Source organism: Enterobacter cloacae complex sp. SHL021 (assembly GCF_049237765.1).
Taxonomy (GTDB): Bacteria; Pseudomonadota; Gammaproteobacteria; order Enterobacterales; family Enterobacteriaceae; genus Enterobacter; species Enterobacter cloacae.
The window spans coordinates 56,628-235,983 of the sequence record NZ_JBMKJG010000007.1 but is presented as its reverse complement, the minus strand read 5'-3'; the positions used below and the strand labels follow the sequence as shown (position 1 = coordinate 235,983).

The following is a 179,356-nucleotide window of genomic DNA, read 5'->3' as shown; positions in this document are numbered from 1 at the left end:
TAACGAGATGAAAAAGCTGGGAAAAGAGTACAGTAATATGGTCATGGTGGCATGACCATATTACTGGGGATCCCTCAGCCCTGTGGGAGAGGGTTAGGGTGAGGGGACAAACTCAGAACACGTTAAACGGGTATTCCACGTAAGCGCGGATCTCATCCCCGCCCACGTTGTAATCGCTGGCGTTGCTGGAGACGCGCAGTACGGAATAGCGCAGTTTCAACTTCAGATCTTTCGCCGGGCCGTCCTGCACCTGATACTGGATCTGGTTAAACCATTCATGCTCTTTGCCGTTACAGGTTTCAGCGGTTTTAATGTTGTCGCCACGCACGTAGGCGGTGGTCCAGCTCAGACCCGGCAAACCGAGACCGCCAAAGTCCAGCCCGTAAGACGCCTGCCATGAACGTTCGTCTTCACCATTAAAATCAGACCAGTAGGAGTTCGCCAGCCAGATGGTGTTGCCGCCGTCACCAACACCGCCCTGGTCGCGGTAGCCGCCATAGTTGTAGCCGGTGCTTCCGCTGCTCTGCTGGTACGCCACTTTGAACGTATGGATATCCCAGATGTAGCTCGCCGCCAGGCTCCAGATGGTGTTGCTGCGGCCCGTGTCGAGGCTGTCTGCGTAGCCCTGATCCAGACGCGAGTTGTAGCCGTTAAAATCGAGTACCAGCTGCTGGCCAGTGCTGAACGGCTGTTTGAAATTCATGCCCAGATATTGCTTGTTCATCACCTCTTCATTATGGGAGGCGTACAGTGCGCCGCTGAACTGGTCATTAAACAGGTAGCTCGCCCCGCCGAAGGAGAAACCCTTGAGGCCGCTGTCGTGGCGATCGTCACTTTTACGCTGCTCGTCGGTGAAATAACCGGCGTTGATTTCCAGACCGTCGATCTCCTTAGAGGTCAGCATGGTGCCGGTGTAGCTTTCAAACAGCAGGCGGGAGCTGTCGGCGTTAATGATTGGCAGCTCGGGACGCTGATTACCGTAGCTGAGTACGGTATTCGAGATGCGCATTTTGGCGGTCGCGCCAAATTTCGCCAGATCGGATTTTGCGCGTCCGTCGTCTTCCTGTTTAAAGAAGTCAATGCCACCTGCGCCGCTCTTACCGCGGCCACCGTCCAGACGCACGCCATACTGCGCAATGCCATCTACGCCAAAGCCAACCACTCCTTCGGTATAACCTGATTCAAAGGTGGCGATGATACCCTGACCCCATTCTGCTTTATCCTGCTGGCCCTGGTGATAATCACGGCTGATATACGCATTGCGTAAAAACAGATCTAAATGGCTGTCATTAATAAAACCCTGGCTGTCTGATTGTTGGCTTGCAACGGCAGGTAATGTGACAAATATGCTTAACGCAACTAACGATAATTCTTTTTTCACGGAGGGAACGTCTCTGTCTTAATATATTAATTTGAATTACTGCGGATTCGATAATTACCCGAAAAGTAACCGATTGCAATAATTATGTGACCAGACATTTCAATGGTGAAGGGCAGGTGTGACGGGGCTTTTGTGGGTGTTATCGATATGTGCGGTTAAGTTAGCAATTCATGCGAAATAAAAAGGAGGCAAATTTGCCTCCTTCCAAAATTATTTAATTCCGTCTGCGGCCATACGGTCGCGAATATGTTGTGCACGCGCTTCTGAGGCCGGGTGATCGTCAAACATGGAGCTTTGACGTCCGGCTTCCAGTTTAGCCAGCTTTTCAAAACTGGTGGCTAAACCTGCTGGATTGATACCGCGTTTGCGCAACAGATCGTAGGAGTAGTCATCCGCTTCGGACTCCTGACGTTGAGAGAACTGGGAGTTAACCAGCTTTTCGCCCACATCGCCAAGCTGTGACTGGGACAGGCTGCCCACAATACCGCCCGCAGAAGCCGCCGCCGCGCGGATGGCGTTAGTGCCTAAGGCGACCTGCATCCCTTTCTTCACGTGGCCGAGGGCAACGTGGCCCATTTCATGGCCGATCACCGCTTCCACTTCGTTGTCGGTCATCATGTCCATTAACCCGCTGTAAACGCGGATACAGCCGTTCGCCATGGCAAAGGCGTTCACGTCTTTCGCGACGTACACTTTATAGTTCACCGGCTGACCGTTAATGTTATCGCCAAGCGCAGAGGCAATTTTATTCAGACGCTGCGTGTAGGGACTGTTGGCCGGGGCAATCGTAGCCTTTCCATCCATATCTTTACAGGCCTGGTCGCTCAGGGCTTTAACCTGCGCGTCGCTCAGGGAATAGGCCTGAAAAGCTTCTGCGCCTGAGGACATCAGGCCGTTAGAATCCATATTCTGACAACCGCTCAGCAGGAACGTTGTACCCAGGGCCAGCACTAATGCACGCATTTTCATGAGGTTGCTTCCGTACTCGTTAATCTGAATAAAATCCGAAAAGTACACCGACAGCGAAGCCGGGGTCGGGCTAAGTATAAGGAATATCGACGGGCCCGGGCGAGCAGATTGCGCAACATGCGAGCATGATCCAGAGATTTCTTAAGCGGCAAAAGAATGCTCCATGTACATGGCATGCCGCTTGGGTTACATTGTTGGCACTTTTTTCCGGCGTAGCCCAAAACGCGCTGTCGTCAAGGGCATGCCTTTAACAGTCCGATCTGGAGTTAAAATGTCCTCACGTAAAGAGCTTGCTAATGCTATTCGTGCGCTGAGCATGGACGCAGTACAGAAAGCCAAATCTGGCCACCCAGGGGCCCCTATGGGTATGGCTGATATCGCCGAAGTCCTGTGGCGTGATTTCCTGAACCACAACCCGCAGAACCCAGCATGGGCTGACCGCGACCGTTTCGTGCTGTCTAACGGCCACGGCTCAATGCTGATCTACAGCCTGCTGCACCTCACTGGCTACGATCTGCCTATCGAAGAGCTGAAAAACTTCCGTCAGCTGCACTCCAAAACCCCGGGTCACCCGGAAGTGGGTTACACCGCAGGTGTTGAAACCACGACCGGCCCACTGGGTCAGGGTATTGCGAACGCGGTGGGTATGGCGATTGCTGAGAAGACTCTGGCGGCGCAGTTCAACCGTCCTGGTCACGACATTGTTGACCACTTCACCTACGCGTTCATGGGCGACGGCTGCATGATGGAAGGCATTTCTCACGAAGTGTGCTCCCTGGCAGGTACCCTGAAGCTGGGCAAACTGGTTGCGTTCTACGACGACAACGGTATCTCCATCGACGGTCATGTTGAAGGCTGGTTCACTGATGACACTGCGGCACGTTTCGAAGCCTACGGCTGGCACGTTGTGCGTGGCGTTGATGGCCACGATGCTGACTCGATTAAACGTGCAGTAGAAGAAGCGCGTGCGGTCACTGACAAACCATCCCTGCTGATGTGCAAAACCATCATCGGCTTCGGTTCTCCGAACAAAGCGGGCACCCACGATTCCCACGGTGCGCCACTGGGCGACGCGGAAATCGCGCTGACCCGTGAAGCGTTGGGCTGGAAACACCCTGCATTCGAAATCCCATCTGAAATCTATGCCCAGTGGGATGCCAAAGAAGCGGGTCAGGCGAAAGAAGCGGCCTGGAACGAGAAGTTCGCGGCTTACGCTAAAGCCTTCCCACAGGAAGCGGCTGAATTCACCCGTCGTATGAAAGGTGAAATGCCGTCTGACTTCGACGCGAAAGCGAACGAGTTCATCGCTAAGCTGCAGGCGAACCCATCTAAAATCGCCAGCCGTAAAGCGTCTCAGAATGCGATCGAAGCGTTCGGTCCATGGCTTCCAGAATTCCTCGGCGGCTCCGCTGACCTGGCACCGTCTAACCTGACCCTGTGGTCTGGCTCTAAGCCAATCAACGAAGATGCGGCCGGTAACTACATCCATTATGGTGTACGTGAATTCGGTATGACCGCTATCGCGAACGGTATCTCCCTGCACGGTGGTTTCCTGCCGTACACCTCTACCTTCCTGATGTTCGTGGAATATGCCCGTAACGCCGTGCGTATGGCTGCGCTGATGAAACAGCGTCAGGTGATGGTTTATACCCACGACTCCATTGGTCTGGGCGAAGATGGTCCAACTCACCAGCCGGTAGAGCAGGTCGCTTCTCTGCGTGTCACCCCGAACATGAGCACATGGCGTCCATGTGACCAGGTGGAATCTGCAGTGGCATGGAAATACGGCGTTGAGCGTCAGGACGGTCCAACCGCGCTGATCCTCTCCCGTCAGAACCTGGCGCAGCAGGATCGTACCGAAGAGCAGCTGGCGAACATCGCCCGCGGTGGCTACGTGCTGAAGGATTGCGCGGGACAGCCAGAGCTGATCTTCATCGCAACCGGTTCTGAAGTTGAGCTGGCTGTTGCAGCCTGGGACAAACTGACTGCCGAAGGCGTTAAAGCGCGCGTGGTTTCCATGCCGTCTACCGATGCGTTCGACAAGCAGGATGCTGCTTACCGTGAATCCGTACTGCCTAAAGCCGTTTCCGCACGCGTGGCGGTTGAAGCGGGTATCGCTGACTACTGGTTCAAATACGTGGGCCTGAACGGCGCTATCGTCGGTATGACCACCTTCGGTGAATCTGCTCCGGCAGAGCAGCTGTTCGAAGAGTTCGGCTTCACCGTTGAGAACGTTGTCGCTAAGGCTAAAGAACTGCTGTAATTGCCGTTTTGCCCGGTGGCGCTTACGCTTACCGGGACTACAAATGGCTCGAAAGTAGGCCGGGTAAGCGCTAGCGCGCCACCCGGCTTTTTTGTAGGCACTATTCCTCAGACATGTAACTGCTCTGTAAATTATTCCATCCAAAATGTGACGCAAGTCATATAGCTCGCTTATTCATCTGGACAGACATTCCTTTTATTCCCCGATTCGCTTATTCTTGCTGAAGCGTTTCAGTCGATTAAATGTTCGACAATTGACCAATCAATCGCAGTTTGTGATAGCAAAGATTCCCCTTCGGGCGTAGCTGGATTACTCTTTCAGCCACCTCGAACTCAGGGATAGCTTTGCAGGAGATCTATGACCGTACGCGTAGCGATTAATGGCTTCGGTCGCATCGGGCGCAACGTGGTTCGTGCTTTATATGAATCCGGGCGTCGGGCGGAAATTACCGTGGTGGCAATCAATGAACTGGCGGATGCTGCGGGCATGGCGCATTTATTGAAATATGACACCAGCCACGGACGCTTTGCCTGGGACGTGCGCCAGGAAAGGGATCAGCTGTTTGTCGGTGACGATACGATCCGCGTACTGCATGAGCGCAATATTGCCGCGCTACCGTGGCGTGAACTGGGTGTGGATGTGGTGCTTGACTGTACCGGCGTATATGGCAACCGCGAACACGGCGAAGCGCATCTCACCGCCGGCGCGAAAAAAGTCCTGTTCTCTCATCCCGGCAGTAACGACCTCGACGCAACGGTCGTTTTCGGCGTCAATCAGCATGAGCTGCAAGCCGAACACCGTATTGTCTCCAACGCCTCCTGCACCACCAACTGCATTATTCCGGTCATTAAACTGTTAGACGATGCATATGGCATTGAATCCGGCACCGTGACCACGATTCATTCCGCCATGCACGATCAGCAGGTCATCGACGCCTACCACCCGGATTTACGACGCACGCGTGCTGCGAGCCAGTCAATCATCCCGGTGGACACAAAACTGGCTGCCGGGATCACCCGAATTTTCCCGCAGTTTAATGACCGTTTTGAAGCGATTGCCGTGCGTGTACCGACGATAAACGTCACCGCAATTGACCTCAGCGTGACGGTAAAAAAACCGGTAAAAGCCTGTGAAGTCAACCTGTTGCTGCAAAAAGCGGCACAGGGGGCATTTCATGGTATAGTTGACTATACGGAATTACCGTTGGTCTCAGTGGATTTTAACCACGACCCGCACAGCGCCATTGTTGATGGCACGCAAACGCGCGTCAGTGGCGCACACCTTATCAAGACGCTGGTCTGGTGTGATAACGAATGGGGCTTTGCTAATCGAATGCTCGACACCACGTTAGCAATGGCTGCCAAAGGTTTCAGGTAAGACGCATCGTGCGTCTGCAAAACTTTAAGAATCAACGAGAGGATTCACCATGTCTGTAATTAAGATGACCGATCTGGATCTGGCTGGTAAACGCGTTTTCATCCGTGCGGATCTGAACGTGCCAGTTAAAGATGGCAAAGTGACCAGTGACGCGCGTATCCGTGCATCTCTGCCAACCATCGAACTGGCTCTGAAGCAGGGTGCGAAAGTGATGGTGACCTCCCACCTGGGTCGTCCAACTGAAGGCGAGTACAACGAAGAGTTCTCTCTGCTGCCGGTTGTTAATTACCTGAAAGACAAACTGTCCAGCCCGGTTCGCCTGGTGAAAGATTATCTGGATGGCGTGGAAGTGGCTGCTGGTGAGCTGGTGGTGCTGGAAAACGTTCGCTTCAACAAAGGCGAGAAGAAAGACGACGAAGCACTCTCCAAAAAATACGCGGCGCTGTGCGACGTATTCGTAATGGATGCATTCGGTACTGCGCACCGTGCGCAGGCGTCTACCCACGGTATCGGTAAATTCGCAGACGTTGCGTGCGCTGGTCCTCTGCTGGCCGCGGAACTGGATGCGCTGGGTAAAGCACTGAAAGAACCTGCTCGTCCAATGGTTGCCATCGTGGGTGGTTCTAAAGTTTCTACCAAACTGACCGTTCTGGATTCCCTGTCTAAAATCGCTGACCAGCTGATCGTTGGCGGTGGTATCGCGAACACCTTCGTTGCCGCTCAGGGCCACAACGTTGGTAAATCCCTGTATGAAGCAGACCTGGTTGACGAAGCCAAACGCCTGCTGGGCACCTGTGATATCCCGGTTCCGACCGATGTTCGCGTTGCCACTGAGTTCTCCGAAACGGCGACTGCTACCCTGAAATCTGTAAACGACATCAAAGATGAAGAGCAGATTCTGGACCTGGGTGACGTTTCTGCACAGAAACTGGCTGAAATCCTGAAAAACGCAAAAACTATCCTGTGGAACGGTCCTGTTGGCGTGTTCGAATTCCCGAACTTCCGTAAAGGGACTGAAATTGTTGCTAACGCTATCGCAGACAGCGAAGCGTTCTCTATCGCAGGCGGTGGTGACACCCTGGCAGCAATCGACCTGTTCGGTATCGCTGACAAAATCTCCTACATCTCCACTGGTGGCGGCGCATTCCTCGAATTCGTGGAAGGCAAAGTTCTGCCAGCAGTAGCAATGCTCGAAGAGCGCGCTAAGAAGTAAGCCATTCAAGGGCAGGGAAACCTGCCCAATTTTCAGCGCGCTTTAAGAGCTCGCACCTTTTCTAACGGCCGAAGATACAGGACTAAGCAACATGTCTAAAATTTTTGATTTCGTAAAACCTGGCGTGATCACTGGTGATGACGTTCAGAAAGTGTTCCAGGTAGCTAAAGAAAACAACTTTGCTCTGCCAGCAGTTAACTGCGTGGGTACTGACTCCATCAACGCCGTACTGGAAACCGCTGCAAAAGTTAAAGCACCGGTTATCGTACAGTTCTCTAACGGCGGCGCTGCGTTCATTGCAGGTAAAGGCGTGAAAACTGACATTCCTCAGGGTGCTGCAATCCTGGGCGCTATCTCTGGTGCGCACCACGTACACCAGATGGCTGAACACTACGGTGTTCCAGTTATCCTGCACACTGACCACTGCGCGAAGAAACTGCTGCCGTGGATCGACGGTCTGCTGGACGCGGGTGAAAAACACTTCGCGGCTACCGGTAAGCCACTGTTCTCTTCTCACATGATCGACCTGTCTGAAGAGTCTCTGGAAGAGAACATCGAGATCTGCTCCAAATACCTGGCGCGCATGTCCAAAATGGGCATGACCCTGGAAATCGAACTGGGTTGCACCGGCGGTGAAGAAGACGGCGTGGACAACAGCCACATGGACGCTTCTGCTCTGTACACTCAGCCAGAAGACGTTGATTACGCTTACACCGAGCTGAGCAAAATCAGCCCACGCTTCACCATTGCAGCGTCTTTCGGTAACGTACACGGCGTTTACAAACCAGGTAACGTGGTTCTGACCCCAACCATCCTGCGTGACTCTCAGGAATACGTGTCCAAGAAACACAACCTGCCGCACAACAGCCTGAACTTCGTCTTCCACGGCGGTTCCGGTTCTTCTGCTCAGGAAATCAAAGACTCCGTAAGCTACGGCGTAGTGAAAATGAACATCGATACCGACACCCAGTGGGCAACCTGGGACGGTATCCTGCAGTACTACAAAGCGAACGAAGCTTACCTGCAGGGCCAGCTGGGCAACCCGAAAGGCGAAGACCAGCCGAACAAGAAATACTACGATCCACGCGTATGGCTGCGCGCAGCGCAGACGTCCATGGTGACCCGTCTGGAGCAGGCATTCAAAGAGCTGAACGCGATCGACGTTCTGTAATTTGAGCTGCTGACAGCATCAGGAGGCCCGCAAACGCGGGCCTTTTTTTATGCTTTTTCAATACCCTGTCAGATCGGTTTTTGTGATCTGTTTGGCAAAACTTGCGCTTTTTGTTTACCCTTTACGGACCTGCCTGTCTCCATGGGGGATGGATTTGTGTTTTGGTTTAACAAAAGGAAGAATAAATGGAACAACTCGATGTTGTAGACAGCATCAATAACGCCGGTAACTGGCTGGTGCGCAACCAGGCGCTGCTGCTGAGCTACGCCGTGAATATCGTCGCGGCGATTGCCATCATCATTGTCGGGATGATCGTGGCGCGTATTGTATCGAATGCGGTCAACCGGGTGATGGTAGCGCGACACATTGACGCTACGGTGGCTGACTTTCTCTCTGCGCTGGTGCGCTATGGCATCATCGCGTTTACGCTGATTGCTGCACTGGGGCGCGTGGGGGTACAGACGGCATCCGTCATCGCCGTGCTTGGTGCCGCGGGTCTGGCTATTGGTCTGGCGTTACAGGGCTCGCTCTCAAACCTGGCTGCAGGCGTTCTGCTGGTCACCTTCCGTCCGTTCCGCTCGGGTGAATACGTTGACCTTGGCGGCATTGCCGGTACCGTACTGCAGGTACAAATTTTCTCTACCACTCTGCGTACCGTTGACGGGCGTATCGTTGTGGTCCCGAACGGGAAAATCATCGCGGGCAACATTATTAACTTTTCTCGCGAGCCGGTTCGCCGTAACGAGTTAATTATCAGCGTGGCGTATGATTCCGATATTGATCAGGTGAAATCGCTGATTGCTAACATCATCGCCTCCGACGATCGTATTCTGAAAGACAAAGAGCAGACCGTGCGCCTGCATGAGCTGGGTGCTTCCTCTATTAACTTCGTGGTGCGTATCTGGAGCAAAAGCAGCGATCTGCAAAACGTGTACTGGGACGTGCTGGAGCGCATTAAGCGCGAGTTTGACGCCAACGGCATCAGCTTCCCGTATCCGCAGATGGACGTAAACGTCAAAAAAGTAAAAGAAGCCGAATAACGTCTCCCGTAGGCCCGGTAAGCGCTAGCGCCACCGGGCTTTTATTTTATTAGCTATGCTAATACCCAATTAATATTATCAATTTCCTCTAATGTTCTTCTCGCAGTATAGTCTGCTCCAAAGACAATTCTGCGAGATAAATGTCATGTTATCGTATTATTTTCAGGGGCTTGCGTTAGGCGCAGCCATGATCCTTCCCCTCGGTCCGCAAAATGCGTTTGTCATGAACCAGGGGATTCGCCGCCAGTATCATCTGATGATTGCTCTGCTGTGCGCGGTAAGCGACTTACTGCTGATTTGTGCCGGGATTTTTGGCGGGAGTGCGCTGCTGATGCAGTCACCCTGGCTGCTGACGCTGGTGACCTGGGGCGGGGTCGCCTTCCTGCTGTGGTACGGATTCGGTGCGTTAAAAACGGCAATGAGCAGTAACCTGGAGCTGGCGAGCGCCGAAGTGATGAAGCAGGGGCGCTGGAAGATTATCGTCACCATGCTGGCGGTAACGTGGCTTAACCCGCACGTCTATCTCGACACGTTTGTGGTGCTCGGGAGCCTGGGTGGGCAACTGGACGTTGAGCCGAAGCGCTGGTTTGCCCTGGGCACGGTGAGCGCCTCCTTTCTCTGGTTCTTTGGCCTCGCCATTCTGGCGGCGTGGCTGGCACCCCGTTTGCGTACCGCCAAAGCCCAGCGGATCATCAACACGCTGGTGGGCGTGGTGATGTGGGTCATTGCCTTTCAACTGGCGAAAGAGGGGATTCATCATGTTCAGGGATTGTTCAACTAAGCGTTGTCTTATGGACAACTGAGCAGGACCCGCTAAGCTTGCTGGCATGCGCCCTGTTGTTAGGGCACTCTTCGCAACATGGAGGAATGACAGTGAAGTTTAACGTGATGGCCCTGGCGGCATTAGTAAGTTTGGGTGCGGTGTCTGTTCAGGCGAATGAATTGCCTAATGGTCCGCACATCGTCACTTCCGGCACCGCCAGCGTGGATGCGGTACCGGATGTTGCGACGCTGGCAATTGAAGTCAACGTAGCCGCGAAGGATGCCGCTTCCGCCAAGAAGCAGGCTGACGATCGTGTTGCGCAATATCTCTCTTTCCTGGAGCAGAACGGTGTTGCCAAAAAAGACATCAGCTCTGCGAATCTGCGTACTCAGCCTGATTACGACTACCAGAACGGCAAAAGTATCCTGAAAGGCTATCGAGCTGTGCGTAGCGTTGAAGTGACCGTCCGCCAGCTGGATAAGCTGAACTCCCTTCTGGATGGCGCGCTGAAGGCGGGTCTGAACGAAATTCGTTCCGTCTCACTGGGCGTTGCGCAACCGGAGAAATACAAAGACGAAGCGCGTAAAGCGGCAATTGACGATGCGATGCATCAGGCGCAGCAGCTGGCCGCTGGCTTTAAGAGTAAGCTCGGCCCGGTGTATAGCGTGCGTTACCACGTCTCTAACTATCAGCCAAGCCCGATGGTACGGATGATGAAAGCCGATGCGGCGCCGGTCTCTGCTCAGGAAAGCTATGAGCAGCCGACCATTCAGTTCGACGATCAGGTTGATGTGGTGTTCCAGCTGGAGCCGACGCAAACTCAGCAAACTGAGACGGCTAAGGCGCAGTAATTTGCCCTCACCCTAACCCTCTCCCACAGGGAGAGGGAATTCAAGCGATTAATCCTGTCTCAACACCTTGTGCCCGTATGCCAGCAGCGCGTCGGTGACGTTGCGCATCATGCGGCTTTCCGGCGCAAAACGGTGCCAGTAAAGCATCCGGCGCTGATACAGCCCCGGCGTCAAATCAATCAGCTCACCGCTTTTCAACTCCTTTTCAATCTGCAGGTGCGGGATCATGCAGCAGGTGGTTCCCTGACGCGCAAGCTGCACGAAGGCCTCAGACGAGTTCACGATGTGGCACGGCACGCTGCCCGGCGGCAGATCGAAGTTTTGTTGCAGGAAAGCCTGATGCATATCGTCCAGATGGTCGAACGCCACGGCAGGCGCCTTAAGCAGCGCGGCGCGGGTGACGCCATTGGGGAAGTAGCGCTCCGCAAAGGCTTTTGAACCGACAAACAGGTAATCCAGCGCCCCCAGTTGATCGACCAGGCAGCTTGGCAGTGCCTGAGGCTGAATACTGACCGCCCCGACCACTTCACCGCGACGCAGGCGTTCCTGGGTGCGGGTTTCATCTTCAACCTGAAGATTCAGACGGATAGGGGAATCGGCCAGAACCGGGGCGAGGGCGGGCAGCAGCCAGGTTGCCAGACTGTCGGCGTTCACCGCCAGCGACAGCAGCAACGGCGTAGAACCCGTTTGTTCATCACCCAGCCATTCGTCTTCCAGCAGTTCAACCTGGCGCAGCAGGGCGAGGAGCTTTTGTCCTTGCTCTGTTGGACGCGGTGGCACGGTACGCACCAGCAGTGGCTGCCCGAACATGTTTTCAAGCTGTTTGATACGCTGCGATACGGCGGACTGAGTAATACACAGCTTTTGCGCTGCGCGCTCAAAACCGCGTTCACGAATAACTGCATCAAGTGCCTGTAGTGTTCTGTAGTCCGGACGTTTCATTGCTCTGGCTTACTCCTTAATTTTGCTTAATCTGCACTATGACACAATTTTCCCTTTGTGGCAGACGAATTCCACCTCACGTGTTCTATAATGCGCCCTAAGTTTTCATACCACAGGCAAAACGATCATGACGCAGGATGAACTGAAAAAAGCAGTAGGATGGGCCGCGCTCCAGTACGTGCAACCGGGTACTATCGTCGGTGTGGGTACGGGGTCGACGGCGGCACACTTTATCGATGCGCTGGGCACGATGAAGGGGCAGATCGAGGGCGCGGTTTCGAGCTCCGATGCTTCCACGGAAAAGCTGAAAAGCCTCGGCATTACCGTTTTCGATCTGAACGAAGTGGACCGTCTGGGGATCTACGTTGATGGCGCGGATGAAATCAACGGGCATATGCAGATGATCAAAGGCGGCGGCGCAGCGCTGACGCGTGAAAAGATCATCGCCTCCGTGGCCGATAAATTTATCTGTATCGCGGATGCCTCCAAGCAGGTCGATATTCTGGGTAAATTCCCGTTGCCGGTTGAAGTGATCCCAATGGCGCGTAGCGCCGTGGCACGTGAGCTGGTAAAACTGGGCGGACGTCCTGAATACCGTCAGGGTGTGGTCACCGATAACGGCAACGTGATCCTCGACGTTCATGGCCTGGAAATTCTCGACGCGATCGCGCTCGAAAACGCCATCAACGGCATTCCGGGCGTGGTAACAGTAGGGTTATTCGCCAACCGTGGCGCGGATGTTGCGCTGATCGGCACGGCTGATGGCGTGAAAACCATCGTAAAATGATCTGACGGGGGGAGTCCTCCCCCCGCTAAAAAAATTTTGAAAAGCTAAATTCGGTGACTTGTGTCACGTTTTTTGCCCCTCTCTTGCTGAACCTTCCGCATTCACAAATATTTACAGCATTTTACTCTGCTATTTTGCGCTGTATGACTTTTCTTCAGAGTGCCGACGCAAACGTTCATATTGCTGCAATAGTTTTTTTTGATATGTTGGCTAAGCGGATTTCAATCCAGCACAACATCAGTTCAGACAAAAAAACAGGGTCGGGTAAATGGCAAAGGTATCACTGGAGAAAGACAAGATTAAATTCCTGCTAGTAGAAGGCGTGCATCAAAAAGCACTTGATAGCCTTCGCGCGGCAGGTTACACCAACATCGAATTTCACAAAGGCGCGCTGGATACTGAAGAGCTGAAAGCGTCCATCCGTGATGCCCACTTCATCGGCCTGCGATCCCGTACTCACCTGACTGAAGATGTTATTGCTGCGGCGGAAAAGCTGGTCGCTATCGGCTGTTTCTGCATCGGTACCAACCAGGTTGACCTGAATGCTGCCGCAAAACGCGGTATCCCGGTCTTCAACGCCCCGTTCTCCAACACCCGTTCCGTGGCGGAGCTGGTGATTGGCGAACTGCTGCTGCTGCTGCGCGGTATTCCGGAAGCCAACGCCAAAGCCCACCGCGGCGTGTGGAACAAACTGGCCGCGGGCTCTTATGAAGCGCGCGGTAAAAAACTGGGTATCATTGGTTACGGCCACATTGGTACCCAACTGGGTATCCTGGCTGAATCCCTGGGCATGCATGTTTACTTCTACGACATTGAAAGCAAACTGCCGCTGGGGAACGCCACTCAGGTTCAACATCTTTCAGACCTGCTGAACATGAGCGACGTGGTAAGCCTGCATGTGCCGGAAAACGCCTCAACCAAAAATATGATGGGCGCGGAAGAGCTGGCGCTGATGAAGCCAGGTTCCCTGCTGATCAACGCCGCACGCGGTACGGTTGTCGACATTCCCGCGCTGTGCGATGCCCTGAAGCGTAAGCATCTGGCGGGGGCAGCTATCGACGTCTTCCCGACGGAGCCTGCAACCAACAGCGATCCATTTAACTCTCCGCTGTGCGAGTTCGACAACGTGATCCTTACGCCACACATCGGTGGCTCTACTCAGGAAGCGCAGGAGAACATCGGTCTGGAAGTGGCGGGTAAACTGAGCAAATACTCCGATAACGGTTCAACGCTCTCTGCCGTTAACTTCCCGGAAGTGTCACTGCCGCTGCACGGTGGCCGTCGTCTGCTGCACATTCACGAAAACCGTCCGGGCGTGCTGACCGCCATCAACCAGATCTTTGCCGAGCAGAGCGTCAACATTGCCGCGCAGTATCTGCAAACCAACTCGCAGATGGGCTATGTGGTTATTGATATCGAAGCAGATGAAGATGTGGCCGAGAAAGCGCTGCAGAGCATGAAGGCCATTCCGGGGACGATTCGCGCGCGTCTGCTGTACTGAGGGTGTGAGGTAAATGCAAAACGGTAACGATAGTTACCGTTTTTTATGTTTTCTCCCTCTCCCGGTGGGAGAGGGCTGGGGTGAGGGCATCAGGCTGCACGCCTGTTTCACCATTCCCACAACTTCGATGGCGTCACCACCGCCGGCAACGGCACATCCCACTTCTCGACCGGCAAGGCGTCTACCGCCTGGCAATCATGCGCATAACCCACCGGCTGCAACCCGTACTGCTGCCAGTTTTGCAACGTTCTGTCATAGAACCCCCCGCCCATTCCTAAACGCTGGCCCTGTTCATCAAACGCCACCAGCGGCGTAATCAGCACGTCCAGCTGTGACAGCGGCAGCACGTCGCGCACATCCAGCTTCGGCTCGGTGATTTTCAGACGATTCACAACCAGTTCGCTGTGTGGGTGGTAGTGCAGAAACAGCAGGTTCCCTGCGCTAAACGGATGCAGCACCGGCAGATAGACCCGCTTTCCGGCTCGCCAGAGTTGTTCGATGAGTGGCTGCGTATCCAGTTCACCATCAAAAGAGAGAAACAGCGCGACGGTATGCGCCATCACTACAGGCGGATACGCCATCATGCGTGCCGCGGCCTGCTGGGCAAAATGCGCTTGCTGTTCAGGGGTTAACGCCCGGCGACGCTGTCGAATGAGTTGACGAATATCCTGGCGTGAGGCAGAAACTTCAGGGAATTGAGTCATGGTAGTGGTAGAAGAAGAGTGAGGGAATCTCCGAGATGCCGCCGCAGGCTGTAACCCTTGAACCCTTGGTTCAAGGTGAATGTGTCGTCATAGTTTTAAGGCTTCTCGGACGAACCGAGCATGCTCACCAACCATGGAGCGCCACATTCTTGTGGTATGAAATATCGGCTCAGGGGACTGGCCCGCTTGCGAACATCTCAGAGAAATTTTGTCTTCACAGTTACTCTACCATAGTCAACTGAGAAGTGTTATTCAAACTTTGGTCCCGGTCTTTCGGGATTGCGACCTTGATCAAGCAACGCCTGTTCTATGGTCTGCTGGAGCATTTTAATGCGCTGCTCCATGCTTGCCGCGTAGTCGCGGGTCTTCGCTTTTTCCTGAGTCAGTTCATAGCTGATGTTCAACGCGGCGATAAAAACCAGCTGCTCAGTATTTGTGACTCTAGTGCGTTCTTTGAGATCTTGCAACCGCTGATTCAAATCGTCCGCAGCCTGATTCAAAGCATCCCTTTGTTCAGGAGGACAATTCACTCGCAGTGAACGGCCAAAAATCTGGAGATCGACGGGTTGTGCAGACATGCCACCTTCCTGCTGATTGACTGCGCTGCCTTCGCTTACTGCCCCGGGGGCTGCGAAGGGGCGACACTATAGCTACCCTGATGTGAAGATACAAGCCCTTTTCTGGTATCACCAGGGTCCAAAGTGGTAGCATATCATGAATATTCCTCCCTTTGATGACGAAAGCTCATGTCTATACAGAACGAAATGCCTGGTTACAACGATTTAAACCAGTTACTGAACCAGCAGGGTGTGGGTTTAACCCCTGCCGAAATGCACGGTCTGATCAGTGGCATGCTATGCGGCGGAAACAGCGACAGCTCATGGCAGCCGCTGATCCACGACCTGACGAACGAAGGGCTGGCGTTTGGTCATGAACTGGCGGAAGCGCTGCGAAAAATGCACTCGGCAATCAGCGATTCGCTGGAGGACGATGGCTTCCTTTTTCAGCTTTATCTGCCTGAAGGCGACGATGTCAGCGTGTTCGATCGCGCCGATGCGCTGGCCGGTTGGGTAAACCACTATCTGCTGGGGCTGGGCGTAACGCAGCCTAAGCTTGATAAAGTGACCGGTGAAGCGGGTGAAGCGATCGACGATCTGCGTAACATCGCGCAACTGGGTTACGACGAAGAAGAAGATCAGGAAGAGCTGGAGATGTCTCTCGAAGAGATTATCGAGTACGTTCGCGTGGCGGCACTGCTGTGCCACGATAACTTCACCCGCTCGCAGCCAACCGCACCGGAAGTTCGTAAGCCAACCTTACATTAAGAAAAATAACGCACAGGAGGGTGTCATGGTTATCTCGAATCAAGAGTATTCCCGTCGTCGTCAGGCGCTGCTGGCAAAAATGCAGCCCGGAAGCGCTGCGCTGATTTTTGCCGCGCCCGAAGTGACGCGCAGTGCCGACAGTGAATACCCCTATCGCCAGAACAGCGATTTCTGGTACTTCACCGGGTTCAATGAACCGGAAGCGGTACTGGTGCTGATCAAGAGCAATGACACCCACAACCACAGCGTGATTTTCAACCGCGTACGGGATCTCACCGCGGAGATCTGGTTTGGTCGCCGCCTGGGGCAAGAGGCCGCGCCCGCGAAACTGGGTGTGGACCGTGCGCTGGCGTTCAGCGAAATCAACCAGCAGCTCTATCAGTTGCTGAACGGGCTGGATGTGCTTTACCACGCGCAGGGTGAGTATGCGTACGCCGATGAGATAGTCTTCACCGCGCTGGATAAGCTGCGTAAAGGCTCCCGGCAGAATCTCTCCGCCCCGGCCACGCTGACGGACTGGCGCCCGGTGGTCCACGAGATGCGCCTGTTTAAATCGCAGGAAGAGCTGGACGTGATGCGTCGTGCAGGCGAAATCAGCGCGCTGGCTCACACAAGGGCGATGGAAAAGTGCCATCCCGGCCTGTTTGAATATCAGCTGGAAGGCGAGATTCACCACGAGTTTAACCGCCACGGCGCGCGTTATCCCTCTTACAACACCATTGTCGGTGGCGGTGAAAACGGCTGCATTCTGCACTACACCGAAAACGAAAGTGAACTGCGTGACGGCGATCTGGTGCTGATTGATGCAGGCTGCGAATATCAGGGCTATGCGGGCGACATCACCCGTACGTTCCCGGTGAACGGTAAGTTCACCCCCGCGCAGCGCGAAATTTATGACATCGTTCTTGAATCTCTTGAAACCGCGCTGAAGCTCTATCGCCCCGGTACCTCCATCCAGGAAGTAACCGGCGAAGTGGTGCGCATCATGATTACCGGCCTCGTAAGGCTCGGGATTCTGAACGGTGATGTGGATACCCTGATTGCTGAAAATGCGCATCGCCCCTACTTTATGCACGGCCTGAGCCACTGGCTGGGGCTGGATGTGCATGATGTGGGCGCGTATGGTTCAGAACGTTCTCGCGTGCTGGAGCCGGGTATGGTGCTGACCGTTGAACCGGGGCTCTACATTGCGCCGGATGCCGACGTGCCGGAAGCGTACCGTGGAATTGGTATTCGCATCGAAGATGACATTGTCATCACCGAAACCGGTAACGAAAACCTGACCGCGGGCGTGGTGAAAAACGCCGATGACATTGAGGCGCTGATGGCAGCGGCACGCCCATGAGCGTGATTATCGTTGGTGGGGGGATGACGGGAGCTACGCTGGCGCTGGCCATCTCGCATTTGACGAAAGGGCAACTTCCGGTCCATCTGGTGGAGGCCGTGGCGCCAGAGGCGTCCGACCATCCCGGTTTTGATGCCCGCGCCATTGCCCTGGCTCAGGGGACCTGCCAGCAGCTCGCTCGAATTGGCATCTGGCAGGCGATTGCGGATTGTGCGACGGCAATCAACACCGTTCACGTCAGCGATCGTGGCCATGCCGGGTTTGTGACGCTGGACGCGCAGGATTACCGCATTGATGCCTTAGGTCGGGTGGTTGAACTTCACGACGTCGGGCTGCGTCTGTTCCGTTTATTGCAGGATGCCCCGGGCGTGACGCTCCATTGCCCGGCACGCGTCGCCAGCTTCAGCCGCAGCGAAGCGGCGGTCAGCGTGACGCTGGAAAACGGCACGGTTCTGGATGGCCAGCTTCTGGTCGCCGCCGATGGTTCACGTTCTGCGCTTGGCACCCAGTGCGGCGTGGAATGGCGCGCCCAGCCTTACGGACAGGTCGCCGTTATTGCTAACGTTTCTACGGCGGGAGAACACAACGGCAGGGCGTTTGAACGTTTCACTCAGCACGGCCCGCTGGCCATGCTGCCGATGTCAAACGGACGCTGCTCGCTGGTGTGGTGTCATCCCCAGGATAAAGCGGCTGACGTTGAGGCCTGGTCCGACGACCGTTTCTGTACCGAACTGCAAAAAGCCTTTGGCTGGCGGCTGGGGCGTATTACCCATGCGGGAAAACGCGCTGTTTACCCGCTGTCGCTGACCACGGCATCTCAGTCCATCTCCCATCGCGTGGCGCTGGTCGGCAATGCCGCGCAGACGTTGCACCCAATCGCCGGGCAAGGCTTCAACCTTGGGCTACGCGACGTGATGAGCCTGGCAGAGACTCTGTCTCAGGCGTGGCATGAGCAAAAAGATTGCGGTGCGTATCCGGTGCTCAGCCATTATCAGAAGCGACGCCGGGCCGATAAAGAAGCGACTATCGGCGTCACCGATGGCCTGGTACATCTGTTTGCCAATCGCTGGGCACCGCTGGTTGCAGGCCGCAACCTTGGGCTGATGGCGATGGAATTATTCATTCCGGCACGTGACGTGCTGGCGCAGCGGACCCTTGGTTGGGTCGCGCGTTAAGGAGTTATCATCGTGCAAAATGTTGATGTCGCCATTGTGGGCGGCGGAATGGTAGGGCTGGCGCTGGCCTGTGGTTTAGAGGGCAGCGGTCTGCGCGTGGCCGTGCTGGAGCAAAATCTGCCTCAGCCCGTTGCGCACGATGCGCCGCCGGAACTGCGCGTCTCGGCAATCAATGCCGCCAGCGAAAAACTACTGACGCGCCTTGGCGTCTGGTCAGATATCGTGGCGCAGCGTGCCAGTTGCTATCACGGAATGGAAGTGTGGGATAAAGACAGCTTTGGCCATATCGCGTTTGATGATGAAAGCATGGGCTATAGCCATCTGGGTCATATCATCGAAAATGCCGTCATTCACCATGCGTTATGGCAAAAAGCGCAATCCTGCAGCGATATCACCCTGATGGCGCCCGCGCAAATCCAGCAGGTGGCATGGGGCGAAAACGAAGCGTTTCTCACCCTGCAGAGCGGCGACATGCTTACCGCGCGGCTGGTGGTGGGCGCGGATGGCGCAAACTCGTGGCTGCGTAACAAGGCGGATATTCCCCTGACCTTCTGGGATTATCGTCATCATGCGCTGGTAGCAACCATCCGTACTGAAGAGCCGCACGGCGGCGTTGCGCGCCAGATTTTCCATAACGACGGTATTCTGGCATTTCTGCCGCTGAGCGATCCGCACCTGTGCTCGATCGTCTGGTCTCTGGTGCCGGAAAAAGCACAGCTGATGCGCGAGGCGACGCCAGAGGCGTTTAATCAGGCGCTGTGCATGGCGTTTGATAACCGTCTTGGTCTGTGCACCCTTGAGAGCGAACGCCTGGTATTCCCGTTGACCGGCCGTTACGCGCGCCAGTTTGCGGCGCACCGTCTCGCGCTGGTGGGTGACGCGGCGCATACCATTCATCCGCTGGCCGGACAGGGAGTTAACCTTGGCTTTATGGATGCGGCAGAGCTGGTGAATGAGCTGCGCCGTCTGCACCGCGAAGGTAAAGACATTGGCCAGCATCTCTACCTGCGTCGCTACGAACGCAGCCGCAAGCACAGCGCGGCGGTGATGCTGGCAGGCATGCAGGGCTTCCGCGAGCTGTTTGCCGGGGCAAATCCGGCGAAAAAACTGCTGCGCGACATCGGCCTGAAACTGGCCGACACCCTTCCGGGCGTAAAACCTCAACTCCTTCGTCAGGCGATGGGTCTTAACGATCTGCCCGACTGGTTACGTTAATCTCGATCCCCGTCACACTTTATTTACCCGGCCTCTGCGCCGGGTAAATATCCTCGTTTGAAATAATCTAATTTCACGCCATTTTTCGCATTAGATAATCTAATCTGGCTATTTTTACGTTACGGAAATTTGGCCCGTTTTTCCGCATGAAATATCACCATGTGCTAAATATTGTTAGATCGTTGTTAATTTTATGCGGGTTGAATCGCATTTTACCAGTGAATAACTCTGTAGGCTTTTCAGCGTTTTTTGGTCATAAGCTAATGTGATGACCTGTTTTACCTTATGGTTAACCGTCGGTTTCGGTGGTAAGTTCAGGTAAAAGAGAACGTTTGCGTCGGTGCCGAATGACGGGGCCGATACCGGGATTCACGGTGAATTTTTCAACGAGGAAAAGATGGCTCAACAGACTCCTTTGTACGAACAACACGTGTTATGCGGTGCACGTATGGTGGACTTTCATGGCTGGATGATGCCGCTGCATTACGGCTCCCAGATTGATGAACACCACGCAGTGCGTACCGATGCCGGTATGTTCGACGTCTCCCACATGACAATTGTCGACCTGCGCGGTAGCCGCACCCGGGAGTTTTTGCGTTATCTGCTGGCAAACGACGTCGCAAAACTGAAGACGCCAGGTAAAGCGCTCTATACCGGCATACTAAATGCCTCTGGCGGCGTGATTGACGACCTTATCGTCTACTACTTCACTGAAGATTTCTTCCGCCTCGTTGTAAACTCCGCCACCCGCGAAAAAGACCTCTCCTGGATTACCCAACACGCTGAACCGTATGCCATCGACATCACCGTCCGTGATGATCTGTCGCTGATCGCCGTACAGGGGCCGAACGCGCAGGCGAAAGCCGCCACGCTGTTCAACAACGAGCAGCGTGAAGCCACCGCTGGCATGAAGCCGTTCTTCGGCGTGCAGGCGGGCGATCTGTTTATCGCCACCACCGGCTATACCGGTGAAGCGGGCTATGAAATTGCCATGCCGAATGAAAAAGCCGCCGACTTCTGGCGTGCGCTGGTGGAAGCGGGCGTCAAGCCAGCAGGACTGGGCGCGCGCGATACGCTGCGTCTGGAAGCGGGCATGAACCTTTATGGTCAGGAGATGGACGAAAGCGTCTCTCCACTGGCCGCTAACATGGGCTGGACCATCGCGTGGGAACCGGCTGACCGCGAATTTATTGGCCGTGAAGCGCTGGAGATGCAGCGCGAAAAGGGCACTGAACAGCTGGTTGGCCTGGTGATGAAGGAAAAAGGCGTGCTGCGCGGCGAACTGCCGGTACGTTTTACCGATGCAGACGGCAATCCGCGTGAAGGCGTGATCACCAGCGGTACCTTCTCCCCGACGCTGGGCTACAGTATTGCACTGGCACGCGTGCCGGCCGGCATTGGCGAAACGGCGGTGGTACAGATCCGCAACCGCGAAATGCCGGTCCACGTGACCAAACCGATTTTTGTTCGCGCCGGTAAGCCGGTCGCCTAATCATTTTTATCAGGAGAACTTCAATGAGCAATGTGCCAGCAGAACTGAAATACAGCAAAGAACACGAGTGGCTGCGCAAAGAGGCGGACGGCTCTTATACCGTTGGGATCACCGAGCACGCGCAAGAGCTGCTGGGCGACATGGTGTTTGTTGACCTGCCGGAAGTGGGCGCGACCGTTAGCGCAGGCGATGACTGCGCTGTCGCGGAATCTGTTAAGGCGGCATCCGATATCTATGCACCGGTGAGCGGCGAAATCATTGCCGTCAACGACGCGCTGAGCGACTCCCCGGAACTGGTCAACAGCGAACCGTATGAAGGCGGCTGGATCTTTAAGATCAAAGCCAGCGACGAATCACAGGTTGCTGCGCTGCTGGATGCCACCGCATACGAAGCCCTGTTAGAAGACGAGTAAGCCATTATCCCTCTCCCTTCGGGAGAGGACAGGGGTGAGGGTGCCCATCTTCCCCTCACCCTAACCCTCTCCCGGTGGGAGAGGGAACTTATATTCACTGCACGTTTCAGGAACCATCGCTCATGACACAGACTTTAAGCCAGCTTGAAAACCGTGGCGCCTTCATTGAACGTCACATAGGGCCGGATGCTCAGCAACAGCAGGAGATGCTGAAGACAGTTGGCGCGGATTCATTAGACGCACTGATCGGCCAGATCGTGCCAAAAGACATCCAGCTTGCCACGCCACCACAGGTGGGCGAGGCGACGACTGAATTTGCTGCGCTGGCAGAATTAAAGGCCATTGCAGCCCTTAACAAGCGCTATAAGTCTTACATTGGCATGGGTTATACCAACGTGCAGTTACCGCCGGTGATCCTGCGCAACATGCTGGAAAACCCGGGCTGGTATACCGCGTATACCCCCTATCAGCCGGAAGTGTCCCAGGGCCGTCTGGAAGCGCTGTTGAACTTCCAGCAGGTGACCCTGGATCTGACCGGTCTCGACATCGCCTCTGCGTCTCTGCTGGATGAAGCGACCGCCGCGGCAGAAGCCATGGCGATGGCGAAACGCGTGAGCAAGCTGAAAAACGCCAACCGCTTCTTCGTGGCGGCGGATGTTCATCCGCAGACGCTGGACGTGGTACGCACTCGTGCGGAAACCTTTGGCTTCGACGTGATTGTCGATGATGCCGACAAAGTACTGGATCACCAGGATGTCTTTGGCGTGCTGCTACAGCAGGTGGGCACCACCGGCGAAGTGCATGACTACAGCGCCCTGATGACCGAACTCAAATCCCGCAAAGTCGTTGTCAGCGTCGCCGCTGATTTTATGGCACTGGTACTGTTGACGGCGCCTGGCAAACAGGGTGCGGATATCGTCTTCGGCTCTGCGCAGCGCTTCGGCGTGCCGATGGGTTACGGCGGCCCGCACGCGGCATTCTTTGCGGCAAAAGATGAATTCAAACGCTCCATGCCTGGCCGTATTATCGGTGTGTCAAAAGACGCTGCCGGTAACACTGCGCTGCGCATGGCGATGCAGACGCGTGAGCAGCATATCCGCCGCGAGAAAGCGAACTCCAACATTTGTACCTCGCAGGTTCTGCTGGCTAACATTGCCAGCCTGTATGCGGTGTTCCATGGTCCGGTTGGCCTGAAACGCATCGCCAGCCGCATTCACCGTCTGGCCGATATTCTGGCCTGCGGTCTGCAGCAGAAAGGCCTCAAACTGCGTCACGCTCACTACTTCGACACCCTGTGCGTTGAAGTGGCGGACAAAGCGGCGGTGCTGGCGCGTGCTGATGCGGCGCAAATCAACCTGCGCAGCGACATCCATAACGCGGTCGGCATCACCCTCGATGAATCCACCACCCGTGTAGATATCGTCAACCTGTTTAACGTGTTGCTGGGCGACGCGCACGGTCTGGATATTGATACGCTGGACAAAGAGGTCGCGCTCGACAGCCGCTCAATTCAGGAAAGCATGCTGCGTAACGATGCGATCCTGACGCACCCGGTCTTTAACCGCTACCACAGCGAAACCGAGATGATGCGTTACATGCACTCTCTGGAGCGCAAGGATCTGGCGCTGAACCAGGCGATGATCCCGCTGGGTTCCTGCACCATGAAGCTGAACGCGGCGGCGGAGATGATCCCTATCACCTGGCCTGAGTTTGCCGAGCTGCACCCGTTCTGTCCTGCCGAACAGGCGGAAGGGTATCACCTGATGATCAACCAGCTCTCCGACTGGCTGGTGAAACTGACGGGTTATGACGCGCTCTGCATGCAGCCAAACTCTGGCGCGCAGGGTGAGTACGCCGGTCTGCTGGCGATCCGCCACTATCACGAGAGCCGTAACGAAGGCCACCGTGATATCTGCCTGATCCCAAGCTCTGCCCACGGCACCAACCCGGCCTCCGCCCAGATGGCGGGGATGGAAGTGGTCGTGGTGGCGTGCGATAAGAACGGCAACATTGACCTCGCTGACCTGCGTGCGAAAGCCGAACAGGCGGGCGATAAGCTCTCCTGCATCATGGTGACCTACCCGTCGACTCACGGCGTGTACGAAGAGACCATCCGTGAAGTGTGTGAAGTGGTGCATCAGTTTGGTGGCCAGGTCTATCTCGACGGTGCGAACATGAATGCGCAGGTGGGCATCACCTCGCCGGGCTTCATCGGCGCGGACGTTTCGCACCTGAACCTGCATAAAACCTTCTGCATTCCGCACGGCGGTGGTGGCCCGGGTATGGGGCCAATCGGCGTGAAAGCGCACCTGGCACCGTTTGTTCCAGGCCATAGCGTGGTGCAGATCGAAGGGATGCTGACCCGTCAGGGCGCGGTGTCAGCGGCACCGTTTGGTAGCGCCTCTATCCTGCCAATCAGCTGGATGTACATCCGCATGATGGGCGCGGAAGGGCTGAAAAAGGCAAGCCAGGTGGCGATCCTGAACGCTAACTACATCGCGACCCGCCTCAAGTCGGCCTACCCGGTGCTCTACACCGGTCGTGATGGCCGCGTGGCGCACGAGTGCATTCTGGATATTCGTCCGCTGAAAGAGCAGACCGGCATTAGCGAGCTGGATATTGCCAAACGTCTTATCGACTATGGATTCCATGCGCCAACCATGTCATTCCCGGTTGCGGGTACGCTGATGGTGGAGCCAACGGAGTCCGAGAGCAAAGCCGAGCTGGACCGCTTTATTGATGCGATGCTGGCCATCCGCATGGAGATCGACCGCGTGCAGGACGGCGAATGGACGCTGGAAGACAACCCGCTGGTCAATGCGCCGCACACGCAGCATGAAATGGTGGCGGAGTGGAATCACGGTTACAGCCGTGAACTGGCGGTCTTCCCGGCCGGTGTGGCAAACAAATACTGGCCAACCGTGAAACGTCTTGATGACGTCTACGGTGACCGTAATCTGTTCTGCTCCTGCGTACCAATGAGCGAATACCAGTAATCGTGTTGATGTAGTAACGTAGGCCGGGTATGGCGAAGCCGCCATACCCGGCTTTTTTATTGGGAGAAAAGAATGGGTATTGCACTTGTAACAGGCGCCAGCCGCGGTATCGGTAAAGCCACCGCGCTGCAGCTGGCAAACGAAGGCTACACCGTGGCGGTGAATTATCACCACAATATCAAGGCTGCGACGGACGTTATCAACCAGATCGTCGGGGCGGGCGGTAAAGCCTTTGCCCTGCGCGCAGATATTAGCGATGAAGCGCAGGTACTGGCGATGTTCGACAGTCTTGACCGAGAAGCTGAGCCGCTGACCGCGCTGGTGAATAACGCCGGGATCCTGTTTGAGCAATCCACTATCGAAAATCTTTCGGCTGAACGCATTAATCGCGTGCTGGCAACCAACGTCACGGGGTATTTCCTTTGCTGCCGTGAAGCGGTAAAGCGTATGTCGCACAAACATGGTGGCAAAGGTGGGGCGATTGTGAATGTCTCCTCCGCGGCGTCACGACTGGGCGCGCCGGGTGAGTATGTGGATTACGCGGCGTCCAAAGGGGCGGTGGATTCACTGACAACCGGGTTAGCGCTGGAAGTGGCGGCGCAAGGTATCCGCGTTAACTGCGTGCGCCCTGGGCTTATCTATACCGACATCCATGCCGATGGTGGAGAGCCGGGACGTGTGGATCGCGTTAAGTCGTTGCTGCCGATGCAGCGCGGCGGCCAGCCTGAAGAGGTAGCCCAGGCGATTGTCTGGCTGCTGAGCGAGAAAGCGTCGTACGTGACGGGCAGTTTTATTGAGTTAGCGGGCGGGAAGTAAACCCCTTACCCTAACCCTCTCCCCAAAAGGGAGAGGGGATCAATCGTAGCGCCGCCCGGCGTTACAGAGTTAAAGCGTCTCACCGTTACTGGCAATCACACCTTTATACCACTCGAAGCTTTTCTTACGCGAGCGCGACATGTTGCCCGTGCCGTCGTCGTGCTTGTTCACGTAGATAAAACCATAGCGCTTGCTGTACTGGCCGGTGGTGAACGACACGCAGTCGATACAGCCCCACGGCGTATAACCCATCAGGTCCACGCCATCGTGCGTCACGGCTTTGATCATCTCTTCCACGTGAGCGCGCAGATAGTCGATGCGGTAATCGTCGTTGATGCTGCCATCTTCTTCCACTTTATCGTAGGCGCCAAAACCGTTCTCGACGATAAACAGCGGTTTCTGATAACGCTCGTATAGCTCACACAGAGAGTAGCGCAGACCCACAGGGTCAATCTGCCAGCCCCAGTCAGAGGCTTTCAGATGCGGGTTGGGCACGCTGCCTTCAAAGCCTGAAATTGCATCGCCGGTACCGCCTTCTGCTTTGACGGCGTTAGTCATGTAATAGCTGAAACCTAAGTAGTCGCAGGTACCTTCACGCAGGATCTGCTCATCACCCGGCTCCATGTTAATGGTAAAACCACGGCGCTCCCACTCATTCAATACATAAGACGGGTAATAACCGCGCAGCTGAACGTCGGTAAAGACATAGCGTTCACGCATGGATTCCTGGGCAAACATCACGTCCTCCGGTTTACAGGAGAACGGATAGAGCGCCACCATCGCCAGCATACAGCCGACCTTCATTTCCGGGTTAATACGACGCGCAGCTTTCACTGCCAGGGCGCTTGCCACAAACTGATGATGCAGCACCTGGTACATAGTCTCTTCCGGGTTGTCGTGCTCGGTATAGACCACACCGGAGCAGCAGTAACCGAACAGCGGGGCACGCCAGTTACGCTGGTTGTTGATTTCGTTGAAGGTCATCCAGTATTTGACCTTGTTTTTGTAACGCTCGAAGACCACTTCCGCGAAACGGACAAAGAAATCGACCACTTTACGGTTGGTCCAGGCGCCATATTCCTGCACCAGGTGCAGCGGCATTTCGAAGTGGGAGAGGGTGATCACCGGCTCGATGTTGTACTTCAGCAACTCATCGAACAGATCGTCGTAAAACTTCAGCCCTTCTTCATTGGGCTGCGTTTCGTCACCTTTCGGGAAGATGCGCGTCCAGGCGATAGAGGTGCGGAAACATTTGAAGCCCATCTCGGCAAACAGCTTGATGTCTTCTTTGTAGTGGCCGTGAAAGTCGATGGCCTCGTGGTTTGGGTAGTATTTACCCGGTACCACTTCCTGGGTGATTTCACGGGGAACGCCATGCGCGCCACCGGTCAGCACGTCACAGATGCTCGGCCCTTTGCCGCCTTTGTTCCAGCCGCCTTCCACCTGGTGAGCAGCAACCGCGCCGCCCCATAAAAAATCTTTTGGTAAGGTTAATTTTTTCATCGTTGCTATTCTCAATTCATGACTTATTGGAATCGAGTCTAGCAAAGCGACATTAAATGTCACGATATAACAATTTGCCTGAATTGTAATTTGTTACATGCAAAAAACAGGATGTTTTATTCTGTTAATTTCTTCGCCAGTTTACGCCCGAGCGACTCCAGAATATAAATAACGGGGATTTGGGTGGTGATATCATACACGCCTGCAATACGCGTCTGGGGAACATGCCAGGAGAGATTAAAATCGGCCAGTTTTGCCAGCCGCGAGTGCTCATGGCTGGTAATGGAGAGTACCTTGCAGTGATGCAGGCTGAACTGGCTGGCGAAGCGCAGGATCTCTTCCGTTTCACCGGATACCGACAGTACAATCGCCAGCGCATTTTTGGCCATATCATTGGTCACCGGGAAATAAGGATCGTCGATATGGTTGCTGAATTTACCGATATTAGAAAAGAAGCGTGCACCATATTTTGCCAGCGAGCCTGAGGTCCCCGCACCGACAAAGATAATTCGCTCGGACGATAATATTATCTCCACCGCTTCATCTAATAATGTATCGAACTCTTCATTATTAACGCTTTTAAAGAAGCTGATAATTTCACTGGCACCAAAATTTATCTGCTGAGGTTCGTTCTGCTCCAGGTAGAGCTTAAAGCGTACGCGGAATTCAGAGTAGCCTTCGCAGTTGAGTTTGCGGCAAAAGCGCAGGATAGTGGTGGTGGAGACACCTGCCGCGTCCGCCAGTTCGCGGATAGTCATGTACATCACTTTGTCACGATTTTTGATGACATAGTTGTAGACCATCATCTCCAGATTATTGAGACTGGCAATGGCGGCGTGGGTGAACATACTCACAGTGGCATAACTCTCATTCAGACCTCATTGACTCATCATAACATGCAGCCAGAGGGCAGGATCCATTTTTATGCCTTTGATTCATAATGATTAAATTTTAATGTGAACAAATGTAAGGTGAAACTGTTTTTTATATATATGATTTTTATATATAAATTATGGATTGAAATTATTTTAGCTAACAGGTGTTCACTGGAATCATTCTCAGTTAGCATAGTCATGCGATGAATAATCATCTTTCGTTTTCCCGGAGTTTTGTATGGTGAGCAGACCATTAATCGCACAGGGATATTCACTGGCTGAGGAAGTAGCCAACAGCATCAGCCACGGCATTGGCCTGGTGTTTGGGATTGTCGGTTTAGTGTTATTATTGGTGCAGGCGGTGGACACCAACGCCAGTGCCATGGCCATTACCAGCTACAGCCTGTATGGCGGGAGTATGATCCTGCTGTTTCTGGCGTCGACGCTGTATCACGCCATTCCGTATCAGCGGGCAAAGATATGGCTCAAAAAATTTGACCACTGCGCTATCTATCTTCTTATTGCAGGCACCTACACGCCATTCCTGCTGGTGGGTTTGAACTCACCGCTGTCGCGTGGCCTGATGATTGTGATCTGGAGCCTGGCACTGCTGGGGATCCTCTTTAAGCTGACCATTGCGCACCGGTTTAAGGTGCTGTCGCTGGTGACCTACCTGACGATGGGCTGGCTGTCGCTGATAGTGGTTTATCAGCTGGCGATTAAGCTGGCGGTAGGGGGCGTGACCCTGCTTGCCGTAGGCGGCGTGGTCTACTCGTTGGGCGTCATTTTCTATGTCTGCAAGCGCATCCCTTATAACCATGCCATCTGGCACGGCTTTGTACTTGGGGGCAGCGTGTGTCACTTCCTGGCCATTTATTTGTATGTGGGGCAGGTGTAGTTTTTACATCTTGCGGCCTGTTGCCCTCACCCTAACCCTCTCCCACAGCGAGAGGGAGAACACCAAAACCGTAGGCCCGGTAAGCGCAGCGCCACCGGGCGATACAGCATCACTCTTCCAGTGAATACGGCAGCGGCTCAATACTCAAGGTGTTGGCATCATCACGCACGCGGAACACGCTGTCGGCTTCCATGTCGTTGTTCATCACCGCCTGCACCAGCAGACGGCCATCATCCAGTTGAACGGCGGCTAGCACGGTGCCGGTACGGCGCCAGTTTTCACCCATCTTCAGTTCTAAATCTTCACCTGCTTCCGGTACACGGCTGGCGTGACCCGCCAGTGTCCACAGCGCGCGCTTATTCGCGCCGCGGAATTTTGCCCGCGCGACCATCTCCTGGCCGGTGTAACAGCCTTTTTTAAAGCTGATGCCGCCCAGCGCCTGCAGGTTGGTCGCCTGCGGAATAAACTGCGCGCTGTTGGCCGCGTCAATCACCGGCAGACCCGCTTCAATGTTCAGTGCCAGCCACTGTTGGCTGTTATTGAACTGGGCTTCACCGCGCAGGGCCTCAGTTACGCGCTCGGCGGTCGCGGCGTCGGTCACCAGCAGGAAACGCTCTGCAGGATGTTCAAACCACAGGATGGAGGTCTCACCTTCGCTAACCAGCTGTTTTTCTGCATCCGGCAGTTCGTTGAACAGGTTTTTCAGCGCGGCACGCGCCTGGAAACCGGCCACGCCCAGCAGCACGTGCTTGTCATCTGGCGCAATGGTGACTTTAGAAAAGACCGCGTATTTCTTCAGCTCTTTAAGCTGGTCATCACGCAGGCTGCGGCGCTCAATAAAGGCAAAGCCATCCTGACGGCGGAACAGACGCAGGTTGCTCCACATTTTGCCTTTTGGATCGCAATGCGCAGCCAGCAGGTGCTGATGTTCGGTCATCTGGCTCACGTCTGCCGTGACCTGGCCCTGAAGGTATTTTTCGGCGTCGGCACCAACGAGTGTGGCCAGTGCCCAGTCATCAAGAGAAATAAGCGTCAGCGGCAGACGCGCAGAGGCGGCGGGCTGGCGAGGAGAAAATGGTGTAAATGCCATAACGGTATCCTGAATTGCTTAACGCTTTGATAATGCCTAATGGTAAAAGAGACTACAGCCATTGCAAGCGCTTTCAGCAGGCCATTCGTGCCATAACGCAGCAATGCGTAGCGCCACGCAATATAGTGTAATCCGCTGTCTTTATAGGGGTTATTCTGGAAGCCCGCTTCAGCTTCGCAATATTCCAGTAAAGAAACGGTCAAAAACACGTTACACTAGCGAGTGTCCCCGCAGAGAAATAAAGAAGACTGAACGGGGTACCGACTGTGCCAAACGTAATGCAGGAAACAGAACATGGATATTAACAACAAGGCCCGTATTCACTGGGCATGCCGACGCGGCATGCGTGAACTTGATATCTCCATCATGCCTTTCTTCGAATATGAGTATGACAGCTTAAGCGATGAGGATAAGCGTCTGTTTGTTCGCCTGCTTGAGTCTGACGATCCCGATTTATTCAACTGGCTGATGAACCACGGCAAGCCCGCCGACACCGAGTTGCAACGGATGGTGCAATTAATTCAAACACGGAATCGGGAACGTGGTCCTGTGGCAATCTGATCTTCGCGTCTCGTGGCGCTCGCAGTGGATGTCGTTATTGCTCCACGGCCTGGTCGCGGCATTTGTTTTACTGATGCCGTGGCCGCTTAGCTATACGCCGCTGTGGCTGTTGTTGCTGTCGTTCGTCGTTTTTGACAGCGTGCGCAGCCAGCGCCGGATCAATGCCCGCCAGGGTGAGATCAAATTACTGATGGACTCCCGCCTGCGCTGGCAGGGTCAGGAGTGGGATATCCTCGGTATGCCCTGGATGCTCAGTTCCGGCATGATGCTACGGTTACGCCAGGTGGGCGGCGGTAAGTGCCAGCATCTGTGGCTGGCCGCCGACAGTATGGATATTGCGGAGTGGCGGGAACTGCGCCGGATGCTACTGCAGCAGCAACCGACGCAGGAATAATACGCGTTAACTGAACTTCTCGGCCATTTCGCCCAGAATCTGTTCGCACCAGGTTTGCAGACGCTCGTCGCTCAGATCGTACTGGTTGGTTTCATCCAGCGCGAGCCCGACAAACAGCTGGCCGTCTGCGATAATCGGTTTTTTACTGGTGAATTCGTAACCTTCCGTTGGCCAGTAGCCGATAAACGTGACGCCCTTCGGTGCCAGCTTATCGTGCAGCATGCCGAGAGCATCCAGGAACCATTCCCCGTAACCGAACTGGTCGCCCATACCGTACATGGCAATGATTTTGCCGTCGAGGTTGAGCGTATCGAGCTGATCCCAGATGGCTTCCCAGTCTTCCTGTATCTCACCGAAATCCCAGGTCGGGATGCCGAGGATCAATACGTCGTACTGCTCCATCAGCGTGAGCGCATCGTCCTTCAGGTTATGCAACGTCACCAGTTCCGGGCCAATGATGTCGCGAATTTTCTCTGCCGCCATTTCGGTGTAGCAGGTGCTGGAACCATAAAACAGACCAATATTCATCGCGTATCTATCTCAATTCTTGCTATGACTTTGCGCGTAGTGTACCAGAAACCGCTCGCAATCAGGCATAATGCCCGGATTGCAGAATCAAAGGGGCTGATGTGGAAAAGGATCTCGCACTCATCGAACAGTTTCTCGACGCGCTGTGGCTGGAGAAAAACCTGGCCCAAAATACGCTGAGCGCCTATCGGCGGGACCTCACCATGCTGGTGGAGTGGCTGGCACACCGGGGACTGTCGCTGGAGAGCGCACAAAGCGACGACCTGCAGGCGCTGCTGGGCGAGCGTATGGAAGGGGGCTACAAAGCCACCAGCTCCGCGCGTCTGCTCAGTGCAATGCGTCGACTGTTCCAGCATCTCTACCGTGAGAAAATTCGCGCGGACGATCCCAGCGCCCTCCTGGCATCGCCTAAACTCCCGCAGCGGCTACCGAAAGATCTCAGCGAAGCACAAGTTGAGAGATTATTACAATCACCGGCTGTTGACCTGCCGCTGGAGTTACGCGATAAAGCCATGCTTGAGCTATTGTATGCTACCGGCTTGCGCGTTTCGGAACTGGTTGGCCTGACGATGAGCGACATCAGCTTGCGTCAGGGCGTGGTTCGTGTGATCGGTAAAGGGAACAAGGAACGGCTGGTCCCGCTGGGAGAAGAGGCGGTGTACTGGCTGGAAACGTATCTGGAGCACGGTCGTCCGTGGTTGCTGAACGGCGTTTCTATCGATGTCTTGTTCCCCAGTCAGCGTGCGCAGCAGATGACGCGGCAAACGTTCTGGCATCGCATCAAGCATTACGCCACACTGGCGGGCATTGACAGCGAAAAGCTGTCGCCGCACGTGTTGCGGCATGCCTTTGCGACACATCTGCTGAACCACGGCGCCGGTCTGCGCGTGGTGCAGATGCTGCTGGGACACAGCGATCTTTCCACGACGCAAATTTACACCCATGTCGCGACGGAACGCCTGCGGCAGCTACACCAACAGCACCACCCTCGCGCGTGAGTGCCGACGAATTGTTACAGGATCTTATATGAAAAAGTCTTTTGCGCTGTTCACCCTGCTGGCAGCCTCTTTTACCGGTTTTGCCCACGCGGATGACGCCGCTATCAAACAGTCGCTGACGAAACTCGGCGTAACCAGCAGCGATATTCAGCCTGCGCCGGTGGCGGGGATGAAAACCGTTTTAACCAACAGCGGCGTGCTGTACGTGACCGAAGATGGCAAACACATTATTCAGGGGCCGATGTACGACGTAAGCGGCGCGCAGCCGGTGAACGTGACCAACCAGCTGCTGATGAAAAACCTGAATGCGCTCGAAAAAGAGATGATCGTTTATAAGGCGGCGCAGGAAAAACACGTTATAACCGTCTTTACCGACATCACCTGTGGCTACTGCCACAAGCTGCATGAAGAGATGAAAGATTACAACGCGCTGGGCATTACCGTGCGTTATCTGGCTTTCCCTCGCGCGGGTGTGCAGAGCCAGCCTGAGCAGGACATGAAGGCCATCTGGTGTGCAAAAGATCGTAACAAAGCGTTTGATGACGCGATGAACGGTAAGGGTGTGCAGCCAGCTTCCTGTGATATTGATATTGCCAACCACTACGCGCTGGGCGTGCAGTTTGGCGTGACCGGTACGCCAGCCATTGTCTTAAGCAACGGCTACGTTGTCCCGGGCTATCAGGGGCCAAAAGAGATGAAAGAGTTCCTCGACGCGCACCAGAAACAGTTTGGTGGTAAATAATCCGCGTGAAAGCCCCAATAAAATTGCGCCGCCGCGACGCGGTTGAACAGGTTGATTTGCCAGCCGATCTTCCGCCGCTGTTAAAGCGGCTCTACGCCAGCCGCGGCGTGCGGAGTGCAGGCGATCTTGAGCGCAGCGTCAAAGGGATGCTGCCCTGGCAGCAGCTGAACGGCATCGAAAAAGCCACTGAAATGCTCTACAACGCGCTTCGTGAAGGCACGCGCATTGTGGTGGTGGGGGATTTCGATGCCGACGGCGCCACCAGCACCGCGCTGAGCGTGCTCAGTCTGCGCGCGCTGGGCTGCGAAAACGTCACCTATCTGGTGCCTAACCGCTTTGAAGATGGTTATGGCCTTAGCCCGGAAGTGGTCGATCAGGCACATGCCCGCGGCGCGCAGATGATCCTGACCGTAGATAACGGGATCTCCTCCCATGCGGGTGTCGATCACGCGCATCAGTTGGGGATCCCGGTGCTGGTTACCGATCACCACCTGCCGGGTGACACGCTGCCGGCCGCTGAAGCCATTATTAACCCGAACCTGCGCGACTGCGATTTCCCGTCGAAATCACTGGCGGGCGTGGGCGTGGCGTTTTATCTGATGCTGGCGCTGCGCACCCTGCTGCGGGATAAAGGCTGGTTCGAGTCCCGCGGGATCGCCGTGCCCAATCTGGCCGAGTATCTCGATCTTGTTGCGCTCGGCACCGTGGCGGACGTGGTACCGCTCGATACCAATAACCGTATCCTCACCTGGCAAGGGTTAAGCCGCATTCGTGCGGGCAAGTGTCGTCCGGGTATTAAGGCGCTGCTGGAGATTGCGAACCGCGATCCGCTCAAGCTCGCCGCCAGCGATTTGGGCTTTGCCCTCGGCCCGCGCCTGAATGCGGCTGGCAGGCTGGACGATATGTCCGTCGGCGTCGCGCTGCTGCTGTGCGACAACATTGGTGAAGCGCGCGTGCTGGCGAATGAGCTGGATGCGCTGAACCAGACCCGCAAAGAGATCGAACAGGGAATGCAGGCTGAAGCACTAACCCTGTGTGAAAAGCTTGAACGCAGTGGTGAAACATTGCCGGGCGGGCTGGCGATGTACCACCCTGAGTGGCATCAGGGGGTGGTGGGCATTCTGGCGTCGCGTATTAAAGAGCGTTTCCACCGTCCGGTGATTGCATTTGCGCCCGCAGGCGATGGCACGCTGAAGGGCTCCGGTCGTTCGATTCAGGGGCTGCACATGCGCGATGCGCTGGAGCGTCTGGATACGCTCTACCCGGGCCTGATGCTCAAATTCGGTGGTCACGCGATGGCGGCAGGCTTGTCGCTGGAAGAGGCGAAATTCGACGAGTTCCAGCGTCTTTTTGGCGAACTGGTGACTGACTGGATCGATCCCGCTCTGCTACAGGGGGAAGTGATTTCCGACGGTGAGCTCGCACCGATGGAGATGACCATGGAAGTGGCGCAAATGCTACGCGATGCAGGCCCGTGGGGGCAGATGTTCCCGGAGCCACTGTTCGATGGCCGCTTCCGTCTGCTGCAACAGCGCATCGTGGGCGAACGTCACTTGAAAGTGATGGTGGAACCGGTGGGCGGCGGCCCGCTGTTGGATGGTATTGCCTTTAACGTCGATACCGCTGTCTGGCCGGACAATGGCGTACGCGAGGTCGAACTGGCCTACAAACTGGATATCAACGAGTTTCGCGGTAACCGCTCCCTTCAAATCATCATCGACAATATCTGGCCAATTTAGCGGCAGTAATCTCTATAAAAAAGGGCGTGGATTCGGTACAATCCCGCTCTTATCACCGCATTTTGACAAGTCCATAAAAGAAAACAGACCATGTTTGAAATTAATCCGGTAAAAAACCGTATTCAGGACCTCACGGAGCGCTCTGACGTTCTTAGGGGGTATCTTTGACTACGATGCCAAGAAAGAGCGTCTTGAAGAAGTAAACGCCGAGCTGGAACAGCCGGACGTCTGGAACGAGCCTGAACGCGCGCAGGCGCTGGGTAAAGAGCGTTCCTCTCTCGAAGCTATCGTAGATACGCTGGATCAAATGGCTCAGGGGCTGGAAGACGTTTCCGGTTTGCTAGAGCTGGCTGTAGAAGCCGACGACGAAGAAACCTTTAACGAAGCCGTGGCAGAGCTCGACGTGCTGGAAGAGAAGCTGGCGCAGCTTGAGTTCCGTCGTATGTTCTCCGGCGAATACGATAGCGCTGACTGCTATCTCGATATCCAGGCGGGTTCTGGCGGTACTGAAGCGCAGGACTGGGCCAGCATGCTGATGCGCATGTATCTGCGCTGGGCTGAAGCGCGTGGCTTCAAAACCGAGATTATCGAAGAGTCTGAAGGCGAAGTGGCTGGCATTAAGTCCGTCACCATCAAGATCATTGGTGACTACGCCTACGGCTGGCTGCGTACCGAAACCGGCGTTCACCGCCTGGTACGTAAGAGCCCGTTCGACTCCGGTGGTCGTCGTCATACCTCATTCAGCTCCGCGTTTGTTTACCCCGAAGTTGACGAAGATATCGATATCGAAATCAACCCGGCAGATCTGCGTATCGACGTTTACCGCGCATCTGGCGCGGGCGGACAGCACGTTAACCGTACGGAATCGGCGGTACGTATTACCCACATTCCAACCGGGCTGGTAACACAGTGCCAGAATGACCGTTCCCAGCATAAGAACAAAGACCAGGCCATGAAGCAGATGAAAGCGAAGCTTTATGAGCTGGAGATGCAGAAGAAAAATGCTGAGAAACAGGCGATGGAAGACAACAAGTCTGATATCGGCTGGGGCAGCCAGATCCGTTCTTACGTCCTTGATGACTCCCGCATCAAAGACCTGCGTACCGGGGTTGAAACCCGTAACACGCAGGCGGTGCTGGACGGCAGCCTGGACCAATTTATCGAAGCAAGTTTGAAAGCAGGGTTATGAGGAACCAACATGTCTGAACAACAAGCACAGGGCGCTGACGCGGTAGTCGATCTTAACAACGAACTGAAAACCCGCCGCGAGAAGCTGGCAGCGCTGCGCGAGCAGGGCGTGCCGTTCCCGAACGATTTTCGTCGTGACCACACCTCAGACCAACTGCACGCTGACTTCGACGCTAAAGAAAACGAAGAGCTGGAAGCGCTGAACATCGAAGTGGCCGTTGCGGGCCGTATGATGACCCGTCGTATCATGGGTAAAGCCTCTTTCGTTACCCTGCAGGACGTGGGCGGCCGCATTCAGCTGTACGTTTCCCGTGACGATCTGCCAGAAGGCATCTACAACGAGCAGTTCAAGAAGTGGGACCTGGGCGATATCCTGGGCGCGAAAGGTAAACTGTTCAAAACCAAGACCGGTGAACTGTCTATCCACTGCACCGAACTGCGTCTGTTGACCAAAGCCCTGCGCCCGCTGCCGGACAAATTCCACGGCCTGCAGGATCAGGAAGCGCGCTACCGCCAGCGTTATCTGGACCTCATCTCTAACGATGAGTCCCGCAAGACCTTCAAAATTCGCTCCCAGATCATGGCCGGTATCCGCCAGTTCATGGTTAACCGCGACTTTATGGAAGTGGAAACCCCAATGATGCAGGTGATCCCGGGCGGTGCTTCCGCACGACCGTTCATCACCCATCACAATGCCCTGGACCTGGACATGTACCTGCGTATCGCGCCGGAACTGTACCTGAAGCGTCTGGTGGTGGGTGGGTTCGATCGCGTGTTCGAAATCAACCGTAACTTCCGTAACGAAGGCATCTCCGTGCGTCATAATCCAGAGTTCACCATGATGGAACTCTATATGGCGTATGCAGATTACAAAGATCTGATCGAGCTGACCGAATCCCTGTTCCGCACCCTGGCGCAGGACATTCTGGGCACAACGCAGGTACCTTACGGTGAAGAAGTGTTCGACTTCGGCAAGCCGTTCGAAAAACTGACCATGCGCGAAGCCATCAAGAAATACCGCCCGGAAACCGACATGGCGGATCTGGATAACTTCGATTCTGCAAAAGCGATCGCTGAAAGCATCGGTATTAAAGTGGAGAAGAGCTGGGGTCTGGGCCGTATCGTGACCGAGATCTTCGAAGAAGTGGCAGAAGCGCACCTGATTCAGCCGACTTTCATCACTGAATACCCGGCTGAAGTGTCCCCGCTGGCGCGTCGTAATGACGAGAACCCGGAGATCACTGACCGTTTTGAATTCTTCATCGGTGGCCGTGAAATCGGCAACGGCTTTAGCGAGCTGAATGATGCAGAAGATCAGGCGCAGCGCTTCCAGGATCAGGTTGACGCAAAAGCGGCAGGCGACGACGAAGCGATGTTCTTCGACGAAGACTACGTGACGGCGCTGGAGCACGGCCTGCCACCAACGGCGGGTCTGGGTATTGGTATTGACCGTATGGTAATGCTCTTCACCAACAGCCACACCATCCGCGACGTGATCCTGTTCCCGGCGATGCGTCCGGTTAAATAACGTCTGCAGATCGTAAAAAGCCCCGTGCGATAGTCGCCGGGGCTTTTTTATTTGGCGGCGAAGGCCCGCAGTTTTTCGCGTGCCGCCGTCGCTTCCATCACCATCCAGGGGCTAAAGGCCCACGGTGTGGCATCCAGAGCCTGGAACAACGCGTCCAGATCAACCCATTCGTATGCCATCACTTCATCACTGTTGATCGTCAGCGCATTTGTGATCCTGGCGGCAAAGACCGGGCAAATCTCATTTTCGACGATCCCGGAAGGATCGGTTTCACAGTAGCGAAACTCAGCGGCGACAGGGGTGATCCCGGTAATTTCGGCTCCCACTTCATAGCGGCAGCGGCGCACAATAGCCTGATCAATCGCTTCACCAGATTGCGGATGGCCGCAGACTGAGTTCGTCCAGACGCCCGGCCAGGCTTTTTTGCTTAATGCGCGACGGGTGATAAGACACTCCCCTTTGGCATTAAAGAGCCAGGAAGAGAACGCCAGATGGAGTGGGGTATGGGAGGTATGTGCAGCGTATTTTTCCTGAGTGCCAATCACCATTCCCTGGTCATTTACCAAAATAACGTGTTCTTGAATACTCATTGATGCTCCAGTGCTAACCATGCGGATGGTTCAGCACCACCAGCGATGTCATTATACTGCATTCCGGTACGAACGGTTTGTTCCACAGAGCGGAAAAGGGCTGACCCATATCTGTTTGGGCTGGTATTATAGGGCGCCATTCACGCTGACCGAGGATCTGTTTTGTTTGCAGGAAGCCTGACGAGAAACCCCATCACTGCCGTGTTCTGCCTGATGCTGACGCTATTACTGGCAGGCTGTTCAGGGAGTAAATCTTCGGATATGGGCAGCTATTCCGGTGCGGTCTATACCGTGAAGCGCGGGGATACGCTGTACCGGATTTCGCGCGCGACGGGGACCAGCGTAAAGGAGCTGGCGCGTCTGAATAATATCTCTCCGCCATATACCATCGAAGTGGGGCAGAAGCTGAAGGTTAATGGCGGTTCATCCTCGGGCAAAAAATCGTCGTCGAAAGGCAAAACCGCCAAAGTGACGCCATCCTATGCGGTGCCGCAATCCTCCTGGCCGCCTGTCGGACAGCGCTGCTGGATTTGGCCGGCCAGCGGTAAAGTTGTGCTGCCGTACTCCTTGTCTGAAGGCGGCAATAAGGGCATCGATATTGCCGCCGCGCGCGGTACGCCGGTTTATGCCTCCGGGGCAGGGAAGGTCGTGTACGTGGGCAACCAGCTGCGCGGTTACGGTAATCTGATCATGATTAAGCATGGTGAAGACTACATCACGGCTTATGCGCATAACGACACAATGCTGGTTAATAACGGCCAGAACGTGAAGGCGGGGCAGAAGATCGCCACCATGGGCAGCACGGGCACGGATACGGTGAAGCTGCACTTCCAGATCCGTTATAAGGCCACCGCCATCGACCCGCAGCGTTATCTTCCGGCAAAGGGCAGCAAGCCGAAGTGCTAAGTGATTATTTTATCGCCATTTAGTTGCGAAGAGGCTTGTATGAAGAGGCGTAAGGTCTATAATGCTTTACGCACCTCAAAGCGGGCGTAGTTCAATGGTAGAACGAGAGCTTCCCAAGCTCTATACGAGGGTTCGATTCCCTTCGCCCGCTCCATTCTCCTGATAAATCAAAAGGTTATGATTTATCAGTTAGTTACGTTGCCCCGCTAAAGCAGGTACAACTTAAACTACCCATTGTTCTACGCCCGCACCTGTCGCGTGATTGGTCTGTGGTACAAGGGAGCATATCATCACGCTGGCGGTGGTTCCAAGTTCTTACCGCGACAGTACAACAACGAACAAAAAGCCGCATACCTGGCATAACTCCCAAAACTTTCAGTGAAGCGCATTTTAGCCCGATGCCCCCATATGCCACACGTCGAGATGATGTTGCAGGGGATAAACAGGTTTATGGTGGTTTTGGTACTTGCAGACCATATGCAAGCTCTGCCAGCGGTTCGGCCTCGCTCCTTCGGGTACATGGTCATCCTGATAAACTTCACTGTCTGACATATCCCTGATGTTGTCGCTTGAAGCTCCGCTTGTTGTCTTACCACCAACGGGGCTTAATGGGTTCTATTGACTTAGTTCAATTTTTTGCTGTTTTTATGTTCAATTGGTTGCTGTATGATATTGATGCAATTTTGCAGATATCTATAGGTGATATGCGTTATGAAAGACGGACTTTATTCTGTTTTCTTTAGAAGCAACACTCAAGATTTCGGTGCCGGGGTTGTATCAGTTAAAAATGATGGTGTTAATGGTGGCGATTATGCCTTCTACTATCAAGGACAAATAATCAGCAATAAATTAAAACTGCACGTAAAACAATTTAATCCTTCTGGTCAATCTGTTTTCGGTCCCTTAAATGACTTTTATTTGCTCTTGACTGTAAACGAAAAAGATGCGAGCAGCTATGTCCTTGAAGGAAGCCTGGAAGGAAATTCCCATTTGAACTTACAGGTTTTAGCAACAAAAATTTCCGATTTGATTGGCTGATATGTAGAGTTAGAGGGCTTTACAGCCCTCATTTATTATGGCTTATTATTCTTTCTCTTTTCCCTTTCTGCTAAAACATTTTGATACCATTCGTCACGTGCTTTTTTCTCTTTATCTCTATCACGTGAACTATAACTATCCGTTTTTATCTTTTTGGAACCTTGTGAAATAGGTCTCCAGTCATCTCTTATTTTTTTAATTTGCTCTGCAATTTGTGTGACTGGGCTACGTGAACCTAAATAGTTAATTCCATCGAAAGATGACATGTCATACTCATACTTATTATATTCTCTTTCTGTTGAGTCTGCTTTTTTTGACCAGCTAATTGTTACATTGTATGTATTGCTTTTGATTTGATTATATTCACAAAGGTTACTAGATAAAGTTTGCCCGTTCTTTAATACACTGATTTTTCTAAATGGAATGGAGTGATGGTTGTTTTCTCTATATTCAGCATTAATCAGTGGCGGATCAAAGTCAATCTCAATATTATAAGCTGGAGCATTGCCCGTGTTTGCAACATTTATATCAAAGTAAAAGGCGGCCCAGGTATTTGGTTCAAGGGTGACAACGACATGCGGCTGAGATGAGGCTTCAACCATACGCGTAGTTTCTTTGGCTAGTAACTTTGTTACCCGCCAAAGAAAAAAAGTTGCTACTGCTGTTAAAATGGCTGCGACTGAACTTATGAATGTGCTCCATTTTTCTAGATGAGATATCAAGAGTTCAAACATTCTCTTTCCTTTTCAAGTTTATGGTACTCATATACAAGTAATAATTTGCATATGCAATATCCAACAACTCAATAACTTAGAGTTTGTTGTATAGTGCTAATAAAGGAGGCGGATGCCTCCTCGCCTATTTTGTTTTTAGATTACTTTGCGATATGAATCACGGATACCATTTCGATAGCCATCAGCAAACGCTGCCTGAGGGCTTTTATGGCGAACCGTTCCCGCTTGGCTATCAGGAAGGGCTGTTAAGTCAACCCAAGGCTGGCCTGTGCGGGCTAAACCAGCACGGTAACCCTGGTCGTAAGCGCAGCCGCAACATTTGTGGCGACCTTCACCACCTTGATCGTCAGGTAAGCTGATGAAAAGAGTATTGTAACGGTGTGATTGTTTACAAATAGTCATGCATTGCTCCTTATGAGCGTCATTTTAAGGTTTACATGATCCTCTTTGCCTGGCACAATCAAGCCGTGAAAAATGAAGGCAAGGCTAAGATTCATACGAGTTTGGCGACTCGTATTGGTCATGCTTTGTAAGCCGGGTTCATGCAAATGAATCCGGTTTTTTTATGCCTAAAATTCAGGCGCGACACTACATGTGGGGGGGGTCAATCAATGGTGCCCCCACATAGTCGATATTCTAGTGATGATTCTTTTCTGCACAAGGGTTGATTTTGACGTTAAATTGAGGTTGTGAAAGGGTAAAAATGCAAGACCCTACACAGCATAAGGCCTGGAAGACATGTCAATAATTAAGAAAAAAAATTCAAAATTTGATCGAGTGCTGATTTCTTCAACGGGAGATCAGAATTGCGCAACATGATATCGCGCAATCTTTATAAGAATAATGAATGTTGCCCGTGGTTTTGATAGTTGCGTGCAACATATAGATAACATATATGTGTGCGTAACGATGGAACTAAGAATGTACCCATAACAGTTGGTGATCTGCTAGACCGTCAGCCCAGACCCTCGGTGAAAAGCGCTTTTCTTCACCAAATATCGCTACGTGATGCTTTCAGCGACTCGCCTCACTGCAACAAGCAGTGCAGTTACACAATGCTGCTTTGGGCTGACGCAAGGGAGATAACTTGATGTTTTGAAGTGCCTCTGTTCACTAATTGTACAGCCATTTAACATATTGTATCTTATAAGTACTTGACTGGAATGGTCAGGTATTGCTTTTCGGAGCGTTGATGCGAAGCTGGGTACACAACAGCGATTTCACCAACAGAAGGAAAGCATTCAGGAGGATTCGAGGTGAGTTCTCTTGTTCAAGAATTTTGGATGAGTTTGTCTGGTCACCACACAATTTCAGGTTTTAGGCCTTTGAGGCTGCCAGTGTGTCAAACGCCATAAAAGCACATTTTTCTGTTTACCAGCAGACACAAAGCCACTACAGCGACGTTACCACAACGGGGTGAAGGACTATCGTCACCTGGCGAAATTCTCCCGCCCTTGCAGGTCACGGATACGTACCTTTTCCCGCACCAGCGCAAGCCGTCTCACCAATAGCCCCGTATGCTCCACCAGAAGCGCTACAGCGCGTCATCTCCACACAATTGTAAACTACACACCCATAGCACAGCGCCCCGCTGAGAAGCTCTGACACGCCCAGAAATGGATGATTTTTCGTTGATTTTGCGAAGAAAATTAATTTTTTCGGTATGGAAGGGCGGATCGGTGATTGTGTTTAGCCACACCACGAGTGACAGATCTGCCGAGGCCACGCCATTACTGGCTTCGTTGCATGCACCACACCATAACGCTCATAGGTACAGACTTGTGATTTGTACGCTAAGCGACCACTTCAGCATGATTAACTACGGATTATAGGCTATTTGAGGTGCATTTAATCTATTTTGTTCGCAGGATAGCCAATGTTAAATATCATCCACCAAATTTTCACAGAAAACCAGTATAGGGTTGCCAATCTTCAGCCAGCGCGGAGAATGGTCGATACTTTCAGATGAAAGCGGGGGAGGGAGATTATCAATTCTCGGAGCGGATCAGGTGTCTGGACCGCCTCAGGTGTTGCCGTTGATTGTGCCCTTGAAGCATGACGCGGACATATCAAACCAGAAGTTTTCATAGGTGCGTTGGTCGCGTGGATGACTTGGAAAATTCTCACCCGGCAGATGCGTTAGAAAAGGCGCTTAACCAACCATGTCTGAAAATCAGACATAAACCGTGTCAGAAATTCCGACATAAACCATGTCTGAAAATCAGGCACTAATAAGAGCATTTCTATAAATAAGAGCAAACCAAATAAGATCATTATAAAAACCATGATCTTTATAACATGATACTACGTATCATATAAAAAACATGATATTTATAACTTTCTGGAATGACGGTTAGTCATTCTGTTGGTGTTAAGGAGTGATGCTTCTGTATCGCTCTGCTCTGCATGGCTTCGCCTCTTCAGGATCTGTGTGGTAAGAAGCTCAGCTTCGATGACGTGAAACAGCCACGCCATCTCGTGATCTCCTAACCCTCCATAGCCCATCACAACAACCTCCGGTTGCTGTTCTGTGTGTCGGGTTACCTAATGGCTCTTCCAGAGAGCTACGCTCTCACTCTGTGTGGAAGCTGCGAACTTGTTCGCCATATGTGGATCGGAGCACGGCGTAGAGGACTGCTTTGCATCTGTCCGGTTCACTCTGGCGCGGCGCGGGTTAACAACAGACCTCCTCAACGCCTCTCTACGGCGTTTAAATGGTGATGCGTATGTACTCCTATGGTGACAAGTCCCGCAGAACTCGGCACAGAGCGATTTAGCACTATTGACAAAGTTTTCGTAAATTGATAAGGTGATGATGAGGTATTATAAAGCTTTCCAAAATAAAGCTTTCTTTTTGAAGTGAAAACTGATATAATAGATAGGTAGGGTAATGATTTTCCTACGAATCCTCGAATAATTCTGCCGTCATCACGACATCCCTTGTCAATCTCACGGCAATACAAAATGGGTTACAAATAGAACCTCCGCGAATAATTCTTTTAACAGAACGGAGAACCCAATGAATAAACCTAAATCCCAACGTCTCGACCTGACCACTATGACAGGCGAGCAGATCGCTGATCTCATCCTGAACGGCAAATACACCAAATCAGCCTTGTGGGCCTTCATCAGTAGAAATGGTGGCGCGGATGCTGTACATGCTCGATTCCCACAGATCGCCGTCTGTCTTCATATCCTGAAGCAGGAACGGAAAAAGGCGAAACATGCACGGGCAGTGAAGTCGGTGCTGAAGCCTCTGAGCAATCAACGTGCCGCAGGAATGGAATTGACCGATATACTTCGTCCAATCTTGGAAGGCCATCGACAGCTTTATCTGGATAAGCTAGGTCTTTCTCTGACACCAGAGCAGGTCATTATGCTGCTCGTCGCTGTCAACGGTGCTGAAGAACTGGAATCCTACGGTTTCCCACTGATTGGCGAGTTCCCGACAGCAACCGCAGCTTAACAACACTGAACAAAACCTGAGCCGGTTCGCCTTCTGGGCGACCACTGGCGGGAGGTCTTTTGTACCTAAAACGAGGAGGACAATTGAATGCACATCAAATTCCAGCAGCACGTTTATCAGGCTCTGCTAGCTGAGGCCATTCGCCAAGATAAGCCACTGGCACGGCTCTGCAACGAGATTTTAGAGAAAGCTGCAAACATTTTCGACAACGCACCAGGCCACACAACACCTTTAGCCAGCAAGGCGAAACCTAACGGAGAGAACAATGACCGAGACAGTAAAAACTGAAGTTCAACGTACACCAGATGAGGCTTACGGCGTTACTGAGATGCGTTTCTTGTGTGCCAGCCAGATTGTGATTCGCAGCACTGGCGAGGTTGTGAAAATAACGCCCGCAATGAAGCTCGTCTACATCTATATGAAAAATCAGTTCATTGGATTCTCAGGCCGTGAGCAGCAATTTTACACAGACCAGCGACAAATGGCGGCAGCGTTGGACATTTCACGCGACACCCTGAGCAAAATACTCGCAGCTTTGAAGAAGCTCGGAATTGTCGAGAATGCTGGGTGGAAGGGTAATAGTGAGTCTTACACCGTCCATTTTTTCAGTGATGTTGCTGACGGTCTACAGGTGATCCATAAAGAGTACAAGGGTGCTCCAGCGTGGGACCACGAGCGGGCGAATAAAAACTTTAAGTCCAAGTCTAAGATGAAGGAAGCAGCACGGCCAAGCCCCGAGGAGAGAGAAGATGGCGTACAGCAGCAAGAGCACGAACAGCAATCCCCTGATGTGGCCTCTTCATCTGCCACGGATGATCCTGAACAGCAATCTGGCGTTTCACAGTTTGCTGGTGATAGCTGCGATGATGTTTCCGCTAATGATGCTCCATCACTGAGTAAGCCAGCTGGGGGAAATGTTGTCGGGATACCGTGGATCGCCAACTCGTTTACCCCTCGTGGGCCTTTGGTTCCAGAGGCGCGACGCTGGGCGCAATCACAGGGCGCTACAACCTGGCAGGATGAGATCAAACTTGTGTGGAAACTGACAGGAAAAATCAATATGAGGGAGCCTGAAGAGCATATGCGGCCTGATGATATACCTGCACCTGAACCAGCAAAACAGCAGGCTAACGGGTATGCGCCGCAGCTTGATTATGATGAAGATCAACCATTCTGATACTGGAGAAATAATTGTGTGATGTTGCCAACAGCCTGACGGCTGAAACCCTTACGGTGCGAAGCACTTTAGCAGAGGTAAACACCTCCGGTGCTGAAACCCCTGATTTGTCCCGTTTTTACAAGGCCCGCTCTCGTGATATCTCGTTGATCGAGACTGCTAAAAAAATGCTCGTTCACGGTTACACCCCTGGCAAAACGGCGCTGCTTCTACGCTTGCCGTTTGACCTGGTAAAAGGCCTTTACGATAATTCGTGGAATCCTCGCTGTCGCAAGATAAGCAATACAAGTCAGTACGCTACTAAGCGAATGGCCCGAATGTACTACGAATCCGGCGCAATGCTGGCAAAAATCTGTGCTGACCTTCAACTGCCTCTATTCACCGTGGTAACGCTTCTTAAGCGTGAAGGAATAACCGAAAAAGAAATGGCATCTCGAATGCCGGATCATACTGATCCGTTGTTTGTGGCCTATCGGGAAACGGTCGCCAGAAAACAGAAGAACCCACAGCGACGTTCACCACGCCTGCACTACTAACACCCTGACGGGGAAACTTGACCCTTAATTACATCTTTTTCCTGCCCGTGGTCTGGCTGGCGCTTCGTCACGTCCTGATCGGCGGGCTGATCCTACTTTGGAGACACCATAAAAAATGACATTGAACTGCATTAAAAATGCTCTGTTTGCCACTATGCACGGCATGACACCAGAGGAATACGAACTCCAAAAGGCGCGGGACAATCTGAAGAGCGTCACCGATAACTTTCTGGATCAACATCCAGAGTTGCTCAAATCAGCCTCGTCTGACACCCCCACGGATAAACGGGGCGAAGCCCTCTCGCCAATGCGAGACACCTTTGGTGCTGAACAACGGATTAAAAAATTTTTGGGCGCTGATAGCCGTCCGGCGGTAAGTCATACCGCTGACCATATTGATCCTGAAATGCTGGCGAAAGCTAAAGCAGCGGCTGCTGCACTCGCAAAATCCGATCCTGATCGTTACGGCAATATCATCAAGCAGCAGGGGGTGTGATGAGTGGGACCAATAAGATTGTTACCAGCACCGTTAATGAAATCTCCTGGATCACAGACGATGCCTCATATCAAAAAGCCAAAAAGAAGATAATTTCGCTTAAGGCTGCTCATGAGAAACCAGCTAAAGCGCTTGAGAAGGCCCAGAAGCGGACCGCTCAGAGTGAAGGCAAATCAGCACTAGCCGCAGCGAAAGCCCAGACAGCGAAGCTACGCCAGGCTGAACAACTGTCAAAACAGCAGCAGAAACAAGCTCAGATTCAAGCCAAAATGGAACGGGATGCAGTTGCTCATGCCAATAAAATGACCTCATTACAGGCTCGCCAGTTATCCCAACAGGAACAGGCAGCACGTCAAAATGCCCGTTTAGCAGCAATATCTGCAAAAGTGCAGGCCGCAGCCAGATCACGAGCGATGGTCTACAACCCAAACCTGGGCGGTCAACATTACGATCCCGGTCTTGTTTCTCGTCAGACTGAAGCAATGAACCGTGGTCACGGCGCTGTTGCTGCTGACATTACTGCCACCAAAAAGGCGATGGCCCTGGAGGAGAAGCGCCAGCGTGAGAAAGAGGCAGCCCTTAAGCGTGAGGTGACTTATTACAACAGTTTGCGCCGTAGCGCTCTGACTCTGGCAAACGTGAACGGCGCTGACGTTGCTACCCGGTACAAAGCCATCAGTGCAGCAAAAGAGGCACTTAAAGCCCAGAAAGAAGAGCGCTATACGGTTGAAGAGACCCGCTTCGAAATGGCTCGTATCACCACAGAATTACGCAAGCAGGCTCGGTTGCAACAACGTATTACCCGTGAGCAGAAAGCCGCAGGTGTTCGTGCTGGTCGTGTACGCACAGAAAGCCGTGGTGGAAGTGTAGGTCTGGCTGCCGCTGGTGTTGTTGGTGGTGTGGCGTTAGTAGGTAGTATGGGCGTTTCTCGTGTTGGTCAGACCCTTCAGGGAAGCCTTGAGCGTTCTCGCGATGTGAAAAAACTCCAGCAGTATGGGATCAGCAACCTTGAGTTCGCAGCACTTCAGGATCTATCAATGAGCCGTGTTGGTTACTCACTGAGTGCTGACAAGCTGGCTGACCTCAACAAGGACACAACCGAAAAGGCCGGGGAATTGCTGAATACTGGCTCTTTCAAACGTAACAAGAAAACTGGACAGGTGAATTTCAGCGGCGGTGGTGAGTTTGCAGATATCATCAATAACGTACTGACCTCCACCAACGGCAACCAGAAGGTAGCCCAAAAGGTGATCGGGGAACTGCAAAAACTGGATTTTCCAACATTTATCACTTATCTAAAGCAATTACAGAAAACTTTCGGCTGGACTGATCGACAGGTGCGACACCTGGCCGAGGCTGTGAATGATGGTTCGGTCTTCCTCGAAGTGTTCAATGATGAGGGGCAGGGACTTATCCAGCGTATGAATCAACTCGCTTCTGAAGGATGGACCCTATCTGATGCACAGCAGGCCAACCTTGATAAGCTGGCAGCTTTGGGTGCTGAGTACAGTCGCGTGCAGATGTCGCTTGCTGACCACTTCAGCGCCAGCTTCGTGCAGGGTCTGGGAGAATATGCAGCTAATACTGACACTCTACGTCAGAAGATGACTGGACTGATCCCAATTTCCGATGCTCTCGGCGTTGCCCTTGGTGAGCTAACCACCAACATTCTCTCCTTCGCTGGTCGAGTCGGTGAAGAACTCAAGAAAGGCGCGACACTGCCGGATGCAGTCTACAACACCGTTGTGGATGACTCTGCAAACGGTGCTGCCGATTGGATAAAGGAAAAGACCGGATTTGATCCACGCAGCATCGGTCAGACGCTCAAACAGATTTACCCGTGGCTGGATAGTTCCGCTCCGAGCAATATCGGCTCAGGCACGGCGTATAACGATCCAGCGCTAGCGTTGAATGTTCCTGGTTTCAACTCAATACAACCCCAGCAACCAACGTTTACGATTCCGACAATTGACAGCATGACGCAGCGACAGCCGATTCCTGTTGCGGTCACTGGCGAAGCTGAGATTAAACTCTCACCGCTTGATATTAACGTGAATGACGGCGCTATTAACGGTTTGATTGATACAAAACTGAGGAGCTATGAGCAGGCACAGAACAACATGATCCTTGGTATTGCTCAATGATGAAACAGAGGGTGGCGAATTCGTCGCCCCTATCTCAACACCACAATGCGTATGTATCAAATTTAGCGACAAATCAAATACTTTTCGTGAAATTTGTTGTAAATGATAATCATTAGTGTTAAAATAATATACAAGGTGAATTACAACAGCCAAATGTTTTTCCCTTCTCCTTAGGAATCAAAGTGCGCTTTTCCCAGAGCGCCTTTTCTCATACAGCCAATATCCGCACCCTCTCACGGTAAGGTTAGGCCATTGCCGCTGGCTGTATCAGAAAAGCATCGCAGAGCGATTAGCCAGCAGGCTAACCCGTTCTCGTGTGAAGAAAATTTCCACCTAAGGTGGATTTGCCAAAAGTCCTGTCCTCCTCGGCGGGCTGTCAGCCGGACACTAACGGCATCAGGTGGCAACGTTTTTGGGCTTCCTTACCCATTCTTTGGAGCGTTGCCGCCTCCTTATTCCTACCAGTGAAATCCACACCGGACCTCTTTCCGTCCGGTCACTTTTTTCATCGGAACAATTCGAAAGGCTGGCCCTGTCGCCGTTTACGGCTCAAGCAGGCGCTGGCCTTTTGTTTACATAGCTATGTGAAATTTAACGGGAGTTAATTATATGAAAATGGGAAGCCTTGAGCGCTCTTACAATGACGTGATCGCGTATGCAGCCGATCCGAATTTTGACCGCAAGACTATTACTGTCGATCTAGCTGTAGAAGTCCAGCCGGGTAGTTGCATTACCAGCACTGGAGCTGCTTATGTCTCTGGTGATGACTGCCTGCTGGTCCTGAGCCACCACAGGGCGGAAGATGCTGCTCATATCATCGTTGCTGATCGCGGGATTTACATCAAACAAGACACCATCACCGCTGTTATGGGCGCTACCGCTGGCGCTAATGCTATTGCCGCACTCACCAAAACGGGCGCAATCCGTACTAGCGCACCGGACGCAGAATAATAATAAGGAGAAGACAACATGGGACTATCAACCAATTTCAGCTACGCGGATTACACCAACACCTTTGTGAACATGGATGCAAAGAACACTTTGCTGTCCACGCTTAATGTTTTCAGTGATCGTCAGACTTCTGCAAGTCCGAAGGTGAGCCTCGATATCATTGATGAAGTCGCTCAGAAGGTGGCAAGCTCTGTTAATCGTTACGGTTCAGAGTGGTCAACCATTCCTAAGCGTAGCGCCAGCAATCACCTGATCGAAGCACCGCTTTATGCTTATCAGGACCGGATTACAGCGGCAGACGTGCAACCATATCGCAAACCAGGCTCCGACCTGCAAATGTCTGTAATGGATGCGGTCACTTCTTCTGCTGTCGCAATGCACGATAAGTACATGCGTACTAAAGAGAAAATTTTCGCTGACGCACTCTTCCGAAATACTGTCGAAGCGACCTACACCCAGCAGCCGATCATTTCCTGGGAAGATGAATTTGGATACCAACAGGCAACCGGAACGATCAAAACCAGCGTTAGCTCTGGTGACCCACTTCGCAGCCTCGATGATGCTGTAACCGCTGCTAAAGTGCGCATGGGTGACCTTGCTGGTCAGCTTGACGGCTTTATCCTGTTTGCTGGTAGCAATGTTTATCGCGGCATTAAGTATCACCCTGATGTTCGTCAGAATGTTCAGTTCGGTGTGCTTGATCGGGATGTTTTGTTTAACAAAGAAGTGCTTCCGGCGTTCTCAACATTCATTATTGAAAATGTCCGAGTGGTGGAAGTCACGGATCAGGCACTTTACGGAATTGGTCCGGATGAATCCTTCCTGGTTCCACGCTTTAGCAAACCGCTGTCTTCGGATATTGCTCTGCCCTTCGGGTATGTGGCAACTGCTACCAGCCGCAATCTGGATCTGGCATTTGCTGATCCGGTTGATTTCCGTATCTGGAGCGTACAAGACAAGTTTAAGAACGTTGAGCTATTCGCGGAAAGCTCTATCTTGCCTGTTGTGTACCGTCCGGATTTCACTACACGACTGACGAACGACGCAGCGTAAGACAGCGGATTTTGGGGCTGACCATTCGGCCCCACCGTGAAGAATTGCCTGAAAAGGCGGGGCAAAGAAGAGGAAATTACTATGAAAATTCAATTCCAGACGAACAACGGATTCCCGTTGCTGACTGTTGCAGACGAGCGCGTTTTAGACTTTCTGAACGTCAGCGCCGTGTGTCGGTTCCTGAAGGTTCCGCGCTCCTCGTTCATGATGGACGTTGAACAAAACGGGCTTGAGAAGGCTATTAGTGAAGCTCTGTTGAAGTTAAGAAAGAATAAAAATTGTTAATAATCAATATGTTGGCATTTGTTGTCAAAAGAATCATTGTGTTTGTTTTTCGCGCATTTACTTGACACTCTGATGTAGATTGCGTAGGCTGAACATAAAATAATTGTTGAGCGTGTGTTCGGCATTTCTATCAACCAATGGAGGCGAATATGATCCTTGAACGTGACAAGAAAAAGTTCGTCGCTTCCCTTGTTGCACTTTCAGACAAGGTGAGCAGTAAGTCCTTTTCTGGAGCACCAAAAGAACAAGAACAAGCGCTGATCGACTTTTTCAAGGAAACCAATGAGCGCTTCGCAGCAACCTCTAGAGAGAACTTACATATCTGATGTGAAGGTTAACACCCTTTTCTCAGTCATTAGCGATCAGTTTGGTTATGACGCCAAAGATTGGGCCAAGGAAATTGTAGCGCTCATGAATCTTTGGAAAAAGAACGGATTCATAGAGGTGTACCAAACTAAAGAGGATCGCAAGTTTGGCCTCATCAAAGATTCTAGTATCAATGAGCGCGGTATAATTAGCCCCTATTACATTGGTCTTTTTCATGCAAGATTAATTGACGGTGATAATGATCCGTTAATAATTATCAAATTTCATGAAGTTGAAGGTGATCATCCTTATGCTGATATGAAATTTATGCTCGACCATTGTGATATCTTTGGCGACAAGTCTCAGAAGTTCGATCAAGCTCAAATGCGATTCATATGGAAGCAAATTGATGAATTCATTCAGCAAGCAGATGGTACTCTCTGATACCGATTAAAGGTGCCTTAAGGCACCTTTTTTGTTTATATTAAATATCATATCCTACTAACTCCACATACTCAGATAGCTCTTTCATCCCTGCGCCCTTGCTGTAGGTTCTGAATGCTTCGGTTTTCGCTTTCTGTTCGGTGTGTCCAGTGACGGCTCCGATCCGTTGTTCTGGCACCCCTGCACGGTCTAAGCAGGTGATGAACATTCCCCGTAGGCTGTGGAAACATTGCCGATCTGTAGCTGTTGGCAAAACGCTATCACGCAGCCGGGTGAACTTTTGGCTGTACCACGGCCCCCGTTTGCCATCCTTACGAATGATTTTGTTTGACTGTTCCAGCAGATATTCACCGCTGTTGTTAGCCAGATGCTTATCAACAATCCCAATCAGTAGCGAGTGGATCGGAACATACCGCACCCCCGCGAGTGTTTTTGACTTACTGACGAAGAAACACCGCACACCCTCTATCATGACAATCTCTTCCCGCTTGATGCTGGCTATCTCATCAAGTCGCATTCCAGAGTAAAGCCCGATCAAAATGACATCACGTAAAACGTCATCAGCTTCTCTGACAAGGGCTTGCAACTGTTCAGGTTTAAACGGCTGATAACTCTCTATTGTGCGACGTGCTTCGAGGTTATGACCGTGAAAAGGGTTGCTGTCTGGTATCGCATCGTAGCGGCGTTTGGCGAACTCGTACAGACTTCCCAAAGAGGTTAGCCAGTTCTGAACGGTCTGAGGTGCTGCCTTTTTGTGTTGGTCTTCGATGAAATCAGTAACGGCTCTGCGTCCGATCTTGTTCAGACCAATATCAACTTTACCGATACTCTGGAGAAATACTTCCACCGCTCGGGCTGATTTGCTGAGTGTGGAGAATGCCCGACGTTCGCTATAAACCGTCATGTATTCATCACGTATGACTGCCAGCGTTGGTATCGGAGATACTGTTACAGGCGCACTCTTTGCCTGTTTTATAGTGGTGTGGAGTGTGGTGATCGCATTCTGGATGCGAATGTCTTCACGATCAGGATTCAACAGGGCTTTCAGGTTGTTGAACTCAATCAACATGTGATTTCTGAAGTGTCGAGCCTTAAGAATGTCTTTTGTCCCAGTGGATTTTCGCCAGGCTCGTTTATTCTCGAACAGGTGACGCATGTACGCAGGTACAAAGACCTGAAAGATCCATACGCCCGAATGACTTTGAAAAAGATACTGATTGTTCTTGATAGACATGATTTCGATCCTCTAAAATCACGCCATCAGGTACAGCCATATGTACAATGTCGGGATGGAGTAACGAGAGCTTCCCAAGCTCTATACGAGGGTTCGATTCCCTTCGCCCGCTCCAGACCTTTCTTAAAGACTAAATCCTAAGCGACTCTGTTTAAAGCTTTCTGGCTGATTTACTTACTGTAAGCAATTTTGAACATCGCACTGCCATCCAGCATTCTCGCTAAATAGCAGTCCGACGTTTTTGACGTTAACCCTTTATTTTTAGTTCCTTGATACGGAAATCATTTCCCATACTGGCTGACACATGGCTGACTACCGCGAGTTCAGCCTGACTGCCCGTGGCTTTGAATTTTCCACTCAGGGTTACCCATTCATTTGCCTGCTTCAGTTCCAGGGGGGCGGAAATGTCTTTGCCATCTGCACGCAGCGAAACCTTTGGCGCTTCATATTTTCCTATGATGCGCGCAATTTTCACCGTCCAGGTATATTCATGCCCGGCAGTCAGACCTGTCAGCGTCTTTTTGAGGATCTCACCAGCATGGTTTTTATTAGGTCTGGTAATAAACTCGACAGCGCGGGTGCTGGCGTCAACCAGGTAAAGATCGTGCCCGGCAGGTCCGGCCTGCCAGTTATTCCAGTTATCGCGCTCAAAGTTGGTTAAATCTTCAAACGGAGCTGGCGCCGCGACGGAAATATCCGCCTCGCGATACACTTCAACGCTGAATTCACCGGCGTTGTCTTTGTACTGGTCTTTGCCATCGGCAAAAAACAGCGTCAACGTCCCTTCAGCTGGAACCGACCAGCGGTATTTATGATTACCAACCGGATAATTTTCGTTACCAAGGCGTGCCTGAAGCGAAGGATTGCGTAACGTTAGCGTTTCACCCTCTCGGGGAATACGCCCCTGTGGTGCGGTAAGCGCAAAATTTTCACTTCCATTCCTGGCCCAACCACTGGCCAGAATAGTAATTATCTCTCCCGCTTTGAGGGCAACTCCTGTATTTGTCCCTTCGGCATTTTTTGCGTCAACTTTTCCTGACCAGATTAAATTTTCGCTCATGTCTGACTCCTGTGACAGCGTGGCGAAGAATTTCGCCATTGAAAGATAGTCCTTACGAAATGCGTGATTTAAGTCACTCAGTTCTGCTAACCGCCTGATAATTTGAATAAATAAAATCCTGAGAAGCACGAACTTCTCATCATCATTACCCGGTTGTTATCGGCAGGAATGAGAATAGTCAGGTGGTATATACAATTCAAAACGCTAAAAGCTTTATTAAGGGTTGCGATTTTGTAATCAATTAAAAATATTAAAATAATTATCGCTGAATTAGGAATAATCTTAAGAAATAAGAGGGTGAGTGCAGGGTTTTTAAATCGTTTATTCTCCCCATTGTTTACGTTGATATTCATGTAAGCACTTCAGGAAATCGGGCATACTTATCACGTGTCATGCGGGTAAAGTTCAAAAATAAACAAATTATCTTTTTACGTATGCCATACCCTCTGATATACCTTCATTCCCTCATACCAGTCTGAGTGATGGCCGCTGTGGTCTATACTGGCCATTATCGAATACCCAAAGGTGGTGTCATGCATATATTGCCTCCTGTTCGCCCTGAACACTCCATTGAACGCCTGACGGCGGTACTTGAACCCATTGCGGAAAAAGTGAAGCTCGCGCCGCGTAAGCGGATTACCTGGAAACATAAAGGCCGCCAGCAAATGTATCTTTTTCAGGAAGGAGAGCTTTCTTTGCTGCGGGCATCTGACGGGTTGCTGTTAGTTAGCGTTTTTGAGCCTCATCTGTTCGGCATTGCCGAGATGATCCAGCCGACGCAAGGACATATACTACGCGCAGAACGGGAGTCTCTGATTTTGCGTGCTGATGCAGATGAAGCCGCCGCGCGATTTCGTGAACAGGGCGTCTGGGAGGATGTGGCAGCCTTGCTGTCGTACCATACGGCCTATCTCATTTATCGTGATGCCCAGGATGTGCAGCAGCGCACCTATTCCGTGATTCGCAGCTATCTGCAGGAGATGATATTACTGCCCGATGAGGTGCGGATGCGAACAACTATTCTGGAATATATTCAGGATCGTACGCTTCTTTCCCGCAGCAGTATTCTCAATGTATTATCTGCACTTAAGCAAGGTAAATATATCGCGTTCAAACGTGGCGGATATTTACTGGAGGTAGGGCATTTGCCAGAGTCATTTTAAAATTTAAAAATAAACAGAAAATGATTTCGCGATCGTCGTGTTTGTCGATATCGTTTGCTCACTGAAATATTCAACAGAGTAAACGGGATTTCTATGAAAAAGACACTTGTTGCATTAATTCTGGCTAACGCTTTTACCGCAACGTCTGCATTTGCAGCGGCAGATACAGGCACCTGGTATAGCGGTGCTAAATTCGGCTGGTCACACTATTTTGACGCCAGCACCGGATCGAAAGCGAGCGATAATAATAATGGCTCGAACCAGTATAATATCGATCATGATAATGTCGGTGGTGGGGTATACGCGGGTTATCAGATGACTCCGTGGCTGGCACTGGAAGGCGGTTACGATTATTTAGGCAATATGCAGATCAAAGGCAAACATAGCGCGGGGGCACAAATGAAAAGCCAGGGGCTGCAGATGTCCTTAAAAGCCAGCTATGCCGTGACTGACAGCTGGGATATCTATGGTCGTGCCGGGGCGATGGCCTATCGTGCTGAGTCTGATGTAAGTGGTCACAATCGTTTTGAAACAGGCGTTCGCCCGCTTGCCGCAGTCGGGACGGAGTATGCGTTTAACAAAAATTTAGCGGGCCGTCTGGAATATCAATGGGTAAGCAACGTGGGTAATGCCAACCAGATTGGCGTCAGCAGCGACGTAAGCTCTGTGACTGCAGGTCTGACATGGCGATTTGGACAGCACGATTAATCTTTGCCATCCTTTCCGTTACAAAAGCCCGACTGTTCAGCAGTTGGGCTTTTGGCATTTAACCGGTGACTAAAGGTTGAAGGACAATGTTAATCTTTTGCAGTCCCGTGACGTTTTTATCTTTCAGGTACTGCTGATTAACCATTTCCAGCTGCTCAAGTTTAGTCAGCGAGGCGAAGACCGGCTGAACAGGGCTATCTTCGGTAAAAATATCTTTCGCGGTAGTCTGTTGTAAATAATCTGATTTCAACTGCGCTGTTAAACGGTCGATCTGAACTTTATTTTCCTGATACAGCGCAGCGATATGCGATGCCGGAATTTCTGGCGGTTTTTCTCCGGGTAAAACTAATGGGATCTGCAGATGATGGATTTGTTCAACCTTATCAGGCGCAGAAGCGCTGCAGGCGGTTAATAAACTGAGGCTGAGCAGAGTCAGTAATAATGACCGTTTCTTCATGGGGGACTCGTGTTAAATAAGCAGAGCGGACATTATCGTAAACAACCGATACATCTTCAGATTAAACTTGTTTAATTTTAAATATCCCGGCGGGAATAATCAGCCAGGCTGACGCAGCCACCCCGTCTGCGTCAGTCATGCACGCAGGGGAAACAATCCGGCAAGAAAACGCTATACGTTATAGCCATCAGGATCCCGTAAGGCTATGCTTCATTCAGCACGATAATAATTACAGAGGCAATGTCATGGATAAAGAACTACTGGATGCGGGTTACCGGGCCTATACCGGGGAGAAAATTGACGTCTACTTCAATACCGGGATCTGCAAACACTCCGGTAACTGCGTTCGCGGCAGCGCAAAGCTGTTTAATCTGAAACGTAAACCGTGGATCATTCCTGATGAAGTGGACGTGGAAACCGTTGTACGCGTGATTGATACCTGCCCGAGCGGTGCGCTGCAGTATCGCCAAAAATAAGCGAGGAACCATGGATATTCTGGAAGGCCATAACAAGTTTTATGTAAACGATGCGAACGGCAATCAGGTTGCAGAGATTGTCTTCGTGCCCACAGGTGAGCATCTGAGTATTATTGAGCACACTGATGTCGATCCGAGCCTGAAGGGGCAAGGGGTTGGTAAGCAGCTGGTGGCGAAGGTGGTGGAGAAAATGCGCGGTGAGAATCGCAAAATTATCCCGCTGTGTCCGTTTGCGAAGCATGAGTTTGATAACACGCGGGAATATGACGATATTCGGGCGTAAAACACACCGGCGATGGCCGGTGTTTTTTTATCTCACCTGCTCCAGCAGCAATCCCAGCGCGATCGCCACCATAATCCCCCCTGAGGCCATGCTCACCGCACGTGCCGCCTGCGGACGGGTCGCCAGCACCGCTTTCGAACCATATCCCACCAGCAAATAGACTAGTGTGCAGGTGATAAGATGCATCACACCCAAGGCTGACATCTGCGTGGCAATCGACCAGCTTCCCTTTGGATCGGTAAACTGCGGAAGCAACGCCAGAAACAGTAAGAAGACTTTTGGGTTGAGCCCGCTGATACATAATCCCTTCACCGCCCACTGTTTCCAGTTTCCTGCATGCTGTACGGTGTTTTCCGGCGCAGCAGGATGGCGTAACAGCGTGATGCCGAGCCACAGCAGATAAACCGCCCCCGCAATTGTCAGCCCTGATAATGCCAGTGGATGTTGAGCCATCAACACACCCACGCCCGCCACTACGACCAGCGTGGCGAGCAGATGCCCGGACATCAGCCCCATCACCGCCGGCACTACGCGCCGCCCGTTGATCCCGGCGCTGATCGCATAGGCCCAGTCTGCACCCGGTGTCATGATGAGCAGGAAGGACACCACCCAAAAACCGGCCACAATACTCATTTCCATCGTCTGTGAAACTCCTGTACCTGAATTACCCGGAGAGAAAGAATATCGGTATCGGTACGAAATGAGTTTTCAATGTTATGCTCATAAAACGCTAAAATTGAGAAAATCTTCCATATGGATAGCATCGATCGAAAAATTCTTGCTGAACTGCAGGCTGATGGCCGTTTATCTCTTACGGAGCTGGCGGAGCGGGTGAACCTGAGTCTCTCTCCGTGTCACCGACGCGTACGTGCGCTGGAGCAGAGCGGAGCCATTACGGGGTATCGCGCCAATCTCGATCCCGCCAAAATGGGGTTTAATTTCCTGGCGATTGTGTTTGCCACCCTGAAAGAGGGTGATAAGAAAGCGGTCAGCGCGTTCGAAGAGGCGGTGGAAGAGATCCCGCAAATCGTGCTGGCCCAGCGATTATTTGGCGATCCCGACTACCTGATGCATGTTGTCACCCGCGATCTGTCGGCTTTTCAGAAACTGTATGACGAGAAACTTTCTGCCATGCCAGGCGTACAGCATCTTCGCTCTACGCTGGTGATGAAAACGGTCGTGCAGGACAGACCGTTTCCACTGTAAAAATCAGACGCGCCCGGCAGAAGGCCGGGCACGCGAGGGTTAGCCGACAAACATCACCGACACGCACAGCACGCCAACAATGAGCGTGAGCAGGCTGCCAATGGAGCGATACGGCTTCAGGGCGGGGATCAGGTACGTCGACAGCGTCGGCATGATAAACAGGATCATGGCGATAAGCGGACCGCTGATGGCGTAAATCATCGAAATGGCGTTCGGGTTAATGCAGCAGACCGCAAAGGTGATCAGCGACACGCCCAGAATAGAAATCGCACGGTTAAAGGCGCGGCTCTTCTTCACGCCGACCTGATTCAGCGACGACTTTACGATTTCCGTCGCCCCTTCAATCACCCCAAAATAGGTGCCCAGGAACGATTTCGACATGGCAATAATCGCCACAATAATGCCGGAAATGCCGAGCCAGGCCGGAGAAGAGGGCATCATCGACAGCGCTGACAGGATCGTCACCCCTTGCTCTTTTGCGGTCACAATATAGGACGGCGGAATCGAGAGCAGGCAGCTGAACACAAAGAACAGCACGCTCAGGCAGATGATCAGATACGCCACCTTCATGATTTTCTTGCACTTGTCCATGGCTGCGTCACCGAACTTCTCGCGGCGATCGACGGCAAAGGTGGAGATAATCGGCGTATGGCTAAACGCGAACACCATCACCGGGATTGAGATCCACACCTGATGCAAAGTGTGGCGATCAAACGCCATCTGGCTGGTGAGCAGTGAGGGTTGCCAGCTGCCGGTCAGGTACAGGGAGACAAACAGGAAATAGGCGATCAGCGGAAACACCAGGAAGCCCATCACTTTGATCGTGATATGTCGCCCCATCAGGAAGATAAGATTCAATACCAGTACCACGCCAAAACTGACCAGCACGCGAGTGGCGGTATCCACCGTCATCCTTTTTGCCAGCTGCTCGGTTAATGAATTGGTGATGGCCACGGCGTAAATCTGCACCACCACGAAGAAGGCGATGAAATAGAGCGTGGTGATCAGATTCCCGATTTTCCTGCCGTAGTAGTGGGAGACCGCGCCGGTGATCCCTTCATTGCCTTTCGTTTTTGACGACAGGATAAATTGCGCCAGCGCTTTATGCGGCCAGTAGGTTAATGGGTAGGCCACAAGGGCGGTAATGAACAGGACAATAGCGCCTGCGGAGCCCAGCTGGATGGGCAAGAACAGCGTTCCTGCGCCCACGGCCGTGCCATAGAGAGCGAAACTCCACAGAGTCTCATCTTTTGACCAAATTTTCGACATTAGAGCAACGTATCAACTAGCAAACCATTCAGAATGGAGTGCAATTTACCATAGTTATGCGTTGAGAGCGCAGTTGCTTCGACGGAGTTTGGCCGGACCAGTCGTCCGGCCAGAGGGGAGTTAGCCCGCCAGGGCGCGTCGCTGCTGACGGCGCTTCAGGAATTTCTCACGTAACGTGTCATACGCCCAGTTGTAGAACATGGTGTAGGGCAGGAAGAACAGGAAGAAACCTATTTCCAGCGTGAATGCCTGCAGCAGCGTGACGCCAAGAACCGCAGCGACAATCGACACGCCAATCACGATAAACCCACATTCGAACCCCAGGGCATGCAGCGCGCGGACTTTTGCCGTGCGTTTTACGCGCTGGACAGGCCAGAAACGGTCGAAACCGAAGTTATAGATAATGTTCCAGAGCATGGCCGTAGTGGCGAGGATAATGGTCAACCCACCCATCTCCACCACGGAACGCTGCATCAGCCACGCTGCCGTTGGGGCGAGGATCGCCGTGGCAATCCCCTCAAAGCAGACCGCGTGGAAGATCCGCTCCGGCAGTTTACGTTGGAGTGCATCCTGATGTTGCATAGCTTTCGACCTCGTTAATTCGCCGGTATGGGCGTTGATGGCGCCTATTTTTATCGCTAAAGGTGATATATTAAAGATGGTATCCATCGATAAAGTAGATAGGTTATGCGCTACTCACCTGAAGCCCTTACCGCGTTTGTTGAAACCGTGGCAGCGGGCTCTTTCTCTGCTGCCGCACGGCGGCTGCGTAAAAGCCAGTCAACAATCAGCACCTCGATTGCCAATCTTGAAGCTGACCTCGGCTTTGATCTGTTCGACCGTTCGGCGCGCCAGCCGGTGTTAACCGCTCAGGGAGAGCAGGTGCTGGGCTATGTCCAGGCGATCCTCGCCGCCAGCACGCGGCTGGACGAACTGGCGGTATCGTTGACCGCGCAAACGGAGGCGCGCCTGACGTTTGTCCTCTCTGATACGCTTAACCCGGACGTGCTGGAAGATCTGATGAACCAGTTTGACCAGCGTTTTCCCCATACGGAATTTGAGTGCCTGATTGGCGAGGAAGAGGACGTCATCGATCTGCTGCAAAAGGAGAGGGCGCAGGTTGGCCTGACGGAGGCGCGTGACGCTTACCCGACCGATATCGGCGTCACCCGGCTGCCGATGCAAACCCGGATGGCGATTTATGTCGCGACCACGCATCCTCTGGCCGGGCAACATGAAGTGCAGGCCGATGAGCTGCACGGCTGGCGGGAACTGCGGCTCAGCACCTACCTGGAGCGCGAGGCAACGCTCGCCCGGGGGCCGGTCTGGTCGGCACCGAATTACCTGTTACTGCTGAGTATGGCGGTGCAGGGATTTGGCTGGTGCGTGTTGCCGTGTGCGCTGGTGGAAGAGTTTGCCGCCGCGAAATCGCTGGTGCAGTTGAATGTCCCTGGCTGGCCTCGCGCGATCGGTATTGATTTGCTATGGAATAAACGATCCCCTCCCGGCGTCGCCGGAAGCTGGCTGCGGCAGTATCTGCAGGACGCACGCTGATCCTTGTGATTAAACTCACTATTTTTAAACAATTAAGATAAATGCCAGTAACAATCCTCTACTATCGTCATGTCCTTTAACGCAGAGGTGGTGATGAAAGATGTCGTTATAGTGGGTGCGTTGCGTACAGCTATCGGCTGTTTTCAGGGAGCGCTGGCGCGTCACTCGGCTGTTGAACTGGGTAGCGTGGTGGTGAAAGCGCTGGTGGAGCGCAGCGGGATCCCGGCACATGAAGTCGATGAGGTGATCCTCGGACAGGTCCTGACGGCCGGCGCCGGGCAAAACCCTGCCCGTCAGGCGGCGCTAAAAGGCGGCCTGCCCAACACCGTCTCGGCAATCACCATCAACGACGTCTGTGGCTCAGGGTTAAAGGCGCTGCATCTTGCCACGCAGGCCATCCAGTGTGGCGAAGCGGATGTGGTCATTGCCGGTGGGCAGGAGAACATGAGCCGCGCGCCGCATGTACTCACCGACAGCCGCACCGGCGCGCAGCTGGGTAACAGCCAGCTGCTCGACAGCCTGGTGCATGACGGGCTGTGGGACGCGTTTAATGATTATCATATGGGCGTGACGGCGGAAAACCTGGCGCGTGAGTACGGTATAAGCCGTGAGCTGCAGGATGCTTACGCGTTGAGCTCGCAGCAGAAAGCGCGTGCCGCGATTGATTCCGGGCGTTTTCGCGATGAAATTGTCCCGGTGTGCACCCAGCGCCAGAACGGTCAGACGATTGTCGTCGACACCGATGAGCAGCCGCGAACCGATGCCAGCGCAGAAGGGCTGGCCATGCTCAATCCTGCTTTTGAAACGCAAGGGTCGGTCACGGCGGGAAATGCCTCTTCGATTAACGACGGTGCGGCGGCGGTGATGATGATGAGCGAAAGCAAAGCGCAGGAACTGGATCTCCCCGTGCTGGCCCGGATTAAGGCGTTTGCCAGCGTGGGGGTTGATCCGGCATTAATGGGGATCGCGCCGGTGTATGCGACCCGCCGCTGCCTGGATCGCGCGGGCTGGCAGCTTTCCGATGTGGATCTGATTGAAGTCAACGAGGCCTTTGCCGCGCAGGCGATCTCAGTGGGCAAAATGCTGGAGTGGGATCCGCTGCGGGTGAATGTCAACGGCGGTGCGATTGCGCTCGGTCATCCCATCGGTGCTTCCGGCTGCCGCATTCTGGTATCGCTGGTTCACGAGATGAAAAAGCGTAACGCCCGTAAAGGCATTGCCACGCTCTGTATCGGCGGTGGGCAAGGAGTAGCGCTGGCTATCGAACGTTAATCCCTTCCTTCATAAAAAAACCTCCCGATGGGAGGTTTTTTTATGCACGTTATTCCTGCCTGACGTGATCTCCCTCCATTAATTTCGCCTAAATCCCACTTGTTTGTTGACGTGTATCACGCCGATTTGTACCGAAAAAAATGAAACAAATAATTACGATCTTGCTCACTAAAATAGCATTTATTAAAAAATAAACTGCCATTTCATAAAAATGAAACGTTATTTTAATTGAGGGTTTTTGTCATGTTTAACAAATCTCTGGTTGTAGCTTCTCTTATTGGTACTTCTTTCGCCGCGCAGGCGGTGACCGTCGATCTGCGTCATGAATACATCGACAACGGCGCAAATGCAGACCGTGTTTCAGTCTCGCATCGCTTTGCGAATGGCGTCGGTTTTTCTGTAGAAGCGAAATGGAAATCGGGTGGTGATAAGGCCGACCAGCCGTTTGCGGATGTGGTGGGTAACGGTCATGAAGATCAAATTAGCTGGCGCTGGAAAGCGACAGAGAATATTGCGCTGACTCCCGCGTTCACGCTTGAGAGTAACGACAGCCGTACCATTTATAAACCGAACCTGCACCTGCAATACAGTTTCGATAATGGCTTTTACGTGGCCGCGCGCTACCGTTATGAATATACCCGTTATCCGTCGAGCTCTAATAAAGACGATGACAAAGTTAACCGTGGTGATGCCTGGGTCGGCTGGGTCATGGGAGACTGGCGTACCGAACTGAATTATGTTTATGCAAAAAGTACGGAAGGGATGGTCCGTAATAATAATAAAGATTATTCCACCGAATATAACGCGAAGCTGGCGTATAAATGGGATAAAAACTGGGCGCCGTATGTTGAGGTGGGTAACGTGGGTGTGAAAGAGAGCGATGAACGTCAGACCCGCTTCCGTTTAGGCGTGGCGTATTCCTTCTGATATTTCCCTCCAGGCCCGGTGAGCGCAGCGTCACCGGGCAAAACGTTCAGAGCAAAAAAAGCCCTCCGTAAGGAGGGCAAGGCCAGTTACAGAAACACATTTTTAAATCATGCAGACAACATATCCGGTTGCGCGGGGAGTTTCGCAATATAGAGGGCAGGTTTACCGTCTTTATCGGAACTGAACAGCACCGCTTTCTCGTCTGGTGTAAAGGAGGGATGCGGATGGGTGACCTGGCGGCTATTTTCCACCGTCGCCCAGGAGGTGTCATGACGGGCGATGCGATAGTAGCGCTTTTTCGCCACGTCAAAGGCGTAGAGATAGGGATCGTTATCGATGGTGTAACCGTGGGTGTCTTTCACATCCACCGGTGTGCCGGAACCGTCGCCTACCAGTAACGTGCCGTCGAAATTACTCATCAAATGTGAACAGGATGGCATCTGCATTATCGTCTCATTCACGCCGGTTTGTGGATTGAAGCGGCAGATGGAACGACCCTGCTGGCCTTTCAGATACGAGACGTATACCAGCGCGGAGCCATCCGGGACCCAGAATTCGTGGGTACAGCTTTCACCTTGTGCATGGGTTTTGACTTTACGTATGTCGGTGCCATCTTCGTTGACCAGCCACATCCGGGCATCGACCAGATCGTGTGGTCCCTCGTGACAAAACGCCACCGTATGGTCATCAAACGGACGATAGATAGGATGCCCCAGCCACTTCTTCTCTTCATGAATGATTGAGCTCTCGCCGGTTTTCAGATCCACGCGCAGCAGCCGGCAGTGTGGCCCTTTATGAAAGAAGTCGTGGAAAATTTGCCAGTCGTTCAGCGGTATCCAGTCGCGTTTCGCAATTTCAATGCCCACAAGGCTGGTGCAGTCGCTGTTCGCCACCCAGGTGCCGTAACCGACCCAGTCATCCGGGACGCGGTACACTTCACGCTCTGCCCGTGTCTCAAGAGAGACCTCCATAAGCGTGCGATCGTTCTTCACATAGTAGAAGGCGCGATCGTCCGGGGAGAGAAATCCGCCAAAGGTGTTATCGCCTGCGCCCTCTGTCAGCTGTACGGCTTCGGCGTTCTGCAGATCCAGCAGGTAATAGTTCCAGTGACCATCGAACGCTCCGGCGAACAGCAGATGACTGCCGTCATTAAAGAAGCACTTCTGGTAAAAGTAGTTGCGATGACAGGTTACTTCAGGCGGGGTCAGACGCGTGACTTCGACGCCTGTATCCGGATCCCGGCCGATCTCGTAGTTCAGCTTGACCCGCATACCTTTAGCCATAATGCGCTCCTTTCGGCAATAAAAATAAGATTAAAAAGCAGGTGTTAAATTATCAAAACACCGTTTTATTTAGTGTGACTTATCGCGCAGTTTGTCAGTTTGAGTGAGGTGAAGCGGCGAATCCTGACGCTTCCGTGATCGGAACACCATTTCTGGTATAAAGAATCACAAAAAATGAAACGATGTTTTAAATGTAATTGAAAACCCCATTATGGGCGTTTACACTGTGCTTATCCTTAAAACGGAACGTCGTTTCGTTAATTTTCTGCCTTCGGGCACGATCCATTCTGGAGGTTATCGTGGACGTCAGACAAAGCATCCACAGCGCGCACGCCAAAACCCTCGACACGCAGGGGCTGCGCAGTGAATTTTTAGTTGAGCAGGTGTTCGAAGCCGATCGCTACACCATGGTCTACAGCCACATTGACCGCATTATTGTGGGCGGAATTATGCCGGTGACCAAAACTGTCTCCGTGGGTGGGGAAGTGGGTAAGCAGCTCGGCGTGAGCTATTTCCTGGAACGGCGTGAACTGGGCGTGATTAACATTGGCGGGCCGGGCACCATTACGGTTGACGGTCAGTGCTACGAAATTGGTCACCGCGACGCGCTGTATGTCGGCAAGGGCGCGAAAGAGGTGGTTTTTGCCAGCGTCGACGGCAGCACGCCAGCGAAGTTTTACTACAACTGCGCCCCGGCTCACACCACCTGTCCTACCAAAAAAGTCACCCCGGCAGACGTAGCCCCGGTGACGCTGGGCGATAACCTCACCAGCAATCGTCGTACCATCAACAAATACTTCGTTCCGGATGTGCTGGAGACCTGCCAGCTCAGCATGGGGCTGACCGAGCTGGCGCCGGGCAACCTGTGGAACACCATGCCGTGCCATACCCACGAGCGCCGTATGGAGGTCTATTTCTACTTCAACATGGATGAGGATGCCTGCGTATTCCACATGATGGGTCAACCGCAGGAAACACGCCATATCGTGATGCATAACGAGCAGGCGGTTATCTCTCCAAGCTGGTCAATTCACTCCGGTGTGGGGACGAAGGCGTATACCTTCATCTGGGGAATGGTCGGTGAAAACCAGGTCTTTGATGACATGGACCACGTCGCGGTAAAAGATCTGCGCTAGTCGCGGGCAGTTAAGCATAAATCTGCCTGTTGCTGACAGGCATCGAAAGAGTAAGGAACAAACATGATTCTGGATGCATTCTCTCTGCAAGGTAAAGTGGCTGTGGTTTCCGGTTGTGACACCGGTCTGGGCCAGGGCATGGCGTTAGGGCTGGCAGAAGCGGGCTGCGATATCGTGGGCATCAACATCGTCGAGCCTACGGAAACCATCGAGCGCGTGACCGCGCTGGGCCGCCGTTTCCTGAGCCTGACCGCGGATCTGCGTAAAATCGACGCCATTCCTGACCTGCTGGATCGCGCCGTGGCGGAATTCGGTCATATCGATATTCTGGTCAATAATGCCGGGCTGATCCGCCGTGAAGACGCGATTAACTTCAGCGAGCGCGACTGGGACGACGTGATGAACCTGAATATCAAAAGCGTGTTCTTTATGTCTCAGGCGGCGGCGAAACACTTCATCGCTCATGGGAACGGCGGCAAGATTATCAATATCGCCTCCATGCTCTCCTTCCAGGGGGGCATCCGGGTGCCGTCTTACACCGCGTCAAAAAGCGCAGTGATGGGGGTCACCCGTCTGCTGGCGAACGAATGGGCGAAGCACAATATCAACGTTAACGCCATTGCCCCGGGCTACATGGCGACCAACAATACCCAGCAGCTGCGTGCGGACGAGCAGCGTAGCGCGGAAATCCTTGACCGAATCCCGGCAGGGCGTTGGGGGCTGCCGGACGATCTGAAAGGGCCTGTGGTGTTCCTGGCATCGAAGGCGTCGGACTACATCAACGGTTATACCGTAGCGGTTGATGGCGGCTGGCTGGCGCGTTAATTCGCGCTGACGAAAGAGCCTCTGCCTGCGGGTGGAGGTTTTTTTTGCTCAAAAATTGTCATTATCCATATCGACAAAGATGAAAAATCCATACTAAAAAATCATAAATGACGCGCATCACAGTTTTATTACTTAAATATTAATCAATTAGTAAAATATGGCGATATTTCACCGCGAGTTGAAATTGTAATGTCCATCACAGATCGCCATGCCATAGCGAAATAATCCATATCTTCGCGAATTCCGGCCTGACACTTTTCTTCGCTATCTCGTAATTTCACTTAACGAATTTCTCTGTTCAGGCAGGAAACTATGACATCTATAAATGACTCTACCCTCATGCCCGCGGCGCTGCGCGATACTCGCCGCATGAACCAGTTTGTCTCCATTGCGGCGGCAGTGGCTGGCTTGTTATTTGGACTGGATATCGGCGTCATTGCTGGCGCATTACCGTTTATTACCGATCACTTTACGCTGAGCAGTCGCCTGCAGGAGTGGGTGGTGAGCAGCATGATGCTTGGCGCAGCCATCGGCGCGCTGTTCAACGGCTGGCTCTCGTTCCGTCTCGGGCGCAAATATAGCCTGATGGTTGGGGCAATTCTGTTTGTGGCTGGCTCCATTGGCTCTGCGTTCGCTACCAACGTGGAAGTGCTGCTGCTCTCCCGCGTCCTGCTGGGCGTGGCGGTCGGGATTGCCTCCTACACTGCGCCGCTGTATCTCTCGGAGATGGCGAGCGAGAACGTGCGCGGCAAGATGATCAGTATGTACCAGCTGATGGTCACGCTGGGTATCGTACTGGCGTTTCTGTCAGATACTTACTTCAGCTACAGCGGTAACTGGCGCGCCATGCTGGGCGTGCTGGCGCTGCCGGCGCTGTTGCTGATTGTGCTGGTGATTTTCCTGCCGAACAGCCCGCGCTGGCTGGCGCAGAAAGGTCGTCACGTGGAAGCGGAAGAGGTGCTGCGCATGCTGCGTGATACCTCAGAGAAAGCGCGTGAAGAGCTGAACGAGATCCGTGAAAGCCTGAAGCTGAAGCAGGGCGGCTGGTCGCTGTTTAAAGCCAACCGCAACGTGCGTCGCGCGGTGTTCCTTGGCATGCTGCTGCAGGCGATGCAGCAGTTCACCGGGATGAACATCATCATGTATTACGCGCCGCGTATCTTCAAAATGGCCGGATTCACCACCACCGAACAGCAGATGATTGCAACGCTGGTGGTCGGGCTGACCTTTATGTTTGCCACGTTTATCGCGGTATTTACCGTGGATAAAGCCGGTCGTAAACCGGCGCTGAAGATTGGCTTTAGCGTAATGGCGCTCGGTACGCTGATCCTCGGTTACTGTCTGATGCAGTTTGATAATGGCACCGCCTCGAGCGGTCTCTCCTGGCTCTCTGTCGGGATGACCATGATGTGTATCGCCGGATATGCCATGAGCGCCGCACCGGTGGTGTGGATCCTGTGCTCTGAAATTCAGCCGCTGAAGTGCCGCGACTTTGGCATCACCTGTTCCACCACCACCAACTGGGTGTCGAACATGATCATCGGCGCAACCTTCCTGACGCTGCTGGATGCCATTGGTGCAGCAGGAACGTTCTGGCTCTACACGGTACTGAACGTGGTGTTTATCGGGGTGACCTTCTGGCTGATTCCTGAAACCAAAGGCGTGACGCTGGAGCATATTGAACGCAAGCTGATGAGCGGGGAGAAATTACGTAATATTGGCGTGTAATGTTATTGCCCGGTGGCGCTTCGCTTACCGGGCCTACAATACCTTGTCGGCCCGGTAAGGCGTCGCCTTTTAACGCATCGCCCGCTTCAAAATACGCTCAGCCTGACGCTGGAAATCTGCAGCGGTCTCTTCCACCGATTTCTGACCATAGTCGATATACTGCAGCGAGGTGCCGAACTGCGCCACAATCTGCGGATCGTCAAAGTAAGGTGACACGCTGAGTTTTGCAGGCAGCGACTGCGCCAGACGCAGGCCTGCAACCGACGGGTCGTTTTCTTTAATGGTACCGGCTTCAGTCAGGTAATGAACCGCCACGTTGCTCAGTGGTACGCCACGCTCCAGGCCCAGCGTCTCCACGCCCTCTTTACTGTTCAGCAGGAAGTTAATCAGCTTTGCCGCCGCTTCCGGGTTTTTGGTCGATTTACCGATCGACAGCATCTGTGCCGGTTTGAAGAACAGGCCCGCATCCGTGGCACCCGGCAGCATCGGGTAACTGCCCAGCACCAGTTTTGCCGGTGGCTTGAGGTTATCGGAGTATTTATTGATGGTGGAGTTCCACATATAGGTGCCGCCCCATTCCCCCTGGATCCACGGCTTCATCTCATACATGTTGCTCTTGCCAAACGACGCATAGTATTTGGTGTCCGGCATCACATGGCTATCAATCAGTTTTTTGTAGGTCTGGAAGAACTCCACCCATTGCGCCTTGCTGTAGGTGAATTTTTTGGTTTTCTCGTCCACGGCAGGGATGTTGTATTTCTGAACCATGTAAGAATTCAGCAGCGCCAGCGTGTCCTGGTGTTCCAGTATGACAGGGTAATACTGCTTGCCGAGCTTGCTTTCGAAGGTTTTACCGGCGGCCATCAGTTCGTCCCAGGTTTTTGGGTAGTCGATGCCCGCTTTTTTCCACGTTTCGTCGTTAAAGTAGAAGACGCGCGCGGTCACGGAGATTGGGATCCCGTTCAGCTTGCCGTTGACCGTTGTGGACTGGAGCTCTTTGGCATCAAACTGGCTTAGATCTATCACGTCCTTCATTTTATTCAGATCGTAAAAGCCGTCGCCGGTTTTCGAGAAGATCGGCAGCCAGTTCCAGTTGGTTTGCATCACATCCGGCTCTGTGCCGCCTGCAATCTGGGTGGTCAGACGGGAAAGATGGCCGTCCCAGCCGGTGTATTCCGCCTTAACGTTAATGTCAGGGTTCTGTTTATGGAACTCTTCTAACGCTTTCAGCGTCACCTGGTGACGGCCATTACCGCCCCACCAGGACATACGTAAATCGGTATTTTGCGCCATCGATGGCAAAGCAGTAAGGCCCAGGGTCGCGGAGATTGCTGCGCTTAAAAGCACATTTTTCATTTTTCTTGCTCCATCAGAGAGAGAGGTTCAGTTCAGTTTTTGCGTCAAAAATATGGCACTTATTCATGTCGAAGCGGAAATAGACTTTGCGGTTAAGCCCTTTAGCAATCATCGGCTTAGCCTCTTCCGAAGGGATTCTGGCGGTCAGTTCGTGGTCCGCTACCTTCAGGTACACAAAGAATTCGTGGCCCATGTTCTCCACGCGCACCATTTCGCCGCTGCACCCATCCGGGAAAGGCGAGTCTGAGATCGACACAAATTCCGGGCGCACGCCGTAGAACACGTCCTGACCGGCGTAAGCAGCGACTTTTTCCTGCGTTTGCGCATTGAGCGGCATGGTTTCATTGCCGAGGGTGATGTGCAGTTGCCCGGTTTTTTCCACCAACTGGCTTTTACGAATGTTCATCTCCGGTGCACCGATGAATCCTGCGACGAACATGTTGTTGGGCTTGTGGTAAAGATTATCCGGGGTATCGACCTGCATGATGTGGCCCAGCTTCATTACACAGATACGGTCGCCCATGGTCATCGCTTCGGTCTGGTCATGCGTGACGTAGACGGTGGTGGCCGGTTTACCGGACTGCTTCAGCTGCTTATGCAGATCAGAAATACGAATACGCATCGAGGCACGGAGCTTGGCATCAAGGTTTGACAGCGGTTCGTCAAAGAGAAACACGTCCGGCTTTTTCACAATCGCGCGGCCAACCGCGACGCGCTGGGCCTGTCCACCGGAAAGCTGACGCGGCAGGCGGTCAAGCAGCGACTCCAGCTCCAGGATTTTGGCCGCTTCGTTTACCTGCGACTCAATTTGCTCTTTCGGCAGTTTGCTCAGCTTAAGACCAAAGGCCAGATTTTCGCGCACCGTCATGTGCGGGTAGAGCGCGTAGTTCTGGAACACCATCGCAATGCCGCGCTCCTTCGGTGCGAGGTTGTTCACGATCTTATCGCCGATCCGCACTTCACCGCCGCTGATGGTTTCCAGCCCCGCCAGCATGCGAAGGGTGGTGGACTTGGCACAGCCGGATGGACCGACGATCACCATAAACTCCCCCTCGGCGATCTTCAGGTCGATAGCATGTACGGCTTTGAAGCCGTTGGAGTAAACCTTTTCCAGTTTATTGAAGACAACTTCAGCCATGATATTTCCCTCTTAACCTTTAATTCCGCTGCTGGAGACGCCCTGCACGAAGTAGCGTTGGGCCAGGAAGAACACAATGATGGATGGCAGAATGGAGATGCTCGCCATTGCCAGAATTTCGTTCCACGGCGCACCTTCGGTAACGTCGATGGACATTTTCAGCGCTAATGCAATCGGGTATTTATCCACGCTGTAGACGTAAATCAGCGGCCCGATAAAGTCATTCATTGACCACATGAACTGGAACAGGGCGACGGAGATAATGGCCGGTTTCAGGATCGGCACCACCACGTACCACAGCACCTGAAGGGAGTTACAGCCGTCGATTTGCGCCGCCTCTTCCATGTCACGCGGCACGCCGCGCAGGAACTGGATCAGCATAAAGACGAAGAACCCCTGCGTGGCGAAGGCCAGCGGCAGGTACAGCGGCATGTAGCTGTTCAACATGCCCATTTCACGGAACATCAGGTACTGCGGAATCAACAGCACGGTGCTGGGCAGCAGCATGGTGGTGATGAGCGTGGCGAACCAGAATTTTTTCCACGGGATCTCAAAGCGGGCAAAACCATACGCCACAATGGTGGAGGAGATAATGGTCAGGATCACTTTGGGGATCACATACTTAAAGGTGTTCAGCATGTAATGGCCGAAGGTGTACTCGGTCCCGGTCTTCCAGCCGTTGATAAACCCGTCCCAGGTGGCATGTGCCGGCCACAGGCTCAGGGTAGTGAAGATCTCGTGGTTCGGTTTGAACGATGCTGAGAACATCCACACCAGCGGGTAGAGCATCAGCAGGCCGACAAACAGCAGGATCGTATAGCGAACGGTGGCGTTGATTTTCTGTCTGCGCTGCGTACGGGCAACCTCGCGTTCGGCGACGCTTCTTGCCGCGGAAAGGTGTTGAATATCAGCCATTTTTGCCTCCTTTATCGGCGGAGTAGAACACCCAGTATTTCGACGACTTAAAGGCGATACCGGCAAAGACGGCCACCACCAGGAACAGGATCCACGCCAGCGCCGCGCCATAACCCATATCAAAATATTTGAACGCCGTGTCGTAGATGTAGAGCGAGAACAGATAGGTCGAGTAGGTTGGCCCGCCGCCGGTAATGACGTACGGCCCGGTAAATTCCTGGAATGCCTGAGTGGTTTGCATTATGAAGTTGAAGAAAATCACCGGCGTAATCAGCGGCACGGTCACTTTCATGAACATTTGCCATCTGGACGCGCCGTCGATCATTGCCGCTTCATACTGAGACTGCGGAACGTTTTGCAGCGCCGCCAGGAAGATGACCATCGCGGAGCCGAACTGCCAGACGCGCAGCAGGGTCACGGACATCAGCGCCAGAGAGGGCTCACCCAGCCAGTTCACCGGGTCGAAGCCAAATACGCCAATAAAGCTGTTCAGCAGACCATCTATCGCAAATAAGGCGCGCCACAAGACAGCAATCGCCACGGAGCTGCCGAGGATCGACGGAATATAGTAAGCGGTACGGAAAAAGCCGATCCCGCGTAATTTGAAGTTGAGAACAAACGCAATCCCTAATGCAAACGCGAGCTTCAGCGGAATGGTCAAAAATACATACGCGAACGTGACACCCATTGATGTCCAGAAGAGCGTGTCTTCAGTAAACATATAGCGATAGTTTTCGATGCCGTTAAACACCGGCGGGCTCATCAAATCGTAATCCGTGAAACTGAGGAAAAACGATGAGACGAAGGGGAAAGCCGTAAAGAGTATCAACCCAATAATGTAGGGTGATATCCATGCGAGCCCCAGCAGCTTGTTTTCATTCATACAGACCTACCTGGCAATCAGTGGGTGAAATGACGGTATGAGTTTCATGACATCCGAACCGTAGTTTTCGAATAATAAAACAGTGTTTTATTTTATATTATGGCTATTTTTTCCCGCGTCATTCGCTTAATGATGGAAATGTGATCAGCATCGAAACGCTGTTTCAATAAAGTGAGGAGGGTGGCATTTTGCCGCTATTTCTGGCGATCAAGGCAGGTCTTGCATGTAAGCAGAAAGAAAAGCGGATGATTAATAACAATAATACCGGAAAGGTACTAACTACCAACTTTGATAGCCAGTACACAGATAGATCAATATCGCGTTCAGATTATTCTTACTTTCTTGTATCATCGGACCACTTGAACTCACGAGGCAGAAATTACCTGCACTCTTAACAGAAGAACGTCTATGTCAGCGATGGATTTCAAAAAAAACACGGACCTCGATTTTCCTTCTTATGCCACCCCGGCTGTCAGCACTAAAGAAATCGACCTTTTGGGGCTGTTAGACATCCTGCTTGCCGCCAAAAAACGCATCATCGCAATTGCGTTCGCGTTTGCGCTGGCCGGACTGGCGATTGCCTTTTTACTGCCGCAGAAATGGACCAGTAAAGCGGTGATCACGCCTGCCGAACAGACGCAGTGGAACCCGCTGCGCCAGATGATGGTGGCACTCCAGGTTTTGGATGTGGACGTAAAAGTGTCCCGTGATGAAGTGTTTGGACTGTTTATCAAAAAGTTTCAGTCGCAGTCATTGCTTGAAGAGTATATGAAATCCTCCCCTTACGTTATGTCACAGCTTGAGGGGACAAACGTGGATCCGCTGGAGCTGCATCGTGCGGTGGTCAATATCTCTGAGAAGATGAAAGCGATTGATAACACTCAGGTAAAAGACGCGGATAAAGCGCCTTACGTCTCCTGGACGCTCAGCTTCACCGCCCCCACGGCGGGAGATGCGCAAACCGTTCTGGAAGGGTATATCAAGTATATTGCCGCGATTGTCGAGCAAGAGATCATGCTGAATATCCGTAACCAGCTCGCCCTGAAAACGAAGGTGGTAGAGCAGCAGCTGGATCTGGATCGGGTGCGTCTGACCAATATTCACAACACCAATCTGCAGCGTCTTAACTATTCGCTGGAAGTGGCTAACGCGGCGGGTATTAAGAAACCTGTCTACAGCAACGGACAGGCCGTAAAAGACGATCCGGATTACTCCGTTGCCCTGGGCGCTGACGGTATCGCGCAGAAATTGCAGATTGAGAAAAATCTTAAGGATGTGTCTGAGCTGAATGCAGACTTCCAGAACCGTGAATATTATCTGGCGCAGCTGAAAAAACTCTCCGTTGAAGACGTTAAACTGGAACCCTTCAAGTATCAGCTTTCACCTTCCATGCCGGTGAAAAAAGATGGCCCGGGGAAAGCGCTGATTGTCATGCTGGCGGGGATCCTGGGTGGGCTGTTCGCCTGCGGTAGCGTGCTGCTTCGTGAAGCGATGCTTAGCCGTAACCCGCTGCCAGAGCCGGTAGCGGAATAACTGACGCAGAGAAAAAAGGGCGCTGAAATCAGCGCCCTTTTTTATTGCAAAAAATCTTCCCGTACGGGGGTAAAGGTATCCAGCAGGGTGCCGGGTTGAAGACATACGCAGCCGTGCATGACGTGTGGCGCTTTGTAGAGCGTATCGCCGGCCCTGACAATATGCTTCTCTTCACCAATGGTGAATTCGAACTCACCGGACAGCACATAGGTTAGCTGTTCATGCGGATGGCTATGCATCGGGCCAATCGCGCCCTGGGCGAAATTCACTTCAACCGCCATCATCTTACCGCTATGGGCCAGGATCCGACGGGTTACGCCGTTACCCAGATCGTCAAGCGTGGTCTCGTTGTGGAAAATAAACATGCCTTCCCTCATCATAAAATGAAATATTGTTTCATTTAATTTACATCACCTCTTTTTAAAAAGAAACGGCGCGACAAAGAACTGGAAACGCGATCACAAGTTTGCTTCACTGAGATAAACAGAGAAGGAGGGATAATGAAAACAATCGGCCTGCTGGGTGGCATGAGCTGGGAATCGACCATTCCCTACTATCGTTTAATTAATGAAGGGGTGAAGCAGCGCCTCGGGGGACTGCATTCTGCCAGTTTGCTGCTGCACAGCGTGGACTTCCATGAGATTGAAGCGTGCCAGTCGAGCGGTGAATGGGACAAAGCCGGAGAGATACTGGCACAGGCGGCACTCGGGCTTCAGCGTGCCGGTGCCGAAGGGATTTTGCTCTGTACCAACACGATGCATAAAGTCGCTTCGCACATTGAAGCGCGTTGCCCGCTGCCGTTTTTGCATATTGCGGATGCAACAGGGCGCGCGATTGGCGCGGCGGGGATGCGTCGCGTGGCGCTGCTGGGAACGCGCTACACCATGGAGCAGGATTTTTACCGTGGCCGGTTGAGCTGTGAGTTCGGTATCGAAAGCCTGATCCCGGATGACGCCGACCGGGCGCGCATTAATCAGATTATTTTTGATGAGCTTTGCCTCGGCACCTTCAGTGAGTCTTCCCGGGCGTATTACGTCAGCGTGATTGAACAACTTGCCCGGCAGGGGGCAGAAGGGGTGATCTTCGGCTGTACCGAGATCGGCCTGCTGGTACCGGCTGAGCGAAGCCCGATCCCGGTATTCGACACTGCCGCCATTCACGCTGCTGATGCGGTGGAGTTTATGCTGTCATAACGGATTTTGCCGGTCAGGTAAGCGAAGCGCCACCTCACGCGCATGCTCAATCAAATGCCCGGTAAAGGCGTCAACCAGTGCCGACGCCGGGCGATGCAGGGGGCGGATCAGGCTGACGGTAAACGGGACGGAGAGGCTAAACGGGCGAATCACAATCTCGCTCCCGGCGTAGTCCAGCGCTGTAAGCGGGTTAACCACGGCTACGCCTACCCCGGCACGTACCATCGCGCATATTGAGGCCGCGCTGTGCGTTTCCACCACCATCCGGCGTTTTACCTGATGTTCGGCAAACAGCGTGTCCAGCAGCTGTCGATAGCTGTCGGTCTGCGACAGGCTAATGTAATTTTCCCCGTGGAAATCAGCGGGGGTCAGCATTGCTTTACTGGCAAGCCGGTGCCCGGCAGGAAGCACGCAAACCTCATCCAGCGTGAGCAGTTCCGTGCGCTCCGTACCTGCAGGGGTGGTGAGGGTTTCGGTTAACCCCAGGTCGTGACGCTGCGCTGAAAGCCACTCTTCCAGCAGCGGAGATTCCTGCGGCACGATAGTGAGACTGACCTCCGGATAGCGGGCCAGAAAAGGCTGCAGCAGCGTCGGTAAAAAGGATTGTGAAAAGACGGGCAGGCAGACAATCGACAGTTCGCCCTGACGAAACTCGCGCAGGCTTTCCGCCGCACTGACAATTCTGTCCAGCCCATACCACGAGCGCTGCACTTCCTCGAACAGACGCAGCCCTTGTACCGTTGGGTGCAGCCGGCCCCGGGTGCGTTCAAACAGTTTCAGTCCCAGCACTTTCTCGAACCGTGCCAGCTCGCGGCTTACCGTAGGCTGCGAGGTGTGCAGCATCTGCGCGGCTTCGGTGAGGTTGCCGGCGGTCATCACGGCGTGAAAAATCTCAATATGGCGTAAGTTGACGGCGGGCATAGGGCACCTGAAAGCGAAGGACTGTCCATATCATTTTTGCATAGACTCGCGATAAAACGATATTTTTTATTCTCTTTCTGCTGTGGCGTAATCATAAAAAAGATGACCACCCGGAGAAGACCATGCCACGCCCGCTTAACCAGACTGACACCGATTTAAATGCCGATAACCTGCTGCGCCTGCCTGCCGAGTTTGGCTGCCCGGTATGGGTCTACGATGCGCAAATCGTTCGCGAGAAGATTGCTGCGCTGCATCAGTTTGACGTGGTGCGTTTTGCCCAGAAGGCGTGCTCCAATATCCATATCCTGCGCCTGATGCGCGAGCAGGGCGTGAAGGTTGACTCCGTGTCGCTGGGTGAAATCGAGCGCGCGCTGGCGGCTGGCTTCGATCCTAAAACCGATCCTGACGCAATTGTCTTTACTGCGGATCTGATCGACGACGCGACGCTTGCCCGCGTGCATGAACTGCAGATCCCGGTTAATGCCGGGTCTGTGGATATGCTGGAACAGCTTGGACAGGTTTCTCCCGGCCACCGCGTCTGGCTACGTGTGAACCCCGGTTTTGGCCATGGTCACAGCCAGAAAACCAACACTGGCGGTGAAAACAGTAAACACGGCATCTGGTATGCCGATATGCCCGCCGCCCTTGAGGTATTACAGCGTTACAACCTGAAGCTGGTGGGCATTCATATGCACATTGGTTCGGGCGTGGATTACGGTCACCTGGAACAGGTGTGCGGCGCGATGGTGCGTCAGGTTATCGACTTCGGGCAGGATCTGGAGGCGATCTCCGCCGGTGGCGGCCTTTCGATTCCTTATCGTGAAGGGGAAGAGGCGATCGATACCGATCACTATTACGGCCTGTGGAGCGCCGCCCGGGACAAAGTTGCCGCGCATGTCGGGCATCCGGTGAAGCTCGAAATTGAACCGGGTCGTTTCCTGGTGGCGGAATCTGGCGTGCTGGTTGCTCAGGTGCGTAGCGTGAAAGAGATGGGATCGCGCCACTTCGTACTGATTGATGCGGGCTTCAATGACCTGATGCGTCCGTCCATGTATGGCAGCTACCACCATATTTCAGCGCTCGCCGCCGATGGCCGCGATTTAACCGACGCCCCACGTATTGATACGGTTGTCGCAGGCCCGCTGTGTGAATCGGGCGATGTCTTTACCCAGCAGGAAGGGGGTAAAGTAGAAACCCGCGCGCTGCCGGAGGTGAAACCCGGGGATTATCTGGTGCTGCACGATACCGGCGCTTATGGGGCGTCGATGTCTTCTAACTACAATAGCCGCCCGCTGCTGCCGGAAGTGCTGTTTGATAACGGCAAGGCGCGGCTGATCCGTCGCCGCCAGACCATTCAGGAATTGCTGGCGCTGGAACTCGTCTGAGTAAAATATGGCCCCGTGGTTACCGAGTCGCGTAGTACCAGCGTACCGGTAAACGGCGGGATCGCTTCTACCGGCTGGTTTTTTGCCAGCCGGATCGCCTGGTCGATGGCCGTGACAATCATATTATCTATCGGCAGATAGACCGATGAGAGCGCAGGCTCCAGCCATTTTGCGCTGGGCGCATCGTCAAAGCCAAACAGTGAAATATCCTGCGGGATCTTCAGCCCTGCCTGGTGCAAGGCTTTGGAGGCTCCCAGCGCCATATCATCGTTACAGGCAAACAGGGCGCTAAACGGCACACCGTCGGCAATCAACTCCCTGCACAGTTCATACCCCCGCGTCATGCCCGCATCGCCGTACTTAATCCGCCGCTCATCCAGGCGAATGCCGTGCTTTTCCAGCGCTTTACGGTAGCCCATCAGGCGGGCTTTACCGGTAGGGGTGTGGATGGGGACGGTAATACAGGCGATCTCCCGGTGTCCCTGGTTTATCAGGTAATCCACGGCCTTAAAGGCGGCATCCTGCTGTTCGAAGAAGACGCAGCGATCGGGAGCCTGGCTGACTTCCCGGTTGATGACTACCAGCGGGGTTTGCACGGAGTGGATCAACTTCATGATCGCTTTTTCGCTCATGTAGCGCGTGTAGAGCACAATGGCGTCACACTTGCGATCGGCCAGCATCTGTACCGCCTGTTCTTCCTGTTCCGGCGCGTCATGACCATCGGTGACGATCAGCTGCTTCCCGTGCGTTTCGGTCTGCCGGGAGGCCTGCTGAAGGAGGCGGCCAAAGTAAAAGCCATCGAAGGTTGAGACCACCAGACCAATGCTGTTGCTGGTCTGGTTAGCCAGCGAACGCGCGAGAAAATTCGGGCGATACCCCAGCTCTTCCATTGCCGCGAACACCTGCTGACGCGTGCTCTCTTTGACCTGACCTGTGCCGTTCAGCACGCGCGATACCGTGGCTTTTGATACACCTGCGCGCAGTGAGACATCCAGCATTGTTGCCATTAGACATTCCTGATTCCACGTAACGATCTGCAGTTTAACACAGACCATCCGGCGCATAAGCGACGCGGGAAGGGCAAAACGCCCATCACGATCACGCTTTTCAGTAACGATCTGTCAGAACCGAAGAAATTGCTGCAATTGGTATACCAAATTGGTCATAAATCACGATCTGGAATACCGCTGGTGGTGTTGAGAGCTTAATCACAGAACCATTACCCTCATAAAGCTATTTTTGGTATGCCAATAGTATCCGGCTGTACACCTTATTCAATAAAAGCCCTTTTACTGAGGTAATACCCTATGGCATTGCAGGAAAAACTGATCGACGCTCTGGGCAGTTTCGCCACTAAATTCAACAGTTATCGCTATATCATGGCGATCAAGTCAGCCTTCATTACCTTAATGCCGGTCATCATCGTTGGGGCGTTCTCTGTGCTGATCTCCAATATGGTGCTGGATCCGAAAAACGGCCTGGCGAGCTTCTCGTCGCTGTCGTTCCTCGCCGCGCTAAAGCCGATCACCAGCGCGCTGAATTACGCCACGCTGAACTTCCTTAACATTGGTGCGGTATTCCTGATTGGCATTGAGCTGGGGCGCATCAACGGTATCAAATCCCTTTTCCCGGGGCTGCTGGCGGTGATCTGCTTTATTTGCGTGACGCCCACCACCGTGGAGATGCTGGTGGATGGCGAAATGCACGTGGTGAAAGATGTGCTGCTGCGCCAGTTCTCAGATACCCGCAGCCTGTTCCTCGGCATGTTTATCGCCATTCTGTCCGTTGAAATCTACTGCTGGCTGGAGAACCGCCCGGGGCTGAAGATCCGAATGCCGGACACCGTGCCGCCTAACGTGGCCGCGTCGTTCTCCGCGCTGATCCCGGCGATTATTACCACCACTGCCATTGCCACGCTGGGGTTTGTGTTTCATCAGATCACCGGGATGTATCTCTACGACGCGGTGTATCAGGTGGTGCAACAGCCGCTGGAGCGGGTGGTGCAAAGTCTGCCTGGGATCCTGCTGCTGATGTTCGTTGCACAGCTTTTCTGGGTGATTGGTATCCACGGCAACCAGATGATCAAGCCGATCCGCGAGCCGCTGCTGCTGGGGGCGATCACCGTCAACATGAGCGCGTTTGAGCAGGGTAAAGAGGTGCCGAACATCATCACCATGCCGTTCTGGGATGTATATATGAGCATCGGCGGTTCGGGCCTGACTATCGGCCTGCTGATCGCGGTGATGATTGCCACCAAACGCAAGGAGATGAAAGAGATCGCCAAGCTTTCCATCGGCCCGGGGATTTTTAATATCAACGAGCCGGTGATCTTCGGTATGCCAATCATGCTTAACCCGATCCTCGCCATTCCCTTCATTATCACTCCACTGGTGACGGGCTCCATCGGCTACTTCGCCACCGTGACTGGGTTTGCCGGTAAAGCGGTGGTGATGGTGCCGTGGACGACGCCGCCGCTGATCAACGCCTGGCTCTCTACGGCAGGTTCGATGGGGGCGGTGATCACCCAGCTCATCTGCATTGTGACGGCGGTGATTATCTATCTGCCGTTTGTGAAAATCGCTTCACGCCGCGCAGAGCAGGCCGCGCTGCAGCAGGCCACTGACAACCCGTGAGGATGCGATGAGCACAAAACAGATAGCCATACCGCAGGATTTTATTCTCGGCGCGGCCGCATCGGCCTGGCAGACCGAAGGCTGGAGCGGTAAAAAGCCGGGGCAGGATTCATGGATCGATCTCTGGTACAAGAATGACCGTCACGTCTGGCACAACGGCTATGGCCCGGCGGTGGCGACCGATTTTATCAACCGTTTTCGCGAGGATGTGGCCCTGATGAAGCTGGCGGGGCTGACGCACTACCGCACCTCGATCAACTGGTCACGCTTTTTAACCGACTACGAAAACGCGACGGTGGATGAAGAGTACGCTGCCTACTACGACGCGCTGTTCGATGAGATGCACCGTCAGGGCATTGAGCCGATGATCTGCCTCGAACATTACGAACTGCCGGGCGTGCTGCTGGATACCTACGGCGGCTGGGCGTCAAAGCATGTGGTTGAGCTGTTTGTCCGCTATGCGGAAAAGGTCTTTGCACGCTACCACGGTAAAGTGACCCGCTGGTTTACCTTCAACGAGCCGATTGTCGTCCAGACCCGCGTCTATCTGGACGCGCTGCGTTGGCCGTATGAGCAGAACACCGGCACGTGGATGCAGTGGAATCACCATAAGGTGCTGGCGACGGCAAAGGTAGTGAAGCTATTTCGCGAGAAAGGCTATCGCGGTTCTGTGGGCTGTATTCTCAACCCGGAGGTGACCTATCCCCGTTCCCGCGCACCGCATGACCTGCGGGCCGCTGAGATGTACGATCTGTTCTACAACCGCGTCTTCCTCGACCCGCTGGTCCACGGGCGCTATCCCGCAGAGCTTTTTACCCTGCTGGAGCAGCATCAGGTTGAGTGGGAGTACACCGCGGACGAACTGGCGCTGATTGCGGATAACACCGTCGACGAACTGGGGATTAACCTCTACTACCCGCACCGTGTGAAGGCACCTTCCCGCGCCTGGCATCCGGACACGCCATTCCACCCGGCATACTACTACGAGCCGTTTGAACTGCCGGGGCGGCGCATGAACCACTCCCGCGGCTGGGAGATCTACCCGCGCATTATTTACGACATGGCGATGCGGATTAAAAAAGACTATCGCAATATCGACTGGTTCGTGGCGGAAAGCGGAATGGGAGTGGAAAACGAAGCGCAATTTCGCAATCGCGATGGGATTATCGACGACACTTACCGCATCGATTTCATCAGCGAACACCTCTACTACACGCTGCTGGCGCGGGAGGAGGGGGCGAACTGCCATGGCTATATGCTGTGGGCATTTACCGACAACGTCTCGCCGATGAACGAGTTTAAAAACCGCTACGGGTTGATTGAGATCGATCTGGATAACCAGCGTGCCAGACGTGCAAAAAAATCAGCCTCCTGGTTCCGGCAGCTACGCGATACGCGGAGGCTCACGCTTCAGGTTGATGATGAATGGAAGTAGGCGAAAAGCATGCCGGTTCTGGTAAAATAGCGCACAAACTGGCCGGGAGGACGCCCGGTCTGCGCATTAATTGAAAAAACAGGTGAAAACGTGGATAAGGCTGTCATCCTGCCGGAAAAGAAACAGTACCAGGAAATTGGCGAGGATTTACGGGCGCAGATTATCCAGGGGCACTATCCCGTTGGTTCGCGCCTTCCTCCTGAGCGCAATATTGCCGAGAAGTACGGCGTAAGCCGCACCATCGTGCGTGAGGCCTTACTGATGCTGGAGTTGCAGGGCACGGTGGATATACGCCAGGGCTCCGGTGTTTATGTGATGCGCATCCCCGAAGAGCATGAAAACGAAGAAGAGCGTTTTCTCAATAGCGACGTGGGGCCGTTTGAGATTTTACAGGCCCGTCAGCTCCTCGAAAGCAATATTGCCGCGTTTGCCGCCAAAATGGCGACCCGTGCAGACATCGACAATCTGCGCCGTATTATCGAGCAGGAGCAACGCGCGATTGCCGCCGACGATAATAGTCAGGACAACAATAAGATGTTCCATCTGGTCCTGGCGGGCGCGACGCAAAATCAGATGCTGCTGGCGACGGTGGAGAGTATCTGGCATCACATGGACAGCAGTCCGCTGTGGCAGCAGTTTAATGGCCACATCGCCAGCCGCGCGTACCGCCTGAAATGGCTGGGTGACCGGCAAACCATCCTGGCCGCGCTGCGCCGCCGTGACGTCATGGGCGCCTGGCAGGCAATGTTCCAGCATCTGGAAAACGTGAAAAAGAGCTTACTTGAACTCTCAGACGAAGACGCGCCGGACTTTGACGGCTATCTCTTTGAATCTGTGCCTATTTTCCAGGGGAAGCTGGTATGACTATTCTGCCGCTCTACGCCGCACCGCAGTATGCGGAGCAGGTGACCGACTGGATCTGGCAGGCCTTTGGCGACGGCCTGCCCCGGGCGTTTTTCCACAGTATTGTTGAGCACAGCCAGACGCCGGGCGCATTACCGCTGACCTTTATTGCCCTGGAGAACGAACAGCTTGTAGGCACCGTGGGGCTCTGGCGCTGCGATCTGATCACCCGACAGGATCTTTGCCCCTGGCTGGCAGCCCTGTATGTGGATGATGCGGCGCGAGGCAAGGGGCTGGCGGGGCTGCTGCAAAAGCATGTTATCCACTATGCCGCACAGGCCGGGTATGACACGTTGCATCTCTGGTCTGCCTGCCGTGACTTCTACGAACATTACGGCTGGCAGTATATCGGCGATGCGCTGGAGTACCCGGACAAAACGGTACATCTCTATCGCTATTCGTCCGGGGCTTCGGCGGGTGCCCCAACAGAGTGACGGCGCACTAACGTTGGACTAAACAGGTGGGTGATTTCCGGTGGCTGACGCTGCTCGGCGAGTGCTAACGCCAGCTCGGCCGCCTGCGTGGCCATGGTGATAATGGGGTAGCGGACGGTGGTCAGGCGAGGGCGCACGTAGCGGGAGACCAGCACATCATCGAAGCCAATAAGGGAAATTTCTCCCGGCACCTCAATCCCGTTGTCATTTAACACCCCCATAGCTCCGGCTGCCATCGAGTCGTTATAGCTGGCGACTGCGGTGAAGTTCCTTCCACGTCCTAACAGCTCTGTCATTGCCTGCTCGCCGCCGCTCTCGTCGGGTTCACCGTAAGCCACCAGCCGGTCATTGCACGGCAGACCGTTTTCGCGCAGGGCATCGTAATACCCCTGCAGGCGATCTTCGGCATCGGAAATGGGGTGGTTTGAGCAGAGATAACCAATGCGGGTGTGACCCTGTTGAATCAGATGGCGGGTGGCAAGCCAGGCACCGTAGCGGTCGTCGAGCGCCACGCAGCGTTTCTCAAACCCGGGAATAATCCGGTTGATGATCACCATGCCGGGGATCTGCTTCATCAGATGAATGAGTTCGGCGTCGGGGATCATTTTGGCATGGACAACCAGCGCCGCGCAGCGGTGGCGGATCAGTTGCTCGATAGCCTGGCGTTCTTTTTGTTCATTGTGATAGCCATTGCCGATCAGCAAAAAATTCCCGGTCTGATAAGAAACCTGCTCAACCGCTTTCACCATGGCGCCGAAAAAGGGGTCAGAGACATCACCCACAACCAGCCCGATGGTTTCGGTTGACTGTTGAGCGAGCGCACGGGCGTTAGCATTAGGATGGTAGTTCAAAGATTCCATGGCGTTTTGCACCGCCTGGCGTGATGCGTCACTGGCTTTTGGGGAGTCGTTGATCACGCGCGACACGGTCGCGACGGAAACACCTGCCAGACGGGCCACATCCTTTATTGTCGCCATTCATTACCTTCTTAGTGGGGGTAAGCGTTTACACGCCAATAAGTGTTGCGGAAAAGCGCCGTGCATTCAAGGGGGGCGCACTTTCCCTCTCCACAAACGTGACGCAGCACAACCCCGGCGGTGTAATCGTTACACGGCCAGACATGTCGGAATAATGTCAATCTGAACCTTTAGTTACACTTTGCCTCAGGCTGTTGCGATTGTCCGATAGCGGGAAAGAAGACGACATTGATAAAGTTGAGATCCCAGAGGTATTGATTGGTGAGATTTCTTAGTACGGTTTCGTACTCATCTCTTGCACCAACCTGCGCGGATGCGCAGGTTTTTTTTCGCCTCTATTTTTGCTGTCGCTCCTGTACCACTTCTCGTGTAATCTGCCACCATTTACTAACCCTTCACACTGGCTGGCAAAGGGAGTTGAGATGCTTTTTGGGTTCTTTCGCACACTGTTCCGTATCCTCTTTCGCGTCCGTTTAACGGGCGATGCAACGGCGCTCCGCGGCGAGCGTGTACTTATCACACCAAACCATGTTTCCTTTATCGACGGCATCCTGCTGGCGCTGTTTCTGCCTGTGCGCCCGGTGTTTGCGGTCTATACCTCTATTAGTCAGCAGTGGTACATGCGCTGGCTCACCCCGCTGATTGATTTTGTGCCGCTCGACCCGACAAAACCGATGATGATTAAACATCTGGTACGTCTGGTTGAGCAGGGACGTCCGGTGGTGATTTTCCCGGAAGGGCGGATCTCGGTCACCGGCTCGCTGATGAAAATCTACGACGGGGCAGGGTTTGTGGCGGCGAAGTCAAAAGCGACCGTTGTGCCACTTCGTATTGAAGGGGCGGAGCTCACCCATTTCAGCCGTCTGAAAGGGTTAGTGAAGCAGCGCCTGTTCCCGAAAATTACCCTGCATATTCTGCCGCCAACCTCATTACCGATGCCCGACGCGCCGCGTGCGCGCGACCGCCGTAAAATCGCCGGTGAAATGCTGCACCAGATCATGATGGAAGCGCGGATGGCCGTCCGCCCGCGCGAAACGCTCTATGAATCTCTGCTGTCGGCGCAGTACCGCTATGGCGCGAAGAAAAACTGCATTGAAGACATTAACTTCACCCCGGACACCTATCGCAAGCTGCTGACCAAAACCCTGTTCGTGGGACGTATCCTTGAGAAATACAGCCAGAAAGGCGAGAAGATTGGCCTGATGCTGCCTAACGCCGGGATCAGCGCGGCGGTGATTTTTGGTGCGGTTTCCCGGGGCCGTATCCCGGCGATGATGAACTACACGGCGGGCGTAAAAGGGCTGACCAGCGCCATCACCGCGGCTCAAATCAATACCGTTTTCACCTCGCGCCAGTTCCTCGACAAAGGCAAGCTGTGGCACCTGCCGGAGCAGCTGACGCAGGTACGCTGGGTCTTCCTGGAAGATCTGAAAGCGGACGTGACGACGGGTGACAAGCTGTGGATTTTCGCTCACCTGCTGATGCCGCGTCTGGCCCAGGTCAAACAGCAGCCGGAAGATGACGCCATTATCCTCTTTACTTCTGGCTCAGAGGGAAACCCGAAAGGGGTGGTTCACAGTCACAAGAGCATTCTGGCAAACGTGGAGCAGATTAAAAGTATTGCTGACTTTACCGCCAATGACCGGTTCATGTCGGCGCTGCCGCTGTTCCACTCCTTTGGCCTGACGGTGGGGCTTTTTACCCCGCTGTTGACCGGTGCCGAAGTGTTCCTTTACCCAAGCCCGCTCCATTATCGCATTGTGCCGGAGCTGGTGTATGACCGTAACTGCACCGTGCTGTTTGGCACCTCAACCTTCCTCGGTAATTACGCGCGCTTTGCCAATCCGTATGACTTTTACCGCGTGCGCTATGTGGTGGCCGGGGCGGAAAAACTGCAGGAGAGCACGCGCCAGATTTGGCAGGACAAGTTTGGTCTGCGCATTCTTGAAGGCTATGGCGTTACCGAATGCGCGCCGGTGGTCTCGATCAACGTGCCGATGGCGGCGAAGCCGGGGACGGTGGGCCGTATTCTGCCGGGAATGGATGCGCGTCTGCTGGCGGTACCTGGCATTGAGGACGGTGGCCGTCTGCAACTCAAGGGGCCAAACGTGATGAACGGTTATCTGCGCGTGGAAAATCCGGGCGTGCTGGAAGTGCCGACGGCGGAAAACGTCAATGGCGAGAGTGAGACGGGCTGGTATGACACCGGAGATATTGTCCGTTTCGATGAACAGGGCTTCGTGCAGATCCAGGGCCGGGCAAAACGCTTCGCCAAAATTGCGGGTGAGATGGTCTCGCTGGAGATGGTTGAGCAACTGGCGACAGCGGTATCCGCTGACAAGCTGCATGCTACGGTTGTGAAGAGCGATGCCAGCAAAGGCGAAGCACTGGTGTTGTTCACCACCGACAGCGAACTGAAACGCGACCGGTTGCTACAGCATGCGCGTGAACATGGCATTCCTGAGCTGGCGGTACCGCGCGATATTCGTTACCTGAAGCAGCTTCCGGTGCTGGGCAGCGGGAAGCCTGATTTCGTGACCCTGAAGGGTATGGTTGACGAGGCGGAACAGCAAAATGCGTGAGTCAGTACACACTAACACTTCACTCTGGTCGAAGGGCATGATGGCGGTCATTGCCGCCCAGTTTCTCTCTGCCTTTGGTGACAATGCGTTACTGTTTGCCACCCTGGCATTGCTGAAGGCCGAGTTTTATCCAGACTGGAGCCAGCCCATCCTGCAGATGGTGTTTGTGGGTGCTTACATTATTTTCGCTCCGTTTGTCGGACAGGTGGCGGACAGCTTCCCGAAAGGCCGGGTGATGATGTTTGCGAACGGCCTGAAACTGCTGGGCGCCGCCAGTATTTGTTTTGGTATTAACCCGTTTATCGGCTACACGCTGGTGGGCATTGGCGCAGCGGCGTACTCCCCGGCGAAGTATGGCATCCTGGGGGAACTCACGACCGGCGATAAGCTGGTGAAAGCCAACGGGCTGATGGAGTCCTCTACCATTGCGGCGATCCTGCTCGGCTCTGTCGCAGGGGGCGTACTGGCTGACTGGCATGTGCTGGCGGCGCTGAGCGTGTGTGCAGTAGTTTATGGCGGGGCGGTGGTAGCCAACCTGTTTATTCCAAAATTGCCGGTGGCTCGCCCGGGGCAATCCTGGCGCTTTACGCCTATGACAGGCAGTTTCTTCAACGCCTGCCGCGTGCTATGGCGTAACGGTGAAACGCGCTTCTCCCTGATGGGCACCAGCATGTTCTGGGGCGCAGGCGTCACGCTGCGTTTTCTGCTGGTGCTGTGGGTGCCGGTGGCGCTGGGGATTACTGACAATGCGACACCGACTTATCTTAACGCAATGGTGGCGATTGGGATTGTCGTTGGGGCTGGCGCGGCGGCGAAGCTGGTGACGCTTGAGACCGTTGCACGCTGCATGCCTGCGGGGATCCTGATTGGCGTGGTGGTGCTTATCTTCTCGCTGCAGCACGCCTTGCTACCCGCCTACGCGCTGCTTGTCCTGATTGGTATTCTGGGGGGCTTTTTCGTTGTGCCGCTCAATGCGCTGTTGCAGGAACGCGGCAAGCAGACCGTCGGCGCAGGGAATGCCATTGCAGTGCAAAATCTCGGTGAAAACCTGGCGATGCTGTTAATGCTGGGGCTCTATTCGCTGGCCGTTAAAGTCGGTGTGCCGGTGGTGGGGATTGGCGTAGGATTCGGTGCGCTGTTTGCGCTGGCGATTACCGGATTATGGCTCTGGCAGCGTCGCCGTTGATAAGAGCGGCCTGACGCCCTCACCACGGCCTTCTCCTACGGGAGAGGGCGCAAACATTAAAAACGGCAACCAGGTTGCCGTTTGCTTTTATCACGGTGCCGGGTAGGTGTATACCTGATGCACCGCTTCAATCTCTGCTAATACCTCTTCGCTCAGATTCAGATGGAAACTCTCGATGTTCGTTTTCAGCTGTTCCATGGTCGTTGCGCCCAGCAGAGTGCTGGCAACAAACGGCTGACGACGCACGAAGGCCAGGGCCATCTGAGCTGGATCAAGACCGTGACGTTTCGCGATATCCACATAGGCCGCCACGGCTTTTTGTGTCTGCTCACCGCTGTAGCGGGTAAAGCGGCTGAACAAGGTGTTACGCGCTCCGGCAGGTTTCGCGCCGTTCAGGTATTTCCCTGTCAACGTACCAAAGCCCAGACATGAATAGGCGAGCAATTCCACCTCTTCGTATTGCGTCACTTCGGCCAGACCCACTTCATAGCTGCGGTTGAGCAGGCTGTATGGGTTCTGGATGGTGACGATGCGGGGCAGGTCATGTTTGTCCGCCAGGTGCAGATAGCGCATCACGCCAAAGGCCGTTTCGTTAGAGACACCGATGTAGCGGATTTTTCCCGCTCGCTGGCATTCGGCCAGGGCTTCCAGCGTTTCCAGTAGCGTAACGGCCGGGGCGCTCTCATTCCAGCTATAGCCCAGCTTTCCAAAGCAGTTGGTGGGGCGCTGCGGCCAGTGAACCTGATAGAGATCGAGATAGTCGGTTTGCAGGCGCTTCAGGCTGGCATCCAGCGCGGCGCGGATATTTTTGCGATCGAGGATCTGGTTTGGACGGATCCCGGCATCGTTGTTGCGTGCGGGGCCGCTGACTTTTGACGCAACAACCAGCTTTTCGCGATTCCCGCGTTTGGCGAGCCAGTTGCCGACGTAGGTTTCGGTAAGCCCCTGCGTTTCCGGACGAGGCGGTACAGGGTACATCTCAGCAACATCAATCAGGTTAATGCCCTGGCTGACGGCATAATCGAGTTGTGCATGGGCATCGGCTTCGCTGTTTTGTTCACCAAATGTCATCGTGCCCAACCCCAGTTGGCTTATTTCCAGAGCGCTGTGGGGGATACGGTGATAATGCATAGCCGGCTTCCTTCATTAGAAATACAGACCACGTCAGGAACCTCCCGACAAAGGAATATAAACATGGCAGAGGGGAAGCAAAAGGGGAAGAAAAAAATCAAAAAGGCCAGCAAGCCACTGACCTTTATCTGTTTATCGCTCGATAATCTGCGAAACTTCGTCGCGATTGATCTGCATTTTATTACCCTGCTGGTCATGGTAGCTGACCAGGCCAGTATCATCGTCGACTTCAGGTTTACCGTCGGTCAGGATCATCCGGCCATCTTTCGTCGCCATAACGTAATCGCTGCTACAGCCCGATACCGCAAACGCTAAACCCACTGCTGAAATCAACACTGCCCATTTTTTCATCGTTATCGTCCTCACCTGGCTCGTATCAAATCATAGTGTAGTATTAACCTGATATATCGAAAGGAGAAAGGGGGAAAATCTTAAATCCCCGTCGATTATGTTTGATAGTTCGCAAAATGAGTAAAAAACTATGTTTTCAGTAAGAAATGGCGAGCCAGCAGCGCACCTGTGAAGTTCTTTTTGAGATAAAAGCCGCGCGGCAACGTTAGTATCGGTTCGCCCTTGGCGCCAATAGCCTCGGTGAGGGCTTTGCTGTTGGCCGCTTTCGGACGCAGCTGTAAAACTTCTCCGTGTCGGGCCGTGATGCGCTCTACCTGTCCAAGGACGATCATATCCATCAGCTCTTCCCAGTCCAGCCTTAGCTGCCGCTCTTCATCTTCATCGGGACTCCAGAGCAGCGGCGCGCCTACCCGGCGTTCAGCCAGCGGGATCTGGCGTTCACCCTCAACCGGAACCCAGAGCACACGCTTGAGTTTATGGCGAACATGGCTGGTTTCCCACGTCACGCCGGTATTCCCGGTTAACGGCGCCACGCAGACAAAGCTGGTTTCAAGGGGCTTTCCCAGACGGTCTATGGGAATGGTTTTTAGCTCAACGCCCAGAGCCGCAAAATCCTGCTCGGGTTTACTCCCCGCACTTGCCCCCAGCCACAGTTCAAGCAACATGCCGATCCAGCCCTTATCCCGTTTCAGATCCTTTGGGATCGGCAACCCTGCCATCGCTGCGAGTTCGCCAAGCGAAAAGCCCGCCAGACGTTGCGCCTGCCCAAGCAACTGGGCTTCGCTTGTTGGCGGAGAAAGCATGGGTGAAAGCGCAAGCATGACGGCAACCTTTTGATTAAAAAATAAACTAAGAAACTATCCCCTGTGGATAGAGTTTAACTTTTTCTGTACGAATATGCCATGTGCATGATTTTTAGGTTTTTTTAGTCATGCCAGACCGTTCTTTATGAAACGAAAAACGGGTTGTTCAATTCTGGTCACTGACAATAAACAGGATCTTACACCATGTTATCCACAGAAAAGTGGGATAACTGGGAATAACCCTGACTACTGTTTCAATTTACAGCCTTGACGTGCGACGAAAATCGAATTTTCACACAAATTGTGCCTAACTTATTGGCACAATCTGTGGATAAAACCGACGCTGTTCGATCTTTCATCAGCATAACGATCATAGGTGTGATGATCGTCACGTAATTCCTTCCTGGGGCGCTAAAAACAGAGCTAATTAAATGAATATTATAGGAATGTTTTCAGCGGGTGACACGGTGTAGCGAAGGGCTCTTCAGGTTGTTCATCGGTAATTCCACACTTCTTCACAACTATATCCACAGAAAAGGTGAATAAAATTGCCCTTGTTGCCGCTTATCTGTTTATAACTCTGCGCATATTTGTGAGTTATTCAAATGTTATTAGGTTGCAGGCCTGTAAGAGAGTGGTTTACCGCCTCCCTGTAGTGTGAAACAATCATTCATATATCAGATTTAGTTTGGGGTAGTCCGGTGATTGATGACGATGGCTACCGCCCGAACGTAGGAATAGTAATTTGTAATCGTCAGGGCCAGGTGATGTGGGCCCGGCGATATGGTCAGCACTCCTGGCAGTTTCCGCAAGGCGGGATCAACCCAGGGGAGTCCCCAGAACAAGCGATGTACCGGGAGCTGTTTGAAGAGGTCGGTTTAAGCCGAAAAGATGTTCGCATCCTGGCTTCGACCCGCAACTGGTTGCGTTACAAGTTACCGAAACGTTTGGTGCGTTGGGACACAAAGCCGGTTTGTATCGGCCAGAAACAGAAGTGGTTTCTGTTGCAATTGGTGGGCAACGATTCAGATATCAATATGCAAACCAGCAGTACGCCGGAGTTTGATGGCTGGCGCTGGGTGAGTTACTGGTATCCTGTTCGTCAGGTCGTGTCATTTAAACGCGATGTTTACCGTAGGGTGATGAAAGAGTTCGCAAGTGTTGTCATGCAGCTTCAGGAGATCCCGCCTAAGCCGCAGAGCGCACCTGCCTGGCGACGTAAAAGAGGTTAAGCTACGCAAATCATGCTCACCCGCTTGCGAGAAATAGTCGAGAAAGTGGCAAGTGCGCCTCGTCTGAACGAGGCGCTGAATATTCTGGTCACTGACATCTGTCTTGCGATGGAAACTGAAGTCTGTTCGGTGTATCTGGCCGATCATGACCGACGTTGCTACTACCTGATGGCGACCCGTGGTTTAAAAAAACCACGCGGTCGTACCGTTACGCTCGCCTTTGATGAAGGTATCGTAGGCCTGGTGGGGCGACTGGCTGAACCCATCAACCTTGCCGACGCGCAAAAGCACCCCAGCTTTAAATACATTCCCTCCGTAAAAGAAGAGCGTTTCCGCGCCTTCCTGGGCGTACCGATCATCCAGCGTCGTCAACTGCTTGGCGTACTGGTCGTTCAGCAGCGCGAACTGCGTCAGTATGACGAAAGCGAAGAGTCTTTCCTCGTGACGCTAGCCACGCAGATGGCTGCGATCCTCTCTCAGTCTCAGCTTGCCGCCCTGTTTGGGCAGTACCGTCACACACGTATTCGTGCGCTGCCGGCCTCGCCTGGCGTGGCGATTGCTGAAGGCTGGATGGACGCCACCCTGCCGCTGATGGAACAGGTGTACGAAGCCTCAACGCTGGATGAAGCACTTGAGCGCGAGCGCCTCACCGCGGCGCTGGAAGAGGCGGCCAACGAATTTCGGCGTTACAGCAAACGCTTTGCCGCCGGGGCGCAAAAAGAGACGGCGGCCATTTTTGACCTCTATTCGCATTTGCTCTCCGATGCGCGTCTGCGCCGTGAGCTTTTTGCCGAGGTTGATAAAGGTGCCGTAGCGGAATGGGCCGTTAAAAAGGTCATCGAAAAATTTGCAGAGCAATTTGCCGCACTGACAGACGGTTACCTGAAAGAGCGTGCGGGAGATTTACGTACACTCGGTCAGCGTCTGCTGTTCCACCTTGATGACACGATCCAGGGGCCGAATGCCTGGCCAAAACGCTTTGTGCTGGTTGCCGATGAACTGTCCGCGACCACGCTGGCGGAGCTGCCGCAGGACAGGCTGGCAGGTGTGGTGGTGCGCGATGGCGCAGCTAACTCCCATGCGGCTATTATGGTTCGTGCCCTGGGTATCCCCACCGTTATGGGGGCCGATATTCAGCCCTCGGTGCTGCACCGACGCACGCTGGTGGTGGATGGCTATCGCGGTGAGCTCCTGGTCGATCCTGAGCCGGTCCTGCTCCAGGAATACCAGCGCCTTATCAGTGAAGAGAATGAATTAAGCAAGCTGGCGGAAGATGACGTCGACCTGCCTGCACAGCTCAAAAGCGGCGAGCGCATCAAAGTTATGCTCAACGCAGGGTTAAGCCCCGAGCATGAAGAGAAGCTCGGCAGCCGCATTGATGGCATCGGCTTATATCGCACTGAAATCCCGTTCATGCTGCAAAGCGGCTTTCCCTCAGAAGAGGAGCAGGTCGCACAGTATCAGGGCATGTTGCAGATGTTTAACGACAAGCCGGTTACCCTGCGTACCCTGGACGTTGGGGCGGATAAACAGCTGCCGTATATGCCAATCAGTGAAGAAAACCCGTGCCTGGGCTGGCGTGGGATCCGCATTACGCTGGATCAGCCTGAGATCTTCCTGATCCAGGTGCGCGCCATGCTGCGCGCGAATGCGGCGACCGGGAACCTCAGCATCTTACTGCCTATGGTCACCAGCATTGATGAGATCGACGAAGCGCGACGGTTGATCGAACGTGCAGGCCGTGAAGTAGAAGAGATGATCGGTTACGCGATCCCCAAACCGCGGATCGGGGTGATGCTCGAAGTGCCTTCCATGGTCTTCATGCTGCCGCAGCTGGCGAACCGGGTGGATTTTATCTCTGTCGGGACCAACGATCTGACGCAGTATATTCTGGCCGTCGATCGTAACAACACGCGTGTTGCCAGTATTTATGACAGCCTGCATCCGGCTATCATTCGGGCGCTGGCGATGATTGCCCGTGAAGCGGAACAATACGGTATCGATTTGCGGCTGTGTGGCGAAATGGCCGGGGATTCAATGTGCGTTGCGATCCTCATCGGCCTGGGGTATCGCCATCTGTCGATGAACGGCCGCGCTGTCGCACGTGTGAAGTACCTGCTGCGCCATATTGACATCGAGGATGCCCGCGAGCTGGCCGAGCGCAGTCTTGAAGCGCAGCTGGCAACAGAAGTGCGTCATCAGGTCGCCGCGTTTATGGAGCGACGCGGCATGGGCGGCCTGATCCGCGGTGGCCGCTGAAGTTTTTATCTCTCTACCTGTAGGCTGAGGGATCCACAATGATTCATAAACAGAAGCAATAACGCTGCTCTCAGAATGACCACCAGAGCTGTATGTTCCCCCTCACCCCAGCCCTCTCCCAGGAGGAGAGGGAACTGTCCGTGCGTAATTTTTCTGTGGGGATCCCTCTGCCCCGTGGGAGAGGGCAACATCCCATATCATCCTCTATACACATCTTTTACATCTCTGGCGCATCCTCCGCGTTCGCCTTGTGCTATGATTCGCAACTTTGGAGCCTCTGCTGACTGCCGGGGCGCATCTTTACCGCTGTCCACTTTCAGCGGAATAACAACATCTTGTGGTGACAGATGAACAGTGGTTATCTGCATTTTCCGGAATTTGATCCGGTCATTTTCTCAGTAGGACCCGTTTCGCTTCACTGGTACGGTCTGATGTACCTGGTGGGCTTCATTTTTGCTATGTGGCTTGCTGGCCGTCGCGCCAGTCGTCCTGGCAGCGGCTGGACCAAAAACGAAGTCGAAAACCTGCTTTACGCGGGCTTCCTCGGTGTGTTCCTTGGTGGGCGTATTGGCTATGTCCTGTTCTATAACCTCCCGGTATTCCTCAACGATCCGCTCTATCTGTTCCGCGTCTGGGACGGGGGGATGTCCTTCCATGGCGGCCTGATTGGTGTGATTCTGGTGATGGTGATTTTTGCCAAACGCACCAAACGCAACTTCTTCCAGGTATCGGATTTTATCGCGCCATTGATTCCGTTTGGTCTGGGGGCTGGTCGTCTGGGCAACTTCATTAACGGCGAGCTGTGGGGACGTGTCGACCCGAGCGTTTCCTTTACTATGCTGTTCCCGGGCTCGCGCGCAGAAGACCTGGCGCTGCTGCCGTCTCATCCTGAATGGCAATCCATTTTTGATACGTACGGCGTTCTGCCGCGTCACATGTCTCAGCTCTATGAGCTGGCGCTGGAAGGCGTGGTGCTGTTTATCATCCTGAATCTGTTTATCCGCAAACCGCGCCCGATGGGGGCTGTCTCCGGCCTGTTCCTGATTGGCTACGGTGCGTTCCGTATCATCGTTGAGTTCTTCCGCCAGCCGGATGCGCAGTTCACCGGCGAGTGGGTACAGTACATCAGCATGGGGCAAATCCTCTCCATTCCGATGATCGTGGCGGGTGCCATTATGATGATTTGGGCGTATCGTCGTCGTCCACAGCAACAACTTTCCTGAGGAACCATGAAACAGTATCTTGAATTGATGAAAAAAGTGCTCGACGAGGGCACGCCGAAAAATGACCGTACCGGAACCGGCACGCTCTCCATTTTTGGCCACCAGATGCGCTTCAACCTGCAAGAAGGCTTCCCCCTGGTGACGACAAAGCGCTGCCACCTGCGCTCGATCATTCATGAACTGCTCTGGTTCCTGCAAGGCGATACCAACGTTGCCTATCTGCACGAAAACAACGTCTCCATCTGGGATGAATGGGCAGATGAAAACGGCAATCTGGGCCCGGTGTACGGCAAGCAGTGGCGTGCGTGGCCAACGCCTGATGGCCGCCATATTGACCAGATCACCACCGTGATGAACCAGCTGAAAAACGACCCGGACTCGCGCCGTATTATCGTTTCTGCCTGGAACGTGGGTGAGCTGGATAAAATGGCGCTGGCACCGTGCCATGCGTTCTTCCAGTTCTATGTGGCTGATGGCAAGCTCTCCTGCCAGCTTTACCAGCGCTCTTGCGATGTCTTCCTCGGCCTGCCGTTTAACATCGCCAGCTATGCGCTGTTAGTACATATGATGGCCCAGCAGTGCGATCTGGAAGTGGGCGATTTTGTCTGGACCGGTGGGGATACGCACCTGTACAGCAACCACATGGAACAGACGCATCTCCAGCTGACCCGTGAGCCGCGTGCACTGCCGAAGCTGATTATCAAACGTAAACCGGAATCGATCTTCGATTACCGCTTTGACGACTTCGAGATTGAGGGATACGACCCGCATCCGGGCATCAAAGCGCCTGTCGCAATCTGATACAGCAAATCGTTACATAACCGGCGCATTTACGCGCCGGTTTTTTTTCGTCTGTACTCTGTTCCCCGAGGCGTTATCCAGTCGGCGTGCAACGCGCTGCAACGGATAACATTCTCTGGATAACGCCTCGTAAAACCCCGAATCGTGGCTCGTCATGTTCACGGCGTTTCGCCACACTCCCGGCATGAAAAAAGAGCACGGCTTTACGCTTATCGAAACTCTGGTTGCCATTTCGCTGGTTATTATCCTCAGCGCGACAGGGCTCGCCGGCTGGGACAACTGGCAACAGCGGCAGAGGTTGTGGCAGGTCGCCTGTCAGGTCCGCGACTATCTGGTGTTTCTGCGAAACGATGCCAATCGTCACAACCGTGACCACCTGATTACGCTTCAGCAGGACGACAGAGGCGCCTGTTTGATGAGCTCTGCGGTGCAGGGCTGTGAGAACAACAGCCCGTATGTGCTCAGACCGTTGTGGCCTGACGTCGTGCTAAGGGAGGTTACGCCTTCATTAGGATTCTATGGATTAAGGGACACGGCGTGGGCAGGGCGGATACGGGTACAGAGCAGGGCAGGAGAATGGATGATTGTCGTCTCAAACGGAGGGCGTATCAGGATGTGCACTGTTACAGGGGAAAATGCATGCCGATGAACCAGCACGGCTTCTCACTCACAGAGGTGCTGATTGCAATGGCGATCAGCAGCATTCTGCTACTCAGCACGTCGCGTTTTTTACCGGAGCTGCAACGGGCAGTTTTGCTGCAATCCAGGGCGCAAGAGCGTGAAGAAGAGATCTGGCAACGCCTGTTCGCGATTGGCAAGCAGTTACAGCGCGCGGGGTATTGCGCGGGTAATTGTCAGGGGCAGAGCCTGACCATCGGCAGGGAGGGAAGCTGTGTGATTGTCCGGTGGGATGCAAACAGTAACGGCACCTGGGACACCTCAGCATCGGATAACGAAAGTACGGGGTTTCGTCTGGAATCAGGCGCGCTGGAAACCCTGCGTGGCGCGACGGGGTGTGAAGGAAAAGGATGGGAGAAGCTTACCGACCCGGCCCGGCTTATGATCCACACATTTGTGGTACGTAAACATGAGCACCCGGGATTTGCGCCAGCGTTATATCTCGAGTTGACCGCCAGCGGGGTGAATGATAAGCACGCTGCCCCTTACCAGGCTCGCTATGGCGTTACGGGGTTTAACTTGTGAGCCGCCAGCATGGGATTGCCTCACTGACGCTGGTTCTGCTGTTACTGGTGTTAGGCACACTGATCCTGACCGGCCTTAACCAGCAACTCATAACATTTACCATGCTGGTTGGCGACGAGAGCCGCGCCATCCAGCAGCAGGCAGCCACGCAGTCTGCGCTGGAGTGGGGGCGCGTTCAGCGCTGGTCGTTGCAGCCTCATGTACAGTGCAAACAGAGACAAACGCAACGTGTTTGTTTGCGTGTACTGAATGAGTCGCAGGTGTTACTCATCGCTGGAGATGGAGAGCTGTTGCTCTGGCGTGGCGGGGAGATTGTCAACGGGCACATACGCTTTTTACCTCATGGCTGGAGTGATTTTTGCCCTCTAAAGGAGCGTGCGTTATGTCGGTTGCCGTAAAGAATGAAAAGGGGTTCAGCATGGTCGACGTGTTGCTGGCGATGATGCTGCTGGTGGCGATCGTAACGGCACTGTCCGGCTATCACCGGGCGCTGGCTTCCCGCTTTGCCCTGTTTAGCCAGTATCGTCAGCTCTGGCACATCGCCTGGACGCAGTCGCAGATGGATGCTGGTGCGCTGCCAGCAGGCTGGCAGATAAACCGGATGCAGACAACGCAGTCTGGATGTGTCAGCATCACGGTTACACTTATTTCTCCTCTGGGTCGACGCGGTGAGATGACGCGTCTGCATTGCCCGGTTAGCCAGTAGTCGGGAGCGTCTATGTTAAGGGTCTACCACTCAAATCGTCTGGATGTGCTGGAAGCGCTGATGGAATTTATCGTTGAGCGCGAGCGGCTCGACGATCCGTTTGAGCCTGAAATGGTGCTGGTGCAGAGCACCGGTATGGCACAATGGCTGCAGATGTCGCTTTCCCGTAAATTTGGCATCGCGGCGAATATCGATTTTCCGCTTCCCGCGAGCTTTATCTGGGAGATGTTTGTCCGCGTGTTGCCTGACATCCCGGAGCAGAGCGCGTTTAACAAACAGAGCATGAGTTGGAAGCTGATGGCGCTTTTGCCAGATATGCTCACACATGATGAGTTTGCCATGCTGCGCCACTACCTGCATGACGATACCGACAAACGCAAGCTGTTCCAGCTGGCATCACGTACCGCGGATCTCTATGACCAGTATTTAGTGTATCGTCCGGAATGGCTGACTCGCTGGGAGGCGGGTGAGTTAGTGGAAGGTCTGCCGGAGGCGCAGGTCTGGCAGGCGCCGCTGTGGAAAGCGCTGGTGGAGCATACCGAAAAGCTGGGTCAACCCAAGTGGCACCGTGCGAACCTCTACCAACGGTTCATCTCCATACTGGAAAATAGCACTGACCGACCGGCCCGGCTGCCCTCCCGCGTATTTATCTGCGGTATTTCCGCCTTGCCACCCGTCTATCTGGATGCGCTTAAAGCGCTCGGAAAACACACCGACATCCATATTCTGTTTACTAACCCCTGCCGCCATTACTGGGGTGACATTCAGGATGACCGGTGGCTTTCGCGGCTTGTGACGCGCCAGCGGCGACGTCTCTTTGAAGAACGCACGGTGCCCTTGTTTAAAGACAGTGCCTCTGCCGCGCAGCTTTTTGATGAGCAGGGCATTCAGAACCTGCCAAACCCGCTGCTTGCCTCTTGGGGCAAGCTGGGCCGGGACTACATTCATATGCTCTCTGATATCACCTCGTCAGGCGAAGGCGACGTGGATGCGTTTGTTGAAATCACGCCGGACAGCCTGCTGCACAATATCCAGTCCGATATTCTGGATCTGGAAAATCGCGCGGTGATGGGCGTGACGGCCGAAGAATTTGAACGCAGCGACACGAAACGGAGACTGGATCCCGACGATCGCAGTATCACGGTGCATGTTTGCCACAGTGCGCAGCGTGAAGTCGAAGTCCTGCACGATCAGTTGCTCGCCATGCTGCAGGACGATCCTGACCTGACACCGCGTGATATCGTGGTGATGGTGGCAGATATCGACAGCTACAGCCCCTTTATTCAGGCCGTTTTCGGCAGTGCGACGGGAGAGCGCTACCTGCCTTATGCCATCTCTGACCGTCGGGCTCGCCAGTCTCACCCGGCCTTGCAGGCATTCGTTACCCTGCTGTCACTGCCCGACAGCCGCTTCATTTCCGAAGATGTCCTGGCATTGCTCGATGTCCCCGTGCTGGCCGCTCGTTTCAACATTAACGAAGAGGGGTTGCGCTACCTTCGTCAGTGGGTAAACGAGTCTGGCGTACGTTGGGGGATCGATGACGACAACGTACAGGAGTTTGAGCTTCCCCCTACCGGGCAGCACACCTGGCAGTTTGGTCTGACGCGTATGCTGCTGGGGTATGCCATGGAAAGCAGCCAGGGCGAGTGGAACGAGGTCCTGCCTTATGATGAGTCCAGCGGGCTCATCGCGGAGCTTGTCGGGCATTTAGCCTCGCTGCTGATGCAGCTTAACCGCTGGCGACGTGCGCTAATGCAGCCGCGTCCGCTGGAGGAGTGGCTGCCGGTTTGCCGGGAACTGCTCAATGATTTCTTCCTGCCGGACAGTGACACGGAAGCCGCAATGGCGCTGATTGAAACACAGTGGCAGGCGATAGTCGATGAGGGGGTGAACTCCCACTATAACGAAGCGATCCCGCTTTCGCTTCTGCGGGATGAATTGACCCTGCGCCTCGATCAGGAGCGTATCAGCCAGCGCTTCCTTGCCGGGCCGATCAATATCTGCACGCTGATGCCCATGCGTTCCATTCCCTTCAAAGTGGTGTGTCTGCTTGGTATGAATGACGGTGTATATCCGCGAGCCCTGCCGCCGCTGGGCTTTGATCTCATGAGCCCGGCACCGAAGCGGGGCGACCGTAGCCGTCGTGATGATGACCGCTACCTCTTCCTTGAGGCGCTTATTTCCGCGCAGAACAAGCTTTACATCAGTTATATCGGTCGGTCGATTCAGGACAACAGCGAGCGTTTTCCCTCTGTTCTGGTGCAGGAACTGGTGGACTATATCGGACAGAGCCACTACCTGCCGGGGGATGAAGAACGTAACTGCGATGAGAGCGACCAGCGGGTGAAAGCGCATATCACCTGTTGTCACAGCCGTATGCCGTTTGACCCGATGAACTACGTCGCCAGCGAATTGCAGAGCTATGCCCAGGAGTGGCTGCCCGCGGCGAAAAAAGAGGGGAAGGCGCACAGTGATTTCATTCAGGAGCTCGACGCGCGGCCCATTGAAACCCTGACCTTCGAACAACTGCAGCGGTTTTGGGCGCATCCGGTACGCGCCTTCTTCCAGCAGCGGTTGCAGGTAAATTTCCGCTCGGAAGAGAGCGAAATTCCTGACGCAGAACCGTTTACGCTGGAAGGGCTGGAACGTTATCAGTTAAACCTCCAGCTGCTGAATGCGCTGGTGGAGCAGGAAGATGCTGACAAACTGTTCCGCCGCTATCGCGCTGCGGGGCAATTACCGTATGGTGCGTTCGGGGAGATCGTCTGGGAGGCGCAGTGTACAGAGATGAAGGCGCTTGCCGAGCGTGTTATCGAATGCCGACAGCCGGGAACAAGCCTCGAAATCGACCTCAACTGCAACGGTATCCAGCTGACGGGCTGGCTGACGCAGGTTCAACCGGACGGGCTGCTGCGCTGGCGGCCTTCCATGCTGAGCGTTTCGCAGGGTTTGCAACTCTGGCTCGAACATCTTGTCTACAGTGCTGGCGGTAACCAGGGTGAAAGCCGGATGTTTGTACGCAAGGAGGGCGAGTGGCGTTTCCCGCCAATGGAGCCGGAGCAGGCATTACATTACTTGTCCTTGTACATTGAAGGTTACCGTCAGGGGATGAACAAGCCGCTGCTGTTACTGCCTGAAAGTGGCGGGGCGTGGATAAAAGCCTGTTATGACGCGCAGAATGATGCGATGTTAACGGATGACGCTTCACTGCAGAAAGCGCGGAGTAAATTTGTTCAGGCCTGGGAAGGTAACATGATGGTCCGTGGTGAAGGCGATGATGTCTGGTATCAACGGTTATGGCGAACGCTTGAGCCAGAATACTTTGAGACCATCACGGAAGAGGCACAACGTTACCTGTTACCGTTGTTCAAATTTAATCAGTCCTGAGCGCTGTATAAAAATTGCGCAGTAAAGGGTGTTCATTTATGATGCACCTGCTATCACGGACTGATGTACAGAAAGAAAGAGATGCTGGCGTGTCCAGCACGAAGTTTGTTAATGATGTAGCCGTGATAAAGAGGTCGTTAATGCCAGGCAGCACCTTGTTCAAAGCGTTTGTTTTGTTTGTCGCCCTTTGGGCTCCCGTCACTCAGGCAGACTCCGGTTGGCAACCCGTTCAGGAAACTATCCGTAAGAGCGAAAAAGATACCCGTCAGTATCAGGCTGTCCGCCTTGATAACGGGATGACCGTGCTGCTGGTTTCCGATCCGCAGGCGGTGAAATCCCTCTCGGCGCTTGTAGTACCCGTTGGGTCGCTGGAAGATCCCGAAGCGCACCCGGGTCTTGCGCACTATCTGGAACATATGACGCTGATGGGGTCCAAAAAATACCCCCAGCCTGATAGCCTCTCCGAATTTCTGAAAATGCATGGCGGCAGCCACAACGCCAGTACGGCACCGTATCGGACGGCGTTTTATCTGGAAGTCGAAAATGATGCGCTGGAAGGGGCGGTGGATCGTCTCGCCGATGCCATTGCCGCACCGCTGCTGGATAAAAAATACGCTGACCGTGAACGTAATGCCGTCAATGCTGAATTGACCCTGGCCCGTACGCGAGACGGTATGCGCATGGCGCAGGTGAGCGCCGAAACCATCAACCCGGCGCACCCTGGTTCCCGTTTTTCCGGGGGGAACCTCGAGACGCTGAGTGACAAACCAAACAGCCCGGTGCTTGATGCGCTGCATGCGTTTCGCGACAAATACTACTCCGCCAACCTGATGAAAGCGGTTATCTACAGCAACAAACCGTTGCCAGAACTGGCTGCCATGGCGGCGCAGACCTTTGGACGGGTACCAAATAAAAACATCGACCTGCCGCAGATAAACGTACCGGTTGTCACCGACGCGCAGAAAGGGATCGTGATCCACTACGTGCCCGCACTGCCGCGCAAGGTGTTACGCGTTGAGTTCCGCATTGATAACAATACCGCACAGTTCCGCAGTAAAACGGATGAACTGGTCACCTATCTTATTGGTAACCGCAGCCCGGGAACGCTTTCTGACTGGCTGCAAAAGCAGGGGCTGGTGGAAGGGATCCGTGCCGACTCCGATCCTGTGGTTAACGGCAACAGCGGTGTGCTGGCGATTTCCGCCACCCTGACCGACAAAGGGCTGGCGCACCGTGATGAGGTGGTCGCGGCTATCTTCAGCTATCTCTCGTTGCTGCGCGATAAAGGCGTCGATAAACGCTACTTTGACGAACTGGCACACGTGCTGGATCTCGATTTCCGCTATCCGTCCATTACCCGCGACATGGACTATGTTGAGTGGCTGGCGGATACCATGATCCGCGTGCCGGTTGAACATACCCTGGACGCGGTCAACATTGCCGACCAGTACGACGCTGAGGCGATAAAAGCGCGCCTGGCAATGATGACCCCACAGAATGCCCGCATCTGGTACATCAGCCCGAACGAGCCGCATAACAAAACGGCCTATTTCGTGGATGCCCCTTACCAGGTGGATAAAATCAGTGAGCAAACGTTCGCAAACTGGCAGAAAAAGGCCAGCGAGATCGCGTTGAAGCTGCCGGAGCTGAATCCCTACATCCCGGATGATTTCTCCCTGATTAAAACCGCGAAAGCGTACCCACACCCGCAGCTTATTGTTGATGAGCCGACGTTGCGCGTGGTGTACACCCCAAGCCACTACTTCGCCAGCGAGCCAAAAGCCGATGTCAGCGTTGTTCTTCGCAACCCGAAAGCGATGGATAGCGCCAAAAATCAGGTGATGTTTGCGCTTAATGACTATCTGGCCGGTATCGCGCTTGACCAGCTCAGCAACCAGGCCGCGGTGGGTGGAATCAGCTTCTCTACCAACGCCAATAACGGACTGATGGTCAATGCAAACGGCTATACCCAGCGTCTGCCTCAGCTGTTCCAGGCATTGCTGGAGGGCTATTTCAGCTACACGCCAACGGAAGAGCAGTTTGAGCAGGCGAAGTCCTGGTATGCGCAGATGATGGATTCCGCTGAGAAAGGCAAGGCGTACGATCAGGCGATTATGCCGGCGCAGATGCTGTCGCAAATCCCTTATTTCCAGCGTGAAGATCGCCGGGCGCTGCTGCCATCCATCACATTAAAAGAGGTGCTGGCCTACCGCGACGCGCTGAAAACTAACACGCGTCCGGAGTTTCTTATCGTCGGCAACATGAGCGAGGACCAGGCCAAAACGCTGGCAGAGAACGTACGTCAGCAGCTCGGTTCAAAAGGCGACGAGTGGTGCCGTAATCAGGACGTGCTGGTTGAGAAAAAACAGAATGTGATTTTTGAAAAAGCAGGTAACAGCACGGATTCCGCGCTGGCCGCCGTGTTTGTTCCTACGGGCTATGATGAATTTGCCAGCTCTGCGCAGAGTGCCGTTCTGGGGCAAATTATACAGCCGTGGTTCTACAATCAGCTGCGCACTGAAGAGCAGCTTGGCTATGCGGTCTTTGCCTTCTCCATGAACGTTGGCCGCCAGTGGGGGCTGGGTTTCCTGCTGCAGAGCAGCGATAAACAGCCCGCTTATCTCTGGCAGCGTTACCAGGCTTTCTTCCCGCAAGCGGAAGCTAAACTGCGAGCCATGAAGCCGGATGAGTTTGCCCAAATCCAGCAGGCCGTCATCGCGCAGGTGATGCAGCCGCCTCAGACGCTGGGTGAAGAAGCATCCCAGCTGAGCAAAGATTTCGATCGCGGTAATCTGAAATTTGATTCGCGTGATAAAGTAGTGGCCGAGATAAAACAGCTGACGCCTCAGAAGGTTGCCGACTTCTTCCATCAGGCGGTGGTTAAACCGCAGGGAATAGCCATTCTGTCTCAGGTTTCTGGTAGCCAGAACGGAAAAACGGACTACGTTAACCCGAAAGGCTGGAAAATCTGGAAGAGCGTCAGCGCCCTGCAGCAATCTATGCCCTGGAGTAAGAAAGAATGACCGACACCGCTGAGTCCCTTGATCCCTTACGTTTACCTCTGCAGGGTGAACGATTGATTGAAGCCTCAGCGGGAACGGGAAAAACCTTCACCATTGCCGCGCTTTATCTGCGTCTGTTGCTGGGGCTTGGCGGCCAGGCCGCTTTTCCGCGTCCGTTAAGCGTGGAGGAGCTGCTGGTGGTGACCTTCACCGAGGCCGCCACCGCTGAGCTGCGCGGCCGTATCCGTGCCAATATTCATGAACTGCGTATCGCCTGTCTGCGCGAAAGCACGGATAACCCACTCTACGCGAGCCTGTTGGAAGAGATTGCCGATAAACAGCAGGCCGCACAGTGGCTGCTTCTGGCTGAACGGCAAATGGACGAGGCCTCTGTCTTCACCATCCACGGTTTTTGCCAGCGCATGCTGAGCCTGAATGCGTTTGAATCCGGCATGCTGTTTGAACTGCAGCTTATTGAAGATGAGTCTGAGCTTCGCTACCAGGCCTGTGCTGATTTCTGGCGTCGCCACTGCTATCCGTTACAGCGGGACATCGCCGAAGCGGTACATGCGTTGTGGAAAGGCCCTGAGGAGCTTCTGCGCGCCATTGAGCGCTATCTCCAGGGGGAGGCCCCGGTCATTAAATCTCCACCGCCTGCGGATGAAACGCTGGCCTCGCGCCATGAAAAAATCGTCGCAAAGATTGCTGCCGTTAAGCAAAAATGGATTGAGTCTGTCGGCGAGATCGACGCCATTATCGAAAACTCCGGGATCGACAGGCGCAAGTTTAACCGTGGCAATCAGGGGAAATGGATCGACAAGATCACTGCCTGGGCGCAGGAAGAGACGCGCGGTTACCAGCTCCCGGATGCGCTGGAAAAATTTTCCCAGCGTTTTCTGGTTGAGCGAACCAAAGCCGATGGCATTGTTCCGGAGCACCCGCTGTTTGTTGAGATTGAAACCCTGCTGGCAGAGCCATTAACCCTTAACGACCTGATGATCACCCGCGCCATGGCGGAGATCCGTGAAGCGGTGTCGCGTGAGAAACGCCGCCGGGGTGAGCTGGGCTTTGACGATATGCTAAGTCGCCTGGACGCGGCGTTGTGCAGTGAAAATGGCGAGGCGCTTGCCGCCGCCATCCGCACGCGCTTTCCGGTGGCGATGATTGACGAATTTCAGGATACCGATCCCCAGCAGTACCGCATTTTCCGCCGCATCTGGCGACAGCAGCCCAACACGGCACTGTTGCTCATTGGCGATCCAAAACAGGCCATTTATGCCTTCCGTGGCGCGGATATTTTCACTTACATGAAAGCCCGCAGCGAGGTTGAGGCGCACTACACCCTGGACACCAACTGGCGCTCCTCGCCGGGGATGGTTGAGAGCGTCAATGCGCTGTTCGGCCGCATGGATTCGGCGTTTATGTTCAGGGAAATTCCTTTCCAGCCGGTAAAGTTCGCCGCCAGAAATGCTTCGTTGCGCTTTGAATTCAACGGCGTGAACCAGCCCGCCATGAATTTCTGGCTGCTGGACGGCGAGGGGTGCGGCGTTACGGACTATCAACATGCGATGGCTCAGCACTGCGCCGCGCAGATCCGGGACTGGCTCAGCGCAGGTACGCGCGGTGAGGCGTTGCTTTGGAAGGGGGACACATCAGCCCCGGTAAAAGCATCCGATATTACGGTGCTGGTGCGCAGCCGTCAGGAGGCGGCGCTTATCCGTGATGCCCTGACGTCACTGAACATCCCGTCCGTGTATCTCTCTAACCGCGATAGCGTCTTTGAAACGCTGGAAGCGCAGGAGATGCTGTGGGTGCTGCAGGCTGTGCTGGCGCCGGAGCGGGAAAGCACCCTTCGCAGCGCGCTGGCAAGCAGCATGCTGGGACTGAACGCGCGCGATATTGATGCGCTAAATTGCGACGAAGCCGCCTGGGATGCGGTGGTCGAAGAGTTTGTGCAGTACCGCGAGCGCTGGCAAAAACGCGGCGTGATGGCGATGCTGCGTGAACTGATGAGGCAGCGTCACATTGCCGAGAATATGCTCGCCACAGCGGGCGGCGAGCGCCGTCTGACCGATATTTTGCATATCAGCGAACTGTTGCAGGAGGCGGGCACGCAGCTGGAGAGCGAGCATGCCCTGGTGCGCTGGCTGGCGCAGCAAATTGCCGATCCGAACAGTAACTCGTCGAGCCAGCAGATGCGTCTTGAGAGTGATAAGCACCTGGTGCAAATCGTCACCATTCACAAGTCGAAAGGCCTGGAGTATCCGCTGGTCTGGCTGCCTTTTATCGCCAATTATCGGGTGCAGGATCAGGCTTTTTATCACGATCGCGAGTCGTTCGACGCGGTGCTCGATCTCAGCAAAGCAGAGTCCAGCGTAGAACTGGCCGAGGCCGAGCGCCTGGCGGAAGATTTACGCTTGCTCTATGTGGCCCTGACCCGCTCGGTCTGGCACTGCAGTCTGGGTATCGCTCCGCTATTCCGCCGCCGTGGCGAAAAGGCAGGCGAGACCGATTTTCATCTGAGCGCGCTGGGCAGGCTGATTCAGCTTGGTGAGCCAAAAGATGCGGCCGGGCTGCGTCAGTGTATTGAAACACTGTGCGGGGAACATATTGCCCTGCATATCCCGTCGCAACCCGATAACAGTCGCTGGCAGCTGCCAGAACAGCAGACAACCGACCTGCAGGCCCGGCAGATTACGCGAACCGTTGCAGACGACTGGCGAGTGACCAGCTATTCCGGTTTACAGCAGCACGGGCAGAGCATTGCGCAGGATCTGATGCCTAAGCTTGACGTGGATGCCGCAGGTACCGGCAGTGTGCCGGATGAACCGGTGCTGACCCCTCATCAATTTCCGCGCGGCGCGTCACCGGGCACATTTTTACACAGCCTGTTTGAAGAGCTGGATTTCACGCAACCTGTCTCTGAGGAGTGGGTGCTGAAAATGTTGCAAAGCGGCGGCTACGACGCGCAATGGCAGCCGGTGCTCCGCGAATGGATCACCGCTATCCTTCACGCCCCGCTCACGGCACAGGGTGTTTCGCTCAGCCAGCTGACCGCCAGAGATAAGCAGGTGGAGATGGAGTTTTATCTCCCCATCGCCAGCCCGCTAAGAGCCGAGGCACTGGATGCGCTGATCCGCGAGCACGACCCGCTATCCGCCGGTTGCCCGCCACTTAACTTCCGTCAGGTTCAGGGGATGCTGAAGGGCTTTATCGATCTGGTGTTCCGCCATGAAGGGCGTTACTACCTGTTGGATTACAAATCGAACTGGTTGGGTGAAAACAGCGAAGCCTATACCCAACAGGCGATGGCCTCTGCCATGCAGATGCATCGTTACGATCTGCAGTACCAGCTGTATACCCTGGCGCTGCATCGCTATCTGCGTCATCGCATTGCAAATTACCGCTACGAAGACCATTTTGGCGGGGTGATTTACCTCTTCCTGCGCGGGGTGGATGCCGCCGATCCGCAGTCTGGTATTTTTAGTACGCGCCCGGACGCGGCACTGATTGAGAAAATGGACAGTTTATTTGCCGCAGGCACGGAGGAGTTGGCATGACGATGCAGGAATTACTGCTAGAAGCCGTAGAACAGCGTTTACTGCGCCATCTTGATGTGCAGTTCGCCATCATGGTGGCTGGCGAGCAGCCGGCCGTGATGCTGGCTGCCGCTATCCTGAGCAACGACGCGGGGGAAGGGCATGTCTGCCTGCCGCTTTCGCGCCTGACCATTGATGAGAAAATGCCTTCGGCTCTTCAGTCCTGTTTTGCCCTGCTGGGCGAGTCGGTAGACTGGCAGAGCGTTTTGCTAAGCTCTCCTGCTGTCAGCAGAGCCGATACCCAGACGCCCATGATCCTTATTGGCGACCGGTTGTACCTTAACCGGCTGTGGCGTAATGAACTGACGGTAGCGCGCTTTTTCAGCGAGACAAATGCGCCGCTTCCCTGTGAAGAAGCGCGGCTCCGGCAAACGCTGGATGCCCTGTTTACCTCAGATGAGGCGACAGACTGGCAGAAAGTGGCGGCGGCCGTCGCCTTAACGCGGCGGATCTCGGTGATCTCGGGCGGACCGGGCACGGGTAAAACCACCACCGTGGCAAAACTGCTTGCCGCGCTGATTCAGCTGTCGGGTGAGCAAAAATGCCGTATTCGCCTGGCGGCGCCCACCGGCAAAGCGGCGGCCAGGCTGACGGAGTCGTTAGGTGGCGCGCTGCAAAAACTGCCGCTCAAGCAGGAACAGCTTGCGCTTTTCCCCAATGAAGCCAGCACCCTGCACCGGCTACTGGGTGCCCAGCCGGGCAGCCAGCGCCTGCGTTACCACGCCGGAAACCCGCTGCATCTTGACGTGCTGGTGGTGGATGAAGCGTCGATGATCGACCTGACGATGATGTCGCGGCTGATTGACGCCTTACCTCCCCACGCGCGCGTAATTTTCCTGGGCGATCGTGACCAGCTTGCCTCGGTGGAAGCCGGGGCCGTACTGGGCGATATCTGCACGTATGCGAGTCTTGGGTATACCGCGGAACGTGCTGAGGAGTTAGCTCGCCTCACTGGATGTTCGCTCGCAGCCGAAAGTCAGTCTCTCGCGGCGGCGCTGCGAGACAGCCTCTGTCTGCTGCAAAAAAGCTACCGGTTCGGGAGTGATTCCGGCATTGGCCAACTGGCGGCGGCCGTGAACAGAGGGGATCGGCATGCGACCAGTGCCGTTTTTGACGGCAGCTTCAGTGATATTGAGAAGAAATCGCTGCAAACCGGGGAAGAGTATCAGGCGATGCTGGATGATGCCCTGCTGGGCTATCAGCACTTCCTGACGAGCGTGCAGCAGCAACATACGCCTGCGCAGGTCATTGCCGCGTTTGGCGAGTATCAGCTGCTGTGTGCGCTGAGGGAAGGGCCTTTTGGCGTCAGCGGCCTCAACGACAGGCTTGAGCAACTGCTTGCGCAAAAGCGCAAAATCACCCGCACGCCGCATTCACGCTGGTACGAAGGTCGGCCAGTGATGATCTCCCGTAACGATAGCGCGCTGGGGTTGTTTAACGGCGATATTGGCATTGCGCTTGACCGTGGACAGGGGCTACGCGTCTGGTTCCTGATGCCGGACGGAAGCGTGAAGTCTGTGCAGCCCAGTCGCTTGCCTGAACATGAAACAGCATGGGCGATGACGGTACACAAGTCCCAGGGCTCGGAGTTCAACCATGCGGCGTTGATCCTGCCCACCCAGCTTTCACCCGTGATTACCCGCGAGCTCATCTACACCGCCATCACCCGCGCGCGTCAGCGCTTGTCGCTCTATACCGACGAGCGTGTGCTGGTGCAGGCGATTGCCACCCGTACAGAACGGCGAAGCGGCCTGAGCGCGATATTTGAGTCCCTCTGAACGAGGTGAGAAAGAGAGGCCGGGTCGGCGCAACGCCACCCGGCGAAGGATCTGTTATCCCAGATCGGCCATCAGCACCTTTGAGCGGCGTTGATAGTTGTACATCTCTTTTTTACTTTCAGGCAGCAAATCAATATCCACAGGCGTAAATCCGCGCTCCTGGAACCAGTGAATGCTGCGCGTGGTCAGGACGAACAGCTTGCTCAGGCCCATCTGGCGCGCCTGAGCCGCCACGCGCTCAAGCAGCATCTCGCCGCGTGAAGAGCTGCGGTAGTCTGGATGGACGGCAACGCAGGCCATTTCGCCGATCTTCTCCTCCGGGAACGGATAGAGCGCGGCGCAGGCGATGGTCAGGTTATCGCGCTGGATAATCGTAAATTTGTCGATCTCCATTTCCAGCTGTTCGCGGGAACGGCGTACCAGGATCCCTTGCTGCTCCAGCGGGCGAATTAACTCCAGAATACCGCCGATATCGTTAATGGTGGCGCGGCGGATCTGCTCCGCGCTCTCCATTACAATCTGGGTGCCGATACCGTCGCGGGAGAACAGCTCCTGCAGAAGGGCACCGTCTTCCTGATAGCTGATGAGATGGCTGCGACGCACGCCGCTGCGGCAGGCTTTCACAGCACCGCGCAGGAAACGAACGGTACCAGAGTAGTAATCTCCCTCGGCTTCCAGCGCTTCCACGCGGGCCTGGGCCTCATTCGGGAAGAGCTCTGGCACGATCACCCCTTCTTCGTTCACGACGCCCTGAGAGGAGCAAAACCCAATCATTTTCTCCGCCTTCAGCTTGATCGCCAGCTGGGTGGCAATCTCTTCTGAAGTGAGGTTAAAGCTCTCGCCGGTTACGGAAACGGCCACCGGCCCCATCAATACAATGGCACCGCTGTCCAGTTGACGATGAATGGCTTCCTCATCAATACGACGAATACGTCCGCTGTGGCAATAGTCCACCCCGTCGTCCACGCCGAGAGGCTGAGCGATGATGAAGTTACCGCTGACGACGTTGATATGCGCCCCCTGAAGCGGCGTGTTGTTCAGGCTCATGGACAGACGCGCGGTGATATCAAGCTGCAGCAGACCCGCTGCCTGTTTCACCAGCTCAAGGGTTTTGGCATCCGTAACGCGGGTATGCTTGTGATAAATCGGCTCGTGATGGTGTGCGGCCAGGTTCGCATCGATCTGCGGACGCGCACCATACACCACCACCAGGCGGATGCCGAGGCTGTGCAGCAGGCCAATGTCATTGACGATGCTGGAAAAGTTTTCATGCTCAATGGCTTCGCCGCCGAGCATGATGACAAACGTTTTTCCCCGATGGGCGTTGATATAGGGAACAGAATGGCGGAATCCCTGGACCAGTTCGGTTCTACGTTCCTTCACCATGGCACAACCCTTAATGAATGTTTATTCGTAATTTCTGTATTTTTATTCGATTGTGGCCGCATGTGCAAGCCTAAATTTTCTGCGACCCACAGAAAATAATAAGTAATCCGTGCGTTAACGTATGATTGTTTACCCTTTTATAGATGACACTTTATGCGTCATTCGTTAAAGTTTTCGGTCAATTTTGATGTTTTGTCTGTCAATCAGATTTCTTGCTCGGGAGAAGCATGTCGGGATCCAATTCAGCAATAAGCCGCCGCCGTTTGTTAAAAGGGGCAGGGGCGATGTGGCTGCTCAGCGTCAGCCAGGTGGGTCTTGCCGCCACAAGTCAGGTGGTGGCGGTGCGCGTCTGGCCGTCGTCAACTTACACGCGCGTGACGGTGGAATCCAATCGGGTGCTGAAATATAAGCAATTTGCCCTGAGCAACCCTGAGCGTGTGGTGGTGGATCTCGAAGGCGTTAACCTGAACTCCGTTCTGAAGGGGATGGCGGCGCAGATCCGCGGTGACGATCCGTTTATCAAATCGGCGCGCGTTGGGCAGTTTGATCCGCAAACCGTGCGCATGGTGTTTGAACTCAAGCAGAACGTGAAACCGCAGCTGTTCGCCCTTGCGCCTGTGGCATCGTTCAAAGAGCGTCTGGTGATGGATCTCTATCCGGCGAATGCAACGGACATTCAGGATCCGCTCCTGGCGTTACTGGAAGACTACAACCAGGGCAATCTGGAGAAACAGGTTCCGCCTGCGCAGAGTGGTCCGCAGCCCGGAAAAGCAGGGCGCGATCGCCCGATTGTGATCATGCTCGATCCTGGCCACGGCGGAGAAGACTCGGGTGCGGTAGGCAAATACCGGACGCGGGAAAAAGATGTGGTGTTGCAGATTGCCCGCCGTCTGAAGGCGTTAATCGATAGAGAGGGCAACATGCGCGCCTACATGACGCGTAATGAAGACGTCTTTATTCCGTTGAAAGTCCGCGTGGCAAAAGCCCAGAAGCAGCGGGCGGATCTCTTCGTCTCTATCCATGCTGATGCTTTTACCAGCCGTCAGCCGAGTGGATCGTCAGTATTTGCACTCTCGACCAAAGGGGCAACCAGTACCGCGGCGCGTTACCTCGCGGACACGCAGAACGCCTCGGATCTCATCGGTGGTGTGAGCAAAAGCGGCGACCGCTACGTTGATCACACCATGTTCGACATGGTGCAATCGCTGACCATTACCGACAGCCTGAAGTTTGGTAAAGCGGTACTGGGCAAGCTGGGGCGGGTCAACAAGCTGCACAAAACCAGCGTCGAGCAGGCCGGGTTTGCGGTGCTGAAGGCACCGGATATTCCGTCTATCCTGGTTGAAACGGCGTTTATCAGTAACGTGGAAGAGGAGCGTAAGCTCAAGACGGCCAAATTCCAGCAGGAAGTGGCTGAGTCGATTCTGGCAGGGATCCGGGCGTATTTCTCTGACGGGGCGACGCTGGCACGACGTGGATAATGCTGAACGCCGGGTTAACCCCCGGCAAATTCACAAACGACAGATACAAAAAAACACCCTTAAGGGTGTTTATTGTTTTTAGAAGTATTGGTTGCGGGGGCCGGATTTGAACCGACGACCTTCGGGTTATGAGCCCGACGAGCTACCAGGCTGCTCCACCCCGCGGCACCGTACTGCTTTTACTTCATCAAATTTGATTGGTTGCGGGGGCCGGATTTGAACCGACGACCTTCGGGTTATGAGCCCGACGAGCTACCAGGCTGCTCCACCCCGCGTCACCGTACTGCTTATACTTCATCAAATTTTAATTGGTTGCGGGGGCCGGATTTGAACCGACGACCTTCGGGTTATGAGCCCGACGAGCTACCAGGCTGCTCCACCCCGCGTCCGTGGAAGCGCACTATACTCGGTTAGGTTTGTGATGCAACCCCTTTTTCACATAATTCATTAATTTTGTATGTAAATTGAACGACATTGAAACCTTTGGACTATTTTTTGCTCAGAATTTGCCAAAGGGCATGTGATTCCGTTTCATTAGAACAGTGGGTTTGTTATCTTCATCACGCGGAAATGGGCAACTTAAAGACGAGATATAATGAAAGGACGTTGGGCAAAGTATCTGATCACGGGCGCAATGGTAGCCATTCTTGCGGCCTGTTCTTCTAAACCGACCGATCGCGGTCAACAGTATAAAGACGGGAAGTTATCCCAGCCTTTCTCTTTAGTTAACCAGCCGGATGCTGTCGGCGCACCGATCAACGCCGGTGATTTCTCCGAGCAGGTTTACCAGATCCGCAATGCGTCGCCGCGCCTGTATGGTGCCCAGAGTAGCGTCTATAACGCGGTGCAGGACTGGCTGCGCGCGGGCGGCGATACGCGCAATATGCGCCAGTTTGGTATCGACGCCTGGCAGATGGAAGGGGCGGACAACTACGGCAACGTGCAGTTTACCGGCTATTACACCCCGGTTATCCAGGCGCGACATACGCGTCAGGGCGAATTCCAGTATCCTATTTATCGTATGCCGCCAAAACGTGGTCGCTTGCCGTCCCGTGCGGAGATCTACGCCGGTGCGCTTAGCGAAAACTACGTCCTGGCTTACAGCAACTCCCTGATGGATAACTTCATCATGGACGTTCAGGGCAGCGGCTACATCGATTTTGGTGACGGTTCTCCGCTGAACTTCTTTAGCTACGCCGGTAAAAACGGCCATGCCTATCGCAGCATTGGTAAAGTGCTGATCGACCGTGGCGAAGTGAAAAAAGAAGATATGTCGATGCAGGCGATCCGCGAGTGGGGCGAAAAACACAGTGAAGCTGAGGTACGCGAGCTGCTGGAGCAGAACCCGTCGTTCGTCTTCTTCAAACCGCAAAACTTTGCGCCGGTGAAAGGGGCGAGTGCCGTGCCGCTGATTGGCCGTGCGTCGGTAGCATCGGATCGTTCCATCATTCCTGCGGGCACCACGCTGCTGGCAGAAGTGCCGCTGCTGGATAATAACGGTAAATTTAACGGCCAGTACGAGCTACGTCTGATGGTGGCACTGGACGTTGGTGGCGCGATTAAAGGCCAGCACTTCGATATTTATCAGGGAATTGGTCCGGATGCCGGTCACCGGGCGGGCTGGTATAACCACTATGGCCGCGTATGGGTACTGAAGACAGCGCCTGGCACCGGAAACGTATTCAGCGGCTGATTGTGGTATTCTGAGCGGAATACGGATTACTGTTCAGGGTGAGGAAAAACCTCACCCTTTTTACATCTGAGGTTTTATGTCTGTGGTAATCAGCGACGCCTGGCGCCAGCGTTTTGGCGGTACGGCACGTCTCTATGGTGAAAAAGCCCTGCAGCTGTTTGCGGATGCGCATGTCTGCGTCGTGGGCATTGGTGGTGTGGGCTCGTGGGCGGCAGAAGCGCTGGCGAGAACCGGTATTGGCGCAATCACGCTGATTGATATGGATGACGTGTGCGTCACCAACACCAACCGTCAAATCCATGCCCTGCGTGACAACGTCGGCCTGGCAAAATCTGAGGTCATGGCAGAGCGTATCCGCCTGATCAACCCGGAATGTCGGGTCACGGTGATTGATGATTTTGTGACGGCGGATAATGTCGCAGACTATATGAGTAAAGGCTACAGCTACGTGATTGACGCGATCGATAGCGTGCGTCCAAAAGCGGCGCTTATTGCGTACTGTCGTCGTTACAAGGTGCCACTGGTGACCACCGGTGGCGCAGGCGGACAAATTGATCCCACACAGATCCAGGTGGCCGATCTGGCCAAAACCATTCAGGATCCGCTGGCGGCCAAGCTGCGTGAACGTCTGAAAAGCGATTTTAACGTGGTGAAAAACAGCAAGGGCAAGCTGGGCGTCGACTGTGTTTTCTCGACCGAAGCGCTGGTGTATCCGCAGGCGGACGGCTCGGTGTGTGCAATGAAAAGCAAGGCGGAAGGGCCAAAAAGGATGGATTGCGCCTCTGGATTTGGCGCGGCCACTATGGTGACCGCCTCTTTTGGCTTTGTGGCGGTGTCTCACGCACTGAAAAAGATGATGGCGAAGGCGGAACGTCAGGCCTGAGCCTGACGGGCGGCGTCCTGCACCGCTTCGCTAAGGGCGACCAGGCCCTGACCGCGCGAGGCGCTCAGCTGCGCGCGCAGCCCTAACTCATCGAACAGAGCCAGCGGCGAGTGCGCCAGTAGCGTCGCCGCGCTTTTCCCTTCGATGGCGGTTAACAGCACCGCCAGCAGACCGCGAACGATACGTCCTTCGCTGTCGCCAAAGAAATGCAGTTTCTCACCGGATACGCTGAACCCAAGCCAGACGCGGTTTTCACAGCCCGCGATCTCTTTTGCCTGCGCTTTGAGATCGTCAGAAAGGGCCGGAAGCTGCTTACCCAGCAGGATCAGTTGACGATATTTATCTTCCCATTGTGTGAGCGGCGCGAAGGTCTGTTTTAACGTTTCTTCTGTGATCACTGTGCCAAACGGATGTCCGGCTAAAGCTGAGCTAGTCATTAATCCACCAGGAGTTCAAGGGCGCGGTCAACCGCGGAAATCAGCGCGTCGACATCGCTTTGGGTATTGTAAGGTGCAAACGAGGCGCGCAGTGTACCACTCACGCCAAGCGCTGCCAGCAGCGGCTGGGCACAGTGCTGCCCGGCACGCAGCGCAATGCCATATCCTGCCAGCAGGGTCACCATGTCGCTATGGTGTACGCCCGCAAAATCAAAGGATAACAGGCTTGAATCCTGCACGCGGAACGAACGGAAGCCAGGGCGTTTTTTAAGCTCCTCTTCAGCCAGCGTCGCCAGACCCCGGCTCCAGCTTTCCGCCTGGACAATGTCCGTTTCGGCGAGCCATTCGAGCGCGGCGCTCAGGCCAATGACGCCCGCCACGTTTGGCGTACCCGCTTCCAGCCGGTAAGGGACGTCCTGGGTTTTAAAGCCCTCGAAAGAGACTTCCGCGATCATCTTGCCGCCACCGAGCCACGGCGTCATTTTTGCCAGCAGCTCAGGCTTACCGTACAGCGCCCCGATACCGGTTGGTCCGTAGAGCTTATGCCCTGAGAAGGCATAAAAATCGATATCCAGTTTTTGCACATCGGCCGGGAAATGGACTACGCCCTGCGCGCCGTCAACCATCACTATGATGCCGTTGGCATGCGCGATGCGGATAGCCTGCGCCAAATCCGGGCAGCCACCGGTGACGTTGGACATCTGTCCAAGCGCCAGAATGCGGCTGCGCGGTGTAATCAGCTCCGGTAACTGTGCTACGTCCGGCAGGTAATCTGTCCCCAGCGGGAGCTTCACCACCCGTGCCCCTGTTTGCTCTGCCACCATCAGCCATGGGACCAGGTTGGCGTGATGTTCCGCTTCACTGACGATGATCTCGTCTCCGGGCTGAAGCAGTGGGCGTGCATAACACTGGGCCACTATGTTTATGGCTTCGGTGGTACCCCGCGTCCAGACGATGTTTTTCCCGCTTTCGGCATTGATCAGACGAGCAACCTGATCGCGTGCGGCTTCGTAGCGTGCGGTTAAGCGCTGGGCCTCGGCAAACTGGCTACGATGCACATTGCCTGCGCTCAGGCTATAAAACTGCTGCGTTGCCTCAATAACCGCCTGCGGCTTTAAGGCTGTGGCAGCGCTATCGAGATAAATACCGGCATCGGCCAGCGCCGGAAACTGTGCGCGAAACTGCGCAGGACTGAAAGCGTTCATGGAATTCCTCATTGCATTACTGAGATCGTCGCGCAATTTCAGCGGCAGGGCAAGGAGGTTGATATCTATCAGAATTGTCTGCTTATCCCAACGCCCCTGAAAAAGCAGGTTATGCTAAATAGTGTTAGGCGGATGTTTTAGCCTGTTATAAATCGAGGTTTGAATAGCATTAATTGCTAAAGGAGAAGAATCATGAATAAGACAGCTGCAATCATTTCTGCCTGTGCGTTTACTTTTGCCCTGAGCGCCTGTTCTGGTAACAACTACGTCATGCACACTAACGATGGTCGTTCCATTGTTTCGGAAGGGAAACCGACAACCGATAACGATACCGGGATGATTTCATACAAAGATGCTAACGGGAACAAGCAGCAGATCAACCGCACGGACGTGAAAGAGATGAAAGAGATCGAGCATTAACAGATCGCTAAGCAAAAAAAAGCACCGCAAATTGGCGGTGCTACATTAATCACTATGGACAGACAGGGTAAATGTACAGGAAGTGAAAAATTGGTAGCGTTGCTACCGTGGTCTGAATCGCAGACCAATTGCAAACACAACAACACAACATCACAACCGTAAGCCAAAAGCTCTTCAGAACACGCATTCCAAAAAAAGCTTCTCGTTCCGGCTCAGGAAGTGCCGCCACTATAGGTATTTGCTGGTAGTTCCTCAACGGACAAATTATAATGGCTCAGATAAAAAAAACTAATAGGTTAAACGTTGTTTCCTGTTTGTTAAATCTCGTTAACATCTAAGCCAGATAACCATGTCCAAGCGATTGCCACCCCTAAATGCATTACGTGTTTTTGATGCAGCAGCACGTCATCTAAGCTTCACCCGCGCAGCAGATGAGCTTTTTGTGACACAGGCCGCAGTAAGTCACCAAATCAAGTCTCTGGAGGATTTTCTGGGCCTCAAGCTGTTTCGCCGACGCAACCGTTCGCTGTTGCTGACGGAAGAGGGGCAGAGCTATTTTCAGGATATTAAAGAGATTTTTTCCCAGCTCACGGAAGCCACGCGCAAGCTGCAGGCCAGGAGTGCAAAAGGCGCACTGACAGTCAGTTTATTGCCCAGTTTTGCCATTCAGTGGCTGGTGCCCAGACTCTCAAGCTTTAACTCAGCTTATCCGGGAATTGATGTCAGGATCCAGGCGGTGGATCGTCAGGAAGACAAACTGGCGGACGATGTGGACGTTGCCATTTTTTATGGGCGTGGTAACTGGCCGGGCTTGCGTGTCGAGAAATTATACGCAGAATATCTGCTGCCAGTCTGTTCACCGCTGCTTTTGACAGGCGATAAAGCGTTAAAAACGCCCGCCGATCTGGCACAACATACGTTGTTACACGATGCTTCTCGCCGCGACTGGCAAACTTATACCCGTCAATTAGGTCTTAATCATATAAACGTGCAGCAGGGCCCCATCTTTAGCCACAGTGCGATGGTGCTACAGGCTGCCATTCACGGACAGGGCATTGCGTTGGCGAACAACGTCATGGCGCAGTCCGAAATTGAGGCCGGCCGTCTGGTTTGCCCTTTTAATGATGTACTGGTCAGCAAGAATGCGTTTTATCTGGTTTGTCATGACAGTCAGGCAGAACTGGGTAAAATAGCCGCTTTCCGGCAGTGGATACTGGCGAAAGCGGCGAGCGAGCAAGAAAAATTCCGCTTCAGGTATGAACAATAATTTTTGTGTGCCGGGCACGCATTACTTTAGGACTGAAACATGACCAGCCGATTCATGCTGATTTTTGCCGCGGTGAGTGGCTTTATTTTTGTTGCACTGGGCGCGTTTGGCGCACATGTCTTAAGCAAGTCTTTGGGTGTGGTGGAGATGGGCTGGATCCAGACCGGCCTTGAATACCAGGCGTTCCATACGCTGGCTATTTTTGGGCTGGCGGTAGCGATGCAGCGCCGCATCAGCATCTGGTTTTATTGGAGCAGCGTTTTCCTGGCGCTGGGTACGGTGCTGTTCAGCGGCAGCCTTTACTGCCTTGCGCTCTCGCATTTGCGCCTGTGGGCGTTTGTTACACCTGTCGGCGGCGTCAGCTTCCTGGCAGGGTGGGTATTAATGTTTATCGGAGCTATCCGTCTGAAACGCAAGGGCGTTGTTCATGAATAAGGTTGTTTTATATTGTCGCCCGGGGTTTGAGAAAGAGTGCGCCGCGGAAATTACGGATAAAGCGGCGAAGCGAGAAGTCTTCGGTTTTGCGCGCGTTAAGGATAATGCGGGCTATGTGGTGTTCGAATGCTACCAGCCTGACGATGCGGATAAGCTGGCACGCGAGCTGCCGTTCAGTTCACTGATCTTTGCGCGCCAGATGTTTGTCGCGGGTGAGTTGCTGAAAGATCTCCCGCCAGAAGATCGCATCACCCCGATTGTGGGCATGCTGCAGGGCGTGGTCGAGAAGGGGGGCGATTTGCGCGTTGAAGTGGCCGACACCAACGAAAGCAAAGAGCTGATGAAGTTCTGCCGTAAGTTCACCGTACCGCTGCGCGCAGCGCTGCGTGATGCCGGCGTGCTGACAAACTACGAAACGCCAAAACGTCCGGTCGTGCATATCTTCTTTATTGCCCCGGGCTGCTGCTACGCCGGTTACTCTTATACCAACAACAACTCTCCGTTCTTTATGGGGATCCCACGCCTGAAGTTCCCGGCTGATGCGCCGAGCCGTTCAACCCTGAAGCTGGAAGAGGCGTTTCACGTCTTTATTCCGGCGGATGAGTGGGATGAGCGTCTGGCCAACGGCATGTACGCGGTCGATCTCGGTGCGTGTCCCGGTGGCTGGACCTATCAGCTGGTGAAACGCAACATGTGGGTGTCGTCTGTTGATAACGGCCCGATGGCGCAAAGCCTGATGGACACCGGGCAGGTCACCTGGCTGCGTGAAGACGGTTTCCGCTATCGTCCAACCCGCAATAACATCTCCTGGATGGTATGCGATATGGTGGAAAAACCAGCGAAAGTGGCGGCACTGATGGCCTCCTGGCTGGTGAACGGCTGGTGTCGTGAGACGATTTTTAACCTCAAGCTGCCAATGAAAAAGCGCTATGAGGAGGTCTCTCAGAACCTGGCCTATATTCAGCAGCAACTGGATGAACACGGCATTAACGTGGAGATCCAGGCGCGTCAGCTGTATCACGATCGCGAAGAGGTGACGGTGCATATTCGTCGCTGGTGGGCGGCCGTGGGCGGGCGTCGCGACGAGCGATAGGCCCCTCACCCTAACCCTCTCCTCAACGGGGAGAGGGGACGCTTAACGCTCTAATCTCAACTGCTGCAAATTCCCGTCCAGCTGTAAATCCGTCTGTAACGTCGCCACATCCCGGCAGATAAAGGCCATTTCTTTATGGGCCTCCAGCTTCTTACGCCATTTTTCCGGAACTTCATCGAGCCGGGCGTAGATCCCTTCCAGGTTCTGAAAATCCGTCAGCAACTGTGCGGCGCTTTTTGGCCCAATACCGGCAACGCCCGGCACTTTAGAGCTGCTGATCCCCGCCAGCCCCCAGTAGTCAGGAAGTTGCTCAGGTGAGACGCCAAATTCACTGGCAATAAACGGGGCGTCGAGCCAGCGTTTCTGGAAGTAATCACGAATGCGGATAGTGGGTGAGAGCAGCTGGCAGTAGCCTTTATCCGTCGACACAATGGTTGCCTGATGCCCGGCGCTGGCCACTTTGACCGCAAGCGTCGCCGCGAGATCGTCCGCTTCATTGCCCTGGGCGCCCCAGCAGGGCACGCCGCGCTTTTCGAATGCCGAGCGAATCATCGGCATTTCTGAATGCAAATCGTCCGGCATGGGGGCGCGTCCGGCTTTATAGTCCGGCAAACGCTGATGTCGCCAGCCGGAATTACGCGCCTCGTCATCAAATACGGCCACGACATGCGTCGGTTCGCTGTGGCGAATAAGTTGCTCCAGCGCGTGCAGACAGGTGTCCTTACAGGGCGTGCCTTGCACTGCATGGATCCGGCGAATCAGGTTGAGCGCGTCGACGATAAGCAAATGAACAGCCACAGATAATCTCCCTTCTATCTCATGAAGGAAGGGTAACACTGTCAGCGGTATGAAACTATGCGCGGCGGGGAAAACAGGAAGAAGCCTCGCAAAACGAGGCTTCCTGAGAGGCTTAATCGCAGGTCACGATCTTCATTGCCAGACCACCGCGAGAGGTTTCACGGTATTTGGCGTTCATATCTTTACCGGTTTCGTACATGGTTTCGATAACCTTATCGAGGCAGACGCGTGGCTCGCTGGTGCGGCGCAGCGCCATTCGTGCGGCGTTCACTGCCTTCACGGAGGCGATCGCGTTACGTTCGATACACGGCACCTGAACCTGTCCGGCAACCGGGTCACAGGTCAGCCCCAGGTTATGCTCCATGCCGATTTCGGCGGCAATGCAGACCTGCGCCGGGCTTGCGCCTAACAGCTCTGCCAGACCCGCAGCGGCCATGGAACAGGCCACGCCCACTTCACCCTGACAGCCCACTTCCGCGCCGGAAATGGAGGCGTTCATCTTATACAGAGAACCAATCGCACTGGCGACCAGCAGGTAGCGCGCCAGCGAGTTGGCGTTCACTTCACGGATAAACTTGTCGTAGTAGGCCAGCACGGCCGGAACGATACCGCAGGCACCGTTGGTTGGCGCCGTGACCACGCGGCCCCCTGCGGCGTTCTCTTCGTTCACCGCCAGGGCGAACATGTTGATCCAGTCTACGACGGCCATTGGGTCGGTGGTCGTTTTGTCGGTGCTCACCAGCATACGGCGCAGCGCGGCCGCACGACGCGGTACGCGAAGCTTACCGGGCAGAACGCCTTCGGTGGTGATCCCGCGTTCAATCCCGCCGCGCATCACCTCCCAGACGTTAGCAAAGTGCTGTTCCAGCTCCGCTTTGCTGTGCAGGGCCAGCTCGTTTTTCATCATCAGACCGGAGAGGGAAAGCCCCGTCTCCTGACAGTGACGCTGGAGATCGGCCGCAGTTTTGTACGGATACGGCACGTCGACAGAAGAGGTGCTGGTTTGACCAAAGTGGTCTTCGTCGACGATAAACCCGCCGCCGATAGAGTAATAGGTCTGGCTGTAAACCGCGGTGTCGCCGGCCAGCGCGGTAATGCGCATGCCGTTTTCGTGCAGCGACAGGTTGTCCGCATGGAAATTCATGCAATGGTCAACCGGGAATTCCACTTCGTGTTCGCCGTTTGCCAGCAGCAGGCGACCGTGGGTGTTTACGTCCTGGATGAAGCCAGGGATCGCATCAATATCAACGGTATCCGGCAGGTTTCCCGCCAGGCCCATGATAATGGCGATATCGGTATGGTGGCCTTTTCCGGTCAGGGAAAGCGAGCCGTACACATCGACAACCACGCGGGTGATGTCGTGCAAGATGCCGCGTGCAATCAAGTCATCCGTGAACTGCTTACCGGCTTTCATTGGTCCGACAGTGTGAGAGCTGGAAGGACCAATACCGATTTTGAAGATATCGAATACGCTAATCATGATGCGTCCATTGCTTTCAGTCAGAGAGGAAGGAGTGCGCCGTCCGGGGACGGCGCGGGTGATAATCAGAACATGGTGTACAGGGAGTAGAAGATCGCAGAGATAGCGATAAGCCCCATGATAACCACAAAGATGTTGCTCACATGACCGCTGTACTTACGCATAGCAGGGACTTTCTGAATTGCGTACATCGGCATCAGGAACAGAATCATCGCGATAACCGGACCGCCCAGGGTTTCAATCATGCCCAGGATGCTTGGGTTCAGCGTAGCAACGGCCCAGGTGGTAAGCAGCATGAACAGTGCAGTGATTTTGTTCAGCTTGCTGATTTCAATGCTCTTGCCTTTACCGCGCAGAGATTTGATCACCATACCGTTAAAACCTTCACGTGCGCCCAGGTAGTGGCCGAGGAAGGATTTGGTGATGGCGATAATGGCGATGATCGGTGCCATCCACGCAATAATCGGTGCGTTAAAGTGGTTCGCCAGGTAAGACAGAATGGAGATGTTCTGCTCTTTCGCTGCTGCCAGGTCCGCCGGGGAGAGGCTCAGTACGCAGCTGAAGACGAAGAACATTACGGTCAGCACCATCATGATGTGTGCACGTGCCAGGATGCTGGAGCACTTCTTCTCTGCGCCTGCGCCGTACTCTTCACGCTTCGCCACGGCGAAGGAAGAGATGATCGGGGAGTGGTTGAAGGAGAAGACCATTACCGGAATCGCCAGCCACAGGGTCATCATCAGGCCGTTACCGGTTGCAGATGCGCTGCTCAGGGAGAGGGTTTCCAGCGCCGCACCGTTCCACTGTGGGATCAGGTAGCAGGCCAGCACCATCAGTGCGGCAACAAACGGGAACACCAGGACGCTCATCGCTTTAACAATCATCTGCTCGCCGAAGCGCACGATGGTCATCATACCGACGATCAGGATCAGGGACAGAATGGCACGCGGTGGCGGCGTCATCTGCAGCTGGTGCGTCATGAAGCTTTCAACGGTGTTGGTGATCGCCACGCTGTAAACCAGCAGAATCGGGTAAATGGCGAAGAAGTAGAGCAGGGTAATCAGTTTCCCTGCGCCAACGCCGAAATGCTCTTCAACCACTTCGGTGATGTCTTCGCCCGGGTTTTTACCGGACAGCACGAAGCGGGTCAGACCGCGGTGTGCGAAGAAGGTCATCGGGAACGCGATGATGGCCATAATGATCAGCGGGATCAGACCGCCGACGCCTGCGTTGATAGGAAGGAACAGTACACCAGCGCCGATTGCTGTGCCGTAAAGGCCAAGCATCCACATGGTATCCGTTTTGCGCCAACCACTTCGGGATTCAATCGAAGCAACGGTGCTGGTTTGAGTGGTTTCCATCTGTATCTCCTGGAGGAAGCAAATTGTCAGGTTTGTAGTCAAATCCGATGAAAAAATGCCTGACGGTAATATGAAATTCGTTCAGTGACGGTTTTTTAATAATTTTCACCCGTAACTATTGGCGGGCGGAAAGATACATTCTACTTATGAATGTATCAGTGATCGCGATCCCAAATGCAATAATCCACTCATGATGTGGGTATATTTAGACCATTTCTCTGTTAAAAAAACATCAAAGAGAATTTACGGGCGCGAAGGCTACCATTAACAACATATGTCCGGAAAGAGCGGCCCCGAAGATAGGTGTCTTGCGCTGTAAAGATGGTGGGTTTTAGGATTTTCTGATGAGTAATTTGCTTTAAAGCTGATAATTTATGGTTTTAAAATCCAGGTAATCGTTTGCGTTGGCGTGCAGTTTATAAATTCTATAAGCGATAACTATGAATTGATGCGAAAAAAAGGCCGGGTAACGACAGAACGCGCCCCGGCCCTCAGAAGAACGATTAACGCCTTATGTGCAGATTTCGTAGCAAGGAATATAAGCCGAGCCCGGCAGCTTCATACGGTGTTGGGCGACAAAGCCTTGCAGCATGTCGTCCATGCGGCGCATCATCTCCGGGTCACCGTGGATCTTATACGGGCCAAACTGCTCAATGGCGCGGATCCCCACCTCTTTCACGTTACCCGCCACAATGCCCGAGAAGGCGCGACGCAGGTCGGCGGCCAGCACTTCTACCGGCTGGTCAGGATAGAGTTTCAGGTTCGCCATATTCTCATGCGAAGGCTCGAACGGGATCTGCAGATCCGGCGCAATACGGATTGACCAGTTAAAGCTGTAGGCATCACCGGTATCACGACGGTTCTCTTTCACCAGCGGCATCGCTTTTTTCATCTGACGCGCCACTTCTGCCGCATCGTCAATGATAATGCGATAGTGACGACGCGCGGCTTCACCCAGCGTATGCACGATAAACTCGTCCAGCACGCGGAAGTAGTCGGCACTCTCTTTCGGCCCGGTCAGGATCAGCGGCAGAACCTGATCTTTGTTGGCCGGGTTCATCAGGATCCCCAGCAGATAGAGCAGCTCCTCTGCCGTACCCACGCCGCCCGGGAAGATGATGATGCCGTGAGCGATACGGACAAACGCTTCCAGGCGCTTTTCGATATCCGGCATGATAATCAGCTCGTTGACCAGCGGGTTAGGTGGCTCAGCGGCGATGATCGACGGCTCGGTCATGCCGATAAAGCGCCCCTCTTTATAACGCTGCTGGGCATGACCCACGGCGGCACCTTTCATTGGCGCTTCCATCGCGCCTGGGCCACAGCCGGTGCAGATATTCAGCTCACGCAGACCGAGCTGGGTACCCACCCGACGGGCGTACAGGTATTCGGTTTCGTTAATGGAGTGACCGCCCCAGCAGACGACCATATTCGGTGCTTCGCCAACGTGCAGGGCACGGGCGTTACGCAGAATAGAAAACACCAGGTTGGTGATATGAACCGAGCTTTCCAGGTCAAGATGCTGGAAGCGGCCCGCGTTGTGGATCTGCCCGTTAACAAACAGGATGTCACGCAGCACGGCAAACAGGTTGGCCTGCAGGGAACGAATAATCCGCCCGTCGACGAAGGCCTCTTCCGGCGGGTTGATCACTTCAAGTTTCACGCCGCGCTCACGGCGCAGCACGTTGATATCAAAGCTTTCGAAGCGGGATAACAGTTCTTTACTGTTGTCTGTCAGGCTTCCGGAGTTCAGTACGGCAAGTGAACAGTTACGAAACAGTTGATAAAGATCGCTGCTGGCCGTGCGTTTAAGCATGTCCACTTCCAGCTGCGACAACATATCCATTGAGCCAAGCGGGCTAATATGTGTAATCAAGTGAGCTCCTTATGGGACGATTATCGTCATTCCCTGCTGATTACAATAGCCCTGCCGCGTGACGTTTCACAACCTAAAGCGCTGCATTACCCGCGCATATTGTGAAAATATTTATATTACTGACGCACCAGTCGGCCCGTTGCAGGTACAAAATCGGTATTAGTGCGCCACGGGTTAATGTCCAGCCCGCCACGACGGGTGTAGCGCGCGTACACGCTCAGCGTTTCTGGCTGGCAGAAGCGCTGAATATCGCTGAAGATGCGCTCCACGCACTGCTCGTGGAATTCGTTGTGATGGCGGAACGACACCAGATAGCGCAGCAGCTTTTCCCGGTCAATTTTGGGGCCGCGATACTGGATTTGCACAGAACCCCAGTCCGGCTGGTGGGTGATCAGGCAGTTGGACTTCAGCAGATGGCTGACCAGCGTCTCTTCCACGATCTTCCCGCTTGCCGCATTTTCCAGGTACCCGGCGCTGAACTCGTAGTTATCCACCTCGATATCCTGATCGTCAATGCAGGTGCCGTTAAAATGGGCGACAGGTTGCCCTTCCAGTTCATTCAGGCGATACAGCGCAACGGTCACGTTGCCCTGGGCGCAGGCGCGTAAATCACGCTCCAGCGTGTGCTGAACCTCTTCCAGGCTGGTGAATTTAGTCTGATTAAAACTGTTGAGATACAGCTTGAAGCTTTTGGATTCCACCAGGTTAAGGCTGGCATGATCCAGCTCAACCTGGCCTACCGCCACCTGCGGCAGACCGCGAGCATTCAGCCAGGAGAGCTCATACAGCGTCCAGATATCACCGCCGACAAACGGCAGCGCGTCTGCACGCAGCCCTAAAGGATCGCGGTTAAGGCTGCGCGGAACGCCCTGCAGCAGGCTGGCATCGTAGGTGTCGCGGTAATCGGTCGATTTACCCAGCGTTAAGCCACTTAACGCCTGATGATTTTCGTAAGACATGTTTCATAGTCACTTTACAGGTACACTTAGGGCTGAGTTTATCCTGTCTTACCAGAAGAGAGAAATCGGTGGATATCGAAACTGCAAATGCCCTTAAGACCTTCACGACCCGTTACTGCGACGCATGGCATGACACCCGGGGCACCTGGCCGCAAAGTGCTGATCTCTATGGTGTGCCTTCGCCCTGCATTATCTCTTCGGTGGACGACTACGTTATCTGGCAGCCGCAGCCCTGGTCTGTCGAGGAGAATGTAAATGCGGTTGAACGGGCAATGGACATTGTGGTACAACCAGCGGTTCACGCGTTCTACACCACGCAGTTTGCAGGGGATATGCCTGCCCGCTTTGGTGAGATAACGCTGACGCTGTTGCAGACCTGGAGCGAAGACGATCTGCAGCGTGTTCAGGAAAACCTGATTGGTCATCTGGTCACGCAAAAACGCCTTAAGCTTTCTCCGACACTCTTTATTGCCACGCTGGACAGTGAACTGGATGTTATTTCCGTCTGCAACCTGTCTGGTGAAGTAATCAAAGAGACAATCGGCACCCGCAATCGCGAGACCCTCGCCCCCTCACTTGCGGATTTCCTTACCCGACTTGAGCCGCTTCTGTAATCCATCATGCTACAGCGCGTGTGAGAGATCTCTTACACGGTTTGTGAGAGATCGCCGCAACGATCAGTATTACCTTACGTAATTAAGAAAAATATTATGATAATTATCAAAGGATTAATAAAATTCTGACGCAGCAAGCCCGCTTTTCAGAGGCTGACAACGCTTACAGGGTGGGTTGTAAGACGAAGCGGAATAGCGGATTCTATCTCTGTCGACAGGACGCCGACACGAGAAACGAACATCAGGATGATGGCGCTTCTCACACAGGACACGTCAGGATGGCGCTGCAGGAAGGCTTCAGGATGAAGCAAAGGATCACGCAGGACGCGTAAGGGACACCTCCAGGAAGGAGAACGAGAGCCGCTCAGGATGATCGGTGGGTCAGGATGGCCAGGACGTTTCAGGATGAAACAGACACATCAGGACGATGTGTGCAGGATGCAAACAGTTTACGGATGAACAGGCCTTCGGGCTTCAGGAAAAGTTGTCACGGAAGAGCAGGGAGCATAAATTGTAGCTGGAATGCTGCGAAACGAACCGGGAGCACTGTTTTTACAGTGCTCCCTTTTTTTATTTCTGCTGCCTGCAATGCTATGCTGCGCGCCGTTCATTTTTTCAGTTGAGGTTACTATGACGCAACACGATAGCGTTCGTGCCCGGTTGCACGCCATCGAAGCTCTTTTGCGCCAACATCAGCTGTGGCAGGAGACCGCGCCGCAGCCAGAGGCGTTCGCAAGTACCCAGCCGTTCTGCCTGGATACGCTGGCACCGTTTGAGTGGCTCCAGTGGGTGTTAATTCCCCGTATGCATGCGCTGCTGGAGGGTGGACATCCGCTGCCGCAGGCGTTTGCGGTCTCGCCTTACTATGAAATGGCGCTGGAGGCCACCCACCCGGCGCGTGCTGTCATGCTGGCTGAGCTGGAAAAGCTGGATGCGTTGTTTGCCGGTGATGACGCATGACGCTTGAGATCCTCTATCAGGATGAGTGGCTGGTGGCAGTGAACAAACCGTCGGGATGGCTGGTGCACCGCAGCTGGCTGGATCGTGACGAGAAGGTGGTTGTGATGCAGACCGTGCGCGACCAGATTGGTCAGCATGTGTTTACCGCCCATCGCCTGGACAGACCCACCTCCGGTGTACTGCTGATGGGATTGTCCAGCGAAGCGGGTCGTCTGCTGGCGCAGCAGTTTGAGCAGCATCAGATCCAGAAACGCTACCACGCGATCGTGCGTGGCTGGCTGACAGAAGCCGCCACGCTTGACTATCCTCTGGTGGAAGAGCTGGACAAAATCGCCGATAAATTTGCCCGTGATGACAAAGGTCCGCAACCTGCGGTAACCGAGTATCGCGGTATGGCGACGACTGAAATGCCGGTGGCAACCAGCAAATTTCCCACCACTCGCTACAGCCTGGTTGAGCTTTTGCCCAAAACCGGGCGTAAACACCAGCTCCGCCGACACCTGAAGCATTTGCGACATCCGATTATCGGTGACAGCAAGCATGGCGATCTGCGCCAGAACCGCAGTGCGGCTGAACATTTTGGTTGCGATCGTCTGATGCTGCACGCAAGCGAACTGAGCCTGACGCATCCGTTTACCGGCAAACCTCTGACGATCCATGCGGGTCTCGATGATGTCTGGATGCAGGCGCTGTCACAGTTTGGCTGGCTGGGGCAACTCCCCAAAAATGAAAGGGTTGAGTTTGTATCTGGCAACGTTCAGGATGAACGGCAAGCGCAATAATTAAGGGAACATATCATGGCTGAAGTAGGCATTTTTGTCGGCACAATGTACGGCAACTCGCTGCTGGTTGCGGAAGAGGCGGAAGCGATACTCACAAGCCAGGGTCATAAAGCCAAGGTTTATGAAGATCCGGAGCTGGCAGACTGGGAAAAGTATAAAGATAAATACATTCTGGTGGTCACCTCCACCACCGGGCAGGGCGATCTGCCGGACAGCATCGTGCCGCTTTTCCAGGGCATTAAAGATATTGGCTACCAGCCGGACGTTCACTACGGCATCATCGCCCTGGGCGACAGCTCTTACGCCAATTTCTGCGGCGGCGGCAAGCAGTTCGACGCACTCCTGCAGGAACAGAGCGCCCAGCGCGTGGGCGACATGCTGCTGATTGACGCCGGAGAACACCCGGAACCCGAAAGCGAATCAAACCCGTGGGTTGAGAACTGGGCCACACTGCTTAAATAATATCCTGCCCGGCGGCGCTTCGCTTGCGCGGGCATGTGGGTTTTCCTGGCCGGGTCAGGCGTTGCCGTCACCCGGCGATAACTTCCGCACCAAACGCCAATTCCGTGAACCATCTTCCATTCTTTTAGGCTTTTGCCACAAACAACCTTTCTCATGCCCCTTAATGTTGTGTTTTTGCACGGTGAGAGAACGTGTCACTCCTTCATATACTTTCCCGGTCACAATAAAACGGCTTCAGGCCGTACCAAAACGACAAACACAAATCTCATTCTGATTACCCTACCGGTGCTGTACAGAGTGAACCAGGCGAAAGCTATGTTTCAGGAGTGCAACAATGAGTACATTAAGCCACGCGGCGAGCAGTGCGGAGAAGCGCACTAACGCTCGCTACTGGATAGTGGTGATGCTGTTTATCGTCACGTCCTTTAACTATGGTGACCGCGCCACGCTGTCGATTGCCGGCTCTGAAATGGCAAAAGACATTGGGCTTGATCCGGTTGGCATGGGGTATGTTTTCTCCGCATTTTCATGGGCCTATGTTATTGGACAGATCCCGGGTGGCTGGCTGCTCGATCGTTTTGGATCCAAGCGAGTCTACTTCTGGTCCATCTTTATCTGGTCGATGTTTACCCTGTTGCAGGGCTTCGTCGATATCTTCAGCGGCTTCGGTATTATCGTCGCGCTCTTTACTCTCCGCTTCCTGGTGGGGTTAGCAGAAGCGCCATCCTTCCCGGGGAATAGCCGCATCGTGGCCGCCTGGTTCCCGGCGCAGGAGAGGGGAACGGCGGTGGCGATTTTTAACTCTGCCCAGTATTTCGCGACGGTGATCTTTGCGCCAATCATGGGCTGGCTGACGCATGAAGTGGGCTGGTCACACGTCTTCTTCTTCATGGGCGGATTGGGGATCGTCATCAGTTTTATCTGGCTGAAAGTGATCCACGAGCCGAACCAACATCCGGGCGTGAACAAGAAAGAGCTGGAGTACATTGCGGAAGGCGGGGCGCTGATCAACATGGATCAGAAAAGCCAAAAAGCAAAAGTTCCGTTGAGCCAGAAATGGGCGCAGATCAAGCAGCTTGTCGGTTCGCGCATGATGATTGGCATCTACCTGGGGCAGTATTGCATTAACGCCTTAACCTACTTCTTTATCACCTGGTTCCCGGTCTATCTGGTGCAGGCACGCGGTATGTCGATTCTGAAAGCAGGCTTTGTCGCCTCCGTACCGGCTATCTGCGGCTTTGTGGGGGGCGTACTGGGTGGGGTGATTTCCGACTGGCTGATGCGTCGTACCGGTTCGCTGAACATCGCCCGTAAAACGCCAATTGTGCTCGGCATGTTGCTTTCAATGACCATGGTGTTCTGTAACTACGTCAGCGCGGAGTGGATGATCATCGGCTTTATGGCGATGGCCTTCTTCGGGAAAGGGATTGGTGCGCTGGGCTGGGCAGTGATGGCGGATACCGCGCCAAAAGAGATCAGCGGCCTGAGCGGCGGTCTGTTTAACATGTTCGGCAACATCTCCGGGATTGTCACCCCGATTGCCATTGGCTACATCGTCGGGACCACGGGCTCATTCAACGGTGCGCTGATTTATGTGGGTGTGCACGCCCTGGTGGCGGTCCTGAGCTATCTGGTGCTGGTGGGTGATATCAAACGCATTGAACTCAAACCTGTAGCGGAGCGTGGCTGATGACAACACAATCGAGCCCGGTTATTACCGACATGAAGGTCATCCCGGTGGCCGGCCAGGACAGCATGCTGCTTAACATTGGCGGCGCGCATAACGCCTGGTTTACCCGCAATATCGTGGTGCTGACCGACAGCGCAGGGAACACCGGCGTTGGGGAAGCGCCGGGCGGTGAGGTGATTTTCCAGACGCTGTTAGACGCCATTCCGCAGGTGGTCGGCCAGGAGGTCGCCCGTCTGAATAAAGTGGTCCAGCGTGTTCACAAAGGCAACCAGTCGGCGGACTTTGACACCTTCGGCAAAGGCGCATGGACGTTTGAGTTGCGCGTCAATGCCGTCGCCGCGCTGGAGGCCGCCCTGCTCGATTTGCTCGGTAAGGCGCTGAACGTTCCGGTCTGTGAACTGCTGGGGCCGGGCAAACAGCGTGACGCGGTGACGGTACTCGGCTATCTGTTTTATGTTGGCGATCGGCAAAAAACCGATCTGCCTTATCTGGCGCACTCGCCGGGCCACCATGAGTGGTATCACCTGCGTCACCAGGAGGCGCTCTCCAGTGACGCGGTGGTTCGGCTGGCCGAGGCGGCACAGGACCGCTACGGTTTTAAAGACTTCAAACTCAAAGGCGGGGTATTACCCGGCGAGCAGGAGATTGAAACCGCGCGTGCGCTCAAGAAACGTTTTCCGGATGCCCGCATTACCGTTGACCCTAACGGTGCCTGGCTGCTGGATGAGGCTATCGCCCTGTGCAAAGGGCTGGGGGATGTCCTGACCTACGCGGAAGATCCGGTTGGGGCTGAACAAGGCTTCTCGGGTCGCGAGGTGATGGCGGAATTCCGACGTGCCACCGGGCTACCGGTCGCTACGAACATGATCGCCACCAACTGGCGTGAAATGGGCCATGCGGTCATGCTGAATGCGGTCGATATTCCGCTGGCGGACCCGCACTTCTGGACGCTTTCAGGCGCCGTGCGTGTGGCGCAGCTGTGTGATGACTGGGGGCTCACCTGGGGTTGTCACTCCAATAACCATTTCGATATTTCGCTGGCGATGTTTACCCACGTTGGCGCGGCGGCACCGGGTCACCCAACCGCTATCGACACACACTGGATTTGGCAGGAGGGTGAGGCCCGTCTGACGAAAAATCCGCTGGAAATTAAAAACGGCACCATCGCGGTACCGGATGCGCCGGGATTGGGCGTGGAGATTGACTGGGATCAGGTCCACAAGGCGCATGAAGCGTATAAAAAACTGCCGGGCGGCGCGCGTAATGACGCCGGGCCGATGCAGTACCTGATCCCTGGCTGGACATTTGACCGTAAGCGCCCAGTTTTTGGACGTCACTGATAAAAGGATTGCACCATGAGCACTTTTACCACCCCTGTTGTTACTTCCATGCAGATCATTCCGGTTGCCGGCCATGACAGCATGCTGATGAACCTGAGCGGCGCACATGCGCCGTTTTTCACCCGCAATATTGTCATTATTAAAGATAACGCCGGGCATACCGGCGTGGGGGAAATCCCGGGCGGTGAGAAGATCCGCAAAACGCTTGAAGACGCCATCCCGCTGGTGGTGGGAAAAACGCTGGGCGAATATAAAAACGTCTTAAATACCGTGCGGAATACCTTTGCCGATCGCGATGCGGGTGGCCGTGGGCTGCAAACGTTTGATCTGCGCACCACCATCCACGTAGTGACCGGCATCGAAGCCGCCATGCTGGACCTGTTAGGTCAACACCTGGGGGTTAACGTTGCTTCCCTGCTGGGTGAGGGGCAGCAACGCAGTGAAGTGGAGATGCTGGGCTATCTGTTCTTTGTTGGCGACCGCAACCTGACGCCGTTGCCATACCAGAGCCAGCCGGACGAGCGATGTGACTGGTACCGACTCCGCCATGATGAAGCGATGACGCCGGATGCGGTGGTGCGCCTGGCGGAGGCCGCGTACGAAAAATATGGTTTTAATGATTTCAAACTGAAGGGCGGTGTGCTGGCCGGAGAAGAAGAGGCCGAAGCTATCTCAGCCCTGGCTAAACGATTCCCGCAGGCGCGCGTCACGCTGGATCCGAACGGGGCCTGGTCGCTTGATGAAGCGATCGCCATCGGCAAGCAGCTGAAAGGCGTGCTGGCCTACGCGGAGGATCCGTGCGGGGCAGAACAAGGTTTCTCTGGCCGTGAAGTGATGGCGGAGTTCCGCCGCGCCACGGGCTTACCTACCGCGACCAACATGATCGCCACCGACTGGCGTCAGATGGGGCACACCTTGTCCCTGCAGTCTGTCGATATTCCGCTGGCGGACCCGCATTTCTGGACGATGCAGGGCTCGGTACGCGTGGCGCAGATGTGCCATGAGTTCGGTCTGACCTGGGGCTCGCACTCCAATAACCACTTCGATATCTCGCTGGCGATGTTCACCCACGTGGCCGCTGCCGCGCCGGGCACGATTACCGCGATCGACACCCACTGGATCTGGCAGGAAGGCAATCAGCGCCTGACGAAAGCGCCGTTTGAAATCAAAGGGGGGATGGTGCAGGTCCCGTCCACACCGGGTCTGGGCGTGGAACTGGATATGGATCAGGTGATGAAAGCCCATGAGCTGTACCAGAAACATGGGCTGGGTGCGCGCGATGACGCGATGGCGATGCAGTATCTGATCCCAGAGTGGACATTCGACAATAAACGTCCGTGCATGGTACGATAAACGCATTGGGACCGCTCCCATTAGCGGTTCTTTACGTGGTGTATGCTTAACGTAACGACTATGCGTAAGGATGGCTTATGAAAATTGTTATCGCACCGGACTCGTATAAGGAAAGTTTGAGTGCGCTTGAGGTTGCGACAGCGATAGAGCAGGGTTTTCGCGAGATCTTTCCTGAGGCGGTTTACGTCAAACTGCCGGTCGCGGACGGCGGTGAAGGCACCGTCGAAGCGATGATCGCGGCAACGCAGGGACGCATTGTGCATGTTCCGGTGACCGGCCCTCTGGGCCATCGCGTGGAAGGGTTTTACGGGATATCCGGCGACGAGAAGAGCGCCTTTATCGAAATGGCGGCGGCCAGTGGTCTTGAGCTAGTTGCACCTTCGCAGCGCGATCCTCTGAAAACGACCTCCTGGGGCACGGGTGAACTTATCCGTCACGCGCTGGATGCGGGCGTTAAGCATATCATCATTGGCATCGGGGGCAGCGCCACCAATGATGGCGGTGCAGGAATGGTGCAGGCGCTGGGGGCCAGGCTGCTGGACGACCGTGAACAGCCGCTGGGGCAAGGTGGAGGCGAGCTGGGCAAACTTGCCCGTATCGACCTGAGCGGGCTGGACAAGCGTCTGGCCGAGTGCCGCATAGAAGTGGCCTGCGATGTGACGAATCCGCTTACCGGTAAGCTGGGCGCATCCGCGGTTTTTGGCCCGCAAAAGGGGGCCACACCCGAGATGATCATTACTCTGGACAACGCGCTTGCGCACTATGCGCGGGTCATTGCCCGGGATCTTGATATGGATGTGCTCAACCTGGCGGGCGGCGGCGCGGCAGGTGGAATGGGGGCGGCGCTGTACGCCTTCTGCGGTGCGCAGCTGCGCCAGGGCATTGAGATCGTCACCGATGCGCTACATCTGGCTGACCAGATTGCCGATGCGGATTTGGTGATAACGGGTGAAGGTCGCATCGACAGCCAGACGATCCACGGCAAAGTGCCGGTTGGGGTGGCGAAGGTAGCCAAACGCTTCAACAAGCCGGTTATCGGGATTGCAGGCAGTCTGACGGCGGACGTTGGCGTTGTGCACGATCACGGCATCGATGCGGTGTTTAGCGTGATTTACACCATCTGCTCGCTGGAAGATGCGCTGGAAAATGCCAGCGAGAACGTCAGGATGGCCGCAAGAAATATCGCGGCGGTACTAAAACTCGGGCAGGGGATGTAGTTCTCCCTCTCCCAGAGGGCTGAGGGATGAGGGTATAGGCCCGGTAAGCGTCGCGCCACCGGGCATTTACCTCAGTTTCCTAACACCTTCATCGCTTCCCGCGTCACGTTATCCATCTCATCCAGCAGTTCAAGGAACTCCGGTTCCAGTTCAGATTCTGGTGTCCCTGCGCGTAGCTGCTGCTCCAGCAGCTGGCAGAGGTTTTTCAGGCGGGGCACGCCGCTGTAACCACAGCTACCGTGCAGCTTGTGGATAGCCTGCAGCAGCTCCTCCGGGTTTTCGCCCACCAGCTGTTCTTCTACCTTATTGCGAATTTCCGGCAGAAACGCGACCAGCATCTGTAGCATCTCGCGGGCTAAATCAGGTTTCCCCGCCGCCTGGCGTAACGCAAGCTGCCAGTCAAAAGTGGCGTTCTGATTCACGCTAATCTCAACTGGTTCTGCTGATAAGGTATACGTACCGCCGATATGCCCCGGCTTATAGCGCAGCAGCAGGTTATGCAGTTTCTCTTCGTCGATAGGTTTCGCCAGATAATCGTTCATTCCGGCGCCGAGCAGCTTCTCTTTCTGTCCGGCCATCGCATGTGCGGTCACGGCAATGACCGGCGTTTGCTGTTGATGAGGTAGCTGGCGGATGAGCTCGCAGGCGCGAATGCCATCCATACCCGGCATTTGAATATCCATCAGAATCAAATCGAACTGCATCTGTTTGGCCAGTTCAACCGCCTCAGCACCGCTGGTGCAGAGCTCAACATGCTGAACCTGATCCTCAAGCAGCACGCCAATCAGCTTCAGGTTTGCCGGGTTATCATCCACCGCCATCACGCTCATCGGCAGCCTCTGCTCGTCATTAACCAGCGCCACGGCATGCTCATTCAGGCGGCAGTAGGCCGTCAGGGCAGGCAACAAGCGTGTGGCGGTGAGCGGTTTAAGCAGACAGGCGGCCGCCCCGTCGTTTTTCAACTCTTCGGCATTGATCTGCGCATGGCACGGCAGCGCCAGCAGCAGGTAGTCGGTCATCGACGCGGCTTTCGCCAGCCGTTCCTGCTGCATGGTGAGCTCCCCGGTAAAGGTGACCGGGATCCCCATCAGCAGGATGTCGTAATGCTCAACGGTAAGCGCAGAGAAGGTCGGGCTGTAGACCACCTCCAGCGGCGTGGTGCTTAAGATGTCCAGCGTGCACTGGGCCGCGGCGGCGTTCGGCTCCACGTAAGCGAGGCGCTTGCCTTTCAGGCAATCCGTCACCGGGCCGTCCGTCAGCACGTTCGGGTTGAGATCCAGGTTGATATGGAACCAGAACGTCGACCCCCGGTTTGGCTGGCTGTGGAAAGAGATATCGCCACCCATCTCTTTAACCAGTTTTTGCGTGATAACCAGCCCCAGGCCCGTACCACCGTGACGCCGTGAAATACTCGCATCCGCCTGACGAAACGCCTGGAACAGACGGGATTGATCCCGTTCGGGAATGCCAATGCCGGTATCGCGGATCTGAACTTCAATCTGTACTTTGTTATTACTGATGGCACGTTTTTCCACCAGAATGTCGATGTTGCCGCTTTCGGTAAATTTGATGGCATTACCGACAAGATTGGTAATGACCTGCTGCAGGCGCAGCGGATCGCCGATGACGTTATCCGGCACGTCGTTTTTAATGTTCAGCGTCAGCTCAAGCCCTTTGTCGTGCGACGAATGCGCCAGCAGCGTAACCACCTCATCAAGCGTACTGCGCAGCGGGAACGGAATGCTCTCCAGGATCAGCTTGCCCGCTTCCAGCTTGGAGAAGTCCAGCACGTCATTAATGATCGCCAGCAGATTGTTGGCCGAGCGTTCAATGGTGTGCAGGTGATCGCGCTGGGTGGGGTTAAGCTCGCTCTTCAGGGTCAGGCGGGTAAAGCCAATCACGCCATTGAGCGGCGTACGCAGCTCGTGTGACATATTGGCAAGGAACTCCGATTTAATGCGGGCAGCCTCCTGGGCACGCTTTTTCGCCAGATCCAGCTCGACGTTCTGGATCTCCATCTGTTCCAGCGTTTCGCGCAGATCCGAAGTGGCCTGATCCACGTTATGCTGCATCTCTTCGTGATAGGCCGCCAGCGACATCGCCATCGAGTTGATGCCGTTTTTCAGCATGTCCAGTTCGCCCAGCATGAACCCTTCCACGCGGCTATCGAGCTGGCCACGGCGAATGCGGTCAACGGTGTTGACCATATTGCGGATGGGCCCGGTCACATCGCGCATCAGTCGCCAGCCGAAGATAAGCGCAATGCCGATACAGAACAGCATCATCACGCCGGAGATAAAAATCTCTTTGTACTGCTGCAGTCGCACCGACTTGAGGTCCAGCTCCAGCGCCACATATCCGAGCATATTGCTGCTGGACTTGGCGTCGGATTGCGCGGACTCATCCGGCGAATAACTTTCCGAAATTATCGGCGTGCGCAGGATCATAATATCGCCCCGTCGCATCACCGTGAGATGGCGCGGGAACGGCGAACCGTCAGGAATTTTTAACGCTGCCGGATCAAGATGAAAATTAGAGGTGACGAACAGCCGGTTATGCTCGTCATAGACGGAGATCGCACGCACAATATCCGAGTGGCGGCGATGCAACACACTGATTAACTGACCAATCGACTCGCGGTTTTGCAGATTCATCCCGTATTCGCTGGACACGGCCAGCGGTTCGATGATGCTGGCTCCGGCATCTTCCAGCTGTCGCTGCAGGTCGTTATAGCGGTGCACAACGAAGAAGATGCTCAGCAGCAAACCGATGAGAACGGTGGGGGCGAGGATCAAAATCATCATGCGCGCGCGCAGGCTGTAGTTGGTCATGGCGTTCCGTTATGGGACAATTAAGATAATTATGTATATTTGAGAAAATTCCCGGCGATGGCGCAATTCTACTCTGCAAAGCGACGCGTGACGACGCGTCAGATCATCACTGTCGAAGCCACGGACCTTGACCCTTTTGGTCAGGGCGTCGCGCATCACAATGGTAAGACACTGTTTATAACAGGTTTGCTGCCCACAGAACGAGCAGAAATTACGCTGACGGAAGATAAACGCCAGTACGCACGCGGGAAGGTGAAGCGCCGTCTGACCACCAGCCCGGAGCGCACAGAGCCACGCTGCCCGCATTTTGGCGTCTGCGGAGGCTGTCAGCAACAACATGCCAGCGTAGTTTTACAGCAAAAAAGTAAGAGTAACGCCCTGGCACGCCTGCTCAGGCATGACGTTGACGACATCATTGCCGACCAGCCCTGGGGCTATCGTCGTCGCGCGCGGCTGAGCCTTAGCTATCAGCCCAAAAACGAGCGGCTGGAGATGGGGTTTCGCAAAGCGGGCTCCAGCGATATCGTCGATATCAGGCAGTGCCCCATTTTGGCGCCCCGTCTTGAGGCATTGCTCCCGGACGTGCACGCATGCCTGTCCGGGCTGGACAGTGTTCGCCACCTCGGGCATGTGGAACTGGTCCTGGCAAACAATGGTCCGCTGATGGTGCTGCGCCATACCGCGCCGCTGTCCAAAAAAGACCGCGAAAAACTGGAACGCTTTTCGCATTCCCACGAGCTGGCGCTTTTTCTCGCCCCACAAAGCGAGATACTGGAGCAGGTTACAGGTGACGTGCCCTGGTATGCGTCAAACGGACTACGCTTAACGTTCAGTCCGCGGGATTTCATCCAGGTTAATGACGGCGTCAATCAGCAGATGATCGAAACCGCGCTGACTTGGCTGGATGTCCAGCCGACCGACCGCGTGCTTGATCTCTTCTGCGGCATGGGCAATTTCACGCTGCCGCTGGCCCGTAAAGCGGCGAGCGTTGTGGGGGTAGAAGGCGTCGACGCGCTGGTGGCGAAAGGCCAGGAGAATGCGCAACAGAACGGCTTGCAAAATGTGACATTCTTTCATCAAAATCTGGAGGAAGATGTCACGCAGCAGCCCTGGGCAAAACAGGGCTTTGACAAAATCCTGCTCGACCCGGCACGGGCAGGCGCACCGGGCGTGATGCAGCATATAATTAAACTCGCCCCGAAACGCGTGGTCTACGTTTCCTGTAACCCGGCAACGCTTGCCCGGGATAGCGAGGCATTACTCAGCGCGGGTTACCAGATTCAGCGTCTGGCAATGCTGGACATGTTCCCGCACACTGGGCATCTGGAATCAATGGTGTTGTTTGAGCACATCTAATTAGTTTGGCTTGTCGACTTCGACAGGCCCTGGTCCCTAAAGGAGAGGACGATGGTTGCGGTAAGAAGTGCACATCTTAATAAAGCTGGTGAGTTTGACCCTCAAAAATGGATCGCAAGTCTGGGAATTTCCAGCCAGCAGTCGTGTGAACGCTTAACCGAAACCTGGGCCTATTGTCAGCGCACCACGCTGGGGCATCCGGACGCCGAGCTGCTGCTGTGGCGCGGCGTGGAGATGGTCGAAATCTTATCCATGCTCAATATGGATATCGAAACGCTGCAGGCCGCGCTTCTGTTCCCGCTTGCCGATGCGGACGTCGTCACGGAAGACGTGCTGCGTGAAAGCGTCGGAAAATCGGTCGTGGCGCTGATCCACGGTGTCCGCGATATGGCGGCCATTCGTCAGCTTAAAGCCGCGCACACCGATTCCGTCTCCTCTGAACAGGTCGATAACGTTCGCCGGATGCTGCTGGCCATGGTGGATGATTTCCGCTGCGTGGTGATCAAGCTTGCCGAGCGTATCGCCCACCTGCGTGAAGTGAAGGACGCGCCGGAAGATGAGCGCGTACTCGCCGCCAAAGAGTGTACAAACATCTATGCGCCGCTGGCGAACCGCTTAGGCATTGGTCAGCTCAAATGGGAGCTGGAAGACTACTGCTTCCGTTACCTGCACCCGGCGGAATATAAGCGCATAGCGAAACTGCTGCATGAACGCCGTATCGACCGCGAACACTATATTGAAGAATTTGTCAGCGGGTTGCGCCAGTCGATGAAGGAAGAGAACGTCCGTGCCGAAGTGTACGGTCGGCCAAAGCATATCTACAGCATCTGGCGCAAAATGCAGAAGAAACACCTCGCCTTTGACGAGCTGTTCGACGTGCGTGCCGTGCGTATTGTGGCGGAGCGTCTGCAGGACTGCTACGCCGCACTGGGGATCGTGCACACGCACTTCCGCCATCTGCCGGATGAGTTCGATGACTATGTCGCCAACCCGAAACCTAACGGCTACCAGTCTATTCATACCGTGGTGCTGGGCCCCGGCGGTAAAACGGTTGAAATTCAGATCCGTACCAAACAGATGCACGAAGACGCCGAGCTGGGTGTCGCCGCGCACTGGAAATACAAAGAGGGCACCTCGGGCGGGGCGCGCACCGGTCACGAAGACCGCATTGCCTGGCTGCGTAAGCTGATTGCGTGGCAGGAAGAGATGGCCGACTCCGGCGAGATGCTCGACGAAGTGCGCAGCCAGGTCTTCGACGACCGGGTGTACGTCTTTACGCCGAAAGGGGACGTTGTCGACCTGCCTGCCGGGTCAACGCCGCTCGACTTTGCCTATCACATCCACAGCGATGTCGGGCACCGCTGCATTGGTGCGAAAATCGGCGGGCGCATTGTACCGTTCACCTACCAGCTGCAGATGGGCGATCAGATTGAAATCATCACCCAGAAGCAGCCAAACCCGAGCCGTGACTGGCTGAACCCGAACCTGGGGTATGTCACCACCAGCCGCGGACGCTCCAAAATTCACGCCTGGTTCCGTAAACAGGATCGTGACAAGAACATCCTTGCCGGTCGCCAGATCCTGGATGACGAGCTGGAGCATATAGGCATCAGCCTGAAAGAGGCGGAGAGGTTCCTGCTGCCGCGTTACAACTTTAATGAGCTCGATGAGCTGTTAGCGGCCATTGGTGGCGGCGATATTCGTCTCAACCAGATGGTGAATTTCCTGCAGGCGCAGTTCAACAAGCCAAGTGCGGCAGAGCAGGATGCGGCGGCGCTGAAACAGCTGCAGCAGAAAACCTACGCCCCGCAGCAGCGCAGCAAAGACAATGGTCGCGTGGTGGTGGAAGGCGTCGGCAATCTGATGCACCACATCGCCCGCTGCTGCCAGCCTATCCCGGGGGACGACATCGTCGGCTTTATCACCCAGGGGCGCGGGATTTCGATTCACCGCTCAGACTGTGACCAGCTTGCTGAGCTGCAGTCGCATGCGCCGGAACGCATCGTTGAAGCCGTCTGGGGTGAAAGCTACTCTGCCGGCTACTCGCTGGTGGTGCGCGTCACCGCCAACGACCGCAGCGGTCTGCTGCGCGACATTACGACCATTCTTGCCAATGAGAAGGTCAACGTGCTGGGCGTTGCCAGCCGCAGTGATACCCGCGAGCAGCTTGCCACCATCGATATGACCATCGAAATCTACAACCTGCAGGTGCTGGGCCGCGTGCTTGGCAAACTGAACCAGGTCCCGGATGTGATTGACGCGCGTCGTCTCCACGGCGGTTAAACATCCTCTTCTGTAAGCCGGGTAAGGCAACGCCGCCACCCGGCATTTTTTCATCAGGACAGAACTATGACTCAAATCGACCGCCTGCTCGGCATCATGAAACGCCTGCGCGACCCGGAAAACGGCTGCCCGTGGGATAAAGAGCAGACTTTCGCGACTATCGCCCCGTACACCCTCGAAGAGACCTATGAAGTACTGGACGCCATTTCACGTGAGGACTTTGACGACCTGCGCAGCGAACTCGGTGACCTGCTGTTTCAGGTGGTGTTCTATGCGCAGATGGCGCAGGAAGAGGGACGTTTTAATTTTAACGATATCTGCGCCGCCATTAGCGACAAGCTTGAGCGCCGCCATCCGCATATCTTTGGCGATGCCACGGCGGGCAACAGCGCGGAAGTGCTGGCGCGCTGGGAGCAGATTAAAAGCGCCGAGCGGGCTGAAAAATCCCAACACTCCGCGCTGGATGACATTCCGCTGAGTCTGCCCGCCCTGATGCGTGCCCATAAGATCCAGAAACGCTGCTCGGCAGTAGGGTTTGACTGGCACTCGCTTGGCCCGGTACTGGACAAAGTCCATGAAGAAATCGACGAAGTGATGCACGAAGCGCAGCAGGCCGTGGTGGATGAAGCAAAGCTTGAAGAAGAGATGGGCGATTTGCTGTTCGCCACCGTCAACCTTTCGCGCCACCTGGGTGTAAAAGCGGAAACGGCCCTGCAAAAAGCCAACCTTAAGTTCGAACGACGCTTTCGCGAAGTCGAGCGCATTGTGGCCTCGCGCGGCCTGGAAATGACCGGAATTGACCTCGTTGTGATGGAAGAAGTCTGGCAGGAAGTAAAACGCCAGGAATCTGATCTCTAACGGAATTTTGCGATCAAGCGCAATTTGTGTGATTTTTTAAATGACAAGCGCTTGATTTGCGTCAAAAACATTTACCCAAAAGGGGCTATTTTCTCACTCCTTATGTTTGTCATGGCCTGGAATGGAGACGGAGAATGAAAGTTTGTGGCGCTCGCCGTGTTCGGGTATACTACTTTCCCGTCCTGGTTATTCCATCGTTTCACCCTAACTTCTCAGGTTCAGCATGACAACGAACTATATTTTTGTGACCGGCGGGGTCGTATCCTCTCTGGGTAAAGGCATTGCCGCAGCCTCCCTCGCAGCCATTCTTGAAGCCCGTGGCCTCAATGTGACCATGATGAAACTGGATCCGTACATCAACGTCGATCCTGGCACCATGAGCCCAATCCAACACGGGGAAGTGTTCGTTACTGAAGACGGCGCTGAAACCGATCTGGATCTTGGCCACTACGAGCGTTTCATTCGCACCAAAATGACCCGTCGTAATAACTTCACGACTGGTCGTATCTACTCCGACGTTCTGCGTAAAGAGCGCCGTGGTGATTATCTGGGTGCAACCGTTCAGGTTATCCCGCACATCACTAACGCTATCAAAGAACGCATCATTGCGGGTGGCGAAGGCCACGACGTGGTGCTGGTTGAAATCGGCGGTACCGTGGGGGATATCGAATCCCTGCCGTTCCTGGAAGCGATTCGCCAGCTGGCGGTTGATATCGGTCGTGAACACGCGCTGTTCATGCACCTGACGCTGGTGCCTTACATGGCAGCCGCAGGTGAAGTGAAAACCAAACCGACTCAGCACTCCGTGAAAGAGCTGCTCTCCATCGGTATTCAGCCTGACATTCTGGTTTGCCGCTCCGATCGCGCGGTTCCGGCGAACGAACGTGCGAAAATTGCATTGTTCTGTAACGTGCCTGAAAAAGCCGTTATTTCAATGAAAGATGTCGATTCCATTTATAAAATCCCGGGCCTGTTGAAATCACAGGGCCTGGACGATTATATTTGTAAACGATTCAGCTTGAACTGTCCGGAAGCTAACCTGTCTGAATGGGAACAGGTTATTTATGAAGAAGCCAATCCGGCTGGTGAAGTGACTATCGGTATGGTCGGCAAGTACATCGAACTGCCGGATGCCTATAAGTCCGTTATCGAAGCGCTGAAACACGGTGGTCTGAAGAACCGCGTCTCCGTGAACATCAAGCTGATTGATTCGCAGGATGTTGAAACACGTGGCGTCGAAATTCTGAAAGATCTGGATGCGATTCTCATCCCTGGCGGCTTCGGCTACCGTGGTGTAGAAGGCAAGATCGCCACTGCACGCTATGCGCGTGAAAACAATATTCCATACCTCGGCATCTGCCTGGGTATGCAGGTTGCGCTGATCGAATTTGCGCGCAACGTAGCGGGAATGGAAAACGCGAACTCTACGGAATTTGTGCCAGACTGTAAGTACCCTGTAGTGGCGCTTATCACTGAATGGCGCGACGAAGACGGTAACGTCGAAGTCCGTACCGAGAAGAGCGATCTGGGTGGCACTATGCGTCTTGGCGCACAGGCCTGCCAGCTGTCTGACGATAGCGTGGTTCGTAAGCTGTATGGCGAACCGGTCATCACCGAGCGTCATCGTCACCGCTATGAAGTCAACAACATGTTGTTGAAACAAATTGAAGCTGCGGGTCTGCGTGTTGCGGGCCGCTCCGGGGATGATCAGTTAGTCGAGATCATCGAAGTGCCAAACCACCCGTGGTTTGTCGCCTGCCAATTCCACCCGGAATTTACTTCAACGCCACGTGACGGGCATCCGCTGTTTGCAGGTTTCGTGAAAGCCGCCAGCGAGTATCAGAAGCGTCAGGCGAAGTAAAAAAGTTAGAACGGCAACGCGTACCTCCGGTACGCGTTGTTTGTCTGGAGTTTTAGTTTAACTTGTACTGAGGAAAATCTAATGTCCAAAATCGTTAAAGTCATCGGTCGTGAAATCATCGACTCCCGTGGTAACCCGACCGTTGAAGCCGAAGTTCATCTGGAAGGTGGTTTCGTCGGTATGGCAGCTGCTCCATCAGGTGCTTCTACTGGTTCCCGCGAAGCGCTGGAACTGCGCGATGGCGACAAATCCCGTTTCATGGGCAAAGGCGTACTGAAAGCTGTTGGCGCTGTAAACGGTCCTATTGCTCAGGCAATCATTGGCAAAGACGCTAAAGACCAGGCTGGCATCGACAAGATCATGATCGATCTGGACGGTACTGAAAACAAATCTAACTTCGGTGCGAATGCAATCCTGGCGGTTTCCCTGGCGAACGCCAAAGCCGCTGCGGCAGCGAAAGGTATGCCACTGTTCGAGCACATCGCTGAACTGAACGGCACCCCAGGCAAATACTCCATGCCTGTACCAATGATGAACATCATCAACGGTGGTGAGCACGCAGACAACAACGTTGATATTCAGGAATTCATGATTCAGCCAGTTGGCGCGAAAACCCTGAAAGAAGCAGTACGTATGGGTTCTGAAGTGTTCCACAACCTGGCTAAAGTTCTGAAAGCAAAAGGTATGAACACGGCTGTGGGTGACGAAGGTGGCTACGCGCCAAACCTGGGTTCTAACGCAGAAGCACTGGCTGTTATCGCTGAAGCAGTAAAAGCCGCTGGCTATGAGCTGGGCAAAGACATTACTCTGGCGATGGACTGCGCAGCATCTGAATTCTACAAAGACGGTAAATACGTTCTGGCTGGCGAAGGCAACAAAGCGTTCACCTCTGAAGAGTTCACTCACTTCCTGGAAGACCTGACCAAACAGTACCCAATCGTTTCTATCGAAGACGGTCTGGACGAGTCTGACTGGGATGGTTTCGCATACCAGACTAAAGTACTGGGCGACAAAATCCAGCTGGTTGGTGACGATCTGTTCGTAACCAACACCAAGATCCTGAAAGAAGGCATCGAGAAAGGCATCGTTAACTCCATCCTGATCAAATTCAACCAGATCGGTTCTCTGACCGAAACTCTGGCAGCGATCAAAATGGCGAAAGACGCTGGCTACACCGCTGTTATCTCTCACCGTTCTGGCGAAACTGAAGACGCTACCATCGCTGACCTGGCTGTTGGTACCGCTGCAGGCCAGATCAAAACCGGTTCTATGAGCCGTTCTGACCGTGTTGCTAAATACAACCAGCTGATTCGTATCGAAGAAGCTCTGGGCGAAAAAGCACCATACAACGGTCGTAAAGAGATCAAAGGCCAGGCATAATTGCTTAAGCCTTAAAATGAAAATGCCAGTCGAAAGACTGGCATTTTTTTTGGTTATTTGAAATCAACCGCCATTTGCTCCGGGATGCTCAACCCCCGGGTAGTTTGTACGCAGCGGGCAATATAGTCCGTAAAACGCGGCGGTTTAGGCATGCCCATACTGAGCAGCTTGTCGTTGCTAAAACGTACGTTCAGCGTGGCAAAGGCCCCGTATAAGCGCATTGCTCTCAGCATCAGCCGTTCGTTGCAGGGGCCAAAAATATCCTTCAGCTCACGGCGCATTCTGACCAGCGTTTCGTAACTTACCTGGGCATACTTATCACCGACCGGGGCTTTCTCCAGCGCCTGTGCCATCGCATTATCAATATCCGCAAAGCGCACGCTGTTCTCTTCTCCGGCAGAAATATGTACCACTTCTCCCGGCTGCGCAGTGCTGTTAAGCAGCATCAGCAGCGCATCGGCGCAGTAATCCACCGGGACGACATCTATTTTGTCTTCCATTGAGCACATGAATTTTTGCAGCATTAGCCCCATGCTGAAGACCCAGAAAATACTGCTCGACGGCGTACAGCCATGACGGGTATGGCCGACCACGATGGACGGACGGGCGATGAGCAGCGGCAGGTTGGGACAGTGCTGGCGCATCAGTTGTTCAATGGTGGATTTCGAATATGTGTATTCCACCAGATGCTCGGCGTTCTCTCTGAACTCCGCGCTTTCGGCGACCAGCGAATCCTGCTCTGGCGTGCATGACATGGCTGTTCCCACATGCAGAAAGCGCTGTAAACCGGCAACCTGGTTCATGCGTCTGGCGAGCGCCAGCGTCCCCTCCACATTCACTTTCCAGATCAGCGGATTGTTACCAAATGACGCGACGGCCGCGCAGTTAAGAACATGCGTCACCTGTTCCAGACGCGGGTCGTTCAGGAATTCCTCCGGCTGGCTGAGATCGCCGATAAGGATATTCTCCTCGCTCAACGCGGCCAGCGTCTCCTCTGAAACCTTGAATTTACGCATGTTGTCCCGCACGCGTTCCAGCCCCTGTCGCGGGTCACTGGCGCGCGCAAGCAGCAGTAATTTTACTGAACTATTGCTGGTCAGTATTTTTTCAAGTACTGCACCGCCCAGAAAACCAGTCACGCCTGTAATAAATAACATATTAATCTATACCGTCTCATAATGATTGATGAGGCGGATTGTAGGCAGGGAAAAGTAAACGGCATTTAAATAGAAAAATGGCAAAGCTGACGGCGTCTTAAGCTTATTTTAAGGTAAGGAATTCAGGTGGAAATATTGGACACTAGCGGAGTGAGAAAAATTCAATTTATAAATTAAATAATTTTAACTTGCTGATTTTGTTCTGTTATCTGTGCGGTTTTATTGCTTTTAACACTCATTGAATATGTAATAAATAAAATAATTTGTTACACCATTATGCCGCGCACGAAATAACCGTATCAGCACTTAAATGGAATCGACATCACGCCATGCAGGCTATTTTATTTAGCCTGCAAAGGGTTTTAGAGTAATAAAGGCAGCGTTGCACTCGCGGTTTGCTGGCTAACCTCACCGTAATGGCCATCAATCGCAATCAGGGAAGTTGTAAGTAACTCAACCAGTAACATTACGCCCACTTTAGCATTGAGCGCGCCTGCGCTGAGTGGTCCTTCCGGTTTTGCGGCGACCAGCTGCATATCGCTAAGCGAAGCCAGCGGGCTGCGGGGCGTATTGCTAAGGGATAACACCTTAACGCCGCGTTTGCGTGCAAGTTTTACGACGTGGAGCAAATCCCGCGTTGAACCGGAACTGGAAATGGCCACCACCAGCGTCCCTTCTGAAAGCGTTGCTGCATTCATGGCCGCACGATGCATATCGCTAAAAAGCTGTGCAGGTTTGCCGAGTCGCAACAGTTTGTAATGTAAATACTCACCGAGGATCGCGCTGGCGGCCACCCCATATATTTGTACGGCTTGCGCCTGATGCAGCGCCTGAGCGGCCTTTTCCAGCAGTGCTCTGTCGAGCAGTCTGGCGGTATCCTGCAGCGCCTGAACAGACTCATCGACGACGTTATCAATTTCGTCCCCGGCCACGCGTGCGGGCTGACCCTGCTGAATATCCAGCGCCAGTGCCATCTTGAATTCGTTATAGCCTTTGCAGCCGAGCGTCCGGCAAAGACGCGTCACGCTGGCTTCACTGGTGTGGCTCTCCCGTGCCAGTTCGGTGATCGTCAGGTAGAGCACCCGGGCCGGATCGTTGAGAACAAACTCTCCCAGTTTTTTTTGCGTGGGGCTGTACCCGGAAGCCTCCTGGCGCAGCTTCAGCAGCAGGTTTTCATGGTCTGACATGCTAGATCCTTAATGCGTTTCTCTGCGTCCTAGTGTGGCGGAAAGCGGGGCAGGGATGCCAGTCATTTCGAAAAAGTATGATCGTCCTCCTGGTTTTTGATGGTAATTTTCACTATTAAATATAATTGTGGTAAAAATTTTCATCGTTAACTAAGGGGATGAAAAAATGATGCAAATGTTCAGTGGTGCTTCGTCCGGCGGATGGTTTGAAAAAGCGCAGCGCTTTGGCAAATCCTTTATGTTGCCCATTGCCGTACTGCCTGCGGCGGGTCTGCTGCTGGGGATAGGCGGCGCGTTATCGAATCCCAATACGCTTACGGCATATCCGTTTTTAGATGTGGACTGGTTACAGGCTATTTTCACCATCATGAGCAGCGCCGGTTCGATTGTGTTCGCGAATCTGTCGGTGCTGTTTGCCGTTGGGGTTGCCGTCGGGCTGGCAAAAAATGATAAAGGTACGGCAGGGCTGGCGGCGTTACTCGCGTTTCTGGTCATGAATGCCACCATTAACGCACTGCTGATCCTCACCGGAAAACTGGCGCACGAGAATCCCGGGGCGGTCGGGCAAGGCATGACGCTGGGGATCCAGACGCTGGAGACCGGCGTATTTGGTGGGGTGGTCATTGGTCTTGTGACCTGCGCGCTGCATCATCGGTTTAATAAGATCGCGCTGCCACAATTTCTGGGATTCTTTGGCGGGTCACGCTTTGTGCCGATTATCAGCTCACTGGCTGCGATCCTGGTCGGAGCCTTAATGACCGTAATCTGGCCACATTTCCAGAAGCTGATCTTTGGTCTGGGCGGGCTGGTGGATGCGACCGGTTATCTGGGAACACTGCTGTACGGCTTCATTTTGCGCATGCTGGGCCCGTTCGGTTTACACCACATCTTCTACCTTCCGTTCTGGACCACCGCGCTTGGCGGCAGCGAGATTGTCAACGGACAACTGGTTGAAGGTACGCAGCGGATCTTCTTCGCTCAGCTGGCCGATCCCACGACGCGCCAGTTTTATGAAGGAACGTCGCGCTTCATGTCCGGGCGCTTTATCACGATGATGTTTGGTTTGCTCGGGGCCTGCCTTGCGATGTACCACACGGCTAAACCGGAGAACAAAAAACGCGTCGCGGGGTTGTTGCTTTCAGCGGCATTAACCTCCTTCCTGACGGGGATCACCGAGCCCATCGAGTTCTCCTTCCTGTTTATCGCGCCGGTGCTGTACGTCATTCACGCATTTTTTGACGGGCTGGCGTTTATGCTCGCGCATATTTTACATATCACCATTGGGCAGACCTTCTCCGGCGGTTTTATCGACTTTGTGCTGTTCGGCATTTTGCAGGGGGAGGCCAAAACCCACTGGATGTTAGTGCCGCTGGTGGGCGTACCGTGGTTCTTCCTCTATTACTTCACGTTCCGCTATCTGATTAATCGCTTTGATTTTGCCACGCCGGGTCGGGAAAAGGAGGCGGTGGCCAATGACGTGACTTTAGTCCAGAGCGAACGCGCAAGTGCGGTGATCGCCGGACTGGGCGGAAAAGACAATCTGGAAGAGGTGGACTGCTGCGCCACGCGTCTTCGCGTCACGGTTAAAGACGGCAGCAAAGTGAATGACGCGGCGCTGAAAGCCACCGGTGCGCGCGGCGTGATTGTGCGCGGGAATGGCGTTCAGGTCATTTATGGTCCGCATGTCACGATTATCAAAAACGAAGTGGAAGAGATCTTATCGTAATGAAAACAGTACTGGATACCCTGAAGGGAAAACTGGTCGTCTCCTGTCAGGCGCTTGAGAACGAACCGTTGCATAGCCCGTTTATTATGTCGCGAATGGCGCTGGCGGCGCGTCAGGGAGGGGCTGCGGCCATCCGTGCCAACAGCGTGGCGGATATTGAGGCGATTAAAGAGCAGGTTACGCTGCCGGTTATTGGTATCATCAAGCGGGAGTACCCCGACAGCGAGGTGTTTATCACCGCGACGATGAAAGAGGTGGATGAACTGATGACCGTCTCCCCGGCGATCATTGCGCTTGATGCGACCGACAGGGCGCGGCCTGGCGGGGAATCTCTGGCAACGCTGGTTACGCGCATTCGTACCCGTTACCCCTCGGTGCTGCTTATGGCTGATATAGCCACTGTTGATGAGGCCGTCACGGCGCAGGCGCTGGGGTTTGATTGTGTCGGGACCACGCTTTACGGCTACACCGCGCAGACCGCCGGACACGCCTTACCCGATGATGACTGTCAGTTTCTGAAAGCGGTACTGGCAGCCGTCACGGTACCGGTGGTGGCCGAAGGTAACGTGGACACCCCGGAACGCGCCGCCAGATGTCTTGCGCTGGGGGCGCATATGGTGGTGGTGGGCGGGGCAATCACCCGCCCGCAGCAGATTACGGAACGCTTTATGGCGGCAATTGACGCGCAAAGCACCGATCGAGCATGACCATCTCACGGGGATCTGCGATACTTATCGTTTATCCCCTTAACTGAGATGACTATGCAGTACCCGATTAACGAGATGTTCCAGACCCTGCAAGGCGAGGGTTACTTTACCGGCGTTCCCGCAATTTTTATTCGTTTACAGGGATGCCCGGTTGGCTGTGCCTGGTGTGATACCAAACATACGTGGGATAAACTCGCAGATCGGGAAGTGTCGCTGTTTAGCGTTCTGGCGAAAACCAAAGAGAGCGATAAGTGGGGTGCTGGCAGCGCAGAAGATCTGCTGGCCATTATAGGCCGCCAGGGCTGGACGGCGCGCCATGTGGTCATTACCGGGGGCGAACCCTGCATTCACGATCTGACGCCGCTGACCGAACTGCTCGAAAAGAACGGTTACAGTTGCCAGATTGAAACCAGCGGCACGCATGAAGTGCGCTGCTCCCACACCACCTGGGTAACGGTATCGCCTAAAGTAAACATGCGCGGCGGCTACGACGTACTGTCTCAGGCGCTGGAACGTGCTGATGAGATTAAACACCCGGTAGGGCGAGTACGTGATATCGAAGCGCTGGATGAACTGCTGGCGACGCTGACGGATGAAAAACAGCGTGTGATTGCGCTGCAGCCTATCAGTCAGAAAGAAGACGCCACGCGCCTGTGCATTGAAACCTGTATCGCGCGTAACTGGCGCCTGTCGATGCAGACGCACAAATACCTGAATATTGCCTAAAAAAAAGCCCGGTGGCGCTAGCGCTTACCGGGCCTACGGTTCCAGGCTTTTGTTGGCCGGGTAAGGCGAAGCCGACCCCCGGCAAGCATCACTCGCCGCGATACACGCAGCCTGCCGTACAGGTCTCTTTGATCATCACTGCGCTCAGCAGCGGTACCAGCGGTTTCATCTGATCCCAAATCCATTTTGCCAGCACTTCGCTGGTCGGGTTTTCAAGGCCCGGGATATCGTTCAGGTAATAGTGATCCAGACGATCGTAAGTCGGCTTAAATGCCGCCTTCAGCTCAGCAAAGTCCATGATCCAACCGGTATGCGGATCAACTTCACCGGTGATCTCAAGACGCACCATAAACGAATGCCCGTGCAGACGGCCGCATTTATGTCCTTCAGGAACATGCGGAAGGTGGTGGGCGGCTTCGAAGGTGAAATCTTTAAACAGTGTGGTGGACATGATCGCTCTCAGTAATGCGGAAAAAACCGCCGCATAGTACCGGAAAGCACAATTTTTAGCATTAACTAAAACGGCCTTTACCTTCATTACAGCAAAAAAGCCGTCGCTTTGTGATTTATATCCTTATTTTACAGTCGGTTAGTTTATCGCTTTTACCGTTAAGAACGATAACTAAAACAGGTTAGTCCATTTGGTTATTTATTATTTCCATCCCTTCTTTAATTGTTATTATCCTCGCCGTTAACCTTATCTTCAGTTTGGATTTATTCGCTTAAAGTCCGCTTGGCTACTGGAACATAACGACGCATGACAACACAGGCCCCACCTTCAAATTTGCTTCCCCTGAACCCGGAGCAACTGGCGCGCCTTCAGGCTGCCACCTCTGATTTTTCTCCCACCCAGCTTGCCTGGGTCTCTGGCTATTTCTGGGGAATGCTCAACCAGCAGCCTGGCGCTGTGGCTGCGGCTCCGGCAACGGCGGTAGAAATTCCTGCCATTACGCTTATCTCCGCTTCGCAGACGGGCAATGCCCGCCGCGTGGCAGAAGCGCTGCGTGACGACCTGCTGGCCGCCAAACTGAACGTGAACCTGGTGAACGCCGGGGATTATAAATTCAAACAGATCGCGTCAGAAAAACTGCTGGTGGTTGTGGCCTCAACGCAGGGCGAGGGTGAACCCGCTGAAGAGGCGGTCGCGCTGCATAAATTCCTGTTCTCGAAAAAAGCGCCCAGACTTGATGGCACTGCGTTTGCCGTGTTCGGCCTGGGCGATACCTCTTATGAATTCTTCTGCCAGTCCGGCAAAGATTTTGACAGCAAGCTGGCGGAGCTGGGCGCAGAGCGCCTGCTGGACCGCGTTGATGCAGATGTGGAATACCAGGCTGCCGCTGCAGAGTGGCGTGCGCGCATTGTTGACGTGCTGAAAGCACGCGTACCGAAAGAGACACCAGCCCAGGCTGCGATCACCGCGACCGGCGTGGTCAACGACATTCACACCAGCCCGTACACCAAAGAGGCGCCGCTGTCGGCAAGCCTGTCGGTTAATCAAAAAATTACCGGCCGCGACTCTGAAAAAGATGTGCGCCATATCGAGATCGATCTGGGCGACTCGGGTCTGCGTTATCAGCCTGGCGATGCGCTGGGGGTCTGGTATCAAAACGATCCGGCGCTGGTCAAGGAACTGGTCGAACTGCTGTGGCTGAAAGGCGACGAGCCTGTCACCGTCGAAGGCAAAACGCAGCCGCTCTCTGAAGCGCTGCAGTGGCACTTCGAGCTGACGGTAAATACCGCCAATATCGTTGAAAACTATGCCACCTTAACGCGCAGCGAATCGCTGCTGCCGTTAGTCGGCGATAAGGCGAAGCTGCAGCATTACGCGGCGACCACACCGATTGTCGATATGGTGCGTTTCTCTCCGGCACAGCTGGATGCCGACGCGCTGATCGGCCTGCTGCGTCCGCTTACGCCGCGTCTGTACTCCATTGCCTCATCGCAGGCTGAAGTCGAGAGCGAAGTGCACATCACCGTGGGCGTGGTGCGGTACGACATCGAAGGCCGTGCCCGCGCGGGCGGTGCCTCCAGCTTCCTGGCCGATCGCGTGGAGGAAGAGGGCGAAGTGCGCGTCTTTATCGAGCACAACGACAACTTCCGTCTGCCGGCGAACCCGGAAACGCCGGTAATCATGATTGGCCCGGGTACCGGCATTGCGCCGTTCCGTGCCTTTATGCAGCAGCGTGCGGCGGACGAGGCACCGGGTAAAAACTGGCTGTTCTTCGGCAACCCGCACTTTACCGAAGATTTCCTCTATCAGGTTGAGTGGCAGCGCTACGTGAAAGAAGGGGTGCTGACCCGTATCGATCTGGCCTGGTCGCGCGATCAGAAAGAAAAAGTATACGTACAAGACAAACTGCGCGAACAGGGCGCAGAGCTGTGGCGCTGGATCAATGACGGTGCCCACATTTATGTCTGCGGTGACGCCAATCGCATGGCGAAAGACGTTGAGCAGGCACTGCTGGAAGTGATTGCCGAATTCGGTGGTATGGATGCCGAAGCGGCGGATGAATTTTTAAGTGAGCTGCGCGTTGAGCGCCGTTATCAGCGAGATGTCTACTAATGAGCGAAAAACATCCAGGACCCCTGGTGGTCGAAGGTAAACTGTCAGACGCCGAGCGCATGAAGCTGGAAAGCAACTATCTGCGCGGCACCATTGCTGAAGATCTGAATGACGGTCTCACCGGCGGTTTCAAAGGCGACAACTTCCTGCTGATCCGTTTCCACGGCATGTATCAACAGGACGACCGCGACATTCGCGCCGAGCGTGCTGAACAGAAGCTGGAGCCGCGTCACGCGATGCTGTTGCGCTGCCGTCTGCCGGGCGGAGTAATCACCACGACACAGTGGCAGGCGATAGATAAATTTGCCGGTGAAAACACCATTTACGGCAGCATTCGTCTGACCAACCGTCAGACCTTCCAGTTCCACGGCATTCTGAAGAAGAACGTGAAGCCGGTACACCAGATGCTGCACTCCGTCGGACTGGACGCGCTGGCGACGGCCAACGACATGAACCGTAACGTGCTCTGCACCTCGAACCCGTATGAGTCCGAGCTGCACGCTGAAGCCTATGAGTGGGCGAAGAAGATCTCCGAGCACCTGCTGCCGCGTACCCGCGCTTATGCGGAGATCTGGCTCGATCAGGAAAAAGTCGCGACCACCGATGAAGAACCGATCCTCGGTCAGACCTATCTGCCGCGTAAGTTCAAAACCACGGTGGTGATCCCGCCGCAGAACGACATCGATCTGCACGCCAACGACATGAACTTTGTGGCAATTGCCGAAAACGGCAAGCTGGTGGGCTTTAACCTGCTGGTGGGCGGCGGTCTGTCCATTGAACACGGTAACAAGAAAACCTATGCCCGCACCGCGAGCGAGTTCGGCTTCCTGCCGCTGGAGCACACGCTGGCCGTGGCGGAAGCGGTGGTCACCACCCAGCGCGACTGGGGTAACCGTACCGACCGTAAAAACGCGAAAACCAAATACACCCTGGAGCGCGTGGGCGTTGAGACGTTCAAAGAGGAAGTGGAGCGTCGCGCGGGGATCAAATTTGAGCCGATCCGCCCTTACGAATTCACCGGTCGCGGCGATCGCATCGGCTGGGTAAAAGGCATCGACAATAAATGGCACCTGACGCTGTTTATCGAAAACGGCCGTATTCTGGATTACCCGGGCCGTCCGCTGAAAACCGGCCTGCTGGAAATCGCGAAGATCCACAAAGGTGAGTTCCGCATTACCGCCAACCAGAACCTGATTATTGCTGGTGTGCCGGAAAGTGAAAAGGCGAAAATTGAGGCGCTGGCGCGTGACCATGGGTTGATGAATGCGGTCAAACCGCAGCGCGAAAACTCGATGGCCTGCGTGTCGTTCCCGACCTGTCCGCTGGCGATGGCGGAAGCGGAACGTTTCCTGCCGTCATTTACGGACAAAGTGGAAGCGATTCTGGAAAAACACGGTATTCCGGACGAGCATATTGTTATGCGCGTTACCGGCTGTCCGAACGGTTGTGGCCGCGCGATGCTGGCCGAGCTTGGGCTGGTGGGGAAAGCGCCGGGTCGCTATAACCTGCACCTGGGCGGTAACCGCATCGGCACGCGTATTCCGCGTATGTTCCGCGAGAATATCACTGAGCCAGAAATTCTCGATTCTATCGACGAGCTTGTCGGGCGCTGGGCGAAAGAGCGCGAAGCGGGTGAAGGCTTCGGCGACTTTACGGTGCGTGCGGGCATTATTCGCCCGGTGCTCGATCCCGCAAGGGATTTCTGGGAGTAACCACGAGAGGTAATTATGTCCGTACTCGATCTAAAGGCGCTTAACGCATTGCCAAAAGTCGAACGCATTCTGGCACTTGCAGAAACCAACGCCCAACTGGAAAAGCTGGACGCCGAAGGGCGCGTGGCGTGGGCGCTGGAAAACCTGCCGGGTGACTACGTGCTGTCGTCGAGCTTTGGCATTCAGGCGGCGGTCAGTTTGCATCTGGTGAATCAGATCCGCCCGGATATTCCGGTGATCCTCACCGATACCGGCTATCTGTTCCCGGAAACCTACCAGTTTATCGATGAGCTGACGGACAAGCTTAAGCTGAACCTGAAAGTGTACCGCGCGGAGCAGAGCGCGGCCTGGCAGGAGGCGCGCTACGGCAAACTCTGGGAGCAGGGCGTTGAGGGCATTGAGAAATACAATGAGATCAACAAGGTCGAGCCGATGAACCGTGCGCTGAAAGAGCTGAACGCTCAAACCTGGTTTGCCGGTCTTCGCCGCGAGCAGTCCGGCAGCCGGGCCACGCTGCCGGTGCTGGCGGTGCAGCGCGGCGTGTTTAAAGTGCTGCCGATCATCGACTGGGATAACCGTACGGTGTACCAGTATCTGCAAAAGCACGGGCTGAAATACCATCCGCTGTGGGATCAGGGCTACCTGTCCGTGGGGGATACCCACACCACGCGCAAATGGGAACCGGGAATGGCGGAAGAAGAGACGCGATTCTTTGGGCTGAAGCGCGAGTGCGGGTTACACGAAGGGTAATGATCTTTTCTCCCTCTCCCGGTGGGAGAGGGTTGGGGTGAGGGCATCAGGCCGCACAGCGTTCAAAAACCTCAGGCTTTCCCCGCTTTCGCCAGCTCCTTCACCAGCGGCAGCATCACTTTCACCACATCGCGGCTGCGGTGCTCAATGCGCTGCGGCAGTGCGCTATCAATATGCTGCTGATTATCCAGCATCACGTTATGCCAGCTCGTCCCGTCCGGAAAGGCTTTCGTTTTAGCCCGCTGCTGATAGCCATCTTTCTTGCCTAACGCCCAGTTGGTGGCTTCGACGTACAGCACCGGGATGCCCGCTTTATCGAACACTTCACCATCGTTACAGCAGCCCGTTCCGCGCGGATAAGCCGGATTGCCGCCAGGATTGGTCGTGGCATACACGCCATGGCTGCGCGCAATCGCCAGCGCCCGGTCACGGGTCAGTTTACGCACGGTACCCGGCGTACTCTGTCCGCTATTAAAATAGAGCTTATCGCCAACGATTAAATTATCGAGGTTAATCACCAGCAGCGTATTTTTCTTCTCCTCAGCGCTCATGCGCTTAAGGAAATTCTCCGCGCCGAGTTTGCCTTCCTCTTCACCGCTGGTTGCCACAAAGCGAATACCGTATTTTGTCGGAATGTTTTTCATTCGCTCGGCCAGTTCAAGCATCACGCCCAGACCTGCCGCGTTATCGTCCAGCCCCTGCAGCGTCAGCCCGCCCAGATTGTTATCGGTATCGGCGTCGCTCATGGGCGCGTAAGTGTCCAGGTGCGCCATAATAATGATCTGCTCAGCCGCGCTACCTTCATGTGCCGCAATAACGGTACTGCCGGTCACGTTATGCCAGTTTTTTGTTTTATTTCGTGAGGTGTAGATATAGCGGCTGTGAAACGAGCGGATATCGCTCTGGTAGCCCATATCGGCAAACTGCTGGCGAAGATAGTCAGCGGAAAGCATTTCCGCAGGGGAGCCGGTCATGCGTCCGGGAAAAACGGTGGCAATATGCCGCGCCTGCATATTGGCGATTTCACCATACGGTTGATTTTTTGCCTGAGCCGGAAGGATAAAGCAAACGCCGAGCGCCAGGGCAACGTATCGGTGGCGCATTGCGGAAAACATAGTGAGTCCTTAAAAACAGAGCAAAATTATAACCCGCTTAGTATGAAACTGTGATCGGCCATACACAATTTGAATTGCTCTTAAATGCCCGAAATTTCGCGTGTTAAGCACTTTTTGATATTTGCTTTTTCATCGCGTTATTCCATTGAGTAACTACTCATTCCAATTCGTAATTTCATTCGGTCTAAGCCGCCCCCTATAGTCCCTCTATTCCTCGTTGTTAGTGAGTTGTTGCTTGTGGACTATCTGCCCCTTTTTGCTGCGATTAAAGAAAAACCGGTACTGGTTGTGGGTACGGGTGAAATTGCCGATCGCAAAATCGCGTTTCTGCAGCGCGCGGGCGCGCAGGTGCGGGTTGTCGCAGAAGCGGAGTTCGACGAGTCACAAATCGACAGCGTGGTGCTGGTGATTGCAGCGACGGAGGATCGCGAACTCAACCGACGCGTCTCCGAGGCCGCTCAGGCGCGTTACCGCCTGGTGAACGTGGTCGACGACCAGCCTTTGTGCTCGTTTATCTTCCCGTCGATTGTCGACCGCTCGCCGCTGCTGGTGGCGATCTCCTCCGGCGGTACCGCACCGGTGCTGGCGCGCGTGCTGCGGGAAAAGATTGAAGCGCTGTTACCAACCAGTCTCGGACGTATGGCAGAGAAAGCGAGCTACTGGCGCAACCATCTGAAAACCCGCCTGACCAGCGTAACGGAACGCCGTCGCTTCTGGGAGCGGGTATTCCGTGGCCGCTTTGCCAGCCTGATGCACGCCGGTAATGAGACGGCAGCGCAAAAAATCCTCGAAGACGAGCTGGATAACCCCGGCAGCACGGGCGGGGAGATCATTCTGGTGGGGGCAGGTCCGGGGGATGCCGGGTTACTGACCTTACGCGGACTGCAGGTGCTACAGGACGCGGACGTGGTGTTCTATGACCATCTGGTCACCGACGGTGTGCGCGAGCTAATTCGTCGCGATGCCGAGCAAATCTGCGTGGGTAAACGCGCAGGCGAGCACTCGGTACCGCAGCACGACACCAATCAGATGCTGGTTGCCGCAGCGAAAGCAGGCAAAACCGTGGTGCGCCTTAAAGGGGGCGATCCGTTCATCTTTGGTCGCGGTGGCGAAGAACTGCAGGCGGCAGCCGAAGCGGGCGTGCCGTTCCAGGTGGTGCCGGGGATTACGGCGGCCTCCGCGGTAACGGCCTACGCAGGTATTCCGCTTACGCACCGCGATTACGCCCAGAGTGTGACCTTTGTGACTGGTCATTATAAGGCCGACAGCACGCCGTTTGACTGGTCGCATCTCGCCCAGAGCCGACAGACGCTGGCCATCTATATGGGTACCATGAAGGCGGCGGACATCAGTGAACAACTTATTCAGCACGGTCGCGAGGCGACAACTCCGGTGGCCGTGATTTCTCGCGGTACCCGCGTCGATCAGCGTGTGGTGACCGGTACGCTACAAGACCTTGCAGTCCTGGCGAAAGACGCCCCGATGCCCGCGCTTATCGTGGTGGGCGAAGTGGTACAGCTGCACAGCACGCTCGCCTGGTTTCAACATACAACAGACTCAGAGGGGTTTGGCTCCTCTGTGGTGAATCTGGCTTAAGGAACGGTTATGGACCAAAAACGACTTACTCACCTGCGACAGCTTGAAGCGGAAAGTATCCATATTATCCGCGAAGTGGCCGCCGAGTTCTCTAACCCGGTGATGATGTACTCCATCGGCAAAGATTCCAGCGTGATGCTGCATCTGGCGCGTAAAGCGTTTTATCCGGGTACGCTGCCGTTCCCGCTGCTGCACGTGGATACCGGCTGGAAATTCCGTGAGATGTATGAGTTCCGCGACCGTACCGCCAAAGCCTACGGCTGTGAGCTGCTGGTGCATAAAAACCCGGAAGGGGTGGCGATGGGCATTAACCCGTTTGTTCACGGCAGCGCCAAACACACCGACATCATGAAAACCGAAGGGTTGAAGCAGGCGCTGAACAAGTACGGTTTTGACGCCGCTTTCGGCGGTGCGCGCCGTGACGAGGAGAAATCCCGCGCCAAAGAGCGTATTTACTCCTTCCGCGACCGCTTCCACCGCTGGGATCCGAAAAACCAGCGTCCTGAGCTGTGGCACAACTACAACGGCCAGATCAACAAAGGCGAAAGCATTCGCGTCTTCCCGCTCTCCAACTGGACCGAGCTGGATATCTGGCAGTACATCTATCTGGAAAATATCGAGATCGTTCCGCTTTACCTGGCGGCTGAGCGCCCGGTGCTGGAGCGCGACGGCATGCTGATGATGATCGACGACGATCGCATTGATTTACAGCCGGGCGAAGTGATCAAAAAACAGATGGTGCGTTTCCGTACTCTTGGTTGCTGGCCGCTGACCGGCGCGGTGGAGTCCAACGCGCAAACGCTGCCAGAGATCATCGAAGAGATGCTGGTATCGACCACCAGCGAGCGACAGGGGCGCGTCATTGACCGCGACCAGGCAGGCTCGATGGAGCTGAAGAAACGTCAGGGTTATTTCTAAGGAGCCGCCATGAACACCACGATTGCCCAACAAATTGCCAACGAAGGCGGCGTAGAAGCATACCTGCACGCGCAACAACACAAGAGCCTGCTGCGCTTTCTGACCTGCGGTAGCGTTGATGACGGTAAAAGCACGCTGATTGGTCGCCTGCTGCACGACACGCGTCAGATCTATGAAGACCAGCTCTCTTCCCTGCATAACGACAGCAAACGTCATGGTACTCAGGGCGAAAAGCTCGACCTGGCGCTTTTGGTGGACGGCCTGCAGGCGGAGCGCGAGCAGGGCATCACCATTGATGTTGCGTACCGCTATTTCTCCACCGAAAAACGCAAATTTATTATTGCCGACACGCCGGGGCATGAGCAGTACACCCGCAACATGGCCACCGGTGCATCAACCTGTGAGCTGGCGATCCTGCTGATCGACGCCCGTAAAGGCGTGCTGGATCAAACCCGTCGTCACAGCTTCATCTCCACGCTGCTGGGGATCAAACACCTGGTGGTGGCGGTGAATAAAATGGATCTGGTGAACTTCAGCGAAGAGACCTTCGAGGAGATCCGCCAGAGCTACCTGACCTTTGCTGAACAGTTGCCGGGTAACCTTGATATTCGCTTTGTGCCGCTCTCGGCGCTGGAAGGGGATAACGTTGCCTCCCAGAGCGCCAACATGCCGTGGTACAGCGGCCCGACGTTGCTGGAAGTGCTGGAGACGGTTGAAATTCAGCGCGTGGTGGATACCCAGCCAATGCGCTTCCCGGTGCAGTATGTGAACCGCCCGAACCTCGATTTTCGCGGCTTCTCCGGCACCCTCGCCTCGGGCACCGTCACGGTGGGGCAGCGCGTCAAAGTGCTGCCGTCGGGTGTGGAGTCGTCCATTGCCCGTATAGTCACATTTGATGGCGATCTGCAGGAAGCGGGTGCCGGTGAAGCGGTGACGCTGGTGCTGAAAGATGAGATTGATATCAGCCGCGGCGATCTACTGGTGGATGCGCAGGAAACGCTGGCGGCGGTGCAGGGTGCTGCCGTGGATGTGGTGTGGATGGCTGAACAGCCGCTGACCGCAGGCCAAAGCTACGACATCAAAATTGCCGGTAAGAAAACCCGCGCCCGCGTGGACGGTATCCAGTTCCAGGTGGACATCAACAATCTGACTCAGCGTGAAGTGAGCGAACTGCCGCTGAACGGTATTGGCCTGGTGGATCTCACCTTTGACGAGCCGCTGGTGCTGGATAAATATCAGCAAAATCCGGTAACGGGTGGACTTATCTTTATCGATCGCCTGACCAACGTTACCGTTGGTGCAGGCATGGTGCGCGAGCCTAATCAACAGGCGGCAGCGGTGTCTGAATTCAGCGCCTTTGAGCTTGAGCTGAATGCGCTGGTGCGTAAGCACTTCCCGCACTGGGGCGCACGCGATCTGCTGGGAGGCAAGTAATGGCCGCCCATGATGAGAACGTCGTCTGGCATCCTCATCCGGTTACCGTCGCTCAGCGGGAGCAACTCCACGGCCACCGTGGGGTTGTGCTGTGGTTTACCGGGCTGTCCGGCTCCGGTAAATCGACGGTCGCGGGCGCGCTGGAAGAGGCGCTGCATCAGCAGGGGGTGAGCACCTACCTGCTGGATGGTGACAACGTGCGTCACGGCCTGTGCAGTGATTTAGGGTTTAGCGATGAAGACCGCAAGGAGAATATCCGTCGGGTTGGGGAAGTGGCCAGCCTGATGGCGGATGCCGGGCTGGTGGTGCTGACCGCGTTTATCTCGCCTCACCGCGCCGAGCGGCAGATGGTACGCGAGCGCGTCGGTCAGGATCGATTTATCGAGGTGTTTGTCGATACGCCGCTGGAAATCTGCGAAGCGCGCGATCCGAAAGGGCTGTACAAAAAAGCCCGCGCGGGTGAGCTGCGAAACTTCACCGGCATCGACTCGGTCTACGAAGCGCCTGAATCCCCTGAGATTCACCTGGAAGGTCAACAATTGGTAACAAATTTAGTAAGCCAATTATTAGACCTGCTCAGACGGGACGATATTATCAGATCCTGAGACGGTATCGTTCGGGAGCTGTCTTCCCGAACGATGAGTCACGGTCACAGGATTAGCTATGCGCAACAGTGAAAACTACATGATTACCACCGGGTCGGATCCGATAGCGACCGACGACGAGACGACCTGGTCCTTTCCCGGGGCCTTCGTCGGCTTCGTCTCGTGGTTGCTGGCGCTGGGCATCCCGTTTCTCATCTACGGCGGTAACACGCTGTTCTTCTTTCTCTACACCTGGCCCTTCTTCCTGGCGCTGATGCCCGTGGCGGTTGTCGTCGGCATCGCCCTGCATTCACTGCTTAACGGCAAACTGCTGTACAGCACCGTTGTCACGATTGTGACGGTGGTCCTGATGTTTGGTCTGTTATTTTTGTGGCTCATGGGCTAACTTCAGCCATAATTCAAACCGTAACCAACTGTGTGACGATATTGAGCAGGGCGATTCTGCGGAAAAAATGTGGTACATTTGCCCGCGATGTTGCGGCATCTCTGTTACTCCGGCATAGAGCGCCGGGGGCGTTGTGGGATGAAGATGCCGTTTTTCAGGGGGCAGGATGGGTAAACTAACACTGCTGTTGCTGGCTCTGCTGGTCTGGCTGCAATATTCGCTGTGGTTCGGTAAAAACGGACTGCACGACTATAGCCGGGTAAGTGATGACGTCGCGGCTCAGCAGGCAACTAACGCCAAACTTAAGGCGCGAAACGATCAACTCTTTGCTGAAATTGATGACCTCAATGGCGGGCAGGAGGCGATTGAGGAACGCGCACGCAATGAACTCAGTATGACTAAACCGGGCGAAACCTTTTATCGTCTGGTTCCGGATGCGTCTAAACGCAATCAGGGCTCAGCACAAAACAATCGATAATCAGGCCCAGGATTACGACATGGCAGTGACTTTTTCGGACGTATGCGCCGTGGTGCCGGCCGCGGGTTTTGGCCGGCGCATGCAGACAGAATGTCCCAAGCAATACCTCTCTATTGGCGATAAAACGATCCTCGAACATGCCGTGGCGGCGCTGCTGGCGCACCCCCGAGTGACGCGTGTCATCATCGCCATCAGTCCGGGCGATGCCCGGTTCGCACAGTTACCGCTGGCCGCTCATCCGCAGATCACCGTCGTTGATGGCGGTGCCGAGCGCGCCGATTCCGTGCTGGCGGGCATCCAGGCCGCTGGCGATGCCCAGTGGGTACTGGTCCACGACGCTGCGCGCCCGTGCCTGCATCAGGACGATCTTGCGCGCCTGCTGGCGCTGAGTGAAACCAGTAAAGTCGGTGGCATTCTGGCCGCGCCGGTACGCGACACCATGAAGCGTGCCGAGCCTGGCAAACAGGCTATCGCGCATACCGTTGAGCGCGTCGATCTCTGGCACGCGCTGACGCCACAATTTTTCCCCCGCGAATTACTCCACGACTGCTTAACGCGCGCGCTTAAAGAAGGTGCGACCATCACCGACGAAGCCTCTGCGCTGGAGTATTGCGGTTTCCACCCAACGCTTGTTGAAGGGCGCGCTGATAATATAAAAGTGACGCGCCCGGAAGATTTACAGCTCGCGGAATTTTATCTTACCCGTTCGACCCATCAGGAGAAGGCATAATGCGAATTGGACACGGTTTTGATGTACACGCCTTTGGAGGCGTTGGCCCAATTATCATTGGCGGCGTGCGCATTCCTTATGAAAAAGGGCTGCTGGCGCATTCTGATGGCGACGTGGCATTACACGCCTTAACCGACGCCTTGCTGGGCGCGGCGGCGCTGGGCGATATCGGCAAGCTGTTCCCGGACACCGATCCGGCGTTTAAAGGCGCAGACAGCCGTGCGCTGTTGCGTGAAGCCTGGCGCCGTATTCAGGCGAAGGGTTATACCCTGGGTAACGTCGATGTGACGATCATCGCTCAGGCCCCCAAAATGCTGCCGCATATTCCTCAGATGCGCGTATTTATCGCTGAAGATCTGGGCTGCCATATGGATGACGTCAACGTCAAAGCGACCACCACGGAGAAACTGGGCTTTACCGGTCGCGGCGAAGGCATCGCCTGCGAAGCCGTGGCGCTGCTGGTGAAGGCGAGCAAATGACCGATTTTGACAACCTGACCTACCTGCACGGTAAACCGCTGGGGAGTGGTCTGCTGAAAGCCAGCCCTGAAGATTTCGTGGTCGTGGAAGATTTGGGCTTTGAGCCGGACGGCGAAGGCGAGCATATCCTGGTGCGCATCCTCAAAAATGGCTGCAATACCCGCTTTGTGGCCGATGCGCTGGCTAAATTCCTGAAAATCCATGCCCGCGAAGTGAGCTTCGCCGGGCAGAAAGACAAACACGCGGTCACCGAACAGTGGCTTTGCGCGCGCGTTCCAGGCAATGCGATGCCTGATTTAAGCAAATTTGAGCTTGAGGGTTGTAAGGTGCTGGAGTACGCCCGTCACAAGCGCAAACTGCGTCTGGGGGCGTTGAAAGGTAACAACTTTACCCTCGTACTGCGTGAAGTGACCGACCGTGACGACGTGGAAAAACGCTTGCAGGCCATCAATGAACGCGGTGTGCCTAACTACTTTGGCGCACAGCGTTTTGGCATCGGCGGCAGTAACCTGCAGGGCGCACTGCGCTGGGCGCAGAGCGATGCGCCGGTGCGCGACAGGAATAAACGCAGTTTTTGGTTGTCGGCGGCCCGCAGTGCGTTGTTTAATCAGATCGTAAGCGAACGGCTGAAAAAACCGGACGCGAATCAAGTTGTTGTCGGCGATGCGCTACAATTAGCGGGACGCGGTAGCTGGTTTGTGGCAACGGCCGAAGAAATGGCCGATGTACAGTCGCGCGTGGACGCTAAAACGCTGATGATCACCGCAGCCTTGCCCGGCACGGGCGACTGGGGAACGCAGGGTGACGCGCTGGCCGCGGAGCAGGCAGCCGTGGCCGAAGCGCAAGAATTACAATCATTGCTGGTGCGGGAAAAAGTCGAAGCAGCACGCCGGGCGATGTTGCTCTACCCGCAGCAGTTAAGCTGGAACTGGTGGGATGACGTAACCGTTGAGTTACGCTTCTGGCTGCCGGCAGGTAGCTTTGCCACCAGTGTTGTCAGGGAACTTATCAACACGTCGGGTGATTATGCGAATATTGCTGAGTAACGATGACGGGATCCATGCCCCAGGCATTCAGACGCTGGCGAAACACCTTCGCGAATTTGCGGATGTGCAGGTCGTGGCTCCCGATCGTAACCGCAGTGGAGCGTCTAACTCATTGACGCTGGAGTCGTCGCTTCGCACCTTTGCTTTTGAAAATGGCGATATTGCCGTGCAGATGGGCACGCCAACGGACTGCGTTTTTCTGGGGGTGAATGCGCTGATGCGCCCGCGCCCGGATATCGTCGTTTCCGGGATTAACGCCGGGCCGAATCTGGGTGATGACGTTATCTACTCTGGTACCGTGGCGGCCGCAATGGAAGGCCGTCATCTTGGCTTTCCGGCGCTGGCGGTATCGTTAAATGGTCACACTCATTACGACACGGCGGCAGCGGTAACCTGTTCTATCCTGCGGGCACTTAGCCGTGAACCGCTGCGTACCGGACGCATCCTCAACATCAACGTGCCGGATCTCCCGCTGAATGAAATCAAGGGCATTCGCGTCACGCGTTGCGGAAGCCGTCATCCGGCCGATCAGGTCATCCCGCAGCAGGATCCGCGCGGCAACACGCTCTACTGGATTGGCCCTCCCGGCGATAAGTGCGATGCGGGGCCGGATACCGACTTTGCCGCTGTGGATGAAGGCTATGTCTCGGTAACGCCGCTGCACGTAGATTTAACCGCGTATAGCGCGCATGATGTGGTGTCGGGCTGGCTTGATCGCGCAGGAGTGAACGCGCAATGGTAAGCAAACGTGTACAAACTCTTCTGGAACAACTTCGCGCACAGGGGATCCGCGACGAGCATGTGCTTGACGCGCTCGCCCAGGTTCCGCGTGAGAAATTTGTAGACGAGGCGTTTGAACACAAAGCGTGGGAAAACGTGGCGTTGCCCATCGGGCAGGGCCAGACGATTTCGCAGCCCTATATGGTGGCGCGCATGACGGAGCTGCTGGAGCTCACCCCCGACTCCCGCGTGCTGGAGATTGGCACCGGGTCCGGGTATCAGACTGCGATTCTGGCGCATCTGGTGCATCATGTGTGCTCGGTTGAGCGGATCAAAGGTTTACAGTGGCAGGCGCGTCGTCGCCTGAAACAACTTGATTTACACAATGTTTCGACACGACACGGTGATGGATGGCAGGGTTGGCAGGCTCGCGCCCCGTTTGACGCAATCATCGTGACGGCGGCTCCACCGGAGATCCCTGCGGCCCTGTTGTCGCAGCTGGATGAGGGGGGCATTCTTGTATTGCCTGTTGGCGATGAGCAGCAGCTGTTAAAGCGCGTTCGTCGACGTGGCGACGAGTTTATTATCGATACCGTAGAAGCCGTGCGCTTTGTGCCTCTGGTAAAGGGGGAACTGGCCTAAGACTCGGAATTATCCAGGGTTATTAAGGCAAATTCAGCGTATGGTGTGGCGCGAAAGAGTCGTGCCATCACGGTTAATTTTAAGTCACTGGTAGTTAACACATTCCTGGGGGATAAATGAGCGCGGGAAGCCCTAAATTCACCATCAGCCGTGTTGCGGCATTATCACTGGTTTCGCTCTGGCTGGCAGGCTGTTCGAGTTCTAACAATGCACCTGCGCCTGTCAGTTCTGTTGGCGGAAACAGCGGCTCCGGTAACACGTCCAGCGGAATGTTGATCACGCCGCCGCCTAAAATGGGCACTGCTGCGCCGCAGCAAACACCACAAATTCAGCCTGTGCAACATCCTGTTACACAGCCAACACAGATTCAGCCAGTCGAACAACCTGTTCAGACGCAAAATGGCCGCATAGTGTATAACCGTCAGTATGGGAACATTCCGAAAGGCAGCTATACCGGCGGCAGCACCTATACCGTGAAACGTGGCGATACGCTGTTCTATATCGCGTGGATCACCGGGAACGATTTCCGTGACCTCGCGCAGCGCAACAACGTCCAGGCACCGTATGCGCTGGAAGTCGGGCAGACGCTCCAGGTGGGCAACGCGACGGGTACGCCGCTTACGCCTGGCAATACCGTTTCTGCAGCCGACGTGACCGCGCAAAATAACAGCGTTAAGCCTGCACAAAAATCCACCACGGTGGTTGCTTCACAACCTGTAATTACGTATTCTGAAGATTCAGGTGATCAGACTGCTAACAAAATGTTGCCGAATAATAAAGGGACTGCGACTGTTGTCACAGCACCGGCTACGGCACCTGTGGTTAGCTCTACTGAACCGACTGCCAGCAGTATGAGTTCCAGTTCGCCAATCTCAACCTGGCGCTGGCCAACTGACGGTAAGGTTATCGAGAACTTCTCTTCCTCCGAAGGAGGGAACAAAGGGATCGATATCGCAGGAAGTAAGGGACAGGCTATCATCGCGACCGCAGACGGACGCGTTGTGTATGCCGGTAACGCTCTGCGCGGTTACGGTAATCTTATTATCATCAAACACAACGATGATTACCTGAGTGCCTACGCCCATAACGACACAATGCTGGTCCGGGAACAACAAGAAGTTAAGGCGGGGCAAAAAATCGCTACCATGGGTAGCACCGGAACCAGTTCTACACGCTTGCATTTTGAAATTCGTTACAAGGGGAAATCCGTAAACCCGCTGCAGTATTTGCCGCAGCGATAAATTGACGGGGCATGCCAGCCAGGGTGTCTCGTTCAGGGATCACGGGTAGGAGCCACCTTATGAGTCAGAATACGCTGAAAGTTCATGATTTAAATGAAGATGCGGAATTTGATGAGAACGGAGCAGAGGCTTTTGACGAAAAAGCCTTAGTAGAAGAGGAACCCAGTGATAACGATTTGGCTGAAGAAGAGCTGTTATCGCAGGGTGCCACACAGCGTGTACTGGACGCGACTCAGCTTTACCTTGGGGAGATTGGTTACTCCCCACTGTTAACGGCCGAAGAAGAAGTCTATTTCGCACGTCGTGCTTTGCGTGGTGATGTTGCCTCGCGCCGTCGCATGATTGAAAGTAACTTGCGTCTGGTCGTGAAAATTGCCCGTCGTTACGGCAATCGTGGTCTGGCTCTGCTGGATCTGATTGAAGAGGGCAACTTAGGTCTCATCCGCGCAGTAGAGAAGTTTGACCCAGAACGTGGGTTCCGCTTCTCCACCTACGCGACCTGGTGGATTCGTCAGACCATCGAACGGGCCATTATGAACCAAACCCGTACGATTCGCCTGCCGATTCACATCGTCAAAGAGTTGAACGTCTATCTGCGTACCGCGCGCGAGTTGTCCCATAAACTGGACCACGAGCCAAGCGCAGAAGAGATTGCTGAGCAACTCGACAAACCGGTTGATGACGTAAGCCGCATGCTGCGTCTCAACGAGCGCATTACCTCGGTTGACACCCCGCTGGGTGGCGACTCCGAAAAAGCGCTGCTGGATATCCTGGCCGATGAAAAAGACAACGGCCCGGAAGACACCACGCAGGACGATGACATGAAACAGAGCATCGTCAAATGGCTGTTCGAACTGAACGCCAAACAGCGTGAAGTGCTGGCACGTCGTTTCGGTTTACTGGGGTATGAAGCTGCGACACTGGAAGACGTCGGCCGTGAAATTGGCTTGACCCGTGAACGTGTTCGTCAGATTCAGGTTGAAGGTCTGCGCCGCCTGCGTGAAATTCTGCAGGGGCAAGGTCTGAATATCGAAGCGCTGTTCCGCGAATAAGCAACCTTTCGTCAAAAAAAGGCCCGTCGTGAGACGGGCCTTTTTTATCTCTTACGGCTGCGCCGTTTCGTGCAGCAGACGCCAGCTGATTTTCTCGCCATCCCGATTGAGCACCGCGGTTGACCAGCGTACGTTGACGGGCTGGTCCGGGCGGGTCTGCGTCTCCCGGTAATGAAGCACCGCACCGTTATCCCATGACTGAATCGTGGCTAACTCATCAATGATGATTTTAAGGCCGGGTCGGCTTCCACGCTGGGCGTGCAGAAAACGGACAAGGGCGTCATGGTTTAAATGCGCCCCACTCGGGGGAACCATCAGAAAGTTTGGCTGGAAACGGGCGAGCAGGGCATCAATATTACCTTCACCGGCACCCAGCCAGTTTTCCAGTGCGATATGAATATCAATGATGTCGTGTTCGAAAGGCGTCATGGTTTCTCCTGTTGCAGTTGTGCAAGCACCTGCGGGTTGTTAAGACGAAATACAGAGATGACGGGCACCAGGGTGATGGCCGAAGCAACCAGAAACATCCCGTGCCACGCGGCGACGGGGGGCAAATACCTCTGGGCCAGATCCAGCACCTGTGCCAGCAGAAAGGCACCCGCAAAAAAACTCAGCTGACGATTAAGATTCCACAGCGCGCTGGCATCAGCCATCTCTTCCCGACGCGTTGTCAGAAATGCGCTGCTCTGCGCCGTACTGCTGCAAAGACTGCCTCCTGTGCCCATTAATGCAAACGCAACGATCGCTGGCAGCGTGCCCGTGGTCGCACTGACGCTGAGCAAAAGCAGAATACCTGACGCCTGAAGCAGGCAACCCGCGATCAACAGAGGTCGGGGGCCGACACGGTTAAAGTAACGGCCCGTTGCGGTGATGGCCATAAACGATGCCAGAGACCACGGCAGCATAAGCATGCCCGTCGCGGCTGGCGTCATGTTGGCCACGCTCTGCAGATAAAACATGCCGGTGACGTTTATTCCGATAAACATGCCGGGGACACATACATAAACCATCATGGAAACGCGCAGAAGCGGATCGGCGATCAAACTCAGGTTCAGCAGTCGGTTTGCTTTCATCGCGGGCATTTCATGCTTAAGCCACAGACAGGCCAACGCAAAGGTCAGGAGAGCAACCGGGAGGGTAGCAAAAAATACCCACCGCCAGCTTAACGCCTGAACCAGTACGCCCCCTAACGCTGGTGAGCATGCGGGGGCAAGCAGTGCAACCAGCATGACGGCGGAAGAGAGCCTGGCGCGTTCATGCGCTTTAAACTGTTGCCAGGTCAGCGCCTGCCCTACGGGGATCAATAAGCCACCGCCCACGCCCTGCAGCACCCGCCAGGCAATCAGACTTTCAAGTGTGGCAGACAAGCCTGCCGCGGTGGAGGCTACGCTAAAGAGAACCAGCGAGAGAAGGATGACGTGCTTTGCCCCGATGCGGCGCGTCAGGGCACTGCTGAACGGGATCACCAGCGTCAGGCCGGCAATATACCCGTTACTGACCCAGGCGAGTGCAGAGGGCGTGGCGTGATAGGTCTGCGCCATTGCCGGAAAGGCGACGCTGGCGATAAACATGTTGATCAAATCAAGAAAAAAGCCCAGCAGATAGACTACGGCGACTTTGCTGCGATACGTCATGGTGGATCCTCCGGTGAGGGGGCGTATCGTATCGGCTTGTCCGGTGCCGATAAACGCAACAATTCGCGATATACTGTCAAAACTATTTTGACAATTTTGAAGGTTAACGATGCTGAATCTCCAGCGAACGGCGATGTTTGTGGCGGTAGCAGATGCGGGCAGTTTTACTGCCGCCGCAGAGTCGATGGGGCTGACAAAGGCCGTGGTCAGCTTCAATATTCGCCAGCTGGAAGATGAGCTGGGAGTCACGCTGCTGTTGCGATCCACCCGTCGCCTGACGTTAACCGAGGCGGGCGTGCTTTTTCATCAGCGAAGCGTCAGGCTTTTACAGGAGGCTGAACGCCTGCAGGATGACGTTCGCGCTAACCATGCCGGCCTGACCGGCGAATTGCGGATCACCACCACGCCCGAATACGGTTCGCAGGTGGTTGTGCCTTTGCTGGCCGAATTTAGCCAGCAGCATCCGGAGCTTCGCGTTCGTCATGTTTCGTCGTCTCAGCATGCCGATCTTATCTCGGAGCGCTTTGATGTCGCCATCCGGCTGGGAACACTCGCTGATTCGCGCTACCACGCCGCCTTGATTTCAAACTTTACTATCCTGCCGGTTGCCGCCCCCGGGTGGCTGGCTAACCATCCCGTTGAATCTCTCGAACACCTGGCGCAGGCAGAGTGGATCGTTCACGAGCGTTTACCTTCGCCGCTGCACTGGCAGGTAAAAGATGCAGATGGCAATCTGGTTGCCTTTGAGATTAAAAAAGCCCCGCGCCTGTACGCAGATAGCGCCCAGGCGCTGATGGCTTTCGCGCATGCGGGATGTGGTGTGGCGCTGCTGCCGGAGTGGCTGGTGCGAAACGCACTGAATTCGGGGGTTCTGGTATCGCTTTTACCGGGATACACGTTTGCTCAGCAGGGCATCTATGCCGTTTATCCAGATGCCCAGCATGTGCCCGCTAAGGTTCGGACATTTATTGATTTTATGCGTGCCCGGGTGAACTAGTCATGCATCATCTTTTTGATCAGTGCCGTAAATTGTTCCCGCTCGTCCTGGCTGAGACGCCCTAAAAACGCCTCATCCACCTCATTGCCGACCGGTTTACAGCTTGCAAGCAGGGCTTCCCCTTCAGGCGTGAGGAAGACAAACCGGCGGCGCTTATCCGCAGGATCGTGTTCGCGCTTCACCAGCCCACGCGATTCCATGCGGCTCAGCATTTCGGCCAGCGTCGCTTTTGTGCTCACGGCAACTTCCGTCAGGGCGACCTGCTCGATCCCCGGATTTTCAGAAACAGATCGCATCACCGCATATTGCGGCTTGGTCAGCGCCGGTAAAGCATGTTGCCAGTGGGCAGTATGCTGTTGAAAAAGCTGCCGTAGCAGGTGGAACGCTTCTTGTCTCAGTTCCATGAACACTCCGACGAAAAAAATCTCCCCCTATGATAGCCGCTATTGCCTGCGATTTTAACGCAGCAGTTTTTAGCATTACGTGTGATCGTGTACGAACAATATTGTCAGGTCAGCTCACCGGGAGTAACGTAGTCATTATGTTCGTATGCGAACAAATTAATTGAGGTGCTGAATGAGATTGATCGTGGGAATGACGGGAGCAACAGGTGCACCGCTGGGGGTGGCTTTACTGCAGGCGTTACGGGACATGCCAGAGGTTGAAACCCATCTGGTGATGTCGAAATGGGCGAAAACCACCATTGAGCTGGAAACGCCCTATACCGCGCAGGATGTCGCCGCCCTGGCAGATGTCGTTCACAGTCCTGCCGATCAGGCTGCCACCATCTCCTCCGGCTCGTTTCGTACCGACGGCATGATCGTCATTCCCTGCAGCATGAAAACGCTGGCGGGTATCCGCGCGGGCTATGCCGAAGGGCTGGTGGGCCGTGCGGCAGACGTGGTGCTGAAAGAGGGGCGCAAGCTGGTGCTGGTCCCGCGTGAAACGCCGCTCAGCACCATTCATCTGGAGAACATGCTCGCGCTTTCCCGCATGGGTGTGGCGATGGTGCCGCCCATGCCTGCGTATTACAACCACCCGCAAACCGCCGATGATATCACCCAGCATATCGTGACCCGCGTGCTCGACCAGTTTGGTCTGGAGCACAAAAAAGCGCGTCGCTGGAACGGCCTGCAGGCGGCGAAACATTTTTCACAGGAGAATAACGATGGCATTTGATGATTTGAGAAGCTTCCTGCAGGCGCTCGATGAGCAAGGGCAACTGCTGAAAATTGAAGAAGAGGTCAATGCGGAGCCGGATCTGGCGGCGGCCGCTAACGCGACGGGACGTATCGGTGATGGTGCGCCTGCGCTGTGGTTCGATAACATTCGCGGGTTTACCGATGCCAGGGTGGTGATGAACACCATCGGCTCCTGGCAGAACCACGCCATTTCGATGGGGCTGCCAGCGAATACCCCGGTCAAAAAGCAAATCGATGAGTTTATTCGCCGCTGGGATAAATTCCCGGTCGCACCGGAGCGCCGGGCCAACCCCGCATGGGCGCAGAATACGGTGGACGGTGAAGCGATTAACCTGTTCGACATCCTGCCGCTGTTTCGCCTGAACGACGGGGACGGCGGTTTTTATCTCGACAAAGCGTGCGTTGTCTCGCGCGATCCGCTCGACCCGGACCATTTTGGCAAGCAGAACGTCGGTATTTACCGCATGGAAGTGAAGGGCAAACGTAAGCTCGGCCTGCAGCCGGTGCCGATGCATGATATCGCCCTGCATCTGCATAAAGCCGAAGAGCGTGGTGAAGACCTGCCGATTGCGATTACGTTGGGCAACGATCCGATCATCACCCTGATGGGCGCAACGCCGCTGAAATACGATCAGTCCGAGTATGAAATGGCCGGGGCGCTGCGTGAAAGCCCGTACCCGATTGCGACCGCGCCGTTGACCGGCTTCGATGTGCCGTGGGGGTCTGAAGTGATCCTGGAAGGGGTGATTGAAGGCCGTAAACGTGAAATTGAAGGGCCGTTCGGTGAGTTTACCGGGCACTATTCGGGCGGACGCAATATGACGGTGGTCCGTATTGATAAAGTCTCGTACCGCACCAAACCGATTTTCGAATCCCTCTATCTCGGGATGCCCTGGACCGAGATCGACTACCTGATGGGGCCAGCCACCTGTGTGCCGCTTTACCAGCAACTGAAAGCGGAGTTCCCTGAAGTGCAGGCGGTGAACGCGATGTACACCCACGGTCTGCTGGCGATCATCTCCACCAAAAAACGCTACGGTGGTTTTGCCCGCGCGGTCGGTTTACGCGCCATGACCACCCCGCATGGCCTGGGCTATGTGAAGATGGTGATTATGGTGGATGAAGATGTCGATCCGTTCAACCTGCCGCAGGTGATGTGGGCGCTGTCATCGAAAGTGAACCCGGCAGGGGATCTGGTGCAACTGCCGAACATGTCGGTTCTTGAGCTTGATCCGGGGTCCAGCCCGGCAGGCATCACCGACAAGCTGATTATTGATGCCACCACGCCTGTTGCGCCGGATAACCGCGGTCACTACAGCCAGCCGGTGCAGGATTTACCTGAAACCAAAGCCTGGGCTGAAAAGCTGACTGCGATGCTGGCAGCACGCCAATAAGGAGGAAAAGATGATTTGTCCACGTTGTGCCGATGAGCGAATTGAGGTGATGGCCACATCACCGGTGAAAGGGATCTGGACGGTTTATCAGTGCCAGCATTGCCTGTATACCTGGCGCGATACTGAGCCGCTGCGTCGTACCAGCCGCGAACATTACCCTGAAGCGTTCCGCATGACGCAGAAGGATATTGATGAGGCGCCGCAGGTACCGACCATTCCGCCATTGATGTAAAAAAAAAGCCCGGTGGCGCTGCGCTTACCGGGCGGTAACATCGTGCGGTCCTTTGCCCGGTGGCGCTACGCTTACCGGGCCTACGGGTTTTGTAGGTCGGGTAAGGCGAAGCCGCCACCCGACAAAACAGACCGCAGAAAACTAAACCAGACTTTTCAGCCGATAAATCCACTCCAGCGCCTGACGTGGCGTCAGTGAATCCGGGTCGAGATTCTCCAGCGCTTCAACGGCGGGTGACGTCTCTTCCGCAGGTGCCAGCAGCGACATCTGTGTACCGTCAATCTGGGTGGCCGCCGCATTCGGTGACAGGCTTTCCAGCTCGCGCAGTTTCTGACGCGCGCGTTTAATTACCTCTTTAGGCACACCCGCCAGTGCCGCGACGGCCAGGCCATAGCTCTTGCTCGCGGCCCCCTCCTGCACCGTGTGCATAAAGGCGATGGTATCGCCATGCTCAAGCGCATCCAGGTGGACGTTTGCCACGCCCTCCATTTTCTCCGGCAACTGCGTCAGTTCAAAGTAGTGCGTCGCGAACAGCGTCATGGCCTTGATTTTATTCGCCAGGTTTTCCGCACACGCCCATGCCAGCGACAGTCCGTCGTAGGTTGAGGTGCCGCGTCCGACTTCGTCCATCAGCACCAGGCTGTGTTCTGTCGCGTTGTGCAGGATATTGGCGGTTTCCGTCATTTCGACCATAAAGGTGGAACGGCCGCTGGCCAGATCGTCCGCCGCACCCACGCGGGTGAAGATACGATCGATGGGGCCAATCTCAACTTTCTGCGCCGGAACGTAGCTGCCGATGTAGGCGAGCAGGGCGATAAGCGCCGTCTGGCGCATATAGGTACTTTTACCGCCCATGTTCGGACCGGTAATGATCAGCATTCTTCGCTGCGGCGACAGGCTCAGCGGGTTAGCGATGAATGGCTCGTTCAGTACCTGCTCCACCACCGGGTGGCGGCCTTCGGTAATGCGAATGCCGGGCTTGTCGGTAAAGGTCGGGCAGGTATAGTTCAGCGTTTCAGCACGCTCAGCCAGATTCACCAGCACATCCAGCTCCGCCAGCGCGCCAGCGCTTAACTGCAGGTCCGCGAGGTGTGGCATCAGCATGTCGAACAGCTCGTCGTAAAGCTGCTTTTCCAGGGCCAGCGCTTTGCCTTTCGAGGTGAGAACTTTGTCCTCATACTCTTTCAGTTCAGGAATGATGTAGCGCTCAGCGTTTTTCAACGTCTGGCGACGCACATAGTGAATCGGCGCCAGATGGCTCTGCCCGCGGCTGATCTGAATATAGTAACCGTGGACTGCGTTATAGCCGACTTTCAGGGTATCGAGCCCGAGACGTTCGCGCTCGCGGATCTCCAGCTTGTCGAGGTAATCCGTTGCGCCGTCCGCCAGCGCGCGCCATTCGTCCAGCTCTTCGTTGTAGCCAGGGGCAATTACGCCACCGTCGCGCACCAGAACCGGCGGCGCATCTATGATAGCGCGCTCCAGCAGATTGCGGAGTTCAGCAAACTCGCCCATGGTTTCGCGCAGTTTCTGAACCGGTGCGCTGTCAACGTCGCTCAGTTGAGCACGCAGTTCCGGCAACTGCTGGAAGGCATGACGCATTCGTGCAAGGTCGCGAGGCCGCGCCGTGCGCAGTGCCAGGCGAGCCAGAATACGCTCCAGATCGCCCACCTGACGCAGCACAGGCTGCAGCTCGGTGTAGCGATCCTGCAGCGCGGCAATGGTCTGCTGACGACAAACGAGCGTATCCGTATCGCGGACGGGCATATGCAGCCAGCGCTTCAGCATGCGGCTGCCCATCGGCGTCACGGTGTTATCGAGGACGGATGCCAGCGTGTTCTCAACGCCACCCGCCAGGTTCTGGGTGATCTCCAGATTCCGACGCGTGGCCGCATCCATAATGATGCTGTCCTGCTGGCGCTCCATGGTGATAGAGCGGATATGCGGCAGGGCGGTGCGCTGGGTATCTTTCACATACTGCAAAAGGCAGCCCGCGGCGCACAATCCGCGCGGGGCGTTTTCCACCCCAAAGCCAATCAGATCGCGGGTACCAAACTGCAGGTTGAGCTGCTGGCGAGCGGTATCAATTTCAAATTCCCACAGCGGACGGCGGCGCAGGCCGCGACGACCTTCGATCAACGCCATTTCGGCAAAATCTTCGGCATACAGCAGTTCCGCCGGGTTGGTGCGTTGCAGCTCGGCTTCCATGGTTTCCCGGTCAGCCGGCTCGCTCAGACGAAAACGCCCGGAGCTGATATCCAGCGTGGCGTAACCAAACCCTTTGCCGTCCTGCCACAGGGCCGCCAGCAGGTTATCCTGACGCTCCTGGAGCAGGGCTTCGTCGCTAATGGTGCCTGGCGTGACGATACGCACGACCTTGCGTTCAACCGGGCCTTTTGAGGTGGCCGGATCGCCGATCTGCTCACAGATGGCAACCGACTCGCCCTGATTCACCAGCTTGGCCAGGTAGTTTTCTACCGCATGATGCGGAATGCCTGCCATCGGGATGGGTTCACCTGCCGATGCGCCACGTTTGGTCAGAGAGATGTCGAGCAGCTGCGATGCCCGTTTAGCATCGTCATAAAACAGCTCGTAAAAATCGCCCATGCGGTAAAACAGCAGGATTTCCGGATGCTGCGCTTTCAGCTTCAGGTACTGCTGCATCATTGGGGTATGGGCGTCAAAATTTTCAAGTGTACTCATTAGGTTACCGTGTCCATTTTTTTTCAATTTCAATGAGTTGTCTTTTTTATTGTCAGGTTTCTTACTCTCTCATTGGAACGCATGACAGCCTGCGTTTCTTATCATGAATCGTTCACGGACCATGATAACGGACTCTGCTGGACAGGAAAACAGACGTGCAGGCTCTTTCGACTAAAATGCGTACCTGATTCCAGCGATACTGAAGACGTGGGCCTGTCTTGCCGCAATTGCGACAGGCACGCTGGTCCGGTAACGCTAAAGGAACACCGCGCGATATTCCTTGCGCATTAAACGTAAACGGGAATAAAGGCGTCAGAATATAACGTCATCCTTTTTTTCTGTTTCAGAAACGTATTTGTCTTCGATGTGGGGATAATATTCTATTATGCTCATATTATTTTATTTCGGTGTTACTGCTGAACAAACACCATAACTTACTGCTTTGACAAGGAATATTCGCAGAGTATACTTGCTAACTCTGGCAACAGTTTTCTGATTCTGTTTATTGCATAGTGAGTCTCATATGTTCTGGATAATTAACGATAATATTAAATTTTGTCCAGAGAAAAACTTTCTTGTCTCTATGACCCGACCGGAGTTGAGCGTCATTCTGACGACGCCAGCCAGTCGTTGCCTGGTTCTTCTGCTTGAGTCCGCCCCGGAAGTGGTTAATCAAAGGGATTTCTTCACTAAAGTTTGGGGTGAAGACGGAATGTTAGTTCCGGCCAATACCCTTTATCAGAATATCTCCATTATCCGGCGTGGGCTGCGCACGACGGGAGAGACTGACGACACGCTGGTTGCCACGGTACCCAGAAAAGGGTTCCAGATTAAAAAAGAAGTTAAGGTCAGCCGAATTGAAAACGACGTAACAGAATCAGAAAGCGCGATAGCAGAAGCCCAGCCTGTCAGCGGCTCGAAAGAGGTGATTGCGGAAACTGCTGCCGTTCAGGTGAAAGATAAGACCCCGCGTCATCACTATCGTCGCTATCTTCCACTGCTTTTTATGGCCCTCTCTTTTGGGCTGGGCTATTTTATTCTTCATCTGGCGGTCCATGACTATTCCAGAAAAGACTTTTTTAAAGACTACACCATAAGCAGTACGGAAAATGGCTGCCATTTTTTCTCACGAAACGATGATATTAAAAGCAGGGGTAACTTCACGCGTTATAAGCAAATTATCATGCGAACAGGGCTCGATTGTAAAAAATACCCCTGGGCCTACTTCTCTTCATCCAGCACGGCTCCGGCACTTTCTGTACTCATTTGCAGAAAACCGTATGAGCAAGAAGAAGATGCAGGATGCGTTACGCTTTATTTTAGGGGGTACAATCAGTGACTAAAAAGTCTACTGCCATCCTGTGTCTCGTCCTGTTTGCCGTTGGGGCGCTGACGTCCTGGCTTTATCATTATCACTTAGAAAAAAAACAAAATACGGAAGCCTGTTCAGTTTCTGTTGTTGTTTACCATGAAGATGCCCGCGCAAACCTGACGCTGGATTTTATGTACACCATGCAAAAGCAGACCGGGGTCATCGCGCTAAGCGGGACATATTTTAAAAATGAGAAGGCGATAGCCTCTATCCGCCGGGATGTGTCTTATATCTGGACCGAAAACAAAGACTCTTTCCAGTTTACCTCCGTGAAGATCCATGAGGTTAATGAAGACTCCCTGCCGGATAATGTACTCGGCGACGTATTGCCTGATTTCTTTATTTATCCGAACCATAAATTGAACTATACCATTCTGAAACAAGGGCCCAGAGGGTTTCTATTTACCGTCGGTAAGCGTCCTATTTTCTTCTGCTCTCGCTGAGATCTTCTTTCAGTAGTTCGATGACAATTTTCCCCTGTTCAACCCCCACCCTGACCTGAGAGTGGGTAGTAAACCCTGCCTGCTCCAGCCAGTCGCCTTTTAAGCTCAACGCCGCATGTACGCTGTAACGTCGCGGGATTTTGGTCTTCCGGTCTTCGTGACGCTTTCTGAAATAACCGACTTTTAAGTGGCGATAGTGTTTGGTCGTGGCGATCTCTTGCATATAGCCTCCGTAACGATGAGCGACGCGTGTTGTTAATGCCTGTATAAAATACCAGTAAAAAAGGGTGGGGGTGGGCTTAATAGTGGAAGGCGGCTTCAGAAAACGAAATGCAACGACTGAAAAGTGGCAGATAAAGGAGTATTATTAATGCATGTTTTTAGTCGGTGAGCCGCTATGTCTGGTAAACGTATTTCACGGGAAAAAAAGACGATCGCCAGAATGATCGCTCTGTATGAAAAACAGTGCCCGCAGGCTTCTCAGGAAGAGGGGCATTATCAGGCGCTGAATGCCTATGCAGATAAGCGTCTGGATAAGTGCGTCTTTGGTGAGGAAAAACCGGCCTGTAAACAGTGTCCGGTACACTGCTACCAGCCCGCCCGGCGTGAAGAGATGAAGCAGATTATGCGCTGGGCGGGGCCCCGCATGCTGTGGCGTCACCCCATTCTGACGGTACGCCATCTGCTTGACGATCGTCGCCCGGTACCGGAATTACCGGAAAAGTATCGCCCGAAAAAGTAACCGTCTCAGCGTGTGAAAGGGCGACAAATGATCTTCATGGCGATCGCGCTGCATAGCGGGAACAGGGCCAGCAGCAGCCAGGGGAACATCGCCTGCGGCGAAGGCACAAGCGCACGATCCAGCAGACTGCCAAACAGCAAATTCCCCAGCAGCACCGCAACACCGCCTGCGGTGGCGAGTGCGCCGTAGTGCGCGCCAAGTGTCGATTCCTCCGCAAAGCGTGGAACCAGATCTTTCGCCGAGGGCACCAGCAGCATTTGCCCAAGTGTTAATAGCGCCACAAAACATACCGACGGCAGCAAGCGCAGCCAGCCTTCCGGCGGCACCGTCGGGGCGAACACCGCCACGCTCGCAAAAGATGCCGAGAGCAGTAAAAAGCCCACCGGCAAAATTCTCACCGCGCCCACGCGTCGTGCAAAGCGGGCCAGCGGAAGCTGCAAGGTGATGATCAGCACAGAGGCCAGCATA

The 179,356-nt window shown here is 54.5% G+C and carries 165 protein-coding genes, 4 tRNA genes, 1 other RNA gene and 1 pseudogene (1 of these 171 running past the window's edge); 117 read left to right on the top strand and 54 right to left on the bottom strand.

The features are described 5' to 3' along the window. Positions 1-112 precede the first annotated feature (112 nt). Complete coding sequence (locus ACOTZF_RS09650; protein ID WP_129317949.1) at positions 113-1,381, bottom strand: OprD family outer membrane porin; 1,269 nt, start codon at positions 1,379-1,381, stop codon at positions 113-115. A 210-nt stretch (positions 1,382-1,591) separates the two neighbouring features. Next, entirely contained in the window at positions 1,592-2,350 is a 759-nt protein-coding gene (locus ACOTZF_RS09645; RefSeq protein WP_013098638.1) for a M48 family metallopeptidase, read from the bottom strand. 271 nt (positions 2,351-2,621) lie between these two features. On the opposite strand from ACOTZF_RS09645, the gene tkt reads away from it, so the two are divergent. From tkt to ACOTZF_RS09610, 7 genes are all read left to right on the top strand, one after another. Continuing rightward, positions 2,622-4,613: a transketolase gene (gene tkt / locus ACOTZF_RS09640; RefSeq protein ID WP_038420542.1), complete on the top strand. Its 1,992-nt coding sequence runs from the start codon at positions 2,622-2,624 to the stop codon at positions 4,611-4,613. A 357-nt stretch (positions 4,614-4,970) separates the two neighbouring features. Then, positions 4,971-5,990, top strand: coding sequence for an erythrose-4-phosphate dehydrogenase (gene epd / locus ACOTZF_RS09635; RefSeq protein WP_057072393.1), 1,020 nt, complete (start codon positions 4,971-4,973; stop codon positions 5,988-5,990). A 49-nt stretch (positions 5,991-6,039) separates the two neighbouring features. Continuing rightward, entirely contained in the window at positions 6,040-7,203 is a 1,164-nt protein-coding gene (pgk, locus tag ACOTZF_RS09630) for a phosphoglycerate kinase (RefSeq protein ID WP_013098635.1), read from the top strand. Positions 7,204-7,294: 91 nt separating this feature from the next. Beyond that, entirely contained in the window at positions 7,295-8,374 is a 1,080-nt protein-coding gene (fbaA, locus tag ACOTZF_RS09625; protein ID WP_013098634.1) for a class II fructose-bisphosphate aldolase, read from the top strand. Positions 8,375-8,559: 185 nt separating this feature from the next. Beyond that, positions 8,560-9,414 (top strand): small-conductance mechanosensitive channel MscS, encoded by an 855-nt coding sequence (locus ACOTZF_RS09620; RefSeq protein WP_013098633.1) that lies wholly within the window; start codon positions 8,560-8,562, stop codon positions 9,412-9,414. A gap of 145 nt (positions 9,415-9,559) precedes the next feature. After that, on the top strand, positions 9,560-10,195 hold the full coding sequence (gene argO, locus ACOTZF_RS09615; protein ID WP_045902713.1) for an arginine exporter ArgO: 636 nt from the start codon (positions 9,560-9,562) through the stop codon (positions 10,193-10,195). A 92-nt stretch (positions 10,196-10,287) separates the two neighbouring features. Further along, on the top strand, positions 10,288-11,028 hold the full coding sequence (locus tag ACOTZF_RS09610) for an oxidative stress defense protein (protein WP_013098631.1): 741 nt from the start codon (positions 10,288-10,290) through the stop codon (positions 11,026-11,028). A 48-nt stretch (positions 11,029-11,076) separates the two neighbouring features. Here ACOTZF_RS09610 and argP read toward each other — a convergent pair whose 3' ends face one another. Further along, entirely contained in the window at positions 11,077-11,970 is an 894-nt protein-coding gene (gene argP / locus ACOTZF_RS09605; RefSeq protein WP_008499727.1) for a DNA-binding transcriptional regulator ArgP, read from the bottom strand. 127 nt (positions 11,971-12,097) lie between these two features. Here argP and rpiA point away from each other — a divergent pair, with 127 nt between their 5' ends. Both rpiA and serA read left to right on the top strand, forming a co-directional pair. After that, the gene (rpiA, locus tag ACOTZF_RS09600) at positions 12,098-12,757 is read left to right on the top strand and encodes a ribose-5-phosphate isomerase RpiA (protein WP_013098630.1); all 660 of its coding nucleotides are present in this window, start codon (positions 12,098-12,100) and stop codon (positions 12,755-12,757) included. A 268-nt stretch (positions 12,758-13,025) separates the two neighbouring features. Continuing rightward, positions 13,026-14,258 (top strand): phosphoglycerate dehydrogenase, encoded by a 1,233-nt coding sequence (gene serA, locus ACOTZF_RS09595; protein WP_013098629.1) that lies wholly within the window; start codon positions 13,026-13,028, stop codon positions 14,256-14,258. A gap of 107 nt (positions 14,259-14,365) precedes the next feature. Here serA and ACOTZF_RS09590 read toward each other — a convergent pair whose 3' ends face one another. From ACOTZF_RS09590 to zapA, 3 genes are all read right to left on the bottom strand, one after another. After that, the gene (locus ACOTZF_RS09590; RefSeq protein ID WP_058660761.1) at positions 14,366-14,962 is read right to left on the bottom strand and encodes a 5-formyltetrahydrofolate cyclo-ligase; all 597 of its coding nucleotides are present in this window, start codon (positions 14,960-14,962) and stop codon (positions 14,366-14,368) included. 23 nt (positions 14,963-14,985) lie between these two features. Then, positions 14,986-15,169, bottom strand: a non-coding RNA gene (ssrS, locus tag ACOTZF_RS09585) — 6S RNA. Between the two features lie 41 nt (positions 15,170-15,210). Further along, positions 15,211-15,540 (bottom strand): cell division protein ZapA, encoded by a 330-nt coding sequence (zapA, locus tag ACOTZF_RS09580; RefSeq protein ID WP_006811891.1) that lies wholly within the window; start codon positions 15,538-15,540, stop codon positions 15,211-15,213. Positions 15,541-15,708: 168 nt separating this feature from the next. On the opposite strand from zapA, the gene ACOTZF_RS09575 reads away from it, so the two are divergent. The 8 genes from ACOTZF_RS09575 to ACOTZF_RS09540 all read left to right on the top strand — a co-directional run bounded on the left by ACOTZF_RS09575 (position 15,709) and on the right by ACOTZF_RS09540 (position 25,739). Continuing rightward, on the top strand, positions 15,709-16,287 hold the full coding sequence (locus ACOTZF_RS09575; protein ID WP_013098627.1) for a YecA family protein: 579 nt from the start codon (positions 15,709-15,711) through the stop codon (positions 16,285-16,287). Positions 16,288-16,318: 31 nt separating this feature from the next. Then, positions 16,319-17,632: a Xaa-Pro aminopeptidase gene (gene pepP, locus ACOTZF_RS09570; protein WP_104668930.1), complete on the top strand. Its 1,314-nt coding sequence runs from the start codon at positions 16,319-16,321 to the stop codon at positions 17,630-17,632. Further along, positions 17,629-18,807 carry a 2-octaprenyl-6-methoxyphenyl hydroxylase gene (ubiH, locus tag ACOTZF_RS09565; protein WP_020687080.1) on the top strand — a complete coding sequence of 393 codons (1,179 nt, stop codon included), beginning with the start codon at positions 17,629-17,631 and terminating at the stop codon, positions 18,805-18,807. Before pepP ends, ubiH begins: the two co-directional genes overlap by 4 nt. 12 nt (positions 18,808-18,819) lie before the next feature. Then, positions 18,820-20,022 (top strand): FAD-dependent 2-octaprenylphenol hydroxylase, encoded by a 1,203-nt coding sequence (gene ubiI, locus ACOTZF_RS09560; protein ID WP_061771668.1) that lies wholly within the window; start codon positions 18,820-18,822, stop codon positions 20,020-20,022. 397 nt (positions 20,023-20,419) lie between these two features. Further along, the gene (gene gcvT / locus ACOTZF_RS09555; protein ID WP_061773042.1) at positions 20,420-21,514 is read left to right on the top strand and encodes a glycine cleavage system aminomethyltransferase GcvT; all 1,095 of its coding nucleotides are present in this window, start codon (positions 20,420-20,422) and stop codon (positions 21,512-21,514) included. A gap of 23 nt (positions 21,515-21,537) precedes the next feature. After that, complete coding sequence (gcvH, locus tag ACOTZF_RS09550) at positions 21,538-21,927, top strand: glycine cleavage system protein GcvH (RefSeq protein ID WP_013098622.1); 390 nt, start codon at positions 21,538-21,540, stop codon at positions 21,925-21,927. A gap of 122 nt (positions 21,928-22,049) precedes the next feature. Continuing rightward, a complete protein-coding gene (gene gcvP / locus ACOTZF_RS09545; protein WP_029883155.1) occupies positions 22,050-24,923 on the top strand; it encodes an aminomethyl-transferring glycine dehydrogenase in 2,874 nt (957 codons plus the stop codon). A gap of 72 nt (positions 24,924-24,995) precedes the next feature. Beyond that, positions 24,996-25,739 carry an SDR family oxidoreductase gene (locus ACOTZF_RS09540; RefSeq protein ID WP_013098620.1) on the top strand — a complete coding sequence of 248 codons (744 nt, stop codon included), beginning with the start codon at positions 24,996-24,998 and terminating at the stop codon, positions 25,737-25,739. Positions 25,740-25,808: 69 nt separating this feature from the next. On the opposite strand, the gene ACOTZF_RS09535 is transcribed toward ACOTZF_RS09540, so the two are convergent. Together ACOTZF_RS09535 and ACOTZF_RS09530 are read right to left on the bottom strand one after the other, a co-directional pair. Beyond that, positions 25,809-27,242 (bottom strand): 6-phospho-beta-glucosidase, encoded by a 1,434-nt coding sequence (locus tag ACOTZF_RS09535; protein ID WP_038983905.1) that lies wholly within the window; start codon positions 27,240-27,242, stop codon positions 25,809-25,811. 116 nt (positions 27,243-27,358) lie between these two features. Continuing rightward, entirely contained in the window at positions 27,359-28,090 is a 732-nt protein-coding gene (locus tag ACOTZF_RS09530; RefSeq protein ID WP_020687085.1) for a MurR/RpiR family transcriptional regulator, read from the bottom strand. Between the two features lie 265 nt (positions 28,091-28,355). Here ACOTZF_RS09530 and trhA point away from each other — a divergent pair, with 265 nt between their 5' ends. After that, on the top strand, positions 28,356-29,015 hold the full coding sequence (gene trhA, locus ACOTZF_RS09525; protein WP_048970648.1) for a PAQR family membrane homeostasis protein TrhA: 660 nt from the start codon (positions 28,356-28,358) through the stop codon (positions 29,013-29,015). Between the two features lie 109 nt (positions 29,016-29,124). Here the strand turns inward: trhA and ygfZ are convergent, their stop codons facing one another. Continuing rightward, positions 29,125-30,105 carry a tRNA-modifying protein YgfZ gene (gene ygfZ, locus ACOTZF_RS09520; RefSeq protein ID WP_129253273.1) on the bottom strand — a complete coding sequence of 327 codons (981 nt, stop codon included), beginning with the start codon at positions 30,103-30,105 and terminating at the stop codon, positions 29,125-29,127. A 294-nt stretch (positions 30,106-30,399) separates the two neighbouring features. Between ygfZ and sdhE the strand changes: the two genes are divergently transcribed. Together sdhE and ACOTZF_RS09510 are read left to right on the top strand one after the other, a co-directional pair. After that, a complete protein-coding gene (gene sdhE, locus ACOTZF_RS09515) occupies positions 30,400-30,666 on the top strand; it encodes an FAD assembly factor SdhE (protein ID WP_013098615.1) in 267 nt (88 codons plus the stop codon). Beyond that, positions 30,647-31,060 carry a protein YgfX gene (locus ACOTZF_RS09510; RefSeq protein ID WP_020687087.1) on the top strand — a complete coding sequence of 138 codons (414 nt, stop codon included), beginning with the start codon at positions 30,647-30,649 and terminating at the stop codon, positions 31,058-31,060. The genes sdhE and ACOTZF_RS09510 overlap by 20 nt, the downstream gene beginning before the upstream one ends. A gap of 6 nt (positions 31,061-31,066) precedes the next feature. Here the strand turns inward: ACOTZF_RS09510 and fldB are convergent, their stop codons facing one another. Further along, entirely contained in the window at positions 31,067-31,588 is a 522-nt protein-coding gene (gene fldB, locus ACOTZF_RS09505; protein ID WP_013098613.1) for a flavodoxin FldB, read from the bottom strand. A 101-nt stretch (positions 31,589-31,689) separates the two neighbouring features. On the opposite strand from fldB, the gene xerD reads away from it, so the two are divergent. From xerD to lysS, 5 genes are all read left to right on the top strand, one after another. Next, entirely contained in the window at positions 31,690-32,586 is an 897-nt protein-coding gene (gene xerD / locus ACOTZF_RS09500; RefSeq protein WP_129317948.1) for a site-specific tyrosine recombinase XerD, read from the top strand. Positions 32,587-32,614: 28 nt separating this feature from the next. Then, positions 32,615-33,328, top strand: coding sequence for a bifunctional protein-disulfide isomerase/oxidoreductase DsbC (gene dsbC / locus ACOTZF_RS09495; RefSeq protein ID WP_013098611.1), 714 nt, complete (start codon positions 32,615-32,617; stop codon positions 33,326-33,328). A gap of 5 nt (positions 33,329-33,333) precedes the next feature. Then, the gene (gene recJ, locus ACOTZF_RS09490) at positions 33,334-35,067 is read left to right on the top strand and encodes a single-stranded-DNA-specific exonuclease RecJ (RefSeq protein ID WP_013098610.1); all 1,734 of its coding nucleotides are present in this window, start codon (positions 33,334-33,336) and stop codon (positions 35,065-35,067) included. A 90-nt stretch (positions 35,068-35,157) separates the two neighbouring features. Further along, a protein-coding gene (gene prfB, locus ACOTZF_RS09485) for a peptide chain release factor 2 (protein ID WP_095908218.1) occupies positions 35,158-36,256 on the top strand; the annotation gives its coding sequence in 2 pieces (ribosomal slippage) (positions 35,158-35,232 and positions 35,234-36,256; 1,098 coding nt in all). A 9-nt stretch (positions 36,257-36,265) separates the two neighbouring features. Continuing rightward, positions 36,266-37,783, top strand: coding sequence for a lysine--tRNA ligase (gene lysS, locus ACOTZF_RS09480; protein WP_129253275.1), 1,518 nt, complete (start codon positions 36,266-36,268; stop codon positions 37,781-37,783). Between the two features lie 47 nt (positions 37,784-37,830). On the opposite strand, the gene idi is transcribed toward lysS, so the two are convergent. Then, complete coding sequence (idi, locus tag ACOTZF_RS09475; RefSeq protein WP_013098607.1) at positions 37,831-38,373, bottom strand: isopentenyl-diphosphate Delta-isomerase; 543 nt, start codon at positions 38,371-38,373, stop codon at positions 37,831-37,833. A gap of 162 nt (positions 38,374-38,535) precedes the next feature. Between idi and actS the strand changes: the two genes are divergently transcribed. The 3 genes from actS (at position 38,536) to ACOTZF_RS09460 (ending at position 40,317) form a co-directional block, all read left to right on the top strand. Beyond that, positions 38,536-39,279 carry an amidase activator ActS gene (gene actS / locus ACOTZF_RS09470; RefSeq protein WP_277815313.1) on the top strand — a complete coding sequence of 248 codons (744 nt, stop codon included), beginning with the start codon at positions 38,536-38,538 and terminating at the stop codon, positions 39,277-39,279. Between the two features lie 80 nt (positions 39,280-39,359). Next, positions 39,360-39,433, top strand: a tRNA-Gly gene (locus tag ACOTZF_RS09465). A 557-nt stretch (positions 39,434-39,990) separates the two neighbouring features. Next, positions 39,991-40,317 carry a GrlR family regulatory protein gene (locus ACOTZF_RS09460; RefSeq protein ID WP_055322107.1) on the top strand — a complete coding sequence of 109 codons (327 nt, stop codon included), beginning with the start codon at positions 39,991-39,993 and terminating at the stop codon, positions 40,315-40,317. Between the two features lie 35 nt (positions 40,318-40,352). Here the strand turns inward: ACOTZF_RS09460 and ACOTZF_RS09455 are convergent, their stop codons facing one another. Both ACOTZF_RS09455 and ACOTZF_RS09450 read right to left on the bottom strand, forming a co-directional pair. After that, positions 40,353-41,051, bottom strand: a complete 699-nt coding sequence (locus tag ACOTZF_RS09455; RefSeq protein WP_055322106.1) for a hypothetical protein — start codon at positions 41,049-41,051, stop codon at positions 40,353-40,355. Positions 41,052-41,186: 135 nt separating this feature from the next. After that, positions 41,187-41,453, bottom strand: a complete 267-nt coding sequence (locus tag ACOTZF_RS09450; protein WP_071946093.1) for a hypothetical protein — start codon at positions 41,451-41,453, stop codon at positions 41,187-41,189. A gap of 2,617 nt (positions 41,454-44,070) precedes the next feature. On the opposite strand from ACOTZF_RS09450, the gene ACOTZF_RS09445 reads away from it, so the two are divergent. The 11 genes from ACOTZF_RS09445 (at position 44,071) to ACOTZF_RS09395 (ending at position 51,909) form a co-directional block, all read left to right on the top strand. Beyond that, complete coding sequence (locus tag ACOTZF_RS09445; RefSeq protein ID WP_055322417.1) at positions 44,071-44,517, top strand: hypothetical protein; 447 nt, start codon at positions 44,071-44,073, stop codon at positions 44,515-44,517. 87 nt (positions 44,518-44,604) lie between these two features. Continuing rightward, the gene (locus ACOTZF_RS09440; RefSeq protein WP_055322418.1) at positions 44,605-44,805 is read left to right on the top strand and encodes a hypothetical protein; all 201 of its coding nucleotides are present in this window, start codon (positions 44,605-44,607) and stop codon (positions 44,803-44,805) included. Further along, a complete protein-coding gene (locus tag ACOTZF_RS09435) occupies positions 44,783-45,694 on the top strand; it encodes a DUF6945 domain-containing protein (protein WP_055322419.1) in 912 nt (303 codons plus the stop codon). Before ACOTZF_RS09440 ends, ACOTZF_RS09435 begins: the two co-directional genes overlap by 23 nt. A gap of 14 nt (positions 45,695-45,708) precedes the next feature. After that, entirely contained in the window at positions 45,709-46,230 is a 522-nt protein-coding gene (locus ACOTZF_RS09430) for a hypothetical protein (RefSeq protein WP_055322420.1), read from the top strand. A gap of 115 nt (positions 46,231-46,345) precedes the next feature. Beyond that, complete coding sequence (locus ACOTZF_RS09425) at positions 46,346-46,726, top strand: hypothetical protein (protein WP_055322421.1); 381 nt, start codon at positions 46,346-46,348, stop codon at positions 46,724-46,726. After that, entirely contained in the window at positions 46,726-48,870 is a 2,145-nt protein-coding gene (locus ACOTZF_RS09420) for a chemotaxis protein (protein ID WP_129317947.1), read from the top strand. Before ACOTZF_RS09425 ends, ACOTZF_RS09420 begins: the two co-directional genes overlap by 1 nt. A 609-nt stretch (positions 48,871-49,479) precedes the next feature. Further along, positions 49,480-49,821 carry a hypothetical protein gene (locus tag ACOTZF_RS09415; protein WP_047039314.1) on the top strand — a complete coding sequence of 114 codons (342 nt, stop codon included), beginning with the start codon at positions 49,480-49,482 and terminating at the stop codon, positions 49,819-49,821. A gap of 18 nt (positions 49,822-49,839) precedes the next feature. Then, positions 49,840-50,874 (top strand): major capsid protein, encoded by a 1,035-nt coding sequence (locus ACOTZF_RS09410; RefSeq protein WP_055322423.1) that lies wholly within the window; start codon positions 49,840-49,842, stop codon positions 50,872-50,874. 81 nt (positions 50,875-50,955) lie between these two features. Beyond that, entirely contained in the window at positions 50,956-51,159 is a 204-nt protein-coding gene (locus ACOTZF_RS09405) for a hypothetical protein (protein ID WP_055322424.1), read from the top strand. A gap of 149 nt (positions 51,160-51,308) precedes the next feature. Beyond that, positions 51,309-51,485: a hypothetical protein gene (locus tag ACOTZF_RS09400; protein ID WP_154591467.1), complete on the top strand. Its 177-nt coding sequence runs from the start codon at positions 51,309-51,311 to the stop codon at positions 51,483-51,485. Next, the gene (locus tag ACOTZF_RS09395; protein WP_058686808.1) at positions 51,442-51,909 is read left to right on the top strand and encodes a hypothetical protein; all 468 of its coding nucleotides are present in this window, start codon (positions 51,442-51,444) and stop codon (positions 51,907-51,909) included. The genes ACOTZF_RS09400 and ACOTZF_RS09395 overlap by 44 nt, the downstream gene beginning before the upstream one ends. 40 nt (positions 51,910-51,949) lie before the next feature. Here the strand turns inward: ACOTZF_RS09395 and ACOTZF_RS09390 are convergent, their stop codons facing one another. Next, on the bottom strand, positions 51,950-53,143 hold the full coding sequence (locus ACOTZF_RS09390; RefSeq protein ID WP_055322426.1) for a tyrosine-type recombinase/integrase: 1,194 nt from the start codon (positions 53,141-53,143) through the stop codon (positions 51,950-51,952). A gap of 247 nt (positions 53,144-53,390) precedes the next feature. Further along, positions 53,391-54,332 carry a LecA/PA-IL family lectin gene (locus ACOTZF_RS09385; protein WP_230199644.1) on the bottom strand — a complete coding sequence of 314 codons (942 nt, stop codon included), beginning with the start codon at positions 54,330-54,332 and terminating at the stop codon, positions 53,391-53,393. 404 nt (positions 54,333-54,736) lie between these two features. Here ACOTZF_RS09385 and ACOTZF_RS09380 point away from each other — a divergent pair, with 404 nt between their 5' ends. Together ACOTZF_RS09380 and ACOTZF_RS09375 are read left to right on the top strand one after the other, a co-directional pair. Next, positions 54,737-55,366 carry a helix-turn-helix domain-containing protein gene (locus ACOTZF_RS09380; protein ID WP_129317950.1) on the top strand — a complete coding sequence of 210 codons (630 nt, stop codon included), beginning with the start codon at positions 54,737-54,739 and terminating at the stop codon, positions 55,364-55,366. A 93-nt stretch (positions 55,367-55,459) separates the two neighbouring features. Next, positions 55,460-56,074, top strand: a complete 615-nt coding sequence (locus tag ACOTZF_RS09375; protein WP_029883162.1) for an outer membrane beta-barrel protein — start codon at positions 55,460-55,462, stop codon at positions 56,072-56,074. Positions 56,075-56,132: 58 nt separating this feature from the next. On the opposite strand, the gene ACOTZF_RS09370 is transcribed toward ACOTZF_RS09375, so the two are convergent. After that, positions 56,133-56,531, bottom strand: a complete 399-nt coding sequence (locus ACOTZF_RS09370; protein ID WP_013098587.1) for a hypothetical protein — start codon at positions 56,529-56,531, stop codon at positions 56,133-56,135. A 245-nt stretch (positions 56,532-56,776) separates the two neighbouring features. On the opposite strand from ACOTZF_RS09370, the gene yjdI reads away from it, so the two are divergent. Further along, the gene (gene yjdI, locus ACOTZF_RS09365) at positions 56,777-57,007 is read left to right on the top strand and encodes a 4Fe-4S mono-cluster protein YjdI (RefSeq protein ID WP_013098586.1); all 231 of its coding nucleotides are present in this window, start codon (positions 56,777-56,779) and stop codon (positions 57,005-57,007) included. A 10-nt stretch (positions 57,008-57,017) separates the two neighbouring features. Next, complete coding sequence (locus ACOTZF_RS09360; protein ID WP_013098585.1) at positions 57,018-57,290, top strand: GNAT family N-acetyltransferase; 273 nt, start codon at positions 57,018-57,020, stop codon at positions 57,288-57,290. 27 nt (positions 57,291-57,317) lie between these two features. Here ACOTZF_RS09360 and ACOTZF_RS09355 read toward each other — a convergent pair whose 3' ends face one another. Continuing rightward, entirely contained in the window at positions 57,318-57,929 is a 612-nt protein-coding gene (locus ACOTZF_RS09355) for a LysE family translocator (RefSeq protein WP_029883164.1), read from the bottom strand. A 114-nt stretch (positions 57,930-58,043) separates the two neighbouring features. On the opposite strand from ACOTZF_RS09355, the gene ACOTZF_RS09350 reads away from it, so the two are divergent. Beyond that, positions 58,044-58,496, top strand: a complete 453-nt coding sequence (locus ACOTZF_RS09350; RefSeq protein WP_013098583.1) for an Lrp/AsnC family transcriptional regulator — start codon at positions 58,044-58,046, stop codon at positions 58,494-58,496. Positions 58,497-58,535: 39 nt separating this feature from the next. Here ACOTZF_RS09350 and ACOTZF_RS09345 read toward each other — a convergent pair whose 3' ends face one another. Continuing rightward, positions 58,536-59,765, bottom strand: coding sequence for an amino acid permease (locus ACOTZF_RS09345; protein WP_023620440.1), 1,230 nt, complete (start codon positions 59,763-59,765; stop codon positions 58,536-58,538). A 120-nt stretch (positions 59,766-59,885) separates the two neighbouring features. Continuing rightward, positions 59,886-60,347, bottom strand: coding sequence for a multidrug/biocide efflux PACE transporter (locus tag ACOTZF_RS09340; protein ID WP_020687112.1), 462 nt, complete (start codon positions 60,345-60,347; stop codon positions 59,886-59,888). A gap of 105 nt (positions 60,348-60,452) precedes the next feature. Between ACOTZF_RS09340 and ACOTZF_RS09335 the strand changes: the two genes are divergently transcribed. From ACOTZF_RS09335 to ACOTZF_RS09325, 3 genes are all read left to right on the top strand, one after another. After that, positions 60,453-61,319 (top strand): LysR family transcriptional regulator, encoded by an 867-nt coding sequence (locus ACOTZF_RS09335; protein WP_013098580.1) that lies wholly within the window; start codon positions 60,453-60,455, stop codon positions 61,317-61,319. 93 nt (positions 61,320-61,412) lie between these two features. After that, on the top strand, positions 61,413-62,591 hold the full coding sequence (locus ACOTZF_RS09330; protein ID WP_023620438.1) for an acetyl-CoA C-acetyltransferase: 1,179 nt from the start codon (positions 61,413-61,415) through the stop codon (positions 62,589-62,591). A gap of 243 nt (positions 62,592-62,834) precedes the next feature. Further along, positions 62,835-63,518, top strand: a complete 684-nt coding sequence (locus tag ACOTZF_RS09325; RefSeq protein WP_020687115.1) for a porin — start codon at positions 62,835-62,837, stop codon at positions 63,516-63,518. Between the two features lie 107 nt (positions 63,519-63,625). On the opposite strand, the gene ACOTZF_RS09320 is transcribed toward ACOTZF_RS09325, so the two are convergent. Continuing rightward, positions 63,626-64,801: an oligogalacturonate lyase family protein gene (locus ACOTZF_RS09320; protein ID WP_129253277.1), complete on the bottom strand. Its 1,176-nt coding sequence runs from the start codon at positions 64,799-64,801 to the stop codon at positions 63,626-63,628. A 299-nt stretch (positions 64,802-65,100) separates the two neighbouring features. Between ACOTZF_RS09320 and kduI the strand changes: the two genes are divergently transcribed. The 3 genes from kduI to ACOTZF_RS09305 all read left to right on the top strand — a co-directional run bounded on the left by kduI (position 65,101) and on the right by ACOTZF_RS09305 (position 68,490). Further along, positions 65,101-65,937 (top strand): 5-dehydro-4-deoxy-D-glucuronate isomerase, encoded by an 837-nt coding sequence (gene kduI / locus ACOTZF_RS09315; protein WP_013098576.1) that lies wholly within the window; start codon positions 65,101-65,103, stop codon positions 65,935-65,937. A gap of 63 nt (positions 65,938-66,000) precedes the next feature. Further along, positions 66,001-66,762 carry a 2-dehydro-3-deoxy-D-gluconate 5-dehydrogenase KduD gene (gene kduD, locus ACOTZF_RS09310; protein ID WP_129253279.1) on the top strand — a complete coding sequence of 254 codons (762 nt, stop codon included), beginning with the start codon at positions 66,001-66,003 and terminating at the stop codon, positions 66,760-66,762. Positions 66,763-67,056: 294 nt separating this feature from the next. Beyond that, positions 67,057-68,490: a sugar porter family MFS transporter gene (locus ACOTZF_RS09305; RefSeq protein WP_286012102.1), complete on the top strand. Its 1,434-nt coding sequence runs from the start codon at positions 67,057-67,059 to the stop codon at positions 68,488-68,490. Between the two features lie 69 nt (positions 68,491-68,559). On the opposite strand, the gene ACOTZF_RS09300 is transcribed toward ACOTZF_RS09305, so the two are convergent. Genes ACOTZF_RS09300 through ACOTZF_RS09285 form a run of 4 tightly spaced genes read right to left on the bottom strand, consistent with a single transcriptional unit; the run spans position 68,560 to position 72,782 of the window. Further along, entirely contained in the window at positions 68,560-69,846 is a 1,287-nt protein-coding gene (locus ACOTZF_RS09300) for an ABC transporter substrate-binding protein (protein ID WP_129253281.1), read from the bottom strand. Between the two features lie 13 nt (positions 69,847-69,859). After that, complete coding sequence (locus tag ACOTZF_RS09295; RefSeq protein ID WP_129253283.1) at positions 69,860-70,984, bottom strand: ABC transporter ATP-binding protein; 1,125 nt, start codon at positions 70,982-70,984, stop codon at positions 69,860-69,862. 12 nt (positions 70,985-70,996) lie between these two features. After that, positions 70,997-71,899: a carbohydrate ABC transporter permease gene (locus tag ACOTZF_RS09290; RefSeq protein WP_129253285.1), complete on the bottom strand. Its 903-nt coding sequence runs from the start codon at positions 71,897-71,899 to the stop codon at positions 70,997-70,999. Continuing rightward, complete coding sequence (locus ACOTZF_RS09285) at positions 71,892-72,782, bottom strand: carbohydrate ABC transporter permease (RefSeq protein ID WP_013098570.1); 891 nt, start codon at positions 72,780-72,782, stop codon at positions 71,892-71,894. Before ACOTZF_RS09285 ends, ACOTZF_RS09290 begins: the two co-directional genes overlap by 8 nt. Positions 72,783-73,190: 408 nt before the next feature. Here ACOTZF_RS09285 and wzz(fepE) point away from each other — a divergent pair, with 408 nt between their 5' ends. Continuing rightward, entirely contained in the window at positions 73,191-74,315 is a 1,125-nt protein-coding gene (gene wzz(fepE) / locus ACOTZF_RS09280) for an LPS O-antigen length regulator Wzz(fepE) (RefSeq protein ID WP_013098569.1), read from the top strand. Between the two features lie 41 nt (positions 74,316-74,356). Here the strand turns inward: wzz(fepE) and ACOTZF_RS09275 are convergent, their stop codons facing one another. Then, the gene (locus tag ACOTZF_RS09275; protein WP_013098568.1) at positions 74,357-74,680 is read right to left on the bottom strand and encodes a cupin domain-containing protein; all 324 of its coding nucleotides are present in this window, start codon (positions 74,678-74,680) and stop codon (positions 74,357-74,359) included. Between the two features lie 135 nt (positions 74,681-74,815). Between ACOTZF_RS09275 and ACOTZF_RS09270 the strand changes: the two genes are divergently transcribed. Next, entirely contained in the window at positions 74,816-75,508 is a 693-nt protein-coding gene (locus tag ACOTZF_RS09270) for an aspartate/glutamate racemase (protein ID WP_129253286.1), read from the top strand. Here the strand turns inward: ACOTZF_RS09270 and ACOTZF_RS09265 are convergent. Further along, on the bottom strand, positions 75,503-76,429 hold the full coding sequence (locus ACOTZF_RS09265) for a LysR family transcriptional regulator (protein ID WP_020689348.1): 927 nt from the start codon (positions 76,427-76,429) through the stop codon (positions 75,503-75,505). The genes ACOTZF_RS09270 and ACOTZF_RS09265 overlap by 6 nt on opposite strands. A 122-nt stretch (positions 76,430-76,551) precedes the next feature. On the opposite strand from ACOTZF_RS09265, the gene lysA reads away from it, so the two are divergent. Further along, on the top strand, positions 76,552-77,814 hold the full coding sequence (gene lysA, locus ACOTZF_RS09260; protein ID WP_040021662.1) for a diaminopimelate decarboxylase: 1,263 nt from the start codon (positions 76,552-76,554) through the stop codon (positions 77,812-77,814). Here the strand turns inward: lysA and ACOTZF_RS09255 are convergent. Next, complete coding sequence (locus tag ACOTZF_RS09255; RefSeq protein ID WP_013098564.1) at positions 77,784-78,821, bottom strand: LacI family DNA-binding transcriptional regulator; 1,038 nt, start codon at positions 78,819-78,821, stop codon at positions 77,784-77,786. The genes lysA and ACOTZF_RS09255 overlap by 31 nt on opposite strands. Positions 78,822-79,121: 300 nt before the next feature. On the opposite strand from ACOTZF_RS09255, the gene ACOTZF_RS09250 reads away from it, so the two are divergent. The 4 genes from ACOTZF_RS09250 (at position 79,122) to ACOTZF_RS09235 (ending at position 83,219) form a co-directional block, all read left to right on the top strand. Then, entirely contained in the window at positions 79,122-80,447 is a 1,326-nt protein-coding gene (locus ACOTZF_RS09250; protein ID WP_013098563.1) for a PTS sugar transporter subunit IIC, read from the top strand. A 7-nt stretch (positions 80,448-80,454) separates the two neighbouring features. Then, entirely contained in the window at positions 80,455-81,882 is a 1,428-nt protein-coding gene (locus ACOTZF_RS09245; protein WP_129318052.1) for a glycoside hydrolase family 1 protein, read from the top strand. Positions 81,883-81,972: 90 nt separating this feature from the next. Beyond that, positions 81,973-82,746: a GntR family transcriptional regulator gene (locus ACOTZF_RS09240; RefSeq protein WP_013098561.1), complete on the top strand. Its 774-nt coding sequence runs from the start codon at positions 81,973-81,975 to the stop codon at positions 82,744-82,746. Continuing rightward, a complete protein-coding gene (locus ACOTZF_RS09235; protein ID WP_038983862.1) occupies positions 82,743-83,219 on the top strand; it encodes a GNAT family N-acetyltransferase in 477 nt (158 codons plus the stop codon). The genes ACOTZF_RS09240 and ACOTZF_RS09235 overlap by 4 nt, the downstream gene beginning before the upstream one ends. Here the strand turns inward: ACOTZF_RS09235 and galR are convergent. Then, positions 83,180-84,196 (bottom strand): HTH-type transcriptional regulator GalR, encoded by a 1,017-nt coding sequence (gene galR, locus ACOTZF_RS09230; RefSeq protein ID WP_013098559.1) that lies wholly within the window; start codon positions 84,194-84,196, stop codon positions 83,180-83,182. The genes ACOTZF_RS09235 and galR overlap by 40 nt on opposite strands. A gap of 422 nt (positions 84,197-84,618) precedes the next feature. Between galR and aas the strand changes: the two genes are divergently transcribed. Both aas and lplT read left to right on the top strand, forming a co-directional pair. Then, on the top strand, positions 84,619-86,778 hold the full coding sequence (aas, locus tag ACOTZF_RS09225; protein WP_038420521.1) for a bifunctional acyl-ACP--phospholipid O-acyltransferase/long-chain-fatty-acid--ACP ligase: 2,160 nt from the start codon (positions 84,619-84,621) through the stop codon (positions 86,776-86,778). Then, on the top strand, positions 86,771-87,964 hold the full coding sequence (gene lplT / locus ACOTZF_RS09220; RefSeq protein WP_023620430.1) for a lysophospholipid transporter LplT: 1,194 nt from the start codon (positions 86,771-86,773) through the stop codon (positions 87,962-87,964). Before aas ends, lplT begins: the two co-directional genes overlap by 8 nt. 90 nt (positions 87,965-88,054) lie before the next feature. Here lplT and ACOTZF_RS09215 read toward each other — a convergent pair whose 3' ends face one another. From ACOTZF_RS09215 to ACOTZF_RS09200, 4 genes and pseudogenes are all read right to left on the bottom strand, one after another. Continuing rightward, entirely contained in the window at positions 88,055-89,095 is a 1,041-nt protein-coding gene (locus tag ACOTZF_RS09215) for an NADP(H)-dependent aldo-keto reductase (protein WP_013098556.1), read from the bottom strand. Positions 89,096-89,227: 132 nt separating this feature from the next. Continuing rightward, positions 89,228-89,446 carry a YgdI/YgdR family lipoprotein gene (locus tag ACOTZF_RS09210; RefSeq protein WP_013098555.1) on the bottom strand — a complete coding sequence of 73 codons (219 nt, stop codon included), beginning with the start codon at positions 89,444-89,446 and terminating at the stop codon, positions 89,228-89,230. A 128-nt stretch (positions 89,447-89,574) separates the two neighbouring features. Further along, positions 89,575-90,267 carry a DNA mismatch repair endonuclease MutH gene (gene mutH, locus ACOTZF_RS09205; protein WP_129318051.1) on the bottom strand — a complete coding sequence of 231 codons (693 nt, stop codon included), beginning with the start codon at positions 90,265-90,267 and terminating at the stop codon, positions 89,575-89,577. Positions 90,268-90,421: 154 nt separating this feature from the next. After that, positions 90,422-90,508 (bottom strand): annotated as a pseudogene (locus tag ACOTZF_RS09200) (hypothetical protein); the annotation flags it as partial. Between the two features lie 442 nt (positions 90,509-90,950). On the opposite strand from ACOTZF_RS09200, the gene rppH reads away from it, so the two are divergent. From rppH to recD, 12 genes are all read left to right on the top strand, one after another. After that, positions 90,951-91,481 (top strand): RNA pyrophosphohydrolase, encoded by a 531-nt coding sequence (gene rppH, locus ACOTZF_RS09195; RefSeq protein ID WP_013098553.1) that lies wholly within the window; start codon positions 90,951-90,953, stop codon positions 91,479-91,481. Between the two features lie 12 nt (positions 91,482-91,493). Continuing rightward, positions 91,494-93,740 carry a phosphoenolpyruvate--protein phosphotransferase gene (ptsP, locus tag ACOTZF_RS09190; RefSeq protein WP_020689338.1) on the top strand — a complete coding sequence of 749 codons (2,247 nt, stop codon included), beginning with the start codon at positions 91,494-91,496 and terminating at the stop codon, positions 93,738-93,740. A gap of 347 nt (positions 93,741-94,087) precedes the next feature. Further along, positions 94,088-94,963 carry a prolipoprotein diacylglyceryl transferase gene (gene lgt, locus ACOTZF_RS09185; RefSeq protein ID WP_013098551.1) on the top strand — a complete coding sequence of 292 codons (876 nt, stop codon included), beginning with the start codon at positions 94,088-94,090 and terminating at the stop codon, positions 94,961-94,963. Positions 94,964-94,969: 6 nt separating this feature from the next. Next, positions 94,970-95,764 carry a thymidylate synthase gene (gene thyA / locus ACOTZF_RS09180; RefSeq protein WP_013098550.1) on the top strand — a complete coding sequence of 265 codons (795 nt, stop codon included), beginning with the start codon at positions 94,970-94,972 and terminating at the stop codon, positions 95,762-95,764. Positions 95,765-95,948: 184 nt separating this feature from the next. Then, positions 95,949-96,413 carry a prepilin peptidase-dependent protein gene (locus tag ACOTZF_RS09175; RefSeq protein ID WP_023620429.1) on the top strand — a complete coding sequence of 155 codons (465 nt, stop codon included), beginning with the start codon at positions 95,949-95,951 and terminating at the stop codon, positions 96,411-96,413. Then, a complete protein-coding gene (locus ACOTZF_RS09170) occupies positions 96,404-96,967 on the top strand; it encodes a prepilin peptidase-dependent protein (protein ID WP_129253290.1) in 564 nt (187 codons plus the stop codon). Before ACOTZF_RS09175 ends, ACOTZF_RS09170 begins: the two co-directional genes overlap by 10 nt. Beyond that, positions 96,964-97,365, top strand: coding sequence for a DUF2509 family protein (locus ACOTZF_RS09165; protein ID WP_129253291.1), 402 nt, complete (start codon positions 96,964-96,966; stop codon positions 97,363-97,365). Before ACOTZF_RS09170 ends, ACOTZF_RS09165 begins: the two co-directional genes overlap by 4 nt. Continuing rightward, complete coding sequence (locus ACOTZF_RS09160) at positions 97,350-97,673, top strand: prepilin-type N-terminal cleavage/methylation domain-containing protein (RefSeq protein ID WP_013098547.1); 324 nt, start codon at positions 97,350-97,352, stop codon at positions 97,671-97,673. The genes ACOTZF_RS09165 and ACOTZF_RS09160 overlap by 16 nt, the downstream gene beginning before the upstream one ends. A gap of 12 nt (positions 97,674-97,685) precedes the next feature. Then, on the top strand, positions 97,686-101,060 hold the full coding sequence (recC, locus tag ACOTZF_RS09155; RefSeq protein WP_038983848.1) for an exodeoxyribonuclease V subunit gamma: 3,375 nt from the start codon (positions 97,686-97,688) through the stop codon (positions 101,058-101,060). 140 nt (positions 101,061-101,200) lie between these two features. Beyond that, on the top strand, positions 101,201-104,083 hold the full coding sequence (ptrA, locus tag ACOTZF_RS09150) for a pitrilysin (protein ID WP_013098545.1): 2,883 nt from the start codon (positions 101,201-101,203) through the stop codon (positions 104,081-104,083). Continuing rightward, positions 104,080-107,622, top strand: coding sequence for an exodeoxyribonuclease V subunit beta (gene recB / locus ACOTZF_RS09145; protein WP_129253294.1), 3,543 nt, complete (start codon positions 104,080-104,082; stop codon positions 107,620-107,622). Before ptrA ends, recB begins: the two co-directional genes overlap by 4 nt. Then, positions 107,619-109,439: an exodeoxyribonuclease V subunit alpha gene (recD, locus tag ACOTZF_RS09140; protein WP_129253296.1), complete on the top strand. Its 1,821-nt coding sequence runs from the start codon at positions 107,619-107,621 to the stop codon at positions 109,437-109,439. The genes recB and recD overlap by 4 nt, the downstream gene beginning before the upstream one ends. Positions 109,440-109,493: 54 nt before the next feature. Here the strand turns inward: recD and argA are convergent, their stop codons facing one another. After that, entirely contained in the window at positions 109,494-110,825 is a 1,332-nt protein-coding gene (argA, locus tag ACOTZF_RS09135) for an amino-acid N-acetyltransferase (protein WP_013098542.1), read from the bottom strand. A 227-nt stretch (positions 110,826-111,052) separates the two neighbouring features. On the opposite strand from argA, the gene amiC reads away from it, so the two are divergent. Further along, complete coding sequence (gene amiC / locus ACOTZF_RS09130; RefSeq protein ID WP_129253298.1) at positions 111,053-112,306, top strand: N-acetylmuramoyl-L-alanine amidase AmiC; 1,254 nt, start codon at positions 111,053-111,055, stop codon at positions 112,304-112,306. Between the two features lie 88 nt (positions 112,307-112,394). On the opposite strand, the gene ACOTZF_RS09125 is transcribed toward amiC, so the two are convergent. The 3 genes from ACOTZF_RS09125 to ACOTZF_RS09115 form a co-directional block, all read right to left on the bottom strand. Then, positions 112,395-112,471 (bottom strand) — tRNA-Met (locus tag ACOTZF_RS09125). 33 nt (positions 112,472-112,504) lie between these two features. Then, a tRNA-Met gene (locus tag ACOTZF_RS09120) sits at positions 112,505-112,581 on the bottom strand. 34 nt (positions 112,582-112,615) lie between these two features. Continuing rightward, positions 112,616-112,692, bottom strand: a tRNA-Met gene (locus ACOTZF_RS09115). 209 nt (positions 112,693-112,901) lie between these two features. On the opposite strand from ACOTZF_RS09115, the gene mltA reads away from it, so the two are divergent. Both mltA and tcdA read left to right on the top strand, forming a co-directional pair. Beyond that, positions 112,902-113,999 carry a murein transglycosylase A gene (mltA, locus tag ACOTZF_RS09110; protein WP_020689328.1) on the top strand — a complete coding sequence of 366 codons (1,098 nt, stop codon included), beginning with the start codon at positions 112,902-112,904 and terminating at the stop codon, positions 113,997-113,999. Positions 114,000-114,075: 76 nt separating this feature from the next. Next, positions 114,076-114,882: a tRNA cyclic N6-threonylcarbamoyladenosine(37) synthase TcdA gene (tcdA, locus tag ACOTZF_RS09105; RefSeq protein WP_129253300.1), complete on the top strand. Its 807-nt coding sequence runs from the start codon at positions 114,076-114,078 to the stop codon at positions 114,880-114,882. On the opposite strand, the gene csdE is transcribed toward tcdA, so the two are convergent. Then, entirely contained in the window at positions 114,873-115,319 is a 447-nt protein-coding gene (csdE, locus tag ACOTZF_RS09100) for a cysteine desulfurase sulfur acceptor subunit CsdE (protein WP_023622033.1), read from the bottom strand. The two genes, tcdA and csdE, sit on opposite strands and share 10 nt — an antisense overlap. Then, positions 115,319-116,524, bottom strand: a complete 1,206-nt coding sequence (gene csdA, locus ACOTZF_RS09095) for a cysteine desulfurase CsdA (RefSeq protein ID WP_129253302.1) — start codon at positions 116,522-116,524, stop codon at positions 115,319-115,321. The genes csdE and csdA overlap by 1 nt, the downstream gene beginning before the upstream one ends. A 192-nt stretch (positions 116,525-116,716) precedes the next feature. On the opposite strand from csdA, the gene ACOTZF_RS09090 reads away from it, so the two are divergent. From ACOTZF_RS09090 to rlmM, 4 genes are all read left to right on the top strand, one after another. Next, entirely contained in the window at positions 116,717-116,944 is a 228-nt protein-coding gene (locus tag ACOTZF_RS09090; protein WP_008499648.1) for a YgdI/YgdR family lipoprotein, read from the top strand. Positions 116,945-117,293: 349 nt separating this feature from the next. Beyond that, entirely contained in the window at positions 117,294-118,211 is a 918-nt protein-coding gene (gene gcvA / locus ACOTZF_RS09085; protein ID WP_023622031.1) for a glycine cleavage system transcriptional regulator GcvA, read from the top strand. Between the two features lie 39 nt (positions 118,212-118,250). Continuing rightward, positions 118,251-118,646: a DUF423 domain-containing protein gene (locus tag ACOTZF_RS09080; protein WP_003862756.1), complete on the top strand. Its 396-nt coding sequence runs from the start codon at positions 118,251-118,253 to the stop codon at positions 118,644-118,646. Further along, the gene (gene rlmM, locus ACOTZF_RS09075; protein ID WP_013098534.1) at positions 118,639-119,739 is read left to right on the top strand and encodes a 23S rRNA (cytidine(2498)-2'-O)-methyltransferase RlmM; all 1,101 of its coding nucleotides are present in this window, start codon (positions 118,639-118,641) and stop codon (positions 119,737-119,739) included. Before ACOTZF_RS09080 ends, rlmM begins: the two co-directional genes overlap by 8 nt. A gap of 42 nt (positions 119,740-119,781) precedes the next feature. Here rlmM and xni read toward each other — a convergent pair whose 3' ends face one another. The 5 genes from xni to queF form a co-directional block, all read right to left on the bottom strand. Next, on the bottom strand, positions 119,782-120,537 hold the full coding sequence (gene xni, locus ACOTZF_RS09070) for a flap endonuclease Xni (protein ID WP_044157526.1): 756 nt from the start codon (positions 120,535-120,537) through the stop codon (positions 119,782-119,784). A gap of 112 nt (positions 120,538-120,649) precedes the next feature. Continuing rightward, the gene (locus ACOTZF_RS09065; RefSeq protein WP_020689323.1) at positions 120,650-122,017 is read right to left on the bottom strand and encodes an L-serine ammonia-lyase; all 1,368 of its coding nucleotides are present in this window, start codon (positions 122,015-122,017) and stop codon (positions 120,650-120,652) included. Between the two features lie 65 nt (positions 122,018-122,082). Then, the gene (locus tag ACOTZF_RS09060) at positions 122,083-123,378 is read right to left on the bottom strand and encodes an HAAAP family serine/threonine permease (RefSeq protein WP_013098531.1); all 1,296 of its coding nucleotides are present in this window, start codon (positions 123,376-123,378) and stop codon (positions 122,083-122,085) included. A 511-nt stretch (positions 123,379-123,889) separates the two neighbouring features. Then, on the bottom strand, positions 123,890-125,254 hold the full coding sequence (gene ppnN, locus ACOTZF_RS09055) for a nucleotide 5'-monophosphate nucleosidase PpnN (protein WP_013098530.1): 1,365 nt from the start codon (positions 125,252-125,254) through the stop codon (positions 123,890-123,892). A gap of 116 nt (positions 125,255-125,370) precedes the next feature. Continuing rightward, positions 125,371-126,213, bottom strand: a complete 843-nt coding sequence (queF, locus tag ACOTZF_RS09050) for an NADPH-dependent 7-cyano-7-deazaguanine reductase QueF (protein WP_013098529.1) — start codon at positions 126,211-126,213, stop codon at positions 125,371-125,373. Between the two features lie 68 nt (positions 126,214-126,281). On the opposite strand from queF, the gene syd reads away from it, so the two are divergent. From syd to ACOTZF_RS09010, 8 genes are all read left to right on the top strand, one after another. Further along, positions 126,282-126,827: a SecY-interacting protein gene (syd, locus tag ACOTZF_RS09045; protein ID WP_020689319.1), complete on the top strand. Its 546-nt coding sequence runs from the start codon at positions 126,282-126,284 to the stop codon at positions 126,825-126,827. A 630-nt stretch (positions 126,828-127,457) separates the two neighbouring features. Beyond that, positions 127,458-127,787, top strand: coding sequence for a YqcC family protein (locus tag ACOTZF_RS09040; protein WP_013098527.1), 330 nt, complete (start codon positions 127,458-127,460; stop codon positions 127,785-127,787). Then, positions 127,784-128,569 carry a tRNA pseudouridine(65) synthase TruC gene (gene truC, locus ACOTZF_RS09035; protein WP_038983829.1) on the top strand — a complete coding sequence of 262 codons (786 nt, stop codon included), beginning with the start codon at positions 127,784-127,786 and terminating at the stop codon, positions 128,567-128,569. Before ACOTZF_RS09040 ends, truC begins: the two co-directional genes overlap by 4 nt. Positions 128,570-128,584: 15 nt before the next feature. After that, entirely contained in the window at positions 128,585-129,031 is a 447-nt protein-coding gene (locus tag ACOTZF_RS09030; protein WP_020689316.1) for a flavodoxin, read from the top strand. A gap of 334 nt (positions 129,032-129,365) precedes the next feature. Next, on the top strand, positions 129,366-130,721 hold the full coding sequence (gene gudP / locus ACOTZF_RS09025) for a galactarate/glucarate/glycerate transporter GudP (RefSeq protein ID WP_013098524.1): 1,356 nt from the start codon (positions 129,366-129,368) through the stop codon (positions 130,719-130,721). After that, positions 130,721-132,061: an enolase C-terminal domain-like protein gene (locus tag ACOTZF_RS09020; protein ID WP_038983827.1), complete on the top strand. Its 1,341-nt coding sequence runs from the start codon at positions 130,721-130,723 to the stop codon at positions 132,059-132,061. Before gudP ends, ACOTZF_RS09020 begins: the two co-directional genes overlap by 1 nt. A 15-nt stretch (positions 132,062-132,076) precedes the next feature. Beyond that, the gene (gene gudD, locus ACOTZF_RS09015; protein ID WP_038420507.1) at positions 132,077-133,414 is read left to right on the top strand and encodes a glucarate dehydratase; all 1,338 of its coding nucleotides are present in this window, start codon (positions 132,077-132,079) and stop codon (positions 133,412-133,414) included. A 77-nt stretch (positions 133,415-133,491) separates the two neighbouring features. Next, entirely contained in the window at positions 133,492-134,631 is a 1,140-nt protein-coding gene (locus tag ACOTZF_RS09010; protein ID WP_013098521.1) for a glycerate kinase, read from the top strand. Positions 134,632-134,702: 71 nt separating this feature from the next. Here the strand turns inward: ACOTZF_RS09010 and barA are convergent, their stop codons facing one another. Beyond that, positions 134,703-137,462, bottom strand: coding sequence for a two-component sensor histidine kinase BarA (gene barA / locus ACOTZF_RS09005; protein WP_023620554.1), 2,760 nt, complete (start codon positions 137,460-137,462; stop codon positions 134,703-134,705). Positions 137,463-137,519: 57 nt separating this feature from the next. Between barA and rlmD the strand changes: the two genes are divergently transcribed. From rlmD to eno, 5 genes are all read left to right on the top strand, one after another. Beyond that, the gene (rlmD, locus tag ACOTZF_RS09000) at positions 137,520-138,818 is read left to right on the top strand and encodes a 23S rRNA (uracil(1939)-C(5))-methyltransferase RlmD (RefSeq protein WP_047351675.1); all 1,299 of its coding nucleotides are present in this window, start codon (positions 137,520-137,522) and stop codon (positions 138,816-138,818) included. Between the two features lie 51 nt (positions 138,819-138,869). Further along, positions 138,870-141,101 carry a GTP diphosphokinase gene (gene relA, locus ACOTZF_RS08995; RefSeq protein WP_038983824.1) on the top strand — a complete coding sequence of 744 codons (2,232 nt, stop codon included), beginning with the start codon at positions 138,870-138,872 and terminating at the stop codon, positions 141,099-141,101. Between the two features lie 66 nt (positions 141,102-141,167). Next, positions 141,168-141,959, top strand: a complete 792-nt coding sequence (mazG, locus tag ACOTZF_RS08990; RefSeq protein ID WP_038983822.1) for a nucleoside triphosphate pyrophosphohydrolase — start codon at positions 141,168-141,170, stop codon at positions 141,957-141,959. Between the two features lie 223 nt (positions 141,960-142,182). Continuing rightward, positions 142,183-143,820, top strand: a complete 1,638-nt coding sequence (gene pyrG / locus ACOTZF_RS08985) for a glutamine hydrolyzing CTP synthase (protein WP_013098516.1) — start codon at positions 142,183-142,185, stop codon at positions 143,818-143,820. 81 nt (positions 143,821-143,901) lie between these two features. Continuing rightward, positions 143,902-145,200 (top strand): phosphopyruvate hydratase, encoded by a 1,299-nt coding sequence (gene eno, locus ACOTZF_RS08980; protein ID WP_013098515.1) that lies wholly within the window; start codon positions 143,902-143,904, stop codon positions 145,198-145,200. Positions 145,201-145,253: 53 nt separating this feature from the next. Here the strand turns inward: eno and ACOTZF_RS08975 are convergent, their stop codons facing one another. After that, positions 145,254-146,363, bottom strand: coding sequence for an SDR family oxidoreductase (locus ACOTZF_RS08975; protein WP_129253307.1), 1,110 nt, complete (start codon positions 146,361-146,363; stop codon positions 145,254-145,256). Positions 146,364-146,719: 356 nt separating this feature from the next. Further along, positions 146,720-147,544, bottom strand: a complete 825-nt coding sequence (locus ACOTZF_RS08970) for a MurR/RpiR family transcriptional regulator (protein WP_029883910.1) — start codon at positions 147,542-147,544, stop codon at positions 146,720-146,722. A gap of 166 nt (positions 147,545-147,710) precedes the next feature. Here ACOTZF_RS08970 and ACOTZF_RS08965 point away from each other — a divergent pair, with 166 nt between their 5' ends. Genes ACOTZF_RS08965 through queE form a run of 3 tightly spaced genes read left to right on the top strand, consistent with a single transcriptional unit; the run spans position 147,711 to position 150,703 of the window. Further along, positions 147,711-149,270 (top strand): maltose/glucose-specific PTS transporter subunit IIC, encoded by a 1,560-nt coding sequence (locus ACOTZF_RS08965; protein ID WP_114519368.1) that lies wholly within the window; start codon positions 147,711-147,713, stop codon positions 149,268-149,270. After that, positions 149,270-149,977 carry an N-acetylmannosamine-6-phosphate 2-epimerase gene (locus ACOTZF_RS08960; protein WP_047351678.1) on the top strand — a complete coding sequence of 236 codons (708 nt, stop codon included), beginning with the start codon at positions 149,270-149,272 and terminating at the stop codon, positions 149,975-149,977. The genes ACOTZF_RS08965 and ACOTZF_RS08960 overlap by 1 nt, the downstream gene beginning before the upstream one ends. 54 nt (positions 149,978-150,031) lie before the next feature. Then, positions 150,032-150,703 carry a 7-carboxy-7-deazaguanine synthase QueE gene (gene queE, locus ACOTZF_RS08955; protein ID WP_013098510.1) on the top strand — a complete coding sequence of 224 codons (672 nt, stop codon included), beginning with the start codon at positions 150,032-150,034 and terminating at the stop codon, positions 150,701-150,703. Between the two features lie 88 nt (positions 150,704-150,791). On the opposite strand, the gene queD is transcribed toward queE, so the two are convergent. After that, the gene (queD, locus tag ACOTZF_RS08950; RefSeq protein WP_010434567.1) at positions 150,792-151,154 is read right to left on the bottom strand and encodes a 6-carboxytetrahydropterin synthase QueD; all 363 of its coding nucleotides are present in this window, start codon (positions 151,152-151,154) and stop codon (positions 150,792-150,794) included. Between the two features lie 306 nt (positions 151,155-151,460). Here queD and cysJ point away from each other — a divergent pair, with 306 nt between their 5' ends. From cysJ to cysH, 3 genes are read left to right on the top strand one after another with little or no spacing between them, the layout of a single operon-like run. Further along, positions 151,461-153,266 (top strand): NADPH-dependent assimilatory sulfite reductase flavoprotein subunit, encoded by a 1,806-nt coding sequence (gene cysJ / locus ACOTZF_RS08945; RefSeq protein WP_013098509.1) that lies wholly within the window; start codon positions 151,461-151,463, stop codon positions 153,264-153,266. Then, on the top strand, positions 153,266-154,978 hold the full coding sequence (gene cysI / locus ACOTZF_RS08940; protein WP_020689304.1) for an assimilatory sulfite reductase (NADPH) hemoprotein subunit: 1,713 nt from the start codon (positions 153,266-153,268) through the stop codon (positions 154,976-154,978). The genes cysJ and cysI overlap by 1 nt, the downstream gene beginning before the upstream one ends. Before the next feature lie 15 nt (positions 154,979-154,993). Further along, positions 154,994-155,728, top strand: a complete 735-nt coding sequence (gene cysH, locus ACOTZF_RS08935) for a phosphoadenosine phosphosulfate reductase (RefSeq protein ID WP_048971744.1) — start codon at positions 154,994-154,996, stop codon at positions 155,726-155,728. A gap of 71 nt (positions 155,729-155,799) precedes the next feature. On the opposite strand, the gene ACOTZF_RS08930 is transcribed toward cysH, so the two are convergent. Then, the gene (locus tag ACOTZF_RS08930) at positions 155,800-156,843 is read right to left on the bottom strand and encodes an aminopeptidase (protein WP_013098506.1); all 1,044 of its coding nucleotides are present in this window, start codon (positions 156,841-156,843) and stop codon (positions 155,800-155,802) included. A gap of 246 nt (positions 156,844-157,089) precedes the next feature. Between ACOTZF_RS08930 and cysG the strand changes: the two genes are divergently transcribed. The 13 genes from cysG to rpoS all read left to right on the top strand — a co-directional run bounded on the left by cysG (position 157,090) and on the right by rpoS (position 168,169). Beyond that, complete coding sequence (gene cysG, locus ACOTZF_RS08925; protein WP_161496891.1) at positions 157,090-158,439, top strand: siroheme synthase CysG; 1,350 nt, start codon at positions 157,090-157,092, stop codon at positions 158,437-158,439. 9 nt (positions 158,440-158,448) lie between these two features. Next, positions 158,449-159,357, top strand: coding sequence for a sulfate adenylyltransferase subunit CysD (gene cysD, locus ACOTZF_RS08920; RefSeq protein WP_008499613.1), 909 nt, complete (start codon positions 158,449-158,451; stop codon positions 159,355-159,357). Positions 159,358-159,366: 9 nt separating this feature from the next. Then, positions 159,367-160,791: a sulfate adenylyltransferase subunit CysN gene (cysN, locus tag ACOTZF_RS08915; RefSeq protein WP_020689300.1), complete on the top strand. Its 1,425-nt coding sequence runs from the start codon at positions 159,367-159,369 to the stop codon at positions 160,789-160,791. Continuing rightward, on the top strand, positions 160,791-161,396 hold the full coding sequence (gene cysC / locus ACOTZF_RS08910; protein WP_013098503.1) for an adenylyl-sulfate kinase: 606 nt from the start codon (positions 160,791-160,793) through the stop codon (positions 161,394-161,396). The genes cysN and cysC overlap by 1 nt, the downstream gene beginning before the upstream one ends. A gap of 58 nt (positions 161,397-161,454) precedes the next feature. After that, positions 161,455-161,781 (top strand): DUF3561 family protein, encoded by a 327-nt coding sequence (locus tag ACOTZF_RS08905; RefSeq protein WP_013098502.1) that lies wholly within the window; start codon positions 161,455-161,457, stop codon positions 161,779-161,781. A gap of 166 nt (positions 161,782-161,947) precedes the next feature. Further along, positions 161,948-162,259, top strand: a complete 312-nt coding sequence (gene ftsB, locus ACOTZF_RS08900) for a cell division protein FtsB (protein ID WP_003862095.1) — start codon at positions 161,948-161,950, stop codon at positions 162,257-162,259. A gap of 19 nt (positions 162,260-162,278) precedes the next feature. Then, the gene (gene ispD, locus ACOTZF_RS08895) at positions 162,279-162,989 is read left to right on the top strand and encodes a 2-C-methyl-D-erythritol 4-phosphate cytidylyltransferase (RefSeq protein ID WP_013098500.1); all 711 of its coding nucleotides are present in this window, start codon (positions 162,279-162,281) and stop codon (positions 162,987-162,989) included. Next, positions 162,989-163,468, top strand: coding sequence for a 2-C-methyl-D-erythritol 2,4-cyclodiphosphate synthase (gene ispF, locus ACOTZF_RS08890; protein WP_013098499.1), 480 nt, complete (start codon positions 162,989-162,991; stop codon positions 163,466-163,468). Before ispD ends, ispF begins: the two co-directional genes overlap by 1 nt. Beyond that, positions 163,465-164,514 (top strand): tRNA pseudouridine(13) synthase TruD, encoded by a 1,050-nt coding sequence (truD, locus tag ACOTZF_RS08885; protein ID WP_040023576.1) that lies wholly within the window; start codon positions 163,465-163,467, stop codon positions 164,512-164,514. The genes ispF and truD overlap by 4 nt, the downstream gene beginning before the upstream one ends. Then, positions 164,495-165,256, top strand: a complete 762-nt coding sequence (gene surE / locus ACOTZF_RS08880; RefSeq protein ID WP_029883175.1) for a 5'/3'-nucleotidase SurE — start codon at positions 164,495-164,497, stop codon at positions 165,254-165,256. Before truD ends, surE begins: the two co-directional genes overlap by 20 nt. Next, positions 165,250-165,876, top strand: a complete 627-nt coding sequence (locus tag ACOTZF_RS08875; protein WP_013098496.1) for a protein-L-isoaspartate(D-aspartate) O-methyltransferase — start codon at positions 165,250-165,252, stop codon at positions 165,874-165,876. Before surE ends, ACOTZF_RS08875 begins: the two co-directional genes overlap by 7 nt. 116 nt (positions 165,877-165,992) lie before the next feature. Beyond that, on the top strand, positions 165,993-167,117 hold the full coding sequence (gene nlpD / locus ACOTZF_RS08870; RefSeq protein WP_023620533.1) for a murein hydrolase activator NlpD: 1,125 nt from the start codon (positions 165,993-165,995) through the stop codon (positions 167,115-167,117). 59 nt (positions 167,118-167,176) lie between these two features. Continuing rightward, the gene (gene rpoS / locus ACOTZF_RS08865) at positions 167,177-168,169 is read left to right on the top strand and encodes an RNA polymerase sigma factor RpoS (RefSeq protein ID WP_013098493.1); all 993 of its coding nucleotides are present in this window, start codon (positions 167,177-167,179) and stop codon (positions 168,167-168,169) included. Positions 168,170-168,220: 51 nt separating this feature from the next. On the opposite strand, the gene ACOTZF_RS08860 is transcribed toward rpoS, so the two are convergent. Together ACOTZF_RS08860 and ACOTZF_RS08855 are read right to left on the bottom strand one after the other, a co-directional pair. Further along, the gene (locus ACOTZF_RS08860) at positions 168,221-168,598 is read right to left on the bottom strand and encodes a DUF4440 domain-containing protein (RefSeq protein ID WP_029883177.1); all 378 of its coding nucleotides are present in this window, start codon (positions 168,596-168,598) and stop codon (positions 168,221-168,223) included. After that, a complete protein-coding gene (locus tag ACOTZF_RS08855) occupies positions 168,595-169,803 on the bottom strand; it encodes an MFS transporter (RefSeq protein ID WP_040023579.1) in 1,209 nt (402 codons plus the stop codon). Before ACOTZF_RS08855 ends, ACOTZF_RS08860 begins: the two co-directional genes overlap by 4 nt. 109 nt (positions 169,804-169,912) lie before the next feature. On the opposite strand from ACOTZF_RS08855, the gene ACOTZF_RS08850 reads away from it, so the two are divergent. Continuing rightward, a complete protein-coding gene (locus ACOTZF_RS08850) occupies positions 169,913-170,800 on the top strand; it encodes a LysR family transcriptional regulator (protein ID WP_020689292.1) in 888 nt (295 codons plus the stop codon). On the opposite strand, the gene ACOTZF_RS08845 is transcribed toward ACOTZF_RS08850, so the two are convergent. Then, positions 170,797-171,204, bottom strand: coding sequence for a MarR family winged helix-turn-helix transcriptional regulator (locus ACOTZF_RS08845; protein ID WP_020689291.1), 408 nt, complete (start codon positions 171,202-171,204; stop codon positions 170,797-170,799). The two genes, ACOTZF_RS08850 and ACOTZF_RS08845, sit on opposite strands and share 4 nt — an antisense overlap. A gap of 172 nt (positions 171,205-171,376) precedes the next feature. Here ACOTZF_RS08845 and ACOTZF_RS08840 point away from each other — a divergent pair, with 172 nt between their 5' ends. From ACOTZF_RS08840 to ACOTZF_RS08830, 3 genes are read left to right on the top strand one after another with little or no spacing between them, the layout of a single operon-like run. Then, positions 171,377-171,979 carry a non-oxidative hydroxyarylic acid decarboxylases subunit B gene (locus ACOTZF_RS08840; RefSeq protein ID WP_013098488.1) on the top strand — a complete coding sequence of 201 codons (603 nt, stop codon included), beginning with the start codon at positions 171,377-171,379 and terminating at the stop codon, positions 171,977-171,979. After that, positions 171,969-173,396, top strand: a complete 1,428-nt coding sequence (locus ACOTZF_RS08835; protein ID WP_129253317.1) for a non-oxidative hydroxyarylic acid decarboxylases subunit C — start codon at positions 171,969-171,971, stop codon at positions 173,394-173,396. Before ACOTZF_RS08840 ends, ACOTZF_RS08835 begins: the two co-directional genes overlap by 11 nt. Before the next feature lie 10 nt (positions 173,397-173,406). Continuing rightward, a complete protein-coding gene (locus ACOTZF_RS08830) occupies positions 173,407-173,628 on the top strand; it encodes a non-oxidative hydroxyarylic acid decarboxylases subunit D (RefSeq protein ID WP_129253319.1) in 222 nt (73 codons plus the stop codon). 141 nt (positions 173,629-173,769) lie between these two features. Here the strand turns inward: ACOTZF_RS08830 and mutS are convergent, their stop codons facing one another. Beyond that, positions 173,770-176,331 (bottom strand): DNA mismatch repair protein MutS, encoded by a 2,562-nt coding sequence (gene mutS, locus ACOTZF_RS08825; protein ID WP_129317695.1) that lies wholly within the window; start codon positions 176,329-176,331, stop codon positions 173,770-173,772. A gap of 523 nt (positions 176,332-176,854) precedes the next feature. On the opposite strand from mutS, the gene ACOTZF_RS08820 reads away from it, so the two are divergent. Next, on the top strand, positions 176,855-177,670 hold the full coding sequence (locus tag ACOTZF_RS08820) for a winged helix-turn-helix domain-containing protein (protein ID WP_129317696.1): 816 nt from the start codon (positions 176,855-176,857) through the stop codon (positions 177,668-177,670). Beyond that, a complete protein-coding gene (locus ACOTZF_RS08815) occupies positions 177,667-178,146 on the top strand; it encodes a membrane protein (RefSeq protein ID WP_023621089.1) in 480 nt (159 codons plus the stop codon). Before ACOTZF_RS08820 ends, ACOTZF_RS08815 begins: the two co-directional genes overlap by 4 nt. On the opposite strand, the gene ACOTZF_RS08810 is transcribed toward ACOTZF_RS08815, so the two are convergent. Then, a complete protein-coding gene (locus tag ACOTZF_RS08810) occupies positions 178,124-178,369 on the bottom strand; it encodes a SymE family type I addiction module toxin (protein WP_013098482.1) in 246 nt (81 codons plus the stop codon). The two genes, ACOTZF_RS08815 and ACOTZF_RS08810, sit on opposite strands and share 23 nt — an antisense overlap. Positions 178,370-178,543: 174 nt before the next feature. Between ACOTZF_RS08810 and ACOTZF_RS08805 the strand changes: the two genes are divergently transcribed. After that, positions 178,544-178,888 (top strand): nitrous oxide-stimulated promoter family protein, encoded by a 345-nt coding sequence (locus tag ACOTZF_RS08805; RefSeq protein WP_038420491.1) that lies wholly within the window; start codon positions 178,544-178,546, stop codon positions 178,886-178,888. A gap of 5 nt (positions 178,889-178,893) precedes the next feature. On the opposite strand, the gene ACOTZF_RS08800 is transcribed toward ACOTZF_RS08805, so the two are convergent. Then, on the bottom strand, positions 178,894-179,356 hold the final stretch of the coding sequence (locus ACOTZF_RS08800; RefSeq protein ID WP_129253333.1) for an MDR family MFS transporter. It continues 758 nt past the right edge of the window; only the last 463 of its 1,221 coding nucleotides appear in the window; its start codon lies beyond the right edge, outside the window — the gene reads right to left on this strand; its stop codon occupies positions 178,894-178,896.

Bases quoted from the DNA above. Each gene is read 5' to 3' on its own strand.
- pgk (WP_013098635.1), top strand. From the start codon at position 6,040: ATGTCTGTAATTAAGATGACCGATCTGGATCTGGCTGGTAAACGCGTT.
- ACOTZF_RS09350 (WP_013098583.1), top strand. From the start codon at position 58,044: ATGGATAGCATCGATCGAAAAATTCTTGCTGAACTGCAGGCTGATGGC.
- truD (WP_040023576.1), top strand. From the start codon at position 163,465: ATGACCGATTTTGACAACCTGACCTACCTGCACGGTAAACCGCTGGGG.
- ACOTZF_RS08905 (WP_013098502.1), top strand. From the start codon at position 161,455: ATGCGCAACAGTGAAAACTACATGATTACCACCGGGTCGGATCCGATA.
- ACOTZF_RS09030 (WP_020689316.1), top strand. From the start codon at position 128,585: ATGGCTGAAGTAGGCATTTTTGTCGGCACAATGTACGGCAACTCGCTG.
- ACOTZF_RS09060 (WP_013098531.1), bottom strand. From the start codon at position 123,378: ATGGAAACCACTCAAACCAGCACCGTTGCTTCGATTGAATCCCGAAGT.
- ACOTZF_RS08970 (WP_029883910.1), bottom strand. From the start codon at position 147,544: ATGTCAGACCATGAAAACCTGCTGCTGAAGCTGCGCCAGGAGGCTTCC.
- csdA (WP_129253302.1), bottom strand. From the start codon at position 116,524: ATGAACGCTTTCAGTCCTGCGCAGTTTCGCGCACAGTTTCCGGCGCTG.
- ACOTZF_RS09065 (WP_020689323.1), bottom strand. From the start codon at position 122,017: ATGATTAGCGTATTCGATATCTTCAAAATCGGTATTGGTCCTTCCAGC.
- ACOTZF_RS09445 (WP_055322417.1), top strand. From the start codon at position 44,071: ATGAATAAACCTAAATCCCAACGTCTCGACCTGACCACTATGACAGGC.
- ACOTZF_RS09255 (WP_013098564.1), bottom strand. From the start codon at position 78,821: ATGGCAACAATGCTGGATGTCTCACTGCGCGCAGGTGTATCAAAAGCC.
- csdE (WP_023622033.1), bottom strand. From the start codon at position 115,319: ATGACTAGCTCAGCTTTAGCCGGACATCCGTTTGGCACAGTGATCACA.
- ACOTZF_RS08830 (WP_129253319.1), top strand. From the start codon at position 173,407: ATGATTTGTCCACGTTGTGCCGATGAGCGAATTGAGGTGATGGCCACA.
- argP (WP_008499727.1), bottom strand. From the start codon at position 11,970: ATGAAACGTCCGGACTACAGAACACTACAGGCACTTGATGCAGTTATT.
- mutS (WP_129317695.1), bottom strand. From the start codon at position 176,331: ATGAGTACACTTGAAAATTTTGACGCCCATACCCCAATGATGCAGCAG.
- ACOTZF_RS09300 (WP_129253281.1), bottom strand. From the start codon at position 69,846: ATGAAAAATGTGCTTTTAAGCGCAGCAATCTCCGCGACCCTGGGCCTT.
- ACOTZF_RS09250 (WP_013098563.1), top strand. From the start codon at position 79,122: ATGGCATTGCAGGAAAAACTGATCGACGCTCTGGGCAGTTTCGCCACT.
- ACOTZF_RS08850 (WP_020689292.1), top strand. From the start codon at position 169,913: ATGCTGAATCTCCAGCGAACGGCGATGTTTGTGGCGGTAGCAGATGCG.
- rpoS (WP_013098493.1), top strand. From the start codon at position 167,177: ATGAGTCAGAATACGCTGAAAGTTCATGATTTAAATGAAGATGCGGAA.
- galR (WP_013098559.1), bottom strand. From the start codon at position 84,196: ATGGCGACAATAAAGGATGTGGCCCGTCTGGCAGGTGTTTCCGTCGCG.
- eno (WP_013098515.1), top strand. From the start codon at position 143,902: ATGTCCAAAATCGTTAAAGTCATCGGTCGTGAAATCATCGACTCCCGT.
- gcvA (WP_023622031.1), top strand. From the start codon at position 117,294: ATGTCCAAGCGATTGCCACCCCTAAATGCATTACGTGTTTTTGATGCA.
- lplT (WP_023620430.1), top strand. From the start codon at position 86,771: ATGCGTGAGTCAGTACACACTAACACTTCACTCTGGTCGAAGGGCATG.
- ACOTZF_RS09330 (WP_023620438.1), top strand. From the start codon at position 61,413: ATGAAAGATGTCGTTATAGTGGGTGCGTTGCGTACAGCTATCGGCTGT.
- ACOTZF_RS08820 (WP_129317696.1), top strand. From the start codon at position 176,855: ATGTTCTGGATAATTAACGATAATATTAAATTTTGTCCAGAGAAAAAC.
- ACOTZF_RS09270 (WP_129253286.1), top strand. From the start codon at position 74,816: ATGAAAACAATCGGCCTGCTGGGTGGCATGAGCTGGGAATCGACCATT.
- ACOTZF_RS09235 (WP_038983862.1), top strand. From the start codon at position 82,743: ATGACTATTCTGCCGCTCTACGCCGCACCGCAGTATGCGGAGCAGGTG.
- ACOTZF_RS09285 (WP_013098570.1), bottom strand. From the start codon at position 72,782: ATGAATGAAAACAAGCTGCTGGGGCTCGCATGGATATCACCCTACATT.
- ACOTZF_RS09535 (WP_038983905.1), bottom strand. From the start codon at position 27,242: ATGAAAAAATTAACCTTACCAAAAGATTTTTTATGGGGCGGCGCGGTT.
- mltA (WP_020689328.1), top strand. From the start codon at position 112,902: ATGAAAGGACGTTGGGCAAAGTATCTGATCACGGGCGCAATGGTAGCC.
- ACOTZF_RS09355 (WP_029883164.1), bottom strand. From the start codon at position 57,929: ATGGAAATGAGTATTGTGGCCGGTTTTTGGGTGGTGTCCTTCCTGCTC.
- ACOTZF_RS09295 (WP_129253283.1), bottom strand. From the start codon at position 70,984: ATGGCTGAAGTTGTCTTCAATAAACTGGAAAAGGTTTACTCCAACGGC.
- dsbC (WP_013098611.1), top strand. From the start codon at position 32,615: ATGAAAAAGTCTTTTGCGCTGTTCACCCTGCTGGCAGCCTCTTTTACC.
- gudD (WP_038420507.1), top strand. From the start codon at position 132,077: ATGAGCACTTTTACCACCCCTGTTGTTACTTCCATGCAGATCATTCCG.
- ACOTZF_RS09040 (WP_013098527.1), top strand. From the start codon at position 127,458: ATGACGCAACACGATAGCGTTCGTGCCCGGTTGCACGCCATCGAAGCT.
- ACOTZF_RS09420 (WP_129317947.1), top strand. From the start codon at position 46,726: ATGAGTGGGACCAATAAGATTGTTACCAGCACCGTTAATGAAATCTCC.
- surE (WP_029883175.1), top strand. From the start codon at position 164,495: ATGCGAATATTGCTGAGTAACGATGACGGGATCCATGCCCCAGGCATT.
- ACOTZF_RS09440 (WP_055322418.1), top strand. From the start codon at position 44,605: ATGCACATCAAATTCCAGCAGCACGTTTATCAGGCTCTGCTAGCTGAG.
- ACOTZF_RS09245 (WP_129318052.1), top strand. From the start codon at position 80,455: ATGAGCACAAAACAGATAGCCATACCGCAGGATTTTATTCTCGGCGCG.
- sdhE (WP_013098615.1), top strand. From the start codon at position 30,400: ATGGATATTAACAACAAGGCCCGTATTCACTGGGCATGCCGACGCGGC.
- cysC (WP_013098503.1), top strand. From the start codon at position 160,791: ATGGCCGCCCATGATGAGAACGTCGTCTGGCATCCTCATCCGGTTACC.
- ftsB (WP_003862095.1), top strand. From the start codon at position 161,948: ATGGGTAAACTAACACTGCTGTTGCTGGCTCTGCTGGTCTGGCTGCAA.
- cysN (WP_020689300.1), top strand. From the start codon at position 159,367: ATGAACACCACGATTGCCCAACAAATTGCCAACGAAGGCGGCGTAGAA.
- ACOTZF_RS09460 (WP_055322107.1), top strand. From the start codon at position 39,991: ATGAAAGACGGACTTTATTCTGTTTTCTTTAGAAGCAACACTCAAGAT.
- amiC (WP_129253298.1), top strand. From the start codon at position 111,053: ATGTCGGGATCCAATTCAGCAATAAGCCGCCGCCGTTTGTTAAAAGGG.
- thyA (WP_013098550.1), top strand. From the start codon at position 94,970: ATGAAACAGTATCTTGAATTGATGAAAAAAGTGCTCGACGAGGGCACG.
- ACOTZF_RS09090 (WP_008499648.1), top strand. From the start codon at position 116,717: ATGAATAAGACAGCTGCAATCATTTCTGCCTGTGCGTTTACTTTTGCC.
- gcvH (WP_013098622.1), top strand. From the start codon at position 21,538: ATGAGCAATGTGCCAGCAGAACTGAAATACAGCAAAGAACACGAGTGG.
- ACOTZF_RS09450 (WP_071946093.1), bottom strand. From the start codon at position 41,453: ATGACTATTTGTAAACAATCACACCGTTACAATACTCTTTTCATCAGC.
- argO (WP_045902713.1), top strand. From the start codon at position 9,560: ATGTTATCGTATTATTTTCAGGGGCTTGCGTTAGGCGCAGCCATGATC.
- ACOTZF_RS09425 (WP_055322421.1), top strand. From the start codon at position 46,346: ATGACATTGAACTGCATTAAAAATGCTCTGTTTGCCACTATGCACGGC.
- trhA (WP_048970648.1), top strand. From the start codon at position 28,356: ATGGTGAGCAGACCATTAATCGCACAGGGATATTCACTGGCTGAGGAA.
- pyrG (WP_013098516.1), top strand. From the start codon at position 142,183: ATGACAACGAACTATATTTTTGTGACCGGCGGGGTCGTATCCTCTCTG.
- cysI (WP_020689304.1), top strand. From the start codon at position 153,266: ATGAGCGAAAAACATCCAGGACCCCTGGTGGTCGAAGGTAAACTGTCA.
- zapA (WP_006811891.1), bottom strand. From the start codon at position 15,540: ATGTCTGCACAACCCGTCGATCTCCAGATTTTTGGCCGTTCACTGCGA.
- ACOTZF_RS08835 (WP_129253317.1), top strand. From the start codon at position 171,969: ATGGCATTTGATGATTTGAGAAGCTTCCTGCAGGCGCTCGATGAGCAA.
- yjdI (WP_013098586.1), top strand. From the start codon at position 56,777: ATGGATAAAGAACTACTGGATGCGGGTTACCGGGCCTATACCGGGGAG.
- ACOTZF_RS08930 (WP_013098506.1), bottom strand. From the start codon at position 156,843: ATGTTTTCCGCAATGCGCCACCGATACGTTGCCCTGGCGCTCGGCGTT.
- ACOTZF_RS09590 (WP_058660761.1), bottom strand. From the start codon at position 14,962: ATGACTCAATTCCCTGAAGTTTCTGCCTCACGCCAGGATATTCGTCAA.
- ACOTZF_RS09395 (WP_058686808.1), top strand. From the start codon at position 51,442: ATGAGCGCTTCGCAGCAACCTCTAGAGAGAACTTACATATCTGATGTG.
- cysD (WP_008499613.1), top strand. From the start codon at position 158,449: ATGGACCAAAAACGACTTACTCACCTGCGACAGCTTGAAGCGGAAAGT.
- lgt (WP_013098551.1), top strand. From the start codon at position 94,088: ATGAACAGTGGTTATCTGCATTTTCCGGAATTTGATCCGGTCATTTTC.
- ACOTZF_RS09335 (WP_013098580.1), top strand. From the start codon at position 60,453: ATGCGCTACTCACCTGAAGCCCTTACCGCGTTTGTTGAAACCGTGGCA.
- ispD (WP_013098500.1), top strand. From the start codon at position 162,279: ATGGCAGTGACTTTTTCGGACGTATGCGCCGTGGTGCCGGCCGCGGGT.
- ACOTZF_RS08840 (WP_013098488.1), top strand. From the start codon at position 171,377: ATGAGATTGATCGTGGGAATGACGGGAGCAACAGGTGCACCGCTGGGG.
- aas (WP_038420521.1), top strand. From the start codon at position 84,619: ATGCTTTTTGGGTTCTTTCGCACACTGTTCCGTATCCTCTTTCGCGTC.
- ACOTZF_RS09170 (WP_129253290.1), top strand. From the start codon at position 96,404: ATGCCGATGAACCAGCACGGCTTCTCACTCACAGAGGTGCTGATTGCA.
- ACOTZF_RS09645 (WP_013098638.1), bottom strand. From the start codon at position 2,350: ATGAAAATGCGTGCATTAGTGCTGGCCCTGGGTACAACGTTCCTGCTG.
- relA (WP_038983824.1), top strand. From the start codon at position 138,870: ATGGTTGCGGTAAGAAGTGCACATCTTAATAAAGCTGGTGAGTTTGAC.
- ACOTZF_RS09540 (WP_013098620.1), top strand. From the start codon at position 24,996: ATGGGTATTGCACTTGTAACAGGCGCCAGCCGCGGTATCGGTAAAGCC.
- recD (WP_129253296.1), top strand. From the start codon at position 107,619: ATGACGATGCAGGAATTACTGCTAGAAGCCGTAGAACAGCGTTTACTG.
- kduD (WP_129253279.1), top strand. From the start codon at position 66,001: ATGATTCTGGATGCATTCTCTCTGCAAGGTAAAGTGGCTGTGGTTTCC.
- ACOTZF_RS08875 (WP_013098496.1), top strand. From the start codon at position 165,250: ATGGTAAGCAAACGTGTACAAACTCTTCTGGAACAACTTCGCGCACAG.
- gudP (WP_013098524.1), top strand. From the start codon at position 129,366: ATGAGTACATTAAGCCACGCGGCGAGCAGTGCGGAGAAGCGCACTAAC.
- ACOTZF_RS09265 (WP_020689348.1), bottom strand. From the start codon at position 76,429: ATGCCCGCCGTCAACTTACGCCATATTGAGATTTTTCACGCCGTGATG.
- tkt (WP_038420542.1), top strand. From the start codon at position 2,622: ATGTCCTCACGTAAAGAGCTTGCTAATGCTATTCGTGCGCTGAGCATG.
- ACOTZF_RS09400 (WP_154591467.1), top strand. From the start codon at position 51,309: ATGATCCTTGAACGTGACAAGAAAAAGTTCGTCGCTTCCCTTGTTGCA.
- ygfZ (WP_129253273.1), bottom strand. From the start codon at position 30,105: ATGGCATTTACACCATTTTCTCCTCGCCAGCCCGCCGCCTCTGCGCGT.
- ACOTZF_RS09435 (WP_055322419.1), top strand. From the start codon at position 44,783: ATGACCGAGACAGTAAAAACTGAAGTTCAACGTACACCAGATGAGGCT.
- ACOTZF_RS09210 (WP_013098555.1), bottom strand. From the start codon at position 89,446: ATGAAAAAATGGGCAGTGTTGATTTCAGCAGTGGGTTTAGCGTTTGCG.
- ACOTZF_RS09375 (WP_029883162.1), top strand. From the start codon at position 55,460: ATGAAAAAGACACTTGTTGCATTAATTCTGGCTAACGCTTTTACCGCA.
- rlmM (WP_013098534.1), top strand. From the start codon at position 118,639: ATGAATAAGGTTGTTTTATATTGTCGCCCGGGGTTTGAGAAAGAGTGC.
- queF (WP_013098529.1), bottom strand. From the start codon at position 126,213: ATGTCTTACGAAAATCATCAGGCGTTAAGTGGCTTAACGCTGGGTAAA.
- recC (WP_038983848.1), top strand. From the start codon at position 97,686: ATGTTAAGGGTCTACCACTCAAATCGTCTGGATGTGCTGGAAGCGCTG.
- serA (WP_013098629.1), top strand. From the start codon at position 13,026: ATGGCAAAGGTATCACTGGAGAAAGACAAGATTAAATTCCTGCTAGTA.
- rlmD (WP_047351675.1), top strand. From the start codon at position 137,520: ATGGCGCAATTCTACTCTGCAAAGCGACGCGTGACGACGCGTCAGATC.
- ACOTZF_RS08960 (WP_047351678.1), top strand. From the start codon at position 149,270: ATGAAAACAGTACTGGATACCCTGAAGGGAAAACTGGTCGTCTCCTGT.
- ACOTZF_RS09360 (WP_013098585.1), top strand. From the start codon at position 57,018: ATGGATATTCTGGAAGGCCATAACAAGTTTTATGTAAACGATGCGAAC.
- ACOTZF_RS08965 (WP_114519368.1), top strand. From the start codon at position 147,711: ATGATGCAAATGTTCAGTGGTGCTTCGTCCGGCGGATGGTTTGAAAAA.
- ACOTZF_RS08810 (WP_013098482.1), bottom strand. From the start codon at position 178,369: ATGCAAGAGATCGCCACGACCAAACACTATCGCCACTTAAAAGTCGGT.
- ACOTZF_RS09390 (WP_055322426.1), bottom strand. From the start codon at position 53,143: ATGTCTATCAAGAACAATCAGTATCTTTTTCAAAGTCATTCGGGCGTA.
- argA (WP_013098542.1), bottom strand. From the start codon at position 110,825: ATGGTGAAGGAACGTAGAACCGAACTGGTCCAGGGATTCCGCCATTCT.
- ACOTZF_RS09415 (WP_047039314.1), top strand. From the start codon at position 49,480: ATGAAAATGGGAAGCCTTGAGCGCTCTTACAATGACGTGATCGCGTAT.
- ACOTZF_RS09620 (WP_013098633.1), top strand. From the start codon at position 8,560: ATGGAACAACTCGATGTTGTAGACAGCATCAATAACGCCGGTAACTGG.
- epd (WP_057072393.1), top strand. From the start codon at position 4,971: ATGACCGTACGCGTAGCGATTAATGGCTTCGGTCGCATCGGGCGCAAC.
- ACOTZF_RS09020 (WP_038983827.1), top strand. From the start codon at position 130,721: ATGACAACACAATCGAGCCCGGTTATTACCGACATGAAGGTCATCCCG.
- ACOTZF_RS09575 (WP_013098627.1), top strand. From the start codon at position 15,709: ATGTCTATACAGAACGAAATGCCTGGTTACAACGATTTAAACCAGTTA.
- fbaA (WP_013098634.1), top strand. From the start codon at position 7,295: ATGTCTAAAATTTTTGATTTCGTAAAACCTGGCGTGATCACTGGTGAT.
- ACOTZF_RS08855 (WP_040023579.1), bottom strand. From the start codon at position 169,803: ATGACGTATCGCAGCAAAGTCGCCGTAGTCTATCTGCTGGGCTTTTTT.
- ptsP (WP_020689338.1), top strand. From the start codon at position 91,494: ATGCTCACCCGCTTGCGAGAAATAGTCGAGAAAGTGGCAAGTGCGCCT.
- ubiH (WP_020687080.1), top strand. From the start codon at position 17,629: ATGAGCGTGATTATCGTTGGTGGGGGGATGACGGGAGCTACGCTGGCG.
- idi (WP_013098607.1), bottom strand. From the start codon at position 38,373: ATGAGTATTCAAGAACACGTTATTTTGGTAAATGACCAGGGAATGGTG.
- ACOTZF_RS09370 (WP_013098587.1), bottom strand. From the start codon at position 56,531: ATGAAGAAACGGTCATTATTACTGACTCTGCTCAGCCTCAGTTTATTA.
- gcvP (WP_029883155.1), top strand. From the start codon at position 22,050: ATGACACAGACTTTAAGCCAGCTTGAAAACCGTGGCGCCTTCATTGAA.
- ACOTZF_RS08845 (WP_020689291.1), bottom strand. From the start codon at position 171,204: ATGGAACTGAGACAAGAAGCGTTCCACCTGCTACGGCAGCTTTTTCAA.
- mazG (WP_038983822.1), top strand. From the start codon at position 141,168: ATGACTCAAATCGACCGCCTGCTCGGCATCATGAAACGCCTGCGCGAC.
- ACOTZF_RS09010 (WP_013098521.1), top strand. From the start codon at position 133,492: ATGAAAATTGTTATCGCACCGGACTCGTATAAGGAAAGTTTGAGTGCG.
- ACOTZF_RS09290 (WP_129253285.1), bottom strand. From the start codon at position 71,899: ATGGCTGATATTCAACACCTTTCCGCGGCAAGAAGCGTCGCCGAACGC.
- ACOTZF_RS08860 (WP_029883177.1), bottom strand. From the start codon at position 168,598: ATGACGCCTTTCGAACACGACATCATTGATATTCATATCGCACTGGAA.
- tcdA (WP_129253300.1), top strand. From the start codon at position 114,076: ATGTCTGTGGTAATCAGCGACGCCTGGCGCCAGCGTTTTGGCGGTACG.
- ACOTZF_RS09160 (WP_013098547.1), top strand. From the start codon at position 97,350: ATGTCGGTTGCCGTAAAGAATGAAAAGGGGTTCAGCATGGTCGACGTG.
- ACOTZF_RS09325 (WP_020687115.1), top strand. From the start codon at position 62,835: ATGTTTAACAAATCTCTGGTTGTAGCTTCTCTTATTGGTACTTCTTTC.
- rpiA (WP_013098630.1), top strand. From the start codon at position 12,098: ATGACGCAGGATGAACTGAAAAAAGCAGTAGGATGGGCCGCGCTCCAG.
- ACOTZF_RS09275 (WP_013098568.1), bottom strand. From the start codon at position 74,680: ATGTTTATTTTCCACAACGAGACCACGCTTGACGATCTGGGTAACGGC.
- queE (WP_013098510.1), top strand. From the start codon at position 150,032: ATGCAGTACCCGATTAACGAGATGTTCCAGACCCTGCAAGGCGAGGGT.
- ACOTZF_RS09215 (WP_013098556.1), bottom strand. From the start codon at position 89,095: ATGCATTATCACCGTATCCCCCACAGCGCTCTGGAAATAAGCCAACTG.
- ACOTZF_RS09410 (WP_055322423.1), top strand. From the start codon at position 49,840: ATGGGACTATCAACCAATTTCAGCTACGCGGATTACACCAACACCTTT.
- ACOTZF_RS09380 (WP_129317950.1), top strand. From the start codon at position 54,737: ATGCATATATTGCCTCCTGTTCGCCCTGAACACTCCATTGAACGCCTG.
- truC (WP_038983829.1), top strand. From the start codon at position 127,784: ATGACGCTTGAGATCCTCTATCAGGATGAGTGGCTGGTGGCAGTGAAC.
- gcvT (WP_061773042.1), top strand. From the start codon at position 20,420: ATGGCTCAACAGACTCCTTTGTACGAACAACACGTGTTATGCGGTGCA.
- ptrA (WP_013098545.1), top strand. From the start codon at position 101,201: ATGCCAGGCAGCACCTTGTTCAAAGCGTTTGTTTTGTTTGTCGCCCTT.
- ACOTZF_RS09080 (WP_003862756.1), top strand. From the start codon at position 118,251: ATGACCAGCCGATTCATGCTGATTTTTGCCGCGGTGAGTGGCTTTATT.
- fldB (WP_013098613.1), bottom strand. From the start codon at position 31,588: ATGAATATTGGTCTGTTTTATGGTTCCAGCACCTGCTACACCGAAATG.
- ACOTZF_RS09455 (WP_055322106.1), bottom strand. From the start codon at position 41,051: ATGTTTGAACTCTTGATATCTCATCTAGAAAAATGGAGCACATTCATA.
- ACOTZF_RS09175 (WP_023620429.1), top strand. From the start codon at position 95,949: ATGAAAAAAGAGCACGGCTTTACGCTTATCGAAACTCTGGTTGCCATT.
- nlpD (WP_023620533.1), top strand. From the start codon at position 165,993: ATGAGCGCGGGAAGCCCTAAATTCACCATCAGCCGTGTTGCGGCATTA.
- ACOTZF_RS09405 (WP_055322424.1), top strand. From the start codon at position 50,956: ATGAAAATTCAATTCCAGACGAACAACGGATTCCCGTTGCTGACTGTT.
- cysH (WP_048971744.1), top strand. From the start codon at position 154,994: ATGTCCGTACTCGATCTAAAGGCGCTTAACGCATTGCCAAAAGTCGAA.
- ACOTZF_RS09345 (WP_023620440.1), bottom strand. From the start codon at position 59,765: ATGTCGAAAATTTGGTCAAAAGATGAGACTCTGTGGAGTTTCGCTCTC.
- ACOTZF_RS09530 (WP_020687085.1), bottom strand. From the start codon at position 28,090: ATGTTCACCCACGCCGCCATTGCCAGTCTCAATAATCTGGAGATGATG.
- ACOTZF_RS09340 (WP_020687112.1), bottom strand. From the start codon at position 60,347: ATGCAACATCAGGATGCACTCCAACGTAAACTGCCGGAGCGGATCTTC.
- mutH (WP_129318051.1), bottom strand. From the start codon at position 90,267: ATGCTTGCGCTTTCACCCATGCTTTCTCCGCCAACAAGCGAAGCCCAG.
- cysJ (WP_013098509.1), top strand. From the start codon at position 151,461: ATGACAACACAGGCCCCACCTTCAAATTTGCTTCCCCTGAACCCGGAG.
- lysA (WP_040021662.1), top strand. From the start codon at position 76,552: ATGCCACGCCCGCTTAACCAGACTGACACCGATTTAAATGCCGATAAC.
- barA (WP_023620554.1), bottom strand. From the start codon at position 137,462: ATGACCAACTACAGCCTGCGCGCGCGCATGATGATTTTGATCCTCGCC.
- queD (WP_010434567.1), bottom strand. From the start codon at position 151,154: ATGTCCACCACACTGTTTAAAGATTTCACCTTCGAAGCCGCCCACCAC.
- lysS (WP_129253275.1), top strand. From the start codon at position 36,266: ATGTCTGAACAACAAGCACAGGGCGCTGACGCGGTAGTCGATCTTAAC.
- ACOTZF_RS09320 (WP_129253277.1), bottom strand. From the start codon at position 64,801: ATGGCTAAAGGTATGCGGGTCAAGCTGAACTACGAGATCGGCCGGGAT.
- ispF (WP_013098499.1), top strand. From the start codon at position 162,989: ATGCGAATTGGACACGGTTTTGATGTACACGCCTTTGGAGGCGTTGGC.
- ACOTZF_RS08805 (WP_038420491.1), top strand. From the start codon at position 178,544: ATGTCTGGTAAACGTATTTCACGGGAAAAAAAGACGATCGCCAGAATG.
- recB (WP_129253294.1), top strand. From the start codon at position 104,080: ATGACCGACACCGCTGAGTCCCTTGATCCCTTACGTTTACCTCTGCAG.